The sequence below is a fragment of the Pigmentiphaga litoralis genome (genome assembly GCF_014651835.1).
In the GTDB taxonomy this organism is placed as follows: Bacteria; Pseudomonadota; Gammaproteobacteria; order Burkholderiales; family Burkholderiaceae_B; genus Pigmentiphaga; species Pigmentiphaga litoralis.
This window is the reverse complement of record NZ_BMXQ01000001.1, coordinates 3,884,213-4,050,956: the sequence shown is the minus strand read 5'-3', so window position 1 is coordinate 4,050,956 and position 166,744 is coordinate 3,884,213. Positions and strand designations below refer to the sequence as shown.

The 166,744-nt window shown below is 65.9% G+C and carries 149 protein-coding genes, 4 tRNA genes, 4 pseudogenes and 2 riboswitches (1 of these 159 only partly in view); of the genes and pseudogenes, 77 read left to right on the top strand and 80 right to left on the bottom strand.

Features of this window, described 5'->3' with window-relative positions:
- Nucleotides 1-105: 105 nt before the first annotated feature.
- From IE116_RS18520 to IE116_RS18505, 4 genes are all read right to left on the bottom strand, one after another.
- Nucleotides 106-180: transfer RNA gene (locus tag IE116_RS18520), tRNA-Thr, on the bottom strand.
- Between the two features lie 155 nt (nucleotides 181-335).
- Nucleotides 336-409 (bottom strand) — tRNA-Gly (locus tag IE116_RS18515).
- Nucleotides 410-500: 91 nt separating this feature from the next.
- A tRNA-Tyr gene (locus tag IE116_RS18510) sits at nucleotides 501-587 on the bottom strand.
- A 69-nt stretch (nucleotides 588-656) separates the two neighbouring features.
- On the bottom strand, nucleotides 657-1,100 hold the full coding sequence (locus IE116_RS18505; protein ID WP_189614353.1) for a general secretion pathway protein GspC: 444 nt from the start codon (nucleotides 1,098-1,100) through the stop codon (nucleotides 657-659).
- Between the two features lie 95 nt (nucleotides 1,101-1,195).
- Between IE116_RS18505 and gspG the strand changes: the two genes are divergently transcribed.
- The 12 genes from gspG to IE116_RS18445 all read left to right on the top strand — a co-directional run bounded on the left by gspG (nucleotide 1,196) and on the right by IE116_RS18445 (nucleotide 12,824).
- Nucleotides 1,196-1,690, top strand: a complete 495-nt coding sequence (gene gspG / locus IE116_RS18500; protein WP_189614352.1) for a type II secretion system major pseudopilin GspG — start codon at nucleotides 1,196-1,198, stop codon at nucleotides 1,688-1,690.
- A 9-nt stretch (nucleotides 1,691-1,699) separates the two neighbouring features.
- Nucleotides 1,700-2,224 carry a prepilin-type N-terminal cleavage/methylation domain-containing protein gene (locus tag IE116_RS18495; protein ID WP_229828305.1) on the top strand — a complete coding sequence of 175 codons (525 nt, stop codon included), beginning with the start codon at nucleotides 1,700-1,702 and terminating at the stop codon, nucleotides 2,222-2,224.
- A complete protein-coding gene (gene gspI, locus IE116_RS18490; RefSeq protein ID WP_179582129.1) occupies nucleotides 2,211-2,582 on the top strand; it encodes a type II secretion system minor pseudopilin GspI in 372 nt (123 codons plus the stop codon). Before IE116_RS18495 ends, gspI begins: the two co-directional genes overlap by 14 nt.
- Nucleotides 2,579-3,370 (top strand): prepilin-type N-terminal cleavage/methylation domain-containing protein, encoded by a 792-nt coding sequence (locus IE116_RS18485; protein ID WP_189614351.1) that lies wholly within the window; start codon nucleotides 2,579-2,581, stop codon nucleotides 3,368-3,370. Before gspI ends, IE116_RS18485 begins: the two co-directional genes overlap by 4 nt.
- A gap of 107 nt (nucleotides 3,371-3,477) precedes the next feature.
- Nucleotides 3,478-4,446 carry a type II secretion system minor pseudopilin GspK gene (gspK, locus tag IE116_RS18480; RefSeq protein WP_229828303.1) on the top strand — a complete coding sequence of 323 codons (969 nt, stop codon included), beginning with the start codon at nucleotides 3,478-3,480 and terminating at the stop codon, nucleotides 4,444-4,446.
- Nucleotides 4,443-5,813, top strand: a complete 1,371-nt coding sequence (gspL, locus tag IE116_RS18475; RefSeq protein ID WP_189614349.1) for a type II secretion system protein GspL — start codon at nucleotides 4,443-4,445, stop codon at nucleotides 5,811-5,813. The genes gspK and gspL overlap by 4 nt, the downstream gene beginning before the upstream one ends.
- The gene (locus IE116_RS18470) at nucleotides 5,810-6,415 is read left to right on the top strand and encodes a type II secretion system protein M (protein ID WP_189614348.1); all 606 of its coding nucleotides are present in this window, start codon (nucleotides 5,810-5,812) and stop codon (nucleotides 6,413-6,415) included. The genes gspL and IE116_RS18470 overlap by 4 nt, the downstream gene beginning before the upstream one ends.
- Nucleotides 6,415-7,158: a type II secretion system protein N gene (gspN, locus tag IE116_RS18465; protein ID WP_189614347.1), complete on the top strand. Its 744-nt coding sequence runs from the start codon at nucleotides 6,415-6,417 to the stop codon at nucleotides 7,156-7,158. The genes IE116_RS18470 and gspN overlap by 1 nt, the downstream gene beginning before the upstream one ends.
- A gap of 4 nt (nucleotides 7,159-7,162) precedes the next feature.
- On the top strand, nucleotides 7,163-9,673 hold the full coding sequence (gene gspD, locus IE116_RS18460; RefSeq protein ID WP_189614346.1) for a type II secretion system secretin GspD: 2,511 nt from the start codon (nucleotides 7,163-7,165) through the stop codon (nucleotides 9,671-9,673).
- Complete coding sequence (gene gspE / locus IE116_RS18455; RefSeq protein ID WP_189614345.1) at nucleotides 9,670-11,094, top strand: type II secretion system ATPase GspE; 1,425 nt, start codon at nucleotides 9,670-9,672, stop codon at nucleotides 11,092-11,094. The genes gspD and gspE overlap by 4 nt, the downstream gene beginning before the upstream one ends.
- A 2-nt stretch (nucleotides 11,095-11,096) precedes the next feature.
- Nucleotides 11,097-12,317, top strand: a complete 1,221-nt coding sequence (gspF, locus tag IE116_RS18450; RefSeq protein WP_189614344.1) for a type II secretion system inner membrane protein GspF — start codon at nucleotides 11,097-11,099, stop codon at nucleotides 12,315-12,317.
- A 21-nt stretch (nucleotides 12,318-12,338) separates the two neighbouring features.
- Complete coding sequence (locus IE116_RS18445; protein ID WP_189614343.1) at nucleotides 12,339-12,824, top strand: glutathione peroxidase; 486 nt, start codon at nucleotides 12,339-12,341, stop codon at nucleotides 12,822-12,824.
- A gap of 90 nt (nucleotides 12,825-12,914) precedes the next feature.
- On the opposite strand, the gene IE116_RS18440 is transcribed toward IE116_RS18445, so the two are convergent.
- Complete coding sequence (locus IE116_RS18440; protein ID WP_189614342.1) at nucleotides 12,915-14,474, bottom strand: CYTH and CHAD domain-containing protein; 1,560 nt, start codon at nucleotides 14,472-14,474, stop codon at nucleotides 12,915-12,917.
- 221 nt (nucleotides 14,475-14,695) lie between these two features.
- Between IE116_RS18440 and IE116_RS18435 the strand changes: the two genes are divergently transcribed.
- The 3 genes from IE116_RS18435 (at nucleotide 14,696) to IE116_RS18425 (ending at nucleotide 18,490) form a co-directional block, all read left to right on the top strand.
- Nucleotides 14,696-15,622: a LysR family transcriptional regulator gene (locus tag IE116_RS18435; protein WP_189614341.1), complete on the top strand. Its 927-nt coding sequence runs from the start codon at nucleotides 14,696-14,698 to the stop codon at nucleotides 15,620-15,622.
- Nucleotides 15,623-15,809: 187 nt separating this feature from the next.
- Nucleotides 15,810-17,321, top strand: coding sequence for an aldehyde dehydrogenase family protein (locus IE116_RS18430; protein WP_189614340.1), 1,512 nt, complete (start codon nucleotides 15,810-15,812; stop codon nucleotides 17,319-17,321).
- Between the two features lie 137 nt (nucleotides 17,322-17,458).
- Nucleotides 17,459-18,490, top strand: coding sequence for a tripartite tricarboxylate transporter substrate binding protein (locus IE116_RS18425; RefSeq protein WP_189614339.1), 1,032 nt, complete (start codon nucleotides 17,459-17,461; stop codon nucleotides 18,488-18,490).
- A gap of 104 nt (nucleotides 18,491-18,594) precedes the next feature.
- On the opposite strand, the gene IE116_RS18420 is transcribed toward IE116_RS18425, so the two are convergent.
- Both IE116_RS18420 and IE116_RS18415 read right to left on the bottom strand, forming a co-directional pair.
- Nucleotides 18,595-19,503: a cell division protein FtsX gene (locus IE116_RS18420; RefSeq protein WP_189614338.1), complete on the bottom strand. Its 909-nt coding sequence runs from the start codon at nucleotides 19,501-19,503 to the stop codon at nucleotides 18,595-18,597.
- Complete coding sequence (locus IE116_RS18415) at nucleotides 19,500-20,201, bottom strand: cell division ATP-binding protein FtsE (protein ID WP_189614337.1); 702 nt, start codon at nucleotides 20,199-20,201, stop codon at nucleotides 19,500-19,502. The genes IE116_RS18420 and IE116_RS18415 overlap by 4 nt, the downstream gene beginning before the upstream one ends.
- A gap of 141 nt (nucleotides 20,202-20,342) precedes the next feature.
- On the opposite strand from IE116_RS18415, the gene IE116_RS18410 reads away from it, so the two are divergent.
- From IE116_RS18410 to IE116_RS18380, 7 genes are all read left to right on the top strand, one after another.
- Nucleotides 20,343-21,371: an amino acid ABC transporter substrate-binding protein gene (locus IE116_RS18410; protein WP_189614336.1), complete on the top strand. Its 1,029-nt coding sequence runs from the start codon at nucleotides 20,343-20,345 to the stop codon at nucleotides 21,369-21,371.
- A gap of 36 nt (nucleotides 21,372-21,407) precedes the next feature.
- Nucleotides 21,408-22,559, top strand: coding sequence for an amino acid ABC transporter permease (locus IE116_RS18405; protein WP_229828301.1), 1,152 nt, complete (start codon nucleotides 21,408-21,410; stop codon nucleotides 22,557-22,559).
- A 1-nt stretch (nucleotide 22,560) separates the two neighbouring features.
- Complete coding sequence (locus IE116_RS18400) at nucleotides 22,561-23,658, top strand: amino acid ABC transporter permease (RefSeq protein WP_189614335.1); 1,098 nt, start codon at nucleotides 22,561-22,563, stop codon at nucleotides 23,656-23,658.
- A gap of 52 nt (nucleotides 23,659-23,710) precedes the next feature.
- Nucleotides 23,711-24,436, top strand: coding sequence for an amino acid ABC transporter ATP-binding protein (locus tag IE116_RS18395; protein WP_229828503.1), 726 nt, complete (start codon nucleotides 23,711-23,713; stop codon nucleotides 24,434-24,436).
- A gap of 6 nt (nucleotides 24,437-24,442) precedes the next feature.
- The gene (locus tag IE116_RS18390; RefSeq protein ID WP_189614333.1) at nucleotides 24,443-25,357 is read left to right on the top strand and encodes a LysR family transcriptional regulator; all 915 of its coding nucleotides are present in this window, start codon (nucleotides 24,443-24,445) and stop codon (nucleotides 25,355-25,357) included.
- 100 nt (nucleotides 25,358-25,457) lie between these two features.
- Entirely contained in the window at nucleotides 25,458-26,441 is a 984-nt protein-coding gene (locus tag IE116_RS18385) for a Bug family tripartite tricarboxylate transporter substrate binding protein (protein ID WP_189614332.1), read from the top strand.
- Nucleotides 26,442-26,447: 6 nt separating this feature from the next.
- Nucleotides 26,448-27,398: a M14 family metallopeptidase gene (locus tag IE116_RS18380; RefSeq protein WP_189614331.1), complete on the top strand. Its 951-nt coding sequence runs from the start codon at nucleotides 26,448-26,450 to the stop codon at nucleotides 27,396-27,398.
- A 380-nt stretch (nucleotides 27,399-27,778) separates the two neighbouring features.
- On the opposite strand, the gene ftsY is transcribed toward IE116_RS18380, so the two are convergent.
- The gene (gene ftsY / locus IE116_RS25970; protein ID WP_373303029.1) at nucleotides 27,779-28,915 is read right to left on the bottom strand and encodes a signal recognition particle-docking protein FtsY; all 1,137 of its coding nucleotides are present in this window, start codon (nucleotides 28,913-28,915) and stop codon (nucleotides 27,779-27,781) included.
- A 392-nt stretch (nucleotides 28,916-29,307) separates the two neighbouring features.
- On the opposite strand from ftsY, the gene IE116_RS25965 reads away from it, so the two are divergent.
- From IE116_RS25965 to IE116_RS18360, 4 genes are all read left to right on the top strand, one after another.
- Nucleotides 29,308-29,823: a hypothetical protein gene (locus IE116_RS25965; protein ID WP_229828297.1), complete on the top strand. Its 516-nt coding sequence runs from the start codon at nucleotides 29,308-29,310 to the stop codon at nucleotides 29,821-29,823.
- Nucleotides 29,824-30,559: 736 nt separating this feature from the next.
- Complete coding sequence (gene rsmD / locus IE116_RS18370) at nucleotides 30,560-31,165, top strand: 16S rRNA (guanine(966)-N(2))-methyltransferase RsmD (protein WP_189614330.1); 606 nt, start codon at nucleotides 30,560-30,562, stop codon at nucleotides 31,163-31,165.
- Between the two features lie 386 nt (nucleotides 31,166-31,551).
- Complete coding sequence (gene coaD / locus IE116_RS18365) at nucleotides 31,552-32,052, top strand: pantetheine-phosphate adenylyltransferase (RefSeq protein WP_179582182.1); 501 nt, start codon at nucleotides 31,552-31,554, stop codon at nucleotides 32,050-32,052.
- A gap of 45 nt (nucleotides 32,053-32,097) precedes the next feature.
- Nucleotides 32,098-32,364 (top strand): YfhL family 4Fe-4S dicluster ferredoxin, encoded by a 267-nt coding sequence (locus tag IE116_RS18360; RefSeq protein WP_189614329.1) that lies wholly within the window; start codon nucleotides 32,098-32,100, stop codon nucleotides 32,362-32,364.
- A gap of 6 nt (nucleotides 32,365-32,370) precedes the next feature.
- On the opposite strand, the gene IE116_RS18355 is transcribed toward IE116_RS18360, so the two are convergent.
- Nucleotides 32,371-33,243 carry an MOSC domain-containing protein gene (locus IE116_RS18355; protein WP_189614328.1) on the bottom strand — a complete coding sequence of 291 codons (873 nt, stop codon included), beginning with the start codon at nucleotides 33,241-33,243 and terminating at the stop codon, nucleotides 32,371-32,373.
- Nucleotides 33,244-33,268: 25 nt separating this feature from the next.
- On the bottom strand, nucleotides 33,269-35,764 hold the full coding sequence (locus IE116_RS18350; RefSeq protein ID WP_189614327.1) for an AsmA family protein: 2,496 nt from the start codon (nucleotides 35,762-35,764) through the stop codon (nucleotides 33,269-33,271).
- Between the two features lie 257 nt (nucleotides 35,765-36,021).
- Here IE116_RS18350 and IE116_RS18345 point away from each other — a divergent pair, with 257 nt between their 5' ends.
- From IE116_RS18345 to IE116_RS18335, 3 genes are read left to right on the top strand one after another with little or no spacing between them, the layout of a single operon-like run.
- Nucleotides 36,022-36,900: a pirin family protein gene (locus IE116_RS18345; protein WP_189614326.1), complete on the top strand. Its 879-nt coding sequence runs from the start codon at nucleotides 36,022-36,024 to the stop codon at nucleotides 36,898-36,900.
- Between the two features lie 9 nt (nucleotides 36,901-36,909).
- A complete protein-coding gene (locus IE116_RS18340; protein ID WP_189614325.1) occupies nucleotides 36,910-37,818 on the top strand; it encodes a DMT family transporter in 909 nt (302 codons plus the stop codon).
- Nucleotides 37,819-37,842: 24 nt separating this feature from the next.
- Nucleotides 37,843-38,670 carry a DUF72 domain-containing protein gene (locus IE116_RS18335; protein WP_189614324.1) on the top strand — a complete coding sequence of 276 codons (828 nt, stop codon included), beginning with the start codon at nucleotides 37,843-37,845 and terminating at the stop codon, nucleotides 38,668-38,670.
- A gap of 10 nt (nucleotides 38,671-38,680) precedes the next feature.
- On the opposite strand, the gene IE116_RS18330 is transcribed toward IE116_RS18335, so the two are convergent.
- Both IE116_RS18330 and IE116_RS18325 read right to left on the bottom strand, forming a co-directional pair.
- The gene (locus IE116_RS18330) at nucleotides 38,681-39,139 is read right to left on the bottom strand and encodes a MarR family winged helix-turn-helix transcriptional regulator (protein WP_189614323.1); all 459 of its coding nucleotides are present in this window, start codon (nucleotides 39,137-39,139) and stop codon (nucleotides 38,681-38,683) included.
- The gene (locus IE116_RS18325; RefSeq protein WP_189614322.1) at nucleotides 39,136-40,833 is read right to left on the bottom strand and encodes an FAD-dependent oxidoreductase; all 1,698 of its coding nucleotides are present in this window, start codon (nucleotides 40,831-40,833) and stop codon (nucleotides 39,136-39,138) included. The genes IE116_RS18330 and IE116_RS18325 overlap by 4 nt, the downstream gene beginning before the upstream one ends.
- 365 nt (nucleotides 40,834-41,198) lie before the next feature.
- On the opposite strand from IE116_RS18325, the gene IE116_RS18320 reads away from it, so the two are divergent.
- A complete protein-coding gene (locus IE116_RS18320; RefSeq protein WP_189614321.1) occupies nucleotides 41,199-42,812 on the top strand; it encodes a methyl-accepting chemotaxis protein in 1,614 nt (537 codons plus the stop codon).
- A gap of 33 nt (nucleotides 42,813-42,845) precedes the next feature.
- Here the strand turns inward: IE116_RS18320 and IE116_RS18315 are convergent, their stop codons facing one another.
- The 5 genes from IE116_RS18315 to IE116_RS18295 form a co-directional block, all read right to left on the bottom strand.
- Nucleotides 42,846-43,580: an ABC transporter substrate-binding protein gene (locus IE116_RS18315; protein WP_189614320.1), complete on the bottom strand. Its 735-nt coding sequence runs from the start codon at nucleotides 43,578-43,580 to the stop codon at nucleotides 42,846-42,848.
- A gap of 6 nt (nucleotides 43,581-43,586) precedes the next feature.
- The gene (locus IE116_RS18310; RefSeq protein ID WP_189614319.1) at nucleotides 43,587-44,411 is read right to left on the bottom strand and encodes an MBL fold metallo-hydrolase; all 825 of its coding nucleotides are present in this window, start codon (nucleotides 44,409-44,411) and stop codon (nucleotides 43,587-43,589) included.
- Between the two features lie 2 nt (nucleotides 44,412-44,413).
- Nucleotides 44,414-45,394: a Bug family tripartite tricarboxylate transporter substrate binding protein gene (locus tag IE116_RS18305; RefSeq protein WP_189614318.1), complete on the bottom strand. Its 981-nt coding sequence runs from the start codon at nucleotides 45,392-45,394 to the stop codon at nucleotides 44,414-44,416.
- Between the two features lie 165 nt (nucleotides 45,395-45,559).
- The gene (locus IE116_RS18300; RefSeq protein ID WP_189614317.1) at nucleotides 45,560-46,609 is read right to left on the bottom strand and encodes an Ldh family oxidoreductase; all 1,050 of its coding nucleotides are present in this window, start codon (nucleotides 46,607-46,609) and stop codon (nucleotides 45,560-45,562) included.
- 91 nt (nucleotides 46,610-46,700) lie between these two features.
- Nucleotides 46,701-47,711 carry a Bug family tripartite tricarboxylate transporter substrate binding protein gene (locus IE116_RS18295; protein WP_373303027.1) on the bottom strand — a complete coding sequence of 337 codons (1,011 nt, stop codon included), beginning with the start codon at nucleotides 47,709-47,711 and terminating at the stop codon, nucleotides 46,701-46,703.
- Between the two features lie 105 nt (nucleotides 47,712-47,816).
- Between IE116_RS18295 and IE116_RS18290 the strand changes: the two genes are divergently transcribed.
- A complete protein-coding gene (locus IE116_RS18290) occupies nucleotides 47,817-48,704 on the top strand; it encodes a LysR family transcriptional regulator (protein WP_189614316.1) in 888 nt (295 codons plus the stop codon).
- 220 nt (nucleotides 48,705-48,924) lie between these two features.
- Here the strand turns inward: IE116_RS18290 and ychF are convergent, their stop codons facing one another.
- The 10 genes from ychF to IE116_RS18240 all read right to left on the bottom strand — a co-directional run bounded on the left by ychF (nucleotide 48,925) and on the right by IE116_RS18240 (nucleotide 58,224).
- Complete coding sequence (gene ychF, locus IE116_RS18285) at nucleotides 48,925-50,016, bottom strand: redox-regulated ATPase YchF (protein WP_189614315.1); 1,092 nt, start codon at nucleotides 50,014-50,016, stop codon at nucleotides 48,925-48,927.
- A gap of 249 nt (nucleotides 50,017-50,265) precedes the next feature.
- Nucleotides 50,266-51,051, bottom strand: a complete 786-nt coding sequence (locus tag IE116_RS18280) for an SDR family NAD(P)-dependent oxidoreductase (RefSeq protein WP_189614314.1) — start codon at nucleotides 51,049-51,051, stop codon at nucleotides 50,266-50,268.
- A 13-nt stretch (nucleotides 51,052-51,064) separates the two neighbouring features.
- Nucleotides 51,065-51,856, bottom strand: a complete 792-nt coding sequence (locus tag IE116_RS18275; RefSeq protein WP_189614313.1) for a CPBP family glutamic-type intramembrane protease — start codon at nucleotides 51,854-51,856, stop codon at nucleotides 51,065-51,067.
- The gene (pth, locus tag IE116_RS18270; protein ID WP_189614312.1) at nucleotides 51,849-52,442 is read right to left on the bottom strand and encodes an aminoacyl-tRNA hydrolase; all 594 of its coding nucleotides are present in this window, start codon (nucleotides 52,440-52,442) and stop codon (nucleotides 51,849-51,851) included. The genes IE116_RS18275 and pth overlap by 8 nt, the downstream gene beginning before the upstream one ends.
- A 121-nt stretch (nucleotides 52,443-52,563) precedes the next feature.
- A complete protein-coding gene (locus IE116_RS18265) occupies nucleotides 52,564-53,214 on the bottom strand; it encodes a 50S ribosomal protein L25/general stress protein Ctc (protein ID WP_189614311.1) in 651 nt (216 codons plus the stop codon).
- Between the two features lie 161 nt (nucleotides 53,215-53,375).
- Entirely contained in the window at nucleotides 53,376-54,326 is a 951-nt protein-coding gene (locus tag IE116_RS18260) for a ribose-phosphate pyrophosphokinase (protein WP_179582248.1), read from the bottom strand.
- A gap of 108 nt (nucleotides 54,327-54,434) precedes the next feature.
- Nucleotides 54,435-54,511, bottom strand: a tRNA-Gln gene (locus IE116_RS18255).
- Nucleotides 54,512-54,655: 144 nt separating this feature from the next.
- Nucleotides 54,656-55,615: a 4-(cytidine 5'-diphospho)-2-C-methyl-D-erythritol kinase gene (ispE, locus tag IE116_RS18250; RefSeq protein WP_189614310.1), complete on the bottom strand. Its 960-nt coding sequence runs from the start codon at nucleotides 55,613-55,615 to the stop codon at nucleotides 54,656-54,658.
- Between the two features lie 150 nt (nucleotides 55,616-55,765).
- Nucleotides 55,766-56,407 carry an outer membrane lipoprotein LolB gene (locus IE116_RS18245; protein WP_373303053.1) on the bottom strand — a complete coding sequence of 214 codons (642 nt, stop codon included), beginning with the start codon at nucleotides 56,405-56,407 and terminating at the stop codon, nucleotides 55,766-55,768.
- Between the two features lie 11 nt (nucleotides 56,408-56,418).
- Nucleotides 56,419-58,224, bottom strand: a complete 1,806-nt coding sequence (locus IE116_RS18240; protein WP_189614308.1) for a tetratricopeptide repeat protein — start codon at nucleotides 58,222-58,224, stop codon at nucleotides 56,419-56,421.
- Between the two features lie 407 nt (nucleotides 58,225-58,631).
- Between IE116_RS18240 and mutM the strand changes: the two genes are divergently transcribed.
- Together mutM and mutY are read left to right on the top strand one after the other, a co-directional pair.
- On the top strand, nucleotides 58,632-59,456 hold the full coding sequence (mutM, locus tag IE116_RS18235) for a bifunctional DNA-formamidopyrimidine glycosylase/DNA-(apurinic or apyrimidinic site) lyase (protein ID WP_189614307.1): 825 nt from the start codon (nucleotides 58,632-58,634) through the stop codon (nucleotides 59,454-59,456).
- 40 nt (nucleotides 59,457-59,496) lie between these two features.
- Nucleotides 59,497-60,588 carry an A/G-specific adenine glycosylase gene (gene mutY / locus IE116_RS18230; protein WP_229828293.1) on the top strand — a complete coding sequence of 364 codons (1,092 nt, stop codon included), beginning with the start codon at nucleotides 59,497-59,499 and terminating at the stop codon, nucleotides 60,586-60,588.
- Nucleotides 60,589-60,659: 71 nt separating this feature from the next.
- Here mutY and IE116_RS18225 read toward each other — a convergent pair whose 3' ends face one another.
- Entirely contained in the window at nucleotides 60,660-61,625 is a 966-nt protein-coding gene (locus IE116_RS18225) for a LysR family transcriptional regulator (RefSeq protein ID WP_189614305.1), read from the bottom strand.
- Between the two features lie 151 nt (nucleotides 61,626-61,776).
- On the opposite strand from IE116_RS18225, the gene IE116_RS18220 reads away from it, so the two are divergent.
- Nucleotides 61,777-62,802 (top strand): amidohydrolase family protein, encoded by a 1,026-nt coding sequence (locus tag IE116_RS18220; RefSeq protein WP_189614304.1) that lies wholly within the window; start codon nucleotides 61,777-61,779, stop codon nucleotides 62,800-62,802.
- 102 nt (nucleotides 62,803-62,904) lie between these two features.
- On the opposite strand, the gene rodA is transcribed toward IE116_RS18220, so the two are convergent.
- From rodA to IE116_RS18195, 5 genes and pseudogenes are all read right to left on the bottom strand, one after another.
- Nucleotides 62,905-63,990, bottom strand: coding sequence for a rod shape-determining protein RodA (gene rodA / locus IE116_RS18215; protein ID WP_189614758.1), 1,086 nt, complete (start codon nucleotides 63,988-63,990; stop codon nucleotides 62,905-62,907).
- Nucleotides 63,991-64,090: 100 nt separating this feature from the next.
- A pseudogene (gene mrdA, locus IE116_RS18210) lies at nucleotides 64,091-65,962 on the bottom strand (penicillin-binding protein 2); the annotation flags it as partial.
- A gap of 18 nt (nucleotides 65,963-65,980) precedes the next feature.
- A complete protein-coding gene (mreD, locus tag IE116_RS18205) occupies nucleotides 65,981-66,523 on the bottom strand; it encodes a rod shape-determining protein MreD (RefSeq protein ID WP_189614302.1) in 543 nt (180 codons plus the stop codon).
- Nucleotides 66,524-66,533: 10 nt separating this feature from the next.
- Nucleotides 66,534-67,415 (bottom strand): rod shape-determining protein MreC, encoded by an 882-nt coding sequence (gene mreC, locus IE116_RS18200; protein WP_373303026.1) that lies wholly within the window; start codon nucleotides 67,413-67,415, stop codon nucleotides 66,534-66,536.
- Between the two features lie 126 nt (nucleotides 67,416-67,541).
- A complete protein-coding gene (locus tag IE116_RS18195) occupies nucleotides 67,542-68,585 on the bottom strand; it encodes a rod shape-determining protein (RefSeq protein WP_179582281.1) in 1,044 nt (347 codons plus the stop codon).
- Between the two features lie 210 nt (nucleotides 68,586-68,795).
- On the opposite strand from IE116_RS18195, the gene gatC reads away from it, so the two are divergent.
- From gatC to IE116_RS18175, 4 genes are all read left to right on the top strand, one after another.
- Entirely contained in the window at nucleotides 68,796-69,104 is a 309-nt protein-coding gene (gatC, locus tag IE116_RS18190; protein ID WP_189614756.1) for an Asp-tRNA(Asn)/Glu-tRNA(Gln) amidotransferase subunit GatC, read from the top strand.
- Between the two features lie 3 nt (nucleotides 69,105-69,107).
- Nucleotides 69,108-70,646: an Asp-tRNA(Asn)/Glu-tRNA(Gln) amidotransferase subunit GatA gene (gatA, locus tag IE116_RS18185; protein ID WP_189614301.1), complete on the top strand. Its 1,539-nt coding sequence runs from the start codon at nucleotides 69,108-69,110 to the stop codon at nucleotides 70,644-70,646.
- A 97-nt stretch (nucleotides 70,647-70,743) separates the two neighbouring features.
- The gene (gene gatB / locus IE116_RS18180; RefSeq protein WP_189614300.1) at nucleotides 70,744-72,207 is read left to right on the top strand and encodes an Asp-tRNA(Asn)/Glu-tRNA(Gln) amidotransferase subunit GatB; all 1,464 of its coding nucleotides are present in this window, start codon (nucleotides 70,744-70,746) and stop codon (nucleotides 72,205-72,207) included.
- 2 nt (nucleotides 72,208-72,209) lie between these two features.
- The gene (locus tag IE116_RS18175; RefSeq protein WP_189614299.1) at nucleotides 72,210-72,812 is read left to right on the top strand and encodes a histidine phosphatase family protein; all 603 of its coding nucleotides are present in this window, start codon (nucleotides 72,210-72,212) and stop codon (nucleotides 72,810-72,812) included.
- 11 nt (nucleotides 72,813-72,823) lie between these two features.
- Here IE116_RS18175 and IE116_RS18170 read toward each other — a convergent pair whose 3' ends face one another.
- On the bottom strand, nucleotides 72,824-73,537 hold the full coding sequence (locus IE116_RS18170; RefSeq protein ID WP_189614298.1) for an IclR family transcriptional regulator: 714 nt from the start codon (nucleotides 73,535-73,537) through the stop codon (nucleotides 72,824-72,826).
- A gap of 278 nt (nucleotides 73,538-73,815) precedes the next feature.
- Here IE116_RS18170 and IE116_RS18165 point away from each other — a divergent pair, with 278 nt between their 5' ends.
- Both IE116_RS18165 and IE116_RS18160 read left to right on the top strand, forming a co-directional pair.
- On the top strand, nucleotides 73,816-74,559 hold the full coding sequence (locus IE116_RS18165; RefSeq protein ID WP_189614297.1) for an RraA family protein: 744 nt from the start codon (nucleotides 73,816-73,818) through the stop codon (nucleotides 74,557-74,559).
- Nucleotides 74,560-74,656: 97 nt separating this feature from the next.
- On the top strand, nucleotides 74,657-75,673 hold the full coding sequence (locus IE116_RS18160; RefSeq protein WP_189614296.1) for a Bug family tripartite tricarboxylate transporter substrate binding protein: 1,017 nt from the start codon (nucleotides 74,657-74,659) through the stop codon (nucleotides 75,671-75,673).
- Between the two features lie 135 nt (nucleotides 75,674-75,808).
- Here the strand turns inward: IE116_RS18160 and pyrE are convergent, their stop codons facing one another.
- Nucleotides 75,809-76,480, bottom strand: coding sequence for an orotate phosphoribosyltransferase (gene pyrE, locus IE116_RS18155; RefSeq protein ID WP_189614755.1), 672 nt, complete (start codon nucleotides 76,478-76,480; stop codon nucleotides 75,809-75,811).
- Between the two features lie 338 nt (nucleotides 76,481-76,818).
- Nucleotides 76,819-77,601 (bottom strand): exodeoxyribonuclease III, encoded by a 783-nt coding sequence (locus IE116_RS18150; protein WP_189614295.1) that lies wholly within the window; start codon nucleotides 77,599-77,601, stop codon nucleotides 76,819-76,821.
- A gap of 272 nt (nucleotides 77,602-77,873) precedes the next feature.
- Here IE116_RS18150 and IE116_RS18145 point away from each other — a divergent pair.
- Nucleotides 77,874-78,151: pseudogene (locus IE116_RS18145) on the top strand (type II toxin-antitoxin system RelE/ParE family toxin).
- Nucleotides 78,152-78,166: 15 nt separating this feature from the next.
- Nucleotides 78,167-78,481, top strand: a complete 315-nt coding sequence (locus IE116_RS18140; RefSeq protein ID WP_189614294.1) for a HigA family addiction module antitoxin — start codon at nucleotides 78,167-78,169, stop codon at nucleotides 78,479-78,481.
- Nucleotides 78,482-78,574: 93 nt separating this feature from the next.
- Here IE116_RS18140 and IE116_RS18135 read toward each other — a convergent pair whose 3' ends face one another.
- The 4 genes from IE116_RS18135 to IE116_RS18120 form a co-directional block, all read right to left on the bottom strand.
- Nucleotides 78,575-79,900 (bottom strand): hydantoinase/carbamoylase family amidase, encoded by a 1,326-nt coding sequence (locus IE116_RS18135; RefSeq protein WP_189614293.1) that lies wholly within the window; start codon nucleotides 79,898-79,900, stop codon nucleotides 78,575-78,577.
- 20 nt (nucleotides 79,901-79,920) lie between these two features.
- Nucleotides 79,921-80,907 carry a dihydroorotate dehydrogenase gene (locus tag IE116_RS18130; RefSeq protein ID WP_229828291.1) on the bottom strand — a complete coding sequence of 329 codons (987 nt, stop codon included), beginning with the start codon at nucleotides 80,905-80,907 and terminating at the stop codon, nucleotides 79,921-79,923.
- Nucleotides 80,907-81,821 carry a dihydroorotate dehydrogenase electron transfer subunit gene (locus IE116_RS18125; RefSeq protein ID WP_229828289.1) on the bottom strand — a complete coding sequence of 305 codons (915 nt, stop codon included), beginning with the start codon at nucleotides 81,819-81,821 and terminating at the stop codon, nucleotides 80,907-80,909. Before IE116_RS18125 ends, IE116_RS18130 begins: the two co-directional genes overlap by 1 nt.
- A 79-nt stretch (nucleotides 81,822-81,900) precedes the next feature.
- Nucleotides 81,901-83,160 carry an MFS transporter gene (locus IE116_RS18120; RefSeq protein ID WP_189614292.1) on the bottom strand — a complete coding sequence of 420 codons (1,260 nt, stop codon included), beginning with the start codon at nucleotides 83,158-83,160 and terminating at the stop codon, nucleotides 81,901-81,903.
- Nucleotides 83,161-83,494: 334 nt separating this feature from the next.
- On the opposite strand from IE116_RS18120, the gene IE116_RS18115 reads away from it, so the two are divergent.
- The 5 genes from IE116_RS18115 to IE116_RS18095 all read left to right on the top strand — a co-directional run bounded on the left by IE116_RS18115 (nucleotide 83,495) and on the right by IE116_RS18095 (nucleotide 87,382).
- Entirely contained in the window at nucleotides 83,495-84,379 is an 885-nt protein-coding gene (locus IE116_RS18115) for a helix-turn-helix domain-containing protein (RefSeq protein ID WP_189614291.1), read from the top strand.
- Between the two features lie 22 nt (nucleotides 84,380-84,401).
- Entirely contained in the window at nucleotides 84,402-85,076 is a 675-nt protein-coding gene (locus tag IE116_RS18110) for an orotate phosphoribosyltransferase (protein ID WP_189614290.1), read from the top strand.
- A 101-nt stretch (nucleotides 85,077-85,177) separates the two neighbouring features.
- Nucleotides 85,178-85,492, top strand: coding sequence for a hypothetical protein (locus tag IE116_RS18105; RefSeq protein ID WP_179582305.1), 315 nt, complete (start codon nucleotides 85,178-85,180; stop codon nucleotides 85,490-85,492).
- Nucleotides 85,489-86,760 (top strand): muropeptide transporter, encoded by a 1,272-nt coding sequence (locus IE116_RS18100; protein WP_444544105.1) that lies wholly within the window; start codon nucleotides 85,489-85,491, stop codon nucleotides 86,758-86,760. The genes IE116_RS18105 and IE116_RS18100 overlap by 4 nt, the downstream gene beginning before the upstream one ends.
- A 4-nt stretch (nucleotides 86,761-86,764) precedes the next feature.
- Nucleotides 86,765-87,382 (top strand): trimeric intracellular cation channel family protein, encoded by a 618-nt coding sequence (locus IE116_RS18095; protein ID WP_189614289.1) that lies wholly within the window; start codon nucleotides 86,765-86,767, stop codon nucleotides 87,380-87,382.
- Nucleotides 87,383-87,514: 132 nt separating this feature from the next.
- Here IE116_RS18095 and IE116_RS18090 read toward each other — a convergent pair whose 3' ends face one another.
- On the bottom strand, nucleotides 87,515-88,678 hold the full coding sequence (locus IE116_RS18090; protein WP_189614288.1) for an alginate lyase family protein: 1,164 nt from the start codon (nucleotides 88,676-88,678) through the stop codon (nucleotides 87,515-87,517).
- 302 nt (nucleotides 88,679-88,980) lie between these two features.
- The gene (locus IE116_RS18085) at nucleotides 88,981-89,922 is read right to left on the bottom strand and encodes a LysR family transcriptional regulator (protein ID WP_189614287.1); all 942 of its coding nucleotides are present in this window, start codon (nucleotides 89,920-89,922) and stop codon (nucleotides 88,981-88,983) included.
- Nucleotides 89,923-90,010: 88 nt separating this feature from the next.
- Between IE116_RS18085 and IE116_RS18080 the strand changes: the two genes are divergently transcribed.
- From IE116_RS18080 to IE116_RS18045, 8 genes are all read left to right on the top strand, one after another.
- Complete coding sequence (locus tag IE116_RS18080; protein ID WP_189614286.1) at nucleotides 90,011-91,198, top strand: FAD-dependent monooxygenase; 1,188 nt, start codon at nucleotides 90,011-90,013, stop codon at nucleotides 91,196-91,198.
- Between the two features lie 102 nt (nucleotides 91,199-91,300).
- Nucleotides 91,301-92,026, top strand: a complete 726-nt coding sequence (locus tag IE116_RS18075; RefSeq protein WP_189614285.1) for a class II aldolase/adducin family protein — start codon at nucleotides 91,301-91,303, stop codon at nucleotides 92,024-92,026.
- A gap of 97 nt (nucleotides 92,027-92,123) precedes the next feature.
- Nucleotides 92,124-93,116 carry a Bug family tripartite tricarboxylate transporter substrate binding protein gene (locus tag IE116_RS18070; protein WP_189614284.1) on the top strand — a complete coding sequence of 331 codons (993 nt, stop codon included), beginning with the start codon at nucleotides 92,124-92,126 and terminating at the stop codon, nucleotides 93,114-93,116.
- Between the two features lie 87 nt (nucleotides 93,117-93,203).
- The gene (locus IE116_RS18065) at nucleotides 93,204-94,325 is read left to right on the top strand and encodes a Bug family tripartite tricarboxylate transporter substrate binding protein (protein ID WP_229828287.1); all 1,122 of its coding nucleotides are present in this window, start codon (nucleotides 93,204-93,206) and stop codon (nucleotides 94,323-94,325) included.
- A complete protein-coding gene (locus tag IE116_RS18060) occupies nucleotides 94,325-95,323 on the top strand; it encodes a substrate-binding domain-containing protein (RefSeq protein ID WP_189614283.1) in 999 nt (332 codons plus the stop codon). The genes IE116_RS18065 and IE116_RS18060 overlap by 1 nt, the downstream gene beginning before the upstream one ends.
- A gap of 26 nt (nucleotides 95,324-95,349) precedes the next feature.
- Nucleotides 95,350-96,384: a gentisate 1,2-dioxygenase gene (gtdA, locus tag IE116_RS18055; RefSeq protein ID WP_229828285.1), complete on the top strand. Its 1,035-nt coding sequence runs from the start codon at nucleotides 95,350-95,352 to the stop codon at nucleotides 96,382-96,384.
- 109 nt (nucleotides 96,385-96,493) lie between these two features.
- A complete protein-coding gene (locus IE116_RS18050) occupies nucleotides 96,494-97,354 on the top strand; it encodes a fumarylacetoacetate hydrolase family protein (RefSeq protein WP_229828283.1) in 861 nt (286 codons plus the stop codon).
- 40 nt (nucleotides 97,355-97,394) lie between these two features.
- On the top strand, nucleotides 97,395-98,381 hold the full coding sequence (locus tag IE116_RS18045; protein WP_189614282.1) for a Bug family tripartite tricarboxylate transporter substrate binding protein: 987 nt from the start codon (nucleotides 97,395-97,397) through the stop codon (nucleotides 98,379-98,381).
- 27 nt (nucleotides 98,382-98,408) lie between these two features.
- On the opposite strand, the gene metW is transcribed toward IE116_RS18045, so the two are convergent.
- From metW to IE116_RS18030, 3 genes and pseudogenes are all read right to left on the bottom strand, one after another.
- Complete coding sequence (gene metW / locus IE116_RS18040; RefSeq protein ID WP_189614281.1) at nucleotides 98,409-99,011, bottom strand: methionine biosynthesis protein MetW; 603 nt, start codon at nucleotides 99,009-99,011, stop codon at nucleotides 98,409-98,411.
- On the bottom strand, nucleotides 99,008-100,183 hold the full coding sequence (metX, locus tag IE116_RS18035) for a homoserine O-succinyltransferase MetX (RefSeq protein WP_373303051.1): 1,176 nt from the start codon (nucleotides 100,181-100,183) through the stop codon (nucleotides 99,008-99,010). Before metX ends, metW begins: the two co-directional genes overlap by 4 nt.
- Nucleotides 100,184-100,280: 97 nt before the next feature.
- A riboswitch (SAM riboswitch) is annotated at nucleotides 100,281-100,361 on the bottom strand.
- Nucleotides 100,362-100,481: 120 nt separating this feature from the next.
- Nucleotides 100,482-101,285: pseudogene (locus IE116_RS18030) on the bottom strand (LysR family transcriptional regulator); the annotation flags it as partial.
- On the opposite strand from IE116_RS18030, the gene IE116_RS26150 reads away from it, so the two are divergent.
- Genes IE116_RS26150 through IE116_RS18015 form a run of 4 tightly spaced genes read left to right on the top strand, consistent with a single transcriptional unit; the run spans nucleotide 101,196 to nucleotide 106,056 of the window.
- On the top strand, nucleotides 101,196-102,023 hold the full coding sequence (locus tag IE116_RS26150) for a TRAP transporter small permease (protein ID WP_308428258.1): 828 nt from the start codon (nucleotides 101,196-101,198) through the stop codon (nucleotides 102,021-102,023). The pseudogene IE116_RS18030 and the gene IE116_RS26150 overlap by 90 nt on opposite strands.
- The gene (locus IE116_RS18025; protein WP_189614280.1) at nucleotides 102,020-103,297 is read left to right on the top strand and encodes a TRAP transporter large permease; all 1,278 of its coding nucleotides are present in this window, start codon (nucleotides 102,020-102,022) and stop codon (nucleotides 103,295-103,297) included. Before IE116_RS26150 ends, IE116_RS18025 begins: the two co-directional genes overlap by 4 nt.
- Nucleotides 103,298-103,339: 42 nt before the next feature.
- Nucleotides 103,340-104,347, top strand: coding sequence for a TRAP transporter substrate-binding protein (locus IE116_RS18020; RefSeq protein WP_189614279.1), 1,008 nt, complete (start codon nucleotides 103,340-103,342; stop codon nucleotides 104,345-104,347).
- A gap of 2 nt (nucleotides 104,348-104,349) precedes the next feature.
- Nucleotides 104,350-106,056, top strand: a complete 1,707-nt coding sequence (locus IE116_RS18015) for a GMC family oxidoreductase (RefSeq protein ID WP_229828280.1) — start codon at nucleotides 104,350-104,352, stop codon at nucleotides 106,054-106,056.
- On the opposite strand, the gene IE116_RS26145 is transcribed toward IE116_RS18015, so the two are convergent.
- From IE116_RS26145 to IE116_RS17930, 17 genes are all read right to left on the bottom strand, one after another.
- A complete protein-coding gene (locus tag IE116_RS26145; RefSeq protein WP_308428248.1) occupies nucleotides 106,004-106,795 on the bottom strand; it encodes a helix-turn-helix transcriptional regulator in 792 nt (263 codons plus the stop codon). The two genes, IE116_RS18015 and IE116_RS26145, sit on opposite strands and share 53 nt — an antisense overlap.
- Nucleotides 106,796-106,864: 69 nt before the next feature.
- Nucleotides 106,865-108,598, bottom strand: coding sequence for a phosphoenolpyruvate--protein phosphotransferase (gene ptsP / locus IE116_RS18005; RefSeq protein WP_268249240.1), 1,734 nt, complete (start codon nucleotides 108,596-108,598; stop codon nucleotides 106,865-106,867).
- Between the two features lie 2 nt (nucleotides 108,599-108,600).
- Nucleotides 108,601-108,870, bottom strand: a complete 270-nt coding sequence (locus IE116_RS18000; protein WP_189614278.1) for an HPr family phosphocarrier protein — start codon at nucleotides 108,868-108,870, stop codon at nucleotides 108,601-108,603.
- A 2-nt stretch (nucleotides 108,871-108,872) separates the two neighbouring features.
- The gene (locus tag IE116_RS17995) at nucleotides 108,873-109,286 is read right to left on the bottom strand and encodes a PTS sugar transporter subunit IIA (RefSeq protein WP_189614277.1); all 414 of its coding nucleotides are present in this window, start codon (nucleotides 109,284-109,286) and stop codon (nucleotides 108,873-108,875) included.
- A complete protein-coding gene (gene gshB, locus IE116_RS17990; RefSeq protein WP_189614276.1) occupies nucleotides 109,286-110,260 on the bottom strand; it encodes a glutathione synthase in 975 nt (324 codons plus the stop codon). The genes IE116_RS17995 and gshB overlap by 1 nt, the downstream gene beginning before the upstream one ends.
- A 263-nt stretch (nucleotides 110,261-110,523) precedes the next feature.
- Nucleotides 110,524-111,843, bottom strand: a complete 1,320-nt coding sequence (locus IE116_RS17985; RefSeq protein ID WP_189614275.1) for a methyl-accepting chemotaxis protein — start codon at nucleotides 111,841-111,843, stop codon at nucleotides 110,524-110,526.
- Between the two features lie 355 nt (nucleotides 111,844-112,198).
- Nucleotides 112,199-112,906: an ABC transporter ATP-binding protein gene (locus IE116_RS17980; protein ID WP_189614274.1), complete on the bottom strand. Its 708-nt coding sequence runs from the start codon at nucleotides 112,904-112,906 to the stop codon at nucleotides 112,199-112,201.
- Nucleotides 112,899-113,663, bottom strand: a complete 765-nt coding sequence (locus IE116_RS17975; protein WP_179582345.1) for an ABC transporter ATP-binding protein — start codon at nucleotides 113,661-113,663, stop codon at nucleotides 112,899-112,901. Before IE116_RS17975 ends, IE116_RS17980 begins: the two co-directional genes overlap by 8 nt.
- Complete coding sequence (locus IE116_RS17970; RefSeq protein ID WP_189614273.1) at nucleotides 113,660-114,736, bottom strand: branched-chain amino acid ABC transporter permease; 1,077 nt, start codon at nucleotides 114,734-114,736, stop codon at nucleotides 113,660-113,662. Before IE116_RS17970 ends, IE116_RS17975 begins: the two co-directional genes overlap by 4 nt.
- A complete protein-coding gene (locus IE116_RS17965; protein ID WP_189614272.1) occupies nucleotides 114,733-115,593 on the bottom strand; it encodes a branched-chain amino acid ABC transporter permease in 861 nt (286 codons plus the stop codon). The genes IE116_RS17970 and IE116_RS17965 overlap by 4 nt, the downstream gene beginning before the upstream one ends.
- Nucleotides 115,594-115,631: 38 nt before the next feature.
- Nucleotides 115,632-116,417, bottom strand: a complete 786-nt coding sequence (locus tag IE116_RS17960; protein WP_229828278.1) for a GntR family transcriptional regulator — start codon at nucleotides 116,415-116,417, stop codon at nucleotides 115,632-115,634.
- A gap of 225 nt (nucleotides 116,418-116,642) precedes the next feature.
- The gene (locus tag IE116_RS17955) at nucleotides 116,643-117,545 is read right to left on the bottom strand and encodes a LysR family transcriptional regulator (RefSeq protein WP_189614271.1); all 903 of its coding nucleotides are present in this window, start codon (nucleotides 117,543-117,545) and stop codon (nucleotides 116,643-116,645) included.
- A gap of 41 nt (nucleotides 117,546-117,586) precedes the next feature.
- Complete coding sequence (locus IE116_RS17950) at nucleotides 117,587-118,552, bottom strand: tripartite tricarboxylate transporter substrate-binding protein (protein WP_189614270.1); 966 nt, start codon at nucleotides 118,550-118,552, stop codon at nucleotides 117,587-117,589.
- A 10-nt stretch (nucleotides 118,553-118,562) separates the two neighbouring features.
- On the bottom strand, nucleotides 118,563-119,351 hold the full coding sequence (locus IE116_RS17945) for an alpha/beta fold hydrolase (RefSeq protein ID WP_189614269.1): 789 nt from the start codon (nucleotides 119,349-119,351) through the stop codon (nucleotides 118,563-118,565).
- Between the two features lie 176 nt (nucleotides 119,352-119,527).
- Nucleotides 119,528-120,934, bottom strand: coding sequence for an ammonium transporter (locus tag IE116_RS17940; protein ID WP_189614268.1), 1,407 nt, complete (start codon nucleotides 120,932-120,934; stop codon nucleotides 119,528-119,530).
- Nucleotides 120,935-120,955: 21 nt separating this feature from the next.
- On the bottom strand, nucleotides 120,956-121,294 hold the full coding sequence (locus tag IE116_RS17935) for a P-II family nitrogen regulator (RefSeq protein WP_179582367.1): 339 nt from the start codon (nucleotides 121,292-121,294) through the stop codon (nucleotides 120,956-120,958).
- Nucleotides 121,295-121,348: 54 nt separating this feature from the next.
- A complete protein-coding gene (locus tag IE116_RS17930; RefSeq protein WP_189614267.1) occupies nucleotides 121,349-122,095 on the bottom strand; it encodes a TorF family putative porin in 747 nt (248 codons plus the stop codon).
- 272 nt (nucleotides 122,096-122,367) lie between these two features.
- Here IE116_RS17930 and IE116_RS17925 point away from each other — a divergent pair, with 272 nt between their 5' ends.
- The gene (locus IE116_RS17925) at nucleotides 122,368-122,712 is read left to right on the top strand and encodes an accessory factor UbiK family protein (protein ID WP_373303050.1); all 345 of its coding nucleotides are present in this window, start codon (nucleotides 122,368-122,370) and stop codon (nucleotides 122,710-122,712) included.
- Nucleotides 122,713-122,855: 143 nt separating this feature from the next.
- On the opposite strand, the gene dmpG is transcribed toward IE116_RS17925, so the two are convergent.
- Nucleotides 122,856-123,869: a 4-hydroxy-2-oxovalerate aldolase gene (dmpG, locus tag IE116_RS17920; RefSeq protein ID WP_189614265.1), complete on the bottom strand. Its 1,014-nt coding sequence runs from the start codon at nucleotides 123,867-123,869 to the stop codon at nucleotides 122,856-122,858.
- A 9-nt stretch (nucleotides 123,870-123,878) separates the two neighbouring features.
- On the bottom strand, nucleotides 123,879-124,829 hold the full coding sequence (locus IE116_RS17915) for an acetaldehyde dehydrogenase (acetylating) (RefSeq protein ID WP_189614264.1): 951 nt from the start codon (nucleotides 124,827-124,829) through the stop codon (nucleotides 123,879-123,881).
- 123 nt (nucleotides 124,830-124,952) lie between these two features.
- Here IE116_RS17915 and IE116_RS17910 point away from each other — a divergent pair, with 123 nt between their 5' ends.
- Nucleotides 124,953-125,444 (top strand): Lrp/AsnC family transcriptional regulator, encoded by a 492-nt coding sequence (locus IE116_RS17910; protein ID WP_189614263.1) that lies wholly within the window; start codon nucleotides 124,953-124,955, stop codon nucleotides 125,442-125,444.
- Nucleotides 125,445-125,465: 21 nt separating this feature from the next.
- On the opposite strand, the gene IE116_RS17905 is transcribed toward IE116_RS17910, so the two are convergent.
- From IE116_RS17905 to IE116_RS17895, 3 genes are all read right to left on the bottom strand, one after another.
- Nucleotides 125,466-126,605: a DSD1 family PLP-dependent enzyme gene (locus tag IE116_RS17905; RefSeq protein ID WP_189614262.1), complete on the bottom strand. Its 1,140-nt coding sequence runs from the start codon at nucleotides 126,603-126,605 to the stop codon at nucleotides 125,466-125,468.
- A gap of 149 nt (nucleotides 126,606-126,754) precedes the next feature.
- Nucleotides 126,755-127,360 (bottom strand): tripartite tricarboxylate transporter substrate-binding protein, encoded by a 606-nt coding sequence (locus IE116_RS17900; protein ID WP_229828274.1) that lies wholly within the window; start codon nucleotides 127,358-127,360, stop codon nucleotides 126,755-126,757.
- 181 nt (nucleotides 127,361-127,541) lie between these two features.
- Nucleotides 127,542-128,174 carry an HAD family hydrolase gene (locus tag IE116_RS17895; RefSeq protein WP_189614261.1) on the bottom strand — a complete coding sequence of 211 codons (633 nt, stop codon included), beginning with the start codon at nucleotides 128,172-128,174 and terminating at the stop codon, nucleotides 127,542-127,544.
- Between the two features lie 159 nt (nucleotides 128,175-128,333).
- On the opposite strand from IE116_RS17895, the gene IE116_RS17890 reads away from it, so the two are divergent.
- Nucleotides 128,334-129,290, top strand: a complete 957-nt coding sequence (locus IE116_RS17890; protein WP_189614260.1) for a LysR family transcriptional regulator — start codon at nucleotides 128,334-128,336, stop codon at nucleotides 129,288-129,290.
- 167 nt (nucleotides 129,291-129,457) lie between these two features.
- Complete coding sequence (locus IE116_RS17885; RefSeq protein WP_189614259.1) at nucleotides 129,458-130,996, top strand: YifB family Mg chelatase-like AAA ATPase; 1,539 nt, start codon at nucleotides 129,458-129,460, stop codon at nucleotides 130,994-130,996.
- 99 nt (nucleotides 130,997-131,095) lie between these two features.
- Here the strand turns inward: IE116_RS17885 and IE116_RS17880 are convergent, their stop codons facing one another.
- The 4 genes from IE116_RS17880 to IE116_RS17865 form a co-directional block, all read right to left on the bottom strand.
- Nucleotides 131,096-133,276, bottom strand: a complete 2,181-nt coding sequence (locus IE116_RS17880; RefSeq protein WP_189614258.1) for a TonB-dependent siderophore receptor — start codon at nucleotides 133,274-133,276, stop codon at nucleotides 131,096-131,098.
- A 50-nt stretch (nucleotides 133,277-133,326) separates the two neighbouring features.
- Nucleotides 133,327-134,307, bottom strand: a complete 981-nt coding sequence (locus IE116_RS17875) for a fumarylacetoacetate hydrolase family protein (protein ID WP_189614257.1) — start codon at nucleotides 134,305-134,307, stop codon at nucleotides 133,327-133,329.
- Between the two features lie 62 nt (nucleotides 134,308-134,369).
- The gene (locus tag IE116_RS17870) at nucleotides 134,370-135,179 is read right to left on the bottom strand and encodes a helix-turn-helix domain-containing protein (RefSeq protein ID WP_189614256.1); all 810 of its coding nucleotides are present in this window, start codon (nucleotides 135,177-135,179) and stop codon (nucleotides 134,370-134,372) included.
- Nucleotides 135,176-136,126: a LysR family transcriptional regulator gene (locus IE116_RS17865; protein WP_189614255.1), complete on the bottom strand. Its 951-nt coding sequence runs from the start codon at nucleotides 136,124-136,126 to the stop codon at nucleotides 135,176-135,178. The genes IE116_RS17870 and IE116_RS17865 overlap by 4 nt, the downstream gene beginning before the upstream one ends.
- Nucleotides 136,127-136,401: 275 nt before the next feature.
- Between IE116_RS17865 and IE116_RS17860 the strand changes: the two genes are divergently transcribed.
- Nucleotides 136,402-137,334: an SDR family oxidoreductase gene (locus IE116_RS17860; protein ID WP_189614254.1), complete on the top strand. Its 933-nt coding sequence runs from the start codon at nucleotides 136,402-136,404 to the stop codon at nucleotides 137,332-137,334.
- Between the two features lie 147 nt (nucleotides 137,335-137,481).
- Here the strand turns inward: IE116_RS17860 and IE116_RS17855 are convergent, their stop codons facing one another.
- Nucleotides 137,482-138,414, bottom strand: a complete 933-nt coding sequence (locus IE116_RS17855; protein WP_189614253.1) for a LysR family transcriptional regulator — start codon at nucleotides 138,412-138,414, stop codon at nucleotides 137,482-137,484.
- A gap of 699 nt (nucleotides 138,415-139,113) precedes the next feature.
- On the opposite strand from IE116_RS17855, the gene IE116_RS17850 reads away from it, so the two are divergent.
- The 9 genes from IE116_RS17850 (at nucleotide 139,114) to IE116_RS17810 (ending at nucleotide 147,845) form a co-directional block, all read left to right on the top strand.
- Nucleotides 139,114-139,581 (top strand): PRC-barrel domain-containing protein, encoded by a 468-nt coding sequence (locus IE116_RS17850; RefSeq protein WP_189614252.1) that lies wholly within the window; start codon nucleotides 139,114-139,116, stop codon nucleotides 139,579-139,581.
- A gap of 348 nt (nucleotides 139,582-139,929) precedes the next feature.
- Nucleotides 139,930-140,841, top strand: coding sequence for an AEC family transporter (locus IE116_RS17845; protein WP_189614742.1), 912 nt, complete (start codon nucleotides 139,930-139,932; stop codon nucleotides 140,839-140,841).
- Between the two features lie 95 nt (nucleotides 140,842-140,936).
- Nucleotides 140,937-141,503, top strand: coding sequence for a sigma-70 family RNA polymerase sigma factor (locus tag IE116_RS17840; RefSeq protein WP_189614251.1), 567 nt, complete (start codon nucleotides 140,937-140,939; stop codon nucleotides 141,501-141,503).
- The gene (locus IE116_RS17835; protein ID WP_189614250.1) at nucleotides 141,500-142,240 is read left to right on the top strand and encodes an anti-sigma factor; all 741 of its coding nucleotides are present in this window, start codon (nucleotides 141,500-141,502) and stop codon (nucleotides 142,238-142,240) included. Before IE116_RS17840 ends, IE116_RS17835 begins: the two co-directional genes overlap by 4 nt.
- 88 nt (nucleotides 142,241-142,328) lie before the next feature.
- On the top strand, nucleotides 142,329-143,171 hold the full coding sequence (locus tag IE116_RS17830; RefSeq protein WP_189614249.1) for a DUF4394 domain-containing protein: 843 nt from the start codon (nucleotides 142,329-142,331) through the stop codon (nucleotides 143,169-143,171).
- 161 nt (nucleotides 143,172-143,332) lie between these two features.
- Nucleotides 143,333-144,085, top strand: coding sequence for a FadR/GntR family transcriptional regulator (locus IE116_RS17825; RefSeq protein WP_189614248.1), 753 nt, complete (start codon nucleotides 143,333-143,335; stop codon nucleotides 144,083-144,085).
- Between the two features lie 306 nt (nucleotides 144,086-144,391).
- Nucleotides 144,392-145,357 carry a Bug family tripartite tricarboxylate transporter substrate binding protein gene (locus IE116_RS17820; RefSeq protein ID WP_189614247.1) on the top strand — a complete coding sequence of 322 codons (966 nt, stop codon included), beginning with the start codon at nucleotides 144,392-144,394 and terminating at the stop codon, nucleotides 145,355-145,357.
- Nucleotides 145,358-145,469: 112 nt separating this feature from the next.
- Nucleotides 145,470-146,753 carry an amidase gene (locus IE116_RS17815; protein WP_189614246.1) on the top strand — a complete coding sequence of 428 codons (1,284 nt, stop codon included), beginning with the start codon at nucleotides 145,470-145,472 and terminating at the stop codon, nucleotides 146,751-146,753.
- 9 nt (nucleotides 146,754-146,762) lie between these two features.
- Nucleotides 146,763-147,845 carry an AbrB family transcriptional regulator gene (locus tag IE116_RS17810; protein WP_189614245.1) on the top strand — a complete coding sequence of 361 codons (1,083 nt, stop codon included), beginning with the start codon at nucleotides 146,763-146,765 and terminating at the stop codon, nucleotides 147,843-147,845.
- 61 nt (nucleotides 147,846-147,906) lie between these two features.
- On the opposite strand, the pseudogene IE116_RS17805 reads toward IE116_RS17810, so the two are convergent.
- Nucleotides 147,907-148,161 (bottom strand): annotated as a pseudogene (locus tag IE116_RS17805) (YkgJ family cysteine cluster protein); the annotation flags it as partial.
- A complete protein-coding gene (locus tag IE116_RS17800) occupies nucleotides 148,161-148,724 on the bottom strand; it encodes a hypothetical protein (RefSeq protein ID WP_189614244.1) in 564 nt (187 codons plus the stop codon). The pseudogene IE116_RS17805 and the gene IE116_RS17800, both read right to left, overlap by 1 nt.
- 210 nt (nucleotides 148,725-148,934) lie before the next feature.
- On the opposite strand from IE116_RS17800, the gene IE116_RS17795 reads away from it, so the two are divergent.
- The 4 genes from IE116_RS17795 to IE116_RS17780 all read left to right on the top strand — a co-directional run bounded on the left by IE116_RS17795 (nucleotide 148,935) and on the right by IE116_RS17780 (nucleotide 153,706).
- Nucleotides 148,935-149,798 (top strand): alpha/beta hydrolase, encoded by an 864-nt coding sequence (locus IE116_RS17795; protein WP_189614243.1) that lies wholly within the window; start codon nucleotides 148,935-148,937, stop codon nucleotides 149,796-149,798.
- A gap of 225 nt (nucleotides 149,799-150,023) precedes the next feature.
- Nucleotides 150,024-150,455, top strand: a complete 432-nt coding sequence (rnk, locus tag IE116_RS17790) for a nucleoside diphosphate kinase regulator (protein WP_189614242.1) — start codon at nucleotides 150,024-150,026, stop codon at nucleotides 150,453-150,455.
- A 74-nt stretch (nucleotides 150,456-150,529) separates the two neighbouring features.
- Nucleotides 150,530-150,779: riboswitch (cobalamin riboswitch) on the top strand.
- Nucleotides 150,780-150,872: 93 nt separating this feature from the next.
- On the top strand, nucleotides 150,873-152,744 hold the full coding sequence (locus IE116_RS17785) for a TonB-dependent receptor domain-containing protein (protein ID WP_189614241.1): 1,872 nt from the start codon (nucleotides 150,873-150,875) through the stop codon (nucleotides 152,742-152,744).
- Nucleotides 152,745-152,758: 14 nt separating this feature from the next.
- Nucleotides 152,759-153,706 (top strand): cobalamin-binding protein, encoded by a 948-nt coding sequence (locus IE116_RS17780; protein WP_229828272.1) that lies wholly within the window; start codon nucleotides 152,759-152,761, stop codon nucleotides 153,704-153,706.
- Nucleotides 153,707-153,781: 75 nt separating this feature from the next.
- Here the strand turns inward: IE116_RS17780 and IE116_RS17775 are convergent, their stop codons facing one another.
- The 6 genes in view from IE116_RS17775 to IE116_RS17750 are tightly spaced (at most 36 nt apart) and all read right to left on the bottom strand, a layout consistent with a single transcriptional unit that may run on beyond the window.
- Complete coding sequence (locus IE116_RS17775; protein WP_189614240.1) at nucleotides 153,782-154,549, bottom strand: hypothetical protein; 768 nt, start codon at nucleotides 154,547-154,549, stop codon at nucleotides 153,782-153,784.
- Nucleotides 154,546-157,329, bottom strand: coding sequence for a glycosyltransferase family protein (locus tag IE116_RS17770; protein WP_189614239.1), 2,784 nt, complete (start codon nucleotides 157,327-157,329; stop codon nucleotides 154,546-154,548). The genes IE116_RS17775 and IE116_RS17770 overlap by 4 nt, the downstream gene beginning before the upstream one ends.
- Before the next feature lie 3 nt (nucleotides 157,330-157,332).
- Nucleotides 157,333-160,947: a DUF6519 domain-containing protein gene (locus IE116_RS17765; RefSeq protein WP_189614238.1), complete on the bottom strand. Its 3,615-nt coding sequence runs from the start codon at nucleotides 160,945-160,947 to the stop codon at nucleotides 157,333-157,335.
- A 36-nt stretch (nucleotides 160,948-160,983) separates the two neighbouring features.
- Nucleotides 160,984-163,365, bottom strand: a complete 2,382-nt coding sequence (locus IE116_RS17760) for a hypothetical protein (RefSeq protein WP_189614237.1) — start codon at nucleotides 163,363-163,365, stop codon at nucleotides 160,984-160,986.
- Nucleotides 163,362-166,469, bottom strand: a complete 3,108-nt coding sequence (locus IE116_RS17755; RefSeq protein ID WP_189614236.1) for a baseplate J/gp47 family protein — start codon at nucleotides 166,467-166,469, stop codon at nucleotides 163,362-163,364. Before IE116_RS17755 ends, IE116_RS17760 begins: the two co-directional genes overlap by 4 nt.
- Nucleotides 166,466-166,744, bottom strand: partial view of a putative baseplate assembly protein gene (locus tag IE116_RS17750; RefSeq protein WP_189614235.1) — the end only. Its footprint extends 2,298 nt past the window's final position; 279 of the gene's 2,577 nt are visible here — the last part of the coding sequence; its start codon lies beyond the right edge, outside the window — the gene reads right to left on this strand; it ends in the stop codon at nucleotides 166,466-166,468. Before IE116_RS17750 ends, IE116_RS17755 begins: the two co-directional genes overlap by 4 nt.

Below are 166,744 nucleotides of genomic sequence, written 5' to 3'. Positions count from 1 at the left end.
GGTGCCAACGTTGACGTGCGGCTTGGTACGTTCAAACTTGCTTTTTGCCATGGCTGACTCCCGCCTGGATGCCTGCTACTACTGGAATGGAACTGGGAAGAAAACTGGTGCCCACTACGCGGATCGAACGCGTGACCTCTCCCTTACCAAGGGAGTGCTCTACCACTGAGCCAAGTGGGCGAATTCGGGGTACTGCCGGGGTATTGCGTACTGCCGAGAGCCGGGCGAAAAGCTGAACGTTTGCACGTCACATCTTTCTTTGCACCGGACCGGCCGGGCGCCGCAGACTTTCTTGAAACGGTGTTGCTTGCTAACTACCTGACACTGCTTGGTACTGGAGCGGGTGAAGGGAATCGAACCCTCGTCGTAAGCTTGGAAGGCTTCTGCTCTACCATTGAGCTACACCCGCCTACCTAGTTACCACTGGCACTTCTCAACCTGCACTTCGCTTTGTTCTACAACCACTACAACTCACCATGACGTGCCAGCCAAAAAGAAGCTGGTGGAGGAGATTGGATTCGAACCAATGTAGGCGCAAGGCCAACAGATTTACAGTCTGCCCCCTTTAACCACTCGGGCACCCCTCCGTCAGGGAGCCTGAGATTATGCAGCAGTCATTTTTGGAAGTCAACTCGGGGGACGCAAAGAATGTGAAGTCAGCGCGTCAGGGGCACCGTGCGGATGGTTTCGCCCAGGGGCGGCAGCGTTGCGGCACGCACTTCGACACGTTCACCACCCTGATTGAGCACCACGCCGCTGTGGCCGACTTCGGCCAGCGTGACCCCTTCGGCCAGGTCGTTGCCCACCGCGTAGGCACGGGCGGGGCGGCCGTCGATGGCCAGCACCGCCGACCCGCGCGGGCCGGCCGAGATCAGTCCCGCCACCACGACCTGGATCTTGGCGCCGCTGCCCGTGCCGAACCAGCGCGCCACGGGTTGCGTGTCGGTCGCCAGCGTGGTGCTGGCCGCCGCGGTGGGCGGCGCGGGCGGGGGCGAAGGCGCGAACACGATGGCGCCCCAGACGCCGACGCCTGCAGCCAGTGCCACGACGGCAGCGCGCTGGACGAGGCGGGGAAGATACCGAGGGGTCGAAATGGGCATGGACAGCGCGGCTCCGGCATGCGAACGGAACGGTCCGTGTCGCAGAAAACCCTCAATCTTGGGGCTTGAATGTGACAGGAATACCCTGTCATGAAATGTCATATAAAGCAGCGATAATAGATGATGCCATTCGCGCCTTTGGAGTTTACGCTGTGATCAAGAGTCGTCACCAGTCCCGCCGCCAGAAGGGTTTCACCCTGATCGAAATCATGGTGGTGGTCGTCATCATGGGCATTCTTGCCGCGCTGGTCGTTCCGCGCGTGCTGGATCGCCCCGACCAGGCCCGTGCCGTGGCCGCCAAGCAGGACGTGTCCGGCATCATGCAGGCGCTCAAGCTGTATCGACTGGACAACGGCCGCTACCCCACCACCGAACAAGGTCTGCGCGCGCTGGTCGAACGGCCGGCCACCGGCCAGGTGCCGCCCAACTGGAAGCAATACCTGGATCGCCTGCCTGCCGACCCGTGGGGCAATGCCTATCAATACCTGAACCCCGGCGTGCGGGGTGATATCGATGTGTTCTCGCTGGGCGCCGATGGCCAGCCCGGCGGCGATAACGCCAATACCGACGTAGGTTCCTGGGACCTCTGACCGCCTGCTGTGACTCGTCTACGCCCTTCCCCTCCCCCGGCCTGGCGCCCGCGCCGCCGGGCGGCCGGTTTCACGCTGATCGAATTGATGGTGGTGATTGTCGTCATCGGCATTGCCGCGGCCGCGATCGGCGTGAAGGCCTTTCCGGATCGGCGGGCCGTGCTGAAGGAAGACGCGCAGCGTCTGGCGCAACTGTTTGCCGTGGCCCAGGGCGAAGTGCGTGCGGACGGCCGGCAGATCACCTGGCAGGCGGACGACGCGGGTTATCGATTCATGCGGCGCGCGCGGGTGTATGCGCCGGGCCGGGCCACCCCCACGGCGCTGTCCAGCACCCAGCTCGATGTGTTCCCGCGGGATGACCTGCTGCGCCCCCGGCCCTGGCGGGATGGCCCGGTGAAGGTATCGGTGCTGCCCGAAGGCGCGCCGGTGTTCACGTCGGAATGGATCGCGCCGCCAATGATCGTGCGCCTGCAGAACCTGGATGCCACGGTGACCATCGTGCGCGACGAGGCGGGACGGTATGCGGTCCAGTGAGTCGGGATTCACGCTGATCGAAGTGCTGGTGGCGCTGGCGATCGTGGCGGTGGCACTGGCCGCGTCGGTGCGCGCGATTGGCGTGATCGCGCAGAACAATGCGGCGCTACGGACCAAGTCCCTGGCGCTGGTGGCGGCCGAAAACCAGATGGCCGAATTGCGGCTGGCGCGGCTGATGCCGTCGCCGGGGCGGCAAGTCAACGCCTGTCGGCAGGGGCGCCTGCTGATGCAATGCGAAAGCATCTTCACCAATTCGGACAACACCAATATTCGGCAGGTGACCGTGCGGGTGCACCCCGACGGCGTGCCGACCGAAACGTTGGCGCAGATCAACGGCTTTCTGACGGCGCTGCCATGAAAGCGCGGCAAAGCGGCTTTACCCTGATTGAAGTGCTGGTGGCGATCACCTTGATGGCGCTGGTGAGCATCATTGCGTGGCGCGGGCTGGAAAACGTCAGTTCGCAGCAGCGCCGGCTGACCGAGGACGCCGATGAAAACGACACGGTAATCCGGATGCTGGGCCAGTTCGAGCGCGATGTGGCGCTGCGGGCGCCCGATGCGTTGATGGCAAGCGGGGTGAATGGATTGAATGCCGCCACGGGTGGCGATGGCACGGCAACCGGGGCGGGCACTAACACCGGTACGAATACTGGCGCGAACACCGGCAGCACCACCAGCGGCGGCGCCCCGACGGGCACATCGACCGGGACATCTGGAACGGGCACGGGCACCGGCAGCGGCGTTGGCAACACGGCCGTGAATGGCGTGCCGCCCTCACTGCTGCCGCAAAGCATCCTGGTGACGACGTCGGGGCAGCCCGACGGGCCGGCGCGGGTGGAAATGATCCGCAGCGACGCCGCCAATCCCGGTGCCTGGCAGCGGGTGGTGTGGTTCCAGGACGGCACGTTGCTGCGCCGGGCCGTGGGCGCGTCGGCGCGGCGCTATCCGCTGCCGCCGGTGGGCCCCGCGGCAGTGATCCTGACCGGGGTGTACCGGTTCACGGTGCGCGGCTGGTTGCCCGGCAACGGGTGGGTGACTACCCCCTTCCCGACCACGGGCACGCCGTTTACCGGACTGGAATTGTCGGTGCAGCGACTGCCGGCCGATGGGCGCGAGCGGTACGCGCGCGTGGTGATACTGGAATGAATACAACGAAGCCGGCAGCAACGCCCGGGGCGCTAGTGCCCACGACCGCTGTGACGCGAACAACGGTCACACGAATAGTGCATGCTCGCCCACGCCGCGAGCGGGGCATGGCAGTGATCAGCGCGCTGCTGATCGTGACGGCCGTGGCGCTGCTGATCACGGGGCTGTTCCAGCGGCAGGCGGCGTCGGTGCGCGCCGTGGAAAACGAGCAGGCGCGGATCCAGGCGCGGTGGCTGTTGCAGGGCGGGCTGGACTGGGCGCGGCTGGTGCTGCGGGATGACGCGCGGCGCAACAGCACGACGCGGCTCGACACCCTGTGGGCGACACCGGTGGAAGACACGCGCATCCAGCGCCCGGGCGACGACCGGATTGCCGTGTTTTCGGGCCGCATCGAAGACGAACAGGGCAAGTTCAACCTGCGCAACCTGGCCAGCGCCGGGATTCCGCAGCCGATCGAAGTCGCGGCCTTTCAGCGGCTGTGCGCGATCCTGGGGTTGCCCGGGTCGCTCGCGCCGCAGGTGGCGCTGCGGGTGGCCAGTGCGCAATCGGCGCCCGGCCGCAGTAGTGAATCGGGCGGCGCAGGCACGAACAGCGCGGGCACCGACAGCACGGGCCTGGGCGGATCGGCTTCGGGATCCGACACGGCCGGGCAGGGCCCGACAGCGCCGATGATCCGCGGCGTGGACGACCTGCGCGGCCTGACCGATGTCGATGACAGCGTCATCGACAAGCTGCGGCCGTTTGTGACCGTGCTGCCGGGCATTACCGCCGTCAACGCCAACACGGCCAGCGCCGAGGTGCTGGCTGCGGCGGTGCCCGGACTGTCGCTGTCGCAGGCGCGGGCCCTGACGGAACGCCGCAATGCCGGCGCCTATTTCAATGACCGCGCCGACTTCGGCAATCGTCTGGCCAATCCGGACATCCAGCTGACCGATACGCAGATCGTGACGGTCAGCAAGTGGTTTTCCGTCAACGGTACCGTGACGCTGGAGCGTGCAGCGGTCACAATGCAAGCGCTCATTTCGCGCGAAAACGCCACCAGTCCTAGCGTGGTGTGGAAAAGGGAAACGAATTGAAGACCATATTGCGACTGGAGCTACCGACGCTGCAGGCGCTCACGCCCAGCTCGCTGATCGAGTTTGCGCTGCTTGACCGCCAGCACACCGTGCTGCGCACCGGCGAGATGTCGTTGTCCGAGATCGCGGGCGCCGTGCCCGGCGATCGGGTCGAGGCCATCCTGCATCCCGGCGACACCATTGTTACCTCGGTGACGGTGCCGCCGCTGCCGCCGCACCGGATGGGCGCGGCCGTGGCGGGCGCGGTCGAACCGATGCTGCTGGGCGAGATCGAGACGCTGGCCGTGGCGCATGGCGCGCGGCATGCCGACGGCACCGTGGCGGTGGCGTGGGGACCGCGCGAGCACCTGGCGCGCGCCCTGGCCGTGCTGGCCGACGTGGGCCTGGCGGCCGATGCGCTGCTGCCGGCGCCGCTGGCGCTGGCGCAAACCGACAACGGCTGGACCGCCGCCGTCCGCGACGGGTATCTGATCGTGCGCAGCGGGCCGGAGTCGGGCTATTGCTGGGCGATCGATACCGTCAATGCCCACGACGGCGCCGAGCCGGCCGCAGCCGCCCTGTTGCTGGCCATGGAACCGGCCATGCCGCCCGCCGTGGGCTGGGTGCCGCCCGCGCCGATCGGCTGGATCGCGCCCGAAGCCGTCGAATCGCGTACCTTGCCGGCCGAAGCGCGCTGGTCAGGCGTGGCGCCCTCGTGGTCGCTGGCCCTGGCCGACCTGCAGCCCCGGCATGCCGGACGGTCGCGCTGGCGCAAGCCGCTGATCTGGACGGCGGCGGCCGCCGCTGTCTGGCTGCTGGGTCTGAACGTGCACGCCTGGCAACTGAGCCGCGAAGAGCAGGCCCTGCGCCAGCGCATGGTGACCCAGGTCAAGGCGGCGTTTCCGGACCTGCCCGTGATCGTGGATCCGCTCAAGCAGGCCGAGCAGCGCCGCGACGCGCTTCGCACCGCCGATGGCAAATTCGGCAGCTCGGACTTCCTGCCCATGTCGCTGGCCGCGGCCGACGCCCTGCCGCAAGCCGCCAGCAACCTGACGGCCGTGTCGTACGCCGACGCAGAATTGCGCTTGAAGCTCGTGGACGATGGCATCGGCATGGTCGGCGCCGCGGCGGTGGCCGGTTCGACGCCGGGCGCCGGCGCACCGCCGCGCCGCTTGAGCCTGCAACGCACGCCTCCCCCACCCACCGGCCGCAATGCGCCAACGGCACAGACGGCGGGTATTGATCCGGCCGTGCTGCAACGCGCGCAGGCCCTGGGTCTGAACGTGGACCGGGTGGAAGGCATGTGGCGTTTCCGACTGGCATCGGCGGGATCCAATGACGGCGCCGGTGGCGCCGGCGTCACCGTACGCGGCGGGGTGGCACGATGAACGCCCGCCTGAACGCCCGCATGGCGCCCGCCCTGCGCAAACGCACCGAAAGCCTGTCGCGCCGCTGGGCCCGGCTGGCGCCGCGTGAACGCCGCCTGTTGACGATCTGCGGCACGGTCGTCGGCCTGGCGCTCGTTTTTCTGGTGCTGATCGAACCGGCCTGGACCACCTATCGCCGTCTGCAGGTGCAGTTGCCCTTGCTGCGCACGCAGGCCGCCACGGTGGATGCGCTGACGCTCGAAGCACGCAGCCTGCAACGTGCATCGGGCGGCAGGATGACGCCGGCCGAAACGCGCCAGGCGCTTGCCGACAGCCTGCGCCAGGCCGGCATTGCGGGCACGCTGGAAGACATTGCGCCGCCGACCGACCAGCCGACGGCCGACGCCGGCCTGCAGGTCAGCGTCGACAGGGTGTCCGCAACCGCCCTGATGCAATGGCTGGCCGCGGTGCCGGCGCAGACCCGCTTGCGCCTGGTGCAGGCCGAACTGGAACGGCCGAAAGACGAGAACGGACGCCTGCTGGTCGGCAAGGTGTCCGGCCTGATGCTGTTCGTGGCGAATACGACTCCGGGGACCACCACCCCCGCGAGCCAGGGACGTTGATGCGCACGATTCCGAAAGTCCTGATCTGTGTCGCGATTGCCGTCGTGTCCGCGCTTGTCGTTCTGCCTGCCCGCTGGTTGATCCGCGCCCTTCCCGACACCTGGCCCGTTGCCATCGTCGATGCGTCGGGCACGGTCTGGAACGGGTCGGCGCTGCTTGCGATTGGCCCACCGGAAGCCCGCAGCACGCTGCCCACGCCGCTGAACTGGCGCCTGGCGTTCGATGGGGGGCCGCATCTGGTGCTGTCCCACCTGTGGCTCGATGGCCCGATGGCGCTGCGTGTGGAAACGCGCGGTGTCATTCTGTCGGCCCGCACGTTGCGCCTGCCGGCCAGCACGCTGGCGCAGCTGGGCGCGCCGTTCAACACCTTGAAGCCGGGCGGCGATCTGTCGCTGCGCTGGCCCGCCATGCGCCTGAACGGCAGCGTGCCCGTAGGCGAGCTGCTGACCGTCGAATGGAAAGACGCGTCGACCGTGCTGTCCATGCTGCGGCCGATCGGCCGCTATCAGGTCCGCCTGACGGGGGATGCCGGCGACGCCATCGTATTTGCCGTGTCGACCCTGGAAGGACCCCTGATGGTCGAAGGCACCGGACGCTGGGCCCAACGGGGCGGCGTCCGATTCAACGGCGTGGCCCGACCCGCGCCGAATTCCACTCCTGAAGTCCGTGCGGCGCTCGACAGCACGCTGTCTGCGCTGGGCCGCCGCACCGGCGACGATTCACTCCTGCAAGTTGGCCGATAACATCATGCCCACCTCTTTCCTCCAGACGTCCACTCACCGGTCGTCGCCGCGCACCCTGGCTACCCGGGCGATCGTCGCGGCGATGTCGGCCGCGCTGTTGACGCTGGCACTTCCGCCTGTCAATGCAGTCGCGCAGGTTGCGCGCGCCACGGCGCCCGATGGCGGCGTCGTCCTGAATTTCGTCAATACCGAGCTCGACGCCGTGGTGCGTGCGCTTGGCCAGTTCACCGGCAAGAATTTCCTGGTCGATCCGCGCGTGAAGGGTCAGTTGACCCTGGTGTCGGAAACGCCGGTCAATCGCGACACCGCCTACCGGATGCTGCTGGGCGCGCTGCGCATGCAGGGCTTTGCGGTGGTCGAGGCCGACGGCATCAGCAAGGTCGTGCCCGAAGCCGACGCCAAGCTGCAAGGCGGCGCGGTGACCAATACCGGCCGCGGCGACCAGCTGGTGACCCGGGTGTTCAAGCTGAACTACGAAAGCGCGACCAACCTGGTGCCCGTGCTGCGCCCGATGATCGCGCCGAACAACCCGATCAATGCCTATCCCGGCAACAACACCCTGGTGATCACCGACTACGCGGACAACCTGCGCCGGATCGCCGACATCATTGCCAGCGTGGACACGCAGTCGTCGGTCGCCACCGACATGATCGAGATCAAGAACGGCATTGCCACCGACGTGGCCGCGCTGGTGACGCGCCTGATGGACCCGGGCGCCAGCGGCGAAGCCACCAACCGCGTGACCGCGATTGCCGATCCGCGCACCAACAGCGTCCTGATCCGCGCCAGCAGCCCGGCGCGCACCCGGCTGGCCCGTGACCTGATCGCCAAGCTCGACAATCCGTCGTCCCGCGCCACCAATATGCACGTGGTCTACCTGCGCAACGCCGAGGCCGTCAAACTGGCCGAAGTGCTGCGCGGCGTGCTGACCGGCCAATCGGGCGGCAGCGGCGGCTTTGGCGGCGGCAACAGCGGCAACCTGATGGGCGGCACCAGCTTTGGCGGGTCCAGCGCCAACAACACGGGCGGCTTTGGCGGCACCGGCAACACGTCGAGCGCATTGGGCGGCAGCGCCCTGGGGGGCACCAGCAGCACCGGCGGCGTGGGTTCGGCCCTGGGCGGCACCTCGGGCGGCTTCGGCGGCACGGGTACCGGCACTGGCACGGGCACCACCTTCAGCGGCGGCGGCGCGACGGTCCAGGCCGACGCCACCACCAACACGCTGATCATTACCGCGCCGGAACCGCTGTACCGCAGCCTGCGCGAAATCGTCGACATGCTGGATGTGCGCCGCGCGCAGATCTTTGTCGAAAGCCTGATCGTGGAAGTGACCGCCAGCACCGCCGCCGAATTCGGTATCCAGTGGTTGAGCGGCGCGGGCAATCTCAGCAACAATTCGAGCGGCACCGGCGCCTTCGGCGGCACGGCGTTCGGCGGCGCGGGCACCAACCTGCTGGGCGTCGCGGCCAATCCGGCGTCGCTGGGCAACGGCCTGAGCATCGGTATCACCAACGGGTCGGTCACGATCCCCGGCGTGGGACAAGTCACCAACCTGGGCTTCCTGGCCCGGGCCCTGGAAAGCAAGTCGGGCACCAACATTCTGTCGACGCCTAACCTGCTGACGCTGGACAACGAAATCGCCAGCATCATCGTGGGCCAGAACGTCCCGTTCATTACCGGTTCCTACGCGCAGACCGGCACCGGCGGCACCACGGCCAGCCCTTTCCAGACCATCGAACGCAAGGACGTGGGCCTGACGCTCAAGGTCAAACCCCAGGTGTCCGAAGGCGGCACGGTCAAGATGCAGATCTATCAAGAGGTCAGCAGCGTCGATTCCGCCACCAATACGGCAGGCATCATCACCAACAAGCGCGCGATCGAATCGAACGTGCTGGTGGACGATGGCCAGATCATCGTGATCGGCGGCCTGGTGCAGGATTCGGTGACCGGTTCCGTGGAAAAGGTGCCCGGCCTGGGCGACATTCCGTACATTGGCGGACTGTTCCGCTATGACAGCCGCCGCCGCGCCAAAACCAACCTGATGGTTTTCCTGCGTCCTTACGTCGTGCGCGAAGGCACGCCCAATTCCAATCTGCTGATCGATCGCTACGAGTACATGCGCGCGACGCAGGCCCGTTCGCAGCCGGGCGAGCACTGGCTGCTGCCGGATATCAAGGCGCCCGAACTGCCGCCGCGCGTGCCGGGTGAAGGCGATCCGCTGCCGCGCGCCAATTCGCAAGGCATGGTCCCGACCACCATCCCGCGCGACATGTCTGCCATCATGGCCGAAGGCCCGACCACGGTGCTGCAGATTGCCGCCTCCCCCACTGAAAACGATGCGCAGCTGACGGCGCGCCGCGTCTCCGACGCCGGCTTCAACGCCTATGTGGAACCGGGCGAAGGCCAGGTCTGGTATGTCCGTTCGCGTGTCGCCCGCGATATGCTGACCCTGGATACCACGCTGTCCACCCTGCGCCAGCTGGGCTATTCCGCCGAGATCGTGACCCGACCATGAATCCCCTGCCCTATACCTGGGCCCGCGCGCAACGGGCGCTGCTGAACATCCGGCCTGACGGCACGACGCTGACAGTCAGCCCGCGCACGCCAGCGTGGGCGATTGCCGAAGTGCAGCGCCGGCATGGCGCGCTGCGCATCATGCGGGTCCCGGATGCCGAGCTGGAAACGAAGCTGGCGGCGTCGTATGCCGATACGGGCGATGCGGCGTCGGTGGTGGGCGCGGCCGAAAACGAGATCGACCTGGCGCGGCTGATGCAGGACATCCCGGAAATCGAAGACCTGCTCGAAACGCAGGACGATGCCCCCGTGATCCGCATGATCAACGCCCTGTTCACGCAGGCCGCGCGCGACGGCGCCAGTGATATCCACATCGAGGCATTCGAGACGCATTCGGTGGTGCGCTATCGCGTCGACGGCACCCTGCGCGACGTGGTCAGTCCACGCAAGGCGCTGCACGCCGCCCTGATCTCGCGGATCAAGATCATGGCGAACCTGGATATTTCCGAAAAGCGCCTGCCGCAGGACGGCCGGATTGCGCTGCGCGTGGGCGGCCGGCCGATCGACGTGCGGGTGTCGACCCTGCCGACCGGCCATGGCGAACGCGCCGTGCTGCGTCTGCTGGACAAGGAAGCGGGCCGGCTGGAACTGTCGCGCCTGGGCATGGACGCGACCCTGCTCAAGCAGATCGACCGCCTGATCCGCCAGCCGCACGGCATCGTGCTGGTCACGGGCCCGACCGGTAGCGGCAAGACGACGACGCTGTATGCGGCGCTGGCGAGGCTGGACTCCAGCACCACCAACATCCTGACGGTGGAAGATCCGATCGAATACGACCTGCCCGGCATCAGCCAGACGCAGGTCAACGCCAAGATCAACATGAGCTTTGCGATGGCCCTGCGGGCGATCCTGCGGCAGGACCCGGACGTGATCATGATCGGCGAAATCCGCGACCTGGAAACCGCGCAGATCGCCGTGCAGGCTTCGCTGACGGGCCACCTGGTGCTGGCCACGCTGCACACCAACGATTCGGTGTCGGCGGTGACGCGACTGAGCGACATGGGCGTCGAGCCCTTCCTGCTGTCGTCGTCCCTGCTGGGCGTGGTGGCGCAGCGGCTGGTGCGGCGGCTGTGCCAGGAATGCAAGGAAGCCAGCATCGAACCCGATGGCCGGACCGTGTACCGTCCCGTGGGGTGCCCGGCCTGCAGCCATACCGGCTACAGCGGCCGGACCGGTATCCATGAACTGTTCACGATCGACGAGACGCAGCGCCGCCTGATCCATGAAGGCACCAGCGAAGAAGACATGCGCCAGGCCGCGGCCGCTTCGGGCATGCTGAACATGCGGCAGGACGGCGAACGCTGGATCCGATCGGGCGTGACCTCGCCTGAAGAAGTGATCCGTGTGACGCGGGATACCTGATCATGCCGTCCTATCGATACGAAGCGTCGGATGCGATCGGCAAGGTCGAACGCGGCCTGATCGACGCCGACAGCCCCCGCGCCGCGCGCACGCAGTTGCGGGCGCGCGGGCTGACGCCACTGGCGGTAGATTCCGTGGCCGCGCAGGAACATGCGGCCGAGGGCGCGCCGCGGCCGCTGTTCGGTTCCCGGATGTCCGATTCGGAACTGGCCTGGACCACCCGGCAACTGGCGAGTCTGCTGTCGGCCCGGCTGCCGTTGGACGCGGCACTGACCGCGACCGCCGAGCAGGCCGAACGCAAGCACATCCGTGAAGTGCTGATGACGATCCGGTCCGACATCCGCGCCGGTCACCGCCTGGCCGACGCCCTGGCGACCCGGCCGCGCGACTTTCCGGAAATTTATCGGGCGCTGATCGCCGCTGGCGAAGAGTCGGGCGACCTGGCGCAGGTGATGGAAAAGCTGGCCGACTACATCGAAGAGCGCAACAACTTGCGCACCAAGGTGCTGACGGCGTTCATCTACCCTGCCGTCGTGACGTGTGTGTCGGTCGGCATCGTCATCTTCCTGCTCGGTTATGTCGTGCCGCAGGTGGTCAGCGCCTTTTCGCAGGCACGGCAGGAATTGCCGCTGCTGACGCGGGTGATGCTGGGGCTGAGCGACTTCGTGCGCACCTGGGGCTGGCTGCTTGCAATCGGGCTGGCGGCGGCGTTTACCGGCTGGCGCATGATGCTGCGGGCGGCGCCCGCGCGGCTGGCCTGGCATTCGCGGCTATTACGCATGCCGGTGGCCGGCCGATTCATTCTGGGGCTGGATGCGGCGCGCTTTGCGTCGACGCTGGCCATCCTGACGGGTAGCGGCGTGCCTTTGCTGCGGGCACTGGATGCGTCGCGGCAGACCCTGGGCAATGACCGCTTGCGGGCGTCGATCGACGATGCGACGACCCGGGTGCGCGAAGGGGTGTCCCTGGCGTCCGCCTTGCAGGTGCAGAAGACCTTTCCCCCGCTGCTGATCCACCTGACGGCCAGTGGTGAAAAGACCGGCACCTTGCCAGAATTGCTGGAACGCGCCGCGCAGACCCTGTCGCGCGAAGTGGAACGCAAGGCCATGGCGATGACGGCATTGCTGGAACCGTTGATGATTCTGCTGATGGGCGGTTTCGTGCTGCTGATCGTGCTGGCGGTGCTGATGCCGATCATCGAAATCAACCAGCTCGTGCGTTGACGTTTTCAATCGGAGTGCATCATGACAAGCGCCTATGACTTTTCCGCCGATGACCTGGACGGCGCCACCCGCTCGCTGGACGCCTACCGGGGCAAGGTGCTGCTGATCGTGAACGTGGCGTCCAAATGCGGCTTCACGCCGCAATATGCAGGGCTCGAAGCGCTGTACCGGGACTACCGGGCGCAGGGGCTGGAGGTGCTGGGCTTTCCCTGCGACCAGTTCGGGCACCAGGAACCCGGCGATTCCGAGGCGATCCGCAGCTTCTGTACGCTGACCTATGACGTGCACTTTCCGGTGTTCGCCAAGATCGACGTGAATGGTGACAAGGCGCACCCGCTGTTCCAGTGGCTCAAGTCCAGCAAGCCGGGGCTGCTGGGCACCGAAGGCATCAAGTGGAACTTTACGAAGTTTCTGGTCGGGCGCGACGGGCAGGTGCTGCAGCGTTATGCGCCAACGGACAAACCACAGGCGATCGAGCCGGACATCAAGGCGGCACTGGCGGCCTGATTGTGAAAAAGGCGATCGCTGTGTCAGCCGATCGCCTCTTTTACTGGGGATGCAGACCCGGTCACCGCCGGGGCTGCCCCTGCAGGTCGATCACTTCCAGAACGGCCGGGTGTCGTCCAGGGCCCTGAATTCCTCTTCGGCGCCCTTGTACAGCACTTCCAGGCGTGCGCCGATCCAGCCCACGGCGAACCATGCCGGCGGCTGCGTCTCGGCCAGCGTCAGGTAGGTTTCGCGTGCCACGACCAGGTCGTTGATCTCGCCCAGGGCATCCTGCAGCACCGACAGGCGCTTGCGGTAGGGTTTGACGTGGTCGGCGTCGAACAGCGACTCGGTGAACGACAGGCCATAACGCAGCCGTTTGGCCAGCTTGCGCAGATCGTGCCGCGCCTCGTCTTCCAGGCGATGGAAACGGCGGCCGTCTTCCACCAGGCGCTTGTGCCACTTCTTGAGCCGCTTCACCACGGGTGTGGCCAGCTTGCCCGGCTGCAGCGGCACGGCCACGACCGACGTCATGGGCGCCAGCAGCGGTGTCGGCTCGGGCCGCACCCCCACGTTCCAGGCCAACAGGTCCAGCAGCCAGGTCTGGAACGGGGGCGACGCGGCCACCACGGCGGCGTCCGGCGCATCGCCCGCCTGGGGCAATTCGACCGGCGGCATGCCCGCGGCGGTCAGGATCGGCACCACGGTGTCGCCCAGCACGTCGCCATCCCGCGCCTCGCCAAACTGGCCAAAATACTCCGCGGCGGCTTCCTGCGCCGCCTCGTCCGGCAGGGGCGCCCAGCCCTTGAACAGACGCCAGGCGGAGCGCAGGCGGCGCATCCCGACACGCAATTGATGCACGTGTTCGGCGCCGATCGTGGCGGCGCCCACCGCACTGTCGATACCGGACAGTGCCGCTGCGTTGCGCACGATCTGGTCGAAACACTCGGCAGTGATGATGTCGAGCGCCTGCCCGGGCGTCGCACGCGGGGCCAACGTGACCTTGTCGGCCAGGGTCGGCGCCCAGTAGCGGGCAATCTCGTCCTGGCGAACCTGCACACGCTCGGCCTCGGGCGCGGCGACGATCGCGGCGGCGGCGTTGGCCAGGCGGTCACCCCGCTCGGCCTTGCTGCGCACGTCCAGCACCAGCTTGTGCTGGACCGTCCACTTCTTGGCCAGCGTGAACAGCGCGCCTACCCGGCCCGACAGCAGCTCGAATTCCACCTCGTGCAGGGGCAATTCCAGGTCGCCGGCACGCACAAAACCATCGTCATAGGCGGCTTCAACCGTACCGGTGCGGGTGCGGATCTCGCATCGCGTACGCCAGACGTCGGTCTCGTACCGCAAGGCGAGTTCCCCTTTCAGGTGGGCAAAGACCGTTTCGGCAGGGGTCCCGGCATATACCGACAGATCCAGCTGGGGCGTGTTGCGCGGGTGGTTCAATTCCACCCGCGTCAGGGCATCCTTGCCCGCCATCTTGAAGGTCTGCACCCACTTGCGCCCTTCCTGCCGCAGGCGGATGGCGGCGTGCTGGCGGGCAAGCTGGCGGTCGGGGGTATCGAAATACATGGCACGCAGACGGATGCGTTTCTGTCCGGTCGCCGAGAGGGTGGCGGCGATGGCCTTGCGGGCCGACACCGGGACGGACAGCTTGATTTCTTGTTCTTGCATACGGGGTTCTTGCATACGGGCGAGGGGCGAGCCATTGATGAGCGTTGACCGATGGTAGCGTCCTGACCCCCGAAATTTGATGACACGTCATCAAACGGTCAGAATCGGCACGATTTTTCTGGCCTGCCCTGCCTGGCACGACCGGGATTTGCCTGGGCTGTATGCTTGGGCAACGACATCAGCGGCGGAATACACGCCGCGCGGCGCTGTGCAGGAGACGCATGAACCTCAATCAGCTCGACCTGAATCTGCTTCTGATCTTCGATGCCCTGATGCAGACGCGCAGCGTGACACTGGCCGGCGAACGGGTCGGGCTGTCGCAATCGGCCGCCAGCAATTCGCTGCAGCGGCTGCGCGATGCCTTTGGCGATCCGCTGTTCGTGCGCACGCCAGCGGGCATGCAGCCATCGGCCCTGGCGCTGGAAATGGAAGCTGAAATTCGCGCGGCGCTGGGCGCCCTGCGCGCCGTGGTCGAGCGCGACCGCCATTTCGATCCGGCCACGTCGCGGCGGACCTTCCGCATGCTGATGAGTGACATTGCCCAGCTGGCCCACCTGCCGGCCTTTGTGGCCTCCTTGCGCCGCGAAGCCCCCGACGTGAATGTGATCAACGTCGCCCTGCCGCTGCGCGACGCCAAGGTCGCCATGGCCAGCGGCGACCTGGACGTCGCCACCGGCTTTCTGCCCGACCTGGGCGCCGACTTCCACCGCCAGAGCCTTTTCAATGAACACTGGGTTGCCGTCGTCAGCCAGCACCACCCCACCATCGGCGACACCCTGACGCGCGAGCACTACCTGGCCGCCGCCCACGTCAGCTACCGGCCGTCGGTCTCGATCCATGCGTCGCTGGACGCCCTGCTCGAAGCGCAATGCTCGGGCCTGGGCATCCGTCGGCGCGTCATGCTTGCCGTACCGTTCGTCAGCGGCCTGGCGCAAATCGTGGCCCTGTCTGACCTGGTCCTGACCGGCCCCCACGGCCCGGCCTCGTCCATGGCGGAACTGGCGGCGGTGCGGATCGTTCCGTTGCCGTTCGAACTGCCGGCCATCGACCTGAATATCCAGTGGCATGAATGCCTGCACCGCGACCCGGGGAACCAGTGGTTCCGTCAGCGGTTCGCGGCGCATTACTGCGCGGAACAGCTGCCCTAGCGCCCCCCCCCCGCCCCCATCACCCCCGTCCATTTCCGACATTCAGACTATCCATTGGACCAATGCGGGGTCCGGTTCCTAAGATGGCTTCGCTTCCCGGTGCATTGCCGCGCCGGCGACTTCTTCCCGCCAGACCCTGTGTTCTGCCGGATGTCCGCCATCACAAGAACCTAGAGGCCCCGCCATCATGAGCCTGTCCCCGGATACCCTCACCGCCCCCGCCGCCGCGCATGGCGCGCCGCCCGTGCCGGCCACCGCCCCCCGCCTGCCTGAACATCGCGACCTGTATTACGGCGGCGCGTGGCATGCCCCGCAGGGCGGCTATGTCGACACCTTCAGCCCCGCCACCGGCGAATCGCTGGGACCCTGCGCCGATGCCAATCCGGACGACGTCAATGCCGCCGTGGCTGCGGCCAAGACGGCGTTTGAAAGCTGGAGCCGAACCAAGCCGGCCGACCGCGCGGTCATGCTGCGCAAGGTGGCGGCCGTGCTGCGGGACAACGCGCTGGACCTGGCGCTGCTGGACGCCGCCAACTGCGGCAGTCCGGTGCACGAGATGGTGCGCGATGTGCGCAACGCCGCCGCGCAGTTCGATTTCTTTGCCGGCCTGGTGACCGAAATCAAGGGCGACACGATCCCGATGGGGGACGGCGTCATCAATATGTCGGTGCGCGAACCCTATGGCGTCGTGGGGCGCATCGTGGCCTACAACCACCCGTTGATGTTCACTGCCGCCAAAAGCGCCGCGCCGCTGGCCGCCGGCAACACGGTGGTCATGAAGCCGCCGGTGCAGGCGCCGCTGTCGGCCTACCGGCTGATGGAACTGGTGGACGGCATCTTCCCGCCCGGGGTGTGGAATGTGATCAGTGGCGGCACGCCGTGCGGCGCGGCACTGTCGGAACATCCGGACGTGCCGTTCGTCTCCCTGATCGGCAGCGTGGCCACCGGCCGGGCCGTGGCGCGCGCGGGGGCGGAACGGCTCAAGCGCATCACCCTGGAACTGGGGGGCAAGAATGCGTGCGTGGTGTACCCGGACGCAGACCTGGAACGCGCCAGCACCGGCGCCGTCAACGGCATGAATTTCACGTGGAGCGGGCAGTCATGCGGGTCGACGTCGCGGCTGTTCGTGCATGCCTCGGTGCATGACGAGGTCGTGGCCAGGGTGCTGGAAAAGATCCGCCACTATCGCCAAGGCATCCCGACCCACATGGACACGACCATGGGCGCCATCGTCTCGCGCGCGCAGCACGACAAGATCATGCGGTATATCGAGATCGGCAAGGCCGAAGGCGCCACCTTGGCGTGCGGCGGCAAGGCGCCTGACGATCCGGCGCTGAGCAAGGGCTGGTTCATCGAACCGACCGTGTTCACCGGCGTCACGGCCGACATGCGCATCGCCCGCGAAGAGATCTTTGGCCCGGTGCTGTCGGTGATTGCATGGACGGATGAAGACGAGATGCTCAAGCAGGTCAATGCGGTGGAATACGGCTTGACCGGCGCCATCTTCACGCGCGACCTGGCCAATGCCCATCGCGCCGCCGGCCGCATCCAGTCGGGCTTCATCTGGGTCAACAACGCCGGACCGCACTTCCTGGGCACGGGGTATGGCGGCTACAAGCAGTCCGGCATCGGCCGCGACGAATCGATCGAAGAACTGCTGTCGTACACACAAAGCAAGAACATCAACATCACGCTGTGACGGCGCGGGCCGGGGCGGGTGGTGACCTACTCCGGCCGGCCCCGGGCCAGACCCAGGCGGGGCGGATAGTGACCCCATCGGCCCGGCTGCACGAGGCCCCCCGCCCGGGCTGACACGACAACACTGAGGAGACACCGATGATCCACACGCTGTTCAAGACCTTGAGCGCCGCGGCATTGTGCGCGGCGCTGCTTCCCCTGGCGCACGCGCAAACCGCCGGTGCCACAACCGGCGCGGCTGCGGGCGCCAATGCCAACGCCGCAGCCTGGTCCCCCACCAAGCCCATCACCCTGATCGTGCCCGTCCCGCCCGGCTCCAGCACCGACATGCTCGCCCGGCTGCTGGCCGAACGCCTGCCGGCCACGCTGGGCCAAACCGTGATCGTGACCAACCGGCCAGGCGCCAGCGGCATGATCGGCGCGGCCTCCGTTGCACGGGCCGAGCCCGACGGCTACACGCTGCTGCTCAGCCCCAGCACGCTGCTGGGCGCGCCGCACGTGCTGCCCAAGGGCGCCGGCAGCGGCGTCGACGTCGTCAATGACCTGACCGTGATCGTCAAGACCGCATCGTCGCCCCTGGTCATCCTGGCCCACCCGTCGCTGGGCGTCAAAACGCCGCGCGAACTGGCCGCCTACGCCAAGTCGAATCCCGGCCTGCCGTATGCGTCGTCCGGGTCCGGATCGCCACAGCACATTGCCGGCCAGCTCTTCTCCAAAGCCACCAAGACCGAGCTGACCCACGTGCCCTACAAGGGCGTGATGCCGGCCGTCATGGACACGGTCGGGGGCCAGATCAAGCTGGTCTTTTCGGCACTGGGCGGCGTCACGCAATACATCGACGGCGGACAACTGGTCGCGGTCGCCGTCACCGAAAAGGCGCGCAGCGCCCTGCTGCCCAACGTGCCGACGCTGACCGAAAGCGGCATTCCGGGCGTCGAACTGAACGTGTTCTTCCCGGTGATGGCGCCAGCCAGGACGCCCGCCCCGGTGCTGGCGCGCCTGAACCGCGAGATCAACGCCGTCATGCGCGCACCCGACGTCAAAGAAAAGATGCGGGCGGCCGGGGTGGAAACCCTGGGCAGCACGGTCGAAGACGCGCAGCGCGAAGTCCGCGAGGAATATCAGCGCTATGGGCAGGTGGTGGCGGAGTTCAATATCAAGGCGGATTAGCCACCCGCCACAAAGACAAAGGGCAGGCCCTCAAGGCCTGCCCTTTTTTACTTGCCGTCCTGAACCTGCGTTTGCACAAGCCCCCGACGGCAGCACCTAACGCATCAAAACCGCGTGTTCCGCTTGACCGACCACCGCGCCGAAAACGCGCCCAGCGCGGCCACGGCCACCACGAACACCGCCAGCCACAGCGGTTCGGGCAGGCGCAGCGCAAATTCCGCCCCGTAGGTGCGCGCCAGGTCCGCCAGCGCCGCGTTCAGCGGCCCCAGGGCCAGCGCCACCACCCCGATTGCCCCCAGCGCCGAGATGGCGCAGCTGACCGCGCCCAGATACAGGAACGGCCGGCGCACGAAGGATTCGGTGGCGCCCACCAGCCGCGCCACGCCGATTTCTTCGCGCTGCGATAGCGCCTGCATGCGCACGGTGTTGAACACCGCGGCCAGCACGGCCACGGCCACGACCAGCCCCAGGAACAGCAGGCCCATGCGGCCAAAGCGGATGATGGCTTCCAGCCGCTGGACCCACGCGCTGTCCAGTTGCACCACGTCCACCTTGCCCCACTGGCTCCAGTTGGCTTCCAGGCGCTTGGCGCGCGCGGTCAGGTCGGCATCTCCCGACAGCGTCACCACCACCGCGTCGGGCAGCGGGTTGCCCGGCAGCACGGCCAGGGCATCGGCATAGGCGGGGTTGGCTTTCAGGTCGGCCAGGGCCTGGTCGCGCGGAATGACGCGGACCTTGTCGACGTCGCCCTCGTGATCGCGGCGGATGCGATCGGCCACCGCGGCGGTTTCGTCGGAAGTCGCTTCCACCTTCATGAAGACGGTGATTTCGGGCGCGGCGGCCAGGTGGTTGGCCACCGGCTGCAAGGCCAGCAAGGCCGTCGACCCGAGCAGCGGAATGGCCAGCGCCAGCGTGATCACCAGAAAGTTGGCGATCGATGAAAACGGCTGCGCGATCAGGCGGCGCAGCGTGACGGCCAAGGCATAGCGGTGTTGCCGGATCAGCGGGCTCATGCGCGCGCTCCGTGGCTGCGCGACGCGCGCGGGGTGCGGGCGCCCAGGTCGGTCAGCCGTCCGCCTTCGATGTGCAGCACGCGATGCGCGTAGTCGTCGATCAGGGATTCGTCGTGGGTCGCGATCACGGTGGTGACGCCGACCTGGTTGAAGTCGCGGAACACATCGGCGATCCGTTGTGCGCTGTCGCGGTCCAGGTTGGCGGTAGGCTCGTCCACGATCAGCAGGGCCGGCCGGTTGACGATGGCGCGGGCAATGGCCAGGCGCTGCTGGTCGCCCCCCGACAGTTCCTGGGGCCGCAGCTTGTCCTTGTTCGCCAGGCCGACCTTGTCGATGGCGGCGCGGGCGCGTTTTTCGGCAGCGGCCCGCGAATGGCCGGTCACGATCAGGGGAAACAGCACGTTTTCAAAAGCGTTGCGATCCTGGAGCAAGTGCACGTCTTGCAGGATGGTGCCGACGGCGCGGCGAAAGTACGGGCGGGCGCGGCCGGGCAGCTTGCCGACGTTCTGGCCGTTGACCAGGATGGTGCCGCGTGTCGGGACGTCAAGCCCGCTGATCAGCTTGAGCAAGGTGGACTTGCCGGCCCCGGACGGGCCCGACACGAACACGAACTCGCCGGCGGCAATCCCGAAGTTGACGTCGGCAAGGGTGTCGATGCCGCGTCCGTACGATTTGTAGACTTGCTGGAATTCGATCATGAGAAGGAAATAGTAACGCGCGTGACTGCAAGGATATCGCCCGGGCGGTTCTCAGTCCTCGGGACCCATGCTAGGGTACAGGCCAAGTCCCGCAGGCGGGTGATTTATAGTCCACCCCCTGCACGCAGAAAGGAAAACGAGATGAAATTGTTGAAATCAGCCGTAGCCGCGATCGCCATGCTGGGCGCCGTCCAGGTGGTCCAGGTCGCGCACGCGGGCGCCACGCTCGACGCCGTCAAGAAAAAAGGCTTCGTGCAATGCGGCGTATCCACAGGCGTGGCCGGTTTCAGCAATCCCGACAGCAAGGGTGTCTGGACGGGCATCGACGTGGACCTGTGCCGCGCCGTGGCCGCCACCCTGTTCGGCGACGCCACCAAGATCAAGCTGACGCCGCTGAACACGCAGCAGCGTTTTACCGCCCTGCAGTCAGGCGAGGTGGACGTCTTGCCGCGCAACACGTCGATCACCCTGCAGCGCGACACCGCGCTCGGTCTGAACGGCGCGGGCGTCAATTTTTACGACGGCCAGGGCTTGATGGTGGCCAAGAAGCTGAACGTGAAAAGCGCCAAGGACCTGAACGGCGCGGCGATCTGCATGCAGCCGGGCACGACCACCGAACTGAACCTGGCCGATTACTTCCGCGCGAACAAGATCACCTTCAAGCCGGTGGTGATCGACAAGTTCGACGAAGTCATCCGCGCCTTCGCGGCCGGCCGCTGCGATGCCTACACCACCGACGCATCGGGCCTGAACGTCATTCGCACCACCAAGCTGCCCAACCCGGACGATTACATCGTGCTGCCCGAACTGCTGTCCAAGGAGCCGCTGGGACCCATGGTGCGCCAGGGTGACGACCAGTGGCTGGACATCGTGAAGTGGACGCTGAACGCCATGATCGAGGCTGAAGAATACGGCGTCACGTCCAGGAACGTGGACCAGATGCTCAAGAGCCCGAACCCCAACATCCAGCGCCTGCTGGGTGTGGTGCCGGGCGTGGGCAAGAACCTGGGCGTGGACGAAAAGTGGGTCTACAACGTCGTCAAGCAGGTCGGCAATTACGGCGAAAGCTTCGAGCGCAACGTGGGCCAGGGCAGCCCCATGAAGATGCCGCGCGGCGCCAACGCCTTGCACACTCAGGGCGGGCTGATGTACGCGCTGCCACTGCGTTGATCCCCGCGTAATGCCTGCGTCCATGCGCGCCACCCCATGCGTCTGAGCTGGAGCAACCCGGCGGTCCGCGCGATGGTCTATCAGATCGTCGCGGTGGCGCTGGTCGTGCTGGCCGTGGTGACGCTCGTGTCCAACACGCGGTCGAACCTGAACGCGCTCAACATCCAGTCGGGCTTTGGTTTCCTGGATGCCGAAGCCGGCTTTGCAATCGGCGAAACGCCCATTGCCTACGGCCCGCAAGATACCTACGCCAAAGCCATTGCCGTGGGGCTGCTCAACACCTTGCGGGTCGCGGCGATCGGCATCGTACTCGCGACCCTGCTCGGCACCCTGATCGGCATTGCGCGGCTGTCAAAGAACTGGTTGATCGGCAAGCTGGCCAGCGGCTATGTGGAACTGTTCCGCAACGTGCCGCTGCTGCTGCAACTGTTTTTCTGGTATTCGCTGATCACCGAGAACACCCCCGGGCCGCGGCAGGCCGTGGCCTTGTTGCCGGGCGTGTTCGTGTCCAATCGCGGCATCAAGCTGCCCCTGCCGGCCGAAGCGCTGGCGTTCGACCTGGCGCTGGGCGGATTTGCGCTGGCCATCGTGGCATCGCTGGTGTTTGCGCATTGGGCACGGCGCCGGCGCGATACGGCGGGCAAGGCGCCGCCCGTGGGCCGCTGGGTCGTGGCGATGCTGGTGGGTTTTCCGGTGCTGGGATGGCTGGCGGGCGGCGCGCCGCTGGCGCTGGACATGCCGCGTCTGCAAGGCTTTGACTTTGTGGGCGGCGCCACCTTGACGCCCGAATTTGCCGCCTTGCTGGTCGGGCTGGTGATCTATACCGCCGCGTTCATTGCCGAAGTCGTGCGGTCGGGCATCCAGTCGGTCAACGCGGGGCAGTGGGAAGCCGCCGAGGCCATCGGCCTGCGCCGCGGGGCCGCGCTGCGCCTGGTCGTGCTGCCGCAAGCCCTGCGCGTGATCATTCCGCCCATGACGAACCAGTACCTGAACATCACCAAGAACAGTTCGCTGGCGGTGGCGATCGGCTACCCGGACATCGTGTCGGTCGTGAACACCACCTTGAACCAGACCGGGCAAGCCATCGAAGGCATCCTGATCATCATGGCCGCCTACCTGGTCGTCAGCCTGACGATTTCGGTGCTGATGAACTGGTACAACCGCCGCATGGCGCTGACCGAGCGCTAGCATGGCCGCCCCCTCCTCTTCCCCCGTGATCGACGCACCTGCCCCCTCGCAGCGCGTGTCGCCGCTCGCCTGGGTCCGCGCCAATCTGCTGTCGTCGCCGCTCAATATCCTGCTGACGCTGCTGGGTGTCTGGGTCCTGGTCATGGTGCTGCCGGCGATCATCGAATGGGGGCTGATCCGCGCCACCTTCGTGGCACCGTCGGCCGATGCCTGCCGCAATACAGGCGGCGCCTGCTGGGCCTTCATCGCCGAAAAGCACCGGCTCATTTTGTTCGGGCTCTATCCATACGACGAGCAATGGCGGCCGCTGATCGCGTCCCTGGTGTTGATCGGGGCCCTGATCGTCAGTTGCCTGCGGCGGTTCTGGAACCGGTGGCTGGCCGTGATCTGGGCGGTCAGCATCGCGCTGGTTGCGGGGTTGATGTGGGGCGGCTTCCTGGGTCTGTCTTATGTGGAGACGACCAAGTGGGGCGGCCTGCCTCTGACCCTGATCCTGTCCACGGTCGGCGTGGCGTTTGCGTTTCCGCTGGGCGTGCTGCTGGCGTTGGGCCGGCGGTCGACTTTGCCGGTGATCAAGGCCCTGTGCGTCGTCTACATCGAACTGATCCGCGGCGTGCCGCTCATCAGCCTGCTGTTCATGTCCTCGGTGATGCTGCCGCTGTTCTTTCCGGAAGGCTTTGGTGTCGACAAGCTGTTGCGGGCGCAGATCGCCATCATCCTGTTCGCGGCGGCCTACCTGGCCGAGCTGGTGCGTGGCGGCCTGCAGGCGATCCCCAAGGGCCAATACGAAGGCGCCGATGCCATCGGCCTGAGCTATTGGCAGCAGATGCGTTTGGTGGTGCTGCCCCAGTCCTTGAAGGTCGTGATCGCGCCGCTGGTCAGCCTGTTCATCGGCGTGTTCAAGGACACGTCGCTGGTCGTCATCATCGGCATTTTCGACCTGACGCAATCGACCAAGGCCGCATTGACCGACGCCGCCTGGCCCGGGTTTTCTACCGAGGCCTATGTGTTCGTGGCGGCCATCTACTTCGTCTTCTGTTATTCCATGTCCAAATACAGCCAGGCGCTGGAACGCCGATTGGAGAACCGTCGTGACTGATGTGTCCAAGGCGGCCGCAACCGACCACGTTTCGGTTGACGCGGCCAAGCCCCTGATCGAACTGTCGGGTGTCAACAAGTGGTTTGGCCCGTACCACGTGCTGCGCGACATCGACCTGACGGTGGCGCGCGGTGAACGCATCGTCATCTGCGGCCCGTCCGGCTCGGGCAAGTCGACCCTGATTCGCTGCATCAACCGACTCGAACAGCATCAGCAGGGGCGCATCGTGGTCGACGGCATCGAGCTGACCAACGACCTCAAGCACATCGACGCCGTGCGCCGCGACGTGGGCATGGTGTTCCAGCACTTCAACCTGTTCCCGCATCTGACCGTGCTGCAGAACCTGACGCTGGGGCCGATCTGGGTGCTCAAGCAGCCCCGCGCCCAGGCCGAAGCCACCGCCATGCGCTACCTGGAACGCGTGCGCATTCCGGAGCAGGCCAACAAGTATCCCGGCCAGTTGTCGGGCGGACAGCAGCAACGCGTGGCGATTGCGCGGTCGCTGTGCATGGCGCCCAAGATCATGCTGTTCGACGAACCCACGTCGGCGCTCGACCCGGAAATGGTCAAGGAAGTGCTGGATGTCATGACGTCGCTGGCCGACAGCGGCATGACCATGCTGTGCGTCACGCACGAGATGGGATTTGCGCGCCAGGTGGCCGACCGCGTGCTGTTCATGGACCAGGGGCGCATCGTGGAACAGAACACGCCCGAAGCCTTCTTTACCCACCCGCAGCACGAACGCACGCGGCTGTTCCTGAGCCAGATCCTGCATTGAGAGGCCATGGACCTCAAGCTGTTTGAAGACCTGATCGCCCTGGCGCGCACGCAAAGCTTCGTGCGCGCGGCGGAACTGCGGCATGTGACGCATCCGGCGTTCGGCCGCCGCATCCGCGCGCTCGAAGCCTGGGCCGGCGCGCCGCTGGTGGAACGCAACCGCACGCCGGTGCAGCTGACGGCCGAAGGCGAAGTGCTGCTCAAGACCGCCGAACGCACGGTGGAAAGCGTCACGCAGGCGCGCACGCAGTTGCAGCAGCATGGCGGCGCGGCGGACACGCGGGTGCGGCTGGGCACCGGCCGGACGCTGGCGCGCACCTTGGCCGCCGACTGGCTCGCGCGGCTGACCTACATGCCGCGCAGCCCGATCCGCGGCAAGGCGCAGATCGAGATTCTGACGGGCGCCACGCAAGATCTGGCCGTGCAGCTGGAACAGGGCAAGGTCGACCTGCTGTGCTGCTATGAACATCGGGCGCTGTCGATTCCGATCAACGGGCACCGCTATCGCCACCTGACCCTGGCGCATGAAAAGCTGGTGCCGGTCAGCATTGCCGATGCGCAGGGCGAGCCGCGTTTCGCCCTGGGCCACACCGAACGCGCCGCGCCGCTGATCTCCTACGGCCAGACCCTGGCCATGGGCCGGCTGCTGTCCGACCACTTCGAGCGCAATGGCGCGCCGATATCCCTGACCCCGTTCGTACGGTGCGACTCGGCCGACGCGATCTACGAATTCGTTCGAAAAGGCCTGGGTGTTGCGTGGTTGCCATGGTCCATGGTCGCCAGCGACTGCCGGCGCAAGACCATGGCGGTACTGGGTGGCCGCAGCGATGAAGTCCCCTTCGAAGTCCGCCTGTACCGGGCGCGGGCGCGCCAAAGCGACATGCTGGAAGCCATCTGGGCCGCCACCGAATCGCACCGCTAGAATCGATACGGCACGGCACCGTGCCGAAACGGCACATCGGCCACATCCTCCTTCGGCAGCATAGACGTTTCTGAATATGCCATCCCCATCCGGAGTTTCCATGTCCCCCTGCTTTCGCCGCCGCGCGCTGGCCGTTGCCCTCGCCCTGACTTCCGTGGCTGCCGTTCCGGCCGCCTTCGCCCAGGGCAACTATCCCAGCCGTCCGATCACCATCGTGGTCGGTTACCCGGCGGGTGGCAGTACCGACCTGACGGCCCGCCTGTTCGGCGCCGAGCTGTCCAAGAAAATCGGCCAGCAGGTCGTGATTGAAAACGTCGGCGGCGCCGGTGGCGTGATCGGCGCGCAGCGCGTCATCAAGGCGGCTCCCGACGGCTACACCCTGCTGGTGGGCGCATCGAACGAAATGGCCATCGCCAAGCTGATCAACAAGGCCGTCAAGTACGACGGCCTGAAAGACTTCACGCCGATCGGCCTGATCAGCACGCAGCCGCTGGTGCTGGTGTCGTCGCTCAACTCGGGCGTCAAGACCGCGCCGGAATTCCTGGCTCAAGTGCGCGCCAACCCGGGCAAGTACAGCTTTGGTTCGTCGGGCGTGGGCACCGGCCTGCACCTGGGCGGCGAGATGGTCAAGGAAGCGGCCAAGCTCGACCTGGTCCACGTTCCTTATCGCGGCGTCGCGCCCCTGACCAACGACCTGGTCGGCGGTCAGCTGCAGTTCGGCGTGTTCGTGCTGTCCAGCGCCCTGCCCCAGATCCGCGCCGGCAAGGTCCAGCCGATCGGTCTGCTGCAGACCAAGCGCACCCCGCTCGCGCCTGAAATCCCCACCATGGCCGAAACGCCCGAGCTCAAGAACGTCAACATCGACCTGTGGTTCGCGCTGTACGGTCCTGCCGGCCTGCCGGAACCCGTTGCGCAGAAGCTGCAACAGGCCCTGAACGACGTCGTCAACACGCCTGAATTCCGCACCAAGATGCAGGAAACCGGCGCCAGCGTGGCCGCCGCCGGCTTTGACCTCGCCAAGTTCCAGGCTGCCGAAACCGCCAAGTACAAGCGCATCGTCGACGTCGCCAACATCCAGGAGTAACGCACCATGGCCAGCCACGAATTTCTGCTGCCCTACCCCGATCTGAGCGTCGAGCGGGCCGGCAATACCGGCGTCGACGGCGTCTGGCATTTCGACTCCGGCGTGCCTGGCCGCAACGTCATGATCAGCGCGCTGGTCCACGGCAACGAGCTGTGCGGCGCGTGGGCGATCAAGGACGCCCTGGCGCTGGGCCTGCGCCCACGCCGCGGCACCCTGACCCTGGTGTTTGCCAACCTGGGCGCCTTCGACACCTTCGATCCGGCGCAGCACGACAAGTCGCGCTTTCTTGACCAGGACCTGAACCGGGTCTGGAGCGCCGACAAGCTGGCCGATCCCAACACCCGCGAGCGCCAGCGCGCCCTGGCACTGCGCCCGTTCGTCGAAAAGGCGGACTGGCTGCTGGACCTGCATTCCATGCACGAACCATGTGCGCCGCTGCTGCTGACCGGCATGCAGCCGCGCAACCTGGAACTGGCGCGCGAGATGGGCGCACCGCGTCATGTCATCGTCGACGCCGGCCACAAAGACGGCGTGCGCATGCGTGACTTCGGCCGCTTCGGCGACCTGGAAGAAAACGGCACGCGCAGCCTGCTGATCGAATGCGGCTTCCACGGCGCACTCGAAAGCCGCGATGTCGCCCGTGATCAGGTGGCCCGCTTCGTAAAGGCATCCGGCATCGTGGACGACGGCGACTTCCCAGCCGACTGGTTCATGCCGCTGCCCGACGAACAGCTGGCCATCCAGGTGACCGATGCCGTCGTGGCGCGCAGCATGGACTTCACCTTCTCGCAGGACTGGCAAGGTCTTGAAGAACTGGAGAAGGCCGGCACCGTGATCGGCTGGTCGGATGGCGAGCCTGTCGTGACGCCTTATGACAACTGCACGCTGGTCATGCCGTCGCTTCGGCAACTGCTGCCGGGCGTGACAGTCGTGCGGCTGGCGCGCCGCGTGGCGTGATGATGTGATGCGTTGATGTAGATGATGGCAGTTCAGGACTTTGCGTCCTGAACTGCGCACTTTCCCCAGGCCCTGGCGAGTCGTTCAACGACTTTCCGGGGCCGTCATGTTTTGGGAGTCGATTACGCGGTCAAGTTGCGACGCGCTGGTTGCGGGGGTCGGTTCGCGCCGCACCAGATACCTCATCAAAGCAACGCTGCCATGGGGCGGTGCACAGGTCGGCTGACGCCAGCCCCAAGCGCACCTAATGCGTGTGGACCGGAGCCCTCAGCGGCGCGAAAGGGGCGACGAAACCCCCCACGTTCGCGGCCAAGTCTGCGGCAGAATCGTGCGGCTCAAGCCTGAGCCGCCTGAACCTCACGTCCTTGCTTGCCTGCCGTTTACAGCCCTAGCACCGCGCCCGCGAATTCGTCCGCCACGAACGGCTGCAGATCCTCGATCCCTTCGCCCACGCCGATCCAATACACCGGAATTGGCCGCACGCCCTGCGCGCCCGCGGCGACGGCGGCCAGAATGCCGCCCTTGGCCGTGCCGTCCAGCTTGGTCACGATCAGACCGGTCAGACCGATCGCCTGATCGAACGCCTTGATCTGCGCCAACGCGTTCTGGCCCGTATTGCCATCGATCACCAGCAGCACTTCGTGCGGCGCGGTTGGATCGGCCTTGCCGATCACGCGCTTGATCTTCTTGATCTCTTCCATCAGGTGCAGTTGGGTAGGCAAGCGGCCCGCCGTGTCGATCATCACCACACCCATCCCGCGCGCCTTGCCCGACTGCACCGCATCGAACGCCACCGCGGCCGGATCGCCGCCGTCCTGCGCGATCACCGTCACGTTATTGCGCGTGCCCCACTCCACCAGCTGCTCACGCGCGGCCGCCCGGAACGTATCGCCCGCGGCCAGCAAGACCTTCTTGCCCTGGTTCTGGAAGGTGCGCGCCAGCTTGCCGATCGACGTCGTCTTGCCCGCGCCGTTCACGCCGGCCAGCATCGTCACCACCGGGTACGGACGGTCCAGTGCAAAGGACTTCTCCAACGGCCGCAAATGCGCCGCCAGCACTTCGCGCAGCACCACCTTCACGCGCTGAGCGTCCTCGATCCGTTCCTGCTTCACGCGCGCACGCAAGCTCTTCAGCAGCGACACGGCGGCGTCCACGCCCGTGTCCGCCATGATCAGCGCGGTTTCCAGTTCCTCGAACAGATCCTCGTCGACCTTCACGCCGATGAACAGCGACGTGAAGTTCTGGCCCGTGCGCGACAACCCCGTCTTGAGACGGTTCAGCCAGTTCGCCTTGGCCGCTTTCGCGGCGGCGGGGGTCGGCTCGGGAACCGGCGTCGGCGGCACAGGCGTGATCGCGATCGGCGTCGACACGGCCGGTGCCGGTGCAACGGTCGGCGCCGGTGCCGGGACCGTCGGGGTCACCGCGTGATCGGGGAGGACCGGAGTCGGGGCAGCGACAGGAGGCGCCTCGCGTACCGGTTCCGCCGTCGGAGACAGCCGGGTGAAGAACGAGCGCACGGCCGAGACGGCGCCCGCGGGGGCGGGAGTCGGCGCGGGGGTCGGGGTCGTTGGGGTTGGGGTCGCTGGGGTTGGTGCCGGTGCGGTGGGCGTCGCTGCGGTAGGCGTCGCTGACGCAGGAGGCGTCACGGGCCGGACCGGCTCTACACGCGGCGCAGCGACCGGGGCGGGAGCGGCGGCCGGTGGGGAGGCAGGCTGTGCGGCCACAGGCGCTGTAGACACCTGGGCAGGGTCCGTGCGTCCGGGTGCAACGGTAGGAACCGAAGGAGCCGTGCGCTGAGCAGGGGCGGCAGGCGCCACCGGTTCCACGCGCGGCACAGCCGCCGGAGGCATCGCCGGAACCGCCGGTTCAACACGCGCCGCAGGAACAGGCGGAGCGGCGGCAGCGGAACTTGAATCGGTTACCGGTGCAGGTGCAGGTGCAGGTGCCGGTGCCGGTGCGGCTGTGGGCACTGGTGCTGGCCGTGCCGCCGCCGGTGTTGCCGGTGCCGGTGCCGGTGACGCTGTGGCTGCTGGCGCTGGTGCGGCTGTGGGCGCTGGCGCTGGTGCGGCTGTGGGCGCCGGCGTTGGCGCCGGTGCCGCTGTGGGTGCTGGCGCTGATGCCGGTGCGGCTGTGGGTGCGGGCGCTGGTGCCGGTGCGGCTGGAACGAACGCCGACGGCGCAGCAGGCGCGACGGCGGGAGCCGCGACCGGGGACGCGGCAACGGAAGGCGCGGCAGCGGGGGCCGGCGCAGGCACTGAAGCCGGCGCCGCTGGCGCAGGCATCCAGGCCGGAGCCGCGGGCGTTGCCGGCGCCGGCGTGGGCGCGGCCGGTGGCAGGAAAGATTCCGTGGCCGGTACGTCTGGCAACGGCGACACCGGCGGCAGGAAGGATTCCGTCGGGGCAACGATGTCGGGCGTTGGCGTGACCGGCGGCAGGAACGATTCCGCTGGCGCCTCCGCCGGCATGGGCGTTATGGGCGTTAAGGGCGGCAGGAAAGACGTCGGTGCGGCGCCCGGGGCGGCAGGCGCAGCAGCCGGCGTGACCGGCAAAGCAGCGGCCCGCGCCGCCCCGGTCGAGACTCCCGGCACGGCCGGGGCGGCAGCCGGAGCTGGAGCGGCCGGCGCCGTCCGTGTCAGACCGACGGGCGCGCCGGGTCCAGCTGCAGAACCCGGTGCAGAGGGCGCACCAGCCGGTGCTGGAGCAGCCGGTATCGGCGCGGTCGGCGAAGGAGCAGCCGGTGCGGGAACGGCAGTCTTGGCTGTGGCAGGGGTCGCAGGCGCATGGGACGCTGGCGCCGGCACAGGCGCATCGGACGCTGGCGCCGGCACAGGCGCCGGTGCAACCACAGGCGCCGACGGTGCAGCCGGCGTCGCGCCTTCCTTCGCCGCGTCCCGCGCATCCGCCTCGCGCCGCTGGGCGTCCTGATCCTGATTGACCTCGTCGGGCGTCTTGGGCTCCGGCGTATCGGTCTTGAAGATTTTTTTCTTGAAGAAACTGAACATGAAAACCTGTCTGATAGAGCGTCACGGCGGGCATGTCGGGCGCCGGTCGCCACGGATCAACTCGTCCGCGTCCGCACCGTCCGCCAGCCCGCCACGTCGTCGCGCCAGCACGCGCGGCGCATACGACATAGAATCCCCTGATTCTACCGGTCAGACATCATGCCACCATCCACCAAGCCGCGCGTCCGGCCAAAAGCGGTCATCCCGCACAAAATCCGCATCATCGGCGGTCAATTCAAGCGGACGATGATCCCGGTGCTCGATCGCACCGGTCTGCGCCCCACCCCCGATCGCGTGCGCGAAACGCTGTTCAACTGGATCACGCACCTGTGGGACGGCGAATTCGAAGGCCGACAGGTGTTGGACGCCTTTGCCGGCACCGGTGCGCTGGGGCTCGAGGCCGTCTCCCGCGGGGTGTCGTCGGTCGTCATGATCGAGCATGACCGTGGCGCCCTGTCCGCCCTGAAGGCCCTGTGCGACAAGCTGCACATCAGCAACGTCACGTTGATCGCCGGCGATGCCATGGTCGCCATCCCGCGCCAGGCGCCCACGCGCTTCGACCTGATCTTTCTGGATCCTCCTTTTGGCGGAGACTGGCTCGAGCGCGCCATTCCCAAGGCCCTGGCCGTGCTGGCGGACGATGGTCTTCTGTACATCGAAGCCGAAGCCGTCATGCCCCCGCCGCCGGGCATGGAACTCCTTCGCATCGACCGCGCGGGCGCCGTGCACTCGCACCTTTTCCGCCGCGAACCCGCCGTTGAGTAAGCACCCGCTATCGCCAAGAGACGCCGCCCGTCACACTTGCTCAACGCTCGTCTGATCAGTGTCGCCACGTAGCCCCCGCGGCGGCACTCCGCCACCTTCGGCCGCCTGCCCCGGCCACGGCTTACTCCCCGGCCTTCGGAGTGACCCTGATGTCCACCCGAGGATGGTGCTGTCTTAACCCAATAGGTCTAGAATCTTCCGGATGGCGGGCCCGATTTGCTGCAACGCGCAAATAAGGAAATAATCCGGGTAAAGTGCTGTCCGGCTCCTGACCGGCGTCCTCTCCCGGTCATGCCGGATCCGCCAGCAGGTCCGCACGCACACCATCTGCATACGCGAGTCCGCATTACAAGAGGCAGCATGCCCCATCCCCTCGGAGCCTACGCATGATCATCGCCGTTTATCCCGGTACGTTCGACCCCATGACCCGCGGACACGAAGATCTCGTCCGCCGCGCCGCCGGCCTGTTCGACAAGCTGGTGGTGGGCGTCGCGGTCAGCCGCAACAAGGCGCCATTTTTCACCGTGAGCGAACGGGTGGAAATTGCACGCGAGATCCTGGGTCATTACCCCAACGTGCAGGTCGCCAGTTTTTCGGGTCTGCTCAAGGATTTCGTCCGGGAACAGAATGCCCGCGTGATCGTCCGTGGCCTGCGCGCCGTGTCCGACTTCGAATACGAATTCCAGATGGCAGGAATGAACCGATACCTGCTGCCCGATGTCGAAACCATGTTCCTCACGCCGTCCGATCAATACCAGTTCATTTCCGGGTCGATCGTGCGGGAAATCGCACAACTGGGCGGTGACGTGAGCAAATTCGTTTTCCCGTCCGTCGAGCGTTGGCTGCAAGCCAAGGTCACCCAGTTGGGCGGTCGCGAAATCGTCTGAGTCCGGTTTCCGGACTCGGCAAGGACTGCCCCCAAGGATTGCCGCATGGCACTGCTCATTACCGACGAATGCATCAACTGCGACGTCTGTGAACCCGAATGCCCCAACGACGCCATCTACATGGGCGAGGCGATCTACGAGATCAACCCTGGCCTCTGTACGGAATGCGTCGGCCACCACGCCGAGCCGCAATGCCAGGTGGTGTGCCCGGTCGAATGTATTGAATTCAACCCGGAATGGCGGGAAGACCAGGGCCAGTTGATGGCGAAATACCAGCACCTGACACAGCGGCTGGAACAAGCCAACCCCTGACGGTCGTCAGAATTCCAACGTCACCTCGACCGCATCGCCCACGGCGATGACGGCGTGCGCCGGCGCGTCCACGATCGCGTTTTCGCCAAAGATCACGCCGCCGCCCTGCTGGCTGCGAAAATCGGTCAGCGTCGTCATGGGTTCGGCATGGCGCTGGCCGGTCACCTGGTCGGTGTTGGGGACCTCGCAGCGCACGCAGGGCTTGACCAACCCGAACCGGACGTCGCCGACCTGCAGCATCGACGCGTAGTCTTCTTCAAAGGCGTCCAGCCCGCGCAGCACCACGTTGGGCCGGAACCGGTCCATGCCCACTTCCGGTTGCCCACGCAAAACAAGCCGGCGGTTGAGCTCGACCAGGGATGCCTCGTTGGCCACCAGCACCGGATAGCCATCGGCAAACGCATAAACGTGTCGGGGCGCGAACCCTGCGGATTCCGGATGCGCCGCCAGCCAGTCGCCGACATAATCCACGCCGGCCACCCGATGCGCCTCGGGATGCACCTTGACCAGCCGGCACGGCGTCTGCAGCGCCGCGCTGAACCATTGCGCCGCCAGGTCGCCTTCGTCCACCGCGTCCACCTCGTCCTGCCACACCGTCACCTTCAGCCGCACGCTGTCGTCGTCCTCGATCACGTCGATCGGCACGTCCAGGCGCGGCATGCCCGGGTACGCAAGCGTCAGGAAGCCATTCCGGATGTCGGTGCCGATGCGCGCCATGGCAGGCAGGCCGCGCTGGGTCAGGCACACGCCATCGGGCGTGACGAGCATCCACCGGCGGTCATTCTGCAGGCCTGCCATCCCGATGGCGCTGTGCTGCAGCGAGATGCCGCCGCAGGACTTGATCGGGAAGATGTAGAGCGCGGATACGGTGACAGTCATGAATTTCGCTTGATGCCTGATTCGCCTAACGATTGAAAAGACCCTTGAGCCGCTCGCGCAGCGGTTCGCGGGACGGACTGCCGGCGTCAGTTGCCGCGCCTTCGCCCTGCCCGCCCTGCCCCGCGGGCGCTGATACCCCTTCGAGCGGCGTCCCGGCGCGCACGTCGACCACCCCGCGCAACACCGTGCCCCCCACCTGGCTCCAGCGGATACGCGTTGTCGGCTGGTCGATCGGCCCGCTGACATGCACCGGAACGGCCAGGCCGCGCAACGGGGCCAGGTCCTTGCCATCCTGCCCGGCCGGCGTGGCCACGACGTTCACGCGCAGCATCAGGTCCAATGCGCCCGCGGGCACGTCGATACGCGCCGGATCGCCTTGGGTCACCCGCAGCAGCGGCGACTTCAGGGTCAGATTGCGCACCGTGCCCATGCCGTTCGCGAACGTGACGGACGCAGTCATGTCCGTAAAGTCGGTGCGCCGCGCCGCGTCCTGCTGGGCGGTCATGTCGCCCGCGCCAACCAGGCTTTCGCCTCCCGCCAGCGAGCGGAATTCCCGTAGCGATTGGGCCAGATTCACGCCCTGGATGGCCCCGTCACGTACCTGGGCCTGCACGGTGCCTTCCACGTTGCGCTTGAGCGCATCGACCGTTTTGCCGCCCGACGCCAGACTCAGCGTCAGCGTGGCGCGGCCGGTCAGCGTGTCCGTCCCGGTCAGGTCCGACAGCAGCGGTTGCAACTGAACGCTGGTCAGCGATCCGGACCCGCCCAGGCGCTGTGCATTGCTGTCCGCGAACAGACTGGCATTGAGCCGCCCGCCGTACAGGGCTGCCCGGACATTCGACAACTCGGCCCGCCCGCCCGCGATGCGCAGATTGGCGCCAACCTCTTTCGCCTTGACGCCCCGCGCCACCAAAGACTTGAATTTGACCGACCCATTGACCGTCAAGCCCTGCAGGCCTGACAGATCGACGGGTTCATCGGCCACCGGCCGGCGCGGCGGCGCCCCGGCAGCGCCCGCGCTGTTTCGGGCGGCCGGCCACAGCGCATCCAGGTCGAAGGTATCGGCGATCATCGAAAAGCTGACGCGCGGCGCATCCCATTGCGCGGCGTCGGCCACCACGGAAAAGGCATCCCCGCCAATCCGCCCATCCAACCGGGCGGCAAGCGCCTGCCTGTTCAGATCGCCCCGCAGATGGCCGGTCAAGGGAATCTGCAGGGTTTTGGCCGGCAATGCCGGATCCTCGATCTGCACCTGCGCGGCCACGGCGGGCAGCGTCAGGGTGCGCTGCTTCAGACTGGCTTCGATCGGCGAATCGCCCGTGACGCGCACCACGCGCGGGCCTTGGCGGAACTCTGCGTTCACATGGAATTGATCGAGCTGCAGCTTGTCGCCATTGCCCGACAGGCCCGCCAGCGAAAACCGCGCGTCCATGCCCGGTTGGCCGGTCAGGCGGGCGCGGCCGGTGATGCCTTCGCCGCTGGCCTGCCGGTCGGTGATCGACAGGCGGGGCGCGCTCAACGACGCTTCAAACGGATCGTTGTCGGCCTTGCCCTGGGCGGTGACCGACAGCTTGTCGACCTCCAGCCGTCCCGCTCCCAGCTCGATGGCGGCACGGGCGGCGTCGATGCGCGTTTCGACGCCGGTCAACGGCGTCGTCCCGGCCACGTCTCCCTGGAACAGGATCGCCACGTTCGTCGCATCGATCGCCGACCGGCGCACGTCGTAGGCCAGGTCGCCCCGCGCGGTAAAGGCGGTGGCGCGGACGGACGGCAGCACGCCCGTCGCCCGGAAATCCAGGTTACGGACCGCCAGGTTGCGCCCCGACGGGTCGAACAGCATCGTGCCCTGGCTTTCCACGGCCGCGTCGAGCCGGGGCGACTGCCCCAGCACCCGCGCCGACGCATCAAAGGCGAACGGCACGCCGGGCGCCATGCGGCCGGTGGTGGCCGCTACCCGCTCGAAGCGCAGCGACGTCCCGGTGGCGAAATCACGGTAGGCCAGTTCGCCCCCCGTAAAGTCCATGCCGGTCACGCCCAGCTGCACTGACGTACCCTCGGCCGCGATCGCGCCTGCCGTGGCTTCGCGCATCGGCACCGGCGCGGTCTGCAGGTCGTTGTTCTGCGCGGTGGCGATCAGGTCGTCAAAATTGAACTTGCCGTTGCGATTGCGGACGATATTGGCCTTCAGGCCGCTGACCCGGACGTGATCCAGGACGATGCGGCGCGACAGCAGCGGCCACAGGGCGACCGACACCCGGGCGGAATCGATGACGGCAAACGTCTGGGTGGAATGCGGCTCGGACAAGGACAGTTTTTCGACATGGACACCCAGCCGCGGGAACAGCGCCAGCTTCAGGTCCCCGTCGATGCGCAGGGTGCGGCCGTAGCGCTGCTTGATGGTGTCGGCCACGGGCTTGCGATAGCTGTCCGGGTCGACCAGGATCAGCAGCGCAATAACGCCTATCGTCACGAGCACCGCTACCGCCACTGCGCCGATCGCGATGCGCCGGAACCACCGCATGAAATTCTCCAGGGTCAACGCGGGCCGGCGCCTTGCGCGCCCCACCCGGTGTAACCCCGAAATCATACCCACTTTCCATCCGGCCCCCTGAGCAGGACCCGGACAAAGGCATCCTGCCTGCACGAAGACCGCAGGAATGCAGGTATGCTTTTCAGCGACAGGAAGCGCGCGGCGTGATGGCGGCTTCTGCAGGTTTGTATGTATTCACCGTCTTGTCACGGCGGCTCCCGACCGTCGTGCCCCTCAGGAACGCCACCATGTCCTCCTCCCCGCAACGCCTGACCGCCCGCGAAGCCGATATTGGCGGCGGCCTGAAGGTGCACCGGCTGATCCCGTCCCGCCAGCGGCGTCTGATCGGCGCCTGGTGTTTCCTCGACCACGCCGGGCCGGCCGTGTTCGAGACGGGCGGCGGCATGCGGGTCGGCCCCCATCCGCACATCGGTCTGCAAACGTTCACCTGGATGCTCGAAGGCGAAGTCCTGCACCGCGACAGCCTGGGCAACGAACAGGTGATCCGTCCGGGCCAGGTCAACCTCATGACGGCCGGGCACGGCATCAGCCACACCGAAGAGTCGCTGCCCGACCAGGAACGCCTGCACGCGGCGCAATTGTGGATCGCCCTGCCCTACGACGATCGCAACGTGGCGCCTGCCTTCGACCACTACCCCGACCTGCCGCAATGGGCCGACCAGGGCGCGACCTTCACGCTGCTGGCCGGCGAGATGAACGGTGAACGTGCCCCCGCGCGCATCTATTCGGACCTGCTGGGCGTCGATGTGGCCTGCACGGAACGGGTCACGGTCACCCTGCCGCTCAGGCCCGATTGGGAGTACGGCTTTCTACCACTGCAAGGCGGTGTGGAAATCGATGCCGACACGTTCGGCCCGAACGAACTGGCGTTTCTGGCGCCAGGCGCCGACCGCATCACGGTCACCCTGGCGCCGGGTTCGCGCATCCTGCTGGTGGGCGGCGCACCCTTCGGCCAAGAGATCGTGATGTGGTGGAACTTCGTGGGCCACAGCAAACAAGAAGTGGCCGACGCCCAGCGCGAATGGGAAGCCGCGTCGCCCCGCTTTGGCACGGTCAACGGCTTTGACGGTCCGCGGCTGGTGGCGCCGCCCTTGGCCTGGCGCTGAGGCGGTTCGATGTCGATACCGCACGCTGCCGTCACGCGCCGCACGTCGTCCTGGCTGCCGCTCGGCATTCTGCTACTGGTAGGTGTGCTGCTGGGCCTGAACGCCAGCCTGGCCAAGCTTGGCATTGCGGCGGGCTGGCCGCCCCTGTCCTTCCTGTTCTGGGGCGTCCTGGGGGGCGGTGTCCTGCTGCTGCTCGCTGCCGTGGCCATGGGCGAGCGCCCCGGCACCCGGCCGCAAGACTTCGTTTACTACCTGATCGCCGCCCTGATCAGCATGGCGCTGCCCAATGCCCTGGCCTACAGCGCGGTGCCGCATGTGGGCGCTGGCTTCGTGTCCTTGTGCATGGCCTTTCCGCCCCTGCTGACCTACGTGTTCGCACTGGGTTTGCGGATGGAAACGCTGCGGATCGTGCGGGGTGTGGGCATCGTGCTGGGACTGATCGGCGCGTTGATGTTGACGATGGGCAAGGCCGGACAGGGGCCGGTGGAACCCTGGTGGATGGCGGCGGCCATGGTCGGGCCGGTGTTCCTGGCCATGGGCAATATCTATCGCACCAAGTGGTGGCCCAAGGGCGCCAGCGCCATGTCGCTGGCGCCGGGCATGCTGCTGGGCGGCGCGCTGCTGGTGCTACCGATTGCCGCTATAACCGGCTCGCCTGTGCTGGCTCTGCCGTGGGACGGCGCCGGCCTGTGGATCGTCATTGCGCAGATGGTCACCTTCGCGACCACCTACGCGCTGTACTTCGTGCTGCAAAAGATCGCCGGGCCGGTCTACATGAGCCAGATCGGTTCGATCGGCGCGGTGTCGGGCGCGGCCATCGCGGTATTTGCGCTGGGGGAACAGGCCAACGTGCTGCTGGTCCTGGCGGCCGTGGTTGTCCTGGCCGGCGTGGTGCTTGTCAGCCGCAAACCTGCCTGATCATCCACATTCCAAGGACTCGCCATGGCTGCATCCCGTTCGTCGTCACCCGCCCCGATCCGCGTCGGTATCGGCGGATGGACCTATGAGCCGTGGCGCGAAACGTTCTATCCCGAGGATCTTTCGCAAAAAGACGAGCTGCACTACGCCAGCCGGCAGGTCAGCGCGATCGAGATCAACGGCACCTACTACAGCGGGCAAAAGCCCGAAACCTTTGCCAAGTGGCGCGACGACACGCCCGACGGCTTCATGTTTTCCGTCAAGGCGTCGCGCTACGCGACCAACCGCCGGGTGCTGGCGGAGGCAGGTGAATCGGTGAACCGTTTCGTCAACGGCGGGGTGACCGAACTGGGCGCCAAGCTCGGCCCCATCCTGTGGCAGTTTGCGGCCACCAAGGTGTTCGATCCTGACGACTTCGGGGCCTTTCTGGACCTGCTTCCTGACCAGGTTGCCGGCGTACCGATGCGCCATGTGATGGACGTGCGTCACCCCAGCTTCATGACGCCCGATTATCTTGCGCTTGCCCGCAAGCACAAGGTGGCGACGGTGTACGCCGACTCCGACGAATTCCCGTCATTTGCCGATCCCACCGCCGACTTCGTGTATGCGCGCCTGATGCAGGCGCAAAGCCGGCTCAAGACCGGGTATGGGCCCAAGGCACTGGATCAGTGGACGGCCCGAGCCCGTGCGTGGGCCGCCGGAGAAGCGCCCGATGACGTGCCGCTGGTGCCGGGGGCCACACCCGCAAAATCCGGCAAGCGCGAGGTCTGGATGTTCTTCATCAACGGCGCCAAGGAACGTGCGCCGGCGGGGGCGGTGGCGCTGATCAAGCGACTGGACAAGGCAGTGTGAACGATGGGGATCAAATCCCCCGCAGCGGTGTCCCGGCGTAGATGGCCAGGCCGGCCTTGAAGGCCTCGTAGCGCGTCGCACCCAGTTCCATGCGCACCTCGTCTTCGGCGGCTTCGACGGCTGCGCGAAACGCCGTCAGCCATGCCAGGCCTTCCGGCGTGAACGACACGATCCGGGCACGGCCATCGGTCGGATCGTCATGCCGCTGGACCAGCCCGATGGTTTCGAGTTCGGCGACCAGGGCGCCCATGGACTGCTTGGTAATGCCCGCGCGCGCGGCTAGATCCGTCAGGCGGGTGCCGTCCACATCCAGGTTTCGGGTCACCTGAATGTGGCACAGCTTGCATTCGTGATGGCCGGCTTCGGCCATGAGCGCAAGGATGCGCGTTTCGAAGCGGGCAACCGCGTTGTTCAGAAGACGGCCGACGTTATGTCGACGCCATTGATCGGATCGGGGCGACGAGGTCATCGTGCGGCTCCAGGGGTGGATGCGGCATGGCTGCGCGACACTGCACCGCCCAGGGCCTGGGCGAGCACGCCGGCCGCGTCGGCGTCCGAATCGCCCCGCCACGCCACGATCTGGTCCGGCCGGATCAGCGCCAGGTCGGCGCCGTACAGATCGCGGGCGTCCGGATGCGCCACATCGACCACGTCGAGCGAGACGCCCCGGCGTTCGGCTGCGTCCAGGAACGACCGGGCACCGGGCGCCGATTCCGTCAGGCGCAGCACCGTCCAGTCAAAGCCAAAGGTGTCGTACAAGGACCGGCCATCGTCCAGCCACAGATGCGGCGGCCGGCCGCCCGGACTGGCGGTGGGCACGTAGTCGTTCGGCACATCGGGCGGCGGCGCGGTGCCGTCGGACACGATGATCGGCGACCCGTCATACCGCCCACCAAAGGTGATGCCCGGAATGTTGAATTCCCGCCGCCCATGTTCCGACAGATAGGCACCGGCAGAGGCGCGGGCGGCCTCTCCGGCGGGCGTATCGTCCTCGATCTGCGCGGCGGGCGCGTACAGTCCCAGCGAATCGGCAAACGTGCGCGCATACGCGGTATTGCGTAGCGCCAGCGGACGACGCTCGATGGCATAGCTGTCGAGCAAGGCAGCTGGGGCCTGCAGACGCAATACCGCCGCCAGCTTCCACGACAGGTTCACCGCATCTTCCACCGCCGTGTTGTAGCCCAGCCCGCCCGTCGGGGTGAACAGGTGAGCCGCATCGCCGGCCAGGAACACCCGCCTTGTGGAAAAGGCATCGGCCACCAGGCAATGGCCCGCCGTCCAGGTCAGGCGCGACAGGATCGTCACGTCGAACGGGGCGCCCGTGGCAGCGTGCAGCATGGCCTTTGCGTCGTCCTCGGTAAGCCCGGCTTCGTCTTCGTCCGCGTGCAACTGCGTATGGAAGGCGAATTCGCCCTTGCCGTCGACAGCCGCCATGAAGGCCCGGCGGTCGCGATTGAAACTCACGTTCATCCAGGCCGGGGCATGCGGCACGACCCGATAGAAATCCGGCGCACGGAAGTAGATGGCATACATCCGTCCCCCCATGAAGTCCCGCTGCACGCCCGTTTCGCCACCGTAGCGGATGCCCAGGTGCTGGCGCACCACGCTGCGTGGCCCGTCGGCGCCAATCGCGTAACGCGCGCGCACGGTCTGCCGATGGCGCGTCGCGGTCTCTTCCAGGTCGACTTCGACACCTTCGTCGAATTCACGCAGCGCCACCATGCGCCAACCGTAATGCACCGACACGCCATCCAGGCCTTCCGCGTGGCGCCGCATGACCGCCTCCACGTATTTCTGCGACACCCTGTGCGGCAGCTCGGCGGCGCTCCATGCGCCCTTGAGCGACTTCACCAGCGTCGTGGCGTCGCGCGCCGATGGCAGCTTGAAGCGCGCCAGTTCATGCCGCGCGTACCGGGTGAAATAGGCAATGTCGGTCGGAAAGTCCGGCGACAGGCCCTGCTGGCGCACCTCGTCGGCAAACCCCAGGCGCCGGTAGTGTTCCATGGTCCGGGCCTGCGTGGCGTTGGCCTGGGGATTGAAGGCCGTGCCAGGCTTGTCGTCGACCAGCAGCACCCGGACGCCCCGGCGGCCCAGTTCATTGGCCGCCATCAGGCCACAGGGGCCTCCTCCGATGATCACGACTTCGGTCTGTGCGGGAATCATGGACGTCTCCGATAGGTGCCGGCCTGGATGGCCGATCTGGATGAAACGAGGGGGTTGCCGCGGTCGTGCCCCCACCCGTATCGAGATAGTAAGTCTAACTTATCAAGTTGCCCCATCGGGGGGAACCCTTGATAGCGCCGGCGCCTCGTCGCGGTGCGCCCCTGTAAGACCTGACAGGCTCATGTTTACGCCATCGCGCGCCCGCAAGGGGCCAAAGCGCCATGCGGCGGCCCCTCGGCTTTCCCTTACTCACGTTCCCCTGCCAGGGGCCGACAAGCTGGAACACCCTGCAGAGCGCGCGCCCCGCGCTGCCTCAGGCATCGTCCCGTCCCCCGCCCGTCGGCGGACCCTCAAGGCCTCCTTCCATGAAACTCAAACACCAACTCTGTGCCGCGTTCGGCGGCATGGCATTGATGGTCCTGGCCACCGGCCTGCTCACCTACTGGAGCGTCGCGTCGATCGAAGCGCGAACCATCGACATGGACGAGGCTGCAACCAATACCCAGCTCGCCCTGAAACTGCCCGACCAGATGGACCTGATCCGCGAACGCGGCATCAAGACGCTGTTCATCGACGATGCCAACGACATCCGTGCGCTCGACGACCTGCGCGAAGCCGGCACCCGCCAGAACGACCTCACTCTGGCGGCGTTGCAGCGGACCGTCACGACCGAAGAGGGCAAGGTGCTGCTGGAAGCCGCCAGCACGGCGCGCAAGGTCTACCGGGAGCGCGAAAACGCGCTGCTGCGCGGCGCGCGAAGCGCCGATCGCGACACCCTGATGGCATCCATCGACAGGCAACTGGGCGACAGCGTCAAAGCCTACCGCGCGGCCTTCGATGCGCTGAGCGAATTCCAGGCGGCGCGATTCCAGGCCAGCCGCGACGCCGCCCACGCGACCGTCAACCAGGCGCAGATCCTGGCGCTCGCAAGCCTGCTGGCATCGATCGTGTTTGCAGTGCTGCTGACAGTGTGGATCTTGCGGTCGACCCAGCGCACCATCGGCGGCGACCCGCAAGACGCCGCGCGCAGTGTGGCGATGATCGCCAGCGGCAATCTGGCGCAGCACATTCCTTCGGCGCATCCCGGCAGTCTGCTCGCCCACATGGAAAAGATGCGGGTGGAATTGAACGCGGTCATTGACCGCCTGAAGCTCAATGCGACGCAACTCGTCAGCTTTGCCAGCGAACTGGCTACCGCCTCGAATGACGTTGCCGCCGGCGCGGGCCGCGGCAGCGAATCGGCATCCAGCATGGCTGCCGCGATCGAAGAAATGACCACCAGCATTACCGAGCTGTCCCATAACGCAGCCTCCGCCGCCACATCCACGCAGCAGACCGGCACCATCGCCGCCACGGGCAGCGCCCAGGTCCTGCGCCTGTCGGAAAGCATGACCCTGCTGACCGGCAGCGTCACCAACGCGGCGGCCAAGGTCACGGAACTGGGCGATCAGTCCGAAGAAATCCGGTCCATCGTCGACCTGATCAAATCGATCGCCGACCAGACCAACCTGCTTGCGCTCAACGCCGCCATTGAAGCGGCACGCGCCGGCGACGAAGGCCGCGGCTTCGCAGTCGTTGCCGATGAAGTCCGCATGCTGGCCGAGCGCACCGCCCAATCGACGCAGGACATCTCCACCAAGATCCGGAACATCCAGGCCAACGTCGAAAGCGTGATCGCCCTGATGGCGGCCACCGTCGCGCAGGTCGCGCAAGGCGAACAGCTCGCCACCGACGGCGCCAAGGCCATCAACGACATCGAAACCGCCACCCGCAGCGTCATCACCATGGTCCACAACATCAGCGACGCCATCCGCGAAAACTCCATGGCCAGCGAAGACATCGCCAAGACCGTCGAGCACATCGCCATGCAGTCCGAAGAGAACAGCCAGTCGTCATCCGTGGTGGCGCGAACGGCGACTCAGCTGAGTGGACTTGCGGGGGAGCTGAACGAGATGTCGGGGCAGTTCAGGACGCGGTGATGGGGGGTGCGGTGATGGGGGGTGCGGTGATCTTTACGCCAATGGCGCCACTGCCGCACCTTCGATGCCATGCCGCTTCAATGCATCCGCCACGAAACCGCTGGCTTTCATCGCCTCGACAAACTCGGCCAGGTGACGGGCCGCCGCGGCATCGCGCGACTTTTGCACGCCCATGGCCTGCCGGATCTCCATGAAACGGCCCGGCAGCACACGCAATCCGCCCACGCGTTGCGCATCGCCCTCCAGCTGCTGCCGTACCCCTGCGGCCACGTCGGCGCCTTCCGACAGAAACGTGTCGACCACCGACGGCGACGTCGGCGCACGCACGATGCGCGCTTGCTTCAATGCGCGCGTCAGGTACAGGTCGTAGGCGCTGCCCTTGCCGACCACCACCGAATGCGCGGCCTCATCGACCTCTTCATTGCGGGTCAACGGCGACGCGTCGCGCACCAGGTAGCAGCCTTCGATCAGCACATAGGGTTCGGTAAATGCGATCGCTTCGCCGCGCAAAGGGTCGACCGCAAAAAAGCCGACGTCGGCTGTGTTGGCGGACACCGCCGCGACCGATTCGCCCGCACTCTTGAAGACCATCAGGTCGTGCTCGACGCCCAGCTGACGGGCAAGTTCACGGGCCAGGTCCACCGAGACACCGAACGGCTCACCGCTGACCGGATCCAGGTTGGCCAATATCGGATTGCCGACATTGATCGATACACGCAAGCGGCCGGTGGGTGCAAACGCACTCAACAAAGAAGGATCGATAGACATAAGAACTCAATTTTCCACAGGTGGGGTCAAGAAGCCTGGCCGAGGGCCACAGCACAAATCGATGGATGTCGTCGTATCCAGCGTCTCGGAAAACCACGCCGCGATCTCGGCCTGTCGCGTCCCCAGGTACACCGGCTGGCCTTCGTCGTCCAGGCGCATGCTCAGGTCGTGCCCCGGAACAAGGATCGTGTCCTTGCGCCGGCGCCACCACTGCCAGATCGTGTCCAGGCTGCCAATGCTGCTGGCACGATCGCCAGTGTCCGCCACGTCGCGCGTCAACAGTTCCGCGCGGTTCTTGGCAGCGTCGCCGGTGAACAGCACATCGCCGGCGTCGCTCGTCCAATAAAACAGCAAGTGCCCTGGCGTGTGGCCGGGTGCGTCGATCGCCTGCAAGCCCGGCAGGAAGACATCACCGCCCTGCAGCTGGCGCACGGAAGGCGACGCCACCAGTTCCCGCACATACAGCTCCGGCAAGGGGTTGAATCCCGGGGGCTGCTCGGCGGCCCATGCCAATTCGCGCGCTCCGATCCATACCGTGGCGTTCGGGAACAGCACGAAGTTCACGGCGTGGTCGTAATGCGCATGGGTGAGCACCACATCGGTTACGTCGCCAGGCGCCACGCCATGCGCCTGCAACTGCTTGAGCAAGGGCTTGCGTATGCCGAACGCGCCCACGTCGATCAGGATGACGCGGCCTTCGGTCCGCAACAGGGTGACCGTGCTCCATCCCAGGCCGCCGTGGAACACGGCGCGGCCGGGGTAGCCCTGGATCAGGACGTCCATCTGCGACGGGGTCGTCGCTGTCGTGCCTGTCGTCGATATCGTCTGCATGATCATTCCGCCTTGATGCCTGCATCCCGCACCAGGGTGCGGTACTGCGCCAGTTCATCGCGCATCAGCTTCGCAAATTCCGCGCGCGTGCCGCCCACGATGTCGTTGCCGCCCTCGTCCGCCAGCCGGCGGATCACATCCGGATCTTTCAGCGCCGCAACCGCGGCCGTCCGGATGCGTTCCAGGATGGCCGGATCGGTTCCGGCCGGCGCCAGCAGCCCCTGGAACTGCGTCACCTTGAAATTCTTGAAGCCGAGTTCCTTCATCGTTGGCACGTCCGGCAATGCACTGGCCCGCGCCTCACCCGTCACCGCAAAAGGCCGAAGCTTGCCGCCACGGATATGCGGCACGGCCGTCACGACCGTATCGAAGCCGAATGACAGCTGCCCGCCCAGAAGGTCGGCCAGCGCCTGCGCATTGCCCTTGTAGGGCACATGGGTCATGCCCGCCTTGGCCTGCAGCGCCAGCAACTCACCCGCCAGGTGCCCGCCCGACCCGATGCCGGCGGACCCGTAGGTCAACTTTCCCGGCGCGCGCTTGGCGCTTTCAACCAGCTCATCCAGCGACTTGATCGGCGATGCGACCGGCACGACCAGCACGTACTGATAACTGGTCAGCTGCGTGATGGGCGCCAGGTCTTTGACCGGGTCGTAGGGCACCTGCTTGTATAGCACCGGATTCACGACCAACGGACCGCTGGCATCCATCAACAGCGTATAGCCATCGGGCTTGGCTTTGGCAACCTGGTCCGTGCCGATCTGGCCATTGGCGCCCGGCTTGTTTTCGACCACGAAGGTCTTGCCCAGCGCATCGGACAGCTTCTGCGCGACGACTCGCGCGGTGATATCGGCCGCACCGCCTGCCACATAAGGCACGACTACCGTGACCGGCTTGGTGGGGTACTGCGATGCATCCGCTGCAACGCTGGTCGCGCTGGTTGCGGTCAATGCCGTCAAAGCAACTGCCAACAGGCATGTTTTCATGTCTTCCTCCGATAATGTCTGGATCGTGCCGACGTGATTGCACGGCATCGTGGACGGGGGTCGGCGCAGGCCAAGGGGGCAAGCGCAGGCCGAGGATGCGGGTCGATACGCCCCGCCATCCCTCGACGCCACGTTCCCAGCGCCCTTCCCGTAAAGTGGCGCGGATCAGTGCGCCAACGCCGCACATTCCCGCAACTGCGCCAGCACCGCCGGATCCGGCACAAACCCTTCCGCGCGGTGACGCGCCAGCTTCTGCAATTCGATCTCGCCCGGCACGATCACGGGCTTGTCGCCATCCACCGCCGGGCTGCCATGCAGGATCGACGCAAAGTCGTTCATGCGATCCGTCAGCCATGCCGTCGATCCCAGCACCGAGGTGTCGATCAGAATGAAGAAGTGCCCCAGATTCTGCGGCTCGTCGGGGGCATCGACCCACGACTTCACATGCGTCAGGTACGCCGCGTTCGACAGCACCCCGGCAAACAGGTCGACCATCAAGGCCAGGCCATAGCCCTTATGACCACCCACCGGCAACAGAAAGCCATCCAGCGCGGCTTTCGGATCGGTCGTTGCTCGGCCGTCCTTGTCGGTCGCCCACGTGTCGGGAATGGCAACGCCCTGCTTCAGCGCGTTGCGGATCTTGGCGCGCGCCACCACGCTCATCGCCATGTCGAGCAGGAAGGGCTGGCCGCCGGGATTGGGCACACCAAAGCCGATCGGACTGTTGCCCAGGCGCGCATCACTGCCGCCCCAGGGCGCGATGGTCGTCGTGGCATTGCTGCCGATGATGCTGGCAAAGCCCGCCTCGGCCGCGATCAACGAATACGGCGATATCGGCCCGAAATGGTTGCTGCCCCGCGCAAAGGCCACGCCTACGCCGCATTCCTTGGCGGCCGCCATTGCCGCCCGCAAGGCATGCATGCCGACCAGCGGGCCGACACCGTTGTCACCGTCAACCAATCGCACCGCCGACGCGACAGTTTGCACACTGACCTGCGCAGTCGGGTTGATGCCGCGCACCTTCAGGCGGTCACCATAGGATTCAATGCGGCTCAAGCCATGTGTGCTGAGGCCAAACAGATCGGCAAGCACCAGCACCTTGGCTACGTCTGCGGCATCGGCCTGGGGCAGGCCCAGTCCCTGAAACGCCTGGGTACCCAGGGTAAGGAGGTCGTGTTCGGACATCGCCGTCGCGGCGTTCGGGTGCTGAGTCATGGCATTTCCTGATGATCGATAAGTGACAGGGCGTCGTCGGCGTCGGCATGCGTCGCTGCCAGACCGAACTCCCTGGATGGACGCGGCAGCGTCAATTGGCTTGCAGACGCGCGGCATGGACAACCTTGGCCCAGCGCTCGCCTTCCGTTCGGATAAAGGCGGCGAATTCGGCAGGGCCCTGACCCATCGTCTCGCTCGAGTCATGTTCCAGCCGCTGCTGGACCGCGTCGGACCGCAGCGCCTTGAGCGCTTCGGCGTTCAGGCGCGTGATGACTTCCGGCGGCGTATTGGCCGGCGCAAGAATCCCGAACCACTGCGAACTTTCAAAGCCCGGATAGCCAAGCTCAGCCACGGTGGGCAAGTCGGGCAACACCGGCAAACGCTTGGCCGAGCCCACCGCAAGGAGGCGGACCTTCTGCGCCTGCACATGCGGCAAGAGTCCCGGCGTACCCGCCGCCGCGGCATCGATATGCCCGGCCAACAGATCGGCGATCTGGGCGCCGGTACCCTTGTAGGGCACATGCGTCACGTCGATCCCTGCCGCGGTCTTCAACATCTCGAAAGCCAGATGGCCCGCGCTGCCGTTGCCTGCGGATCCGTAGTTGAGCGCGCCGGGCTTGGACTTGGCCAGGGTCACGAATTCGGCCAGTGTGTTCGCCGGCGTATTCATCCCCGCGGCAAACACCATGGGCAAGCGCGCGAGCAAAGTGATCGGCGCAAAGTCCTTGTTCACGTCGTAGCCCAGGTTCGGCATCATCGCCGGGTTCACGGCAAACGTGCCCACGTGGCCCAGCAGCAAGGTGTAGCCATCAGGCCGCGCCCGCGCCACTTCCTGCGTCGCGATCGTCCCCTGCCCGCCGCCCTTGTTCTCCACCACCACGGCCTTGCCGAGACCCTTCGCCATCTCCGTCGCAATGGCGCGCGCGATCACGTCAGAACTGCCCCCCGGCGCATAGGGCACCAACAGGCGGATCGGGCGGCCGGGCTGCCACGTCTGCGCAACAGACGGCGCGGATACGGTAATGGACGCGGCGGCGATCGCGGTCACCGCACACCAGAAAGGAACGCGGCCGCGGCGGGCCGTCACGGGTGAAACTTGCACTGTCGTCTCCAGAAAGCACCGGTCAAATCGGTTTGTGCAGTCATTCTCGGGACGCGCGAATATGCTGTAAAGTGCAAAGATTCGATCAACTCTTGTGCAAAACGCGTGAATTTCGATCTGGCAGATCTACGGGCCTACCTTGCCGTGGCCGACCTGGGAAGCTTTCGGGCCGCATCCGACGCCATGCACCTGTCCCAATCCGCGCTGTCCAGACGCGTGGATAAACTGGAAGACGCCCTGGGCGTAAAACTCTTCGAACGCACCACGCGGCGCGTCGAACTCACCACCATCGGCCGCGGCTTCGTCCCCAAAGCGCGCAACGTGCTGAACGAACTCGAAACAGCCTTGCTGGGCGTGCAGGACGTCGCCGAAAAAATCTCAGGCGAAGTCACCATCGCCTGCGTGCCCTCCGCCGTCGCCTACTTCCTGCCCGACGTCATCCGCCAATACCACGCCCGCTACCCGCGCATCCGCATCCGTGTCATCGACGAATCGTCTTCCGTCATCCTGACCGCCGTCGCTCGCGGCGAAGCCGACTTCGGACTGACCTACATCGGCACCCACGACGCCGATATCGAATTCCATTCGTTATTGCGGGAATCGTTCGTGGTGGCGCTGCGCAGCGACCATCCCCTGGCGCGCAAACGCAAGCTGTCCTGGGCCGACCTGACCGGCCACGACTTCATCAGCCTGGCGCAAGGCAGCGGCAACCGTTTTCTGGTGGATCAGGCGCTGGCCAACAGCCCGCACCGGCCCAGATGGTTCTGCGAAGTGCAGCATGTGCCGGCGCTGGTGAGTCTGGTCGAAGCAGGAGTGGGCATCGGCGTCGTGCCGCAACTGGCCATGCCGCCGAAGGGGCATGCGACGTTGGCAACCGTGCCCTTGGTGAATCCGGATGTCAGCCGCGAGATCGGGCTGATCCACCGGCGCGGGCGGGCGTTGAGCCCGGTGGCGCAATTGTTGTTTGATTTGTTGGTGGAGATGCGGCGGTAGAGAGATGCACCGTTCCGTCAATGCGAATGGGTGTCGGATACCCCGTGCGATCTGCAATCTGCAAACGAAAAAAACCCGCCTTTTGCACTGCCTTCTCAGGGGCACGTCATTCGAAAATGACAAGTGTGGCGGGTCGCATTGCATTCGGTCTGCACTGCCAGAAAGCGCAGCCAGACTACGCGGCAAGTCAGTCAATCAACCTGCGCACGTATAGAAACCGTCAAACGTTGAACAAGAAGTTCATCACGTCGCCATCCTGCACGACATAGTCCTTCCCTTCCGCGCGCATCTTGCCCGCTTCCTTCGCCTTCTGTTCACCACCCAGCGCAACAAAATCCTCATACGCAATCGTCTGCGCACGGATATACCCACGCTCAAAGTCGGTGTGGATCACACCCGCCGCCTGCGGGCCGGTGGCGCCGATCGGCACGGTCCAGGCGCGCACTTCCTTCACACCGGCGGTGAAATAGGTCTGCAGGCCCAGCAGCTTGAAGGCAGCGCGGATCAGGCGGTTCAGGCCGGGTTCTTCCATGCCCATGTCGGCCAGGAACTCGGCGCGGTCGGCTTCTTCCATCTCACCCAGTTCGGCTTCAATGGACGCGCAGATCGCGACCGTGGGCGCGCCTTGCTTGGTGGCGTATTCGGTCAGGCGGTCCAGCAGCGGGTTGTTCGTGAAGCCGTCGTCCGCCACGTTGCCGACGTACATGGCCGGCTTGGCGGTGATAAAGCACATTTCGCGGATCAGCAGCAGCTCGTCGTCCGACAGGCCCATCGCGCGCACGGGCTTGGCTTCGTTCAGTTGGGCAATGCAGCGTTCCAGCAGCGCGACCAGTTTGGCCGCGTCCTTGTCGCCCGAACGTGCCTGCTTGTTGAAGCGGTGCAAGGCTTTTTCGGCGGTCTGCAGGTCGGCCAGGGCCAATTCGGTTTCGATGACTTCGATGTCGGAAATCGGGTCGACCTTGCCGGCCACGTGGATGACGTTGGGGTCTTCGAAGCAGCGAACGACGTTGATGATGGCGTTCGTTTCGCGGATGTGGGCCAGGAACTGGTTGCCCAGGCCTTCGCCCGTGCTGGCGCCCGCGACCAAACCGGCGATGTCGACGAATTCCACGGTGGCGTGCACGACGCGTTCGGGATTGACGATCTTGGCGAGCGCATCCAGACGGGGATCCGGCACTTCGACCACGCCGACGTTCGGCTCGATCGTGCAGAACGGATAGTTTTCGGCGGCAATGCCCGCCTTGGTCAGTGCGTTAAAGAGAGTGGACTTGCCGACGTTAGGCAGGCCGACGATGCCGCATTGGAGCGCCATGGGAAATTCCTTAAAGTAATCAAGGCACTGCCCAACGCAAGCGGGGGCCAGGTGCAAAATGGGGCCGGACAGCGGGCACCGGGTACCAACGGTGCCGAACACTGAAGCGCGGCGCCGAAAGCCGGCGGCGCTTGGGGGAGACGGATCAACGCGGCAGATTCCGGCGTGGCCGGATTCTGACTATCCGCGATTGTATCGTCCCTGGGGCGGCCGGGCCAAACGTGGCCTTCGGCGGCGATGACAGCGCTGCTACAACACCGACGACTCGCACCCATCCATCGGTATGATCGCGCCTGACACGTAGCTCGCCATGTTCGACGCCAAAAACACCGCCACATTCGCGACCTCTTCCGGCTGCGCGATCCGCCCCATCGGAATGCCCTTGACCTGCTCGGCCAGCAACTCTTCTGCCGGGCGGCCCAGCGCCCGCGACTGCACGGCCAGCCCTTCATCCACACGGGTCGTATGCGTCAGGCCCGGGTTGATGCCGTTGACCCGCACGCCAAACGGCGCGTAGGCCTTGGCATAGCCGACAGTGGCCAGCATGAGCGCGGCGTTGGCGGAGCCGCCGGCGATGTGCATGATGCTGGGGCTGCGGCCGCCCTGGCCGATGATGTTGACGATGCTGCCGGTCTTGCGCGCCACCATGCGTTTGGCGACGGGTTCGAGCAGGTGCATGTAGCTGAAGTACTTGGCGTCCATGGCCTGGCGGAAGGCGTCGGGGCTCAGCTCGGCGGGGGCGTTGCGGCGGGCGGCGCCGGCGGAGTTGACCAGCACGCCGATGGGGCCGACGTCGCGTTCGATGGCGTCGACCACCGCAGCGGCGGCGGCGGGGTCGGTCATGTCGGCGGCGTACACGGCCATGTCCTGCCCGGCGGCCTGCAATTGCGTGCGGGCGGCGGCCAGGTTGGCCTGGCTGCGCGAGATGCCGACCACGCGTGCCCCGGCCGCCGAAAAGGCTTGCGCACACGCATAGCCGATCCCCTTGCTGGCACCGGACACCACGACCACGATCCCTTCGAACGACAACACCATATCCACCTCCGTTTCAGGCCTGCAGCAGGCCGGGCGCCCAGGTCCGCAGCGCCACGATCAGCAGCATGGGCCCGGCATTGAATGACGCGTGCAAGGCAATCGACGCGCCGATGCCAAATCGTACCCGCATCCAGCCCAGGACGAGGCCGGTGATCCATTGCGGCAGTACCAGCAAGGGCAGCAGCGCGAGCCACGCGCCGCCCAGCGAATAGTTGGCCAGGTGCAGGCAGGCGAACAGGGCCGTCAGGCCATGGAAGATGAAGGGGAAGCGGCGGCTGTAGCGCCGCAGCCGCCCGAAGCGCCAGCGGTGCTTCTTCAACGCCAGGATCAGCGCGATGCCACTGGCGGCGATGACTACGCCGGCCACCACGAAGGGACGCGGCCCCAGCAGCAAGCCTGCAAACAGCACGGGCGCCAGCCACACAGCCTGGGCCGGCCGGCGCATGCCGAGGCGAAACAGCAGTTCTTCGATCACCGGCGCCCAGCCGACCACCAGGAACCACGACAGCACCCCCGCGGGCAGCTTGCGTTCGGTGCCTGACAAGGTGGCGACCGAGACGGCGAGCGGCCCCAGCACCAGCAGGTTGATGGTCCAGAGCAGCAGCAGCCAGAAGGCCAGCCGGCTCGGCGACAGGCCACCCAGCCATTCCGCGCGCCATGCGGGCTGTGCGGCGCGAGGCCGATGCGGCGTCAGTCGCGGGCGGCGCACGAAGCGCAGCAAGTCCAGGAATTCTTCGGAAAAGCGCGTGGCGCGCAGGCGAGCCGGGCTGCTCAGATCGAGGGGCCGGCCGCCCGAATCAGGCATTGCCGCTGTGCAGCTGCTGCATGGCCTGCTCGAACTCACCCTTCAACAGCGCCGGGATCACCGCGCGCGATCGCGTCAGCGTGTCGTCGATCTTGTCCTGCTCTTCGCGCCGGGGCTGGTGCAGCACGAAATCAATCACCTGCTGCGCCAGACCCAGCGAACGCGGGTGCCCGATCCCAAGGCGCAACCGCCAGAACTGCGGCGAGCCCAGGGCGGACTGGATGTCCTTGAGGCCGTTGTGGCCGGCATGGCTGCCGCCCTGCTTGATCTTGGCCTGCCCGGGCAGCAGGTCGAGTTCGTCATGGACGACCAGGACCTGTTCCGGCACGAGCTTGTAGAACCGCGCCAGCGCACTGACGCTTTGTCCGGAGCGGTTCATGTAGGTCATGGGCTTGAGCAGCAGCACAGCCGCGCCGTCATGGCGGGCCTTGCCAACATGGCCAAAGAAGGCCTTGTCGGCGGCAAAGGGCGCGCGCAGGTCATCGGCAAGCTGGTCGAGGAGCCAGAAGCCGGCATTGTGGCGGGTACGTTCGTAGTCGGGGCCGGGGTTTCCCAGGCCAACGATCAGGCGGATAGGTTCGGGCATGACTCAGACGGTATCTTGCAAACGCTGAAAAATCAAAAGCCCTGGTGTGCAAGGCACAACCAGGGCTAATGAAACGCTAAAGCCGATCGATCCGGCAGGCCGGACCCCAGGCAAAGCCAGATTACTTGGCTTCTTCTTCGCCAGCAGCAGCACCAGCGTCGGGCAGCTCAGACTCGTCCGCCACTTCGTCTTGCGTCATCACGTTGGCGGCGCCGCCACCGACCAGTGCGGTCACGATCACCGGATCGTCACCCGAGTGCGACGAGAACGTCACGCCCTTGGGTGGCTTGATTTCCGAAAGGTGAATCGACTGACCGGCAACCAGCTGGCCCAAGTCCACTTCGATGAACTGGGGCAGGTTGGCAGGCAGGCAGTTCACTTCGATTTCGGTGAACACGTGGCTGATCGTGGCCGAGCTCAGCTTCACGGCAGGAGACGTTTCCTGATTCATGAAGTGGAACGGAACCTTGGTGTGCAGCGCCTTGCCAGCAGCGACGCGCTGGAAGTCGATGTGCATGACTTGCTGCTTGTACGGATGCCACTGAACGGCGCGCAGCAGAACCTGGCTGCTCTTGCCTTCCAGTTGCATGTCGAGGATCGATGCGTGGAACTCTTCCTTGCGCAGGGCATGGAAGACTTCGTTGTGATCCAGCTCGATGTTCAGCGGTTGTGCGTCCGCGCCATAAACAATGGCGGGCACGCGGCCGGCGATGCGCAGGCGGCGGCTCGCACTCGTTCCCTGTTCGCTACGCGGTGTGGCGTTGAATTTCATGGTTTTCTCCAAAGGGCGGCAGGCTCATGCCTGCACGCGACGCACAGGACGCGACAACCGCGTCCCGTCCGACAATGCCGCGACCAGCACCGCCGGTTTACCCGTCGCCTCTGAACACCAGAAGCGATCGGGAAAATTCTTTTTATTGCAGATCTGCGCCGTTACTCGACGAACAGCGAGCTGACCGAGTCAGCACGCGAGATGCGCAGCATCGTTTCGCCGATCAGTGCCGCGCACGACAGGTGGCGGATACGGCCACATGCGCGGGCAGCGTCGTTGGGCGGAATCGTGTCGGTCACGACGAGTTCGTCGAGATCGGATTCGGCGATGCGGCCAATGGCCCCGCCCGACAGCACGGCATGCGTGCAATACGCATACACGGCGACGGCGCCACGCTGCTTGAGCACCTGGGCGGCCTTGCACAGCGTTCCCGCCGTGTCGACCATGTCGTCCATGATGATGCAGGTGCGACCATCGACGTCGCCGATGATGTTCATGACTTCCGACACGTTGGCCTTGGGCCGACGTTTGTCGATGATGGCCAGATCGGCTTCAAGCCGCTTGGCCAGCGCCCGGGCTCGCACCACCCCGCCGACGTCCGGGGACACGACGATCAGGTTGGCCAGATTGCGCTTCCAGATGTCGCCCAGCAGGATCGGGGCGGCATAGATGTTGTCGACCGGGATATCGAAGAAACCCTGGATCTGGTCGGCATGCAGGTCCATCGTCAACACGCGGTCGACACCGACGACCTGCAGCATGTTGGCGACGACCTTGGCCGAGATCGCGACACGCGCGGAGCGCGGACGACGGTCTTGACGGGCATAACCGAAGTACGGGATTGCTGCCGTGATACGACCCGCGGACGCCCGACGCAGGGCGTCGACCATCACCATGATTTCCATGAGGTTGTCGTTCGTCGGGGCACAGGTGGGCTGCAGAACGAAAACGTCTTTACCGCGGACGTTTTCATTGATCTCCACCATGACTTCGCCGTCGGAGAACCGACCGACGCTCATCTTGCCCAGCGGCATGCCAAGATGGCTGGCAACGTCTGCTGCCAGCCGGGGATTGGCCGTCCCCGTGAAAATCATGAAATTTTCTTGCGCCATGACGCATCGCCCGTGGCTATGGCTCTAGGAGCCGATCGACAAAACAACAAAGCTGTTGATACCCACGGAGTGATCCGGGGGCATCAACAGCTTTTCGGTCAAGAGCGGTGGCTGGGGAAGAAGGATTCGAACCTTCGCATGCCGGAATCAAAATCCGGTGCCTTAACCAACTTGGCGACTCCCCAACACTTGGCCCTGATCAAGCAAACTTCATCAAGGCCGTAAAAACTTGCAGCGTACGTTTCCCGGCTGTGTCGGCAAACATCGCATGTAGCGGCCGGCAAATTTTCATCAGCGCGACTGCTATTTTACTTCATGAACCGATCTGTTCAAGCCACCCATTCTAGCAGGGGATGGACAGCGAGGCCGGCACATACACGGTTGATCCTCACGTATGGCAGATCGGTCATGCTTTCTTCTACTGCGGTACCACTGCGCTCACTGCTGCGCTGGCGCATTCTACCGGCGATTTGGTCAACCGCCCAGCTTGCCTGTTCCGGCGTGTCGCATTCCACGAACAGACATGCACCCGACCCGGACATCCTGACCTTGCGGCCGGGATCAAGCACGTTGGACTGCATCCCATCTGCCAAAACTTCGTTCACCACGCCCGCGATACGGGCCACTTCAGGGAACCTGGCAAATGCGACCGGCTCGAGGTCGTTCTTCAAACTGGAAGAAGTATTGCTCCCAGAAAAGTCCGCTATTCTGACCGGAGCAGAATCCCTTGTCAACTCGGGGGCGCGAAAAATCTCCGGGGTGGGCACGCTGGCATCGGGTTGCACGATCACATACCAGCGCGGCGGCAGGTCCAGCGGACTCAACTTTTCGCCGACGCCTTCGGCAAACGCATTGCGGCCGAACACGAACACGGGAACGTCGGCGCCCAGTGGCAGCGCCAGTTCCATCAGCTGCTCGCGGGTCAATCCGCAGTTCCACAAACGGTTCAAGGCGAGCAAAGTGGACGCGGCATCACTGGATCCGCCACCCAGCCCACCGCCCATCGGGATCTGCTTGATCAATTCGATGTCGGCGCCCAGGGTGCAGCCCGTGGCGGCCTGCAAGGACCGCGCGGCGCGCACGACCAGGTCGTCGTCTTCGGGGACGCCAGGGATGTCGTTGATGCGAACAATGCGGCCGTCATCGCGCGTGGCGATGTGGAGCGTGTCCTGCAGGTCGATGAAGCGGAATGCCGTCTGCAGCAGGTGATAACCGTCGGCGCGGCGGCCGGTCACGTGCAGGAACAGATTGATCTTGGCAGGGGCCGGAATATCGCGCAGAGAAGGCATGGGGGGCTGAGACGGAGGTGGCAGGAAAAGCGGCGGTCAGAAAAAACCGCCCGGATCGCGCAACGGGTTGCAATGCCAGTGGATCCCTGAGTCGTGGCCCAAGGCAGCGTCACGCGTTCACGGCGGTAAGGCAATGCATGCGTCACGCCCTCAAGGCGTATTGATCACCAGCCGAAGGTCGACATTCTGCCCGGTCGGTTCCTGCCGCTGCAGGGCCATGCGGGTCGGGCCCGACGCATCGTACTGCGATGCCTGCACCTGCCAGCCCGCCTGCTCGAACGCCGTAGGGCGGCCCTGCGCATCTTTTTCCGCGACCGTTGCAGGCGGGTTGTCGGGCAAGGTGCCGCGCAACCAGTCACGCATGCCCGCAACGGGAATGCGGCTGCCAAGCACCAGGGCAACCAGTGCGTCCGGATTCAATGCATGCGTTTCGGTGCCATTGGCTTCGCGCAGCATGGCGCCTTGCGGGCCGGCTTCGACACGGGCCAAGGTTGCGCCAAGGGGCGACACAAGGTCCAGCACCAGACTTTGGCCATCGTCCCGCCACGCAAAGCCGCCCTGCACGGCATTCTGCTTTCCGCCGACTTCGTCGACGCGCAGAGCGAATCGGCCGACCCGCGACAACGCCGTGGCAGCCGGTGTTTCGGCTGCCCCCACCGGAACGGGAATCGGAACGGGCACGGCGCAGGCAGACATTGCGCCAGCAAGGACCGCCGGCAGCACAAGGCGCATCAGCCTGGAACGTACCGCCGCTGAGCGCAACGCTGCACAACAACTCGCCCCCGACGTCATCACTCCTGCCTTCAAAGCGTCGCCTCCAGGCGCGCCAGGGTCGTGCGCAGCGCTTCATTGCCGGGATCTTTCTGGCTCACGTCGCGCCACAGCTGGCGGGCCTTGTCCTGCTGGCCCGACGCCCACAGCACTTCGCCCAGGTGGATGGCGATTTCGGCATCGGGACGCAGGCTGTAGGCCCGTTCCAGGTAGGACAACGCCTTGGCGTTGTCGCCCATCCGGTAGTAGACCCAGCCCATGCTGTCGATGATGAACGCGTCATCGGGCAGCAGGTTCAGGGCGCGCTCGACCAGGGCCTTGGCTTCGGGCAGACGCAGCTTGCGATCGGCCAGCGAATAGCCCAGCGCGTTGTAGGCGTGCGCATGGTCCGGCTTGACCGCAATCACGCGGCGCAGCAGCGTTTCCATCTCGGCGATCTTGCCTTCCCGCTCATTGAGCATGGCAAGGTCGTACATGATGACCGGGTTGTCGGGGTACTTGGCGTTGGCGTCAGCCAGCACCTTGGTGGCCTCGTCCAGCCTGTTTGCGTCGCGCAGGATCTGCGATTCGGTCATTGCCACTTGAACCCCTTCACGCGTGTCACGCGGATCCAGGATGGACAGCACCTTGCGGGCCTCGTCCAGGCGGCCCTGCTTGGCGCGGATGACAGCCTGGCGCAAACGCGCCGGGAACGCGGCGGCGGGGTCCTGGACGCCTTGCAGCAACTCGAACGCGTCGTCGTACCGCTTCTGTTCTTCGGCCACCTGCACGCGCAGCAGCAGGGCGGCATTGCCTTCGGGCGGCGTCGGGACGGGCTGACCGGCCGCGGCCCGCTGGTCTTCAATCGTCGAATACTGCTTCAGGTACTTTTCGGCGTCGTCCAGCTGGCCGGTCTGGTAGGCCAGCGCGCCCTGCATGTACAGCACTTCGAAGTCTTCGGGGTTGGCGCGCGACATGGAATCGAGCTCGGCGCGGGCGCCTTCCACGTCCTGCACCTGCGCCAAGGCGCGCACCAGCAGCACACGCAGCTCGCGGGCCTTGGGGTGCGACGCAATGAAGGCGCGGGTAGCGGCGATCACCTTGTCGGGTTCGCTTTCGATGCCGGTCTGCAGCACCAGGGCCGCGGCAGCTTCGGAGTCCGGCTGCGCAGCCTGCGCGGCGCGGGCTTCGCGCAGCGCGCGGGGCGCATCGTTGGCGGCGGCGGCAGCTCGGGCCAGTGCAATGTGAGCTTCCGGCAGATCGCGGACGTCGGTCAGCGCTTCGTCAAGAATGTCGAGCGCGCGGCGGCGATCTTCCAGGCGCCCCAACACCCGGCGCGCTTCGATAATTGCGGCGGGCTTTTCGGCGGCGCTGGCGGTGGCGATGCGCGAACGCAGCGCGGCGCCCAGGCCTTCGATACGGCCGGCGGCAGCGGCCAGCGACAGCGACGTCTGGCGGGCCTCGACGTCGGCCGGGTCCAGTTCGACCCACACCTGGGCGGCATCCAGCGCCCGCACCAAGTCGCCCGACGTGAGGGCGAACTCGACCGCGCGGCGCGCCAGACGGGGATCGCGGGTGAAACGCGCCAGTTCCAGCGACGTGCCGGTCGCGGCCGACAGCGCGCCGCGCTGCGCCGCCACTTCGGACGCCAGCACCTGAAACAGGATTTCGCCCGTCAGTTCGACCTGAGGCAGCGCCTTGGCTGCGCCAGTGCGTGGCCCCGGGGGCGACATGCTCAATCCGGGCACCAGGAAGCCGTCGGAGGGCTCTTCGCCACCCGACTGTGCAAAGGCCATCGTGCTTGCCAACAGGCCCAGCCCGAGTGCCGCCAACTTCCTGCGATACGTGTTTGACAACATGGCACAATTCCTCGGCGCCTGAGGCGCCAGCCCGACAGTGGAGATGTTAGCACTGGGTTCCTGACGATCAGGCCCCACCTGGATTTCAACCGCGGACACATTGGGTCCGGTCCTGCGGTCCTGCCCTTGCAGGTTGCGAATCGATCCGGTCGCAATCCTGGACAGGAAACTCGCGCCGATGACGCGCGGCAGGTTCTATCGGACCGCGCTGGCGTCAGGCGGTTCAACCGGGCCGATTCGAGCCGACCGATTCAAGCCGACCGATTCAAGCCGACTGATTCAAGCCGACTGATTCCAGCCCGACATGGGGTCCGGCAGCACGGCCTGACCTGAAGGCCCGGCATGTTGACCCGCACGGCCATTTGCCCAATCCCGCAGCATTTCCGGAAACAACTCCAGCAACAACTATGCCAGAACTCCCCGAAGTCGAGGTCACACGACGCGGCATCTCTCCGACGGTCGATGGACAGGTGCTGCGCCGCCTGGTCGTACGCGAATCCCGTTTTCGCTGGCCGATTCCCGAAGACCTGCCCCACCAGGTGGATGGCCGCAGCGTGTCGGCAGTGGCCCGGCGCGGCAAGTATCTGCTGCTGCCCTTCGAGACCGGCACCATGATCGTCCACCTGGGCATGTCCGGGTCCCTGCGCCATGTGCACCCGGACGACCCACCGCGCAAGCATGATCACGTCGACTGGGTGTTCGATCGCGGCGTCCTGCGGCTGCACGATCCCCGGCGGTTCGGCGCGGTGCTGTGGCACCCCGCTGCCGACGGCGACGTGCTGACCCATCCTTTGCTGGGCCATCTTGGCATCGAACCGTTCGACCCGCGATTTGATGGAGGATGGCTGCATCGCCACACCCGCAATCGGTCGCAGGCAGTGAAACAAGTACTGCTGGGCGGAGATATCGTCGTGGGCGTCGGTAATATTTACGCGTCGGAAAGCCTGTTCCGCGCTGGCATCCACCCCCGGACTCTTGCGTCGAAAATTGGGCCCAAGCGGTATGACAGGCTGGCCGATGCGGTCAAGGCCACGCTGGGCAGCGCCATTGATGCGGGCGGCAGTTCGCTGCGCGACTATGTGGGCGCGGGGGGCGAGTCGGGTTACTTCCAGATCGGCGCGTATGTGTACGACCGGGCCGGGCTGCCTTGCCGGGTCTGCGCGACGCCGATCCGCAAGATCGTGCAGGGCCAGCGGGCGACGTACTATTGCCCGCGCTGCCAGAAGCCTTGACCCGGGCATCCTCCCCTTCTTCCTTTGCCGTTCCCATCCCATGAGCACGTTTTCCGAGCACGTCGTCACGTGGCAGCGCCAGCATGGCCGCCACGCCCTCCCCTGGCAGAACACCCAGGATCCCTACCGGATCTGGCTGTCGGAAATCATGCTGCAGCAGACGCAGGTGGCGACGGTGATCCCGTACTACGAACGCTTCCTGGAGACGTTTCCAACGGTGGCAGACCTGGCGCGCGCGCCTGCCGAGGAAGTGATGCAGCTATGGGCGGGCCTGGGCTACTACACCCGAGCGCGGAATCTGCACGCCTGTGCGCAGCAGGTGCTTGCCAACTGGGGTGGGCAGTTTCCCCCCACGGCGGCGGATATCGAGACCTTGCCAGGGATCGGACGCTCGACAGCGGCCGCGATTGCGGCCTTTGCGTATGGCGAGCGCAGTCCGATTCTGGATGGGAATGTAAAGCGGGTGTTCGCACGCCATTTCGGGATCGAGGGGGACCCGTCCAAGCGGCCGGTGGAGCTGATCATGTGGGGCCTGGCGGGGGAAAACCTGCCGGTGGTGAGCAGTACGACGGCAGACGATATGCGCTCGTATACGCAGGGCTTGATGGACCTGGGGGCGACGGTCTGTACGCGCGGCGCGCCGGAGTGCGGACGGTGTCCGGTGCGCGGCACCTGCGTGGCGCTGCGGGAAGCCCGTCAGCATGACCTGCCGACGCCGAAGGTGCGCAAGAAATCGCCCGAGCGGGACACCGGCATGCTGGTGATCGAGCGCAGCGGGTGTGTGTTGCTTAAGATGCGGCCGTCGCCGGGGATCTGGGGTGGCTTGTGGAGCTTGCCGGAATTTGCGCTGGAGTCCGGCGCCGAGGTGGCCTGGCGCGAACTGGGAGTGAAGGCTCAGGAAGCGTTTGAATTGCCGGTGTTTTCGCACACGTTCACGCATTTCAAGCTGCATGTGACGCCCTGGCATGTCCGGGCATCGGCCGATGCTCCCGCGCAGGCTGCCGGGCAGGACGGTGATCTGGATCCGGCAGCGTGGTGGTGGATGCCGGTGGCGCGGGCGGGGGATGCGGCGTTGCCCGCGCCGGTCAAGAAATTGCTGGCGGGGCTGTTTGTGGAAGGCGGCTTGTTTTGAGGGGGCTTGTTTTGAGGCGGCGTGTTGTGAGGCAGCTTGTGATGTTTACGTTGCGGGGCTGATTTCAACGACTACGCAGGAATCGGCTCGCTGGCTTCGGTGGTACGTGGCCGAGCCGCGCTGGCTATCGGCAGGGAAGCGGACGCGATGTCGGAGTGCGCCAGGGCGACAAACCGCGTCGCCAGGTCCGTGGGCGTGTCGTTGTGGTGGGCCAGGTAAAGCGGGCAGTTGGTCGTGGGAGCAGCCAGGCGGGCGTAGTGGATGCCGGCGGTTTGCAGGCTGGCATACACGTCGGGCAGCAGCGAGATGCCGACGCCCGCGGCCACGAGGCCGACAATGGTAACGGCTTCGCGGGCTTCCTGGCCAAGGTTCGGGACCGTGCCGGCGTCGTTGAAGAGCTGGGTGATCTGCTCGTGCAGGCCGCAGCTGATGTCGCGCGGGAAGAGGATGAGCGGCTCGTCGGCCAGTTCCGTGATCGCCAGCGGCCGGTCCAGGGCGGCCAACGGGTGGTCGGTCGGCATGACGACGCGCAATTCGTTGTTCCACAACTGGACAAAGCGCAGGTGCGTCGGCGGCTGGAACTGGGGCGCCGGGCGCATCAGGCCGATGTCGATGCTGCGATCTTCCAGGGCGCGCAATTGCGGCCCGGTTGGCATGTGGACGATTTCCAGGCGAGCGAGCGGGTACTGGCGGCGGAAGCGTCTGATCAGCTGCGCAAAGCCGGGGATCAGCGGGACCGAATTGGTGAAGGCGATGCGCAGCAGGCCGGTTTCGCCCTGCCCTGCCAGCTTTGTCAGGCGTACGGCGCTTTCCATCTGACTCAGCGTCAGCCGCGCCTGCTCAAGAAAAACGACGCCGGCTTCGGTCAGCGTGATCGAGCGATGGGTGCGGTCGAACAGCCGGGTGCCCAGGGCGTCTTCCAAGGCGCGGATGTGCATGCTCAGCGGCGGCTGGCTGATGTTCAGGTTGCGCGCGGCAACCGTAAAGCTCATGGCTTCGGCCACGGCCACGAAGTAACGTAATTGACGTAAGTCCATCCACCCGTCCCGGGAAGCCTTGCAGCGCACCATGGACCCATTCGGATTTCGATATGGGTCGGCGCGAAAACATATATTTGACTGCTAGTCGCCCCGTCTTGCAACATGGCGTACGTATCCGTCCCACCGCGACCCTTTTCTGGAACCCGCAATGATCATCGATTGCCACGGTCACTACACCACCGCCCCCAAAGCGCTTGAAGACTGGCGCAACCAGCAGGTCGCCGCCTTCAACAACAAGACGACGCCGCCTAACCCCGCCGACCTGAAGATCAGCGACGACGAGCTGCGGGAATCGATCGAGACCAATCAGCTCCGGATCATGAAAGAGCGCGGTCACGACGTGACCATCTTCAGCCCGCGGGCGTCCTTCATGGCGCACCACATCGGCGACTTCCAGGTGTCCGCCACCTGGGCCGCGATCTGCAATGAAATCTGCTTTCGCGTCGCCGAACTGTTCCCCGAACACTTCGTGCCCGCCGCCATGCTGCCGCAAAGCCCCGGCGTGGACGTCGCCACCTGCATTCCGGAACTGACCCGGTGCATCGAAGAATTCCGCAACGTCGCCGTCAACCTGAATCCCGATCCTTCGGGCGGCCATTGGACCGGCAAGCCGCTGAGCGACCGCTCGTGGTACCCGCTGTACGAAAAGCTGGTCGAATACGACGTTCCCGCCATGGTCCACGTCAGCCAGAGCTGCAACGTGTGCTTCCACACCACCGGCGCCCACTACCTGAACGCCGACACCACGGCCTTCATGCAATGCCTGGAATCCGACCTGTTCAAGGACTTTCCGTCGCTGCGCTTCATCATCCCCCATGGCGGCGGCGCCGTGCCTTACCACTGGGGTCGCTTCCGCGGCCTGGCGCAGGCGCTGAAAAAGCCCGAGCCACGCGAGCACCTGCTCAAGAACGTTTTCTTTGACACCTGCGTCTACCACCAGCCCGGCATCGACCTGCTGACCGAAGTCATCCCGGCTGAAAACATCCTGTTCGCCAGCGAAATGATCGGCGCCGTCCGCGGCATCGATCCCGACACCGGCCACTACTTCGATGACACGCGCCGTTATGTCGACAACACCGACATCACCACCGACACCCGCCAGATGATCTTCGAAGGCAACGCCCGCCGCGTTTACCCGCGCCTGGACGCCCTGCTGAAGTCGCAAGGCCGGTAAGCACCAGGACGCAGCCTGTGTGACTGGCAGGCAAACAAAAGCCCCCGGATCATCGGGGGCTTTTGTCATTTCTTGACGCGCGCCTTGCACGACACGCAGACCCTAAGTCTGCACCAGCGTCCGATGCCGGTTGATCCCCATCAGGATCCCCGCCGCGCAGCCCAGCGTCAGCAGCGCCGTCCCGCCGTAACTCATGAACGGCAGGGGGACGCCCACCACGGGCAGGATTCCGCTCACCATCCCCATGTTCACGAAGGCGTAGACGAAGAACACCATGGTCAGCGCCCCGCCCAGCAATCGGGAAAACAAGGTGGGCGCGTTCGCTGCGATGGTCAGCCCCCGTATCAACAGCAGCAGGTACAAGAACAGCAGCACCACATTTCCCACCAGGCCGAATTCTTCCGCATAGACGGCAAAAATGAAGTCGGTAGTGCGTTCGGGAATGAAGTCCAGGTGGGTCTGTGTCCCCTGCATCCAGCCCTTGCCCAACATGCCGCCGGACCCAACCGCGATCGTTGACTGGATGGTGTGGAAGCCCTTGCCCAGCGGATCGGACCCCGGGTTCAGCAGCGTGCACACGCGGTGCTTCTGGTAGTCGTGCAGGATCACCCAGTCCAGGTCGCCTTCGCACAGGTCGTGCTCGAAGGCAACCAGCGAACCCAGTGCCAGCGTGACGACCACGGTGATCGGTATCAGCAGCTTGAACGACAGGCCGGCAAAAAACAGCACGAAGAATCCTGCGCCGAACACCAGCAGCGCGGTTCCCAGGTCGGGTTGCAGCACGATCAGCGCAAAGGGCACGCCCATCAGCAGGCCGGCCACCACGAAGTCCCGCACCCGCAGCCAGCCCTGGTGCCGGTGGAAGTACCAGGCCAGCATCAGCGGCACGGCGATCTTCATCATTTCGGACGGCTGGATGCGCGTAAAGCCCAGGTCCAGCCAGCGCGTGGCGCCCTTGCTGGTGATGCCGGCCAGTTCCACTGCCAGCAGCAGCAACACGCCCACCACGTATACCGGTACGGCCAGGCGCATCAGCGCGTGGGGGGAAAACTGCGCCAGCAGCCACATGGCGGCAAGGGCGACGCCGTAGTTGCGCAGCTGGTCGGCAAAACGACCATCGAAGCCGCCGCCGGCGGAATACATGGACATGAGTCCGATCGACGCCAGCGCCATCAGCACCAGCAGCATGGGCACGTCGAACACCAGGACCGCGCGTGCGACCGTCTCGCGCCACGAACGGCGACTGCCAAATGGCGAACGTTCAATCAACCTCGGCTCCCCGATTGGGTGGCGTGGCCGGCGCCGGCTCGCCCGGCTTTTTGCCGAGCAGCCAGTAATCAAAGATCTGGCGGCCCAGGGGCGCCGCGATGGACGCACCCCAGCCGGCGTTTTCGACGATCAAGGCCACGGCAATGGTGGGTTGTTCCAGGGGGGCAAAGGCCATGAACAGCGCGTGGTCGCGCAGGCGTTCGTCGATGCGGCTGGCGTTGTAGCGCTCGCCCGCCTTCAGGCTGTAGACCTGCGCGGTGCCGGTCTTGCCCGCCGCCTGGTAGGGCGCGCCGGCGAAGGACTTGGCGGCCGTGCCGACCGTGGTCACCGCGGCCATGCCTTCCTTGACCAGCTTGATGTTGGCCGGCTTGAGCGGGATCCGATAGCTTTCCTTGCTCACCGTCAGCGTCTGTTCGCCGGTGCCGCTGTCCTGCAGCGCCTTGACCAGGTGGGGCTTCATGTAGATGCCGTTGTTGGCCAGCACCGAGGTGGCCTGCGCCAGCTGCAGCAAGGTGAAGGCGTTGTAGCCCTGCCCCACGCCTACCGACAGCGTCTCGCCGGCATACCAGCGCTGCTGTTCGGGCCGCTTGTAGGCCTTGCGTTTCCAGGCCGTCGACGGCAGCACGCCGGTGCGTTCGCCGCCGATGTCGATGCCGGTGATCTGCCCGAACCCGAAGGGCTTCATGAAATCGTGGATGGTGTCCACGCCCAGTTCGCTTGCCAGCGAGTAGAAATAGGTGTCCGACGACACGGCCAGGGCGCGTTTCATGTCGATGTGGCCGTAGTGCGCTTCGCCCGCATTCCGGAAGCGCCTTCCACCGAATTCGAAGTAACCCGGGTCGTACATCGTGGCGTAAGCCGAACGCGTCCCGGTTTCCAGTCCCGCCAGCGCCATGAAGGGCTTGTAGGTCGACCCGATCGGATAGGTGCCGTACAGGGGCCGGTTCAGCAGCGGACGGTCAGGCGATTCGTTCAGCGCCTTCCAGCTTTCCACGTCGATGCCGTCCACGAACAGGTTGGGGTCGAAGGACGGGCGCGTGACAAACGCCAGGATGTCGCCCGTTTTGGGTTCGATCGCCACCAGGGCGCCCCGGCGGTTGCCGAAGGCCTTTTCGGCCACTTTCTGGAGTTCGATGTCGATCGACAGGATCAGGTTCTTGCCCGAGACCGGCGGCGTACGCGACAGGGTGCGCACCGCGCGGCCGCCGGCGGTCACTTCCACTTCTTCGACGCCTGTCTTGCCGTGCAGGACTTCTTCGTACGACTTTTCGATGCCTTCCTTGCCGATGTGGTCGGTGCCGCGGTAATTCGAGCTGACGCCCTGCTCTTCCAGCCGCAACTGGTCGCGCTGGGCGATCCGGCCGATATAGCCGACCACGTTCGCGGCGGAGTCCCCTTCCGGGTATTGCCGCAGCAGGCGGGCCTTGACCTCGACGCCCGGAAAACGGAACGCCTGGGCCGAAAAGCGCGCGACTTCTTCGTCGGTCAGCCGGCTGCGCAGCGGCAGGCTTTCAAAGCGGCGGGACTCGCCCACCAGCTGCTTGAACCGGCGGCGATCGCGCGATTCGATGGAGATCACCTTGGCCAGCGCGTCGATGGTCTCATCGAGCTTGCCTGCCTTGGACGGCGTGATTTCGAGTGTGTACGCAGAATAATTGCGCGCCAGCAGCACCCCGTTGCGGTCGACAATGATGCCGCGATGCGGTGTCACGGGAACAACAGAAATCCGGTTCTGCTCGGCGCGCGCGGCATAGTCGTCATGCTTGTTGACCTGGAGGTACCAGAAGCGCCAGGTCAGCAGGCCAAAGCAGATCAGCACGAAGCCCACCGCGACCAGCAGGCGCAGCCGGAAGCGGTGGAGATCGCGTTCGGTGTTCTTGAGTTCAGTCATGCACGGTGCCACCGACCATCAGATCGGACGGGTGTCATCGGGGTCGACCGGGCGACGCTGCGGCGCCTGCAGGATCCAGCCCGCGATCGGCCACAGCAGGGCGGCGATCACGCAGTTCAGGGCCCACCACCAGCCGGGCCATGCGCCATCGAGCCAACCGCGCAGCAGCAGCACCACGAATTCCGAAAAGAAGAACAGCGGCAGCACGTGCAGCGCCTGCGACCACGGCGAGAACCAGGCCAGGCGACGATGCAGCAAGATCGCAAAGAAGGACAGCAGCGTGTACGACAGCGCGTGTTCACCCAGCCGGGCCGCGCCATGCACGTCCATCAGCAGCCCGAAGCCAAAGGCGGCCAGCATGCCCACGCGCCGGGGTTCATGCACGCTCCAGAACACCAGGCAGATGGCGAGCACGTCGGGCACCCCGCCCACCTGGCCCCACGGCAGCAGATTGATCAACCATGCGACAAACAGGGTTATCCAGATGAAGCTTGGCTGGACCGGCAGCAGCAGGTGTTCAGTGCGTGTGCGGGGACGCGGAAGCGTAGAAGGCGCTTTCATTGCAAGCCAATCAGGAAGGGGGAGCTGCCGGTTCGTCTTTGTTCGGCGCCGCGAGTTCCGGAGCGAGCGACTGCAACACCAGAAAATGCCGGTAGCGATCGAGGCCGGCCACCGGTTTGCAGACGACGCGGGCAAAACCGAAGCTGGCGTCGCGCTCGACGGTTTCCACCTTGGCAACGGGAAGGCCTTCGGGGTACACCCCGTCAAGGCCACTGGTGACCAGTGTATCCCCAACCTGGATGTCGGCATCGGCGGCCATGAAGCGCAGGCCCAGCCGGCCGCCCGTTTCGCCGCCGCTGGTCACCCCGCGCAGGCCGTTGCGCAGCACCTGCACCGGGATCGACTGGACCCGGTCGGTCAGCAGCGCGACTTCGGCACTGAGCGCGGTGGTGCGGATCACCTGCCCCACCACCCCGCCGTCGTCGATCACCGGCATGCCAGCCTGGACGCCGGCACGGGTGCCCTTGTCCACGATCAGCCGCCGGCTGAACGGGTCGCGGGCCTCGAACAGCACCTGCACCAGCACGGCTGGCACCTGGGCCCGTTCGCTGGCCCCGAGCAAGCGCCGCAGCTGGGCGTTTTCGGCCGCCAGCTGGGCCGCCTGGGTCGTGGCCTGGGCCATTTCGATGCGCTGGCGCTGCAGCAGTTCGACTTCCTGCTGCCCGCTGCTGCTGATTTCAAAGAATTCGGCGATGTGGCGGATGCCGTCACGCGGCAGCAGCATCACCCGCTGGAAAGGGTAGACGGCCACGCTGACGACTTCGCGCAGGGTGTCGAGCGCGCGCATGCGGCTGTCGACCACCAGCAGCACTATCGAAATGAACGCAAAGAAGGCGAGCCGCACCCAGGCGGGCGGACCTTGCTTGAAGAAGGCGGGGGGACTGTATTGCATGGAGATCGAGGGTACCGCGTCCTGCAATAGAGGGCTTGGCACCCTGGGGATTCAGGAAATCCCGTCCTGTCTGAACCAGAAGGACGGGACCCGAGGCCCGGCGGCAGACTGCTTGTTCGTACTGCTTTATTCGTACGTGAAGATTGCGCCGAGCTTGTCCATTCTTTCGAGCGCCTGACCGCAGCCCCGGACCACGCAGGTCAGCGGGTCTTCGGCAACGATCACGGGCAGGCCGGTTTCTTCCTGCAGCAGGCGGTCGAGGTCACGCAGCAATGCGCCACCGCCCGTCAGCATAATGCCTTTCTCGGTAATGTCGGCGCCCAGTTCCGGCGGCGTCTGTTCCAGCGCGATCTTGACGGCCGACACGATCTGGTTGAGCGGGTCGGTCAGGGCTTCCAGGATCTCGTTGGACGAGACCGTGAAACTGCGCGGGATGCCTTCGGACAGGTTGCGGCCCTTGACTTCCATTTCCTTGACTTCGGAACCCGGGAAGGCCGAACCGATGGCCTTCTTGATCAGTTCTGCCGTCGGTTCGCCAATCAGCATGCCGTAGTTGCGGCGGATGTAATTGACGATGGCTTCGTCGAACTTGTCGCCACCGACGCGGACCGAGCCCTTGTACACCATGCCGCCCAGCGAGATCACGGCGACTTCGGTCGTGCCCCCGCCGATGTCGACCACCATCGAGCCGCTGGCGTCGGAGACCGACAGGCCGGCGCCGATGGCCGCTGCCATCGGTTCTTCGATCAGGTACACGTTGCTGGCGCCCGCGCCCAGCGCGGATTCGCGGATGGCGCGGCGCTCGACCTGGGTCGAGCCGCAGGGCACGCAGATGATGATGCGCGGACTGGGCGCGAACAGCCCCTTCGGATGCACCATGCGGATGAACTGCTTCAGCATCTGCTCGGTCACGGTGAAGTCGGCAATGACGCCGTCTTTCATCGGACGGATGGCTTCGATGTTGCCTGGCACGCGGCCAAGCATCTGCTTGGCTTCTTTGCCGACCGCCTGAATGGTCTTTTTGCCATTCGGGCCGCCTTCTTGACGAATCGCGACGACCGACGGCTCGTTGAGGACGATGCCCTTGCTGCGGACATAGATCAACGTGTTGGCCGTGCCAAGGTCGATCGCCAGATCGTTGGAGAAGTAACTGCGAAGGAAACCGAACATGGGAATCTTTTTGAAGAGCGGTGCGCGGGGGGCGTTCCGGTAAACACGAAATGATAACTTATAATCGACGGCATATACCCCGGTAACTGCATCAAAGTCTTGCATAAGCGGTCTAATTTGCGGACTACCCCTTGCATCCGGGACGATTCACCCAGCATGACGAGAGTCTGGTTCCGGACCCTCCATTGCCATCGTCCTCCCCCTATTGCCATGGCGCTTATCGAAAACGACGTGACGCGCATCGCGCGGCTGGCCCGACTGGATCTGGCGGCTGACCAGCGTCCGCAAGTCCTGAACGACCTCAACGGCATCTTCGGCCTGATCGAGCAACTCCAGTCGGTCGACACGAAGGGCGTCGAGCCCCTCACCCATCCCATCTCGGCGATCGAAGACGTCGTGCTGCGCCTGCGCGCCGACGCCGTCACCGAGACGTCCGGTGTCGAGGCCCGCAGCAGCCTGATCGCCAACGCCCCGGCGATCGACGACGGCCTGTTCCTCGTGCCCAAGGTGATCGAGTAAGCCATGTCCCTGCCCCTGCATACCGAATTCGACGGCATCGCCGCGCTGCGCCTTGCGCTGACCGAGCGCCGCATTTCCGCAGTCGATCTGGCGCAAAGCGCCCTGGCCGCGATCGACGCGCGCCGCGACCTGAATGCCTTCCTGGATGTCGACGCCGACCTGACGCTGGCCCAGGCCCGCGCCGCCGATGCCGCGCTGGCGTCCGGACAGACGGCGGGCTCGCTCGCCGGCATCCCGATCGCCCACAAAGACGTGTTCGTGACGCGCGGCTGGAAGACCACCGCCGCCAGCAAGATGCTGGAAGGCTATGTCAGCCCGTTCGATGCCACCGTGGTCGAACGCCTGAACGCGGCCGGCGCGGTCACGCTTGGCAAGCTCAATTGCGATGAATTCGCGATGGGCTCGTCCAACGAAAATTCCGCCTACGGCCCGGTGCTGAACCCCTGGGACACCCGTGCCGTGCCGGGCGGATCATCGGGCGGATCGGCGGCCGCGGTTGCCGCCGGCCTGGTAGTGGGCGCCACCGCCACCGACACGGGCGGTTCGATCCGCCAGCCGGCCGCGTTTTGCGGCGTGTCGGGCATCAAGCCGACCTACGGCACCGTGTCGCGCTACGGCATGATCGCCTACGGGTCCAGCCTGGACCAGGCCGGCCCGATCGCCCGCCACGCGCGCGACCTGGTGGAACTGCTCGACCCGATCATGGGCTTCGATCCGCGCGATTCGACCAGCCTGGAACAGTGCGGCAGCAAGCCCAATGCCCCGGGCCGCCTGCGCGACGAGTTCGACGCGTTTGTTGCCCAGGCCAAGGCCAAGGGCGACACGCCGCTGCAGGGTCTGCGGATCGGCATCCCGCGTGAATTCTTTGGCAGCGGCTTGGCGGCCGATGTGGCCATGGCGGTCGACACGGCGCTGCAGCAGCTTGAAGCGCTGGGCGCCGTGCGGGTGGATATCTCGCTGCCCCGCACCGAACTGTCGATCCCGGCCTATTACGTGATTGCGCCGGCCGAAGCGTCGAGCAATCTGTCGCGGTACGACGGCGTGCGCTACGGCCACCGTGCCGACCAGTACACCGGCCTGGCCGAGATGACCAGCCGCTCGCGCGCCGAAGGCTTCGGCCCCGAAGTGCAGCGCCGTATCCTGCTGGGCACCTACGTGCTGTCCCACGGTTACTACGATGCGTATTACCTGCAGGCGCAGAAGCTGCGCCGCCTGATCGCCGACGACTTTCAGAAGGCGCTGGGCAGCCAGTGCGACGTGATCGTCGGACCGGTGGCGCCGTCGGTCGCGTGGAACCTGGGCGAAAAGTCCAACGACCCCACCGCCATGTACCTGGCCGACATCTTCACGTTGAGCCTGAACCTGGCCGGCCTGCCGGGGGTGTCCATCCCTTGCGGCTTCGGTCAGGGCGCGGCCCATGCGCAGCGCCCGGTGGGCCTGCAGATCATCGGCAATTATTTCGACGAAGGCCGCCTGCTGGGCATCGCCGACGCATTCCAGCAGGTCACCGACTGGCACACGCGTCGTCCGGCAACGGTTTAGTGCCCGGGCCGTCTGGTAAATCCAGGCGGCGCCCCGATATGCTCTACCTGGGCGCGCTGGTTTGTCTGGCGCCCCTACTTACACACAGGTTCATCGAATGTCTGGCCAGTCCTGGGAAGTCGTCATCGGTCTCGAAACGCACGTGCAGTTGTCCACGTCGTCCAAGATTTTTTCGGGCAGCAGCACCCGGTTCGGCGCCGCGCCCAACACCCAGGCCAACGCGGTCGACCTGGCGCTGCCTGGCACCCTGCCCGTGATGAACCGCGGCGCGGTCGACCGGGCGATCGCGCTTGGCCTGGCCCTGGGGTCGACGATCCCGACGCGGTCGATCTTTGCGCGCAAGAACTACTTCTATCCCGACCTTCCCAAGAACTACCAGATCACGCAGTTCGAGATCCCGGTCGTCCAGGGCGGCAAGCTGAGCTTCTTTGTTGGCGAGATCGAAAAGACGATCAACCTGACGCGTGCCCACCTGGAAGAAGATGCAGGCAAGTCGCTGCATGACGACTTTGCGGGCCCCCATGGCGAAAAGTCCACGGGCATCGATCTGAACCGCGCGGGCACCCCGCTGCTGGAAGTCGTCACCGAACCCGAGATGCGGTCGGCCGACGAAGCCGTGGCCTATGCCAAGGCGCTGCACGGGCTGGTCGTGTGGCTGGGCATCTGCGACGGCAACATGCAGGAAGGCTCATTCCGGATCGACGCGAACGTGTCGGTGCGGCCGGTCGGCCAGAAGGAATTCGGCACCCGTACCGAGGTCAAGAACGTCAATTCCTTCCGTTTCCTGGAACGCGCAATCCAGTATGAAATCCGCCGCCAGATCGAGCTGATCGAAGACGGCGGCACGGTGGTGCAGGAAACCCGGCTGTATGACCCCGATCGCGACGAAACGCGCAGCATGCGATCGAAAGAAGACGCGCACGACTATCGCTATTTCCCGGACCCCGACCTGCCCCCGCTGGTGATTGGCCAGGACTGGATCGACCGCGTGCGGGCCGAGATGCCCGAGCTGCCGGCCGCCAAACGAGCCCGCTTCGAAGCCGACTACGGCCTGACGCCATACGACGCCGCGCAGCTGACCGTGTCGCGCGCCACGGCCACCTATTTCGAATCCGTCGCGCAGGCCTTGCCGGCCGGCCAGGCCAAGCTGGCGGCCAACTGGGTGATGGGAGAGCTGGCGGCTGCCCTGAACCGCGAGGAACGCGACGTGGCCGACAGCCCCGTCACCCCGGCGCAACTGGCCAAGCTGATCACCCGGATCGCCGACGGCACCATCTCGAACAAGATCGCCCGCGAAGTGTTCAGCGCGATCTGGGCAGGGGAAAACGGCGGGGATGCCGACGCGATCATCGACGCGCGCGGCCTGAAGCAGATCAGCGACACCGGCGCGATCGGCAAGATGATCGACGACGTGCTGGCAGCCAATCCCGCCATCGTTGCCGAATACCGCGCGGGCAAGGAAAAGGCGTTCAACTCGCTGGTCGGCCAGATCATGAAGGCAGCCAAGGGCAAGGCGAACCCGACCCAGGTCAACGAAGTGTTGAAGCAGAAACTGGCCTGAGCATGCCTCCGTCCCCCGTCTGGTTGATCCGGCACGGCGAAAGCACCGCCAACGCCGGGCTGATGACGCGCAATGCGTCAGCCAGCCCGTTGACGGCGCGGGGGCGGGAGCAGGCCGAACGCACTGCAGCAAAGGTGGTGACGCGGCCCGATCTGCTGATCGTGTCGCCCATGCAGCGGGCCATTGAAACCGCCGCGCCGATCATCGCGCGCTGGCCCGACGTGCCGCAGGAAACCTGGCCGATCCAGGAATTCACGTACCTGTCGCATGCCAAGGTGCACGGCCTGAACGTCGCCGGCCGCCGCCCGATGGCAAGCGCTTACTGGCAGCGCGAGAATCCCGATTATGTCGACGGCGACGATGCCGAGTCCTTCGCCCACTTTGCGCGGCGTTTGCAGGCGTTCCATGAACGGCTGCTGCAACAGACCGGGTTTGTCGTCGTGGTCGGGCATGGGCAGTTCTTCCATGCGTACAAGACCGCATTGGCGCGGGGCCTGGAAGTGTCGCCCCAGTGGATGCGGGAATTTCGGCGGGCCGATCTCGTAACGCCGCTGTCGAATGGCGAGATTCTGGTCGTGGAGCCCTCGGGGATCGTGCTGGCTTGATGCCGGGGCGGCTACGCCCCTTCCGGCCCGTAGATCGTGTCGCACCACGACGCTGACGCGCCCAGCGCCGCCGACAACGCCCTTCCGTGTTTCATCAGGCTGGCGCCGTGACGGCCGGCTTCGGGTTCCACCCGCGGCGCCAGCCCCGTCAACGTCAGCGCACCGACAAACTGGTCCTGATCGCCAAACACCGGCACCGACCATGACGTCGTGAACGGGTTGTACAGCCCGCTCGAATGCGTCGGCAACTCGTCCGGCGTCGCCATGCGCCGGTCGCCTCGCACCCACACGTGAAAGATCTGGCCGGTCGCACTGTCGTCGATATCCAGCAGGCTGCCGGCAACCAGTTGATCGTGCACGCCTTCGGTCGGCTGCAAACGGAACAGACACAGGCGCTGCCCTTCGCTCGGCACGTAATACGACGCGGTTTCCCCGCTTTCCTTCGACAGCGCTTTCAACGCCGGCAGCACCAGGTCGCCCAGGCGAAAGCTGCGCTCGTACACCCTTCCCAGATACAGCACACGCGGCCCGAGGGCGTAGCGCCCGTCATCGTGACGCACGACATAACGCATGCGCACCAGCGAGTTCAGCAACCGGAAGATGGTGGTCTTGTGCAGGGGAAGGCGCGCCGACAGGTCCGCCAGGCTCAGCCGGTCCGCGCCAAGCTTGAAGCAGTCCAGCACGGCCAGGGCCCGTTCCACTGCGGTGACGCCGTCGTTGCTCATGGTGGTTCAGGGGTCCTTTCAGGTGTGCTCGAGGTTGGGCTCGACGTTGGGCTCGACGTTGGGCTCGAAAGCAAGGCTTCGGCGTCTGCCGGCCAACCACGCACATCGTTGTACGGTGTACAACGCTATTGTATATAGTAAATTGCGTTGCAACAGCGTTGTATGGGCCGCGCCTCGGTTGTGGGACTACGATCAGCGAGTGAACCCTCCCCCGTTGATCTTGGCCGCCATCACGGGGCCCGGTTCCAGCCAATCGACATAACGAGAGACACCTAGCCATGACCTCCCCATCAGCACCCGCCTCGTCTGCCGTCACGACGTCGGGCACCGCAAGCACCGCTACGGCTCCGTCAGCCTCCGCCTCGCAGAACCACCGTCCGCTGACCGACCTTCCCCTGGCCGACCTCGACTGGCTGACCTCGACCCTGCTTGCAGACGTCGGCGCCTTCGCCATGGCAAGCCGGATCCACCCCGTCGATGCCGAAAGCCGCGTGTACGGCCCGGCCTTGACGGTGTCCGTCCCGCCAGGCGACAACCTGGCCATTCACCTGGCTCTTACCTTGGGGCGTCCTGGTGACGTGCTGATCGTCGACGGCCAGGGCTACACGGAACGCGCGTTGATGGGCGGGATCATGTGCACGCAGGCCAAAGCCACCGGGTTTGCCGGTGTGATCGTCGACGGCGCCATTCGCGACCAACTGGAATTAAAGAAGCTGGGCCTGCCGGTATTTGCAGCCGCCTCGCACCCTGCCGGGCCGACCAAGAAAGGGGACGGCGCGGTGCTGCACGCCGTGGTCTGCGCGGGTGCCCCCGTGGCGCCCGGCGACTGGATCTTTGGCGATGCCGACGGCGTGGCCGTGCTGCCCGCCGCACGCAAGGGCGAGCTGCTGGCCAAGGCCCGCGCCAAGTTCGAACGCGAACAAGCCCGCATGGACGCCATCGCCGCCGGTGCGCTCACCCCGCCGTGGCTCGAAGGCGAATTGGCCAAGGCCGAGATCAGCGTCGGCCAGCGGCCTGAGTAATGAGCAATGGTCCTGGTCCGGCAGGACAGGACCCCAAAGCCGCCTGAGCGCGGCCGGTTCCCACATCATCACACTACCTAAAACATCGGAGACGACAATGACCTTCACCTCTAACACCGCCCGGCGCGCCATCCTGCGCACCACCGCACGCACGACCCTGGGCGCCGCGCTCGCCCTGGCCGGCCTCGCCACCTTCGGCGTCAGTGCTGTCCACGCCCAGACCTTCCCCAGCAAGTCCATCCGCATGGTCGTGCCCTTCGCGGCCGGCGGCCCGGCCGACGTGGTCGCCCGTGAACTCGCGCAGAAGCTGGGCCAGCAACTGGGCCAGACGGTCGTCGTGGAAAACAGCGGCGGCGGCCACGGTGTGCCCGCCATGAACGCCGTCGGCCGCGCGCCGGCGGACGGCCACACCGTGCTCATGGCCGCCTCGGGCAACGTGACGATCCAGCCCCTGACCATGCGCAGCAGCGCCGAGGCCATGGCCAAGCTGGTGCCGGTCGGCCTGGTCTCCAGCAGCCCGCACGTGTTCGTGATCAGCGCCAAGCTGCCGGTCACGACCTTTCCCGAATTCCTGGCCTACGCCAAGGCCAATCCGGGCAAGGTCAACATCGCGTCGGCCGGCACCGGCGGCGTCGCGCACCTGGGCATGGAATTGATGAAGTCGCTCAGCCGCACGCAGATCGAACACATTCCGTATAAGGGCACGTCGCAGGTCATGGTGGACCTGACCTCGGGCCAGGTGCAGGGTCTGTTCAGCAGCATGCCCTCGCTCAAATCCAGCATCGACAAAGGCACCATCCGCGCGCTGGGCCTGACCGCCCCCAGCAAGGCCGCCGACGCCGCCAACATGCCGCAACTGTCCGCCACCCTGCCCGGCATGGAATACACGACCTGGTATGGCCTTTACACCACCGCCGGCACCCCACCCGCCATCGTCCAGACGCTGAACGCCGAACTGCGCAAGGCCCTGACCGACACGGCCCTGGTGGCCAAGCTGCGCGACCAGGGCGTCGACCTGATTGCAAGCTCGCCCGAAGAACTCGAAGCCCGCACGCGCACCGACACGGCCAAGTGGGGCAAGCTGATCAAGGATGAAAACCTGAAGCTGGATTAAGGACCAACGCCGTCGTCGATCGACGGCTTGCAATACACAACGGCGAGCCTGGGCTCGCCGTTTTTTCGCGTCGAAGCACGGACGCGCCGACGAAAAAAAGGCGCCCCTCAGGCGCCTTCTTCCAACTCGATCCGCTTACAGCACGCCGTACTTGGCGCGGTAGGTCAGCACGGCTTCGCGGTGCTGTTCGAACTCGCCGTCGTGGGTGTTCTGGATCACGTCCAGAATGTCGTCCAGCGACGCAATGCTGACGACCGGGCAGCCGTGCGTGTGTTCCACATCCTGCACGGCGGAATGCTTGGACAGTTCGTCGTCGGCGCCCACGCGTTCCATCCGGTCGAGTGCGATCAGCACGGCGGCCGGGGTGGCCTTGGACGCCTGGATCAGCTTGACCGACTCGCGTACCGACGTACCGGCCGAGATCACGTCGTCGATGATGACGACGCGGCCCGTCAGGGGCGCGCCCACCAGCGATCCGCCTTCGCCGTGGTCTTTCGCTTCCTTGCGGTTGAACGCGAAGGGCACGTCGCGGCCGCGCGCGGCCAGGGCGATCGCCGTGGCCGTCACCAGCGGAATGCCCTTATAGGCCGGGCCATACAGCATGTCGAACTCGACGCCCGACGCCAGCAGCGCCTGCGCGTAGAACTCGGCCAGCTGGCCGACGGCCGCGCCCCTGTTGAACAGGCCGGCGTTGAAGAAGTAGGGGCTGAGGCGGCCAGCCTTGGTCGTGAAGGCGCCAAACCGCAGCACGCCCTGTTCCGTCGCGAAGCGGACGAAGTCAGTGCGGAAGCGGCCGGGATCATCCAGGCTGGCATTGGTTTGCGGCAGGCCGGATTCGGCAGCGCGGGAGGGGTCGATTGAGTTCTGGGGCACGGCGGTCACGGTACAGGATCACAACGGCGCGGAAACGGCTCCGGCGGCACGCTCGGCCAGCACGGCGGCGCTGCGGACGCGGCGGATGCACTGACGGAGACTGGCGCGTACCTTACAACATTTGCCCGTCCGCGTCGCGTCCGAAGGGCATTTTTTCGGATTGCGGAAGCAATCCTTACCCGGAAAATCGTCATGCAGGTGTCACTGACGGCTGCCTTAACGACGTCGCCGAAGCCGCCCGCATAACCGCCCAGGTCGATGCTGCTGGGGAATCAGACCGCGAAGTCGTAATCCACGGTCAACGGCGCATGGTCGCTGAAGCGTTCGTCCTTGTAGATTGCCGCTGCCGTGGCGCTGCCGGCGATCCCGGCGGTGGCGATCTGATAGTCGATCCGCCACCCCACATTCTTGGCCCAGGCCTGCCCACGATTGCTCCACCACGTATAGGCTTCGCCAGTCGTTTCCGGATGCAGATGGCGATACACGTCAACCCAGCCCAGCTCTTCGAAAATACGCGTCAGCCACGCACGTTCTTCGGGCAGGAAGCCGCTGTTCTTCAGATTGCCTTTCCAGTTCTTCAGGTCGATCTCGCGATGCGCGATATTCCAGTCGCCACATAGCACGACCTGGCGGCCGCAGCGGACCAGGTCGGCCAGGTGCTGAAAGAAGTGCTCCATGAACGCGAACTTGGCGCTCTGGCGATGCTCGCCGCTCGATCCCGATGGCAGGTACAGCGAGATGACCGACAGCCCCTCGTAGACCAGTTCCAGGTAGCGGCCCTCGGCATCGATCTCGGGCACGCCCAAGCCTTGAATCACCTGGTCAGGCTGCTTGCGCGCATACACACCCACGCCGCTGTAGCCTTTCTTCTCGGCATAGTGAAAGTAGCCGTACAGCCCCGGCGGATTCAGCATCTCGACCGTCAGGTCAGCCGCCTGCGCCTTCAGTTCCTGCATGCAGACAAAGTCGGCGTCCTGCGCGACAAGCCACGGCAGGAAACCTTTGTTGTAGGCGGAACGGATGCCATTGAGGTTGGCGGAGATGACGCGAAGCATGGGCGGGGCCTGTTTGCTGAAGACAGAAACTCAAGAAATTTCACGTAAGCCGGCTTGGAAAACGGCACGTTCACGAGGGCGACTTTATACACGGAAAGCGGGAACTTAGCGCCTGCGGTGCACACACGGGCAGCACGAGTTTGCGAGCGCAAACCCGGACAAATCCGTCCATGCGACCCTGCATTGTCTGGAGCTCGCAGGCCACAATCGGTGCATCCCGATCTACGCAGCGTCAACCGTAACGCTTGCCGTTAATAACGCGAGGCGTTACTATGGTTGCATCGTTTTCCTGCCGTGACACTGCCGCTTTGTTTAACCACGAGCGCGTCCCGCGATTCGTCAATATCGAAAGGGGCGCGTTAAGGAAACTGGTGCAGTTGCACATCGCACGCACTGTCTCCGACTTGCGCATACCGCCCAGCAATCGGCTGGAACGCCTGTCGGGCGATCGAGCGGGTCACTACAGCATCCGTATCAATGATCATGGCGGCTCTGCTTTGTTTTTGGCGATGGTCTGGCGACCGACGTCGCGATCGTCGACTATCACTGACTGACCAGGTGTTCCATGACCAAGCTTCCCCCCGTCCACCCCGGTGAACTCCTGCTGGAAGACTTCCTTAAGCCGATGGGGTTGAGCCAGTACGCGCTGGCGAAGGCGATTGAAGTGCCTCCGCGCCGCATCAACGAAATCGTGCATGGCAAGCGCGCCATCACGGCAGATACGGATCTGCGCATGTGCCGTTTCTTCGGGCTGTCTGAAGGCTATTGGCTGCGGGGCCAGGCCTATTACGATCTGGAGATCGCGCGGCAGGCCATTACCGATGTCCTGGCGCGCATCCAGCCGTATGGCGGCAACGTCGAACAGACCGCCGCCGATTAAACGCAGCAGCCACGATGCTGCTTGAGCATCGTGGTGCGGCCCTGCTGCGACCCTGCCAGGGCTTCCCATCGAGCCTCCCCTTGTCGGAGGCCCTTACATCCGCAGCAACGCGTGATACAGCAGGTTCGTCCCGGCCATGAAGTCGTCCATGTCCATGGCTTCTTGCGGGTTGTGCGATCCGTGTTCGTTGCGGATGAAGATCATGCCTGACGGGATGCCCGCGTTGGCAAACAGGGCGGCATCATGCCCTGCCCCGCTGGCGACTTTTTCCACGGGCAAGGACAACTCCGACGCCGTCGCAAGAAGCGTCTTGACGATGCCAGCGTCCATGATCGCGGGCGCCGAGGCAATACGCCGATCGAACTCGAAGCGCACGCCGCGCTGGCGTGCCACGGCGTCGCACTCGTCGCGCATGACCTTGTAGAAAGCTTCCAGGGTGTCGGTGCTTTCGCTGCGGACTTCAAAGCTGAAGTTGACCTGACCGGGGATGCGCGAAACCGCGTGTTCGGCGGGGTCGGTGCCCATGATGCCGGACGTCACCACCAGATCGTTGCCGCGTTCCAGCAGCACGCGCCAATGTTCGTCCAGGCGCATCAGCAGGTCGGCCACGGCAAAGACGGCGTCTTTGCGCAGCCAGCGCGGCACGGCGCCGGAATGGCCCGGTTCGCCAATGCAGGCGACGCTGTTATGCCGCAGGTTGCCGCGTATGCCCGAGACAATTGCGGTGGGCCATTTGCGGGCGACCATGATGGGCCCCTGTTCGATGTGCAGTTCCAGGTAGGCGTGCACTTTCGATACCCAAGGCATGGGGGTGCCGGCAGCCAGTACGTCCACGTCGACACCCGCGGCGGCCATGGCTTCGCCCATGCTTTTGCCGTTGCGTTTGTTGACGAGCGCCAGGTCGTCGGCGGTCAGTTTGCCCAGGATCGCGCTGGATCCCATATAGGCTTTGCCAAACCACGCGCTTTCTTCGCCGCGCATGCCGGCCACCATCAAGGGGTGGGCCAAGGACTGGCCTTCGTCTTTCAGGCGTTTCAGGCAGAGCAGGCCGGAAATCACGCCCGCCAAGCCATCAAAATTGCCGCCCTGGGGCACGGAGTCGACATGCGATCCGACCACGACCGGGGCTGCCTCGCCGCTGCCAGGCAGGGTGAACAAGCGGTTGGCGGCGGCGTCGGTCTCGACGCAAAGGCCTTGCTGTGTGGCCCATTCCGTCAGGTAGTCCAGCGTGGCCGTTTCGGACGCGCCATAACTTTCGCGCGACACGCCCACGCCGTCGAAGCTCAGTTCGCGCACGCGGTCGAACAGCGTGGCGGCCAGCGCGTGGTCTTGCGCCGCGAATGTGGATGCCGCGGCGGATGTCGCGGCGGACGTCCCGGCGGTAGAGGTCGCGGCGGATTGCAAGGCAGTGTCTGTCATGAACTTCCTTCTGCGGGCCGTCAGGCCATCGCTTCGAATGGCACGAAGCCGGTGTCTTCAACCGCGCCGATCAGGCCGCGCAAATCGGTCATACCCTGCTGCCGGCAGAACGCACCCAGGCCGTCGATCACGTCGATCATGGCCGTGGGGCGGATGAAGGTGGCGGTGCCGACCTGCACGGCGGTGGCGCCAGCCAACATGAATTCCACGGCGTCGTCCGCCGTCGAAATGCCGCCGCAACCAATGACGGGAATCGAGACCGCGCGGTGGCACTGATACACCATGCGCACCACGATCGGCTTGACGGCCGGGCCCGACATGCCGCCCATGACGTTGCCCAGTTTGGGGCGACGGGTGCGGATGTCGATGGCCATGCCCAGGATGGTGTTGGCCACCACCAGTGCTTCGGCGCCTTCGTCTTCGGCGGCCTTGGCCACCGCGGCGATTTCACCGGTGTTGGGGGTCAGCTTGACCCACAGCGGCAGGCGCGTGGCAGCGCGCAGGCTCTTGACCACCGTGGCCGTCGACCGCGCATGCATCGCAAAGGCCTTGCCGTCTTCTTCGATGTTCGGGCACGAGATGTTGGCTTCGATCGCGGCCACGCCGGGCACGTCGGACAAGGCCGCGGCCAGTTCGGCAAAGCCGTCGCTGGTCGGCGCGGAAATGCTGACGATCAAAGGCGGCGTGAAGCCGCGATAGAACGGCACGGATTCACGAATGAAGTACTCGGATCCCTTGCTCGGGATGCCGATGGCGTTCAGCATGCCGCCCTGCACTTCGGCAACGCGCGGCACGGGATTGCCGCTGCGCTTTTCGGCCGTGATCGTCTTGGTGACGAAGGCGCCCAGCCGGTTCAGGTCGATGGTGTTGGCCAGGCCGTCGGCAAAGGTGCCCGACGCCGGCATGATGGGGTTCTGCAGGCGCAGGCCGCCAACATCGATGGACAGGTCCACCGACACGTCGCCTGGCAAGGCGGGGCGCATCCCGATTCCGTCTCTTGCATTCATCACGTCACCTCCGCAAGCGGAAAGACCGGGCCGTCCCAGCAGACCCGTTTGCTGACCAGATGGTCGCCTTCGCGAAAGGCGCGCACGCAGCAATAGCACATGCCGATGCCACAGGCCATCTGCTGTTCCATGGCCACCTCGCCGGGCACGCCCAGCTCATTCCCCAACCGCTGCATCAACGCGGTCAGGCGCTGCGACCCGCAGGTATAGAAGGCATCGGCCTTGCCCGCCTTGTGCAGTTCGCGCAGCAGGGCTTCGACCTTGTCCACCGAACTGGTCAGGGCTTCATCGGTCACTTCGATCACGGTGGCGCCGGTGCCGCTGAAGCGCGTTTGCGACATCAGGTTCTCGGCGTCGCGTGCGCTCAGAATGGCCGTGACGCCCACGCCCGCCGCGGCGGCCAGGTCGGACAGCGGCGCCAGCGTGGCCAGCCCCACGCCGCGACCCAGCACCACAATGTTGCGCGCGCCGGGCGGCAAGGAAAAGCCCACGCCCAGCGGACCCAGCATCGGCAGAGTGTCATTCGGGACCAGGGTCGCCAGACCCCGCGTGCCGGCGCCGGTCACCTTGTACAGAAATTCCACGCGGCCCGTTGCGGGGTCGGCGCGGTAGGTGCTCATGGGGCGGCGAAAGAACGGCGAATCGTCGGCCGTGACCGGGCACAGCAGATGGAAGAACTGGCCGGCCACCGCCTGCGCGGCGCGGCCATCGGCCTGCAGCACCAGGTGCTTGTAGTCTCGGTTGATCCAGTCGTTGCTGATCACACGGCCGGCCGTATCGGGCGCCAGCACGCCGCCGCAGCCAGCTGCGCCGCCCGCACACGACGATGCGTCCTGCACCGGATGGCCCACTGCGGTGGGGCCTGCTGCAGGTTGGCCGTCTGCCAAATCGCCCTGCATGGAGGAGGTCTGCATGAGGATGTCCTGAAAACGGGGCGAGGGCCGGCGCTTGCGCGCAGGCCCCCTTCCCTTGCATCGAAGGTGCGCGGACCGGTCAGTCCAGCGCGGCGCCCTTGCGTTCCGGAATCAGGAACAGGGTGGCAAAGATGTCCAGCACGTAGATCGATGCGAGCAGCGCAATCGCGGCGCTGAACGAATACTTCGCAGCCACCGCGCCCACGGCGAGCGGACCAAAGCCGCCGACCGCGCGGCCAATGTTGAACAGCACGTTCTGCGCCGTGGCACGGGCCGCCGTGGGATACAGCTCGGAGATCAGGGCGCCGTAGCCGCCGATCATGCCGTTCACGAACATGCCCATGATGGCGCCGCCGATCAGCAGCGCGTATTGCGATTCCAGCGCCGAGTACGCCAGCACCGTCACGATCGCGCCCACCTGGTAGAACAGGAAGATCGGGCGGCGGCCGACACGGTCCGCCAGCTGGCCGAACAGCCAGATGCCGAAGGCCATGCCCAGGATGGTGACCGAGGTCCACATGGCCGACTTGGTCAGCGAGTAGCCGAATTGCTTGCTCAGGTACGACGGCATCCAGATCATCACGCCGTAGTAGCCGAAGTTCTGCACCGATGTCAGGATCACCACGCCGATACTCATCCGAGTCGTGGCGGCATCCGCCACCAGCATCTTGAACGAGTTCTCTTTCTTGGCGACCTTCTGGTTTTCGATAAAGATCTTCGGTTCGCCGATGAAGTGGCGAATCACGAACGCCGCCACCGCAGGCAGGACGCCCACGGCGAACATGCCGCGCCAGCCGATGATGGGCAGCAGCAGCGGGGTCAGCAGTGCGGCAGCCAGCACGCCCGCCTGCCAGCCCAGACCCACATACGACGACATGCGCGCACGCTGTTCCGGGCGGCAGGCTTCGGCGGCGAGCGCCATGCCGATGCCGAACTCGCCACCCAGGCCGATACCGGCGATGGTGCGATAGATCAGCAGGTCCCAATAGCCGGTGGCCAGCGAGCAGAGGCCCGTAAAGATCGCAAAGAGCAGGATGGTCCAGTTCAGCACGCGCACGCGGCCGTACTTGTCGCTGAGCCAGCCGAAGACGACGCCGCCGAACACCGCACCCACCAGGGTCCAGGTGACGAGCGAGCCGGCCTGCGTGCCGGAAAAGCCCAGGTCGGCCGAAATCGCCGCCAGGATGAAACCCAGGATCAGCAGGTCAAAGCCGTCCAGCGCATAGCCGACGGTGGAGGCGATGACCGCCTTGCGCGCATAGCTGTCGGTCTCGACCAGGTCCGGGGCGGCAGCGGGCGCACCCGGCTTGCCTGCGACGCTGGCAGTGTTGTTGCTCATGTCCACTCTCCGAGGGAAACGAATATCAGGATCGAATAAGAAGAAGGGAAAGCCGGGGACCCTGCGTCGTTGCCTATCGCCTTGTGAGCGGACTTTCCGGGGGTGCGTCTTTTTTTTTAGACTAAGACACTTTTTCTTACTCCTCAAGCGTTTTTTATCTAAGCTGATAAGACGTGCCGTTGTGTGGCGAAAGGCGCACGCCCATCGCACCAAACCCAGGCAAAACCCTAAGAGACCAGCACTTGACCGGTGCGCGGCGCGGGTTCATGCCCCGATTTGGTTCGCACTGCAAATCGCAATGGCGCGACCGCTTCTCATTTTTTAGACTAGGTGTATGGATACTGCCGTCATTCCCCATCAATCGATCGACTTCCAGGCCATCGGCGAGCGCCTGCGTGCCTATCGCCTGGGAGCATCCCTGCGTGCGGAAACCGTGGCGGACCAGCTGGGCGTATCGCGCGCGGCGGTGTACCGGATGGAGAAGGGCCACATCGTCAAGATCGAGACGCTGGAACGACTGGGGGTGATCCTGAACACCTCGCTGGCATCCCTGCTGGGCGTCGGGGCCGAGTACTACACCTCGCCGGTCGCCTATATCGAACGCATGCGCCAGCTCGAAACCGACGCGACGCGGATCATGGCGCACTTCGAGCCCATATCCTTCCTGCTGACGTCGGACGACTACGCCGCGCATCTGGAACAGATGCTGCGCGAAGCCAATCCCGACCAGGACGACCCACGCATCGCCTCCGTCATGAAGCTGCTCAGCGATCGCAAGCGCGCGTTTTCGCGGCGCCGGCCGCCCATCATCAGCCTGATCGGGCTGCGCGAGATCGAACGCTTCGTGCACTTCGGCCTGGTAGGCCGGATCGATCTGCCGCCTTCGGTGCGCATGGAACGGTCGCTGGCCGCGCGGCGCGAGGTCGAACGCATCATCGCGCTGCTGCAGGAACACCCCATGGACATGCAGATCGGCATCGTCGACGGCAGCATGCCCAACGCCACCTTCCAGGTGTTCGAACGGCCGGGGGCCTCGTTCGTGGCCGTCAGCCCATTCCGGTTCGGCGAGCTGCCCAACATCACCACCGGCATCGCGCAGGTGACTGCCGCGCCACAGGCCGTCGAGCTCTATACGAAAATGGTGGAAGATCTGTGGCAACGATCCTATAAGGGACAGAAAGCCGCGGATCTTTTGGGTAGCATGCTAAAAGTTGTCTAATCTCACGCCACACGAAGAAGTCATGGAAGAAACCACTATCGGGCCCGTCGTCGCCAGGTTGTTGCTGGAGTCCGGCGCCGTCCACGTCACCGGCGGCAAGCCCTTCATTTTGCGCTCCGGCTGGGCCAGCCCGGTCTACGTGGACGTTCGCAAGCTGATTTCGTCGGTCGCGGCGCGCACCACCTTGAATGACGCGGCGCTGTCGGTCGTCAAGAACCGCATCGGCCTGTCGGAAATCGACGTCATCACCGGCGCCGAAACCGCGGGCGTGCCCTATGCCGCCTGGCTGGCCGATCGCCTGTCGCTGCCGCTGCAAATCGTGCGCAAAAAGCCGCTGGGCTTTGGCCGCAATGCGCAGATCGAAGGCGAAGTGGTGGCCGGCAACCGCGCCCTGCTGGTCGATGACCTGACCACCGATGGCCAGAGCAAGCGCAATTTCTGCCTGGCGCTGCGCGGCGCGGGCCTGCAGGTACGCCATCTGCTCAGCATCTTCTATTACGATACGTTTGCCGAAAGCCGCCGCACGATGGAAGAACTGGATATCCAGATCCACGCGCTGGCCACCTGGCAGGACATCATCGGGCTGGCCAAGGCCGACAATTTCCTGACGCCCGGCGATATCGACAAGGTCGAACTCTTCCTGTCGCATACGTCCGACTGGTCGAAGGCCCATGGCGGCATCGGCCGCCTGAACTGATACACGCCGCCGGGCTTTTGCGGCTTCACCCGCTTTGCCCGTTTCGCTCCGCTTTTCCGATTCCCCTACCCGTTGCCTCTTGGTTTATGAACTTCTCTGAATTGATCCAACGTTTCGCCGCCCAGGTCCCGGGTACCGACAGTTTCCTGAAGGTCAAGGAAGGCACGCTGGCGCTGATTTCCAGCGACTCGGAACATGCGGGTGCGTACTTCCTGATCTACGGTTTCGCGCGGTCCTACGTGATCCTGTATGAAGACCAGGGTATCGATCCGGCATTCGCCGAGACCGCGAAGCAGCAACTGCTGTCCTACATGAATCGCCTGAACGATGCGTTTGCCTCGGGCAAGGCCGACGACATGGTGGCCGCGCAGAACTGGATCGTGCTCGACTACGGGCGCAGCGGTAAGATATTTTGAACCCGCCGTCCTTGCCGGATACCCCGGCGGTGGCTGCGTCGTCGCTCTACACCAACCGACGGGTCGCCCCGCTGCTGGCCCTCGGTTTCGCCAGCGGGCTTCCGTTGGCGCTTACCACGGGCACGCTGCAGGCGTGGGCCACGGTCGACGGCGTCTCGCTGCAGGCCATTGGCTTTCTGACGCTGGTGGGCTCGGCCTACACGCTCAAGTTCCTGTGGGCGCCGCTCATGGACCGCTACACGCCGCCGCTGCTCGGCCGGCGCCGTGGCTGGATGGTCCTGACGCAGATCCTGCTTGCCTTTGCCATCATGGCAATGGGTGCGCTGTCGCCGCGTGAATCGCTGCTGCCGCTGGCATTGATCGCGGTCTTCGTCGCGTTCTGCTCGTCATCGCAAGACATTGCCTTCGACGCCTACCGGACAGACGTACTGCGCACCGAAGAACGTGGCGCGGGCGCCGCGATATCGGTGCTCGGCTACCGGCTGGCCATGCTGGTGTCGGGCGGGCTGGCCCTGGTGATTGCCGATTCCTGGCTGGGCTGGGGGCCGACCTATGTCGTCATGGGCGGACTGATGGGCCTGTCGGTACTGGCGACCCTGATCGCCCCGGAACCCGATCACCCGGCCCGCGCGCCCCGCACGCTGGGCGAAGCGGTCACCGGCCCACTCAAAGAATTCTTCAGCCGCAAAGGCGCGCTGACGGTGCTGGTGCTGATCGTGCTGTACAAGCTGGGCGATGCGTTCGCCGGCAGCCTGTCCACCACCTTCCTGATCCGCGCGGCCGGCTACAGCGCGACCGAAGTCGGCACCATCAACAAGCTGCTCGGCCTGGGCGCGACGATTATTGGCGCATTGAGCGGCGGCGCGCTGCTGGCGCGGATCGGCCTGTACCGGTCGCTGTTGCTGTTCGGCATCCTGCAGGCCATCTCCAACCTGGGCTTCTGGCTAATCGCCGTCAGCGACAAGAACATCGTCCTGATGGCATCCGCCGTCGGCGTGGAAAACCTGTGCGGCGGGCTCGGCACGGCGGCGTTCGTGGCCTTGCTGATGGGCCTGTGCGACCGGCGTTTCTCTGCCACCCAGTTCGCGCTATTGTCGGCCTTGTCGGCCGTGGGCCGCACCTACCTGGCCGGACCGCTGGCGCCGCCCCTGGTGGAAACCTATGGCTGGCCCACCTTCTTCATGCTGACGGTCGGTATCGGCCTGCCGGGACTGGCGCTGCTGTGGTGGCGCCGCGCCGACATCACCCGCCTCGACCGCACGGAGTAAGGCGATGCTTTTCGTCTCGCTGTACGTGATCGCGATCACGGCAGAAGCCATGACGGCCGCCCTGTCGGCCGGGCGCCGCAGCATGGACTGGGTCGGCGTGTGCGTGATCGCTTGCGTGACCGCACTGGGCGGCGGGTCCTTGCGCGACGTGCTGCTCGGCCACTACCCCCTGACCTGGGTCAAACACCCCGAATACCTGCTGATCACTGCCGCTGCCGCGCTGCTGACGGCCTTCATTGCGCCGGTGATGCGGCGGCTGCGCGCGCTGTTCCTGGTGCTCGATGCGCTGGGGCTGGTGGTGTTCACGGTCATTGGCTGCCAGGTGGCGCTGGACATGCAGCTGTCGCCGATTATCGTACTGGTCAGCGGCATGATCACCGGCTGCTTCGGCGGCGTGATGCGCGACGTGCTGTGCAATGAAATCCCGCTGCTGTTCCGGCATGAGCTGTACGCCAGCGTGTCGGTGCTGGTGGGACTGGTGTTTCTGGGGACGCTGCATGTCGGCATGCCGCAGCAAGTGGCCGTGCTGGCGGCCATGGTGACGGGGCTGGTGGTGCGCTTGCTCGCGATCCGGTTCGACTGGCACATGCCGAAGTTTGTGTACAAGGACGACTGGAGGTAGAGGTCCCCCCCTGGGCGCTTCGCGCCTCCCCCAGGGGGCGGCACTGGCGGAGCCAGATCCGCTGTGCCCGGATCTGGGGATTCTTGGCGCCAGCATTTTGGGGCCTGGACGCGGGTGCATTGGCGGGCTGGGTCAGCCCGGCACGAATGGGTAGGCTTTCAGGTCACGCGTGACTTCGTTGAGCAGATAGTTTTCGTGCCATTCCGGAAAGCGCCATGTCAGCGGGTGCTTGGGGTAGGTCGTCTTCATGAGCGTGCGCACGAAATCGCCGTAGGCGGGTTCGTAGGCGTCGGCACGCCTTATCGCCCAGATGTCTGTCAGGGTCCACCGCGTGTTGTATTCGTTCTTGTGGATCCCGGTGATATCGGGCCCGTAGGTCGTGTTGACGAATTCGTAATGCACCTTTTCCCCCTTGATGTAGGGGACGATAAAGGCCATGGCCTTGGCCATCGTCCCCGCGCCAGCGACGTGTTCGTATCGGTACAGATCGATGCCATGAATGTTCAGCACCTGATTGATCATCAACAGGCCTTCAAGGCTGTAGTTGTGATACGAAAGGGCATCGCGCTGGCGGAAATCGAAGGTCGCGCCGCCCGGTTCGATGTGGACAGCCAACAGGGCCTTGGTGCTTTCTTCCACCCACTTCAAATGGTCAAGGTCATCGATCACCAGCGCGGCCACCGCCACGTTGCAGATACCGTGCGCATGCCAATTGTTGAACCGCCTGGACTTTTCCACCCACTGGCGGTTACGCACCATCATCTTGCGGAACCAGGCGTCGATGACATCGCGATCGATCGCCGGCAAGGCGTGGCGGACCTGGTAATACGCTTTGGCGGGTGCCAGCAGTTTGTGCTCGGCCAGCGGATTGCCGTATGGCTCGTTAACCGCAGCCCACGCCAGCAGAATGCGCCGCAAGGCCTCGAGCTGATCGGCGCGTTGATCAAAGCTCCACGTGTAGCCGAGCGCAGCAATGCTTCCGAAGTCGGCGTCCAGCGCTTTCCTGGCGACCGCGTTTTCGTCGGATGTCGGCGTGTACTTGACGGGCTGCTCGTCGGTATCCTGGTTGGGCAGCCACCGGACTGGCGCCGGCACCCGCGTCAGCAGCGCTGCCGAGTTGCCTCGCATGACGCCCACGATGTCGTCCATCTGTTTGTCTTTGGCGGCCAGGGTACGCAACCTGTCCCAGCCAACCGGGCAAAGAAACTCGCCGATGCCGCCCGCCGCCCGCGTATAGGCCGCCGGCGCGGCGACAGGCGTTGCAGGTGGCGCGGGGGTGACGGGCGGGGTGGGCATGATGGGCGGCAGAGGAGCCGGTAACGGACCTGGTGCCGGCGTCGGTGCCGTGCCGTCCCCGTCTCCCCCGCCACATCCGGCCAACCAGGCGGGCAAGGCGGATGCCGCCACCGAAAGGAGGCGGCGCCGTGATGAGGAAAACGGGGAACGCAATAACGAAGTCATGAGCAAGACCGTCATGGGAAAGGAACCTGTCACGCTATGCGTTGGCGGCTTTCCCGACGACTGTCACAAATGACAGGATGCCCCTGAAGGCGCTTCGCGCTTCTTCCAGAGGAGGCAAGAAGCGCCAAGGGGGGTTATCACCCCACTGTCGGAAGGCCGCGTTCCGACAGAAGATCATGAAACAGCTCCTGCATCGACTCCCGCAGCCATTTGTTCACCGGGTCGTGGTGATACCGGCGGTGCCAGTGTTGCCTTAACGCAAATACCGGCGACGGGAAAGGCAGGCGGTGGATGCGGATGTTGCTGGCGTGGGTGACGGCGTGGGCCGCCTCCAGAGGCACGGTGGCGATCAGGTCGGATTGCGCGACGATGCCGAGCAGCGCAATGAAGTGCGGCACGCGCAGTTTGACGCGCGGCTGCTCGGCGCCGGACGCCAGTAACGAGCGGTCGAACACCTCCATGCTGCGCAGCGCCGTGTGGGCGGCAATGTGGGGCGCGTCGAAGTAACGCTTGGCCGTGAGCCGTTTGCCGACGTGGGGATTACCCGCCCGTGCGATGCAGACGAAACTGCTGGTGCCCAGTTGCTGCTGGAAGAAATTGTCTTTGCTCAGATCGGGAAAATAGCCCATCGCCAGGTCGACGTCGCCGTTGGCGAGCGCGGCTTCGAGCCGGTCAGGCGTCAGCGACAGCACCCGGAAGGTCATGTTCGGCGCGACGGTTTCCGCAAACCGCAAGATGCGGGGCAGGAAATACATTTCCCCAATATCCGCCATACAAAAGCGGATTTCGCGGTCGGAGGTGGCCGGATCGAAGGTTCTGGTGTCCAAAACCTCCTTTTCCAGCGTTTCCAGGATCAAACGGATCGGTACAGCGACTGCCTGCGCGCGGGGGGTCGGCCGCATTTCATTGCCGATCCGCACAAAAAGCGGGTCGTGCAACAGGGCCCGCAGCTTGTTCAACCCGTAGCTCATCGTGGGCTGGCTCAGTCCCAGGCTCTCGGCCGCTGCCGTCACGCTGCGGGTCCGCAAGACCGCTTCGAAGGTCTTGAAGAGCTGGAAATCGATGCCATCCAGATTCATTTTTTAAATACCTTCTATCGAAACTATTGGATTGAACAATTCGGGTAGCGCTCACTAAGATAGCCCAAAATATTCTAGAGAGGCTGTCATGGAGACAAGATCCGACACGACGTCCGGCGAGTTCATCGTCGCGGGCGGTGGCATTGGCGGCATTGCGACCGCGCTGGCCCTGGCCCGCCAGGGGCGCAAGGTGCGTGTGCTGGAACGTGCTGCCGAGCTGGGCGAAATCGGCTACGGCCTGCAGCTGGGACCCAACGCCTATCGCATGCTGGAACACCTGGGCGTGGCCGATCAGCTCAAGGACCGCGCGTTTTTCCCGAACAACCTGGTCATGATCGACGCGATCGACGGGCGCGAACTGACGCGGATGGCGCTGGGTTCGGACTTCCAGGCCAAGTTTGGCTACCCCTATTCCGTGATCCACCGCAGCGACCTGCACCAGATGCTGCTGGACGCCGTGCGCGACATGCCGGGCGTCAGCATCGAAACGTCCAAGGGCGTGCAGGGCTTTACGCAGAACAGCGACGGCGTGGAAGTCACCTGTGAGGACGGCAGCGTCTATCACGGCACCGCGCTGATCGGCGCCGACGGCCTGAAGTCGCGGGTGCGCGCCACGATCCTGGATGACGGCGCGCCGCGGGTGGCGGGCCAGGTGGCCTACCGCGGCGTGGTGCCGATGGAAGAGATTACCGACCTGACCCACGCCGACGACGTGGTGCTGTGGGTGGGCCCGAACCTGCACATGGTCCAGTACCGCCTGCGCGGTGGCAAGGTCATGAACAACGTGGCCGTGGTCGAAAACGACGATCTGCGCCTGGGCCGCACCGAAACGATCGGGCCGGACGAGATGGAACGCATCTTTGCGCCGTGCACCGAGAATGTGCGCAAGAACCTGGGCTACGTGCGCAAGGACCGCAACTGGGTGCTGTACGACCGCGATCCGAAAGCCGGCTGGTCGCAGGGCCGCGCCACGCTGCTGGGCGACGCCGCGCACCCCACGCTGCAGTACATGGCGCAGGGCGCATGCATGGCGCTCGAAGACGCGGCCGTGCTGGCGGACAAGATCACGACGGTGCCCAGCCTGGACCAGGCGCTGGTCGATTATGAGCATGCTCGATATCTGCGCACCGGACGCATCCAGCTGACCTCGCGCTTCTTCTGCGGCATCTGCCATGCTGGCGGCGGCGCACGCGACGTGCGCAACAGCCTGGTCGAAAACCGGCCGAAGAACAGCACCTTCGAGATCGACTGGCTGTACAGCGGCATCGTGCTGTAAGGCCTGTCCAAGGCCGTTGCCCGGATCGATCCGGGCAACGGCCTTCGCGCATCCGCGTCGCCCGCGCACCCCTTTTCAACTTCCCTTTCCAGGACCCGCCTGATGGCCATCCAGCTTCCCGATTCCGACCTTGTCGACAAACTCGTCTACGCCAACCGCATCCTGTATGACCACGGCATTGTCGATGGCCTGGGGCACGTCAGCGTGCGCCATCCCACCGAGCCTGGCGTGTTCCTGCTGTCGTGCAACCGCGCGCCGGCCATGGTGCGCCGGCAGGACATCGTCTGCTATGACTTCGATGGCAACACGGTGTCGGACTCGACCGAGCGTCCGTACCTGGAACGCTTCATTCACGCCGAGATGTATCGCGCGCGGCCGGACGTCATGTCGGTGGTGCACAGCCATTCAATGAGCGTGATCCCGTTCGCCATCACCAAGCACGCGCTCAAGCCGGTGTTCCACATGTCCAGTTTCCTGGGCGCGGGGTCGGCGCATTTCGAGATCCGCGATGCGGGTGGCGATACCGACATGCTGATCCGTGACAAGCATCTGGGCGAAGCGCTGGCCCGCTCGCTGGGCGATTGCAACTGCGTGCTGATGCGCGGCCATGGCTCGACCGTGGTGGGCGGATCGATCGAGGCGGCCGTGTTCCGCGCGATCTATACCGAAATCAACGCGCGCCTGCAGCTGGAAGCGCAGGGCCTGGGCGAGATCACCTTCCTGAACGGCGAAGAAGCGCGCCTGGCGACCGAGATGAACGAGGGCCAGCTGCCGCGTTCGTGGAACCTGTGGATCAAGCGGCTGGGCAACGTCGATCTCGACCAGTGAGACAGCGGCAGCAGATCGTTGCCGATATCAACAGAATGATGGACGGGCACAACGATGCCCGGACCCACCGCGCACATGCGAGGAGACTGATGTGGCAATGAACCTTTCGATCCGGAAGCCCTGGATCACGACCGCCCTGGCGGCGGTCGCGGCAGCCGGCGCACTGGCAGGCGCCGCGGCGCAGGCCGCCGACGCCTATCCCAACAAGACCGTGCGGCTGGTGGTGCCCTATGGCACCGGCGGCGGGTCAGACATTCTGGCGCGCCAGATCGGCGCGGGCCTGGCGCCCATCTGGGGCCAGGGCGTGGCCGTCGAAAACAAGGCGGGCGCGTCGGGCAACATCGGCAGCCAGGACGTGGTGCGCGCCCCCGGCGACGGCTACACCCTGTTGCTGCAGAACTCGACCATGGTCAGCAACCTGGGCCTGACGGGCAAGCTGCCCTATGACGCCGAAAAAGACCTGACCCCGATCATGATCCTGGGCGTGACGCCGATCGCACTGGCGGCGCATCCGTCGGTCAAGATCAGCAACGTCAAGGAACTGGTCGCGATCGCCAAGGCCAAGCCCGATTCGCTCAGCTACGGGTCGTGCGGCATCGGCACGCCGCAGCATTTCGTGATGGAACTGGTCAAGCAGAAGGCTGGCATTACCGCGACGCATGCGGGCTACAAGGGCTGCGCGCCGGCACTGCAGGACGTGCTGGGCGGCCAGGTGCCGCTGGCGATTGTCAGCGCCAACCTGGTGGCGCCCTATGCCAAAAGCGGCCGCCTGAAGGCCGTGGGGGTCTCCACGGCGCAGCGGTATGAACTCATGCCCGATACGCCGACCTTTGAAGAGCAGGGCTTGAAGCCTTTCGACTTTTCGATCTGGTACGCATTGATGGGGCCGGCCAAATTGCCGGCCGACGTGGTGGCCAGGATCACGGCCGACGTGACCAAGGTGCTGGCCGATCCGAAGGTGAAAGAGAATCTGTCGAACGCCGGCGTGGAAGTCACGAAGGGATCGGCGCAGGAACTGGCCAAGCTGATCAAGGAAGACACCGCGCGCTACATGCAGCTGGCCAAGAGCGCCAACATCCAGGCGGAATGATCCCGGCACGACGCAGCAACAACGCGCAATGACGCGGGCGACAGACCCGCGCGGCGCACCCCCTCAACGGTGGACGGAGGAGACAGAATGACCGATGGACGCATGAACCCGGGCAACACAACCCAAAGCACGATGACGCACCCCGCCGCATCCTCTTCCACGCACGCTGCCTCGACGCGTCCGCAAGGCGACACGTCGGCGCGCGTGCGTCTGGCCCTGATCGTGGCCGCCGCCGCGGCAGGCGCGGCGGTACTGGCCGTCGCCGCCACCTACGCGCCGGCCGCGCGCGCCGCGGACAGCAAGGCGGCAAACAGCTACCCCGATCATCCGATCCGGCTCGTCGTGCCCTTCCCGCCCGGGGGCGGCAACGACACGCTGGGCCGCCTGGTGGCGCAGCGCCTGTCGACCACGCTGGGCCAGACGGTGGTCGTGGAAAACCGCGCGGGCGCCCTGGGTAACCTGGGCACCGAACAGGTCGCGCGCGCCAAGCCGGATGGCTACACGCTGACCCTCGGCTTCGTGGCCAACTTTGCAATGACGCCCAGCCTGAGCAAGACCGGCTATGACCAGAACAAGGACTTTGCACCCATCAGCATGGTGGCGCAGGGCTACCAGATCCTGGTCGTGAATCCGCAGCTGCCGGTCAAGAATGTGGCGGAACTGATCGCCCTGGCCAAGGCCAAACCGGGTGAATTGAACTACGCGTCGGGCGGCAACGGTTCGCCCCTGCACCTGGTGGCTGAACTCTTCAAGATGCAGACGGGCACCGATATCCAGCACGTGCCCTACAAGGGCAGCGCGCCGGCCGCCGCCGCGGTCATCAGCGGTGAAACCCAAATGGTGTTTGGCGGCGTGGTATCCACCCTGCCCTTCGTGCCGACGGGCCGCCTGCGCGCGCTGGCCGTCACGTCGCCGTCCCGCATCGCCGCGGCGCCGGATGTGCCGACACTGAACGAATTGGGCTATCCCGGTATCGAAGCCAGTTCCTGGTATGGCCTGTTCGCGCCCGCCGGCACGCCGCCCGCGATCGTTGCGAAGCTCAACCAGGAGATGGTCAAGCTGGCGAAGGATCCGGACTATCGCGAGCAACTGAACAAGCAGGGGCAGGAAGCCATGTCCAGCACCCCCGAAGAACTCGCGCGCTACGTCCGGTCCGAATCCGAGAAGTGGGGCCGCGTCATCAAGACCGCAAACATCAAGGCCGATTAATGAATCCCCTTCCGCTCACCCTGGCGCTTGGCCCGTACGACCACACCCGCGACGTGACCGACGGCGCGATTCCCGTCGAGGGCGTTGCGCTGCGCACGCTGAACCTGCCAATCGAAGAAATCTTCTACCGCTTTACGTTGCATCGCGAGTGGGACATTTCCGAGATGTCGATGGGCAAGTACATTGCGCTGCGCTCGCAGGACGACCCGGGCATCCAGGCCCTGCCGATCTTCATTTCGCGCGCGTTTCGCCATTCCATGTTCTACGTGAAGGAAGGCAGCGCGATCCAGCGGCCGGAAGACCTGGCGGGCAAGCGGATCGGCGTGCCGGAATGGGCGCAAACCGCGGGGGTCTATGGCCGCGGTTTCCTGAGCGATTACTTGGGTATCGACCTGAAAGGCATCACCTGGGTGCAGTCGGGCGTCAACCAGGCGGGCCGGTCGGAAAAGGTCAAACTGCACCTGCCGGACGGCATGCAGTACCACCCCGTCAAAGACAAGTCCTTGAACGAGATGCTGCTGTCGGGCGAGCTGGACGCGATCATGTCGGCCCGTCCACCCATCGCCCTGGGCAAGGGCGTGGTGCGCCTGATGCCCGATTACCAGGTGGCCGAAGAACAGTATTTCCGCGACACCAAGATATTCCCGATCATGCATGGCCTGGTGGTGCGCGGCCCCGTGCTGCAGGAATACCCGTGGGTCGGCATGAACCTGGTCAAGGCCTTCACGCAGGCCAAGCAGCAGTCGATGGAACGGCTGTCGGATGTGACCGCATCGCACGCGCCGTTTGCGTGGATGGCCGAGTACGCCAACCGCATGAAATCCATTTTTGGCGAAGACTTTTTCCCGTACGGCATCGGGCCGGATGCGGGCGGACAGATCAACGTCGCCACCCTCGACGCCTTCTGCAAGTTCGGTCACGAGCAGGGTATCTGCGCGCGCCGGCTGTCGGTCGAGGAATTGTTCCCGAAAAACGTGCTCAGCTCGTTCAAGGTATAGCGCGCGAGCCGAACCGGAGAGATCCCATGAATGACATGAACGTGTACTACAAGGCGCTGGACCAGCAGCACCTGGCGCCCCTGTGGGTCGTGCTCAAGGGCCTGGTGCCGTCCGAGCCCAAGTCCAAGGCCGTGCCCTTCCAATGGCATTTCGATGAGGTGCGCCGCCCCCTGCTGGAGGCGGGTGAACTCATTACCGCCGAAGAAGCCGAGCGGCGCGTGCTGGTGCTCGAGAACCCCGGCTGGGCCGGCAAGTCGCAGATCACCGACACGCTGTATGCGGGCCTGCAGCTGATCCTGCCGGGCGAGGTGGCCCCCGCGCACCGTCACACCCAATCGGCGCTGCGCTTCGTGCTGGAAGGTGCGGGCGGCTACACCGCGGTCGATGGCGAACGCACCACCATGCATCCGGGTGACTTCATCATCACCCCGTCGTGGACCTTCCACGATCACGGCCATGACGGCACCGACCCGGTCATCTGGATGGACGGCCTGGACGTGCCGCTGGTGTCCTTCCTGAAAGCAGGCTTTCGCGAAGAAAACGAGTCGGCTTCGCAGACCATCGCGCGGCCGGAAGGCGATGCCCTGGCGCGCTACGGCAGCGGCCTCTTGCCGATTCGCAACAGCCGCAAGACGCACACGTCGCCCGTCTTCAACTATCCCTATGACCGCACCCGCGAAGCGCTGGGCCAGATGGTCCGCTTCGAAGACATCGACCCGCATCGCGGCCTGTGCCTGCGCTATGTGAATCCGACCAGCGGCGACTGGGCGATTCCGACCCTGGGCACCACCATGCAGCTGATCCCGGCGAACTGGCAGGGCAAGACCTACCAATCGACCGACAGCGGCGTGCTGGTGGTGATCGAAGGCGAAATCGTCATTGAGATGACGGGCGCCGACGGCGCCGCCGCCGAGCGCTTCACGCTCAAGCCGCGCGATGTGTTCGCGCTGCCGGGCTGGGCGTCGCACCGCATTGTTGGCGGCGCGTCGGACTCGGTCGTGTTCGCCTTCAACGATCGCCCGGTGCAGGAAAAACTCGGGCTGTGGCGCGAGAAGCTGTAAGCGCTTTTTTGCACGCACCCCGCATGACGCACGTTGCCCTACCCGTACGTCCCCCCACCGGCCGCGTCGTTACCGCGCGGCCGGCTTACCTTGTTCCCAGGAGAATCCCTTGACCATCATCGCCCGCTTCAACGACAACCGCCTTGGCGTGGTGCAAGGTGACGTCATCAAAGACGTGACATCGGTCCTTGACCGCCTGCCCGCCCATCACTATCCCCTGCCGACCCACGACATCTTCATCGCCGCGCTGCCAGAACTGCTGGGCGCGATCGAAGGCGAAGCCAACAAGGCCGAAGGCATCCCGCTGTCCAGCGTGACATTCCTGAGCCCGGTCGCCAACCCCGGCAAGCTGGTCGCCGCGCCCGTCAACTACCTGAAGCACCTGGAAGAAGCGCAGACCGACCCGGCGCTGCATCACCAGAACCAGATCGCCACCATCCACCGCGCCGGCCTGTTCCTGAAGGCCACCAGTTCCCTGGTGGGGTCGTCGCATGGCATTGAAGTGGCCCTGCCCGACCGCCGCACCGACCATGAAATCGAGCTGTGCGCCATCATCGGCAAGCGCGCCAAGAACGTGAGCAAGGAAGAGGCGCTGGAATACGTGGCTGCCTACAGCCTGGGCCTGGACATCACCATCCGTGGCCCGGAAGAGCGCAGCCTGCGCAAGTCGCTGGACACCTATTCGGTGCTGGGCCCCTGGCTGGTTACGGCCGACGAGATCCCCGATCCGGACAATCTGGACTTCTCGCTCGAGATCAATGGCGAAGTGCGCCAGCGCGCCAACACCCGCGACCTGATCCTTGGCGTAGCCGAATTGATCGAGCTGGCCTCGCGCTTCTACACCCTGGAACCGGGCGACATTATCTACACCGGAACGCCGGAAGGGGTTGCCCCTATCTTGCCGGGCGACACGCTCCACGCCAGTATCGAAAAAGTCGGTGAATTCACGGTCGAGGTGCGCGCCGCCTGATCGACACCCCCACCCCTACAACCAGAACAGAAGGGATGACATGGATCGGAGACAGTTTGTACAGAACGGCATTGCCCTTGCCCTGGCGTCCACGGTGGCGCCTGCGTTTGCGCAGACCGCCAGTGGCGCCAAGTGGCCGACCAAGCCCGTGCGCCTGATCGTGCCGTTTCCCGGCGGGTCGGCGCCCGACGTGATCGTGCGGCACGTGGCCCAGGTCTTGGGCGAAAAGTGGAAGCAGACGGCCATTGTCGATAACCGCCCCGGCGGCAGCGGCGTGATCGGCCTGAACAACCTGCTGACGTCACCGGTCGATGACCACACCTTCGCGTTCACGCAGGGGTCGGCCATTTCCATCGTGCCACGCACGATCAAGAACATCCCCTTCAACATCGAACGCGACTTCGTGCCGGTGTCGTTCAGCATGCTGGCCCCGCTGGTGCTGGCCGTGCCGGTCGACTCGCCCTACAAGTCGGTGCAGCAATTCATCGACGCCGCCAAGGCCCGCCCGGGCGCCCTGCCCGTGGCCGACGTGGGCGTGTATTCCTATCCCCACCTGGCAGGCGAATTCTTTGGCCTGAACGCGAACGTCAAGTTCCTGCACATCCACTTCACGGGCGGCCCGCCGGCCATCCAGGCAACGATCGGCGGCCACACTGAAGCGGTCATCGAAGGCATGGGCCCGATCCTGCCGTTCGTGCAGAGCGGTCGCCTGCGGGTGCTGGGTTCGTTCGGCAGCGAACCCTACCCCGGTCTTGAGAAGGTCGAGCTGATCAGCAAGAGCGCTCCCAAGACCGTGATCGACGGGTGGTTCGCCACCATCGCGCGCAAGGGCACGTCGGCGTCCGTGATCGAACGCCTGAACGCCGACATCAACCAGGCCATGGACGCGCCGGAAGTGCAGCGCGCGCTCAAGGAGCAGGTGCTGTTCGCGCGCAAGGGCCCGCCGTCCGATCTGAAAAAATGGATCGACGACGAGAACGCCAAGTGGGGCGTGGTGATGGACCGGCTGGGGATCAAGCCGGAATAACAGGGGGCGGCGCAGAGACGGCGGGAATCAACCCGCCGTGAAGCGGTACACCGCCAGGGTGCTGCGCAGTCCGGGCGCGACCGTCACTTCGCGATCGTTCGCGAACGTGGCGCGTTCCAGGATGCGCAGGCCCAGCTTGCGGGCCAGGTCTTCAAAGTCGGCCAGCGTGCACAGATGGATGTTCGGCGTGTTGTACCACTCGTAGGGCATCTGCTTGCTGACCGGCATGCGGCCCCGCAGGATCGACCAGCCGTGCGTCCAATGGCCGAAATTCGGGAAGGACACGATGCCTTCCCGGCCTACCCGCATCATCTCCTGCAGGATGCGTTCGGTGTTGTGCACCGCCTGCAAGGTTTGCGACAGCACGACGCTGTCGAAGTGGCCGTCCTGGAACAGGGCCAGCCCGTCTTCCAGGTTCTGCTGGATCACGTTCACGCCGCGGCGCACGCAGGCGATCACACTGGCATCGTTGATTTCGACACCTACCGTGCGGGCATGCTGCTTGTCGCGCAGGTGCGCAAGCAAGGTGCCATCGCCGCAGCCCAGGTCCAGCACGCGCGATCCGTCGGCAATCCAGCTGGCAATGCGGGCCAGGTCGGGACGGATGCCGTTGCGGTAGCCGTTGCTCATGACCGATCCCCCAAGCCCAGTTGCATCGCGATCTTGTCGTAATACCCGCTGACCACCGCGTGATAGCGGCTGTCGTCCAGCAGGAACGCGTCGTGGCCATGCGGCGCGTCGATCTCGGCATACGTGACCGGCAGACCGTTGCTCAGCAGCGCCTGCACGATCTCGCGGGAACACGACGGCGGAAAGCGCCAGTCGGTCGCGAACGACGTCAGCAGGAATTCCGCCTTGACCGGCGCCAGCGCCTTGGCCAGGTCGCCCCCCGCATTCTTGGCAGGGTCGAAATAGTCCAGGGCGCGCGTGATCAGCAGATAGGTGTTGGCGTCGAAGTACTTCGAGAACTTTTCGCCCTGGTAGCGCAGATAGGACTCGACTTCGAATTCGACGTCATAGCCGTAATGGAAGGCGCCGTCGGCTGCCGGCGCCCGCTGGGCACGGCCGAATTTTTCGGCCATGTCGTCGCCCGACAGATAGGTGATGTGGCCGATCATGCGCGCCACCGACAGGCCATGGCGCGGCACGGTGTTGTGCGCATAGAAGTCGCCGCCATGAAAGTCCGGGTCGGTAATGATCGCGCGCCGCGCCACTTCGTTGAACGCAATGTTCTGCGCCGACAGCCGCGGCGTGCTGGCCACCACCACGCAATGCGCCAGCCGGTCCGGATAGGTCACGGCCCAGCCCAGCGCCTGCATGCCGCCCAGCGACCCGCCCATGACGGCGGCAAAGCGCTCGATGCCGTACAGGTCAGCCACGCGCGCCTGGGCGTGCACCCAGTCTTCGACCGTGACGACCGGAAACGCCGCGCCATACGGCTTGCCCGTGGCCGGATCGATGCTGCCCGGACCGGTCGAACCGAAACACGAGCCCAGGTTGTTGATTCCGATCACAAAAAAGCGGCGCGTATCCAGCGGCTTGCCCGGCCCGACCATGTTGTCCCACCAACCCACGTCCGACGGATCGTTCGCGGCGATGCCCGCCACATGGTGCGACGCGTTCAGCGCATGGCACACCAGCACCGCATTGCTGCGGTCGGCATTCAGGGTGCCGTAGGTCTCGACCATGAGCGAGTACGGGCCGAATGACGACCCGCTGGACAGCGCCAGGGGTTCGGTAAATTCGATCGTCCGGGCTTCGACCACGCCAACGGACCCCGGGTCACGCACGCAGGGCGGCAAGGCAGGAGAGGCGGGGGTCTGGGGCGAAGCGATCGGCGGTGTGCCGGCCGGCGCCTGGTGCGGGGAAAGCGCCGCGGATGGGCGCACATCGGGTGAAGACGAAGACACGAAGAGCTCTTTAGCAGGATTTTTATGAGGCGCCCGCAAGCGGGTCAGGCAAATCGGCGCCGGAACCCTGGAATTGTAGCATCGGGGGGTGCGCGGCCCTGTCGAACAGGGTCACCCCCGCCGGGCGCGCCGCCTCGACATGCTGGCGCAGCGCCAGCTGGAAGGGCGAGAACGCCTTGTCCTTGCGAAACACCAGGTAGAGCGGAATCGCCATCTCCAGTCCCGGGGTGCGCACCGCGCGCAGCTCGCCATGCCGCAGGTCCTGTTCCACCGACGAGCGCAAAAAGAAGCACACGCCCACGTCGCGCCGCACGGCTTCCTTCTGCGCTTCGGGGTGGCCCAGTTCCAGCAGGATGCGTCGCGACGGCACGCCGTTGGCCCGCAACTGCCCTTCTTCCAGCTGCTGCATGACCGTGCTGTTGGACGTGCTGACAAAAGGCAGATCGGGCACCGCTTCACGCTCGACCTGGTCGCCCACCCAGCGGCTGGTGGGCGCGCTGACCAGCCACAAGGGCTCGATCCACAGGGGCTGGGCGGTCAGCCCGTCCAGGTTCTGCGTGGGCGCAATGATGGTGACGGCAAAGTCGCAGGCGCCGGTGCGGGTGGCTTCCAGCGCCACCTGCGGATTGGAAATCGCCAGCTGCACCAGACCGTCCGGATGCGTCGCCTGGAAGTCGCAGACGATGCCCGGCACCTGGTAGGACCCGGCGCTCATGGACGCCGCCACTACCACCTTGCCCGGACCGATGTCGGTCGCGCCGCCCAGTTCGCGTTCGAGTTCACGCGTGCGCGTGACGGTTTCATGCGCCCACTTCAGCACGCGTTGCCCGGTGGGCGTCAGCGCGATGCCCCGGCCTTCGCGGCGGATCAGCCGCGCGCCCAGCTTGGTTTCCAGGCTGCGGATATGCGCAGTCACGACCGGCTGCGAAATGCACAGGAAGTCGGCGGCGCGCGTCACGCTCTGGAGTTCGGCGACGACGCAGAACACCTCCATCTTCTGCAGGGTGAGATGGGCATCGAATCCACGCACGGGCGTCTCCTGGAGGTGCGTTGCCAGGACAGGCGAACGCTGCCATGGCCGTCTCATAGCCGAGCGCCTATGGCTCGTGTCGCCATTTTGAATTGGACGTATGCATCGTGCCTACCTAGGATCGGCCCCATCTATGGAGACACCATGGCACTCGATAACACCAGCAAATGGGTAGAGGGCATCCACCGGGCGGCGACCGTACTCGAGGTCACGCTTGCCGCCGCCTTGATCGCGGCGGTGATCATGAACGTGATCAATATCGTGGCGCGGTATGTATTCGGGCAGTCGCTGACCGGCGTCGATGAATGGCAGGTCTACCTGATGGTGGCCATGGCCTTTGCCGGGTCCGTGGTGGCGGCGGTGCGGGGGCAGCATCTGCGCATGGACGTGCTGACGCGCTACTTTCCGCGCGCGGCCAGGCGCGTCGTCGGCGCGATCGAGGCCGTCAGCGCGGTGCTGCTGTGCGGCTTTGTGTGCGCGATTTCGACGCACTACGCGAGCCGCATGCATGCCATCGGCAGCGTGAGCGAAAACGGGCATATTCCGATGTGGCTGCCGCATTCGATCGTTGCGCTGGCCTTTGCGGGCATGACCCTGTTGGGCCTGGCCGACCTGGTGCTGCGGCTGATGGGCTCGCGCCTGGCCAGCCCGCCGCCGGCGGTGGAAGTGGTTGCGCAGGTGTCGCCGGAGGCCGCGTCATGAGCTTCGCCCTTGGCGTGCTGCCCATCGCCCTGCTGCTGCTTGGCTTTCCGATTTTCCTGGTGCTGCTGGCGGCCGTCAGTTGCGCGCTGGTGTTCTTCATGGACGTGCCCTACACGGCGCTGCACCAGAACCTGTTCGGCGCCATCGACGCCTATGCCTTGCTAGCAATTCCCTTCTTCATTTTTGCGGGCGAATTGATGGGCCGCGGGTCGGTAGCAGACCGGCTGGTGGGCTTTGTCAATGCGGGTGTGGGGTCGGTGCGCGGCAGCCTGGCGGTGACGACCGTCGGGTCGTCGGCGCTGTTCGGTGCGATCTCGGGTGTCAGTGCGGCCACGGTGGCCACCATCGGCCGGGTGATGCTGCCGGCCTTGCGGCGCAGCGGCTATCCCGAAAAATTTTCGGCCGGCCTGCTGACCGCCGTGGGTGCGATCGACATCATCATCCCGCCCAGCATTCCCATGATCGTCTATGGCGCGGCCGCGCAGCAATCGGTGCCGCGGCTGTATGCGGCAGGGGTGCTGCCCGGCCTGCTGCTGGCGGGCATGCTGTGCATCTACGTCATGGCGTATGCGCGCAAGCACAAGATCGGCGGTGGGGACCGCTTTTCATGGAAGGCCTTTGGCGCGGCGGCCGCGCGGGGCACGGGCGCGCTGGGCGCACCGGTCATCATTCTGGGCGGCATCTACGGCGGCGTGTTTTCGCCCACCGAAGCGGCGGCCGTGGCCTGCCTGTATGCCATCGTGGTGGCCCGCTACTTCTATCGCGAACTGTCGTGGCGCGACATCCTGGCCAGCGCGGGCACCACCGCCGTGTTCACCGGGCAGATCCTGATCATCGTGGCCTGCGCCAATGTGTTCGGCTGGCTGCTGACGATTCACCAGGTGCCCGCCGGCCTGGTGCAATGGCTGACCGACATGCAGCTGCCAGGATGGACGCTGCTTCTTGCCATCAATGTGCTGCTGCTGGCGGTGGGCTGCTTCATCGATCCGCTGTCGGCGATCCTGCTGCTGTCGCCGCTGCTGGTGCCCCTGGTCACGGCGATCGGCGTGGACCCGATCCACTTCGGGATCATCGTGACCGTCAACCTGTCGATTGGCCTGTTCCATCCGCCCTTCGGCATCAACATCTTCGTCGCCCAAAGCGTGCTGAAGCTGCCGCTGGAAACGATCTACCGGGGCATCGTGCCCTTTGTCTTCATCTACCTGATCGCCCTTGGCCTGATTACCTACATTCCTGCCATTTCGCTGCTGGGCGTGCGCCTGCTGGTGAATTGACGGACCACGACGCCCATAAAAAAACCGCCTGGAGACACTGCCATGAACCGTCGTCAACATCTGCTCCACCTTGCCGGCCTGGCCGGATCGGTCACCGCCCTGGGCCTGCCTGCACGGGCCTGGGCGCAGTCCATGACCATGAAGCTGACCGCCACCACGTCCGAAGACCTGGGCATCGACTGGCTGACCGCCTACAAGGCCAATATCGAGGCCGCCACCCAGGGCAAGGTCAAGGGCCAGGTCTACCCGGCCAGCCAGCTGGGCACCGCGCAGCGCACGATTGAAGGCGTGAGCATGGGCACGATCGAAATGGCCATGAATGCGTCGGGCATGTATGAAGGCCTGGACCCGCGCTTTGGCGCGCTGGCGGTGCCGGGCGTCTTCGACAACATCGACCACGGCCTGAAGCTGCTGGCCGATCCGGAAACCCGCAAGCGCCTGGCATCGATCGCAACCGGCAAGGGGGTGGAGGTACTGACCACGCTGATCCATTCCCAGTGCAGCATCGTGTCGCGCAAGCCGGTGCGCAAGCTGTCGGACCTGAAGGGGCAGAAGATCCGGGTGCCGGGCTCGTCCATCCTGATTGCGCAGCTCAAGCAGCTGGGCGCCAATCCGGTGTCGATGTCCTTGGGCGAAGTGCTGCCGGCCTTCCAGAACGGCACGCTGGACGGCGTGTATTCCGGCACGCCGATTCCGTCTGCGCTCAAGTACTTCGATGTGGCCAAGGCGCAGACGCTGCTGCCGTCTACCTACATTGCCATCGTGGGCCTGGCGAGTCCGACCTTCTTCAAGACCACGGGCGCGCTGGAACCGGCCTTGCGGCAGGCCGCGCGCAAGACCGACGCCGAGGTCGCGCCGCGGGTGCATGCCCGCGTGCAGGAAGCGCGTGTCATCTGGGAAAAAGGCGGCGGCGAAATGATCGAGCTGTCGGCCGCCGACGCCAAGGCCTACCTGGACGCCGTGATCCCGGCAGCGCAAAAGGAACTGACCCCGGCCGCGCGGCAGGACTACGAGGCGCTGCGAGCCATCGGCGCCAAATACCGGAGCTGACCGTGACCCATTACGACTACATCATCGTCGGCGCCGGATCAGGTGGCTGCACCCTGGCCTATCGCCTGGGCGCCGATCCGTCCTTGAAGATACTGGTGCTCGAAGCCGGCGGGCCGGATCGTTCCCCCCTGATCAAGGTCCCGCTGACCTGGGGCCTGATCCTGAAGCACCGCCTGTACGACTGGGGCTACTTTACCGAGCCCGAATCCGGCATGGACAAGCGCCGCATCGAGTGCGCGCGCGGCAAGGTGCTGGGCGGATCCACGTCCATCAATGGCATGGCCTACGCCCGCGGCGCCCGCGCCGATTATGACCACTGGGGGCACGACCTCGGCCTGACGGGCTGGAGCTATGCCGACGTGCTGCCCTACTTCAAGCGCGCCGAATCCTGGGAAGGCGGCCCCAGTACGTTCAGGGGTGGCGATGGGCCGTTGACGGTCACGCGCATGGAGTATGAAGACCCGCTGGTGGACGCCTTTTTGCAGGCCACCGACCAGCTGGGCTATGGCCGCAGCGACGATTACAACGGCGAACGCCTGGAAGGCTTTGGCCCCATGCAGGCCACGATCCGCCGCGGCAAACGGTGGAGCGCGGCGTCGGCCTACCTGCGCCCGGCCATCGCGCGCGGCAACGTGACGGTGCGCACCGGGGCCATGGTCAACCGGGTCGTGCTCGAAGAGGGCCGCGCGGTGGGGGTCGAGCTGACGGGCGCGCAGGGGGCAGAGGTCATTCACGCGTCTCGCGAAGTCATCCTGGCCGGCGGCGTGATCAACTCGCCGCAACTGTTGATGCTGTCAGGGATCGGTGATGCGCGGATGTTGCAGCGGCACGGCATTCCGGTGGCTGTCGACCTGCCCGGCGTGGGGCAGAACCTGCAGGACCACATCGTGTGCGACGTACGGTGGCGAAGGACGGAACCCGGGCCCATGCACCGGGCACTGCGCCTGGACCGCATCGGGGTGGACCTGGCCCGCACCTGGATGTTCGGCACGGGGCTGTCGAGCAAGGTGCCGGCAGCGGCGGTGGGGCTGGTCCGCAGTGATCCGGCCCTGGCCTTGCCCGACCTGCAGATCATGCTGGCGGCCGCGCCCATGACGGCCGGCCCGCACATGGGGCCACTGCTCAAACCCTATGTGGATGCGTTTGCGCTCAAGGGCATTTTCATCACCCCCGAAAGCCGCGGACATGTCGGCCTGGCCAGCGCCGACCCGCGCGCGCCGGCCGTGATCACGCAGAATTTCCTGTCGACCGACTACGACCGCCGCGCGGTGCGCGAGATGGTGCGCATCATGCGGCGCATCGGCAATTCGGCATCGCTCGAGGCCTTCCGGGCGGAAGAACTGGCGCCGGGGCCGGATGCCGCCAGCGACGCCGACATCGACGCCTTTATCCGGCGCGTGGCGATCACGCTGCACCACCCGGTGGGCACCTGCAAGATGGGCGTGGACGGCGACCCGATGGCTGTACTGGATACGCAGATGCGGGTGCGCGGCGTGGACGGCTTGCGGGTGGTGGATGGCGCTGCCCTGCCCCGCACGGTGCGCGGGCCGACCAACGCGCCGATCATCATGATGGCCGAGAAGGTGTCGGACGTGATGCTGGGCCGGCCGCCGCTGGCCCGGGTGGACGTGGCATCGTCGTTGGCAACCGCCGACGTCAGATCAGGCCCTGAAGGATCGCCTGCGCGACCGCAGCCTGCTTATTCGTGACGTTCAGCTTCAGGAAGGTGTTGCCCAGGTGGAAGTTCACGGTGCGTTCGCTGACGCCCAGGATGCAGGCCGTTTCCCAGCTCGTCTTGCCGATCGAGGCCCAGCGCAGGCATTCGCTTTCACGGGCGGACAGGGGCGACTTGCGGGACGGCGGGTGCGGCAGGCGGCGGTACGCGTCGAGCGCCAGCGATGCGGCATGGGCAATGCAGGCCGGATAGTGTTCGTTCTTGCGGGCGGTCTGCGACGCCACATTGTCGGCAAAGGCCAGCAGGATGCAGCCCGCCACTTCGCAGGGACGGCGGGCTTCGGAGGGCACCAGCAGCCCGCGGCGCACACCCAGCTTGCGCAGGGCGGCATAGTTGGCGGGTTCGTCGTCACGCCGGTCGGGCCGCACGCAGAACCACGTGTGCGACAGCGGGGTGACGCCGCCGAGCGGTCGCGGGGCCAGCAGATCGTGCAGCGGCGGGATCAGGTCTTTCCACCAGCCGCCCAGGTCGTCGCACAGCCAGAGGGCCGGCAGGTTGTCGGCCGACCGGTCGACGACCAGGAAGGCGTGATGCAGGGCGCCAAGCGCCGCGGCAAAGTTGCGCAGGGCGTCGGCAATGTCGCCCGCCCCCGCCGCGTCACCCAGCGGACGCAGCGCCGCCAGGGCTTTCAGCTCTTGCCGATGCAGGGCGGCATCGGCCTCGAGCGAGGCGTCTGGCGCCGGATTGATCATGACCTGCGTGAAAGTAAACATTACCGCAACCTGTAAGATTCGGTAACATAGTATTGCAGTTGCAACAGATTCTCAACGTGAGCGGGCGCTTTATCTGTTTAACAACGTCAGGTCCATTTCGGCCGCGCGGTTGATCACGGTCGCCACTTTTGCGCGCAGCGCGTTCGAATGGGCAGCCAGGATTTCGCGTTTCACGTCCAGCAACTGGGTCGGGTGCATCGAGAAATGGGTCAGCCCCAGGCCCAGCAGCAACCGGGTCAATTCCGTGTCGCCCGCCATTTCGCCGCAGACCGATACCCGCTTGCCCGCCCGGGCGCCGGCATTGATCGAATTGGCGATCAGGCGCAGCACGGCCGGGTGCAGCGGGTCGTACAAGGCATCCACATCCGGATCGGTCCGGTCGATGGCCAGGGTGTACTGGATCAGGTCATTGGTGCCGATCGACAGGAAATCGAAGGCTTCAATGAAAGGCTCGATGGCGATCGCCACGGCGGGCACTTCGACCATGGCGCCGACCTCGATATTGGTGGCATAGGCTTCGCCTCGCGCGTCCAGGTCGCGCCGTGCCGACGCAATGGCCGCGTACGCCGCACGCACTTCGCGCAGGTGGGCGATCATCGGGATCAGGATCTGCACCTTGCCATGCACCGACGCACGCAAGATCGCGCGCAGCTGGGTGGCGAACAGTTCAGGCCGGGCCAGGCAGTAGCGGATCGCGCGCTGGCCCAGGGCCGGGTTGGTCGCCACCGTGGCTTCGCCGTCCAGCGTCTTGTCGGCGCCGATGTCCAGCGTGCGGATGGTGACCGTCTTGCCGCCCATGGTGCGCACGACCATGGCATAGGCTTCGTACTGCTCGTCTTCGTCGGGCAGCGTATCGCGGCCCATGAACAGGAATTCGCTGCGGAACAGGCCGATGCCATCGGCGCCCGCATCGGCGGCCGCCTGGGCTTCTTCCGGCAGTTCGATGTTGGCGCACAGGGTGATCTCGACGCCGTCCAGCGTGATCGCGGGCACGTCCTTGAGCGTGGCCAGGTCGGCCCGTTCCAGGGCGTAGTCGGATTGCCGGCGGCGGTATTCGTCCAGCACCCGCGGCGCCGGATTGACGAGCAGCACGCCCGCCTCGCCATCGACGATGACGGTATCGCCATCGCGCATCAATGACCGGGCCGAGCCCAGCGCCACCACGGCCGGGACGCCCATGCTTCGGGCGACGATGGCCGTGTGCGAGGTGCCGCCGCCCAGGTCGGTCGCGAACGCCGCGAAGCGGCCGCCGCGCAGCTTGAGCATGTCGGCCGGCGAAATGTCGTGCGCCACGACGATCAGGGGGTCGCTGTGCTCGGTCAGGGTCGATTCGCGCCAGGTCCGCTTGGTGTCGGTGCCGGCCAGCGCGTGCAGGATCCGTTCGATCACCTGGCGGATGTCGTTGCCCCGCTCGCGCATGTACTCGTCGTCCATCATCGCGAACTGCTCGCCCAGCGCCTGGCCTTGCGCGGTCAGCGCCCATTCGGCGTTGTAGTGGCGGGTGCGGATGATTTCGACCGGCTCGACCGAGATCATCGAGTCGGCCAGGATCATGCTGTGGACTTGCAGGAACGCGCCCAGCTCGCGCGGCACGTCGGCCGGCAGGTCGGACGCCATCTGCGCCAGTTCGTCGCGGGCGGTGGCAATCGCGGCCTGCAGGCGCGCGCATTCGGCTTCGACGTCGTCGGGGGCGACCCGGTAGTGGGAGACTTCCAGCGCCGCGGCGCCGATCACCACCACGCGCCCGATCGCGTAGCCCCGGGACACGCCCAGCCCGTGCAGGGCCAGCATCGCGCCGCTCATGGCTAGTCGCTTTCGCCGAACTTGTTGGCGAACAACGCCTGGATCTGCTCCAGCGCGGCGTCGGCGTCTTCACCTTCGGCATCGACCGTGACCACACTGCCCAGGCCGGCGGCCAGCATCATGACACCCATGATGCTTTTTGCGTTGACGCGCCGCGATCCGCGCGCGATGTGGATCTCGCAGCGGTGCTTGCTGGCCAGCTGCGTCAGCTTGGCCGAGGCCCTTGCATGCAGCCCCAGCTTGTTGGTAACGGTGATATCTACGGAGGGCATCGTCAGGGTTCTTCAGGTCCGTCGTCGGTGCGCAATATGCCTTGCGTGCCGCCGGCCAGCGCGCGTTGCGCCGTGTCGTCTAAGGAAAGATGCCGGTACGTGAGTGCCCGCAACAGCATCGGAATATTGGCCCCGGAAATTACCGCCGTCGGGGTGCCGGCGCCGTGCGCCAGGCCGGACGCCTTGCCGGCCAGATTGGCCGGGGTCGCCCCCACCATGTCGGTAATCACCAGCACACCCGTTCCGCGGTCGACCGTCTCGATGCAGCCACGCACCTTGTCGAGCGTTACCGCCGGATCGTCATGCGCTCCCACATCATAGGCCAGCACGTCTGACATCGCACCGAATACATGCGCGACACTTGCCAGCAGCGCCGACGCCAGCGGGGCGTGCGCCACGATGACCACGCCGGGCATCAGCGGGTCGCGCGCCCGGGCGCCGCCACCGCCGCTTCGAGCGCCTGGGCGAACATCGCGCCCACGTCGAAACCGGTCTGTTCGGTGATTTCGGCAAAGGTGGTCGGGCTGGTCACGTTGATTTCGGTCACGTATTCGCCGATCACGTCCAGGCCGACCAGCAGCAGTCCGCGCGCGGCCAGTTGCGGGCCCAGTTCGCGGGCGATTTCCCAATCTTTTTCGGACAGCGGCTGGGCGACGCCCCGGCCACCGGCGGCCAGGTTGCCGCGCGTTTCGCCGGCGGCCGGAATGCGGGCCAGGCAGAACGGCACCGGCTCCCCGCCGATGATCAGGATGCGCTTGTCGCCCTGGGCGATCTCGGGAATGAAACGCTGCGCCATGATGCTGCTCTGGCCATAATTGGTCAGGGTTTCAAGGATGGCGTTCAGGTTCAATTCATCATGGCGCAGCCGGAAGATGCCCGTGCCGCCCATGCCGTCCAGCGGCTTGACGATGACGTCCTGGTACAGCTGATGGAAGGCCTTGAGCCGCGACATGCTGCGCGTGACCAGTGTCGGCACGGTCAGGTGCGGGTATTCGGCAATCGACAGCTTTTCCGGATGGTTGCGGATGCTGGCGCCGGAATTGAAGACCCGGGCGCCCTGGGCTTCGGCGCGCTCCAGCATGTGGGTGGAGTACAGGTATTCGATGTCGAACGGGGGGTCCTTGCGCATGAGCACGGCGTCGAAGCCGGTGAGCGGCGCGTCGGCCGCCTCGCTTTCGGTCCACCAGTCATGGCCGTGCGGGTCGGCGGCGGGCACAAGCGCGATCGGCGTGGCCGATACCCGCACGTCCCCTTCGATGACATACAGGTCGCCCTGCAGCGCCACGCTGAGCGTATGCCCCCGCGCCACCAGCGCGCGCATCATGGCGACGGAGGTGTCTTTGTAGGCTTTCAACAGGGGAAGGGGGTCGAGAATGAAGAGTACGTGCATGATCGCCTCAGAGTTCCGTCGATCATAGCAAATGGGTCCCCCCCTGGGCGCTGCGCGCCTCCCCCCAGGGGGCAGCACTGGCGGACTGGCAAAGCCAGATCCGCTGTGCTCCGGATCGGGCTGCGGTCCTGAACGCTGGCTCAGGCATGCGCACCCTGCGCCGAAAACTAGACGACGGTGATTAGCACGCGGCGCCTACTGGGACACCGCGGATCTGGCTTTGCCAGGCCGCCAGTGTCGCCCCTGGGGGAGGCGCAAAGCGCCTAAGGGGGGCTTATTGCACCATTGAAAGCTTCGGCGATTTGTTTGGCGCTGGTTCTTATCTTGATGATCGCGTCGCCTGCCGCATTCGCCAGTTCCATGCCTTTGTGGGCTTGGCCCAGGCTGTCGCCCATGCTTTCGATGGCGATGCGGGCGCCGTCCTGGATGGTGGCGACCATGGCGCTGATTTCGCCGGTGGATCCGTTGGTGCGTTCCGATAGTTTGCGCACTTCATCGGCGACGACGGCGAAGCCGCGGCCGGCGTCGCCGGCGCGGGCGGCTTCGATGGCGGCGTTCAGGGCAAGCAGGTTGGTCTGCGAGGCGATGTCGCGGATCGTTTTTACGATGGATGAGATCTGCTGCGACTGGCTGCCCAGGGATTCGAGCACGGCGGACGTCTTCTGGATGGACTCGGTGATCTTGCGCACTTCCCGCACGGCTTCGTCGATGACCTGGGCGCCCTGCTCGGAAATCGCTTCAGTTTCGTTCGACACGCGATAGGCGACGCGGGCGTTTTCCAGTTCGTTCTTTTGCGTGGACACCCGGTTGGTGATGTCGGCGGCAAATTTGACGACCTTGATCAGTTTGCCGGTGGCGTCGAAGACGGGGTTGTAGGACGCTTCCATCCACACGACGCGGCCGTCCTTGGTCTGGCGGGCGTACTCGCCCGACATGAAGGTGCCGGCGTTCAGCTGTTCCCAGAAGCGCGCATATTCGGCGCTGGCGGTGAATTCCTGGTTGCAGAACATGCGGTGATGGCGGCCCTGGATGTCGGCGGCCGTATACCCGGTGACGCGCAGGAAGTTGTCATTGGCGGACATGACGATGCCGGCGGGCGTGAATTCGATGACCGCCATGGACCGGTTCAGCGCAGCCTGGCGGCTGGCCAGCTCGCGCTCGCGATGTTCGGCGCCAGTTGCATCGGTCGCGATCTCGATCACGCGGGTCACATGGCCGTCGGGTCCGATCACCGGGTTGTAGGTGGCGTCCACCCAGAGGATGCCGCCGCTGGCCGACAGGCGCTGGTAGCGCCCCGTCACGGATTCTCCCTGGCGCACGCGGTCCCAGACCTCTTTATAGGCAGACGACAGGCCGGTTGCGGTGTCGCACAGGACGGCGTGGGGCTGGCCGCGAAGCTCGGCCGGGTCGCGTTCGAACAGCGTGCAATAGCGGGCGTTGGCCTGCAGCACGATGCCCTCGACCGTAAATTCGGCCATCGGCAGGGCTTGGTCGATGGCGCGCAGCAACGCAGCCTGCTCGGCACTGCGGTGCTCGCTGGCGGCGAGCTGAAGGCGGAGCTTTTTTGTCAGAAAGGCAAACATGAAGTCCCCGGGGCGCGTGGCATATCAGTGGATTGAAAAACGGGTCGACGCAGCGACAGACGCAAGAGCGGGAACGCCACACTCCACGAACAGCTCGAAAGCTGAAACATATCGTCGCAAGTGAACGTCCCACAGTCGTCCCACTCTCGTCCCAATGGCGTCCTGCTACCCCACCGACTGGGACGTCCAGGCGCAAAAAAGGCTGCACCCGCGAAGGAATGCAGCCTTTTTGCGACACGGTCCGGGAAAGTCCCAGTGATGAGCCCGGAACGTTGTCGGACGCCTGCCTGCGACCCGCCCGGCGATCCGGCCCGCCGCATCACACGGGATCACATGACGCGGCCGACCCGTGCCGTCAGTGCCGCGCCACCCCCAGCAGGCCGTCGAGCAGGCCCGGGTCATCGAGCAATGTACGGGCCGGCGCGGCGTGCACGACGCTGCCGCGCTCCAGCACGATCGCATCGTGCGTGATGCCGAGCGCCTTGCGGGCGTTCTGTTCGACCAGGATCACCGACATGCCTTCGTCGCGAATGATCTGCTGCAGCACGGCCAGCAGTTCCTGCACGATGATGGGCGCCAGGCCTTCCAGCGGTTCGTCCAGCAGCAATACCTGTGGATTGAGCATGAGCGCGCGCCCGATGGCCAGCATCTGCTGTTCACCGCCCGACAGCTGGTTCCCCAGGTTGGCCTTGCGTTCCTGCAATCGTGGAAACATCTGATAGATGCGCTGCACGGTCCATGGGCCGGGAACGGCGACGGCCGTGAGGTTCTCTTCCACGGTCAGGGATTTGAAAATGTTGCGTTCCTGCGGGACCCAGCCGATGCCAGCCAGGGCGCGCTGGTCGGGCCGCAGCTTGGTCAGTTCCTTGCCGTTCAACGTAATGCTGCCCGCGAAGCGGCGCGTATGGCCGACGAGGGTGTTGATCAAGGTGGTCTTGCCGGTGCCGTTGCGGCCCAGCAGGGCCAGCGCCTGGCCCTGGCCCAGGGTGACGTCGATACCGGCCAGCACTTTTGCCTCGCCATAGCCGGCCACCAGGCCGGACACTTTCAACAACTCAGGCATATGCGCTCCCTGCCAGTTCTTCGCCGAGATACACGGCCTTGACCCGCGGATCGCGGGCGATGTCGGCATTGCTGCCTTCGGCAAACACGGCGCCGTTGACCAGCACCGAGATGCGGTTGGCAAAGCTGAACACCAGGTCCATGTCGTGTTCGATCAGCAGGATGGTGACGTCGTCGGGCAATGCCGCAACCGTGTCCAGGATCTCGCGGCGTTCGCCATCGGGCACCCCGGCCACAGGCTCGTCCAGCAGCAGGACGCGCGGCTTGGCGGCCAGCGCCAGCGCGATTTCCAGCAGGCGCTGCTTGCCGTAGGGCAGCACGCTGGTGCGGCGATCCATGACGTCCGTCAGGTTGCATTGCTCGAGCCACGCGCCGCACTCGTCCATGATTTCGCCGCGACGGCCCAGGGCGCGGAACCACGACGACCCGATGCGCTGCCGTTCCGAAATCGCCACCGCAAGCGCTTCGGCCGGGGTCATCTCCGGGAACAGCTGGTTGATCTGGAAAGTGCGGACCAGGCCGCGGCCTGCGCGCGCATGCACCGGCAGCGCGGTAATGTCTTCGCCTTCCAGTTCGATGCGGCCGCTGCTGGGCGGAATCACGCCGGTCAGCAGGTTGATGAGGGTGGTCTTGCCTGCGCCGTTGGGGCCGATCAGGGCCTGGCGCGCGCCGCGTTCCACGGTCAATGACACGTCATTGGTCGCCACCAGCCCGCCAAAGCGCCGGGTCAGGTTGAAGGTTTGAAGAACGATGCTCATGACGATGTGCTCCCGCCGCTGCGCTTGAACCAGGTCCACGGACGGACCAGGCGGTCGTGGCCGACCACGACGATGATGACCAGCAGCATGCCGATCCAGAACTGCCAGTATTGAGGGGTGATGCCGGACAGCCAGTCCTGCATGAGCTTGAACACGATGGCGCCGATAATGCCGCCATACAGGTAGCCCGCGCCGCCGATCACCAGCATCAGCAGCACGTCGGCGGACCGGTGAAAGTCCAGCACGTCGAGCGACGCAAAGCCCGTCGTCTGCGCCAGCAAGGCGCCGGCCACCCCCGCATAGGCGCCGGCCAGGGTATAGATCGCGGCACGGCGACGGTTGACGTTGACACCCATTGCGGCTGCGCGCAGCGGGTTCTGCCGCACCACCTGCAAGGACATGCCAAAGGGCGACTTGATGATGAACCGCGCCAGGAAGAACAGGATCGCCAATACCGTCAACGAGTACAGGTAGGCGGTGCGGCCGAACAGGTCGAACTCGAAGGTGCCGAACAACGGCACCATGGTGACGCCCGTCAGGCCGTCGGCGCCGCCGGTCAGCCAGTCCAGTTTGTTCGCGACTTCATACATGATCAGCGCGACGCCCAAGGTCACCATGAGCCGGGTCAGGTCGGTGCCGCGCATGACCAGCACGCTGCTGACTAGGCCCAGCACGGCGCTCAGTCCGGCCGCGGCCAGCAGGCCCAGCACTGGGTCGATGCCGAAGTGCTTGGCGAGCAAGGCGGCCGAATAGGCGCCCAATCCGAAGAAGGCGGCGTGGCCCAAGGACACGATGCCCGCGTACCCCAGGATCAGGTCGAGCGACACCGCGAACAGCGCCAGAATGGTCAGTTCATTGAGCAGCAGAAAGCCGCGTGGCAGCACGAAGGCCGCGGCAAACGCAACGACCCAGAACAGCACTTCGAGCGGACGCAGGCGTGACCAGCGCGCGCCGATCGAACGGATGGCGGTGGTGTCGGCAAGCGGCCTGGCGCCCGCGGTGTTGATGGCGACGGGGGTGGCGACGGGAGTGACCGCAGGGGTCGTCGCAGTGGAATCGAGGGGACGGTTCATTTCGAGCCCCCACGTGCAAAGAAGCCCTGGGGTCGCCACATCAGGGCGACGATCATGACGCAGTAGATGATGAATGCTCCCATGGTGGGGATGTAGTACTTGCCGGCCACGTCGGCGATGCCCAGCAGCAGCGACGCCAGCAGCGGTCCGGTAATGGTTGTCGTTCCGCCCACGGCGACGACGACCAGGAAATAGATCATGAACTTGATCGGGAATGTGGGATCAAGCCCCAGCAGGTCGGCGCCCAATGCCCCGCCCAGTCCGGCCAGACCGGAACCGAAGGCAAAGGTCGACAGGAACACCAGGTTGATGTTGATGCCCAGCCCGCTGGCCGCGCGCGGGTCGTCCACGGCGGCGCGCAGGCGGCTGCCAAAGCGCGTCTTGGTCAGGATCAGCTGCAGCGCGATCACCAGCGCCACGCAGATCACGATCACGAACAGCCGGTAGTGGCCGATGCCCACGCCGCCGATTTCAGACCGGCCGCTGAGCCATTCGGGCAGCTGCAGGAACTGCTGCTGCGAGCCCAGGAAGTAGTCGACCGCGGCCATGGCCATGAAGGTCAGGCCGATGGAAAACAGCACCTGGTTCAAATGCGGCTGCCGATACACGCGCCGGTACAGGGCGCGTTCGAGCACCGCACCGAGCAGCGCCGACACGATGAACGCAATCGGCAGGCATAGCAGGAAGGGCACGCCGAATCGCGACATGAGCAGAACGGTCACATAGCCGCCCGCCATCGCGAAGGCGCCGTGCGCCAGGTTGATGAAGTTCATCAGCCCCATCGTGACGGCCAACCCGCAGGCCAGCACGAACAGCAACATGCCGTAGGCAATGCCGTCAAAAAGTATCGTAAGCATGGTGTTTCACTACAGAAGCGGTTGGGGTGAGCATGCGGTCATCGCCGGATGGGGGTCCGGATCAGCCGCGCGCCGGGAATCTGGTCCAGCGCCTGCTGGTTGCGCAGCACCGCCTGCATGTTGCGCAGCGCGATGCGGGCGTGTTCGCGCATCAGCGCTTCGGCCCGCGCGCCTTCGCGGCCTTCGATCGCGGCCAGCACCATCCAGTGCTGGTCCTGCGCGACCGTCAAGGTGCGCCAGGCTTCGGCGTCGCTGGCCTGCGCCAGCAAAAAGCCATTGGGCGACGCAAACGGCAGGCTGCTGGCACGGCTGATCTGCCGCGCGATCACGGCGCTGCCCGGCAGGTGCATCAGCATCCGATGGAACTGGCGGTTGAGCTCGACATAGCTCGACAGGCTGTCGACGCTCTTGTCGGCATGGCTCAGCACGGCGTCGATTTCGGTCAGGCAGTCGCGCATGGCCGACAGGTCGCCGGGCGACACGCCGCGCTCGGCCGCCATCCGTACCGACAGGCCTTCCAGCGTGCCACGCACTTCGATCGCATCGCGGATCTCGTCTTCGGTAAAGGCGCGCACGGCGTAGCCGCCCGAGGGAATGACTTCGAGCAGGCCTTCGTCCTCAAGACGGGCCATGGCAGCACGGATGGGAGTGCGGGATATGGCAAGGCGCTCGGCCAGGCTGGGTTCGGACAGGCGCATGCCGGGCCCGAGTTCACCGGACAGTATCAGGTCGCGCAGCCGCAATTCGGCGGCGGTCGTCTGCGTGCCGCCCGCCTTGGGCGTGGCGTCGGCGCCGCGCAGGTCGGCAAGGGAACGCGGCATCATGCGGCGCCCTGCATGCCGGGGTGGCAAAGGCGCGTGCGCGAGCGACCGCACGTACAGGCTAGGGGATGCGCCATGGTTGTCTCGGACCGGCTGCGTGTTATGAACCGAGACTGTATACAGGCTGCGCTGAGGCGCGCAACGAATTTGGCGCGATGCTAGGGAAAACGCTCAGCGAATGGGCTCGTGTATACAGCCTTCGTACACAGGTCAGTCAAGACCGTGGGTCTAGGGCTTTTCCAGCTTGCGGGTCAGGTGCTGGCCCAGGTATTCGACCAGCATGTGCAGGCGCGACGGCGTTGGATCGACGCTGCGGTAGAACAGATACACGGCACGTGGATCAGCCACCATGTGCCGCGGCAGCACCCGCCGCAGGGCGCCGCTGGCCAGGTCGTCGCGCACCAGGAAGTCGGGCAGCCGGCCAATGCCCACGCCCGCGCGGGTGATGGCATACACGGCGTTCGCGAAGCCGCCAAAATTGCCGGCAACGGCGATCGGCTCGATCTTGCCATCCACCTCGAACAGCCATTTGTCGCGGGTCGCGCCCGACGGGCCGACGCTCAGGCAGTTGTGCCGGGTCAGGTCGCGCGGATGGGCAGGCGTGCCGTGCGTGTCCAGGTAGCCCGCGGTCGCGCAGAGCACCCACGGATTGTCGCCCAGCTTGCGGCTGATGTAGTTGGGCAGCGGCGCGCCGGCCGCGCGGATGATGACATCCGCGCCATCGGACTCGGCCGTCTCGACATGATCCCCCAGCATCATCTTCACGTGCACCTTCGGATGCCGCGTCAGGAAGTCGGGCAGCATCGGCAGAATGAAGCGTTCGGCAATGCCGGCATGGCAGCTCAGGCTGACCTCGCCTTCGGGCGCGTTCGACAGGTGCCGCACGCCATGTTCCAGCGCGCGCAGATCGTGCAGCAGCACCCGCGCGCGGTCCAGGTAATGACGGCCTTCGGGCGTGATCAGCAGCTTGCGGGTGGTGCGCTCTATCAGGGTGACGTTCAGGCGCGCTTCCAGTTGCGTGATGCGTTTGCCGATGGCCGACGGCGTCAGGTGGTGCACGGCCGCGGCCGCGGCAAAGCTGCCGCGGTCGGCCACGGTCACGAACAGCTGCATGTCATCGGTGGAGTCCATGCGCCATTATCCCGCGCGCAGTTCCTGCCGCCCTGACTCGGTTACTCGGGCTTCACGCCGGCCTTCTGCAGCAGTTCCTTCCACTGGGCGGTGTCGCGCACCACCCGGGCTCGCAAGGCTTCGGGGTTGCCCTGGCCATCCATCACCACCGTGCCCAAGTCCTTCATGCGCTTGCGAAACGCCGGGTCGGCCTGCGCCGCCTGGACGGCGGCAGCCAGCTTGTCGATCACGGGTTGCGGCGTGCCCTTGGGCGCCCACAAGGCGTGCCAGATACCCATCTCGAAGTCCTTCAGGCCGGACTCCTGCATGGTCGGCACGTCGGGGATTTCCGCCAGACGCACCTTGGTCGTGACGGCGAATGTCTTGACCGCCAGGCCAGGGGTGTAGCCCGAGACGCACATGGCGTCGATCCGTTTGCCCAGCACGTCGGTCATGCCCGGGGCAATGCCTTTGTACGGCACGGGCTGGTATTCGGCGCCAATCGCATTCATGAGCAGGACCGAGCACAGATGCGATGCCGACCCGACGCCTGCGTTGGCGATCGTGATGCCGCCGGGTTGCTTGCGTGCATACTGCGCGAACTCCTGGAAGTTCGATGCAGGAAAGTCCTGGCGCGCGAGCAGCAGCATCGGCAGGTCGGCTACCAGTCCGATCGGCGCAAAGTCCTTGACCGGGTCAAAGCGCAACTTGGCGTACAGCGCCGGCGCCGTCGTCAGTCCGACATGGCCCAGCAGCAGCGTGTAGCCGTCGGCCGGCGCGGCCGCGACACGGGCTGCACCGATCGTTGCGCCCGCGCCGCCCACATTCTCGGCCACCACGGTCTGGCCCAGCGTCGCACGCATCGCTTCGGCCAGCGACCGCGCAACCGCATCGGTCGGCCCGCCCGCCGCGAACGGCACGATCATGGTGATGGGCTTGGCGGGATAGGCGTCAGCGGCAACGGCGGTCTGCATCAGCGCGGCCGCGGTCAGTCCGGCAAGCAGGGGTAGAAGGCGAAGTGGGGACATGATCTCGATCTCAGGAAGGGATGGGGAAAGCGGAAGGCGCCGGGGCGTCCAGAAAGGCGCGCAAGCGCGAGGTGTAGATCTCGGGCTGCGTCGTCGGCGGGAAATGCCCGCCGCTCAGGGCGGTCAATTCGGCGCCTGGAATGGCTTGCGCAAGTTGCTCGGCATGGTGAAACGGCACGATCTGATCGTCCATCGCGCCCAGCACCAGGGTGGGCGTCGTGATCCGGTGCAGGTCGTCGGCCCGCGAATACGAGACCAGCATGTCGATACGTTCCGCGGTCACCCCGACCTCGATCCGGTCATCGCCGCTCGGGCCGGGGCCGTGCGGCGGCAAGGGCGTGGCGTAGCGGTCATACAGTTGCGCCGGGTAGGCGAGCAAGGCGCCGTGCGCCTTGTACAGGCCCAGGCCGGACCCGATCAGAATGCGGCGGCGTATTTCGAACAGGTCGCGAAAGCGGCGGTCCGCGGCGGCCCAGGTCGAGCTCAGCACCAGCCGGTCCAGGGCAAGGGCATGGTCCAGCGCAAGGGTCTGCGCCACCAGCCCGCCAGTCGAATGGCCTACCACGCTGAAGCGTTCGATGCCCAGCGACGCTGTCACTTCAAGCACCGCGTCGGTCAGGTCGGGAATGGTCTGCGGGCCGCGCCGCGCGCTGCCCCCGCTGCCCGGGTGGTCCAGTGTCACGACCGTGAAAGCGCTTTGCAACCGGTCCATGACCGGCGTCCAGAATTTCCCCAGGCCGCCCAGCCCTGCGATGAATACCACTGCGGGACCGGTCCCGCGACGCTCGTGACTCAACATGCTTGCTCTGCCTTCCCTTCGGTCGTGTACGCACTCGGGCGCGTGTGCGCATGCGTATCAGCATAGGCCGGGTTTCGAGCGGAATTTTCTCGAATCGCCTATCCAATTCCGACAGGCAAATAAAAAGCCCCGGTCAGCAAGATGCTGGCCGGGGCCGATACGGCAGAACGCAGGTATTACGAGTGGTAGGCGGTTTCGCCGTGCGTCGTGATGTCCAGACCTTCGCGTTCGTCTTCTTCCGACACGCGCAGGCCGATCAGGGCATCCACCAGCTTGTAGGCGATGAAGGCAACGACAGCCGACCAGACGATCGTGATGCCGACTCCCTTGGCCTGGATCCACAACTGCGTCAGGATCGGGTTCGAACCGACGGTGCCGGCGACCCAGTCAGTGACCAGGCCAGGACCACCCAGCGACTGGGCGTTGAACACGCCAGTCAGGAGTGCGCCCAGTATGCCGCCCACGCCGTGCACGCCGAACACATCCAGCGAGTCGTCGACCTTCAGTATTTTCTTCAGACCCGTCACACCCCAGAAGCAGACCACGCCCGACAGTGCGCCGATGACCATTGCACCGACCAGGCCGACGTTGCCGGCCGCCGGGGTGATCGCCACCAGGCCGGCCACCGCGCCGGATGCCGCGCCCAGCATGGAAGGCTTGCCCTTGACGGCCCATTCGGTCAGCGTCCACAGCACCACGGCCGCGGCGGTTGCCGAGAACGTGTTGATGAAGGCCAGCGCAGCCGAGTTGTTGGCTTCGAGTGCCGACCCGGCGTTGAAACCGAACCAGCCCACCCACAGCAGGGACGCGCCGATCATGGTCATTGGCAGGTTGTGCGGCTGCATGGCTTCGCGGCCATAACCCAGACGCTTGCCGATCACGTAGGCGCCGACCAGACCGGCCACGCCTGCGTTGATGTGCACCACGGTGCCGCCCGCGAAGTCCAGGGCGCCCCACTGCCAGATCAGACCGGCGGTGGCGTTCAGTGCATCGACCTTGGACGCGTCGGTGTACGCATCCGGGCCGGGCCAGAACCAGACCATGTGGGCAATCGGGATGTACGCGAACGTGAACCAGATCACCATGAACAGCAGCACGGCCGAGAACTTGGCGCGTTCCGCGAACGAGCCGACGATCAGCGCGCAGGTAATGCCCGCGAACGTGGCCTGGAAGGCGATGAAGGTGATTTCAGGAATCGCGACGTCCTTGGTGAACGTGGCGCCATTCGAGAACGTACCCGCGACGTTGTCGAACACGCCCTTCAGGAACAGGCGATCGAGCCCGCCAAAGAACGCATTGCCTTCGGTAAAGGCCAGCGAATAGCCATAGATGAACCACAGCACGACGATCAGCGAGAACGTGACCAGCACCTGCATCAGGACGGACAACATGTTCTTGCTGCGGACCAGACCACCGTAGAACAGTGCCAGGCCAGGCACCGCCATCATCAGGACGAGCAGCGTCGAGACGCTCATCCAGGCGACGTCGGCCTTGTTCACGGTAGGCGCTGCCAACGCGGGTGCGCCATACATGAAGGCCCCCAGCGAAAGCAAGCCCAGCACTACTGCCAGATGTTTTCTCATTTTAAAAATCCCTTGGTCCTATCAAAGCGCGTCTTTGCCGGTTTCGCCGGTACGAATTCGAATGACCTGCTCCAGCGGGAACACGAAGATCTTGCCGTCGCCGATCTTGCCGGTGCGGGCAGAACTTTCGATGGCTTCCAGCGCGCTTTCCACCAGCTCGTCGGAAAGCGCGATTTCCACTTTCACCTTGGGCAGGAAGTCGACGACGTATTCAGCGCCGCGATAGAGCTCGGTATGACCTTTCTGACGGCCAAAACCCTTAATTTCAGTCACGGTGATGCCTTGCACGCCGATCGCGGACAGGGCCTCCCGGACTTCGTCAAGCTTGAACGGCTTGATGATTGCGGTAATGAGTTTCATACGATCCCCACGGGAAACGGTTCAGGAAGTGCGGCAAACGCGCCGCACGGACGATCAAAAAGCTTTGGTCAGGTTGACGACCAGACCGAGGCGGCCGGCGTCCTTGCCCTTGGTGGTCTGGTACCAGTCTTTTTTGCTGGTGGTGACGAGCGACGCGCCCACGAGCCATCCATTCAGGTCCTTGGTCACACCGGCGCGGTAGTCGATGTAGCCGTTGATCTCGCTGCCGTCCGACTTGGTTGCGTTCTTCAACTTCTGATAGCCGACGTGGGCGTTCGCGCCCCAGCCGTTGCCCAGGTCGAACACGGCCGATGCGTCGAGATAGAAGTTGTTCTTGCTGCCCGGCGTGCCGAAGAAGTTCGAGACACCGTGCGAATACTTGAGGGTGAAGGGACCCCAGCCGCCTGCGCCGTAGATTTCCGTGTTGTCGATGGTATGGCCGCCCAGGTTCGAGCCGGGGTAGTAGTAGTACAGCGTACCGACATCCCACGAAAAATCACCTGTCTTGAACTTATAGCCACCGTAGAAGTCCATTTCGATGTTGCCGCCGGAATACAGTTCGCTGGCGACGTTCGAGTTCCAGTTGCCCAGATAGAAGCCCGAGCTGTGCGCGAAGTCGAAGCCACCCTGGAAGGCCGGACGCATGTTGGTCTGGCTGAAGCCACGGAAACGGTAGTCACTGAACAGGCCGGCGTTGCCGGTGAATGTGTAGTCAGGCGTGGCCGCGACAACGGCGGTCTGCGCCATGGCCGAAGACGAAGCACACAAAGCCAGAGCGGCGGCGATCAATGTTTTTTTCATAGTGCGTTCCGAGTCAGGGTTGTCGACGGCGTCGTAACAGGACAGCCTCCGGGTGTTACAGAGCATTTCCCGTGCCAGGTTGAGCCCCGGGTGCGCGCACCAAAAGCGCGTCCGCGCCGTACCAGATTGGTGCGCTCCCGGGCGCTCGGCGGCGCCGCGCACCAACTCGATGCAGCCGCTCTGTTCACACCCCCTTGCAACCCGTCCGAGCGTCCGTGCGATGGCCGGACTACACTCCTGCCCAGGGAGCTCGATAAAGGACACGCACTATGATCAACCGCACCGCATGGTTTGAAGACCTGCAAAAGAACATTTCCGACCTGATTGCCCGTAGCCCCGCCGCCGATATCGAGCGCAACGTGAAAGGCATGATGGGCCAGGCATTCAGCAAGCTGGACCTGGTCACGCGCGAGGAATTCGACATCCAGACCGAGCTGCTGGCGCGCACCCGCATCAAGGTCGACGCGCTGGAACTGCAGGTCAAGGCGATGGAAGCCCGGCTGGCGGCGATGGAATCGCCGGCTGCGACGGGATCGCCGGCATCGGCGCCTGCAGCGTCCGCCGGCATGTCGGCGGGCTCGTCGACCGGCCTGCCCCCGGCGTCCACGCCGCTGTAAGCCCCGCCGCGCGGCCATTGCACTGTTGCAATGGTCGCACTCATGCCCCGGGACGGGGCATGGCGCCGCGGCCATCAAAAAGGGCGGGTATCTTGCGATACCCGCCCTTTCGTTCGTCTGGCTCCAGGCCAGCCCAGGCCTGCTTATTTCTTGAGCAGGTCCAGCGCCACGTCGACGATCATGTCTTCCTGGCCGCCCACCATCTTGCGCTTGCCCAGCTCGACCAGGATGTCGACCGTCTTCAGGTCGTACTTGGCCGCAGCCGCTTCGGCATGACGCAGGAAGCTGGAATACACGCCGGCGTAACCGAGCGCCAGCGTTTCGCGGTCGACCCGCACCGGACGGTCCTGCAGCGGACGCACGATGTCGTCGGCGGCATCCATCAGCTTGAGCAGGTCGCAGCCGTGGTTCCAGCCCATGCGTTCAGCCGCGGCAATGAACACTTCCAGCGGCGCATTGCCTGCGCCCGCGCCCATGCCGGCCAGGCTGGCGTCGATCCGGTCGCAGCCTTCTTCCACTGCGACGATGGAGTTCGCCACGCCCAGGCTCAGGTTGTGGTGGGCGTGCATGCCGGTCGTGGTTTCGGGCTTCAAGATATCCTTGAAGGCGCGGAAACGGTCCCGCACGTCGTTCATGTTCAACGCGCCGCCCGAATCCACCACATACACGGTGGTCGCGCCATAGTCTTCCATCAGCTTGGCCTGCTTGGCCAGGGCCGAGGCCGAGGTCATGTGGCTCATCATCAGGAAGCCCACCGTGTCCATGCCCAGTTCACGGGCATAACCGATGTGCTGCCTGGACACGTCGGCTTCGGTGCAATGCGTGGCGACCCGCACGATGCGCGCGCCGGCGTCATACGCCTGGCGCAGGTCGTGCACGGTACCCACGCCTGGCAGCAGCAAGGTCGCCACCTTGGCATGCGTGACCGTCTCGGCCACGGCTTCGATCCATTCGATATCGGTATGGGCGCCAAAGCCGTAGTTGAAGCTTGAACCCGACAGGCCGTCGCCGTGCGCGACTTCGATGCTGTCGACCTTGGCCTCGTCCAGCGCCTTGGCGATGTCCTTGACGTTCTGGATGCTGTACTGGTGACGGATGGCATGGCTGCCGTCGCGCAACGTCACGTCAGAGATATAGAGTTTCTTGTTCGGTGTCATGGTCGTTCCTTAGGCCTGCGCCACGAGGCGGGTTTGCGCAAACCGCTCGGCGCACGCCAGCGCGGCCGAAGTCATGATGTCCAGGTTGCCGGCATACGCGGGCAGGTAATGGGCGGCGCCTTCGACTTCCAGGAAAACGGACGTCTTCAGGCCGGTCAGCTTGCCCAGGCCCGGCACGTTCAGCGGATTGTCCGCGCCGTATTCGTCGAACTGCACACGCTGCTTCAGGCGATAGCCCGGCACGTAGCGCTGCACGGCTTCAGCCATCTGGGCAATGCTGTCTTCGATCGCCGCGCGGTTGGCGACTTCCGACAGGGTAAACACGGTGTCGCGCATGATCAGCGGCGGCTCGGCCGGGTTCAGCACGATGATGGCCTTGCCGCGCGCGGCGCCGCCGATCACTTCGATTGCCTTGGACGTGGTCTCGGTGAACTCGTCGATGTTGGCGCGCGTGCCCGGACCGGCCGACTTGCTGGCGATCGACGCGATGATTTCGGCGTAATGCACCTTGGCGACGCGCGACACCGCGGCCACCATCGGGATCGTGGCCTGGCCGCCGCACGTGACCATGTTGATGTTGGTCGCGTCCAGGTGCTCGTCCAGGTTGATCGCCGGGATCACATACGGGCCGATGGCCGCAGGCGTCAGGTCGATCACCTGCACGCCCTTGGCCTGCAGCAGTTCATTGTGGCGCTTGTGGGCGCCGGCCGAGGTCGCGTCGAACACGATGCGGATCTCGCTGAAGTTGGGCATGGCCAGCAGGCCATCGATGCCGCCTGCCGTGATCGGCACGCCCATGCGCTCGGCGCGAGCCAGGCCGTCCGACGCGGGATCGATCCCGACCATCGCGCCCATCTCCAGATACTTGCCGTGCCGCAAGATCTTGATCATCAGGTCGGTGCCGATATTGCCCGAACCGATGATCGCCACTTTCTGCTTGTTGTCTTCCTGCCGACCCATGAGTCGCTCCTGGTTTTAGGTGGTGCTTCTGCAAGTAGTATCTTGCAAATGCACCGAAATAACCTTGCTTTTTCATAGAGAAAAACGATAATCGCCAGAAGAATCCCCTGCTTGCGGCTCGATATGAAAAAGAACGCTCCATCTGAAACCCTGGACGAAACGGATGTCCAGATCTTGCGCCATTTGCAGGACGACGGACGGCTGTCCAACGCCAAACTGGCGCAGCGCGTGGCGCTGAGCGAGACGCCCTGCTGGCACCGCCTGCGCAAGCTCGAAAGCGAGGGCTATATCCAGAGCTACCAGGCCATGCTGGATCGCCGAAAACTGGGATTGGGGGAACTGGCTTTCATCAGCCTGAACTTCTCGCCGCACACGGCGGAAGCCTTCGCCAGCCTGGAAAAGCTGGTCGAAAACTCGGAAGAAGTGCTGACCTGCCACCGCGTCACCGGCGAGGCCGACTTCGTCATGACCGTGGTGGCCGAAGACCTGGACTCGGTACGCGACTTCATCGACACCGTGCTGCGGTCGTTGCCGAACGTGGCAACGATCCGCACCAGCCTGTCGCTGCGGGAAGTGAAGTTTTCGAGCCGGCTGCCGTTGCCGGGGGCGCGGTGAGGCGCGGGCGCCGTATTGCGACTACCAGCCGCTGAAGCGCGGCCAGGTGGCTTCGACTTCCTGGCCACCGGCCACGACCTGATAGGCCGGGTGCTGCGCGGCGGTGGCGCAGGCGTGGTTCGGCAGGATACGCAGCAGGGTGCCGACCGGCAGCATCGGTGTTTTGGCGGGATCGCCGCTGCGATGCGCCAGCACGCCGTGCTCCTGATTGGCCTGCGCGACGATCAGGTCAGCCATTGGCTGGCCGTCCGCATCGCACACCACGCCGTAGCCCTGATCGACCTTCTGCTTTGCCGTACCGCGATCGCGTGACAGCGCCATCCACCCGCCGTCGGTAATGATCCAGCCCTTCTCTTTCTGGTGACCGATCACCGTGCACAGCACCGACACGGCAATGTCGTCCATCGTGCAGACCTGGATGCCGTTCATCACCAGATCGAAAAACACGAACACGCCTGCACGCACTTCCGTCACGCCATCGAGCGCCTCGGCAAAATGCGCGGTGGGCGAACTGCCGACGCTGACCACCGGCGCGGCATAGCCCGCGTCACGCAGGCGCTGCGCCGCGAGCACCGCGCCCGCGCGTTCCTGCTCAGCCATCGCCACGATGGCCGGGACCGAATCGCAGTCGTAGGACGCGCCCGCGTGCGTCATCACACCGGCCACCCACGCACCGCCGTTGTCCTTCGAACGGGACAATTGCGCCGCCACCTCGAGCAGGTCCGGCGCCGTCGGCACCAGTCCCGATCGGTGGCCGTCGCAGTCGATCTCGATCAGCACCGGCAGGGTCAGGTCCTGGCCCTTGCAGAAGGCGGCCAGGGCCTGGGCGCTGGCCACGTTGTCCAGGATGACGGTCATGCGCGCGCCCTGCTGCACCAGGCGCTGCACATGGGCGAACTTGTTCGCGGCGATGCCGACCGCGTACAGGATGTCGGTCCAGCCGTGGTTCAGGAAGTACTCGGCTTCCTTCAGGGTGGAGACGGTGATCGGTGTGCCCGGCTCGCCGATACGGCGCGCCACGTCGGCGGACTTGTTGGTCTTGACGTGCGGGCGCAAGGTCACGCCCAGGCCGGCCAGCCGGTCACGCAGGCGGGCAATGTTGCGGTCGACTTTGGTCCGGTCAAGGACCAGGGCGGGCGTTTCAAGGTCGTGCAGTTGCATGGTGAATCCCGTGAAGTACGTGTCTCGGTCGTTGTTCTGCGTGCGGTGGTGCTGCCTTGCGGTACGGTGCGCCGTGATGTGCTGGACAGTAGGGTAGTGGGCAGTAAGGTGCTGCGCCGCGTCGCTTGCAGCGCGCCCCTTGTTCTCGTTCAGTCGATGTGCACATTCTTGGCGAGCAGGATCGGGCGCAGGCGGGCGATCTCGGTTCGCACCACGTCGGCCAGGTTAGCCGGTGTGTTGGTGGCGGGATCCGGGAACGTCACACCCACCGCCGACATCTGGCGCGTCAGGTCCGGGTCGGCCAGTGCTTTCAGGATGGCGGCGTTCAGCGCCGTCACGATCGCAGGCGGCGTGCCGCGCGGCGCGAACAGCCCGTTCCAGGAGCGTACATCCAGCTTGACTAGGCCAAGCGGCACATGATCGTTGACAGCGTCATACATCGGCTTGCGATACAGGATCATGTTGGCGGCGTGCGTGCCGATCGTGCCGAAGCCGATGGTGTAGCCGTCGGCCGGCGCGCGCGCCAGCTTCTGCAGCCCGACCGAACCGCCCACGCCGCCCACGTTTTCCACCACCACCGGTACGCCAACGGCGGACGACATCTTCGCGACGACCGCGCGGCCCAGCGCGTCACTTGGACCGCCGGCCGGGAACGGCATGATCAGGGTAATGGGGCGGATCGGGAAGGCGGGGGCGGCCGGCTGCTGGGCCTGGGCGGGCAGCGCCGACGCCGTCAGCATCGTTGCAAGGGTCAACCAGATCCGCGGTATGTGCGCGGCGAGGCGGGAAAGATGGGAACGAATCAAATTCTCCAGAGAATGACGGGGGCCAGGAAAGCAGCGGGTTGGCGGTCGACTGCAGAACGCGGGGTGCGAAGGGATCGTGAAGGTGGCCGGCGGCGGACGCCGCGGCGAGCGGCGGGTGCGCTGTGTCCTCTCAGGCGGCGCGGTTCGCCAGCGCCACCAGGCCGTCCAGCGTGGGCGACTCCCGCAGCGCGGCCGGTGCGCCATCGGGGCGGGCCAGGCCGACCCGGTTGTGCCAGTAGGTGTCCATGCCGACGGCCTGCGTCCCGAACAGGTCAAAACCCGAACCCGCCACAAACAGCGTGTTGGATGGCGTTGCGCCCAGCTCGTCGAGCGCCAGCTGATACGGCCGCGGATCGGGCTTGTAGAAACCCGCGCGCTCCGACGTCACCACCACGTCGAGCGGCACGCCCAGCCGCTCCGCGGCAAGGTGGCCAAGCCGCTCCGAGCAGTTCGTGACCACGCCCAGTCGGTGCGTCTGGCGCAGCGATGCCAGCGCCTCGGCGACGCCATCCCACGGTTGCAGTTCGGACCACCGCGCGTCCAGGGCGTCGGCGTGGGCGGCGCTCAACCCGGTGTCTTCGGCGGCTTCACGCACCAGCGTTTCATAGGGGCGATAGGCGCCGCACGCATACGTGCGCTTCAGGTAGGCGGCGCGCCAGGCGCGGCCCTGCGCTTCGGTGCCGGCCACGTCATTCCAGACGGTCCAGGAATCCAGAAGCGCGGTCAGCAAGTCGAACAGAACGAAGTCATAGTGGCGTGTCATGGCGGTACCGTCGTGAAAGCGAGGGGGGAAGTGAAACGAGTGTAGGCAGGACGCGCTATCCTGCGGTTAATGCTGCGTAACTTGTTCATTCACCCGCAGGTGAATAATGTCCAGGTGCAGCCGACCCGTGATGGCCCGACGTTTTCCAGGTTCAGCACCATGACACTCGATATCGACGACCTGCGTTTTGTGATGAGCCTGGACCGGCTCGGCAGCCTGGCCGCCCTGGCGCGTGAAGAAAACGTCACCCCGCCCGCCATCACCAAACGGCTGCACCAGCTTGAATTGCGGGTCGGTGTGCGGCTGGTGCAGCGGACGACCCGGCGGCTGCAGCTCACGCACGAAGGACACCTGCTGGCGCAGCATGCGTCCGGCGTGCTGGACCAGATGCGCCGGCTCGAAGAGGCCTTGCACGAACGCACGCAAGTCGTGGCCGGCAAGTTGAAGGTGCACGGTCCGCTCGGTTTCGGCCGACGGTATCTCGCGCCGCTGCTGGCCGAGTTCCATACCGCCCATCCAGGCGTCGAAGTGCAGCTCGTGCTGTCGGACAACCTTGACCTGGCGCAGCAGGCGCCTCATGGCCGCGACGCCTTCGACGTCCTCGTCAGCATCGGCGACCTGCCCGATTCCCGATGGATCGCCCACCCCATTGCCCCGAACCGCCGCATTGTCTGCGCCGCTCCCCGCTACCTGTCGCGCGTTGCGCCCCCCGCCCTGCCGGCCGACCTGGCGGACCACAGCTGCCTCGTGCTGCGCGAGAACAGCGAAGACGTTTCGCTGTGGCGCTTCGCCGACAAGGCCGCCCGCCGCGGCGCCCGCCCCACCCACACCGTGCGGGTCCATGCGGCCATGGAGAGCAACGACGGCACGGTTATCCGTGCGTGGTGCGCGGCCGGCAAGGGGATCATGGCGCGGTCCGAATGGGACGTCGCGGCGGACCTGGCATCGGGCAAGCTCGTGCAGGTCCTGCCGAAGTACCGCATGCCCGACGCCGATGTCGTCGCGCTGGTGCCGCAGTCGCGCGTGGCGTCGCGGCGCGCGTCGCTGTTCATCGAGGCACTGCGAAAGGCGTTCAAGCCGGCGCCGCCGTGGCGGGCGAAGGGGGGCGGCGCTTGAGGGGTGAGCCGTTGAGGAGCGGACGCTCGAAGGGTGCACGCGCGGGGTCGCTGCCGGTGGCCGGACCAGGACAAAAATAGCCTTGGACAGAAGCGTCCCAGTCGACCCCACAAGGTGCCGGTGACCCGCCATACTCGGCAGCTTCCACTTACTGCTTCGGGGTCGACATGACGCTTTCCGTGATTGCCAGTTGCGCGCTTGCCGGCCTGGATGCGCCTGCCGTGCGGGTCGAAGTGCATCTGGCGGCGGGGCTGCCTGCCTTCAATGTGGTCGGGCTTGCCGACACCGAAGTGCGCGAAAGCCGCGAGCGCGTGCGGGCCGCCATTGCCAACGCCGGCTTTGAATTTCCTGCGGGCCGGCTCATCGTCAACCTGGCACCGGCGGACCTGCCAAAAGAGTCCGGCCGATTCGACTTGCCCATTGCGATCGGCGTGCTCCTTGCCTCGGGGCAGATCGGCCTGCCTGAACTTGCGCCAGGGCGGCGCGCGGCGGCCAGGGCGTCAAGCCTGACCCGACTGGTCATGGCGGGCGAACTGTCGTTGACGGGAGCCCTGGTGCCGATCGCGGGCGCGCTGGCCATCGCGCTTGCGGTCGCCCGGCGCCAGCCCGATGCCGAACTGATCATGCCTGCCGCCAGCGCCGCCGAAGCGGCGCGGGTGCCCGACCTGCACGTGGTCGGCGCGGCAACCCTGGCCGAGGTGGTGGCGCACCTGGCCGGCACCGCCCTGCTGCCGCGGTCGACCCCCGCGCGCGTCGACAAGGCGCCCGCGCCGCCCTGCCTGTCGGATGTCCGCGGGCAGACCGCTGCCTGCCGCGCACTGGAAGTGGCCGCCGCCGGGGGTCACAGTCTGCTGCTGATCGGCGCGCCCGGCACCGGCAAGAGCATGCTGGCGCAGCGCCTGCCCGGGCTGCTTCCACCTCTGTCCGGCCACCTCGCACTTGAAGCCGCGGCGCTGGCCAGCCTTTCGCGCACGTCGGCGCCGCCCTACGGCGCGCGTCCGTTCCGGGCGCCCCATCACTCCACGACGTCGGTGGCCCTGGTGGGCGGCGGTTCGCGGCCCCGGCCCGGGGAAATCAGCCTTGCGCACCACGGCGTCCTGTTCCTGGACGAGCTCCCCGAGTTCAATCGTCAGGCGCTCGAAGCGCTGCGGGAACCGCTGGAAACCGGCAAGGTCGCCATCGCCCGCGCGCGCCATCGCACCGAATATCCTGCGCGCTTCCAGCTGATCGCCGCCATGAATCCCTGCCGTTGCGGCTGGCACGGTCACTCCACGCGCAAATGCCAGTGCACGCCCGACCAGGTCGTTGCCTATCGCAACCGCATTTCGGGTCCGATACTGGACCGCATCGACCTGCAGGTCGAAGTGCCCTCGCTCGGCGCAGACTGGGTTGACGCCGCCGCGGGTCCATCCAGCGCCGACGTGGGTGCGCGCGTCGCCGCAGCCCTGGCCATCCAGCAAAAGCGCCAGGGCGGCAGCAACGCCACCCTCGACACCAGCGGCACCGATCGCCACTGCACCACCGACCCCGCCGCGCGCGATCTGTGGAAGGAGTCCATGACAAGGCTGAACTGGTCGGCGCGCTCCGCCCATCGGGTACTGCGGGTGGCGCGGACCATCGCCGACCTGGCCGGCACGCGAAAGATCAGCGCGGTCCATCTGGGCGAGGCGGTGCAGTACCGGCGGCCGGTGGGTGAACCGCGGTGACGATGCACGCCGCGCTGAACGTGACCGGCGTGGTGTTCATCGGCTTTGGCGCGCGCCTGGCCACCTTACGCAGCGTGTAGGATCCGCTGCGCAACGCACTCAGAAGCGGGTCCGGACCGCCACCGTCACACTGCGGGGCTCGCCCCAAGTGTTGTAGGTGTTCACGCCGCCAACACGCTCGTAGTAGTGGCGGTCGAACAGATTGTTGATCGTCAGCGAAATGCGGGTGCGCGCATCAAGGGCATAGCCCACCTGTGCGCTGGCGACGGTGTAGCCGCCCTGCTCCCTGAGCCCGGCAACGCCGCCGCCCACTCCGCCGCTGCTCACGCGCACGCCGCCGCCGGCCGACCATCGGCTCTGCCCGAAACGGTAGTGTCCGTAAAGCTTGAGCGAGTGGCGCGGCTCGAACAGCGTGAATGGCGTGCCGGCCAATGTCTGATGCGCCGTGTAAGAACTGAGCAGGTTGGTATACCCGAGCGTCATGTCCAGGTTTGCGAACGGACGACCTGCAAACTCGACCTCCCACCCTTTGACTTCGACCTGGCCGGCCTGCACGAAAAATCCGGGGTTGAGCGCATCGGGCAGTGACCGGTTCACGTCGCGGGTACGAAAGGCCGACGCCGACGCCGTCAGCTTGCCATCGTTCATGCTGTGTTTGACGCCGACTTCCATCTGCTTGCCCACCCGAGGCTCGAGCACGCGGCCGTTCACGTCGCGCGCGGTCTGGGGCATGAAGATGTCGGAAAAGCTGGCGTAGGCAGTCGTGTTCCGGGCAACGTGCGCCACCAGCGCCGCATAGGGGGACACCTGCCCGTTCTCCTTGGCTCCCTCGCGCCAGTCGGTCACCGCACTGGGCGCCACGTTTCGTGTCTGGGTCGCGAAGTTGCTGACACGCGCACCCAGGACCAGGGTCAGCGGATCCGCAAGGGAAATCCTTGCCTGTCCGTACAGACCACTTTGTCGGGTCACATCCTGCGTACCGCGTTCGAACGGCGGAATGGTGGGCTCGGCCACGAACCCGGGGTTGGCGCTCGGCACATTGGCGACGTCGGCCGACGGAGCGTATTGCGTGCGGTTCTCGTAGCGTTCCCAGTTGAAGCCCACCGTGAGTTCATGGCGGCGTCCCAAGGCATCGACAGGTCCCGACACATAGGTGTCGAGCGCATCGCGCGTGCTGTTGCTGTCCCATCCTCGGGTGCGATAGCCGGCGACGCGGCCCGTGACCGGGTTGACCCCGTTCAGCGGACATCCATCACGGATATTCCACTGCTGCTCGCCATGACTCAGGCGGGTGCGCCATGCCCAGCCCGAGGTGAAGCGGTGATCGACTTCCGCTGCCACCTGCGAGGTCGTCGTGTCGTAGACGCTCCATGGCGCAAGCGGGTTGTAGCCGCGCGGCGCATCAAGAAACCTGCCGCTGGTGTAGGCCGGCTGGCCCATGTAGGGATTGGTGCGATCGTCCTGGTAGGCGCCATACAACGACAGTTGCGTCGACGGCGTCAGGTCGTAATCCAGCGTGCCATACACCATGCCTTTGCGGCCGTGCGCACGGTTGTAGAAGTAGTCGCGATCCTGCCCCGCCACCACCAACCGGCTGCGCAGCGTGCCTTCCTTGTTCAACGGGCCACCCACTTCCGCGTCGGCATGATAGTTGGACCACGATCCCGCCGACGCCGATGCCGACCCGCCAAACTCCCGCAACCCGCGCTTGCGCACGAAGTTGACCGTGCCGCCGGGCTGGCCCGATCCCTGGAAAATGCCGGCCGGTCCGCGCAGCACTTCAATTCGATCGAACATGGCCAGATCGAACTGCTGCGTGGAAGTCAGGCCGTTCCAGCTCGGAATGCCGTCGTAGCTGGACTCCATCGAGTAGCCGCGCGACCGGATCTGGAAGGTCGCGCCGTCCCACGGCGTCACGGTCACTCCGGTGACCTCCCGCAACGCTTCATCGATCGTGTACATATTTTGGTCGTCCATCCGGCGCCGGGTCACGACGCTGACCGAGTGTGGAATCTCGACGATGGGAACAGCTTCCTTGCCACCCACGGTGGCGGCCGTCGCGCGGTACGAGTCACTTCCCTCGGACTGCGCATCACGCAATGCCGGCGCATTGACTTCAATGGACGACAGCTGTGCTGCGTTCGGCTGTGCTGCGTTCGGCTGTGCTGCGTCCGGCTGCACCGCGCCGGCCAGTTCAGGCAGCGGGGCCAGCATGCCGATGAAGGCCAGATGGGCACGGACAGCGTTGCGTCCTCGGGACGAACGTAACGACACACTCATTCAATGCAACCCTGTTGTATTTGCAATCGGGTTGCATTGAAGCACTTTTGTCAGCGTCGGTCGACAGGATTCTGCAAGGTCCCGATCCTCTCGATCGTCACGCTCACCGGCCCGCCCATCTTGTTCAGGTCCGCATTCTGCACCGCCCTGCCCGGCTTGCCCCCCGATGCCAGCGCGGTGCCCATCGACACGACATCCCCCGGCAGCAGGGTCATGTAGCCGGAAAGGAAGGCCAGCACCTCCGGCACCTTGTGAAAAAGGTTGACAGTGTTGTCGCTGGCGAAACACTCGTCGCGGACGTGGCATGAGATGTCGAGGCTGTGCGGATCGGCAATCTCGTCTTTCGTGACGATCCATGGCCCAAGCGCCGAAAACGTGTCCGACCCCTTGTAGCGGCCGCTGTACGACACATGGCTCTCCACATACCGGATGCCTTCACCTTCCGCCGCGGGGTGGATGGCCCGGTAATGGAAGCTGTCTTCGTCGCGCATGGTGGGCGACGTCAGGTCGTTATGGATCGTGTAGCCAAACACATGGTCGTACGCATCGGCGGCGTCGATGTCGGTGGCCCGCTTGCCGATGATGACCGCGAGCTCTGGCTCGGGATGCACACGCCCGTAATGCGACTTCAGGCGGATCGGGCTTCCGTGACCGACCAGCGCGGTCAGGGGCTTGGTGAACACCGCCGGGTGGGAAGGCCCCTTGACGATACGGTCGACGTTCGCACTGTTGTTCAACGCAAGGCAAGCCAGCTTCGAAGGTGTCTGCACGGCGGGAAGGACCGTCAGTGCACTGAGGTCCAGCGCGGCAAGCTTGGTGGACGATGTCAACGATGCAGCGATGCGTGCAAGTTCGTGCCACGTATCGGGCCCTGCCTCGATGGCTTGATGGATGGTGAGGGGGATCTGCCCGAGCGTCGAGCCGACGGCCTCGCAGGCGTCGGTCACACAGAACCACGTGGTGTCATCGATGACAAAAGCAAGACGTGCGACGTCGGGACTGTCGGGCAAAGCGTAGCTGGCGAGTTTCATACCGGTCTCCGTAGATAGGCTGGCGAATCAAGCGTAGCCAACGCACCTCGGTTCAGAAATCGCTACAGCTCGACGTTCCGCGGCACGGAATCAGGCGTATCCTGCGCCGGCCCGGCCTGCGCGGCCAGGCATTCGATCAGCTCATCGCGACACCCCCGCAATACCGCCAGGCACTCCTCAAGGCCGTCCCGCACCAACAAAGCGCCAAACGTCGTCAACGACAGCACGACCACCACGTCCCCGTCCATGACGACAGGCAGCGCCAAGGTGGCACTGCCGCCGCGGCCATCCGCCGGCCGAAAGCCATACCCTCGCGCACGCGTCGCCATCATGGCGTCACGCAGCTGCCCCGCCAGCGCCGCCCCGCCGTCGGTGCCCGACGCGTCGAGCAGCAGGCGTTGCATCAGGCGAGTGCGCTGCGTCTCGCTGCACCAAGCCAGGAACGCTTGTCCCATGCCGGACCGGAGCAGGTCATGCGCATGACCGATGGTGCTGTGCTCGGACCCGATCGGGCTGTAGGGCATGCTGCTGTACCGCACGACAATGCGACCCTGCTCTAACACGCCGACGGCGAGCGGCAGGCCCGTGTTCCGAGTGATGGTGCGCAGCACAGGCGCAGCGATATCGACCACGCCTTCCTGCTCGGTGTAACCCTCGCTCAACTCGCGCACCTTGGCAGTCAGCGAATAACGGCCCCTGACCACGTCGATCCGCACATAGCCCTCGCGCCGCAGCGTCGCCAGCAACCGATGCAGCGTCGACTTCGGAAGTCCCGTTGCATCATGCAGACTGAGCAAGGTGCTTTGTGGCCGATGATTCATCGCGCGCAGAATGTCCAAGGCACGCACGACCGGCCCGATGGTGTCGCTCATGGCAAGGACTCCTGCCCCATTTCGCCACGGCACAGGGCGAGATAGTCGGGGCGCGCGATCACCTCTCGCGCCAGGTCAATGAACGCCCGCAGCTTCAGCTGACTCTGCGATCGCGCCGGAAAGCATAAATACATGCCGGCATCGCTGGGAATGAAGGCGCCGAGCACCGATTCAAGAACGCCCGCGTCGACCCGGTCGCGCACTTCGACGTGCGACGCAAACGCCAGGCCGAGACCTTCAGCCGCCAGCGCCACCAGTAACTGGCGGTCATCGACGATCAGCTTGCCCCCCACATCGACCACAAACGACCGTTTGCCGCGGCGAAAGCCCCAGCGGTGCAGCGCATGCGACCCTGGAAAGCGATAGCGCACCGCGGTATGCGCCACCAGGTCCTCGGGCTTGCGCGGCCGGCCCGCCCGCGCAAAATACGCAGGCGCGCCGACGATGGACCACCGGATCTCCGGCGTCAGCGCAACAGCCACCATGTCCTTTGCGATCGACTCGCCCAGCCGCACTCCCGCATCGAAGCCCGCGTCGACCAGATCAATGATCGCGTCATCCAGCGATACCTCGACGGTCACATCGGGATAGGCCCGCGCGTACTCGGCAACCAGCGGTGTGATGAAGCGGCGCGCCATCGCCGGCACCGTCAGCCGCAACGTTCCGCTTGGCCGATCACGAAAGGTCCCCAAGGCAGCCAATGCGTCGTCGATTTCAGCTGCCGCCGGCCGCAAGCGCAGCAACAATGCCGCGCCCGCTTCGGTCAGGGCCACACGCCGGGTCGTGCGTTGAAACAGCACGACCCCGTGTCGCGCTTCCATGACCCGCACCGCCTTGCTCACCGCCGTCGGCGTCACGCCAAGCCGACCGGCCGCCACGGTAAAGCTGCGCGCTTCTGCTACGGCCAAAAAGAGCGTCACGCCGTCGAGTGCGTCGATGGATGTCATGAGGGAATCCGAAGGGACATAGGGACAGAGCGTGAGCATCAAGGGACGCGTCGGGCCAGCGGAGCGTCCCACACCAGGCGGCGCCGTTTCACCTTGACGCAGACAATACCGAGGCTGCTCCGCAGGCGCGCTGGGCATCCTCAAGAAAAGCCTTCAACGGATGAGATTTCAGCTACTTATTATGAACCTGACGAGCAAAGCGCATCGTGCTTTGCAGTCTATATCTTCACAGTCGACGCGCCTAGCATGGGAACCCTGACAACAAGGAATTCTTCATGACCCAGCCCAACACACCGTCCAACCTCCCTGCCACTTCGACCTCCGCGGCGCCACGCAACTGGTTGATCACTGGAACATCGAGCGGCTTCGGTCGCGCACTGACCGAAAGACTCCTCGCTCGCGGCGACCGCGTCGTCGCCACCGTGCGAAAGGTGGATGCACTCAACGATCTGAAAGCCGTGCATGGCCACCGTCTGCACGTCATGGAGCTCGACGTGACAGACGGCGATGCCATCCAGCGCGTTGTCGACGCGGCGTTTGCCACCCTGGGCCGCATCGACGTCGTCATCAGCAATGCCGGCTATGGCCTGCTCGGCGCGGCCGAAGAGGTGTCCGACGCCCAGATCCGCCATCAACTCGACACGAACGTGCTCGGCTCCATCCGCCTCGCCCGGGCCGCGCTGCCGCACCTGCGCAAGCAAGGCGGCGGCCGGCTCATGCAACTGTCGTCCATGGGCGGCCACCTTGCGTTCCCGGCCCTCAGCCTGTATCACACCAGCAAGTGGGCAATCGAAGGCTTCTATGAATCGCTCGCCCAGGAAGTTGCACCGTTCAACATTCATACGACGCTGGTCGAACCCGGCAGCGCGCTCACCGGCTTCGGCTCGGCCGGCCTGGTCAACGCCTCTGCGCTGGACGCCTACGACGCCACCCCAGTCGGCGACACACGTCGCATGCTCGCCGCCGGCGCTTTTCCGACGCCAGGCGATGCCGGCAAGATGGCCGCCGCCATGATCGCATCGGCCGATCAGACTCCCGCACCGAAACGGCTGCTGCTGGGCAGCGACGCGTATACCCTCGTGCACGCCGCGCTGACCGACAGGCTGGCCGCATTCGAGGCGCAGAGGGACGTCGCGTTTTCAACAGACGCAGATGCCGATGTGGATGGCACCGCTCGGTCGAACATACCGTGGTCCTCAGCGCAGTGAGCAGCGCTGGTATCGGTGTGGGTGCCGGTGCCGGTATCGGAATCGATGGCGGTGGCGGTGGCGGTGGCGGTGGCGGTGCCTATTCTGGCAGTGGAGTTGATATCGGTGTTGGTATTGACCTTGGCGCCACTGTCGCGGGGCTGCGCATCATTGCATGTGCGACGGCAAAGCCGTCAGTACACGGATGATGGCCATCACCGCGGCTGCAATCTTTGGCCGGGGCAGTACCTGCCAGGACAAAGACACGTCGTACAGCGGCAAAGGATCCTCAATGCGCAGCGGCACGATTTGCGGCGGATTGTCATAGGGCAGGAGTACGGGATGCGGCACGACGCACAGCAGATCACTGCGCGCGACCAAGTCGAACAAGGCGGGATAGTCGCTGCATTCCACGCGAATACGCGGCGGCCTGAGGCGACGCGCATGAAGCGCCTCGTGGATGACCGTTGCGCCCGCGCCTTCGTCGCATTCGACTGCCCACGTTGCCGGAGCGATCTGTTCGAGCGAAGTTGCATGCGTCAGCGGATGCCCCGCACGGGCGCATAGTACGGGCGTGGCCACGTGCAGCGGCTGCGTTATGCAACTCGTCGATCGACGGCCTGAGGACTGCGGTGCGATGACAAGATCGAGCTCGGATCGATCGAGCGCCGCCAGCATGTCTGCCGCGTTACTGTTGACGACCTGCAGCCTGCCCTCAGGATGATGACTTCGCCACACCTGCTCAATTACCGGCCCATAGAGCAAGGCCGCCGCCGGCGCCATCCCGACCGTGAGCGTTGAGGTCGACGTCGACGATAGGAGGGCGGCTGTCGTCGCTTCGTCTACCGGCTCGGCGGCAAGTGATTCGAGTGCGTTGCCGATCTCGGCAAGCTGCTCGAGGGCCCGCAACGCCTGGGCAGTTGGCCTTTTGCGCCGCCCTTGCTTTTCGAACAGCGGGATGCGCCATTCCTGCTCGAGCTTTTTCATCGCCTGACTGATGGCTGGCTGACTTATCCCCGCGGCCAGGCCTGCGGCGCGGAAGGATCCGTGCGCCACCACCAATTGCAGATAACGAAGAGGGCGCAACGATGTCGTGTACATGACGCCCAGTGTAGAGATGCACGGCGCCGTCAGGTGGCGCGATGCAAGCGAATGTCCTAGCCGGATGACGTGGCCATCGGTAGGTCTGTGGCCCGGCCAATCGGTGGGTCGGCGGGGTCCACGTCTTCGCGCCGCCGTGCACCGGCCCCGGCTGCGGCTGCGGCCCACACGCTGGGATCGCCGCGGCTGATCGCACTGACGAGACTGCCCGGGGGGAACACCATGGGAATTTCCGGATGGCGATAGATAAGCGCAGGCTTATCTATCATTGATAAGCGAAAAGTTATCTATTGCAGGCCGCCGCAAAAAGAGGTGTGTCCCCGGCGCCTGACATGAGCGAAGGGGACGTCACCTGCGCGTCATGCGCGGTGCAGGTGCGGGTCCGGGTTTCGTCGGGTCTGGGTTCGGTCGAGGTCGGGTCGGGGTCGGGGTCGGGGTCGGGGTCGGGGTCAGGGTCGGGGCCGGGGTCAGGGTCGGGGTCGGGGTCAGGGTCGGGGCCGGGGTCGCGGTCGGGGCCGGGGTCGAGTCCGGAGTCAAGTCCGAGTCGAAGTCCGGTGCTAGTCCACGCGCAAGCCGATGCCCGTGCCATTCCGCGCTGGCTGCAGGTTGGCGACATCGGTAACACCTGCAACGATTCCAGGCGTAGGGAGCAAAGACGCGGGTGCTATAAGGAGACGATCCCGTCCACGTCAGCCATCCATGCGCATCCCCATTAACTTCATCATGCCCGCTGGCCTCATCTCCCATGCTGTGGTTTCCCGCCTGGTCTTCTCCCTCGTTGCCACGGGTCTGCTAACGACAGCACTTGTTCCGTTCGCATCCCACGCCCAGGTGGCTGGGTCGATGTCGCTGGGTAAAGCGTTCACCGATCTGGATCAGCCTGCACCTGGATGGAGCGTAAAGAAAAGCCTGCTCGGCAAGACGGTCCATAACGAAGCTGGCGAACGGCTCGGAAAGGTGGAGGACCTGATCATCGATCCGGCCAAGAGCGTGTCCTACCTGATCGTGTCCGCGGGTGGCTTCATTGGTGTGGGCAAACATGACGTGGCAATCGAGGCCACCAAAATTCGCGAGCGGCAGGGGCGGCTTGTGCTGCCTGGCGCAACGAAGGATCTGGTCAAGGCAATGCCGGCTTTTTCCTATGCCCCCAAGGGCGCGACCAACTAGCTGGGCAGACAGCGGGCCCACCGCCTTCTTGCAGTTCGCCGCATGGCCGCATGGCCGCATCTGCGCATGACTGAATCGCCGAAGGCTGGCGTACAGCTTGAGGACACGGTCAGTGTCTGACCGCGACCTGAAAAGGACAGCGGCGCTGCCGCTCCCCGGCATGAATGGTGCTTGAGAACAACGTCTTCGAACATCGAACCTGTTTTCTCGACAAGCGTTCGCGTTATCCTTGCCGACGCGAATCGCTTGCCGACCGCCTTCCTCAGTGCCTACTCAGTCTGCAACGATGCCTCCCCTGCCGTATTTCGTATTCGCCCTGTCCCTTGCCTGTGTCGCGCGAGCCGCATGATGGGCGCGGTCCTCCACTTCTATTTTTCGATGCTGTCGGTGCTGGCGCCTCTGGTGGTGTGCGTGGGCGTGGGCGTTGTGTGGGGCAAGAAGAACTATCCGTTCGCGGCGCAGTTCATCACGGTGCTGGCGACGTCGGTGTCGACACCGGCGCTGGTCTTCAGCACGTTGGTGACCGCGAAATTGTCGAACGAAGTGCTGGCCAATGTCGCGGGGGCGACGGCGCTGGCGTTGGGATTGTGCGCGGTGGCGTGCGCGGTGGCGTTGAAGGTGACGGGCCAGCCGGTTCGCAAGTTGCTGCAGACGGCAACGTTTCCCAATGCAGGCAATCTGGGGTTGCCGATCTCGTACCTGGCATTTGGCGATGCGGGACTGTCGACGGCCATTGCGTTCTTTGCGGTGTGCTCGTTCATTCAGCACACGATCGGTGTCCGCTTTCTGCCCAATACTCAGGGAATTGCGGCGCCCTGGAAGAGTCCGATCCTGATTGCGTCGGTGTCGGCGGCGCTGTGCCGGCTGCTTGCTTGGGTGCCGCCTGACTGGATCATCGAGTCGACCAAGTTGCTTGGCAGCTTGACCGTGCCGTTGATGTTGCTCAGCCTGGGTCATGCGTTGGCGGTCATCCCTGCGGCCGGGTTGCGGATCGGGTCCATCGTGGGCACGATGCGACTGCTGCTTGGTTTGGCGGCGGGGTATGCGGCGGGCTGGTTGATTGGCCTGCCGGACGAGTTCTCGAACATTCTGGCGCTGCAGATGGCGATGCCCTGCGCGGCGGTGAGCTACATGTATGCCCGCCGCTATACGGACATGGGTGATGCGGCGGCGGGTGCGGTGTTGGTGTCGACGCTGAGCTTCCTCGCCCTGGCGCCGGCGTTGCTGTGGCTGGTGGGTTCCACGGCGGGATTGCGCTGAGTCGTAACAAGGGCCGCTCTGCGCTTCACTAGGCGCGCTCCCCCCGGTACAGTGACGGCGACCCTCGCAAACGCAGTCAACGGGCGACCCCATTCATGCCACCTAGTAGCGCCAACAGCGACATCGATGTCGACGTCGATTTCGACTACGAATCCGCCTTGGCCGCCTGTGCCCGGGGAGAGCGTTTTGCCTTGCGCGCGATCTACATGCGCGAGTCGCGGCGCCTGCTGGGCGTGGCGACGCGCCTGGTCCGGCGGCGGGAGCTGGCGGAAGAAGTGCTGCAGGATGCCTTTCTGCAGATCTGGGAGAAGGCCTCGACGTTCGATCCCAGCCTGGGGTCGGGCCGCGGCTGGATCTACAGTGTCGTTCGGTACAGGGCGTTGAACGAGATCCGCAAGGACGCGCGGATGGACGTGACCGAAGACGAGACGCTCCATTACCTGGCGGACCAGCAGCAGCCGGTCGAGCAGGAGGGGCTTGACACCGATGCTTTTGCCGAATGCATGAAGCATCTCGATGAAAAGCGGCAGCGGTCGATCGTGCTGGCGTTCGTTGACGGTTATTCGCACGAACAGATCGCTGAAACGCTGAATACGCCGCTCGGCACGATCAAGTCATGGATACGACGGGGGCTGACCGCTCTCAAGGAATGCATGTCATGAATTTCCAGGACGATGACGAACTGAGCGCCACCGCTGGCGAGTATGTCCTTGGGACCTTGCGCGGTGAAGAGCGCGACGCGTTCGAACGTGAGATGGCCAGCAATTTCAAGGTACGCCGCGAGGTGTATGAGTGGCAGGACCGGTTGTTCAGCCTCAACCTGGTGGCCAAGCCTGCGCAGACGCCGGCGACGCTGTGGGGCCGGATCGAGCAGCGGCTGCCTGCGTTTTCGCAGCGTGATGACGCACGGGGCGCGTCGTCGGCGCAGCCGGGCGGCTTCTGGTCGCGTCTGAATGTATGGCGCTGGACGGGTGCGGCGGGCTTTGCCCTGGCCGCGCTGCTGGCTGCGGCGCTGGTGTTGCGGCCGACCATCAATACGGTGGAAACGCAGTATGTGGCGGTGCTGCAGTCGCCCGACCGCGGTATGGCGGGCTGGGTGGTGGACGCATCGAACCCTCGCGAGCTGCGGATGATCCCTTTGGTGGACAACACGCTGACGACGCCGAACTCGATGGAAATCTGGACGAAGGCGGAAGGCGCGGCCCGTCCGACGTCGCTCGGATTGCTGCCGACCAACGCCGTTACGATCATTCCGAAGGACCGGTTGCCCACCCTCGAAGGTAACCAGTTGTTTGAGATCACGCTTGAGCCGCCCAACGGTTCGCCCACTGGTGGCCCCACGGGGCCGATTCTCTTCCTTGGCAAGACGGTTTCATTGCCTTCCAAAAAAACGTTATAGCGTTGCATCTAAAGCGTAGTCCCGTGTGTAGAGTCGGTTGAGACAGGCAGAACGCTGTCCATACCTACCAACATCAGGGAGAAAAACTATGCGGAAAACGAACTTCAAGTTGGGCGCGGCCGGACTGGCGCTTGTGGCGCTGACGGCATGCGGCAGCATGAATGACAAACGTGACGCCATGGCCCCCGTGACAGGCGGCGACGTGGTTGCGCTGACAAGCGGCAACCGGATCGTTACCTTCAATCGCGCCGATCCATCGATGATCCTGACGTCGATGCCTCTGACCGGCGTGCCGGTGGGCGAATTCCTGCTTGGCCTGGACTATCGTCCCGCCGATGGCATGCTCTATACGATGGCCAGCGGCGGTGGAATCTATACCGTCAACGCTGCGACAGGCGTGGCGACCAAGAAGTCGCAGCTGACCAGTTCGCCGGACAACAAGACGCCGCTGGCGTCGCTGACGGGCAGCCGCTTTGCGCTCGACTTCAATCCGGTGGCTGACCGCCTGCGCGTCGTCAGCGACACGGGCCAGAACCTGCGCATCAACGTCGACAACGGCGTGGCGATCAATGACGGCGCGATCAACGGCGTGGCCAATGCCCAGATCGTTGCTGGGGCCTACACGAACTCGTACGCTGGCGCGACCGCCACGGCCCTGTACGTGATCAACGGCATCGATGGTTCGGTCTATCTGCAGAATCCGCCAAACAATGGCACGCTGACGACCCCAGTGCCTATCGGCGTGGCAAGCAATTCGATCGCCGACTTTGACATCGAGTCGCGCGGCCAGAATGCCTATGCCGTGATGAACGTCAACGGAAAGCCGGGCTTCTATTGGATCGATCTGACCAACAAGGAACGCACCAAGCTGATTGGCGAATGGAGTGGTGCTGAATCCATCCGTTCCTTTGCACTCTGGCAGGCCAAGTAAGTCAGGGTCGGCTTCGGAGCTGCCTGCGAGCGGCGGCGGCTCCGGGTTTGCGGAGTGATTGGGCAGGGGCTAGGGACCCTGCCCTTTTTTATGGACGTTGCCTGCAAGTCATGCCGGGAGCGCCCAAAGCTATACTTGGGCAGCACGCACACCGGAACGCCATGACAGAACCCAAGCCCGCCCTCTCCTTCACCGGTCCCAAGCGCCGCGCACGCACGCTCGCGCAGGAAGTGGTGGCCGAGCTGTCCGACGCCATTCGCAGCGGCCAGCTCAAAGTGGGCGGCAAGCTTCCGACCGAGTCCGAGATCATGTCCAGCATGGGCGTGAGTCGCACGGTGGTGCGCGAGGCGCTGTCCAATCTGCAGGCCAGCGGCCTCGTGGAAACGCGTCACGGCATTGGCACCTTCGTGCTTGCGCCGGCCACGGCGCAGGCGCCCTTCCGCATCGGTCCGGGCGCGGTGCTGACGGCCATCGACATTCTGGCGATGCTGGAACTGCGCATCAGCCTGGAGGCCGAGGCTGCCGCGCTGGCCGCGGTTCGCCGCAGCGACGATCACCTTGCCGACATGCGTCAGGCCCTGACCGCCTTGCAGTCCACGGTGGCCGAAGGCGGCGATTCGGTCGAGTCCGATTTTGCGTTCCACCTGACCGTTGCGCGCGCTACCGGCAACCGCTATTTCACCGACATGATGATGCACCTGGGCAATGCGCTGATCCCGCGCAGCCGGCTGCAGGTGGAAGGCGCGGCGCGCCGGCAGTATCTGGATCGGCTGGAGCTCGAACACGAGAACATCTTTGACGCGATCGCGCGCGGCGACGCCGAAGGCGCCCGTGCTGCCATGCGCATGCACCTGACCCACAGCCGCGAGCGGCTGCGCGCCGCCTCCGAATCGATCCCGTCACCGCATAGCTGATATGCCGCGGAGCCCCGCATGGCGCGGCTCTGCACAGGTACCTGACTCCTCGCGCCCCACGATGGCGACCGTCGCTGCCCTCCTATGGTGCAGCGCAGCACGTTCGTGCGTTCGCTTTGCTTGCGCGGCGCCGATGCCGCGGCTGCGCAGCATCCAGGCGAATGCCCTGCCACGCGCGATATTGCCAACGTCCAGCCCCGCTTCCCGCGCCGCTCTCGGCCGCGCGTCCCGCCACCTTGGCACGCCTGTTGCTTTGTACGGACAAGAAGACATTTACGTCGTTCACTCCGTCACGTTGGACATGCCATGCGCCTCTCGAACCTTGCTCCAGCTTTGTTGATCCTGTCCACGATGTCCGGCGCCGCCGTGGCGCAGGACGCATATCCAAGCAAGCCGATACGCTTCATCGTGCCGTTTGCACCGGGTGGCGGCGCGGACATCTCGGCGCGTGTGATCGCGATGAAGATGGGCGCGGCGATGGGCCAGACCGTGGTGGTCGAAAACCGCCCAGGCGCCGGTGGCGTGATCGGCACGGACATGGTTGCCAAGGCGCCGGCCGATGGATACACCATTCTGCTCGGCACCATCGGTCCGATCGCGATCAATCCGTCGCTGTACAAGAAGCTGTCGTACAACGTGGACCGTGACTTCACGCCGATCAGCCTGGTGGGCAACGCGCTCAACGTGCTCGTGGTCAGTCCCACGCTGCCGGTCAAGACCGTGCCGGAGCTGATCGCCTACGCCAGGACGCATCCGGTCGCATTCGGGTCGTCGGGCAACGGCGCGACAGATCATTTGGCGGGCGAGATGTTCAATGCACTGACCGGCCTGTCGATGCTGCATGTGGCCTACAAGGGCGGTGTGCCGGCCATGACCGACCTGATGGCGAACCAGGTGCAGCTTGTGTTCTCGACCGTGTCCACCGCGGCAGGCGCCATCAAGGCGGGCAAGGTGACGCCCATCGCCATGACGGGCTCAACCCGCTTCAAGGGCATGCCGGACATTCCGACCATCAAGGAAGCCGGTGTGCCGGCCTTCGAGGTGAACAATTGGTATGGCGTGCTGGTGCCGCGCGATACGCCTGCGCCCATCGTTGCGCGCCTGAACACCGAACTGGTGGCGGCGCTGAAAACGCCGGAGGTGACGGCCAAGTTGCTGGAGTCCGGCATCGAGCCGGCCTGGACCACTTCCAACGAATTCGGCAGCTACATCAAGACCGAGACTTCCAAGTGGGCGCGCGTCGTTGCCGACTCGCGCGCAACAGTGCAGTAAGCGTTTGCACGCCTGGACTTTCAACCCTTGCCTCCGCCTGCGATACTCACAGGCGGAGGCATGCGCATTTCCGATGCGTCCTCCGCTCCCCGACCACGCAGCCCATTGATCCATGACCCATCTACATGAACTGACGGCAACCGAAATCGTCCGGGCCATCCACGGCGGACGTACCACTGCGGTTGCCGTTGCAGAGGCCTGCCTGCTGCACATCGAATCCCGGGAAGCCGACGTGCAGGCCTGGGAGTATCTCGATCCGGGCCTCGTTCTTGAACAGGCGCGTGCACTCGATCGCGCCGGCGGCAAGGGTCCGCTGCAGGGCGTGCCCGTAGGGCTGAAAGACATCATCGATACGGCCGACATGCCGACCGCGCTGGGCACGCCGATTCACGCGGGCCGCCGGCCGACCATCGACGCGGCGTGCACCGCGCTGACGCGCCGCGCGGGCGGGATCATCATGGGCAAGACGGTCACCACCGAGTTCGCCAACCGGTTTCCGGGCAAGTCGCGCAATCCCCACGACGCCACCCGCACGCCGGGCGGCTCGTCCAGCGGATCGGGCGCAGCCGTGGGCGCATCGATGGTGCCACTGGCCATCGGCACGCAGACAACCGCGTCGACCATCCGGCCCGCCTCGTTCTGCGGCTGCGTGGGCTATGTGCCCAGCCGCGGCGACATCCGCACTTTTGGCGTGATGGAGGCCGCTGCGTCGTTCGACACGGTTGGCCTGATTGCGCGATCGGTTGAGGACATCAACTTGTTTCGCAACGTGCTGATCGGCACGCCGCCCGCCGCCTTGCCCGAAGTGGCGATCAACGAAGTGCGCATCGGCTTTGCCCGCACCGGGTTCTGGAACGAATGCGACGACGACACGAAAGCCTTTCTGGAAAGCTTTGCACGGACCCTGTCCGCCGACGGCGCCGCGGTCAGAGACGTGACTCTGCCTGGCGCTCTGGAGGACGTGCAGGAAGCGCACCGTTGGGTGTCGAGTTTCGAGTTCGTGCGCAACCGCACGTTCGAGATCGACCATCACTGGGAGCGCATCAGCAGCGCGCTGCGCGGCGGCCGCATCCAGGACGGCATGGACTGCCGCTTCGAGTTGTACGGCGAGTCGCGCGAGACGCTGCGACGCTGCGCGGCCCTGCTGGACGATGTCTTCAAGGACTATGACGTCCTGCTGACCCCAGCCGTGGCGGGTGAGGCCCCCGTGGGCCTGACGTCCACCGGCAATGCGTCGTTCTCGACGCTGTGGACGGCGCTCAACATTCCCGCGGTCACCCTGCCCTTGCACCGGGGACCCAACGGCATGCCGGTCGGCCTGCAACTGGTCTCACGCCGGTATGCGGATCGCTTGCTGCTGGGCATTGCCCGCGTCGTCTTGCGCAAGCACGGCTGAGGTCCTGCAGTGAATCATCTGAAAACCGCGTCGCGCGTGGCCGCGACCCTGGTGGCCGGCCTTATCGGCGCTGAAGTCTGTGTGTGGCTCAAGACCCCTTTGCCCTGGATGATCGGCCCGCTGCTGGTGGTGGCCGCGCTCAAGATGGCGGACACGCCGCTGCAGTTTCCCGTCCCGTTTCGCGCGGCTGGCCAGTGGATCATCGGCACGTCGCTGGGGCTTTACTTCACACCCGCCATCAACGCGCAGCTGGCCCATTACCTGCCCTGGGTGATCGTCAGTGTGCTGTTTGCGATGGCGGCCGGCATCGGCGGCGGGCGGCTCCTGCAGCGCATGACCGGCGTGGATTCCAAGACGGCTTTCTTTGCCGTGGCCATTGGCGGGTCATCGGAAATGGCAGTGCAGGCCGAACGCAACGGCGGCCGCGTCGATCTGGTTGCCGCGGCCCATTCCCTCCGCATACTGATGGTTGTGTTGATCATCCCGACCATCTTCCGTCTGACCGACGTGCATGGCACGGATCCCTACACGCCGGGGCTTGGCCACTTCGACCTGCTGGGGCTGATCAAGCTGGGCGGGCTGACGGCGCTGGTCGGCTGGTTCCTGAACCGCTACAAGATCCCGAACGCCTGGGTGATCGGACCGCTGCTGTTCACGATTGCGCTGACTGCCGCGGGGGTGGACTGGACGACGCTGCCGCGCTGGATCGTGAACGTCGCGCAGCTTTTCATCGGCTGCGCGCTGGGGATCCGCTTCACGAAGAAATTCATCCACACCGCGCCGCGCTACATGGCGGGGGTGGCGGTGTCGGTGCTGCTGTTGATGGGCGTCATGGCCGCGTTCGGTTACGTGCTGTCGCTGCTGAGCGGCATTCCGGCGCCGACCGCGGTGCTGGCGACCGCCCCCGGCGGCATCGCCGAAATGAGCCTGACGGCCCAGGTGCTGCACTTTGGCGTGCCGGTCGTGACGGTGTTCCATGTCACGCGCGTGCTGGTCATGGTGCTGTCGGTCGGACCGCTGTACCGGCTCATGAAGCCCTGGCTGGAGCGGGACCTGCCGGTTACCGCGGCGCCAGCGCCACCGCTGCGGTAGACGCCGCCGAGGATGATGCCGTGGTGGCTGCCGCGGACGCTGCGGCGCCGATTGCCATCGTCGGCGCGGTCGCCACCTCGAGTTCCGTCAGCCACCGGATCGCGTGATCGCGATCCGGCCCGCACATCTCTGCCGACGGCTGCAGGCCGCCGCACACGGCCGGCCGGCGCGGATCGCCAAAGATCGCGCAGCGCAGGTCGGGCATCAGCTGGATGCACGGCACACCCGCTGGCTTGCCCTCAGGCATCCCCGGAATGGCGCTGGTGATCGACGGCGCGGTGCAACAGGCGCCGCAGCCAGGACGGCAGGACAGCATTATTCCGCCCGTACCGACTCGACGAACTGCTTGGCCACATCCGGCGCCAGCTCGGCCTCGGGCCCGAGCGCAACGATCTCGATCAGGCTGTTGCCCAGCACATAGACGCGCCCCAGCAGCCACGATGGCGAGTTGGCCACCGCGCCATGCACCTCGACTTCGACCGCACGGAACAGCTTACGGGTATCGGCCGCCGACTGCTTGAGCGTGACGTCGCGCCGCTGGCGCAGCGTGCCGCGCAGGTTGGCGCGCAGCACTTCTTCGAAGGCGTCGGCGACCTTGGCCATTTCGGCCGGATCGTTCAGCACGGCGTCGGGCAACTTTGCATGGCCCACGGCGAAAACCGAGGCATCAACCTGCGCGATGGTGAACGTGAGCGGCAAGGTATGCCCCGCCACGTTCACGTCGCGCGTGTCCGCCTGCGGCCGGGCGGGGTACGTGACCTTGACTGCGCCGTCGGCCGCCGGCATCTCGCGCCAGTCGTACTTGGGCGAGCAGGCCGTCAGCGCCAGGAAGGACACGGCAAGCGACAGGGAGACGAACAGGCGAGGCAGGATGCGCATGGTCGGCAGTTTTCCGTAAGTGAATGAGGGCCGGTGGTGGCTACAGGGTCGGGCGAGGGGGAAAGGAGATGACTTAGCCGAAAAACGGCGAAATAGGCCGACGATGGCTACAACCGGTTACATGACCCACGGCTGAAGGCACGCCCAAGGTGGGCGACAATCCGCGTTTCGCAACCCCCGACACGGACACTTCAATTGTCGCTGATTTCCATGACCACTGCCTCGGACGGCACTCAGCTGGCCGGCCACCGATGGGCGATGCCCGACGGCGCCGCGCCCGAGGGACGTCCGGCGTACCTGCTGCACGGCCTGGGCGAGCATGCCGGACGGTATGACGCACTGGCACAGTGGCTGGGCGAGCGCGGCTGGCAACTGGCCGCGCACGACCATCGCGGGCACGGCAAGTCGAGCGGCAAGCGGGGCGCGCTGCGGGATGTCGACGACCTGGTGCTCGATGCCGAACATCGCCTGTCGGAGTACGTGCAGGAAACCGGCGTGCCGCCCTTGCTGATCGGCGTCAGCCTGGGCGGTCTGGTGGCGGCGCGGGTGGCGCTGCGCGGGAATGTCGAGCTGGCCGGGGTGGTGCTGGTGTCGCCCGCGTTCGCGTTCAAGCCCACGGCAGTGCAGCGGCTGATGCTGGGCACCATCGGCAATCTGGCGCCCGATCTGCGCGTCGGGAACGGGATCGACGCCGCCAGGCTGTCGCACGAGCAGGCCGTGGTCGATGCGTATCGCAACGATCCACTGGTGCACGACCGGGTCACGGGGCGGCTGGTCCGGTTCGTGATGACAGCCGGCGACGCGGCCATCACCCAGGCGTCGGCCCTGCCCTGCCGTACCCTGATGCTGGTGGCGGGCGAAGATTCCGTCGTCGACCCGGCGGGTAGCCGCCGATTTGCCGATGGCGCCGCGCCGGGCAAGCTCGCGCTGCGCTGGTATCACCAGGCGTTCCACGAGGTGCTGAACGAGTCGCCCGAGCTGGCCGCGCCCGTGTACGCCGACCTGGATGAGTGGCTGGCCACGCTGGATCGGCCCACCCCGGTTGAAGCGTTGGCCGGCATTGGGCTATCCTGATCCTTATGCACACGACGTTGCGCGCCCGGGTGGCGCGTCTTCTCCCTCCGAATCTTCCCGCACTGACGCGCCGCACCGGCCTGCCCGTGCGCCGCGCTGCGCGCGGCTGTCTGCTCATTCCGGTCTTCGACCGATAAGCCCGGCGATCTTCCTTCCTCTTCCTGCTCAATTCTTGACGGATCGCCGGGCACATCTCTGAGCCACTGCTTTCCCTAGGAAACCGGCATGTCGCCTACCGCTACTCACGTTGCCACGCCCACATTCATTACCGTTACCGAGCTCGACTACGTCCGGCTCAATTCCCTGATCGCGTCGCTGGGCGACGCGTCGCCCGCCATTGAACGCCTCGAAGAAGCGCTCGACCAGGCCGACCAGGTTCCGTCCGACACCATTCCCGGCGACGTCATCACCATGCACACCCAGGTGCGCGTGCAGGATGTCGACGGCGGTGACGTCCGCACCCTGACCCTGTGCTATCCGAAGGAAGCCGATCCGGCCAAGGGCAATGTGTCCGTGCTGTCGCCGATCGGTGCGAGCCTGCTGGGCAGCCGCGCGCCGGGCCGGGTCAGCTGGGTTGCGCCCGACGGCGCCGAGCACGCGCTTGACGTGGTCGAGATCGTGTTCCAGCCCGAAGCGAACGGGGATTACACCGCGTGATGACACCTGCTGCCCGCTGCGGCAGCAATGCAACAGAACCGACATTCTTCGGCGGCCCGCCTGGGGCTGCGTGCTAGAGTACGCGCCGAGTCGGTGCTTGGTTGCACCCAAGGTAAACGGGAAACAGGGAAGACCAGTCGCTGGCCTTAACCTGTGCTGCCCCCGCAACGGTAAGCATTCGTCCCCGACCGGTCACGCCGGTCCAGGACACACCACACCAATCCCACTGTGATGGCCCTCACCGCACCCCGGTGGCGCAGGTCATGGGAAGGGGGTGCGGTCATGAATGCCAGCCCGGATACCGGCCGGCTCTGCGGTTCACCAGACCGTATCCTGGGGAGGCGCTGTCCCCTTGCCGCGCTTCCCTGATTGCATGACGTGCGGGGTCGCACGTCCATCCCAGGCAACAGGCTTTCCATGTCCTTCTTTACCCTTCGGCACCTTAGCGGTGTCGCCGGCGCCGTGCTCGTTTCCGCACCGGCCCTGGCCCAAGTGTCCCCCTCTGCGCAGACCAGCGCCACCCGACTCGATCCGATCACCGTGACGGCCGCCCGCGCGCCGCAGCCGCTGTCGGCCGCGCTGGGCGACGTGACCGTCATCGATGCCGACACCATTGCGCGCGCCGGCCAGAGCAGCCTGGCCGACCTGCTGCAACGCGAGCACGGCATCGACGTCGCCACCAATGGCGGTCCGCAGACCGTCACCAGCGTCTTCATCCGCGGCGCAAACAGCGCGCAGACCGTGTTCCTGATCGACGGCGCCCGCGTGGGTACGTCCACCGCGGGCGGCGCCGGCATCAATGCCATTCCCCTGTCGCAGATCGAACGCATTGAAATCCTGCGCGGCCCGGCCAGCAGCCTGTACGGCGCCGACGCGATCGGCGGCGTCATCAACATCATCACGCGCCGCGGCAGCCCGGACACCGCCCTGGCCCTGACCGGATCGGTCGGCTATGGCAGCTGGAACACGCAAAAGGCCGATATCGGCCTGAGCGGCAGCCAGGGCGTGTGGAACTACGCCCTGGCCCTGGGCCATGCGCGCAGCGACGGCTACAGCGCGGCCAAGCCGGGCGAGCCGGGTGGCCTCTATCACGCCGATCGTGACGGCTACAAGCTGGACACGGCGTCGGGGCGTCTTGGCATGATGTGGGCCGAAGGCCAGGAACTGGAAGCATCGTTCTTCCAGTCGCGCCTGAACGGCCAGTACGACGGCGGCGCGAGCTTCAACCAGCGCGCGGTCCAGAAGATCGAATCGCTGGGCCTGGCAAGCAACAACCGCATCAACAGCCTGTGGACCAGCCGCCTGCGCGCAGTCAAGACGGTTGACGATAATGTCAGCGTCACCAGCGCCACGCGCAGCTCGTATTTCCGTACCCGGCAGACGCAGTTTTCGTGGCAGAACGACCTGGCGATCGCGCCGGGGCAGGTGCTGTCCCTGGCGGCCGAGCGTCGCGAAGAAGACGTCGACAGCGACACGCGTTTCAACGCCACCGGCCGCAACACCAACTCGGCGCTGGCCATCTACCGGGCCGACCTGGGCCGCAATCACCTGCAGGCCAACCTGCGCTATGACCGCGTGTCGAGCTACGGCAACCGCACCACCGGCGGCCTGTCCTACGGCTTTGACCTGACGCCGGCCTGGCAGCTGACGGCCGCCGCCAACACGGGCTTTCGCCTGCCGACCTTCAATGACCTGTACTACCCTGGCTTCAGCAATCCGAACCTGCAGCCCGAAAAGTCGAAGAACTATGAAGCCGGCGTGCGTTATCGCCAGGGCGGCACCACTGGCAGCCTGATCGCGTATCACAACAAGGTCGACAACCTGATCCAGTACCAGGGCCGTGCCACGGTGGTAAACAAGGACGCGACGCTGAGGGGCATCACGTTGACAGCCGCGCAGCAGTTCGGCGCGACGTCGGTGCGCGGCAGCATCGACATCGTCGACCCGAAAGACAACAACACCGGTCAACAACTGACCCGCCGCGCGCGGCAGGTGCTGAAGCTGGCGGGCGACCATCCGCTGGGCGCCTGGCGTGTGGGCGCCGAATGGGTGCTGAGTGGCAAGCGCAGCGACACCTCGTACAACGCCAGCATCGGCCAGTTCGGTGCGAACGAAACGACCCGGCTCGGCGGCTACAGCCTGCTGAACCTGACCGCCTCGTATGACATCACCCGTCAGGCGCAGGTGCAGATCCGCTGGAACAACGTCATGGACAAGGACTACGAACTGGCGCGCGGCTATGCCACGCCAGGGTCGAACGTGTTCGTGAATCTGGTGTACCGGCCGTGACGCCGGGCTGAGCCATGTCGCTGCCCGGGACCCTCGTCGTGGTGATGGTGGCAGCATGGGGCGGCGCCGCCGTCCAGGCTGCGCAGGCGCCCGCGGCCGCTGCGCCGTCGCTCGTTGTGCGCGACGACACGGGCCGCGACATTCGGCTGGCCGCGCCCGCCCGCCGCATTGTCACCCTGTCTCCGCACGCCACGGAACTGATGGTGGCGGCGGGGGCGGGCGACCGGCTGGTAGGCGTCGACCAGAACAGCGATTACCCGTCCGAGGTCAAGCGGCTGCCCCAGGTGGGCAATCCGCTGAACCTGGATATCGAACGGGTGCTGGCGCTCAAGCCGGATCTGATCGTGGCGTGGGACTATGCCGCTTCCGGATCCACGGCCGGCAAGCTGCCCATGGCTTTGCTCGACAGCCTGGGCATTGCCGTGTTCTATAGCCGGCCCGCGCTGCTGGCCGACATACCGGATACGCTGGACCGTTTTGGCCGCCTGGCCGGGACGGGTGCGGTGGCGACACCGCGTGCCGCGCAACTGCGTCAGCAGTTGCACTCGCTGACGACGACCTACGCCGGGCAGGCGCCCGTGCGCACGTTCTACCAGTTGAGCGGACAACCGATCTACACCCTGAACAACCGCGGCATCATCGGTGACGCCCTGCGGCTGTGCGGCGCGGACAATGTGTTCGGCACGCTGCCCGCCGCGGCGCCGCTGGTCAGCGTGGAAGGCGTGCTGCTCGCCAACCCGCAGGTGATCGTGGTGGGCGCGTCCAAGGCCGCACGTAGCGCAGGCGACGCGGGGCAGGCCGCGCTCGCGCAATGGAAGGCCTTCGCGCCAGGGCTGACGGCCGCGGCGCGGGGGCATCTGTTCGTGGCCGATGCCGACCGCATGCATCGGCCGGGGCCCCGCATGATCGACGAGACCCGCACGCTGTGCGAACACATCGATCAGGCACGCAAGCCGAAATAACGCCGTGCGACGGCCGGGCCGATGAGGACGGACGCGATGCCACCGGCCTTCTGCCATTGATCTTTGTGTCGCCGCTCAGGCAAATGCGCTGCGGATCTGTTCCACCCTGGCCGCCATGGCTTGGCTGTCCTGCTCGACCGAGGCTTCGTACCAGTCCACGATGTCCTGCCGGTTCAACCGCCGGTACTTGGCGATCTCGTGGTCCAGCATGCCGAAGGCCCGCGCATAGTCCGGCCCGACGACATGGAACACCTTCATTCCGCCCCCATCGAGCACGCCCTTTACGCCCCGCTGCGCCAAGGCGCCGCACATCGCTGCGCCGATCGGGTAGTAGGCCGTGACGGGCAGGCGTAGCAGCATCGGCAGCACGCTGCGGTGATAGACCGAGAACCAGCCGTCCACCGGACCTTCATACACGCGCTCTGGGGCATCGAAGACGCGGTACTGCGCAAGCGGCGGACGCGCGCCGGTCGTGTAGTCGTCCTGCCAGACATCGGCCACGACCTGACGCACCTGGGGAAAGCGCGCAAAGAGATGCGCGGCCCGTTCGGCCAGCCCCCTGGACATGCACACCACGTCGTCGTCGATTTGCGCAATGAGCGGGTAACGCGATGCGCGGAACAGGTCGAGATAGGCCGTCATGCCGATGTTGTGCGGGCTGCGCCCGACCACGGTCAGGGGCACGCCCCGCGCCATCGCATCGGCAATGTCGGCGTCCAGCCCGGCATCTTCGACGTTGAGCCACAGCAGGATCTCGAAAGGCGTGCTGGTCTTGCGCACCAGCTCCTGCAACAGCAGGCGCGCATACACAGGCCGGTAGCAGGCCACGCAATACGAGATCATGAGGCCCACAGCTCCGGATATTGCGCAAGACGGAACAGAAAGGTCGCGCGGTCGACGTGCTTCCAGCGCACCCCGCGCCGCATCAGCCGGTCCACCAGGTGCCAGTCCCACGCCATCATGTCGAAGGGCAGGTCGTTGTTCAGATGCACGTCGAACAGCTCGCGGCGGAACAGGGGCTGGCCCAGGTCGATGCGGCCGGGCCGCGGCACCGGATGGTTCAGCAGCAGGCGGCCGTCGTAGCGGCACGAGCAATACACAAAGCCCAAGGCGGGATCCCGGTCCAGCGCGCGGATCAGCGGATCGAAGTGATCGGGCGTGTAGCCATTGTCATCCGACAGGAAGGCCAGATAGTCCCCGCGCGCCCGCTGCAGGCCGGCCGCGGCGGGGGCGATGCCCCAGTCGTTGTGACGCTGCGCCAGGTTGTAAAAGCCCACACGTGGGTCGTTGATGCCGTCCACGATCTGGTGGACAGCATCAACGACATCGGGCGGGGGATGGTCGGCCACGATCACGTGTTCGTAATCGGCAAAGTCCAGGTTCTGCACCGACGCAATGCAGCGGCGCAGGCAGTCGACGCGGTCGTACACAGTCGTGACGATGGACAGCCGGGGCGGCGGCGCCCGTACCGGCAACACGGCCCGCGCGCTGCGGCGCACGGGTGCGGAGTCGGTCGCCTTCAAGCGCACGGCGCGGACATGGACCGCTCCCCCCATCGCGCCCAGGAAGGCATAGCCGCCGTGCAGCACGGTATCGCGCACCCGGTGCAGCAGCTTGCCGTCGCGATAGAGCGTCAGTACGCCATTCGCGGCGGTGAGCCGCCACGTGACCCATTCCTGCCCGGGCGGCTCGATCTGCCGGAAGACGTGGTCGTGCCGCGCCAGATAGGCGCGCCGCGCGGTCATCAGCAGGTGATACGAATCGCTGGCCTGGTCGATGCGCTGTTGCTGATGCACCTTGGCAATCAGGCAGGCGCCCGGCGTCAGGCGCGCTTCGAACGTCAGGTCGACGTCGTCGAACCGCAGGCGGCTGACCAGCCCGCGCTCCTGCGCCGGCCCCCGCTGCGGCCCGGGGTCGATGATGAACACGCCATCTTCGGCGGCGTGCACGACCGGGCCAGTGCTGTGCCAATCGGCATCGACCGTCAGTACGCCGCAAGCATGCGCGGGGGCCGCGGCCGGCCAGCCCAGGGCGATGGCAAGCGCCGACGCCAGGCGGTCCTGGTAGCGCGACTGGCGGATCCGCGCGGCGCAGGCCTGCTGCACCCGTGCGCGTGCGGCATCATCCGCCAGCAGGCGGCGGATCACGGCAAGGGCCTGCGCTTCGCTCTGGAAGGTAGGCAGTTCGGGCAGCAGGGCATGCAGGCCGGCGCGGGGTTCGCTCACCACCGCAGCGCCACAGGCCAATGCCTCGAAGATCCGCGGATTGGCCGCCCGCCCTGGCAGCGCGTCGCGGTTGTAGTGATGCCTGTCGCGGAACACGTTGATCACGATCTTGGTGTCGCGATACAAGGCCGCCGCGTCGGCCGGCGACACGTTGGCCGACAGGCAGCGCGCCGCAACGCGCGGGTCGCGCCACGGTCCGCCCACCACATAGTCGAGCAGCCCGTGGTCCGCCAGCGTGCCCAGCATGCGTTCCCGCGACGGATTGCCGCCGCCAATGAAGCCCACGCCGCGTGACCGGCCAGCGATGCCGGCGCTGGCCTGCGCGGCGCCGGGGTGATGCAGCGCGGGCGCGTACGCCACTTCTAGCCCATGCGCATTCCGATGCCGCGGCACCGTGACCGGATCGTTCACGAAGACCACGTCGAACTGGCCCGACCAGCGCGCGGTGTCATCCACCTCGTAGGGCTCGTCGACCAGCCAGACGGCCGATCGCAGGCCCGCGAAGCGTTTGCCCCAGCGTTTGACAAAGCGGCGGCCGTGCACGACGAACAGCAGGTCGGGGCGAAAGGCAGCGATCTGGGTATCAAGGTCCGGTGCGTCCCAGTCAGCATGCGCTGCCGGCACGCCCAGGCTGTCGGCCGCCTCGCGCAAGCCCGTGTCGAACACCGTGCCGCAGGACAGGAAGCGGTAGTGCACGAAGAACACACGGGGCGCCGCGCGGGCCGTTGCGGCGGTGCCGGCGGCTGTCGCGCCGACTGCCACGGCGGGCGTTGCGCCTGCGTCGGCGGCGGCGTCCGCCCTGCCCGGCAGCCATGCGGCCAGATCCGCCCTCGGCACCGACCGCAGGCGGCTGACCGGACTCAGGTTGACCAGCTCGACGCCATCGGCTTGGCACGCCGCGGCAAGCGCGCCGTATTCCGCATCGATCCGCGCCAGTTGCGCGGCCAGCGCATGCGGGCCGGTCTGCCCGAAGAAATGCCGGTCGCCAAAGTCCACACCCAGCAGGCCGATGCGGCGCGCGCCCAGGTGGCGCGCCAGCTGGACGGCGACGTAAGGCGAGTTGTTGGAGTACGCCAGCGTGTCGTCGTCGGACTGCGCCGTGCCGCCCCGCCGGCCCAACCGGAACCGCACGACGTTCGGGTGCGCAAAGCCCGCGGGGTCGAGCTGCGTGACCAGCGTGCCGGCGCGAGAGGCTTCGACATAGGCATACCGATCGGCATCGAATTGCCGCCGTTCATTGAGCACGACCAGGTAGTCGGGGGTGAACCAGCGGCCGGCATCATTGACACCAATCGTGATGACACCCTTCGTATCCGGCAGGCGCGCGAGCGATTCGCCGCAGCCGCACACCAGGATCGTTGCGCCCGCATGATGGTTGCGAAGATCCACCATGTCCATGCGTCAATTCCTGATCGCCACCAGGTTGGCGGCCTGATCGAAGCGTGCCGCGCCGAACAGCAGCGCCGCCGCTTCCGGCCCCGGCAGCATCGCCAGGTTGCCGGTGGCCGTGGCACGTTCGGCGATGAATACGCCGTAAGGCGGCGGTCGCTCGCCCGGCATCTCGGCCAGGAACGTGGAGTGATGCACGGCCACCATGCGGCCTGCAATGAAAAGATTGGACGGCTCGGAAAACGTGTTGCCGCTGATCGTGGCCGTTGCAAACAGGCCGCTGACCGTCTGGGTTTCCATCAGCTGTTTGCTCATGGCCTCGGCCACGGCAAGCAGGGCCAGGCAATTGGTGGTCAGCTTCAGGTGCCCGGCGTTCGCCAACAGCTTGGTGTTGCGGCTGCCTTCGTGCAGGCGCCGCAGCAGGGCCGCAGCCGGCACACCGCCCGGCTCGCCATGGAAGCTCAGGATGCCCGACAGGGTGTTGTCCGAGACATGGCAGTCGCCCTGGATGTTTTCGAGCTGCGCAGCCACGCCGGGCATCGGGCAATCGATCGTGCTGGCCGACAGGTGCAGCGTCCGGGCATCGCCCACATGCAGGCACGGCGCGCCGCGCTCGGCCCGCCGCGCGAGCATCAGGCCGCGAATCTGCACGTCGCCCATCTTGAACAAGGCCAGGCCCCGTTCGTCGTCGAACGTGATATCCAGGTCGCGCAGTTCCAAGGCTGCGAAGCCGGCCAGCATCATGCCGCCGCGCACGTGGATCTGCGCCGTCGGGCCGCAGCCGTGCAGGCTGAGCCGGCTGCGACCAGTGCCCGCCGCCTCCAGCCCTTCGACCACATGGTCGCCGGGCAGGAAGCACAGGCAGGCATGGCCGGTGTCGTCCAATGCGCGCGCGATCACGGCGGCGTCGAGCCGCTCGGCGTCGCCGCCCTTGCCTATCGTCAGGCAGGCGCCGCGGCGCGTGACCTCGCGCACCGGCGCATCCACGACGGCGGTCGCGCAGAAGGTGATCGCCTGGCCGGGCCGCTCGTAGCCCTCGCCATCCAGCAGCGAGACCCGCACCCGTTGAAAGCGCCCGGGCGGCAGCGCGGCGGGCCCTGCCGTCCCCAACCCCGGCCCTGCGCCCAGGCCGCCGCCCCGCCCCGTGCCATCGCCCAGCTTCCAGCGGCAGCGGGCCTCGCCTTGCGCGTCGACCGCCGTCTCGTAGGACCGCATCAGACCCTGCGGGCTCGCCGCCACCGCGCGGCCGACGCGCCCGTCCCCCGTCTCGACATCGAAACGCACACGCGCGCCCGGTGCCGGCACGCCGCCCTGCACCACGCGCACGATCAGCGGCTGCGGCAACACGGCGGCAGGCGCGGCTTCCTGGCCATCGCCCGACCCGTAGAGCAACTGCGCGCGCTGCGTCAGCGGTGGAAAGATCTCGCGGCAGTTGGCAATCACCTGCACGGCCCCATCAGGGCCGACGTCGACGATGCCCAGCCGGCACCACGCATCGTGGATGCCTTCGGGCGCGCGCGCCACGGCGTCACCGGTGTCAGGGTCGCGTGGCCATTCGACGTCGCCCGTGATCGTGCGCGCGGGGATCTGCCAGTAGTCGCCCGGCCGCCATTGGCCAGGCGCAAAGCGGATTTCGACCCCCTCTTCCAGTTCGATCCAGCGGCCCGTCTGCACCGGCAGCACTTGCGCGCTGTCGGCCGGCCGCTGCTCCCACCGGCGCAGCAGCGGGTGCGCCGACAGGTCCTGCCCCAAGGTGCCGATCGGCACACCGGCAAGCACCACTTCGTTTTCGTCATCGCCGTCGGCCAGATACTCGAACATCTGCCCGGCACGCTGCCACCGTTCGCTGGTGTCATCGACCAGTTCGACCCGGTCGTGCGCGGACAGGTCCAGCCCTTCGTCACGGCCGCGCGCCGCAACCCGTACCGTGGTCTGCTGGCGCGCGGCGTCCACCGTCACGCCCACCACGGCATAGGCGATCGAGCCGTTCTCGCGCGACCACTTGAAGGTCGGGGCCGCGCCGCCCGAGTGGATCTCGACGCGGTACAGCTGGTTTTCAAGCCGTTGATAGCCGGCCGTGGCCGCGATGTCGCACAGATTGCGTTGGGACGGCTGCGGCGTGGCCCGGGCGGCCAGGCGGCCGGGCGTCGGATGCATCAGGGCGTCCCACTCGGGGCTGTAGCTGCCACAGGACCATTCGGCGGGGCTGGCGTCACCAAGCGGCAAGGCGCGCACCTGCGCCATCGTCTGCGCGCGCGTGGCCGTGTCGGGGCCGCCCAGCGCGACTTCGCGGATCCAGGGCGCCTGCAGCGCGGACACATGCCGTTCCCACACATGCAGGACCATCAGGTGGGCGCCGGGCGCCAGGCGTGCGCCTGCGCCTCCATCGGCCTGATTGCCGTAGGTGACGCGGGCATCCAGTTCGCACAGCGCGCCGTCGACGTAATAGCGGCCCGGCGCGATCGCCAGGTTGACCGCCGGCAACCTGAGCGCGGCGGAGTCGGGCGAGCCATTGCCGATGCGCCATGCCGTCCCGCCATCACCGACCACCCAGCCGCCGCTGCTGCCACTGCCATCCCCATCACCAAGCAGGCTGATGCCGCGCAAGGACGGGCGTGCGGCGCTCCCACCCGGCGCCGGCCCGTCCGGCAATGCACTGCCCTGACTGTCCGCCGACACGCCCGTCCACGCCGTGGGATCCAGGCTGTCCTCCACCCAGTGGTTGCCACCGTCAACGGTCTGCCAGAATGCGCCATCGTCGCCGGCGACCCAGCCGCGCTGCGCGTCCGCAAAGGCGATCGCGCGAAGTGTCGAGGCGGACGGGGTGTCGCACCGCGTCCAGGTGCCGCCACCGTCCGTGCTGCGGACGATCACGCCGTCGTACCCCGCCGCCCAGACCGTGTCCGCGCCGAATCGCGCCACGCTCAACAGATGCGCGGAGGTGCCGCTGTCGACGGCGTTCCAGCTCGTTCCGCCGTCCATCGTGGTTAGCACCGCGCCATTCAGGCCCACGGCCATACCGTTGACGGTGTCAACGAAATGCAGCGCGCGCAGGCGGGCCGCGCCGCTCTGCGCCTGCTGCCACTGCGCGCCGCCGTCTTCGGTCGACAGCACCAGACCGCCCTCGCCCACGGCCCACGCGTGCCAGGCATCGACCGCCGTCACGCCCCGCAACGATTGCACCGTGCCGCTGTCTTGCGCCTGCCAGGTCAGGCCGCCGTCGGCCGACGCACGAATGACCCCGCCGTCGCCCACCACCCACACCCTGCCGCCGGCCGTGGCCAATGCACGCAGGTGGGCGGCGGTATCCAGATCCGCCAGCTCCCAATCAGCGCCGCCGTTGGTCGTGCCCAGCAAGGCGCCGTCTTCGGCGGCGATCCACACCACGTTGTCATTGAGCGCCAGGACGGCGAGCGCGCGCGTGTCGGCATGCAGGGCAAAGCCCGCCATATCGTACGGCGCGCCCGATGGCCCGATCACGTCGCGTGCGGTCAGCCGGGCGCGGTGCTGCGTCAGGTCGGCCTGCTCATTCCAGTCCGCATCGGTCACGATGCGGCCCTGCTGCAACCGCACCGCGCTGTAGTGGCGCGTGCGGTCGAACGTCGTGCGGGATAGGTCGCCTTTCATGGCATCGCCCCCCTCGGGTTGATCAAGGCATGAACTTCAGGTCACGACAATCAGGCTGGCTTCCAGACCGAAGCGCAGGTATTCGTCGAGTGCGCCGCGCAGGTTGGCTTCCCGTTGCGGTTGATGCAGGAATTCGAAGGCGCCCATCTCGGCGCCGCTTTCGGCGCCCGTGCGAAGCTGCACGGCGCAGCGGGTCTCGAGCTGCCCGAAGCCCGGATCGCCGTATTCGCGCGACACGAACAAGGGACGCAAGGACGCGCGAGCCTCGGCGCGCATCGCTGCCCCCCGCGCCGCGATTTCCAGGTCGGGCTGGCACCGATAGCGCCGCGGCACCGCCGATCCGGCAGGCACATAACTGAAGCGCACGCAGCCGGTCTGCCGCCGCGCCGCCTGCACGCCTGCCGCAAAAATGCAGTCGGACGCGGACAGCGATTGCACGGTGACCGGGCTAAAGAAGGTGCTGCGCAGAAGCGTCGCCGCGGTGCGGGGCGCGGCAAGGCAGGGTGCGGGTGGGGGTGGGGGTGCGGCTTGGCGTGCAGCGGCCCCTTCCCCGCCGCCGATCAGACTGTCGACGATGGACACCGTGCGAATCGGATCGGCCACCTGCACGGCGGGGCAGATGGACCGTTCGATCCGCACCGCAAGCTGCGCATTGCCGCCCGGACGAACGATGAGCGCGGACGGCGGTTCGATGGCAGGGATGTCATCGATGCCCGAACCGCCAACGCCCGCAACAGAAGCCACCAACGAACAATGCGACAGCACCAGTTGCCCCAGATTGCCCGCCGCGACCTCCAGCCGCCCTTCCAGCAGAAGGCCGTTGATGACACACGCGCCGCCGTCGCTCGTGCTGGCGGGTGCCGTGCCATGGACCACCACATCCCCAATCCGATGCGCGCGCACGCCGCTGGCATCGACCGTGCCGGCCCGGCGGACGAGGGTGTCGCCGGGCGCAGTCCCAGCCATGCCGGTGCCTGCTGCGCCGCTACCTCCGCCGTCTTCCTGCACCGGCTCGCGCGGCCACCCGCCGGCCACGATCAGCAGGCGTGACCGCTCGCCAATATGGATCTGGAGCGGCAGTGTGGGCGCGCCCTGCTCGTCCTGCTCGCTCATGCTGTCCATGATCACGATGACCCCCGTGCGCCCGGCGGGCACCGCATTCCATGCCGCCACTGCCTCGCGCAAGGACGGGAACACCTGGCCCCGGCCGTCATCGGCAAGCAGGTGCGAGACGCCCGCCTGCCAGACATCCGGGGCATCGAAGACGGGTTCACCGACCGCGGCGGCGCTGCCCGCCAGGGCCAGGCCGATGGCGCGCAAGGCGGCGTTCCGGTCATAGGGGCCGCCGCCCAGGTCGCCCGCGAAACCGTAGCTGTGCTGCGTCCAGACTGCATCGACCGGCAAGCCATCGGAGAACCGGATGCGTCCGCGTTGGGGATCGATCGCCATGGCCAGGGCCGGCAGCGGCTCGCCCGGACGGGGCTGCGGCAGGCGGCAGGCGTAGACGGCGTCGCGCGGAACCTCGAGCATCGCGGGGCTGCCGGCCAGCCGCACGAACACGCGCAGCACGGGTGCGTCATCGGTCAGGAAGCGCAAAGGCGGCACGTTGTCGCCGCGGCGCAGGCGGTCGGCATCGGCATGCAAGGCCAGCGCCCGCACGCGGCCGGGCACGTCCTCTTCCGCGCTGGCCTGCGTGATGGCGGTCTCGGTACGCGGGATGTTGAACAGGGGCGCATCGCACCCCACCGGATGCACCTGCCAATCGCCTGCCCCATCGCCGGGCCCCTCGCGACGTGCACTGACGAAGTCGGCGGCCTCGTCACCCGGGTCGCCGCCGCCCAGGCGGTAGCTGCGCAGCCGCCACAGATAAAGCGCGACATGGGAAATGGCATGACGACCGCCGCGCGCCGCGGACCGCATGTCGGCGGTGTGCGAGAAGGGATCGAAGGCACCGCCCGCCCATTCCGCCGCCGCGGCGTCGCGCACGCCGGCCGTGGCAGTGGGCACGACACGAACGTGATTCACATGCTGCGTCGTCGCAAGCCGTTTGAACGATTCGACGACATGCGCGGGCCACCCTGTCACGTCGTTCGCCAGTTGTTCGAGCACCAGCGCCGTGCCCTTGCGGCGGCGATAGGCGATGGTGTTGGCCACATAGGCCCGCGTGCTGACGCCTGCCGACACGATGGGCCGGATCGGCCGTACCCCGAGCAGGTCGCCGATATAGGGCACGACCCACTCGTCGCAGGTCTCGATGAACCAGTTTTCGTACAGCCCCGCGATATCGGTTTCGACGCGCTCCAGCTCGGTCTCGATCACGTGCAGCAAGGTGCGCAGCGGCTCGCCCTGTTCCGCGTCACGCACACGATGGAACGCGGGCAGCAGCGCATACAGGCGCTCGGGCGTCAGCTGGCTCATGGCGTCATGTCCGTGATGGAAAGTGCATCGGCGCTGATGTGCAACAGCTCGGCGGGAATGGCCCGGCGGGTCGTGGCGTTCCAACGCGCACCATAGGCCGGAAGCCCGGCCGGCACGGCAGGGACCGCAACAGCCGCCACGTTGAACCTCGTTGGCCGCCGTGCCGCGTGCCACGCAGGTGACCCGGCCGCGTCATCGAGCAAGGCCAGCGCTTCCAGGTCCACCGCGACCACACCGGGCACGCCCTGGATGCACGCAATGATCTCGGCCGCCGTGACAGGCTGGCCGATGTCGCGCGCCCCGGGTCCGAAGGCGTCAAGCAGCGCGGATGTCACGCGCCGGATCACGTCGGCTTTCTCGTGCCGCGGATCGGCCAGCACACGCGCGTGGCAGCGGAACAGCCGCAACGCGCAGGTCGACACGTCAAAGCGCTGCGACGGATCGCTGACGTTGGCGATGGACGCCGCCAGATTGGCCAGTACCGTGTCACCCACGGCGTTACCCGTGGCGCCCGTCACGCTCAGCGCAACACGCGGCTGGCCGTCCACCCACAGCACATCGGCGCGCGCCTTGCCGATGCCCGGGTAGACACGGGCATACGCCGCGTAGTCGAGCGCCGACACCACCCGGTCAAAGACCTGCAGGCTGCGGGGCACATGCACGCGCGCGTCGGCCAGGTGTTCGCGGTCGGCGGCGCCCGTGGCGGGCAAGGGGTTGGTCACACCGCGCAGGCCCAAAGGCATTGCGCGGGGCTGGGTCAGGGTGTTGGCCGCCACGTCGCCATCGGGGCCCATGCCGGTGCGGTAGCTGGCTTCGAGGTTGACCATGCCGGTGGGCAGGCGCGCGCCCGAGACGCCGTCGCCGAACAGCACTTCGGTGCGGCCGTCGTCGTCGATGCGCGTGGTGTACACCCGTTCGTGCGGACCGACGCCATACAGCGACGGCACGGGATCCCACCGCACGCCATTGACCCGGATCGTCAGCGTACTGATGACCCCGTCGGGCGTGGCGGCCGACAGCCACGTCGTGGGCGGACGGCGCAGCACGAAACGCTGGTGGCCCTGTGCCGCATTGCCATTGCCCAGCACCTCGCGCACGCTTTCACCGTGCGTTGCCACCACCGTGTTGGCATTGATGCGCAGACTGCCCCGCAGATAGCTGAAGCGCAGCCCATGCTTGAGCCGCAAGGTGCTGCGGCCGTCGCGATGGACGACCTCTTCCAGTATCGCGATCTCGGCGGCGTCCACGCCGGCCAGGTCCGCCCGCATGCCCGTCAGTGCCAGCGGCTGGCCCGCGGCCAGGCCCAGCACCAGCGTGTCCAGCTCGATGCGGTCCATGCCCGCGGCCACCGGCGCATCGATCGGCAATGCCACCCGATCGAGCTTGCGGCTGGCCACATGCGCCGTGCTGCTGCGGAAGGAAAATTCCGGCTTGGACAGGGCGCCCGGTGGCTGCGCGCCATCGGCCAAGGTGACTTCCATGGCGCGTCCCGACATGCCGAAGTCGGCGCGCGACACGGCGCGCGCATCAGCCACCGCATAGGGCTCGGCCGGCAGGTAAGGCGAGTCGACCACGACCCAGCTGGCAGGCGCCAGGTCGGGCACCGGACGTTCCAGGTAGACGCGCGCACCCTGCGACCGGGCCTGCGAGCTCTGCCAGATGCTGCGGTCGGCCGCGAGCGGCTGGCCATCGCTGCCGGTATCGCCGCGGTCCCACGGCAGCGGATAGGGGTCGGCGCGCAGGCTGTCGGGCTTGGGCAGCATCCCCCACCTGGGCGCGTTGTTGCCAAAAAAGCCGACCTTGGCGCCGAAGGAAAACACCCCGGCGGACAGCCCATTCGACACCCCCGCCGACGCAGCCGCGCCCGCATTGCCCGCGCTGACGGTCCTGACCACGGCCGCGCGGTTCCAGCCCTGCATGCCGATCAGCGTCTGCAATTCGTTTTCACGCAGCGTACGGGTCGTGATGGCGGTGGCCACCGCCGTGGTCGTCATGGACAGGGTGCCCGTTCCCGGCATCCGCGCAAACCCAGACGGCGATCGCGCCATCGGCACGACCTGGGCATACGGCAGGCCCCGCAACGCGGCTGCCTGTGGCGGCGGCGGGGGGGCGGCAGGCTCGGGCAAGGGCTCCAGGTCCACCTTCACCCGGTGCAAGGCGGGTTCGGGGGTGACCGCCACCACGCGCATCACCAGCCGCAAGAAGGCCTTGCCGCGACGCGCGGCGAACAACAGCAGGTCGCCGGCCGCCATGCCAGCACCCGAACCGGCGCCCGCATCCGACAGGAACACCTGCCCGATCTCGACCGCGTCTGACACCGCATCGGCGGGTAACGTCGGGTCGAGCCGATACAGGTTGGCGGTGCTGAGGTTGGTATGCAGACCCGCATTCAGACCTGCATTCCCCCCGCCCGCCGCCGCCGCGCCGAAGCTTCCGACCGGACCTGCCAGCGCCAGCACCCGCCGCGTCGTGGCCGCGCCGTTGGGGTCGGGTGGGCCCGCCACATCCAGCACCGCGATGTCGGCCGGCCGCATCTGCCGCGGCCGCAGGGCATTCCATTCCGCATGGGCGATGATCGCGTCGCGGGTCTCGAACACCTGCGGCAATTTGCCTTGCGGGGGAATGCTCTGCACCGGCAAGCCCGCAGGCAAGGTGCAGACACCGGGCGCACCGGGCGCGTCTTCGACCATGAACGACAGATGCACGGTGGCGGCCACCCCCGGCCGCAGGGTGTAGCCGACGGCGCGCGCCAATTCCAATACCGAACGCCGTTCGGTGGCGGTGGCCAGGAAGCCTTCGTTGGCGATGCGTTCCTGGTAGAAGGTGAGCACGTCGGCCACACACGCGGCCGCATCGAGCAAGGCCATGCTGGGATCCTCGGGGCGCCGCGTCAGCAGACTTGACAGCCCCCCTTGCGCCAGCGGCAGGCTTTGCACCATGCGCGCCCGAAAACCCGGCTGCGTGTCGATGCGATACCGCAAGGCCGCCAGGCCCGGTGCATTGGCTGGCGGCGCAGGCATCGGCAGGCCCTCGCAGCAGCCGCAATCCGCATCGGCCGCGGCGCCAACCCCATGGCTCACGCCATCGCTGAAGACGTCGCTCATGGCATTCCCCCGGGCTCGACCTGGAACTGCAGGCGGCCGTGTTCCGGCGCGTTGGGATCGTTGTCCAGGCGCGCGATTTCCAGCCGCCCGATGTCGATACGGCCAGCGTCCAGTTCGCCCGCGGCCCGCCGTCCCGATCGCTGAAAGCGCAGCGGCGCGACATAGGCCACCCCCGGCACCTGCATGGCCACGGCAATCACGGCGCTGAGATACACCGGCTCGCCAAAGCTGTAGCGGTCCGCATGGAAGAAACCCGTGCGCCCGTCACCCAGGCG

Coding starts and splice junctions, on each gene's coding strand:
- gspD (WP_189614346.1), top strand. CDS start 7,163: ATGCCCACCTCTTTCCTCCAGACGTCCACTCACCGGTCGTCGCCGCGC.
- IE116_RS17785 (WP_189614241.1), top strand. CDS start 150,873: ATGTCCTTCTTTACCCTTCGGCACCTTAGCGGTGTCGCCGGCGCCGTG.
- IE116_RS18140 (WP_189614294.1), top strand. CDS start 78,167: ATGACCAAGCTTCCCCCCGTCCACCCCGGTGAACTCCTGCTGGAAGAC.
- metW (WP_189614281.1), bottom strand. CDS start 99,011: ATGAGCAACGGCTACCGCAACGGCATCCGTCCCGACCTGGCCCGCATT.
- IE116_RS18305 (WP_189614318.1), bottom strand. CDS start 45,394: ATGAAAACATGCCTGTTGGCAGTTGCTTTGACGGCATTGACCGCAACC.
- IE116_RS18335 (WP_189614324.1), top strand. CDS start 37,843: ATGGCTGCATCCCGTTCGTCGTCACCCGCCCCGATCCGCGTCGGTATC.
- IE116_RS18195 (WP_179582281.1), bottom strand. CDS start 68,585: ATGTTCGGTTTCCTTCGCAGTTACTTCTCCAACGATCTGGCGATCGAC.
- IE116_RS17890 (WP_189614260.1), top strand. CDS start 128,334: ATGACACTCGATATCGACGACCTGCGTTTTGTGATGAGCCTGGACCGG.
- IE116_RS18425 (WP_189614339.1), top strand. CDS start 17,459: ATGATCCACACGCTGTTCAAGACCTTGAGCGCCGCGGCATTGTGCGCG.
- mutY (WP_229828293.1), top strand. CDS start 59,497: ATGAGCACGTTTTCCGAGCACGTCGTCACGTGGCAGCGCCAGCATGGC.
- IE116_RS18060 (WP_189614283.1), top strand. CDS start 94,325: ATGAATCCCCTTCCGCTCACCCTGGCGCTTGGCCCGTACGACCACACC.
- IE116_RS18360 (WP_189614329.1), top strand. CDS start 32,098: ATGGCACTGCTCATTACCGACGAATGCATCAACTGCGACGTCTGTGAA.
- IE116_RS17940 (WP_189614268.1), bottom strand. CDS start 120,934: ATGAGAAAACATCTGGCAGTAGTGCTGGGCTTGCTTTCGCTGGGGGCC.
- ychF (WP_189614315.1), bottom strand. CDS start 50,016: ATGGCGCTCCAATGCGGCATCGTCGGCCTGCCTAACGTCGGCAAGTCC.
- IE116_RS17830 (WP_189614249.1), top strand. CDS start 142,329: ATGCGGAAAACGAACTTCAAGTTGGGCGCGGCCGGACTGGCGCTTGTG.
- IE116_RS18025 (WP_189614280.1), top strand. CDS start 102,020: ATGAGCTTCGCCCTTGGCGTGCTGCCCATCGCCCTGCTGCTGCTTGGC.
- IE116_RS17800 (WP_189614244.1), bottom strand. CDS start 148,724: ATGCGCATCCTGCCTCGCCTGTTCGTCTCCCTGTCGCTTGCCGTGTCC.
- IE116_RS17845 (WP_189614742.1), top strand. CDS start 139,930: ATGGGCGCGGTCCTCCACTTCTATTTTTCGATGCTGTCGGTGCTGGCG.
- gtdA (WP_229828285.1), top strand. CDS start 95,350: ATGAATGACATGAACGTGTACTACAAGGCGCTGGACCAGCAGCACCTG.
- IE116_RS18405 (WP_229828301.1), top strand. CDS start 21,408: ATGCGTCTGAGCTGGAGCAACCCGGCGGTCCGCGCGATGGTCTATCAG.
- IE116_RS17775 (WP_189614240.1), bottom strand. CDS start 154,549: ATGATCTCGTATTGCGTGGCCTGCTACCGGCCTGTGTATGCGCGCCTG.
- IE116_RS18355 (WP_189614328.1), bottom strand. CDS start 33,243: ATGACTGTCACCGTATCCGCGCTCTACATCTTCCCGATCAAGTCCTGC.
- IE116_RS17905 (WP_189614262.1), bottom strand. CDS start 126,605: ATGCAACTGCACGACCTTGAAACGCCCGCCCTGGTCCTTGACCGGACC.
- IE116_RS18160 (WP_189614296.1), top strand. CDS start 74,657: ATGACCTTCACCTCTAACACCGCCCGGCGCGCCATCCTGCGCACCACC.
- IE116_RS17965 (WP_189614272.1), bottom strand. CDS start 115,593: ATGCTTACGATACTTTTTGACGGCATTGCCTACGGCATGTTGCTGTTC.
- IE116_RS17930 (WP_189614267.1), bottom strand. CDS start 122,095: ATGAAAAAAACATTGATCGCCGCCGCTCTGGCTTTGTGTGCTTCGTCT.
- IE116_RS17915 (WP_189614264.1), bottom strand. CDS start 124,829: ATGGGTCGGCAGGAAGACAACAAGCAGAAAGTGGCGATCATCGGTTCG.
- IE116_RS18070 (WP_189614284.1), top strand. CDS start 92,124: ATGAACCTTTCGATCCGGAAGCCCTGGATCACGACCGCCCTGGCGGCG.
- IE116_RS17780 (WP_229828272.1), top strand. CDS start 152,759: ATGTCGCTGCCCGGGACCCTCGTCGTGGTGATGGTGGCAGCATGGGGC.
- IE116_RS18220 (WP_189614304.1), top strand. CDS start 61,777: ATGATCATCGATTGCCACGGTCACTACACCACCGCCCCCAAAGCGCTT.
- IE116_RS17910 (WP_189614263.1), top strand. CDS start 124,953: ATGAAAAAGAACGCTCCATCTGAAACCCTGGACGAAACGGATGTCCAG.
- ptsP (WP_268249240.1), bottom strand. CDS start 108,598: ATGAGCGGCGCGATGCTGGCCCTGCACGGGCTGGGCGTGTCCCGGGGC.
- IE116_RS17970 (WP_189614273.1), bottom strand. CDS start 114,736: ATGAACCGTCCCCTCGATTCCACTGCGACGACCCCTGCGGTCACTCCC.
- IE116_RS18430 (WP_189614340.1), top strand. CDS start 15,810: ATGAGCCTGTCCCCGGATACCCTCACCGCCCCCGCCGCCGCGCATGGC.
- IE116_RS17955 (WP_189614271.1), bottom strand. CDS start 117,545: ATGGACTCCACCGATGACATGCAGCTGTTCGTGACCGTGGCCGACCGC.
- IE116_RS18505 (WP_189614353.1), bottom strand. CDS start 1,100: ATGCCCATTTCGACCCCTCGGTATCTTCCCCGCCTCGTCCAGCGCGCT.
- IE116_RS18415 (WP_189614337.1), bottom strand. CDS start 20,201: ATGATCGAATTCCAGCAAGTCTACAAATCGTACGGACGCGGCATCGAC.
- pth (WP_189614312.1), bottom strand. CDS start 52,442: ATGCCCGAACCTATCCGCCTGATCGTTGGCCTGGGAAACCCCGGCCCC.
- IE116_RS18150 (WP_189614295.1), bottom strand. CDS start 77,601: ATGCTTCGCGTCATCTCCGCCAACCTCAATGGCATCCGTTCCGCCTAC.
- IE116_RS17945 (WP_189614269.1), bottom strand. CDS start 119,351: ATGTTGAGTCACGAGCGTCGCGGGACCGGTCCCGCAGTGGTATTCATC.
- IE116_RS18310 (WP_189614319.1), bottom strand. CDS start 44,411: ATGCAGACGATATCGACGACAGGCACGACAGCGACGACCCCGTCGCAG.
- IE116_RS18240 (WP_189614308.1), bottom strand. CDS start 58,224: ATGTTGTCAAACACGTATCGCAGGAAGTTGGCGGCACTCGGGCTGGGC.
- gshB (WP_189614276.1), bottom strand. CDS start 110,260: ATGCACGTACTCTTCATTCTCGACCCCCTTCCCCTGTTGAAAGCCTAC.
- IE116_RS17835 (WP_189614250.1), top strand. CDS start 141,500: ATGAATTTCCAGGACGATGACGAACTGAGCGCCACCGCTGGCGAGTAT.
- rnk (WP_189614242.1), top strand. CDS start 150,024: ATGTCGCCTACCGCTACTCACGTTGCCACGCCCACATTCATTACCGTT.
- IE116_RS18325 (WP_189614322.1), bottom strand. CDS start 40,833: ATGATTCCCGCACAGACCGAAGTCGTGATCATCGGAGGAGGCCCCTGT.
- dmpG (WP_189614265.1), bottom strand. CDS start 123,869: ATGACACCGAACAAGAAACTCTATATCTCTGACGTGACGTTGCGCGAC.
- IE116_RS17875 (WP_189614257.1), bottom strand. CDS start 134,307: ATGAAACTCGCCAGCTACGCTTTGCCCGACAGTCCCGACGTCGCACGT.
- IE116_RS26150 (WP_308428258.1), top strand. CDS start 101,196: ATGCGCAGTCACGACCGGCTGCGAAATGCACAGGAAGTCGGCGGCGCG.
- IE116_RS18260 (WP_179582248.1), bottom strand. CDS start 54,326: ATGGCGCAAGAAAATTTCATGATTTTCACGGGGACGGCCAATCCCCGG.
- IE116_RS18120 (WP_189614292.1), bottom strand. CDS start 83,160: ATGAGCAACAACACTGCCAGCGTCGCAGGCAAGCCGGGTGCGCCCGCT.
- mreD (WP_189614302.1), bottom strand. CDS start 66,523: ATGAAAGCGCCTTCTACGCTTCCGCGTCCCCGCACACGCACTGAACAC.
- IE116_RS18080 (WP_189614286.1), top strand. CDS start 90,011: ATGGAGACAAGATCCGACACGACGTCCGGCGAGTTCATCGTCGCGGGC.
- IE116_RS17770 (WP_189614239.1), bottom strand. CDS start 157,329: ATGGACATGGTGGATCTTCGCAACCATCATGCGGGCGCAACGATCCTG.
- IE116_RS18445 (WP_189614343.1), top strand. CDS start 12,339: ATGACAAGCGCCTATGACTTTTCCGCCGATGACCTGGACGGCGCCACC.
- gatA (WP_189614301.1), top strand. CDS start 69,108: ATGTCCCTGCCCCTGCATACCGAATTCGACGGCATCGCCGCGCTGCGC.
- IE116_RS17795 (WP_189614243.1), top strand. CDS start 148,935: ATGACCACTGCCTCGGACGGCACTCAGCTGGCCGGCCACCGATGGGCG.
- IE116_RS18385 (WP_189614332.1), top strand. CDS start 25,458: ATGTCCCCCTGCTTTCGCCGCCGCGCGCTGGCCGTTGCCCTCGCCCTG.
- IE116_RS18115 (WP_189614291.1), top strand. CDS start 83,495: ATGGATACTGCCGTCATTCCCCATCAATCGATCGACTTCCAGGCCATC.
- IE116_RS17765 (WP_189614238.1), bottom strand. CDS start 160,947: ATGAAAGGCGACCTATCCCGCACGACGTTCGACCGCACGCGCCACTAC.
- IE116_RS17880 (WP_189614258.1), bottom strand. CDS start 133,276: ATGAGTGTGTCGTTACGTTCGTCCCGAGGACGCAACGCTGTCCGTGCC.
- IE116_RS17985 (WP_189614275.1), bottom strand. CDS start 111,843: ATGTTTGCCTTTCTGACAAAAAAGCTCCGCCTTCAGCTCGCCGCCAGC.
- IE116_RS18485 (WP_189614351.1), top strand. CDS start 2,579: ATGAAAGCGCGGCAAAGCGGCTTTACCCTGATTGAAGTGCTGGTGGCG.
- gspK (WP_229828303.1), top strand. CDS start 3,478: ATGGCAGTGATCAGCGCGCTGCTGATCGTGACGGCCGTGGCGCTGCTG.
- IE116_RS17865 (WP_189614255.1), bottom strand. CDS start 136,126: ATGACATCCATCGACGCACTCGACGGCGTGACGCTCTTTTTGGCCGTA.
- gatC (WP_189614756.1), top strand. CDS start 68,796: ATGGCGCTTATCGAAAACGACGTGACGCGCATCGCGCGGCTGGCCCGA.
- IE116_RS18400 (WP_189614335.1), top strand. CDS start 22,561: ATGGCCGCCCCCTCCTCTTCCCCCGTGATCGACGCACCTGCCCCCTCG.
- gspF (WP_189614344.1), top strand. CDS start 11,097: ATGCCGTCCTATCGATACGAAGCGTCGGATGCGATCGGCAAGGTCGAA.
- IE116_RS18320 (WP_189614321.1), top strand. CDS start 41,199: ATGAAACTCAAACACCAACTCTGTGCCGCGTTCGGCGGCATGGCATTG.
- IE116_RS18390 (WP_189614333.1), top strand. CDS start 24,443: ATGGACCTCAAGCTGTTTGAAGACCTGATCGCCCTGGCGCGCACGCAA.
- IE116_RS18340 (WP_189614325.1), top strand. CDS start 36,910: ATGTCGATACCGCACGCTGCCGTCACGCGCCGCACGTCGTCCTGGCTG.
- IE116_RS18020 (WP_189614279.1), top strand. CDS start 103,340: ATGAACCGTCGTCAACATCTGCTCCACCTTGCCGGCCTGGCCGGATCG.
- rsmD (WP_189614330.1), top strand. CDS start 30,560: ATGCCACCATCCACCAAGCCGCGCGTCCGGCCAAAAGCGGTCATCCCG.
- IE116_RS26145 (WP_308428248.1), bottom strand. CDS start 106,795: ATGTTTACTTTCACGCAGGTCATGATCAATCCGGCGCCAGACGCCTCG.
- IE116_RS18440 (WP_189614342.1), bottom strand. CDS start 14,474: ATGCAAGAACAAGAAATCAAGCTGTCCGTCCCGGTGTCGGCCCGCAAG.
- IE116_RS18265 (WP_189614311.1), bottom strand. CDS start 53,214: ATGAAATTCAACGCCACACCGCGTAGCGAACAGGGAACGAGTGCGAGC.
- IE116_RS17815 (WP_189614246.1), top strand. CDS start 145,470: ATGACCCATCTACATGAACTGACGGCAACCGAAATCGTCCGGGCCATC.
- IE116_RS18165 (WP_189614297.1), top strand. CDS start 73,816: ATGACCTCCCCATCAGCACCCGCCTCGTCTGCCGTCACGACGTCGGGC.
- IE116_RS17980 (WP_189614274.1), bottom strand. CDS start 112,906: ATGCCTGAGTTGTTGAAAGTGTCCGGCCTGGTGGCCGGCTATGGCGAG.
- IE116_RS18410 (WP_189614336.1), top strand. CDS start 20,343: ATGAAATTGTTGAAATCAGCCGTAGCCGCGATCGCCATGCTGGGCGCC.
- IE116_RS18345 (WP_189614326.1), top strand. CDS start 36,022: ATGTCCTCCTCCCCGCAACGCCTGACCGCCCGCGAAGCCGATATTGGC.
- IE116_RS18225 (WP_189614305.1), bottom strand. CDS start 61,625: ATGGACTTACGTCAATTACGTTACTTCGTGGCCGTGGCCGAAGCCATG.
- ispE (WP_189614310.1), bottom strand. CDS start 55,615: ATGCCTTCTCTGCGCGATATTCCGGCCCCTGCCAAGATCAATCTGTTC.
- IE116_RS18095 (WP_189614289.1), top strand. CDS start 86,765: ATGCTTTTCGTCTCGCTGTACGTGATCGCGATCACGGCAGAAGCCATG.
- IE116_RS18275 (WP_189614313.1), bottom strand. CDS start 51,856: ATGCCTGATTCGGGCGGCCGGCCCCTCGATCTGAGCAGCCCGGCTCGC.
- IE116_RS18085 (WP_189614287.1), bottom strand. CDS start 89,922: ATGAATCTGGATGGCATCGATTTCCAGCTCTTCAAGACCTTCGAAGCG.
- IE116_RS18315 (WP_189614320.1), bottom strand. CDS start 43,580: ATGTCTATCGATCCTTCTTTGTTGAGTGCGTTTGCACCCACCGGCCGC.
- gspI (WP_179582129.1), top strand. CDS start 2,211: ATGCGGTCCAGTGAGTCGGGATTCACGCTGATCGAAGTGCTGGTGGCG.
- IE116_RS18045 (WP_189614282.1), top strand. CDS start 97,395: ATGGATCGGAGACAGTTTGTACAGAACGGCATTGCCCTTGCCCTGGCG.
- IE116_RS18090 (WP_189614288.1), bottom strand. CDS start 88,678: ATGCCCACCCCGCCCGTCACCCCCGCGCCACCTGCAACGCCTGTCGCC.
- IE116_RS18065 (WP_229828287.1), top strand. CDS start 93,204: ATGACCGATGGACGCATGAACCCGGGCAACACAACCCAAAGCACGATG.
- gatB (WP_189614300.1), top strand. CDS start 70,744: ATGTCTGGCCAGTCCTGGGAAGTCGTCATCGGTCTCGAAACGCACGTG.
- IE116_RS17755 (WP_189614236.1), bottom strand. CDS start 166,469: ATGAGCGACGTCTTCAGCGATGGCGTGAGCCATGGGGTTGGCGCCGCG.
- IE116_RS18330 (WP_189614323.1), bottom strand. CDS start 39,139: ATGACCTCGTCGCCCCGATCCGATCAATGGCGTCGACATAACGTCGGC.
- gspE (WP_189614345.1), top strand. CDS start 9,670: ATGAATCCCCTGCCCTATACCTGGGCCCGCGCGCAACGGGCGCTGCTG.
- IE116_RS18075 (WP_189614285.1), top strand. CDS start 91,301: ATGGCCATCCAGCTTCCCGATTCCGACCTTGTCGACAAACTCGTCTAC.
- IE116_RS18110 (WP_189614290.1), top strand. CDS start 84,402: ATGGAAGAAACCACTATCGGGCCCGTCGTCGCCAGGTTGTTGCTGGAG.
- IE116_RS17840 (WP_189614251.1), top strand. CDS start 140,937: ATGCCACCTAGTAGCGCCAACAGCGACATCGATGTCGACGTCGATTTC.
- mutM (WP_189614307.1), top strand. CDS start 58,632: ATGCCAGAACTCCCCGAAGTCGAGGTCACACGACGCGGCATCTCTCCG.
- IE116_RS17885 (WP_189614259.1), top strand. CDS start 129,458: ATGACGCTTTCCGTGATTGCCAGTTGCGCGCTTGCCGGCCTGGATGCG.
- IE116_RS18000 (WP_189614278.1), bottom strand. CDS start 108,870: ATGCCCTCCGTAGATATCACCGTTACCAACAAGCTGGGGCTGCATGCA.
- IE116_RS18300 (WP_189614317.1), bottom strand. CDS start 46,609: ATGACTCAGCACCCGAACGCCGCGACGGCGATGTCCGAACACGACCTC.
- IE116_RS18420 (WP_189614338.1), bottom strand. CDS start 19,503: ATGAGCCCGCTGATCCGGCAACACCGCTATGCCTTGGCCGTCACGCTG.
- IE116_RS17950 (WP_189614270.1), bottom strand. CDS start 118,552: ATGTCCCCACTTCGCCTTCTACCCCTGCTTGCCGGACTGACCGCGGCC.
- coaD (WP_179582182.1), top strand. CDS start 31,552: ATGATCATCGCCGTTTATCCCGGTACGTTCGACCCCATGACCCGCGGA.
- IE116_RS17760 (WP_189614237.1), bottom strand. CDS start 163,365: ATGAGCCAGCTGACGCCCGAGCGCCTGTATGCGCTGCTGCCCGCGTTC.
- IE116_RS18245 (WP_373303053.1), bottom strand. CDS start 56,407: ATGACGTCGGGGGCGAGTTGTTGTGCAGCGTTGCGCTCAGCGGCGGTA.
- IE116_RS18380 (WP_189614331.1), top strand. CDS start 26,448: ATGGCCAGCCACGAATTTCTGCTGCCCTACCCCGATCTGAGCGTCGAG.
- IE116_RS17995 (WP_189614277.1), bottom strand. CDS start 109,286: ATGCCCGGCGTGGTCATCGTGGCGCACGCCCCGCTGGCGTCGGCGCTG.
- IE116_RS18435 (WP_189614341.1), top strand. CDS start 14,696: ATGAACCTCAATCAGCTCGACCTGAATCTGCTTCTGATCTTCGATGCC.
- gspN (WP_189614347.1), top strand. CDS start 6,415: ATGCGCACGATTCCGAAAGTCCTGATCTGTGTCGCGATTGCCGTCGTG.
- IE116_RS17850 (WP_189614252.1), top strand. CDS start 139,114: ATGCGCATCCCCATTAACTTCATCATGCCCGCTGGCCTCATCTCCCAT.
- IE116_RS18280 (WP_189614314.1), bottom strand. CDS start 51,051: ATGGTGTTGTCGTTCGAAGGGATCGTGGTCGTGGTGTCCGGTGCCAGC.
- IE116_RS17975 (WP_179582345.1), bottom strand. CDS start 113,663: ATGAGCATCGTTCTTCAAACCTTCAACCTGACCCGGCGCTTTGGCGGG.
- gspG (WP_189614352.1), top strand. CDS start 1,196: ATGTCATATAAAGCAGCGATAATAGATGATGCCATTCGCGCCTTTGGA.
- IE116_RS17870 (WP_189614256.1), bottom strand. CDS start 135,179: ATGAGCGACACCATCGGGCCGGTCGTGCGTGCCTTGGACATTCTGCGC.
- IE116_RS18135 (WP_189614293.1), bottom strand. CDS start 79,900: ATGACAGACACTGCCTTGCAATCCGCCGCGACCTCTACCGCCGGGACG.
- IE116_RS17935 (WP_179582367.1), bottom strand. CDS start 121,294: ATGAAACTCATTACCGCAATCATCAAGCCGTTCAAGCTTGACGAAGTC.
- IE116_RS18125 (WP_229828289.1), bottom strand. CDS start 81,821: ATGCAGACCTCCTCCATGCAGGGCGATTTGGCAGACGGCCAACCTGCA.
- IE116_RS17820 (WP_189614247.1), top strand. CDS start 144,392: ATGCGCCTCTCGAACCTTGCTCCAGCTTTGTTGATCCTGTCCACGATG.
- IE116_RS17895 (WP_189614261.1), bottom strand. CDS start 128,174: ATGACACGCCACTATGACTTCGTTCTGTTCGACTTGCTGACCGCGCTT.
- IE116_RS17855 (WP_189614253.1), bottom strand. CDS start 138,414: ATGTACACGACATCGTTGCGCCCTCTTCGTTATCTGCAATTGGTGGTG.
- IE116_RS18170 (WP_189614298.1), bottom strand. CDS start 73,537: ATGAGCAACGACGGCGTCACCGCAGTGGAACGGGCCCTGGCCGTGCTG.
- IE116_RS17860 (WP_189614254.1), top strand. CDS start 136,402: ATGACCCAGCCCAACACACCGTCCAACCTCCCTGCCACTTCGACCTCC.
- IE116_RS18130 (WP_229828291.1), bottom strand. CDS start 80,907: ATGAATGCAAGAGACGGAATCGGGATGCGCCCCGCCTTGCCAGGCGAC.
- IE116_RS17825 (WP_189614248.1), top strand. CDS start 143,333: ATGACAGAACCCAAGCCCGCCCTCTCCTTCACCGGTCCCAAGCGCCGC.
- IE116_RS18175 (WP_189614299.1), top strand. CDS start 72,210: ATGCCTCCGTCCCCCGTCTGGTTGATCCGGCACGGCGAAAGCACCGCC.
- IE116_RS18470 (WP_189614348.1), top strand. CDS start 5,810: ATGAACGCCCGCCTGAACGCCCGCATGGCGCCCGCCCTGCGCAAACGC.
- rodA (WP_189614758.1), bottom strand. CDS start 63,990: ATGCTGCTGGTGCTGATGGCGCTGGCGTCGATCGGACTCATGTCCATG.
- IE116_RS18350 (WP_189614327.1), bottom strand. CDS start 35,764: ATGCGGTGGTTCCGGCGCATCGCGATCGGCGCAGTGGCGGTAGCGGTG.
- mreC (WP_373303026.1), bottom strand. CDS start 67,415: ATGCAATACAGTCCCCCCGCCTTCTTCAAGCAAGGTCCGCCCGCCTGG.
- IE116_RS17960 (WP_229828278.1), bottom strand. CDS start 116,417: ATGATGCCGCGTTCCCTTGCCGACCTGCGCGGCGCCGACGCCACGCCC.